This window comes from Marinomonas sp., assembly GCF_039940335.1.
GTDB lineage: Bacteria > Pseudomonadota > Gammaproteobacteria > Pseudomonadales > Marinomonadaceae > Marinomonas.
The window spans coordinates 1-230686 of sequence record NZ_JBDVGW010000010.1 but is presented as its reverse complement, the minus strand read 5'-3'; the positions used below and the strand labels follow the sequence as shown (position 1 = coordinate 230686).

221 protein-coding genes, 7 tRNA genes, 1 other RNA gene and 1 riboswitch (1 of these 230 cut by a window edge) are annotated in these 230686 nt (G+C 44.0%); of the genes, 145 read left to right on the top strand and 84 right to left on the bottom strand.

The annotated features are described in order from the left end of the window. Nucleotides 1-2329, top strand: partial view of an ATP-binding protein gene (locus tag ABJF92_RS07235; RefSeq protein WP_446815132.1) — the 3' portion only. 776 nt of this gene lie to the left of the window's left edge; the window shows 2329 of its 3105 coding nt (coding positions 777-3105); its start codon lies beyond the left edge, outside the window; its stop codon occupies nucleotides 2327-2329. 51 nt (nucleotides 2330-2380) lie between these two features. Here ABJF92_RS07235 and ABJF92_RS07230 read toward each other — a convergent pair whose 3' ends face one another. The 8 genes from ABJF92_RS07230 to ABJF92_RS07195 all read right to left on the bottom strand — a co-directional run bounded on the left by ABJF92_RS07230 (nucleotide 2381) and on the right by ABJF92_RS07195 (nucleotide 9934). Beyond that, nucleotides 2381-2551, bottom strand: coding sequence for a hypothetical protein (locus ABJF92_RS07230; RefSeq protein WP_446815131.1), 171 nt, complete (start codon nucleotides 2549-2551; stop codon nucleotides 2381-2383). Nucleotides 2552-2565: 14 nt separating this feature from the next. Further along, on the bottom strand, nucleotides 2566-3504 hold the full coding sequence (locus ABJF92_RS07225; RefSeq protein ID WP_446815130.1) for a class I SAM-dependent methyltransferase: 939 nt from the start codon (nucleotides 3502-3504) through the stop codon (nucleotides 2566-2568). 90 nt (nucleotides 3505-3594) lie between these two features. Beyond that, nucleotides 3595-3966: a DUF2750 domain-containing protein gene (locus tag ABJF92_RS07220; RefSeq protein WP_446815129.1), complete on the bottom strand. Its 372-nt coding sequence runs from the start codon at nucleotides 3964-3966 to the stop codon at nucleotides 3595-3597. A gap of 101 nt (nucleotides 3967-4067) precedes the next feature. Beyond that, nucleotides 4068-5084: an adenosine deaminase gene (locus ABJF92_RS07215; protein ID WP_446815128.1), complete on the bottom strand. Its 1017-nt coding sequence runs from the start codon at nucleotides 5082-5084 to the stop codon at nucleotides 4068-4070. A 155-nt stretch (nucleotides 5085-5239) separates the two neighbouring features. Next, nucleotides 5240-6307, bottom strand: a complete 1068-nt coding sequence (locus ABJF92_RS07210; RefSeq protein ID WP_446815127.1) for a BMP family ABC transporter substrate-binding protein — start codon at nucleotides 6305-6307, stop codon at nucleotides 5240-5242. Between the two features lie 67 nt (nucleotides 6308-6374). Then, nucleotides 6375-7307, bottom strand: coding sequence for an ABC transporter permease (locus ABJF92_RS07205; protein ID WP_445976903.1), 933 nt, complete (start codon nucleotides 7305-7307; stop codon nucleotides 6375-6377). Between the two features lie 9 nt (nucleotides 7308-7316). After that, the gene (locus ABJF92_RS07200) at nucleotides 7317-8384 is read right to left on the bottom strand and encodes an ABC transporter permease (RefSeq protein WP_446815126.1); all 1068 of its coding nucleotides are present in this window, start codon (nucleotides 8382-8384) and stop codon (nucleotides 7317-7319) included. Continuing rightward, nucleotides 8381-9934, bottom strand: a complete 1554-nt coding sequence (locus ABJF92_RS07195) for an ABC transporter ATP-binding protein (RefSeq protein WP_446815125.1) — start codon at nucleotides 9932-9934, stop codon at nucleotides 8381-8383. The genes ABJF92_RS07200 and ABJF92_RS07195 overlap by 4 nt, the downstream gene beginning before the upstream one ends. A gap of 790 nt (nucleotides 9935-10724) precedes the next feature. On the opposite strand from ABJF92_RS07195, the gene ABJF92_RS07190 reads away from it, so the two are divergent. Both ABJF92_RS07190 and rlmM read left to right on the top strand, forming a co-directional pair. Continuing rightward, the gene (locus ABJF92_RS07190) at nucleotides 10725-11396 is read left to right on the top strand and encodes a pseudouridine synthase (RefSeq protein ID WP_446815124.1); all 672 of its coding nucleotides are present in this window, start codon (nucleotides 10725-10727) and stop codon (nucleotides 11394-11396) included. Nucleotides 11397-11439: 43 nt separating this feature from the next. Beyond that, nucleotides 11440-12492, top strand: coding sequence for a 23S rRNA (cytidine(2498)-2'-O)-methyltransferase RlmM (gene rlmM / locus ABJF92_RS07185; protein ID WP_446815123.1), 1053 nt, complete (start codon nucleotides 11440-11442; stop codon nucleotides 12490-12492). 58 nt (nucleotides 12493-12550) lie between these two features. On the opposite strand, the gene ABJF92_RS07180 is transcribed toward rlmM, so the two are convergent. Together ABJF92_RS07180 and ABJF92_RS07175 are read right to left on the bottom strand one after the other, a co-directional pair. Next, a complete protein-coding gene (locus ABJF92_RS07180; RefSeq protein ID WP_446815122.1) occupies nucleotides 12551-14218 on the bottom strand; it encodes a L,D-transpeptidase family protein in 1668 nt (555 codons plus the stop codon). Further along, on the bottom strand, nucleotides 14205-14498 hold the full coding sequence (locus tag ABJF92_RS07175) for a YkgJ family cysteine cluster protein (RefSeq protein ID WP_446815121.1): 294 nt from the start codon (nucleotides 14496-14498) through the stop codon (nucleotides 14205-14207). The genes ABJF92_RS07180 and ABJF92_RS07175 overlap by 14 nt, the downstream gene beginning before the upstream one ends. Before the next feature lie 188 nt (nucleotides 14499-14686). Here ABJF92_RS07175 and ABJF92_RS07170 point away from each other — a divergent pair, with 188 nt between their 5' ends. After that, a complete protein-coding gene (locus tag ABJF92_RS07170; RefSeq protein WP_446815120.1) occupies nucleotides 14687-15922 on the top strand; it encodes a GGDEF domain-containing response regulator in 1236 nt (411 codons plus the stop codon). A 58-nt stretch (nucleotides 15923-15980) separates the two neighbouring features. Here the strand turns inward: ABJF92_RS07170 and gatB are convergent, their stop codons facing one another. From gatB to gatC, 3 genes are read right to left on the bottom strand one after another with little or no spacing between them, the layout of a single operon-like run. Then, entirely contained in the window at nucleotides 15981-17426 is a 1446-nt protein-coding gene (gene gatB / locus ABJF92_RS07165; RefSeq protein WP_446815119.1) for an Asp-tRNA(Asn)/Glu-tRNA(Gln) amidotransferase subunit GatB, read from the bottom strand. A 2-nt stretch (nucleotides 17427-17428) separates the two neighbouring features. After that, complete coding sequence (gene gatA / locus ABJF92_RS07160; protein ID WP_446815118.1) at nucleotides 17429-18889, bottom strand: Asp-tRNA(Asn)/Glu-tRNA(Gln) amidotransferase subunit GatA; 1461 nt, start codon at nucleotides 18887-18889, stop codon at nucleotides 17429-17431. Nucleotides 18890-18901: 12 nt separating this feature from the next. Beyond that, entirely contained in the window at nucleotides 18902-19189 is a 288-nt protein-coding gene (gatC, locus tag ABJF92_RS07155) for an Asp-tRNA(Asn)/Glu-tRNA(Gln) amidotransferase subunit GatC (protein ID WP_446815117.1), read from the bottom strand. A gap of 235 nt (nucleotides 19190-19424) precedes the next feature. On the opposite strand from gatC, the gene ABJF92_RS07150 reads away from it, so the two are divergent. The 7 genes from ABJF92_RS07150 to ABJF92_RS07120 all read left to right on the top strand — a co-directional run bounded on the left by ABJF92_RS07150 (nucleotide 19425) and on the right by ABJF92_RS07120 (nucleotide 28515). Then, nucleotides 19425-20468 carry a rod shape-determining protein gene (locus ABJF92_RS07150; protein ID WP_445976913.1) on the top strand — a complete coding sequence of 348 codons (1044 nt, stop codon included), beginning with the start codon at nucleotides 19425-19427 and terminating at the stop codon, nucleotides 20466-20468. A 67-nt stretch (nucleotides 20469-20535) separates the two neighbouring features. Continuing rightward, the gene (gene mreC / locus ABJF92_RS07145; RefSeq protein ID WP_446815116.1) at nucleotides 20536-21318 is read left to right on the top strand and encodes a rod shape-determining protein MreC; all 783 of its coding nucleotides are present in this window, start codon (nucleotides 20536-20538) and stop codon (nucleotides 21316-21318) included. Then, nucleotides 21318-21791: a rod shape-determining protein MreD gene (mreD, locus tag ABJF92_RS07140; protein ID WP_445976915.1), complete on the top strand. Its 474-nt coding sequence runs from the start codon at nucleotides 21318-21320 to the stop codon at nucleotides 21789-21791. Before mreC ends, mreD begins: the two co-directional genes overlap by 1 nt. 8 nt (nucleotides 21792-21799) lie before the next feature. Beyond that, complete coding sequence (locus ABJF92_RS07135) at nucleotides 21800-22408, top strand: Maf family protein (RefSeq protein ID WP_446815115.1); 609 nt, start codon at nucleotides 21800-21802, stop codon at nucleotides 22406-22408. Further along, complete coding sequence (gene rng, locus ABJF92_RS07130; RefSeq protein WP_446815114.1) at nucleotides 22401-23855, top strand: ribonuclease G; 1455 nt, start codon at nucleotides 22401-22403, stop codon at nucleotides 23853-23855. Before ABJF92_RS07135 ends, rng begins: the two co-directional genes overlap by 8 nt. A gap of 17 nt (nucleotides 23856-23872) precedes the next feature. Further along, nucleotides 23873-27685 (top strand): YhdP family protein, encoded by a 3813-nt coding sequence (locus ABJF92_RS07125; protein WP_446815113.1) that lies wholly within the window; start codon nucleotides 23873-23875, stop codon nucleotides 27683-27685. Next, complete coding sequence (locus ABJF92_RS07120; RefSeq protein WP_446815112.1) at nucleotides 27685-28515, top strand: carbon-nitrogen hydrolase family protein; 831 nt, start codon at nucleotides 27685-27687, stop codon at nucleotides 28513-28515. The genes ABJF92_RS07125 and ABJF92_RS07120 overlap by 1 nt, the downstream gene beginning before the upstream one ends. A 52-nt stretch (nucleotides 28516-28567) precedes the next feature. Here ABJF92_RS07120 and yjgA read toward each other — a convergent pair whose 3' ends face one another. The 9 genes from yjgA to ABJF92_RS07075 form a co-directional block, all read right to left on the bottom strand. After that, complete coding sequence (gene yjgA, locus ABJF92_RS07115; protein ID WP_446815111.1) at nucleotides 28568-29107, bottom strand: ribosome biogenesis factor YjgA; 540 nt, start codon at nucleotides 29105-29107, stop codon at nucleotides 28568-28570. 6 nt (nucleotides 29108-29113) lie between these two features. Continuing rightward, nucleotides 29114-30466 (bottom strand): magnesium transporter, encoded by a 1353-nt coding sequence (gene mgtE / locus ABJF92_RS07110; RefSeq protein ID WP_446815110.1) that lies wholly within the window; start codon nucleotides 30464-30466, stop codon nucleotides 29114-29116. A 4-nt stretch (nucleotides 30467-30470) separates the two neighbouring features. Beyond that, nucleotides 30471-30740, bottom strand: coding sequence for an HPr family phosphocarrier protein (locus ABJF92_RS07105; protein WP_446815109.1), 270 nt, complete (start codon nucleotides 30738-30740; stop codon nucleotides 30471-30473). 9 nt (nucleotides 30741-30749) lie between these two features. Further along, nucleotides 30750-31199, bottom strand: a complete 450-nt coding sequence (locus ABJF92_RS07100) for a PTS sugar transporter subunit IIA (protein ID WP_446815108.1) — start codon at nucleotides 31197-31199, stop codon at nucleotides 30750-30752. 19 nt (nucleotides 31200-31218) lie between these two features. Beyond that, the gene (locus ABJF92_RS07095) at nucleotides 31219-32703 is read right to left on the bottom strand and encodes an RNA polymerase factor sigma-54 (protein ID WP_446815107.1); all 1485 of its coding nucleotides are present in this window, start codon (nucleotides 32701-32703) and stop codon (nucleotides 31219-31221) included. Nucleotides 32704-32779: 76 nt separating this feature from the next. Continuing rightward, on the bottom strand, nucleotides 32780-33505 hold the full coding sequence (gene lptB / locus ABJF92_RS07090; protein ID WP_446815106.1) for an LPS export ABC transporter ATP-binding protein: 726 nt from the start codon (nucleotides 33503-33505) through the stop codon (nucleotides 32780-32782). Continuing rightward, nucleotides 33506-34009, bottom strand: a complete 504-nt coding sequence (gene lptA / locus ABJF92_RS07085) for a lipopolysaccharide transport periplasmic protein LptA (RefSeq protein WP_446815105.1) — start codon at nucleotides 34007-34009, stop codon at nucleotides 33506-33508. It lies immediately after the preceding gene. Continuing rightward, entirely contained in the window at nucleotides 33987-34478 is a 492-nt protein-coding gene (gene lptC / locus ABJF92_RS07080; RefSeq protein WP_446815104.1) for an LPS export ABC transporter periplasmic protein LptC, read from the bottom strand. Before lptC ends, lptA begins: the two co-directional genes overlap by 23 nt. Nucleotides 34479-34574: 96 nt before the next feature. Beyond that, nucleotides 34575-35531: a calcium/sodium antiporter gene (locus ABJF92_RS07075; RefSeq protein WP_446815103.1), complete on the bottom strand. Its 957-nt coding sequence runs from the start codon at nucleotides 35529-35531 to the stop codon at nucleotides 34575-34577. A 173-nt stretch (nucleotides 35532-35704) separates the two neighbouring features. On the opposite strand from ABJF92_RS07075, the gene ABJF92_RS07070 reads away from it, so the two are divergent. From ABJF92_RS07070 to ABJF92_RS07030, 9 genes are all read left to right on the top strand, one after another. Further along, nucleotides 35705-36508, top strand: coding sequence for an ABC transporter ATP-binding protein (locus ABJF92_RS07070; RefSeq protein WP_446815102.1), 804 nt, complete (start codon nucleotides 35705-35707; stop codon nucleotides 36506-36508). Then, the gene (gene mlaE, locus ABJF92_RS07065; protein ID WP_446815101.1) at nucleotides 36505-37287 is read left to right on the top strand and encodes a lipid asymmetry maintenance ABC transporter permease subunit MlaE; all 783 of its coding nucleotides are present in this window, start codon (nucleotides 36505-36507) and stop codon (nucleotides 37285-37287) included. Before ABJF92_RS07070 ends, mlaE begins: the two co-directional genes overlap by 4 nt. Before the next feature lies 1 nt (nucleotide 37288). Further along, on the top strand, nucleotides 37289-37753 hold the full coding sequence (gene mlaD / locus ABJF92_RS07060; RefSeq protein ID WP_446815100.1) for an outer membrane lipid asymmetry maintenance protein MlaD: 465 nt from the start codon (nucleotides 37289-37291) through the stop codon (nucleotides 37751-37753). 3 nt (nucleotides 37754-37756) lie between these two features. Continuing rightward, nucleotides 37757-38368: an MlaC/ttg2D family ABC transporter substrate-binding protein gene (locus ABJF92_RS07055; protein WP_446815099.1), complete on the top strand. Its 612-nt coding sequence runs from the start codon at nucleotides 37757-37759 to the stop codon at nucleotides 38366-38368. A 213-nt stretch (nucleotides 38369-38581) separates the two neighbouring features. Further along, entirely contained in the window at nucleotides 38582-38818 is a 237-nt protein-coding gene (locus ABJF92_RS07050; protein ID WP_446815098.1) for a BolA family protein, read from the top strand. Between the two features lie 25 nt (nucleotides 38819-38843). After that, nucleotides 38844-40106 carry a UDP-N-acetylglucosamine 1-carboxyvinyltransferase gene (gene murA, locus ABJF92_RS07045; protein ID WP_446815097.1) on the top strand — a complete coding sequence of 421 codons (1263 nt, stop codon included), beginning with the start codon at nucleotides 38844-38846 and terminating at the stop codon, nucleotides 40104-40106. Continuing rightward, entirely contained in the window at nucleotides 40107-40751 is a 645-nt protein-coding gene (hisG, locus tag ABJF92_RS07040; protein WP_446815096.1) for an ATP phosphoribosyltransferase, read from the top strand. Further along, nucleotides 40752-42077, top strand: a complete 1326-nt coding sequence (hisD, locus tag ABJF92_RS07035) for a histidinol dehydrogenase (RefSeq protein ID WP_446815095.1) — start codon at nucleotides 40752-40754, stop codon at nucleotides 42075-42077. It begins immediately after the preceding gene. Further along, complete coding sequence (locus ABJF92_RS07030) at nucleotides 42064-42609, top strand: SRPBCC family protein (RefSeq protein ID WP_446815094.1); 546 nt, start codon at nucleotides 42064-42066, stop codon at nucleotides 42607-42609. Before hisD ends, ABJF92_RS07030 begins: the two co-directional genes overlap by 14 nt. Nucleotides 42610-42611: 2 nt before the next feature. Here the strand turns inward: ABJF92_RS07030 and ABJF92_RS07025 are convergent, their stop codons facing one another. Beyond that, nucleotides 42612-43667 carry a S1C family serine protease gene (locus ABJF92_RS07025; RefSeq protein ID WP_446815093.1) on the bottom strand — a complete coding sequence of 352 codons (1056 nt, stop codon included), beginning with the start codon at nucleotides 43665-43667 and terminating at the stop codon, nucleotides 42612-42614. An 11-nt stretch (nucleotides 43668-43678) separates the two neighbouring features. Between ABJF92_RS07025 and ABJF92_RS07020 the strand changes: the two genes are divergently transcribed. Further along, nucleotides 43679-44440 (top strand): Nif3-like dinuclear metal center hexameric protein, encoded by a 762-nt coding sequence (locus ABJF92_RS07020; RefSeq protein WP_446815092.1) that lies wholly within the window; start codon nucleotides 43679-43681, stop codon nucleotides 44438-44440. 53 nt (nucleotides 44441-44493) lie between these two features. Here ABJF92_RS07020 and ABJF92_RS07015 read toward each other — a convergent pair whose 3' ends face one another. Continuing rightward, on the bottom strand, nucleotides 44494-44952 hold the full coding sequence (locus ABJF92_RS07015; RefSeq protein ID WP_446815091.1) for a ZapG family protein: 459 nt from the start codon (nucleotides 44950-44952) through the stop codon (nucleotides 44494-44496). A 128-nt stretch (nucleotides 44953-45080) separates the two neighbouring features. Between ABJF92_RS07015 and zapE the strand changes: the two genes are divergently transcribed. The 5 genes from zapE (at nucleotide 45081) to ABJF92_RS06990 (ending at nucleotide 48584) form a co-directional block, all read left to right on the top strand. Continuing rightward, nucleotides 45081-46181, top strand: a complete 1101-nt coding sequence (gene zapE, locus ABJF92_RS07010; protein ID WP_446815090.1) for a cell division protein ZapE — start codon at nucleotides 45081-45083, stop codon at nucleotides 46179-46181. A gap of 151 nt (nucleotides 46182-46332) precedes the next feature. Then, on the top strand, nucleotides 46333-46761 hold the full coding sequence (gene rplM / locus ABJF92_RS07005; protein WP_445976942.1) for a 50S ribosomal protein L13: 429 nt from the start codon (nucleotides 46333-46335) through the stop codon (nucleotides 46759-46761). Nucleotides 46762-46775: 14 nt separating this feature from the next. Further along, nucleotides 46776-47168 (top strand): 30S ribosomal protein S9, encoded by a 393-nt coding sequence (rpsI, locus tag ABJF92_RS07000; protein ID WP_036159384.1) that lies wholly within the window; start codon nucleotides 46776-46778, stop codon nucleotides 47166-47168. A gap of 323 nt (nucleotides 47169-47491) precedes the next feature. Continuing rightward, nucleotides 47492-48124 carry a glutathione S-transferase N-terminal domain-containing protein gene (locus tag ABJF92_RS06995; protein WP_445976943.1) on the top strand — a complete coding sequence of 211 codons (633 nt, stop codon included), beginning with the start codon at nucleotides 47492-47494 and terminating at the stop codon, nucleotides 48122-48124. A 79-nt stretch (nucleotides 48125-48203) separates the two neighbouring features. Continuing rightward, the gene (locus ABJF92_RS06990) at nucleotides 48204-48584 is read left to right on the top strand and encodes a ClpXP protease specificity-enhancing factor (RefSeq protein ID WP_446815089.1); all 381 of its coding nucleotides are present in this window, start codon (nucleotides 48204-48206) and stop codon (nucleotides 48582-48584) included. Between the two features lie 57 nt (nucleotides 48585-48641). On the opposite strand, the gene ABJF92_RS06985 is transcribed toward ABJF92_RS06990, so the two are convergent. Genes ABJF92_RS06985 through ABJF92_RS06975 form a run of 3 tightly spaced genes read right to left on the bottom strand, consistent with a single transcriptional unit; the run spans nucleotide 48642 to nucleotide 51371 of the window. Further along, nucleotides 48642-49235 (bottom strand): SIS domain-containing protein, encoded by a 594-nt coding sequence (locus ABJF92_RS06985; RefSeq protein ID WP_445976945.1) that lies wholly within the window; start codon nucleotides 49233-49235, stop codon nucleotides 48642-48644. 5 nt (nucleotides 49236-49240) lie between these two features. Then, nucleotides 49241-49633 carry a YraN family protein gene (locus tag ABJF92_RS06980; RefSeq protein ID WP_446815088.1) on the bottom strand — a complete coding sequence of 131 codons (393 nt, stop codon included), beginning with the start codon at nucleotides 49631-49633 and terminating at the stop codon, nucleotides 49241-49243. Further along, nucleotides 49575-51371, bottom strand: coding sequence for a penicillin-binding protein activator (locus ABJF92_RS06975; protein WP_446815087.1), 1797 nt, complete (start codon nucleotides 51369-51371; stop codon nucleotides 49575-49577). The genes ABJF92_RS06980 and ABJF92_RS06975 overlap by 59 nt, the downstream gene beginning before the upstream one ends. A 103-nt stretch (nucleotides 51372-51474) precedes the next feature. On the opposite strand from ABJF92_RS06975, the gene rsmI reads away from it, so the two are divergent. The 6 genes from rsmI to thiH all read left to right on the top strand — a co-directional run bounded on the left by rsmI (nucleotide 51475) and on the right by thiH (nucleotide 57474). Beyond that, nucleotides 51475-52335 carry a 16S rRNA (cytidine(1402)-2'-O)-methyltransferase gene (gene rsmI, locus ABJF92_RS06970; RefSeq protein WP_446815086.1) on the top strand — a complete coding sequence of 287 codons (861 nt, stop codon included), beginning with the start codon at nucleotides 51475-51477 and terminating at the stop codon, nucleotides 52333-52335. A gap of 63 nt (nucleotides 52336-52398) precedes the next feature. After that, nucleotides 52399-52504: riboswitch (TPP riboswitch) on the top strand. A 175-nt stretch (nucleotides 52505-52679) separates the two neighbouring features. Further along, nucleotides 52680-54647, top strand: a complete 1968-nt coding sequence (gene thiC / locus ABJF92_RS06965) for a phosphomethylpyrimidine synthase ThiC (RefSeq protein ID WP_446815085.1) — start codon at nucleotides 52680-52682, stop codon at nucleotides 54645-54647. Next, complete coding sequence (thiE, locus tag ABJF92_RS06960; protein WP_446815084.1) at nucleotides 54640-55326, top strand: thiamine phosphate synthase; 687 nt, start codon at nucleotides 54640-54642, stop codon at nucleotides 55324-55326. The genes thiC and thiE overlap by 8 nt, the downstream gene beginning before the upstream one ends. Beyond that, the gene (gene thiS / locus ABJF92_RS06955; protein WP_446815083.1) at nucleotides 55311-55520 is read left to right on the top strand and encodes a sulfur carrier protein ThiS; all 210 of its coding nucleotides are present in this window, start codon (nucleotides 55311-55313) and stop codon (nucleotides 55518-55520) included. Before thiE ends, thiS begins: the two co-directional genes overlap by 16 nt. Before the next feature lie 2 nt (nucleotides 55521-55522). Next, on the top strand, nucleotides 55523-56299 hold the full coding sequence (locus ABJF92_RS06950) for a thiazole synthase (RefSeq protein WP_446815082.1): 777 nt from the start codon (nucleotides 55523-55525) through the stop codon (nucleotides 56297-56299). Further along, entirely contained in the window at nucleotides 56296-57474 is a 1179-nt protein-coding gene (gene thiH / locus ABJF92_RS06945; protein ID WP_446815081.1) for a 2-iminoacetate synthase ThiH, read from the top strand. The genes ABJF92_RS06950 and thiH overlap by 4 nt, the downstream gene beginning before the upstream one ends. A gap of 268 nt (nucleotides 57475-57742) precedes the next feature. On the opposite strand, the gene ABJF92_RS06940 is transcribed toward thiH, so the two are convergent. Next, nucleotides 57743-58156 carry a hypothetical protein gene (locus tag ABJF92_RS06940; protein WP_446815080.1) on the bottom strand — a complete coding sequence of 138 codons (414 nt, stop codon included), beginning with the start codon at nucleotides 58154-58156 and terminating at the stop codon, nucleotides 57743-57745. Nucleotides 58157-58453: 297 nt separating this feature from the next. Next, the gene (gene gloA, locus ABJF92_RS06935) at nucleotides 58454-58981 is read right to left on the bottom strand and encodes a lactoylglutathione lyase (protein WP_446815079.1); all 528 of its coding nucleotides are present in this window, start codon (nucleotides 58979-58981) and stop codon (nucleotides 58454-58456) included. 113 nt (nucleotides 58982-59094) lie between these two features. On the opposite strand from gloA, the gene ABJF92_RS06930 reads away from it, so the two are divergent. After that, entirely contained in the window at nucleotides 59095-59595 is a 501-nt protein-coding gene (locus tag ABJF92_RS06930) for an OsmC family protein (protein WP_446815078.1), read from the top strand. Then, nucleotides 59582-59830 (top strand): DUF2164 domain-containing protein, encoded by a 249-nt coding sequence (locus ABJF92_RS06925; protein WP_445976956.1) that lies wholly within the window; start codon nucleotides 59582-59584, stop codon nucleotides 59828-59830. The genes ABJF92_RS06930 and ABJF92_RS06925 overlap by 14 nt, the downstream gene beginning before the upstream one ends. Before the next feature lie 50 nt (nucleotides 59831-59880). Here ABJF92_RS06925 and aroA read toward each other — a convergent pair whose 3' ends face one another. Further along, the gene (gene aroA, locus ABJF92_RS06920) at nucleotides 59881-61158 is read right to left on the bottom strand and encodes a 3-phosphoshikimate 1-carboxyvinyltransferase (protein ID WP_446815077.1); all 1278 of its coding nucleotides are present in this window, start codon (nucleotides 61156-61158) and stop codon (nucleotides 59881-59883) included. A gap of 309 nt (nucleotides 61159-61467) precedes the next feature. On the opposite strand from aroA, the gene ABJF92_RS06915 reads away from it, so the two are divergent. Further along, nucleotides 61468-63360, top strand: coding sequence for a TonB-dependent receptor plug domain-containing protein (locus ABJF92_RS06915; RefSeq protein WP_446815076.1), 1893 nt, complete (start codon nucleotides 61468-61470; stop codon nucleotides 63358-63360). A gap of 21 nt (nucleotides 63361-63381) precedes the next feature. Continuing rightward, nucleotides 63382-64458, top strand: a complete 1077-nt coding sequence (locus ABJF92_RS06910) for a hemin-degrading factor (RefSeq protein WP_446815075.1) — start codon at nucleotides 63382-63384, stop codon at nucleotides 64456-64458. Between the two features lie 92 nt (nucleotides 64459-64550). Here the strand turns inward: ABJF92_RS06910 and ABJF92_RS06905 are convergent, their stop codons facing one another. From ABJF92_RS06905 to ABJF92_RS06895, 3 genes are read right to left on the bottom strand one after another with little or no spacing between them, the layout of a single operon-like run. Beyond that, complete coding sequence (locus ABJF92_RS06905) at nucleotides 64551-65345, bottom strand: heme ABC transporter ATP-binding protein (protein WP_446815074.1); 795 nt, start codon at nucleotides 65343-65345, stop codon at nucleotides 64551-64553. Nucleotides 65346-65362: 17 nt separating this feature from the next. Then, nucleotides 65363-66424 carry a FecCD family ABC transporter permease gene (locus ABJF92_RS06900; RefSeq protein ID WP_446815073.1) on the bottom strand — a complete coding sequence of 354 codons (1062 nt, stop codon included), beginning with the start codon at nucleotides 66422-66424 and terminating at the stop codon, nucleotides 65363-65365. After that, nucleotides 66424-67338, bottom strand: coding sequence for a heme/hemin ABC transporter substrate-binding protein (locus ABJF92_RS06895; RefSeq protein WP_446815072.1), 915 nt, complete (start codon nucleotides 67336-67338; stop codon nucleotides 66424-66426). The genes ABJF92_RS06900 and ABJF92_RS06895 overlap by 1 nt, the downstream gene beginning before the upstream one ends. A gap of 215 nt (nucleotides 67339-67553) precedes the next feature. Between ABJF92_RS06895 and ABJF92_RS06890 the strand changes: the two genes are divergently transcribed. The 4 genes from ABJF92_RS06890 (at nucleotide 67554) to ABJF92_RS06875 (ending at nucleotide 72651) form a co-directional block, all read left to right on the top strand. Continuing rightward, the gene (locus tag ABJF92_RS06890) at nucleotides 67554-68456 is read left to right on the top strand and encodes an aldo/keto reductase (protein ID WP_446815071.1); all 903 of its coding nucleotides are present in this window, start codon (nucleotides 67554-67556) and stop codon (nucleotides 68454-68456) included. Nucleotides 68457-68625: 169 nt separating this feature from the next. Then, nucleotides 68626-69141, top strand: coding sequence for a molybdopterin-dependent oxidoreductase (locus ABJF92_RS06885; RefSeq protein WP_446815070.1), 516 nt, complete (start codon nucleotides 68626-68628; stop codon nucleotides 69139-69141). Nucleotides 69142-69148: 7 nt separating this feature from the next. Continuing rightward, complete coding sequence (locus ABJF92_RS06880; RefSeq protein ID WP_446815069.1) at nucleotides 69149-71557, top strand: ATP-binding protein; 2409 nt, start codon at nucleotides 69149-69151, stop codon at nucleotides 71555-71557. Between the two features lie 2 nt (nucleotides 71558-71559). After that, nucleotides 71560-72651 carry an HD domain-containing phosphohydrolase gene (locus ABJF92_RS06875; protein ID WP_446815068.1) on the top strand — a complete coding sequence of 364 codons (1092 nt, stop codon included), beginning with the start codon at nucleotides 71560-71562 and terminating at the stop codon, nucleotides 72649-72651. 26 nt (nucleotides 72652-72677) lie between these two features. Here ABJF92_RS06875 and ABJF92_RS06870 read toward each other — a convergent pair whose 3' ends face one another. Continuing rightward, a complete protein-coding gene (locus ABJF92_RS06870; RefSeq protein ID WP_446815067.1) occupies nucleotides 72678-73181 on the bottom strand; it encodes a YchJ family protein in 504 nt (167 codons plus the stop codon). Nucleotides 73182-73260: 79 nt separating this feature from the next. Here ABJF92_RS06870 and sbcB point away from each other — a divergent pair, with 79 nt between their 5' ends. From sbcB to pyrC, 4 genes are all read left to right on the top strand, one after another. Then, nucleotides 73261-74712, top strand: a complete 1452-nt coding sequence (gene sbcB, locus ABJF92_RS06865; RefSeq protein ID WP_446815066.1) for an exodeoxyribonuclease I — start codon at nucleotides 73261-73263, stop codon at nucleotides 74710-74712. 9 nt (nucleotides 74713-74721) lie between these two features. Next, nucleotides 74722-75759 (top strand): AI-2E family transporter, encoded by a 1038-nt coding sequence (locus tag ABJF92_RS06860; protein WP_446815065.1) that lies wholly within the window; start codon nucleotides 74722-74724, stop codon nucleotides 75757-75759. 187 nt (nucleotides 75760-75946) lie between these two features. Further along, nucleotides 75947-77809, top strand: a complete 1863-nt coding sequence (locus ABJF92_RS06855; protein ID WP_446815064.1) for a DEAD/DEAH box helicase — start codon at nucleotides 75947-75949, stop codon at nucleotides 77807-77809. A 99-nt stretch (nucleotides 77810-77908) separates the two neighbouring features. Beyond that, on the top strand, nucleotides 77909-78943 hold the full coding sequence (pyrC, locus tag ABJF92_RS06850) for a dihydroorotase (RefSeq protein WP_446815063.1): 1035 nt from the start codon (nucleotides 77909-77911) through the stop codon (nucleotides 78941-78943). 154 nt (nucleotides 78944-79097) lie between these two features. Here the strand turns inward: pyrC and ABJF92_RS06845 are convergent. Further along, nucleotides 79098-79182, bottom strand: a tRNA-Leu gene (locus tag ABJF92_RS06845). A 181-nt stretch (nucleotides 79183-79363) separates the two neighbouring features. Between ABJF92_RS06845 and ABJF92_RS06840 the strand changes: the two genes are divergently transcribed. From ABJF92_RS06840 to ABJF92_RS06820, 5 genes are all read left to right on the top strand, one after another. Next, on the top strand, nucleotides 79364-80095 hold the full coding sequence (locus tag ABJF92_RS06840) for a DUF599 domain-containing protein (RefSeq protein ID WP_446815062.1): 732 nt from the start codon (nucleotides 79364-79366) through the stop codon (nucleotides 80093-80095). Further along, nucleotides 80085-80795, top strand: coding sequence for an O-methyltransferase (locus ABJF92_RS06835; RefSeq protein WP_446815061.1), 711 nt, complete (start codon nucleotides 80085-80087; stop codon nucleotides 80793-80795). Before ABJF92_RS06840 ends, ABJF92_RS06835 begins: the two co-directional genes overlap by 11 nt. A gap of 147 nt (nucleotides 80796-80942) precedes the next feature. Beyond that, nucleotides 80943-82871, top strand: a complete 1929-nt coding sequence (gene htpG / locus ABJF92_RS06830) for a molecular chaperone HtpG (RefSeq protein WP_446815060.1) — start codon at nucleotides 80943-80945, stop codon at nucleotides 82869-82871. A gap of 605 nt (nucleotides 82872-83476) precedes the next feature. Continuing rightward, nucleotides 83477-83686 carry a hypothetical protein gene (locus tag ABJF92_RS06825; protein WP_446815059.1) on the top strand — a complete coding sequence of 70 codons (210 nt, stop codon included), beginning with the start codon at nucleotides 83477-83479 and terminating at the stop codon, nucleotides 83684-83686. Between the two features lie 333 nt (nucleotides 83687-84019). Next, the gene (locus ABJF92_RS06820; protein WP_446815058.1) at nucleotides 84020-85336 is read left to right on the top strand and encodes a hypothetical protein; all 1317 of its coding nucleotides are present in this window, start codon (nucleotides 84020-84022) and stop codon (nucleotides 85334-85336) included. Nucleotides 85337-85559: 223 nt separating this feature from the next. Here the strand turns inward: ABJF92_RS06820 and ABJF92_RS06815 are convergent, their stop codons facing one another. Genes ABJF92_RS06815 through ABJF92_RS06805 form a run of 3 tightly spaced genes read right to left on the bottom strand, consistent with a single transcriptional unit; the run spans nucleotide 85560 to nucleotide 87658 of the window. Further along, entirely contained in the window at nucleotides 85560-85763 is a 204-nt protein-coding gene (locus ABJF92_RS06815; protein ID WP_446815057.1) for a DUF1289 domain-containing protein, read from the bottom strand. Continuing rightward, nucleotides 85757-86272: a hypothetical protein gene (locus tag ABJF92_RS06810; protein ID WP_446815056.1), complete on the bottom strand. Its 516-nt coding sequence runs from the start codon at nucleotides 86270-86272 to the stop codon at nucleotides 85757-85759. The genes ABJF92_RS06815 and ABJF92_RS06810 overlap by 7 nt, the downstream gene beginning before the upstream one ends. Nucleotides 86273-86308: 36 nt before the next feature. Further along, entirely contained in the window at nucleotides 86309-87658 is a 1350-nt protein-coding gene (locus tag ABJF92_RS06805; RefSeq protein ID WP_446815055.1) for a CobW family GTP-binding protein, read from the bottom strand. Between the two features lie 167 nt (nucleotides 87659-87825). On the opposite strand from ABJF92_RS06805, the gene ABJF92_RS06800 reads away from it, so the two are divergent. Then, on the top strand, nucleotides 87826-88101 hold the full coding sequence (locus tag ABJF92_RS06800; protein ID WP_446815054.1) for a hypothetical protein: 276 nt from the start codon (nucleotides 87826-87828) through the stop codon (nucleotides 88099-88101). A gap of 137 nt (nucleotides 88102-88238) precedes the next feature. Further along, nucleotides 88239-89069, top strand: a complete 831-nt coding sequence (locus tag ABJF92_RS06795; protein WP_446815053.1) for a DNA ligase — start codon at nucleotides 88239-88241, stop codon at nucleotides 89067-89069. Between the two features lie 6 nt (nucleotides 89070-89075). On the opposite strand, the gene ABJF92_RS06790 is transcribed toward ABJF92_RS06795, so the two are convergent. Together ABJF92_RS06790 and xthA are read right to left on the bottom strand one after the other, a co-directional pair. Beyond that, nucleotides 89076-89951, bottom strand: a complete 876-nt coding sequence (locus ABJF92_RS06790) for a TraB/GumN family protein (RefSeq protein WP_446815052.1) — start codon at nucleotides 89949-89951, stop codon at nucleotides 89076-89078. 221 nt (nucleotides 89952-90172) lie between these two features. Further along, on the bottom strand, nucleotides 90173-90985 hold the full coding sequence (gene xthA, locus ABJF92_RS06785) for an exodeoxyribonuclease III (RefSeq protein WP_446815051.1): 813 nt from the start codon (nucleotides 90983-90985) through the stop codon (nucleotides 90173-90175). A gap of 273 nt (nucleotides 90986-91258) precedes the next feature. On the opposite strand from xthA, the gene gorA reads away from it, so the two are divergent. Further along, nucleotides 91259-92632: a glutathione-disulfide reductase gene (gorA, locus tag ABJF92_RS06780; protein ID WP_446815050.1), complete on the top strand. Its 1374-nt coding sequence runs from the start codon at nucleotides 91259-91261 to the stop codon at nucleotides 92630-92632. Nucleotides 92633-92802: 170 nt separating this feature from the next. Further along, entirely contained in the window at nucleotides 92803-93855 is a 1053-nt protein-coding gene (locus ABJF92_RS06775) for a GGDEF domain-containing protein (RefSeq protein ID WP_446815049.1), read from the top strand. Between the two features lie 3 nt (nucleotides 93856-93858). On the opposite strand, the gene ABJF92_RS06770 is transcribed toward ABJF92_RS06775, so the two are convergent. Next, nucleotides 93859-95628: a DEAD/DEAH box helicase gene (locus tag ABJF92_RS06770; protein ID WP_446815048.1), complete on the bottom strand. Its 1770-nt coding sequence runs from the start codon at nucleotides 95626-95628 to the stop codon at nucleotides 93859-93861. Between the two features lie 86 nt (nucleotides 95629-95714). On the opposite strand from ABJF92_RS06770, the gene ABJF92_RS06765 reads away from it, so the two are divergent. The 10 genes from ABJF92_RS06765 (at nucleotide 95715) to ABJF92_RS06720 (ending at nucleotide 105580) form a co-directional block, all read left to right on the top strand. Next, complete coding sequence (locus ABJF92_RS06765; RefSeq protein WP_446815047.1) at nucleotides 95715-96410, top strand: 2OG-Fe(II) oxygenase; 696 nt, start codon at nucleotides 95715-95717, stop codon at nucleotides 96408-96410. 114 nt (nucleotides 96411-96524) lie between these two features. Further along, nucleotides 96525-97520: an oxygen-dependent tRNA uridine(34) hydroxylase TrhO gene (trhO, locus tag ABJF92_RS06760; RefSeq protein ID WP_446815046.1), complete on the top strand. Its 996-nt coding sequence runs from the start codon at nucleotides 96525-96527 to the stop codon at nucleotides 97518-97520. 171 nt (nucleotides 97521-97691) lie between these two features. Beyond that, nucleotides 97692-99983 (top strand): DNA polymerase III subunit gamma/tau, encoded by a 2292-nt coding sequence (dnaX, locus tag ABJF92_RS06755; RefSeq protein WP_446815045.1) that lies wholly within the window; start codon nucleotides 97692-97694, stop codon nucleotides 99981-99983. Nucleotides 99984-99997: 14 nt separating this feature from the next. Beyond that, nucleotides 99998-100324: a YbaB/EbfC family nucleoid-associated protein gene (locus ABJF92_RS06750; RefSeq protein WP_446815044.1), complete on the top strand. Its 327-nt coding sequence runs from the start codon at nucleotides 99998-100000 to the stop codon at nucleotides 100322-100324. 9 nt (nucleotides 100325-100333) lie between these two features. Continuing rightward, nucleotides 100334-100927 (top strand): recombination mediator RecR, encoded by a 594-nt coding sequence (gene recR / locus ABJF92_RS06745; protein WP_446815043.1) that lies wholly within the window; start codon nucleotides 100334-100336, stop codon nucleotides 100925-100927. A gap of 1 nt (nucleotide 100928) precedes the next feature. Beyond that, complete coding sequence (gene rnd, locus ABJF92_RS06740) at nucleotides 100929-102074, top strand: ribonuclease D (protein WP_446815042.1); 1146 nt, start codon at nucleotides 100929-100931, stop codon at nucleotides 102072-102074. Nucleotides 102075-102125: 51 nt separating this feature from the next. Continuing rightward, nucleotides 102126-102419 carry a YcgL domain-containing protein gene (locus ABJF92_RS06735; protein WP_446815041.1) on the top strand — a complete coding sequence of 98 codons (294 nt, stop codon included), beginning with the start codon at nucleotides 102126-102128 and terminating at the stop codon, nucleotides 102417-102419. A gap of 2 nt (nucleotides 102420-102421) precedes the next feature. Next, a complete protein-coding gene (locus tag ABJF92_RS06730; RefSeq protein ID WP_446815040.1) occupies nucleotides 102422-102901 on the top strand; it encodes a YcgN family cysteine cluster protein in 480 nt (159 codons plus the stop codon). A gap of 45 nt (nucleotides 102902-102946) precedes the next feature. Next, nucleotides 102947-104785, top strand: a complete 1839-nt coding sequence (locus ABJF92_RS06725) for a VWA domain-containing protein (protein ID WP_446815039.1) — start codon at nucleotides 102947-102949, stop codon at nucleotides 104783-104785. Nucleotides 104786-104800: 15 nt separating this feature from the next. After that, nucleotides 104801-105580, top strand: coding sequence for a class II glutamine amidotransferase (locus tag ABJF92_RS06720; protein ID WP_446815038.1), 780 nt, complete (start codon nucleotides 104801-104803; stop codon nucleotides 105578-105580). Nucleotides 105581-105660: 80 nt separating this feature from the next. On the opposite strand, the gene cysK is transcribed toward ABJF92_RS06720, so the two are convergent. Further along, complete coding sequence (cysK, locus tag ABJF92_RS06715) at nucleotides 105661-106626, bottom strand: cysteine synthase A (protein ID WP_446815037.1); 966 nt, start codon at nucleotides 106624-106626, stop codon at nucleotides 105661-105663. A gap of 192 nt (nucleotides 106627-106818) precedes the next feature. Here cysK and hrpA point away from each other — a divergent pair, with 192 nt between their 5' ends. Both hrpA and ABJF92_RS06705 read left to right on the top strand, forming a co-directional pair. Further along, nucleotides 106819-110694 (top strand): ATP-dependent RNA helicase HrpA, encoded by a 3876-nt coding sequence (hrpA, locus tag ABJF92_RS06710; protein ID WP_446815140.1) that lies wholly within the window; start codon nucleotides 106819-106821, stop codon nucleotides 110692-110694. A gap of 48 nt (nucleotides 110695-110742) precedes the next feature. Beyond that, nucleotides 110743-111501 (top strand): MlaA family lipoprotein, encoded by a 759-nt coding sequence (locus ABJF92_RS06705; RefSeq protein WP_446815036.1) that lies wholly within the window; start codon nucleotides 110743-110745, stop codon nucleotides 111499-111501. Between the two features lie 2 nt (nucleotides 111502-111503). On the opposite strand, the gene ABJF92_RS06700 is transcribed toward ABJF92_RS06705, so the two are convergent. The 3 genes from ABJF92_RS06700 to dusA form a co-directional block, all read right to left on the bottom strand. After that, entirely contained in the window at nucleotides 111504-112019 is a 516-nt protein-coding gene (locus ABJF92_RS06700) for a sugar O-acetyltransferase (RefSeq protein ID WP_446815035.1), read from the bottom strand. A gap of 82 nt (nucleotides 112020-112101) precedes the next feature. Beyond that, on the bottom strand, nucleotides 112102-113052 hold the full coding sequence (gene tal / locus ABJF92_RS06695) for a transaldolase (RefSeq protein WP_446815034.1): 951 nt from the start codon (nucleotides 113050-113052) through the stop codon (nucleotides 112102-112104). 4 nt (nucleotides 113053-113056) lie between these two features. After that, nucleotides 113057-114082 carry a tRNA dihydrouridine(20/20a) synthase DusA gene (gene dusA, locus ABJF92_RS06690; protein WP_446815033.1) on the bottom strand — a complete coding sequence of 342 codons (1026 nt, stop codon included), beginning with the start codon at nucleotides 114080-114082 and terminating at the stop codon, nucleotides 113057-113059. A 1166-nt stretch (nucleotides 114083-115248) separates the two neighbouring features. Here dusA and ABJF92_RS06685 point away from each other — a divergent pair. Beyond that, on the top strand, nucleotides 115249-115929 hold the full coding sequence (locus ABJF92_RS06685; RefSeq protein ID WP_446815032.1) for a hypothetical protein: 681 nt from the start codon (nucleotides 115249-115251) through the stop codon (nucleotides 115927-115929). A 351-nt stretch (nucleotides 115930-116280) separates the two neighbouring features. On the opposite strand, the gene ABJF92_RS06680 is transcribed toward ABJF92_RS06685, so the two are convergent. After that, nucleotides 116281-116751 (bottom strand): hypothetical protein, encoded by a 471-nt coding sequence (locus ABJF92_RS06680; protein WP_446815031.1) that lies wholly within the window; start codon nucleotides 116749-116751, stop codon nucleotides 116281-116283. A 260-nt stretch (nucleotides 116752-117011) separates the two neighbouring features. Here ABJF92_RS06680 and ABJF92_RS06675 point away from each other — a divergent pair, with 260 nt between their 5' ends. Then, nucleotides 117012-117473: a GFA family protein gene (locus tag ABJF92_RS06675; RefSeq protein ID WP_446815030.1), complete on the top strand. Its 462-nt coding sequence runs from the start codon at nucleotides 117012-117014 to the stop codon at nucleotides 117471-117473. A 44-nt stretch (nucleotides 117474-117517) separates the two neighbouring features. Here the strand turns inward: ABJF92_RS06675 and ABJF92_RS06670 are convergent, their stop codons facing one another. Beyond that, the gene (locus tag ABJF92_RS06670) at nucleotides 117518-118282 is read right to left on the bottom strand and encodes an SDR family NAD(P)-dependent oxidoreductase (protein ID WP_446815029.1); all 765 of its coding nucleotides are present in this window, start codon (nucleotides 118280-118282) and stop codon (nucleotides 117518-117520) included. A gap of 973 nt (nucleotides 118283-119255) precedes the next feature. Between ABJF92_RS06670 and ABJF92_RS06665 the strand changes: the two genes are divergently transcribed. Continuing rightward, nucleotides 119256-119810, top strand: coding sequence for a YaeQ family protein (locus ABJF92_RS06665; protein WP_446815028.1), 555 nt, complete (start codon nucleotides 119256-119258; stop codon nucleotides 119808-119810). A 21-nt stretch (nucleotides 119811-119831) separates the two neighbouring features. Here the strand turns inward: ABJF92_RS06665 and ABJF92_RS06660 are convergent, their stop codons facing one another. Further along, entirely contained in the window at nucleotides 119832-120575 is a 744-nt protein-coding gene (locus ABJF92_RS06660; protein ID WP_446815027.1) for a dienelactone hydrolase family protein, read from the bottom strand. 77 nt (nucleotides 120576-120652) lie between these two features. Here ABJF92_RS06660 and ABJF92_RS06655 point away from each other — a divergent pair, with 77 nt between their 5' ends. Further along, nucleotides 120653-121753, top strand: coding sequence for a tRNA-queuosine alpha-mannosyltransferase domain-containing protein (locus ABJF92_RS06655; protein WP_446815026.1), 1101 nt, complete (start codon nucleotides 120653-120655; stop codon nucleotides 121751-121753). Here ABJF92_RS06655 and ABJF92_RS06650 read toward each other — a convergent pair. From ABJF92_RS06650 to ABJF92_RS06640, 3 genes are read right to left on the bottom strand one after another with little or no spacing between them, the layout of a single operon-like run. Then, complete coding sequence (locus tag ABJF92_RS06650) at nucleotides 121750-122400, bottom strand: ATP-binding cassette domain-containing protein (RefSeq protein ID WP_446815025.1); 651 nt, start codon at nucleotides 122398-122400, stop codon at nucleotides 121750-121752. The genes ABJF92_RS06655 and ABJF92_RS06650 overlap by 4 nt on opposite strands. Then, the gene (locus ABJF92_RS06645; protein ID WP_446815024.1) at nucleotides 122394-124142 is read right to left on the bottom strand and encodes an ABC transporter permease; all 1749 of its coding nucleotides are present in this window, start codon (nucleotides 124140-124142) and stop codon (nucleotides 122394-122396) included. The genes ABJF92_RS06650 and ABJF92_RS06645 overlap by 7 nt, the downstream gene beginning before the upstream one ends. A gap of 30 nt (nucleotides 124143-124172) precedes the next feature. Beyond that, nucleotides 124173-125372 carry an ABC transporter substrate-binding protein gene (locus tag ABJF92_RS06640; RefSeq protein WP_446815023.1) on the bottom strand — a complete coding sequence of 400 codons (1200 nt, stop codon included), beginning with the start codon at nucleotides 125370-125372 and terminating at the stop codon, nucleotides 124173-124175. A 164-nt stretch (nucleotides 125373-125536) separates the two neighbouring features. On the opposite strand from ABJF92_RS06640, the gene ABJF92_RS06635 reads away from it, so the two are divergent. Genes ABJF92_RS06635 through ABJF92_RS06625 form a run of 3 tightly spaced genes read left to right on the top strand, consistent with a single transcriptional unit; the run spans nucleotide 125537 to nucleotide 129975 of the window. Next, nucleotides 125537-126679 (top strand): succinylglutamate desuccinylase/aspartoacylase family protein, encoded by a 1143-nt coding sequence (locus ABJF92_RS06635; RefSeq protein WP_446815022.1) that lies wholly within the window; start codon nucleotides 125537-125539, stop codon nucleotides 126677-126679. 11 nt (nucleotides 126680-126690) lie between these two features. Then, entirely contained in the window at nucleotides 126691-129000 is a 2310-nt protein-coding gene (locus ABJF92_RS06630) for an ATP-dependent helicase (RefSeq protein ID WP_446815021.1), read from the top strand. Between the two features lie 24 nt (nucleotides 129001-129024). After that, a complete protein-coding gene (locus tag ABJF92_RS06625) occupies nucleotides 129025-129975 on the top strand; it encodes an isopenicillin N synthase family dioxygenase (protein WP_446815020.1) in 951 nt (316 codons plus the stop codon). Between the two features lie 30 nt (nucleotides 129976-130005). Here ABJF92_RS06625 and ABJF92_RS06620 read toward each other — a convergent pair whose 3' ends face one another. From ABJF92_RS06620 to hisI, 3 genes are all read right to left on the bottom strand, one after another. Next, complete coding sequence (locus ABJF92_RS06620) at nucleotides 130006-130779, bottom strand: class II glutamine amidotransferase (RefSeq protein ID WP_446815019.1); 774 nt, start codon at nucleotides 130777-130779, stop codon at nucleotides 130006-130008. 39 nt (nucleotides 130780-130818) lie between these two features. Continuing rightward, nucleotides 130819-132486 (bottom strand): methyl-accepting chemotaxis protein, encoded by a 1668-nt coding sequence (locus ABJF92_RS06615; protein ID WP_446815018.1) that lies wholly within the window; start codon nucleotides 132484-132486, stop codon nucleotides 130819-130821. 221 nt (nucleotides 132487-132707) lie between these two features. Continuing rightward, complete coding sequence (gene hisI / locus ABJF92_RS06610) at nucleotides 132708-133121, bottom strand: phosphoribosyl-AMP cyclohydrolase (protein ID WP_446815017.1); 414 nt, start codon at nucleotides 133119-133121, stop codon at nucleotides 132708-132710. A 215-nt stretch (nucleotides 133122-133336) separates the two neighbouring features. Between hisI and ABJF92_RS06605 the strand changes: the two genes are divergently transcribed. Further along, nucleotides 133337-133843: a hypothetical protein gene (locus tag ABJF92_RS06605; RefSeq protein WP_446815016.1), complete on the top strand. Its 507-nt coding sequence runs from the start codon at nucleotides 133337-133339 to the stop codon at nucleotides 133841-133843. 67 nt (nucleotides 133844-133910) lie between these two features. Here ABJF92_RS06605 and ffs read toward each other — a convergent pair. After that, an RNA gene (gene ffs / locus ABJF92_RS06600) (signal recognition particle sRNA small type) lies at nucleotides 133911-134007 on the bottom strand. Nucleotides 134008-134186: 179 nt separating this feature from the next. On the opposite strand from ffs, the gene ABJF92_RS06595 reads away from it, so the two are divergent. Further along, nucleotides 134187-134912 (top strand): SDR family oxidoreductase, encoded by a 726-nt coding sequence (locus ABJF92_RS06595; protein ID WP_446815015.1) that lies wholly within the window; start codon nucleotides 134187-134189, stop codon nucleotides 134910-134912. A gap of 18 nt (nucleotides 134913-134930) precedes the next feature. Here the strand turns inward: ABJF92_RS06595 and trmJ are convergent, their stop codons facing one another. From trmJ to ABJF92_RS06580, 3 genes are all read right to left on the bottom strand, one after another. Then, nucleotides 134931-135701, bottom strand: coding sequence for a tRNA (cytosine(32)/uridine(32)-2'-O)-methyltransferase TrmJ (trmJ, locus tag ABJF92_RS06590; RefSeq protein WP_446815014.1), 771 nt, complete (start codon nucleotides 135699-135701; stop codon nucleotides 134931-134933). A gap of 33 nt (nucleotides 135702-135734) precedes the next feature. After that, the gene (locus ABJF92_RS06585; protein ID WP_446815013.1) at nucleotides 135735-137027 is read right to left on the bottom strand and encodes a J domain-containing protein; all 1293 of its coding nucleotides are present in this window, start codon (nucleotides 137025-137027) and stop codon (nucleotides 135735-135737) included. 71 nt (nucleotides 137028-137098) lie between these two features. Then, nucleotides 137099-139543 carry an EAL domain-containing protein gene (locus tag ABJF92_RS06580; protein ID WP_446815012.1) on the bottom strand — a complete coding sequence of 815 codons (2445 nt, stop codon included), beginning with the start codon at nucleotides 139541-139543 and terminating at the stop codon, nucleotides 137099-137101. Between the two features lie 174 nt (nucleotides 139544-139717). Between ABJF92_RS06580 and moaC the strand changes: the two genes are divergently transcribed. The 3 genes from moaC to ABJF92_RS06565 are packed head-to-tail and all read left to right on the top strand — an operon-like array spanning nucleotide 139718 to nucleotide 140894. Next, nucleotides 139718-140209, top strand: coding sequence for a cyclic pyranopterin monophosphate synthase MoaC (gene moaC, locus ABJF92_RS06575; RefSeq protein WP_446815011.1), 492 nt, complete (start codon nucleotides 139718-139720; stop codon nucleotides 140207-140209). Beyond that, nucleotides 140196-140450, top strand: a complete 255-nt coding sequence (locus ABJF92_RS06570; protein ID WP_446815010.1) for a MoaD/ThiS family protein — start codon at nucleotides 140196-140198, stop codon at nucleotides 140448-140450. The genes moaC and ABJF92_RS06570 overlap by 14 nt, the downstream gene beginning before the upstream one ends. Continuing rightward, nucleotides 140451-140894, top strand: coding sequence for a molybdenum cofactor biosynthesis protein MoaE (locus tag ABJF92_RS06565; protein ID WP_446815009.1), 444 nt, complete (start codon nucleotides 140451-140453; stop codon nucleotides 140892-140894). 13 nt (nucleotides 140895-140907) lie between these two features. Here the strand turns inward: ABJF92_RS06565 and ABJF92_RS06560 are convergent, their stop codons facing one another. Continuing rightward, nucleotides 140908-142155 carry a tyrosine-type recombinase/integrase gene (locus ABJF92_RS06560; RefSeq protein ID WP_446815008.1) on the bottom strand — a complete coding sequence of 416 codons (1248 nt, stop codon included), beginning with the start codon at nucleotides 142153-142155 and terminating at the stop codon, nucleotides 140908-140910. Between the two features lie 493 nt (nucleotides 142156-142648). Here ABJF92_RS06560 and ABJF92_RS06555 point away from each other — a divergent pair, with 493 nt between their 5' ends. Next, complete coding sequence (locus ABJF92_RS06555; RefSeq protein ID WP_446815007.1) at nucleotides 142649-142927, top strand: hypothetical protein; 279 nt, start codon at nucleotides 142649-142651, stop codon at nucleotides 142925-142927. Nucleotides 142928-142990: 63 nt separating this feature from the next. Here ABJF92_RS06555 and ABJF92_RS06550 read toward each other — a convergent pair whose 3' ends face one another. Beyond that, complete coding sequence (locus tag ABJF92_RS06550) at nucleotides 142991-144403, bottom strand: M48 family metalloprotease (protein ID WP_446815006.1); 1413 nt, start codon at nucleotides 144401-144403, stop codon at nucleotides 142991-142993. A gap of 32 nt (nucleotides 144404-144435) precedes the next feature. Between ABJF92_RS06550 and ABJF92_RS06545 the strand changes: the two genes are divergently transcribed. Beyond that, nucleotides 144436-144681, top strand: a complete 246-nt coding sequence (locus ABJF92_RS06545) for a sulfurtransferase TusA family protein (protein WP_446815005.1) — start codon at nucleotides 144436-144438, stop codon at nucleotides 144679-144681. 12 nt (nucleotides 144682-144693) lie between these two features. Continuing rightward, nucleotides 144694-145755, top strand: coding sequence for an AI-2E family transporter (locus tag ABJF92_RS06540; protein ID WP_446815004.1), 1062 nt, complete (start codon nucleotides 144694-144696; stop codon nucleotides 145753-145755). 68 nt (nucleotides 145756-145823) lie between these two features. On the opposite strand, the gene ABJF92_RS06535 is transcribed toward ABJF92_RS06540, so the two are convergent. Further along, nucleotides 145824-147449 carry an alpha-glucosidase gene (locus ABJF92_RS06535; RefSeq protein ID WP_446815003.1) on the bottom strand — a complete coding sequence of 542 codons (1626 nt, stop codon included), beginning with the start codon at nucleotides 147447-147449 and terminating at the stop codon, nucleotides 145824-145826. A gap of 230 nt (nucleotides 147450-147679) precedes the next feature. Between ABJF92_RS06535 and ABJF92_RS06530 the strand changes: the two genes are divergently transcribed. Then, nucleotides 147680-148831 (top strand): MFS transporter, encoded by a 1152-nt coding sequence (locus ABJF92_RS06530; RefSeq protein WP_446815002.1) that lies wholly within the window; start codon nucleotides 147680-147682, stop codon nucleotides 148829-148831. A gap of 24 nt (nucleotides 148832-148855) precedes the next feature. On the opposite strand, the gene ABJF92_RS06525 is transcribed toward ABJF92_RS06530, so the two are convergent. Next, entirely contained in the window at nucleotides 148856-149737 is an 882-nt protein-coding gene (locus tag ABJF92_RS06525) for a LysR family transcriptional regulator (RefSeq protein ID WP_446815001.1), read from the bottom strand. Nucleotides 149738-149830: 93 nt separating this feature from the next. On the opposite strand from ABJF92_RS06525, the gene leuC reads away from it, so the two are divergent. From leuC to hpf, 5 genes are all read left to right on the top strand, one after another. After that, on the top strand, nucleotides 149831-151258 hold the full coding sequence (gene leuC / locus ABJF92_RS06520) for a 3-isopropylmalate dehydratase large subunit (protein ID WP_446815000.1): 1428 nt from the start codon (nucleotides 149831-149833) through the stop codon (nucleotides 151256-151258). Nucleotides 151259-151277: 19 nt separating this feature from the next. Continuing rightward, on the top strand, nucleotides 151278-151928 hold the full coding sequence (gene leuD, locus ABJF92_RS06515) for a 3-isopropylmalate dehydratase small subunit (RefSeq protein ID WP_445977037.1): 651 nt from the start codon (nucleotides 151278-151280) through the stop codon (nucleotides 151926-151928). A 35-nt stretch (nucleotides 151929-151963) separates the two neighbouring features. Then, nucleotides 151964-153043, top strand: a complete 1080-nt coding sequence (gene leuB, locus ABJF92_RS06510; protein ID WP_446814999.1) for a 3-isopropylmalate dehydrogenase — start codon at nucleotides 151964-151966, stop codon at nucleotides 153041-153043. Between the two features lie 79 nt (nucleotides 153044-153122). Beyond that, on the top strand, nucleotides 153123-154241 hold the full coding sequence (gene asd / locus ABJF92_RS06505) for an aspartate-semialdehyde dehydrogenase (RefSeq protein ID WP_446814998.1): 1119 nt from the start codon (nucleotides 153123-153125) through the stop codon (nucleotides 154239-154241). Nucleotides 154242-154533: 292 nt separating this feature from the next. Next, a complete protein-coding gene (gene hpf / locus ABJF92_RS06500; protein WP_446814997.1) occupies nucleotides 154534-154926 on the top strand; it encodes a ribosome hibernation-promoting factor, HPF/YfiA family in 393 nt (130 codons plus the stop codon). Nucleotides 154927-155081: 155 nt separating this feature from the next. Here hpf and ABJF92_RS06495 read toward each other — a convergent pair whose 3' ends face one another. After that, a complete protein-coding gene (locus ABJF92_RS06495; RefSeq protein ID WP_446814996.1) occupies nucleotides 155082-157883 on the bottom strand; it encodes a bifunctional aconitate hydratase 2/2-methylisocitrate dehydratase in 2802 nt (933 codons plus the stop codon). A gap of 181 nt (nucleotides 157884-158064) precedes the next feature. Further along, complete coding sequence (locus ABJF92_RS06490) at nucleotides 158065-159825, bottom strand: SUMF1/EgtB/PvdO family nonheme iron enzyme (protein ID WP_446814995.1); 1761 nt, start codon at nucleotides 159823-159825, stop codon at nucleotides 158065-158067. 89 nt (nucleotides 159826-159914) lie between these two features. Between ABJF92_RS06490 and miaE the strand changes: the two genes are divergently transcribed. Together miaE and ABJF92_RS06480 are read left to right on the top strand one after the other, a co-directional pair. Next, nucleotides 159915-160535 carry a tRNA isopentenyl-2-thiomethyl-A-37 hydroxylase MiaE gene (miaE, locus tag ABJF92_RS06485; RefSeq protein WP_446814994.1) on the top strand — a complete coding sequence of 207 codons (621 nt, stop codon included), beginning with the start codon at nucleotides 159915-159917 and terminating at the stop codon, nucleotides 160533-160535. Between the two features lie 83 nt (nucleotides 160536-160618). After that, a complete protein-coding gene (locus tag ABJF92_RS06480) occupies nucleotides 160619-160933 on the top strand; it encodes a hypothetical protein (RefSeq protein WP_446814993.1) in 315 nt (104 codons plus the stop codon). Between the two features lie 38 nt (nucleotides 160934-160971). On the opposite strand, the gene ABJF92_RS06475 is transcribed toward ABJF92_RS06480, so the two are convergent. The 3 genes from ABJF92_RS06475 to queC all read right to left on the bottom strand — a co-directional run bounded on the left by ABJF92_RS06475 (nucleotide 160972) and on the right by queC (nucleotide 163043). Continuing rightward, on the bottom strand, nucleotides 160972-161745 hold the full coding sequence (locus tag ABJF92_RS06475; protein WP_446814992.1) for a UDP-2,3-diacylglucosamine diphosphatase: 774 nt from the start codon (nucleotides 161743-161745) through the stop codon (nucleotides 160972-160974). Beyond that, the gene (locus ABJF92_RS06470; RefSeq protein WP_446814991.1) at nucleotides 161742-162248 is read right to left on the bottom strand and encodes a peptidylprolyl isomerase; all 507 of its coding nucleotides are present in this window, start codon (nucleotides 162246-162248) and stop codon (nucleotides 161742-161744) included. The genes ABJF92_RS06475 and ABJF92_RS06470 overlap by 4 nt, the downstream gene beginning before the upstream one ends. Nucleotides 162249-162380: 132 nt before the next feature. Next, nucleotides 162381-163043 (bottom strand): 7-cyano-7-deazaguanine synthase QueC, encoded by a 663-nt coding sequence (gene queC / locus ABJF92_RS06465; protein ID WP_446814990.1) that lies wholly within the window; start codon nucleotides 163041-163043, stop codon nucleotides 162381-162383. A 129-nt stretch (nucleotides 163044-163172) separates the two neighbouring features. Here queC and ABJF92_RS06460 point away from each other — a divergent pair, with 129 nt between their 5' ends. From ABJF92_RS06460 to cysS, 5 genes are all read left to right on the top strand, one after another. Then, nucleotides 163173-164102: a bifunctional helix-turn-helix transcriptional regulator/GNAT family N-acetyltransferase gene (locus ABJF92_RS06460; protein WP_446814989.1), complete on the top strand. Its 930-nt coding sequence runs from the start codon at nucleotides 163173-163175 to the stop codon at nucleotides 164100-164102. 7 nt (nucleotides 164103-164109) lie between these two features. Continuing rightward, nucleotides 164110-164835: an AzlC family ABC transporter permease gene (locus ABJF92_RS06455; RefSeq protein ID WP_446814988.1), complete on the top strand. Its 726-nt coding sequence runs from the start codon at nucleotides 164110-164112 to the stop codon at nucleotides 164833-164835. Further along, nucleotides 164835-165161 (top strand): AzlD domain-containing protein, encoded by a 327-nt coding sequence (locus tag ABJF92_RS06450; protein ID WP_446814987.1) that lies wholly within the window; start codon nucleotides 164835-164837, stop codon nucleotides 165159-165161. The genes ABJF92_RS06455 and ABJF92_RS06450 overlap by 1 nt, the downstream gene beginning before the upstream one ends. A 117-nt stretch (nucleotides 165162-165278) precedes the next feature. Then, on the top strand, nucleotides 165279-166952 hold the full coding sequence (locus ABJF92_RS06445; protein WP_446814986.1) for a glutamine--tRNA ligase/YqeY domain fusion protein: 1674 nt from the start codon (nucleotides 165279-165281) through the stop codon (nucleotides 166950-166952). 2 nt (nucleotides 166953-166954) lie between these two features. Beyond that, nucleotides 166955-168337 (top strand): cysteine--tRNA ligase, encoded by a 1383-nt coding sequence (gene cysS, locus ABJF92_RS06440; RefSeq protein WP_446814985.1) that lies wholly within the window; start codon nucleotides 166955-166957, stop codon nucleotides 168335-168337. A gap of 41 nt (nucleotides 168338-168378) precedes the next feature. Here the strand turns inward: cysS and ABJF92_RS06435 are convergent, their stop codons facing one another. Then, nucleotides 168379-168813, bottom strand: a complete 435-nt coding sequence (locus tag ABJF92_RS06435; protein WP_446814984.1) for a universal stress protein — start codon at nucleotides 168811-168813, stop codon at nucleotides 168379-168381. Between the two features lie 68 nt (nucleotides 168814-168881). On the opposite strand from ABJF92_RS06435, the gene ABJF92_RS06430 reads away from it, so the two are divergent. Next, nucleotides 168882-169370, top strand: coding sequence for a hypothetical protein (locus ABJF92_RS06430; protein WP_446814983.1), 489 nt, complete (start codon nucleotides 168882-168884; stop codon nucleotides 169368-169370). On the opposite strand, the gene ABJF92_RS06425 is transcribed toward ABJF92_RS06430, so the two are convergent. Continuing rightward, nucleotides 169371-170129 (bottom strand): DNA topoisomerase I, encoded by a 759-nt coding sequence (locus ABJF92_RS06425; protein WP_446814982.1) that lies wholly within the window; start codon nucleotides 170127-170129, stop codon nucleotides 169371-169373. It lies immediately after the preceding gene. A gap of 188 nt (nucleotides 170130-170317) precedes the next feature. Between ABJF92_RS06425 and topA the strand changes: the two genes are divergently transcribed. Genes topA through ABJF92_RS06410 form a run of 3 tightly spaced genes read left to right on the top strand, consistent with a single transcriptional unit; the run spans nucleotide 170318 to nucleotide 173677 of the window. Beyond that, nucleotides 170318-172948, top strand: a complete 2631-nt coding sequence (topA, locus tag ABJF92_RS06420) for a type I DNA topoisomerase (RefSeq protein ID WP_446814981.1) — start codon at nucleotides 170318-170320, stop codon at nucleotides 172946-172948. After that, nucleotides 172945-173412, top strand: a complete 468-nt coding sequence (locus ABJF92_RS06415) for a DUF6586 family protein (protein ID WP_446814980.1) — start codon at nucleotides 172945-172947, stop codon at nucleotides 173410-173412. The genes topA and ABJF92_RS06415 overlap by 4 nt, the downstream gene beginning before the upstream one ends. Nucleotide 173413: 1 nt before the next feature. Then, on the top strand, nucleotides 173414-173677 hold the full coding sequence (locus tag ABJF92_RS06410) for a hypothetical protein (protein WP_446814979.1): 264 nt from the start codon (nucleotides 173414-173416) through the stop codon (nucleotides 173675-173677). A gap of 70 nt (nucleotides 173678-173747) precedes the next feature. Here the strand turns inward: ABJF92_RS06410 and lexA are convergent, their stop codons facing one another. Next, nucleotides 173748-174368, bottom strand: a complete 621-nt coding sequence (gene lexA / locus ABJF92_RS06405) for a transcriptional repressor LexA (RefSeq protein WP_446814978.1) — start codon at nucleotides 174366-174368, stop codon at nucleotides 173748-173750. A gap of 69 nt (nucleotides 174369-174437) precedes the next feature. On the opposite strand from lexA, the gene dinG reads away from it, so the two are divergent. The 8 genes from dinG (at nucleotide 174438) to ABJF92_RS06365 (ending at nucleotide 182978) form a co-directional block, all read left to right on the top strand. Further along, a complete protein-coding gene (dinG, locus tag ABJF92_RS06400) occupies nucleotides 174438-176561 on the top strand; it encodes an ATP-dependent DNA helicase DinG (RefSeq protein WP_446814977.1) in 2124 nt (707 codons plus the stop codon). A gap of 104 nt (nucleotides 176562-176665) precedes the next feature. Continuing rightward, nucleotides 176666-178015 (top strand): DEAD/DEAH box helicase, encoded by a 1350-nt coding sequence (locus tag ABJF92_RS06395; RefSeq protein WP_446814976.1) that lies wholly within the window; start codon nucleotides 176666-176668, stop codon nucleotides 178013-178015. 27 nt (nucleotides 178016-178042) lie between these two features. Continuing rightward, complete coding sequence (locus ABJF92_RS06390) at nucleotides 178043-179464, top strand: protein adenylyltransferase SelO (RefSeq protein WP_446814975.1); 1422 nt, start codon at nucleotides 178043-178045, stop codon at nucleotides 179462-179464. Nucleotides 179465-179491: 27 nt separating this feature from the next. Continuing rightward, nucleotides 179492-180520, top strand: a complete 1029-nt coding sequence (locus ABJF92_RS06385; protein ID WP_446814974.1) for an NAD(P)H-dependent glycerol-3-phosphate dehydrogenase — start codon at nucleotides 179492-179494, stop codon at nucleotides 180518-180520. After that, nucleotides 180513-180797, top strand: coding sequence for a DUF4389 domain-containing protein (locus ABJF92_RS06380; RefSeq protein ID WP_446814973.1), 285 nt, complete (start codon nucleotides 180513-180515; stop codon nucleotides 180795-180797). Before ABJF92_RS06385 ends, ABJF92_RS06380 begins: the two co-directional genes overlap by 8 nt. After that, the gene (sixA, locus tag ABJF92_RS06375) at nucleotides 180784-181269 is read left to right on the top strand and encodes a phosphohistidine phosphatase SixA (protein ID WP_446814972.1); all 486 of its coding nucleotides are present in this window, start codon (nucleotides 180784-180786) and stop codon (nucleotides 181267-181269) included. Before ABJF92_RS06380 ends, sixA begins: the two co-directional genes overlap by 14 nt. Nucleotides 181270-181282: 13 nt before the next feature. Next, complete coding sequence (locus ABJF92_RS06370) at nucleotides 181283-182158, top strand: alpha/beta fold hydrolase (protein ID WP_446814971.1); 876 nt, start codon at nucleotides 181283-181285, stop codon at nucleotides 182156-182158. Then, nucleotides 182151-182978, top strand: a complete 828-nt coding sequence (locus tag ABJF92_RS06365; protein ID WP_446814970.1) for a DUF4892 domain-containing protein — start codon at nucleotides 182151-182153, stop codon at nucleotides 182976-182978. The genes ABJF92_RS06370 and ABJF92_RS06365 overlap by 8 nt, the downstream gene beginning before the upstream one ends. 4 nt (nucleotides 182979-182982) lie before the next feature. Here the strand turns inward: ABJF92_RS06365 and ABJF92_RS06360 are convergent, their stop codons facing one another. Next, nucleotides 182983-183576 (bottom strand): Maf family protein, encoded by a 594-nt coding sequence (locus tag ABJF92_RS06360; protein ID WP_446814969.1) that lies wholly within the window; start codon nucleotides 183574-183576, stop codon nucleotides 182983-182985. Between the two features lie 115 nt (nucleotides 183577-183691). Between ABJF92_RS06360 and ABJF92_RS06355 the strand changes: the two genes are divergently transcribed. From ABJF92_RS06355 to fabF, 7 genes are all read left to right on the top strand, one after another. Beyond that, entirely contained in the window at nucleotides 183692-184234 is a 543-nt protein-coding gene (locus ABJF92_RS06355) for a YceD family protein (RefSeq protein ID WP_446814968.1), read from the top strand. Between the two features lie 18 nt (nucleotides 184235-184252). Beyond that, the gene (rpmF, locus tag ABJF92_RS06350) at nucleotides 184253-184432 is read left to right on the top strand and encodes a 50S ribosomal protein L32 (protein ID WP_347984321.1); all 180 of its coding nucleotides are present in this window, start codon (nucleotides 184253-184255) and stop codon (nucleotides 184430-184432) included. Nucleotides 184433-184443: 11 nt separating this feature from the next. Further along, nucleotides 184444-185391, top strand: coding sequence for a fatty acid synthesis protein (locus ABJF92_RS06345; protein ID WP_446814967.1), 948 nt, complete (start codon nucleotides 184444-184446; stop codon nucleotides 185389-185391). Then, nucleotides 185391-186314, top strand: coding sequence for an ACP S-malonyltransferase (gene fabD / locus ABJF92_RS06340; protein WP_446814966.1), 924 nt, complete (start codon nucleotides 185391-185393; stop codon nucleotides 186312-186314). The genes ABJF92_RS06345 and fabD overlap by 1 nt, the downstream gene beginning before the upstream one ends. A 36-nt stretch (nucleotides 186315-186350) precedes the next feature. Continuing rightward, nucleotides 186351-187085: a 3-oxoacyl-ACP reductase FabG gene (gene fabG, locus ABJF92_RS06335; RefSeq protein ID WP_446814965.1), complete on the top strand. Its 735-nt coding sequence runs from the start codon at nucleotides 186351-186353 to the stop codon at nucleotides 187083-187085. 130 nt (nucleotides 187086-187215) lie between these two features. Continuing rightward, a complete protein-coding gene (gene acpP / locus ABJF92_RS06330) occupies nucleotides 187216-187449 on the top strand; it encodes an acyl carrier protein (protein ID WP_115896560.1) in 234 nt (77 codons plus the stop codon). A gap of 105 nt (nucleotides 187450-187554) precedes the next feature. Beyond that, nucleotides 187555-188796 (top strand): beta-ketoacyl-ACP synthase II, encoded by a 1242-nt coding sequence (gene fabF / locus ABJF92_RS06325; protein WP_446814964.1) that lies wholly within the window; start codon nucleotides 187555-187557, stop codon nucleotides 188794-188796. A gap of 34 nt (nucleotides 188797-188830) precedes the next feature. Here the strand turns inward: fabF and ABJF92_RS06320 are convergent, their stop codons facing one another. Then, nucleotides 188831-189238 carry a PA2817 family protein gene (locus ABJF92_RS06320; protein ID WP_446814963.1) on the bottom strand — a complete coding sequence of 136 codons (408 nt, stop codon included), beginning with the start codon at nucleotides 189236-189238 and terminating at the stop codon, nucleotides 188831-188833. Nucleotides 189239-189298: 60 nt separating this feature from the next. Between ABJF92_RS06320 and ABJF92_RS06315 the strand changes: the two genes are divergently transcribed. From ABJF92_RS06315 to queF, 3 genes are read left to right on the top strand one after another with little or no spacing between them, the layout of a single operon-like run. Beyond that, on the top strand, nucleotides 189299-190213 hold the full coding sequence (locus tag ABJF92_RS06315) for an ABC transporter ATP-binding protein (RefSeq protein WP_446814962.1): 915 nt from the start codon (nucleotides 189299-189301) through the stop codon (nucleotides 190211-190213). A gap of 4 nt (nucleotides 190214-190217) precedes the next feature. Further along, nucleotides 190218-190991: an ABC transporter permease gene (locus tag ABJF92_RS06310; RefSeq protein ID WP_446814961.1), complete on the top strand. Its 774-nt coding sequence runs from the start codon at nucleotides 190218-190220 to the stop codon at nucleotides 190989-190991. Between the two features lie 10 nt (nucleotides 190992-191001). After that, nucleotides 191002-191817, top strand: coding sequence for an NADPH-dependent 7-cyano-7-deazaguanine reductase QueF (gene queF, locus ABJF92_RS06305; RefSeq protein WP_446814960.1), 816 nt, complete (start codon nucleotides 191002-191004; stop codon nucleotides 191815-191817). An 82-nt stretch (nucleotides 191818-191899) separates the two neighbouring features. On the opposite strand, the gene bcp is transcribed toward queF, so the two are convergent. Then, complete coding sequence (gene bcp, locus ABJF92_RS06300) at nucleotides 191900-192349, bottom strand: thioredoxin-dependent thiol peroxidase (RefSeq protein ID WP_446814959.1); 450 nt, start codon at nucleotides 192347-192349, stop codon at nucleotides 191900-191902. Nucleotides 192350-192531: 182 nt separating this feature from the next. On the opposite strand from bcp, the gene dapA reads away from it, so the two are divergent. From dapA to ABJF92_RS06275, 5 genes are all read left to right on the top strand, one after another. Beyond that, nucleotides 192532-193413 carry a 4-hydroxy-tetrahydrodipicolinate synthase gene (gene dapA / locus ABJF92_RS06295; RefSeq protein WP_446814958.1) on the top strand — a complete coding sequence of 294 codons (882 nt, stop codon included), beginning with the start codon at nucleotides 192532-192534 and terminating at the stop codon, nucleotides 193411-193413. Continuing rightward, on the top strand, nucleotides 193410-194486 hold the full coding sequence (locus ABJF92_RS06290; RefSeq protein WP_446814957.1) for a hypothetical protein: 1077 nt from the start codon (nucleotides 193410-193412) through the stop codon (nucleotides 194484-194486). The genes dapA and ABJF92_RS06290 overlap by 4 nt, the downstream gene beginning before the upstream one ends. Before the next feature lie 36 nt (nucleotides 194487-194522). Beyond that, nucleotides 194523-195239 carry a phosphoribosylaminoimidazolesuccinocarboxamide synthase gene (gene purC / locus ABJF92_RS06285; protein ID WP_446814956.1) on the top strand — a complete coding sequence of 239 codons (717 nt, stop codon included), beginning with the start codon at nucleotides 194523-194525 and terminating at the stop codon, nucleotides 195237-195239. Between the two features lie 66 nt (nucleotides 195240-195305). Then, complete coding sequence (locus ABJF92_RS06280) at nucleotides 195306-196550, top strand: lipoprotein-releasing ABC transporter permease subunit (RefSeq protein WP_446814955.1); 1245 nt, start codon at nucleotides 195306-195308, stop codon at nucleotides 196548-196550. Next, entirely contained in the window at nucleotides 196543-197229 is a 687-nt protein-coding gene (locus ABJF92_RS06275; RefSeq protein WP_446814954.1) for an ABC transporter ATP-binding protein, read from the top strand. Before ABJF92_RS06280 ends, ABJF92_RS06275 begins: the two co-directional genes overlap by 8 nt. Nucleotides 197230-197276: 47 nt before the next feature. Here the strand turns inward: ABJF92_RS06275 and ABJF92_RS06270 are convergent, their stop codons facing one another. Continuing rightward, complete coding sequence (locus tag ABJF92_RS06270) at nucleotides 197277-197735, bottom strand: DUF2062 domain-containing protein (protein WP_446814953.1); 459 nt, start codon at nucleotides 197733-197735, stop codon at nucleotides 197277-197279. 103 nt (nucleotides 197736-197838) lie between these two features. Here ABJF92_RS06270 and ABJF92_RS06265 point away from each other — a divergent pair, with 103 nt between their 5' ends. The 8 genes from ABJF92_RS06265 to murI are packed head-to-tail and all read left to right on the top strand — an operon-like array spanning nucleotide 197839 to nucleotide 204357. After that, complete coding sequence (locus ABJF92_RS06265) at nucleotides 197839-199728, top strand: ComEC/Rec2 family competence protein (protein ID WP_446814952.1); 1890 nt, start codon at nucleotides 197839-197841, stop codon at nucleotides 199726-199728. 25 nt (nucleotides 199729-199753) lie between these two features. Then, complete coding sequence (locus ABJF92_RS06260) at nucleotides 199754-200383, top strand: MotA/TolQ/ExbB proton channel family protein (RefSeq protein ID WP_446814951.1); 630 nt, start codon at nucleotides 199754-199756, stop codon at nucleotides 200381-200383. Continuing rightward, nucleotides 200380-200799, top strand: a complete 420-nt coding sequence (locus ABJF92_RS06255) for an ExbD/TolR family protein (RefSeq protein WP_446814950.1) — start codon at nucleotides 200380-200382, stop codon at nucleotides 200797-200799. Before ABJF92_RS06260 ends, ABJF92_RS06255 begins: the two co-directional genes overlap by 4 nt. Continuing rightward, on the top strand, nucleotides 200796-201833 hold the full coding sequence (lpxK, locus tag ABJF92_RS06250; protein WP_446814949.1) for a tetraacyldisaccharide 4'-kinase: 1038 nt from the start codon (nucleotides 200796-200798) through the stop codon (nucleotides 201831-201833). The genes ABJF92_RS06255 and lpxK overlap by 4 nt, the downstream gene beginning before the upstream one ends. Continuing rightward, nucleotides 201826-202017, top strand: coding sequence for a Trm112 family protein (locus ABJF92_RS06245; protein WP_446814948.1), 192 nt, complete (start codon nucleotides 201826-201828; stop codon nucleotides 202015-202017). Before lpxK ends, ABJF92_RS06245 begins: the two co-directional genes overlap by 8 nt. Continuing rightward, nucleotides 202014-202484 (top strand): low molecular weight protein-tyrosine-phosphatase, encoded by a 471-nt coding sequence (locus ABJF92_RS06240; RefSeq protein ID WP_446814947.1) that lies wholly within the window; start codon nucleotides 202014-202016, stop codon nucleotides 202482-202484. Before ABJF92_RS06245 ends, ABJF92_RS06240 begins: the two co-directional genes overlap by 4 nt. Nucleotides 202485-202490: 6 nt before the next feature. Continuing rightward, entirely contained in the window at nucleotides 202491-203549 is a 1059-nt protein-coding gene (gene murB, locus ABJF92_RS06235; RefSeq protein ID WP_446814946.1) for a UDP-N-acetylmuramate dehydrogenase, read from the top strand. A 1-nt stretch (nucleotide 203550) separates the two neighbouring features. Further along, nucleotides 203551-204357, top strand: coding sequence for a glutamate racemase (murI, locus tag ABJF92_RS06230; protein WP_446814945.1), 807 nt, complete (start codon nucleotides 203551-203553; stop codon nucleotides 204355-204357). Between the two features lie 8 nt (nucleotides 204358-204365). On the opposite strand, the gene ABJF92_RS06225 is transcribed toward murI, so the two are convergent. The 3 genes from ABJF92_RS06225 to rne all read right to left on the bottom strand — a co-directional run bounded on the left by ABJF92_RS06225 (nucleotide 204366) and on the right by rne (nucleotide 210555). Next, entirely contained in the window at nucleotides 204366-205643 is a 1278-nt protein-coding gene (locus ABJF92_RS06225) for a response regulator (RefSeq protein ID WP_446814944.1), read from the bottom strand. Between the two features lie 174 nt (nucleotides 205644-205817). Then, entirely contained in the window at nucleotides 205818-207464 is a 1647-nt protein-coding gene (locus ABJF92_RS06220) for a SulP family inorganic anion transporter (RefSeq protein ID WP_446814943.1), read from the bottom strand. Nucleotides 207465-207606: 142 nt separating this feature from the next. Beyond that, entirely contained in the window at nucleotides 207607-210555 is a 2949-nt protein-coding gene (gene rne / locus ABJF92_RS06215) for a ribonuclease E (protein ID WP_446814942.1), read from the bottom strand. 465 nt (nucleotides 210556-211020) lie between these two features. Between rne and ABJF92_RS06210 the strand changes: the two genes are divergently transcribed. Next, entirely contained in the window at nucleotides 211021-211992 is a 972-nt protein-coding gene (locus ABJF92_RS06210; protein ID WP_446814941.1) for an RluA family pseudouridine synthase, read from the top strand. 39 nt (nucleotides 211993-212031) lie between these two features. Here ABJF92_RS06210 and ABJF92_RS06205 read toward each other — a convergent pair whose 3' ends face one another. The 4 genes from ABJF92_RS06205 to glyA form a co-directional block, all read right to left on the bottom strand. Beyond that, entirely contained in the window at nucleotides 212032-213123 is a 1092-nt protein-coding gene (locus tag ABJF92_RS06205) for a GGDEF domain-containing protein (RefSeq protein WP_446814940.1), read from the bottom strand. Between the two features lie 256 nt (nucleotides 213124-213379). Continuing rightward, a complete protein-coding gene (gcvP, locus tag ABJF92_RS06200) occupies nucleotides 213380-216244 on the bottom strand; it encodes an aminomethyl-transferring glycine dehydrogenase (RefSeq protein ID WP_446814939.1) in 2865 nt (954 codons plus the stop codon). Nucleotides 216245-216316: 72 nt separating this feature from the next. Beyond that, nucleotides 216317-216700, bottom strand: a complete 384-nt coding sequence (gene gcvH, locus ABJF92_RS06195; RefSeq protein WP_446814938.1) for a glycine cleavage system protein GcvH — start codon at nucleotides 216698-216700, stop codon at nucleotides 216317-216319. A 51-nt stretch (nucleotides 216701-216751) separates the two neighbouring features. Beyond that, nucleotides 216752-218029: a serine hydroxymethyltransferase gene (glyA, locus tag ABJF92_RS06190; RefSeq protein WP_446814937.1), complete on the bottom strand. Its 1278-nt coding sequence runs from the start codon at nucleotides 218027-218029 to the stop codon at nucleotides 216752-216754. Nucleotides 218030-218384: 355 nt separating this feature from the next. On the opposite strand from glyA, the gene gcvT reads away from it, so the two are divergent. The 4 genes from gcvT (at nucleotide 218385) to ABJF92_RS06170 (ending at nucleotide 222001) form a co-directional block, all read left to right on the top strand. Continuing rightward, on the top strand, nucleotides 218385-219485 hold the full coding sequence (gene gcvT, locus ABJF92_RS06185) for a glycine cleavage system aminomethyltransferase GcvT (protein ID WP_446814936.1): 1101 nt from the start codon (nucleotides 218385-218387) through the stop codon (nucleotides 219483-219485). Between the two features lie 105 nt (nucleotides 219486-219590). Continuing rightward, nucleotides 219591-220127, top strand: coding sequence for an elongation factor P hydroxylase (locus ABJF92_RS06180; protein ID WP_446814935.1), 537 nt, complete (start codon nucleotides 219591-219593; stop codon nucleotides 220125-220127). Then, nucleotides 220108-221268 carry a 4-phosphoerythronate dehydrogenase gene (locus ABJF92_RS06175; protein WP_446814934.1) on the top strand — a complete coding sequence of 387 codons (1161 nt, stop codon included), beginning with the start codon at nucleotides 220108-220110 and terminating at the stop codon, nucleotides 221266-221268. Before ABJF92_RS06180 ends, ABJF92_RS06175 begins: the two co-directional genes overlap by 20 nt. Nucleotides 221269-221278: 10 nt before the next feature. Continuing rightward, the gene (locus ABJF92_RS06170) at nucleotides 221279-222001 is read left to right on the top strand and encodes a flagellar brake domain-containing protein (protein WP_446814933.1); all 723 of its coding nucleotides are present in this window, start codon (nucleotides 221279-221281) and stop codon (nucleotides 221999-222001) included. 52 nt (nucleotides 222002-222053) lie between these two features. Here the strand turns inward: ABJF92_RS06170 and htpX are convergent, their stop codons facing one another. From htpX to ABJF92_RS06155, 3 genes are all read right to left on the bottom strand, one after another. Beyond that, nucleotides 222054-222932 carry a protease HtpX gene (gene htpX / locus ABJF92_RS06165; RefSeq protein ID WP_446814932.1) on the bottom strand — a complete coding sequence of 293 codons (879 nt, stop codon included), beginning with the start codon at nucleotides 222930-222932 and terminating at the stop codon, nucleotides 222054-222056. Nucleotides 222933-223009: 77 nt separating this feature from the next. Then, nucleotides 223010-224227 (bottom strand): pyridoxal phosphate-dependent aminotransferase, encoded by a 1218-nt coding sequence (locus ABJF92_RS06160; protein WP_446814931.1) that lies wholly within the window; start codon nucleotides 224225-224227, stop codon nucleotides 223010-223012. 164 nt (nucleotides 224228-224391) lie between these two features. Then, complete coding sequence (locus tag ABJF92_RS06155; RefSeq protein ID WP_446814930.1) at nucleotides 224392-224964, bottom strand: YajG family lipoprotein; 573 nt, start codon at nucleotides 224962-224964, stop codon at nucleotides 224392-224394. A gap of 130 nt (nucleotides 224965-225094) precedes the next feature. Here ABJF92_RS06155 and ABJF92_RS06150 point away from each other — a divergent pair. The 12 genes from ABJF92_RS06150 to ABJF92_RS06095 form a co-directional block, all read left to right on the top strand. Then, a tRNA-Glu gene (locus ABJF92_RS06150) sits at nucleotides 225095-225170 on the top strand. A gap of 58 nt (nucleotides 225171-225228) precedes the next feature. After that, nucleotides 225229-225303, top strand: a tRNA-Gly gene (locus tag ABJF92_RS06145). A gap of 46 nt (nucleotides 225304-225349) precedes the next feature. Continuing rightward, nucleotides 225350-225425, top strand: a tRNA-Glu gene (locus ABJF92_RS06140). 87 nt (nucleotides 225426-225512) lie between these two features. Further along, nucleotides 225513-225587 (top strand) — tRNA-Gly (locus ABJF92_RS06135). A 46-nt stretch (nucleotides 225588-225633) separates the two neighbouring features. Next, nucleotides 225634-225709 (top strand) — tRNA-Glu (locus tag ABJF92_RS06130). A 48-nt stretch (nucleotides 225710-225757) separates the two neighbouring features. Beyond that, a tRNA-Glu gene (locus ABJF92_RS06125) sits at nucleotides 225758-225833 on the top strand. A 227-nt stretch (nucleotides 225834-226060) separates the two neighbouring features. Then, nucleotides 226061-226873, top strand: a complete 813-nt coding sequence (gene pabC / locus ABJF92_RS06120) for an aminodeoxychorismate lyase (protein ID WP_446814929.1) — start codon at nucleotides 226061-226063, stop codon at nucleotides 226871-226873. 1 nt (nucleotide 226874) lies between these two features. Beyond that, nucleotides 226875-227903 carry an endolytic transglycosylase MltG gene (gene mltG, locus ABJF92_RS06115; RefSeq protein WP_446814928.1) on the top strand — a complete coding sequence of 343 codons (1029 nt, stop codon included), beginning with the start codon at nucleotides 226875-226877 and terminating at the stop codon, nucleotides 227901-227903. Nucleotides 227904-227913: 10 nt separating this feature from the next. Further along, a complete protein-coding gene (tmk, locus tag ABJF92_RS06110; protein WP_446814927.1) occupies nucleotides 227914-228555 on the top strand; it encodes a dTMP kinase in 642 nt (213 codons plus the stop codon). Next, nucleotides 228556-229494: a DNA polymerase III subunit delta' gene (holB, locus tag ABJF92_RS06105; RefSeq protein WP_446814926.1), complete on the top strand. Its 939-nt coding sequence runs from the start codon at nucleotides 228556-228558 to the stop codon at nucleotides 229492-229494. It begins immediately after the preceding gene. A 7-nt stretch (nucleotides 229495-229501) separates the two neighbouring features. Further along, entirely contained in the window at nucleotides 229502-230302 is an 801-nt protein-coding gene (locus ABJF92_RS06100) for a TatD family hydrolase (RefSeq protein WP_446814925.1), read from the top strand. 176 nt (nucleotides 230303-230478) lie between these two features. Beyond that, on the top strand, nucleotides 230479-230686 hold a 208-nt coding region (locus ABJF92_RS06095; protein WP_446814924.1), incomplete at its 3' end, for a hypothetical protein.

The following is a 230686-nucleotide window of genomic DNA, read 5'->3' as shown; positions in this document are numbered from 1 at the left end:
TGATCTTGATAAAAAAGATGCAAAATGGACCACTTTAACAAACACTCAAACATTACCGATATCAAATAAAATCATACAGACGAATTTTATTGATCGTACTGATTATTATCTATATGGCAGCAAATTAATGCTGTCAACCAGAGAAGGGCGATCTATTTATTTGGTTACAGGCATATCAGAAGATAATATTTCAGCGTTGCTAAATCAACGTAAGCAATCAATTTTATATTTAATGATGGGGGTATTTGTACTTGTCATCATCTTTATTTATATTTATCAACGCCAAATTAACCGGCGTTTATCCCTGTACGATGATCAATCTCGCTATGAAGCTATTGTTACGGGGTCCTCTGATGCCATTATAAGTACCGATAAATTTGGTAAAATCCTGAGCTGGAATGAGTCAGCTTCTTATCTTTTTGGATTGAATGAGAACCAAGCAAAGCAAAGTAAGATATTTGATTACCTTAAATCGGAAGCTAATGAGCAGCCCATATCTGAGGGGTTATTAACGGATATTATTTCAGCGAAGCGCTCTGTTACCTTAGAAGTACAAGTCGCGGCCAGTTCTAACACAGTTCAGATACTCAGTATTAATTTATCGCCTGTCGTACCAAGTAATACAGCTATTGCACCTACGGTTGCTGCGCTCATTCGTGACATTACCGAGTCTAGAAAAAACGAGCAGCAAATTGCTGCTATTAATGATTCTCTTGAAAAGCAGGTTGAAGAAAGAACTCGGCAACTAGAATTGGCAACTAATGAGGCTATGAAGGCGAATGAAACAAAGAGTGCTTTTGTTGCCAATATTAGTCATGAAATCCGAACGCCGCTGAATGGCATTGGTGGAATGCTGGAACTTCTTAGCCGTGAACAGTTATCTCAAAAGCAATTAGGCTACTTGAATATGGCCAAAGGCAGTGTTTCCACACTGACCGTGTTAATTAACGATTTATTGGATCTGACTAAAATGGAATCCGGTAAACTGGACATTGCTATTGAGCCCATGAATATTATTGAAACCGTAAGTGATGTGGTTTCTAGTATGTCTATGAAAGCTCAGGAGAAAGGCCTAGCCTTATATTTAGATTGTACCAAAGCACAATGTGAGCATTTAGTTTCAGACGGGTATCGCATTAAGCAAATCTTGATAAATATGATAGGGAATGCTTTTAAATTCACTGAAAGTGGTAGCGTGACAGTTAAAATAAATAGCTATCGTAATCGACTGAATGATAACCGTGTCGTTGTAGATATCTTAGTGATTGATACTGGTATCGGTATTTCATTGGATCAACAACAAAAACTCTTTAAGCCTTTTACTCAGGCAAATAACTCTATCGCTAAGACGTTTGGTGGTACAGGATTAGGCTTGTCTATATGCAAACAACTAGCCCTGTTACTAGACGGTGACATACAAGTAAATAGTGTGGTTAACCAAGGCAGTACATTTTCTTTATCATTGCAGGCGGATTTAGATAAGCAGGCAGAGCCAAAAGCGGTAGGCCCTTTACTGCTAGGAGTTAAGTGTCACATATTACTAGAAGATAAAAATGAAAATGCTATTTTAGTTAGCCAATTTAAAGCTTGGAAGGCGGAAGTAACGACAGGCTCTCGGTTGCAAGAGCTATATGGTCTACAAGAGCAAGCTTTGCCTCAGATGTTAGTGCTGGAAACAAGCATGGTCGATAAACCATTTATAGATTGGTTTTCCAATTCAGTCGAACATCATAAATGTAAGTTGCTATTGGTAAACTCTGAAAATCAAGACGCATTTTGTTCATTATCTGAATTGACTAATGTTTGCTATTTAGATCACCCTGTATTGCCAATAGAGCTATTATCTTCTTATAGTCAAATGCTGAAAATAGAAGAGGTTCCTGGTTGGGTAGCGGTAGAGAGTCATGTCGAGCAAAAAGTCATTGATAAGCAGAAGTCCTATCAGGTTCTTGTCGTGGACGATAACGAGATTAACCGATTTGTTGCCCAGGGGCTGTTAGAAAAATACCCTATACAGGTCCACAATGCGAAAAATGGTGCGGATGCCATTAGCTTAATTCAGTCGTTACCTGATGATGAAGAGATCGACCTTATCTTGATGGATTGCCAAATGCCGGTAATGAATGGTTTTGAAACCACAGAGCTTATTCGTCAAGGGGCTATTGGAGATAAGCTCAAACATGTGCCCATTGTAGCAATGACTGCAGGGGCTATGTCGGGAGATAGAGACTCGTGTCTAGAGTCCGGCATGGATGATTTTATCGCCAAACCTTTAGAGCCTGCTTCGTTTGAAAAGAAAGTGATGCAATGGTTAGAACAAAATGCATAAAGGAAGCGTGATAGATACTTTTGCAAGGAGCTATCACGCGAGACCGCTCAGCTAATCTTTTTTCTCTATGGTAATTTCAAGGTTTTTGCTGTTACCCGCATACCATTTTTGGACGTATAAGCTGCCGACGATGGGAGCTTTGCCATCTTCGGGCACTTCTTTGTAGCGTACGCTGTTCTTGGTCTCTTTCTCGTATTCAAATTGAATGCTTGTCTTGGACATGCTTTGCTCCGTAATCATTGTTTTTGAAAAATTAAAGCTTTAAGAGCTTGTTCACTGTCAATATCAGTGAAGACTTCAGGATTGGCTAATCGCTCTTGGAAACTTAGCTCTGGTGCTGCCGTGGCCATTTCATCGATCAAAAATTGGCTACTCAGGCTTGGGTCGTTAACACAGGCTAATACTTGTCCTGTTTTACTCAGTAGATCGGGTAGTCGACGAAGGATTTTTTGATAGTCTTTGGTGACGGCAAAGCTGCCCTTTTGAAAGCTCGGTGGATCAATAATAATCAAATCATAGGGGCCATATTTGCGTATTTTTCCCCAAGATTTGAGTATGTCATGGGCAAAAAATTTGACCTTATCAAGAGGCAAACCATTTAACTGATGATTTTCACGGCCTCGATTTAACACTGACTTGGCCATGTCAAAATTAATCACACAGTCTGCACTGCCATCCAAAGCCGCTACGGAAAACCCGCAGGTGTAGGAAAACAAGTTTAATACTCGTTTATCTTTGCTGTGTTCTCTGACCCACTGACGACCATTAAGCATGTCTAGAAAGAGACCGCAGTTTTGATTTTTCATCAAGTCGAGCTTAAACTTCAAGCCTTTTTCTTCTGCTATACAGGGTTCTCTGTATTCACCCCATAGGCATTCCGTTGGGCTTTTATCCCGACTACGATGCTGTAACAAGATGGCTTGGATCGGATGTTGCCCCCAAATGTTTTCATCAACCCAGCGCTTAACGGCTTCTAGCAAGGCATGTAAAAAATCGTCGCTAGGTTCTTTAAACAAAGAGATCAATAGGTTATCAGCTAGGTGGTCAACAGTGATTTGCTCGAGTCCAACAACACATTTTCCCCGGCCATGAAATAGCCTTTGAATGCCATCCATTGGTTGAGAAAAGGCTGTAGTAAGCGTGTCAGTCAGAGTGGGAAGTGTGCTTGAATCCATGATCGGCCATCGTATGAGAATTGATGGCCGTATTCTACTGGCATCTGACAAAGAGGCCAATGAAATTAGCAAAGCTCATGGTGAGCTGGACTATTTAGTTGAGATATCCAGTGCATGTTCTTGCGCTGAAGAGACAATACATTCACCGGCAAGGTTAGGGGCTGCGCCTACCATAAAGCCATCATTACTCATTCCGCTCAACCATTTTTCTTGCCAGTTTTCGGCGGTGATTTCTAAACCACTAAACCCTTCATACTCGCTTTTGCCCCAGCTCTCAGCGTGTTGTTGGCTTGGCCAAATCGGTAAAACCTTATCCTGACCAAGAGCAATGATTAAACAGCCTTCTGAGTCCGCTAAAGTCCATAGAGACAGCCCTTGGCGAATAGTTTTGACCAGTTTGTCATAACGGTCAGCACTGTTAAGCAGAAAAAAAGTATCGTCAGAAGAAAAAGGAGTGGTCATTGAAATATCCGTCAACATAAAAAAAGAGAGTTTATCACAGAGGGGGATGGATAAGGCATCAAGAAAAATAACGAATTTGATTTTCCTTGATGCCTTAGGAGTTAGCTGAATAGAGACTTAAGCGTGTCCAAATGTTGGTACTTAAGTTCTTGGTCCATCCAACTGCCGGTAATGCCATTTATTGCGAGTTGATAGAGTTCGGCTTTGTTGATGTCTGAATCGTTAATCAGGGCATTGTAGTTCGCTTGCATATAGCCACCAAAATACGCAGGGTCATCCGAATTGACGGTTGCTTTTAAGCCTAGGGCCAACATGTCCTTAATGGGATGGTCAGTCATATCATTTACAACGCACAGCTTTAAATTGGAAAGCGGGCAGACCGTCAGCGTTAGTTCCTGCTCTTTAATCACCGCCACTAATTTTTCGTCTTCTAAAGCACGGTTACCATGGTCGATACGGTCCACTTTAATTTGATCAATGGCTTGCCATACATAGGCTGGCGGTCCTTCTTCACCCGCATGGGCAGTGACTTTTAAGCCTAATTCTTGGCAGGCTGCGAATACCCTTAGAAATTTTTCTGGAGGATGACCAAGCTCCGAGCTGTCTAACCCAACACCATCAATCCAGTTTAAAAATGGTTTGGCAAGTTTGAGGGTTTCGAAAGCGCTTTCCTCGCTAAGGTGGCGTAGGAAAGACATAATGAGTTTAAAACTCATACCCCATTGTTGCTGAGCGTCTTGTAAGGCGCGATATATCCCTGTAATTTGTGTTTCGAAAGCCACGCCACGGGATAAGTGACCTTGAGGGTCAAAAAAGATTTCAACATGCACAACATTTTCTTCATGCACCTTGGTTAAGTAAGCCATGGTTAAATCATAGAAGTCGACTTCATGAAGCAGCACGGACATGCCTTGGTAATAAAGGTCTAGGAAATCCTGTAAATTGGTAAACTGGTAAGCAGCTTTTAAAGTTTCAACACTTTGATACTTAAGTGGAACCTGATTACGCTGGGCAATGGCAAACATTTGTTCTGCTTCAAATGTGCCTTCAATATGTAGATGCAACTCCGTTTTTGGCATTGTTTTGGATAAATGCAAAAGGGTGTCTTTAGAATCCATGGGCTGACCTCAAAAAATGGATATGGTTTGTCATGCCGCGTTTAGTATGCAGATAAGGACAAAGTGTTAATAGGTTTGTATTCGTAGAAGTAAAAATAGACCCCCAAAGGCTGGGGGTCTATTCAAGGTAGAGAATTAACGCGTATCAGGTGAAATTAACGAGGTACTTCGTCAGTAATGCCTTCAACATACCAGTTAACTTGTGCTAACTCTTGATCATTCAAAGAATAACCATCAGCGACCACTAGGTTGCCTTTATTGTCTGTGATAGGGCCTGTGAAAGGTTTGAATTCACCAGATTTAATAGCCGCGAATGTCGCATCAATTTTACTACGAACATCTGCTGGAAGATTGTCATTGATAGAAGCAAGGGTTAGCATTTCTTCGTCAAAACCACCCCAGAAATCCGCTGGTTTCCATGTACCATCCATAACCGCTTGAGCCGTTTTGATGTAGTACGGAGCCCAATCATCACGAACTGAAAAGATGTGTGCGTTAGGGGCAAATTGGCTTTGGTCAGACGCTTGACCAATACCACGGATACCGCGTTTTTCTGCCGCAATAAGTGGTGCTGGGCTATCAGTATGCTGCATCAGAACATCTACGCCTTGGTCAATCAGTGCGTTTGCCGCATCCGTTTCTTTACCTGGATCGTACCAAGAGTTAACCCATACAATTTTCATTTTCACGTTAGGGTTAACGCTTTTCGCACCCATGTAAGTCGCATTGATATCACGAATTACTTCAGGGATCGGGAAAGAGCCGATGTAACCGATCGTGTCAGACTTTGTCATCATGCCGGCTGTTACACCTGATACATAACGACCTTCGTAAGTACGTAGTACATAAGTACCTAAGTTTTTAGAGCGTTTGTAGCCTGTTGCATGTTCAAACGTTACTTTAGGAAACTGCTTCGCTACTTTTACAGTAGGGTTCATGAAACCAAAAGAAGTTGTGAAAATCAGATCATTGCCTGCTTTTGCCAATTGAGTGATAACGCGTTGAGCATCGGCACCTTCAGGCACGTTTTCAACAAACGTCGTTTCTACTTTATCACCAAAATATTCTTCAAGTTCTTGGCGACCACGGTCATGCTCGTAGCTCCAGCCTAGATCGCCAACCGGGCCAACATAGACAAAACCAATTTTAAATGGATCAGCTGCTTGAGCCGCACCCACTCCCACTAGTAGACCAATACCAAGCAATAAACTTTTCAATTTCATATTTCGCTCCTTTGGTGCCCGAAGGCGATGATTTTCTCATGAATGAGAAAGGTTAGTTATAATACGATTAAGCCATTTGTCTAGGGTCAAAAGGTTTGCCTAAAGATCTTGGGGCTAATAGTTTTTCTTTAAATTGATCCGCGCTGATGATCACCATCACCACTACCGTAGCCACATAAGGCAGCATCGCGAGCAAGTTTGGAGAGATCGACCAACCAATACCTTGTAATACCAGATGCATAATGCTGGCAAAACCAAATAGGTAAGCCCCTAGCATAATGTTACCAATTCGCCAGGAAGCAAATACAACCAGTGCTAGGGCAATCCAGCCGCGTCCTGCGGTCATATTTTCCACCCACATTGGTGTGTACACCAAAGACATATAAGCGCCCGCTAAGCCCGCCATGCCGCCACCAAACATGATGGCAAGATAACGCACTCTTAACACCTTAATGCCTATAGCGTTGGCCGCATGAGGGTTTTCACCCACGGCTTTTAAAACCAAGCCAATGCGTGTTTTGTTTGCCACATATGCAATAACGCCCGTTAATACGAAAGACAGGTAAACAATAATATCGTGGTTAAACAGAATACGACCAAGATAAGGAATGTCCGATAGGTAAGGAATGGCGATAGGTTGGAAACCTTGAATGGTTTGGCCAACGACACCCGAACCAATGAAAGCACTTAAACCGGTACCAAAAATAGTAAGGGCTAAGCCGGTAGCGACTTGGTTGGCACCCAATTGTAGTACTAACACAGCAAAAATGAGGCTCATAACACTGCCCATGGCGATAGCACCCAGTACACCAAAGCCAGCGTTGCCGGTGGAGTAGGCTGCAAGGAAGCCCACAACTGCGCCCATCAGCATCATGCCTTCTTGACCTAGGTTTAAAATGCCCGACTTTTCACAAATCACTTCCCCTAAGGCGATAAACAACAATGGGGTGCCAGTTTTAATGGCGGCGAACAATATTTGAACAATTAAATCAGCGTCCACAACAAGCTCCTAGGCAGCATTCTGATGAGTAAAAGTTAAGCGGTTGCGGATGAAAAAATCACAAGCCAACAGGAAAAATAGCAACACACCTTGGAACATGCCAATCACGGCAATCGGTATGCCCATTTCAATTTGGGCCAAGTCGCCACCCATATAAAGCACCGCAAGGAAAACCGCCGCGACAATGGCCCCTAATGGGTGTAATCGAGCCAAATACGCCACAATGATGGCCGAGTAGCCATAACCAGGGGAAACGTTTGGAACTAACTGGCCAATAGGGCCTGTCACTTCACCAACTCCTGCAAGGCCAGCTAGTGCGCCGGCAAACAACATCACAAACCAACTGATGTTTTTGCCTTTAAAGCCTGCATAGCGAGCGGCGGGCTCATCTGCGCCAAACACGCGGATCTGGAAGCCTAGATGGGTTTTACTCAAAATAAACCAAGCAATCAATGCACAGATAATGGCGAATAGAACCCCTAAGTGAATACGTCCACTATCGAGCAAAGTTGGTAGCAAGGTATTGTCGGAGAAAATAGCCGATTCAGGAAAACCAAAGCCATCGGGATCTCTTAGTGGTCCATTTACTGCCCAAATAAGCAGGTAGAGGGCGATGTAATTGAACATGATGGTGGTCAGAATCAGGTTCGAGTTAAAGCGTAATTTCAAGAAGGTCGGAAGTGCGGCCCATGCCATGCCAGAAATAATACCGGCGAGCAAGGTTAGAGGTAGAGCAATAAAGGAGTCCGAATCAATGAAATAAAGCGCCACCGCGGAGCCACCTAAGGCGCCAGCCAGAAGCTGGCCCTCAGCCCCAATATTCCACATATTCGCCCGGTAACACAAAGACAAGCCAACCGCACAAAGTAGCAAGGGGCCCATTTTGACGAACATTTCACCAATGTTATAGCTGTCAGAAAGAGGGGCAATGAGTAATAAATGCATCGCTTGAAGTGGGTCTTTACCGAGGGTGGTAAAAAGCACAAAGCCAAATATTAAGGTAAAAGTAATGGCCAGCAAAGGTGAGGCAAAAGACATGAAGGTGCTCGGTTCTGTACGAGCTTGGATACGGATCATGCAACAGTCTCCGTGGTTGAATTAATAAAAGTACCGGCCATCCATTGTCCTATTTGATCAATACTAGTTTGCTCGGTTTGTACCAAGGGCGATAAATAACCATCACACACCGCGGCCATGCGATCTGCCAACAGAAAAAGCTCATCAATGTCTTCTGATACCAACAAGATCGCGGCGCCTTGGTCTCTTAACTCTAATAATGCCTGATGTATGGTGAGGGCGGCCCCCACATCTACTCCCCAAGTTGGGTGAGCACAAATCAGTACTTTAGGGTTTTGGCCGATCTCACGCCCCATAATGAATTTCTGAAGGTTGCCGCCACTTAAGCTCTTGGCTTCGGAAAACTCACCATGACACTTAACCTTGTATTGATCAATTAAGCGGTTGGCGTAGTCTTTTAAAGATTGCCATTGCACGAGTCCATTCTTCACAAAGCCCTTGCTATGGGTGAGCAATGTGTTTTCTGTCAAGCTCATATCGGGAACCGCACCACGACCTAAACGTTCTTCGGGAACATACGCGATTCCCAATTGACGGCGGTCTCCGGCACTCAAATGACCAATGGACAGTGTTTCAAGGGTGAGGGAGTCTTTGACGTTGCGAGAGTCTTCACCGCTGATAATTGCCATTAATTCATCTTGACCATTGCCCGCGACACCTGCGATGCCCAAAATCTCACCCGCTTTAAGGTCTAGGCAAATGTCTTTAAGCGCGGTACCAAAGGGTTGTTTGGCAGCAAGGGATAGCTTATTAATCGCAAAAGCTGTTTTCGTTCCTTGCTTTTTAGAGTAGCCGGCTTCTTGCTCGGCTAAGTCGCCAACCATCATTTTGGCGATTGACGCTGGTGTTTCTTCAGATGGGGCACAGGTGTCTACCACTTTGCCGCCACGCAAAATGGTGGCTTGATCACAAATCTCAGTAACTTCATGAAGTTTGTGACTGATAAATAGAATGCTGCAACCTTCTTTTGCGAGAGTGCGTAATACGCCAAACAGGCCACTGACTTCTTGAGGTGTTAATACAGAAGTCGGCTCATCTAAAATAAGAAGTTTGACCGATTGGACCAAACATCGCATTATCTCGACTCGCTGTCTTTCTCCGATAGATAATGAGTGTACATACCGGTCAGGGTCTACATCTAGACCATATTCTTTTGAAAGTTCGGTGATTTTATTGCCAAGGTGGCCAATTTGAGAAAGTTGTTTTTTACTCAAACATAATTCGATGTTTTGGCAGACGGTCAAGGTTTCAAATAATGAGAAATGTTGAAAAACCATGCCGATGCCAAGGTCTCTTGCTGTGGAAGGCGATTTAATTTCCACCTGCTTACCATTCCAAAGAATGTCACCAGTATCTGGCGAGACCACGCCATAAATAGATTTTACAAGGGTGCTTTTTCCAGCACCGTTTTCACCTAGTAAGGCATGAATTTCACCAGGCTTAAGGGACAGGCTAATGCGGTCATTAGCAAGACAGCCAGGATATTGTTTCGTCAACTCGACTAATTCAAGTCTGGCTGTAAGGTTATGCTGTTCTAACGTCTGCGACACTGTGTTATCTCTACAGTTAAGGCTTTAGATGAAAATAGGGAATAATCTATTTTTATCGAGTTAAATCACCAGTTCAAAACGGAATGGTGGGCTATATCTAAATAAACCAACTCAAGCACTATTATAGTGCAAACTGGTTGTTTTATTATTGACCATGCAAGAAAATGATCCATTCGGTCAGAAAATTAATCCCTTTATTTAAAGTATTTTAGAATTATCTGGTATCTATCAATATCTATGCCAATACTTCTATTTGTGCACTTATTGGGTGCGAAGGATACGTAAATTTCGCTTAGTTGTCTGCCTCTAAACACTCATCTTCTTACAAGTTGCTATTTAAATTTCTCATTTTGATGTCTTTTAATCTTGTTTACCTCTTAATGATTGTCTTGATTTAGTTTGAGAGGGAAAAGGCTAAATATGATGATCCCATCTATGTCATTCATTATTGGGTGATGCATCAGTGCAACGAGCAGTAGAAAAAGTCCAAAGTAGGTTAAACTGAGCCAATTCCTAGGAAAGGTAAAAGGTTTTCTGTAGAATCCGCGAAAACATTTGTATAGGCCTTGTTTTGCTTTTCAAGTGATAGCACGGCGTGATGAGAGCTGAGAGAAAGTACTAGGCTCATAAGCCTACTGTTTTAGAGAGCTAAAGAGTGTTTTGCACAGGCTAAAAAACACAAAAGAGAGTTTTTTTTATTTTCCTGGTTGACATATGAGTTGTCCACTAAGTCTGTGGATAAACTTGTTGGCTACCGGCTTTTTCCCTTATTTTGCGTTGTGAGGCTCATTTGATTTCAGTTGTTTATCGTAGTGATGATTATTGGGTGATTACGAAACCTGCTGGAATGAGTTTTCACAGTGAATCGACTGACGCTGGAGTTATGAGAAGCTTGGCGGGCCAATACCCCGAACAGACTTTTTATCCTGTCCATCGATTGGATAAAATGACGTCAGGTTTATTGATCGTGGCTTGTCATAGTAAAGCAGCCGCCACCTTTGGGGCGATGTTTGAGGCACATAGTATAGAAAAGCGTTATGTTGCGCTTTCTAAACGTAAGCCAAAGAAAAAGCAGGGCTCTGTCATTGGTGGTATGGAACCGAGTCGAAGAGGCCAGTGGCGGTTGACAAAGGGTGTCGAAAATCTAGCTAGGACACAGTTTTTTTCTAAGCATTTTCAAGATGTTAGAGTATTCTTCTTGCGTCCATTGACGGGTAAGACACACCAGTTAAGAGTCGCATTAAAAAGCTTAAGCGCCCCTATACATGGCGATGAACGTTATGCAGGTGATCCTGCAGATCGAGGTTATCTACACGCTTATCGCTTAAGTTTTGAATGGCAAGGCGAGCGTAAGCAGTATGTGAGTGCGCCTTTTGGCGGAGAGCTCTTTAGTCAAGAATTATCAAGTTTTATTGATGATCATTTTAAAGAGGCTAATTTAAGTTGGCCTCAACACAAGTAATAACACTGGCTCGGCTTTTGTCTAAAGCTGAGAAGGAAATTTAATGAAAAATATTTTGGTTTATTGCCGTCAAGGTTTCGAGAAAGACTGTGCGGCTGAACTTGCAGATGTATCTAGTGCGAAAGGCTTTTATGGTTACGCTAGCGTGATCCAGGATGCTGGATATGTTGTGTACAACTTTGCTGAGCCAGATGCTGGAGAGCGCTTAATAGCGCAGCTAGACTTTAATAAGCTTATTTTCGCACGCCAAATTATAGCGGTTAATGATGTGATTGAGTTAGCGGCTGGGGCACGGGTTGAGTCGCTTCTTGAAGCGGCAAGAGAATTGCCCTTAGCTCAAGATGTGATGATTGATACCGCCGATACTAATGACGCCAAATCTCTCTCTGGTTTGATCAAAAAATTAGATAAGCCTTTAAAGCAAGGGTGGAAAAAATCTGGAGTGATGCGCAATAAAGCGGTCGGTGTTCATCATCATGTATTTTTATTGAGTGGTGAGGAAGCCTACTTGGGAGTCTCCTACGACCGCTGTCGTAGTGAATTTCCTATGGGGATTCGTCGCCTTCGCTTCCCAGCAGCAGGTCCTAGTCGCTCAACGCTTAAGCTGGAAGAAGCTTTTTTGCAGTTTGTTCCTGAGCGCATGCGTGAAGCTAACCTGATTGAAGGAATGACGGCAGTTGATTTAGGTGCAGCTCCAGGTGGTTGGACTTATCAATTCGTGAAAAAAGGCATTCATGTAATTGCCATTGATAATGGTCCCATGCAGAAAGAGCTCATGAGCACAGGGCTAGTTGAACACGAAAAAGCGGATGGTTTTAAGTATGAGCCACCCTATACGGTGGATTGGCTAGTTTGTGACATGGTGGAAAGGCCGATAAAAGTGGCAGAATTGATGGCTCATTGGCTGGCAAGTGGTTGGACTCGTCGTGCCATTTTTAACCTGAAGTTACCAATGAAGAAGCGATACCAAGAAGTTATGCTTTGTCTAGAGAAGATTGAAACGCTTTTGACGCAAGCGGGTGTCGGTTATCAATATCAAATCAAGCACCTTTACCATGACAGGGAAGAGATTACTGTCTGCATTATCGTTCATTAAATTTTGAGTGTTATGACAACCCTGAGCCTACTAGGTTTAGGGTTGTCATTATTTATCACTAGATAGATTCTGTCGTTTTAAACGCGTGGTAACCCATTGCTTCCTCCATGAGCTCATCGCGCTCATAAATGTCTTCTCTGAATTCCGGCATGCCATTGGCGTTCGGAACCACAGTTAAATATACCAAGTACACTGGCAAATAGGTTGGTAGAGAAATTACCGTGGTGGTTTGGCTGCTAAGAGTAGCTGCCAGAGACTTACCCTGTTTGCTGCCTTTTAAGAGCGCTTGGGCAAATTCATCTGGCTTTTCTAAACGAATACAGCCGGAACTAAAGGCACGAGAGCTTTCTCTGAATAGGTGTTTGGCTGGGGAATCGTGAAGGTAGATTTCATTTTTGTTTGGGAACATGAATTTATATTGGCCGAGGGCATTGCTTTCATCAGCCTCTTGTTCGAAGCGATAAGACAGTTTTTCTGGCCGCATAGCTTGCCAATTAATGGTAGCTGGGTCTATGACCTTCGCCCCTATGCTCCAGCTTGAATACACCTTATAGCCGTAACGAGTAAGATATTCAGGGTCTTTTTGAATCTTAGGTAATAAATTCTCCCGGGCGATACGCTGTGGAACTCGCCAAGTTGGATTGGTAACCATATAAGTCATTAAACCTTTAAATACAGGGGTCTTACGTTCGGCTTTACCAATAACTACTTTCATGGTGGTGCGTTCACCATTGAAGAAAAGGTCGACACTGTAGTTGGTGAGGTCAACCCAAGCACGGTTGGCTTCTAATTCACTTGGAAGCCAGCGCCATCTTTCCAAATTATAGGAAATTTGATTGGCACGTTTGCTTAATGGCACGTTTAGCATTTGAATAGTTTTTGAACCTGCTGCGCCGTCAGCGACAAGGCGATGTCGTTGCTGGAAGTTCATTAACGCATGTTGTAGTCGCTTATCAAATGCTTCTTCATCGACTTTTCGCGTTGAGAAACGAATGTCTCCAAGTTGCACAAGTCTTGCTCTTAATTGAGCAACTCTCGGGCCCTCATCGCCAATGGACAGTGGTACGCCAGGGCTGACTAGTATGTCATTTTCTTTCTTTGCTAGGTCTTGATAATAGACTAGCCATTTTTGTAATACTTGGTATTGAGGGCTTCTAGGCGCTAATAAAGGTAGGGTGTTTACCATGTCTGTGGCAGATTCTAGAAATAATAGATCCTTCCAATGGTCGCTTGGTGCATCGAGTTGCCAGTTGCTATCAATTAATTGCGGTTCGTAGCGTCCATTACTAAGGTCGTGTGCGTAGCTTGCTAGAGCAATGGTGCTGATAACATCCATTTCTGCCAGTTGTTGTTGGTTGGGCTGATTGATGGCCAGATATTCTTTGATGATATTTGTGTGGTAATGGACTGGATTTAAGCCATGGCTTGAAGAGCTTTCCAAAATATCAACCAGCTTATAAATAGACATGTTGATGGCATTGTTTTCAATCCAAATAGGGTTGTGATCACGTGCTTTATAGGCTTCTAGCACGGTATTGTTTGGAAGAGCTTGCCCTGCTACAGGGGTAAAGGAATTCAGCATTAAAGCCACTTGTTGGTTAACGCTGCTCTCAATTTGAGACTCGCTAGGAGGTACAATCTGACTGGTTTTTGGGTTGGGTGAGGAGCAGGCACTTAAAAAAGCTGCAGCAGCTATAGCGGCAAGTAAGCGTTTATTCTGTCTCATTCATACTTCCTTTTGATAAAAGAGAGGGGGAGTGGGTTGCAACTTCTAAAAAACTAATGGTATCAATTGCTTGTTGTTTTGTATTGCCGCAAATATCAATGTCGGGCATAAAATCCCGGCACACATCAGGCCGTTCAGTAGAGCCAAAAATAGCGCAACGAGCATCGTCCAATAATTGAACGCAGCGTTCACCTGCAGGTTTACCGTGTGGCATGCCTGGAATTGCAGAGCTAATGGATGGGGCAATGCAACAGGCGCCGCACTTGGATCTGCATTCCATTTCAAAAAATCCTTTGGTTTTTAGTGTGAGTTAAAGAGGCTATTAAAAACAAGCAGTTAAATTTGTAGTATTTTTACATTTTCATTACTCTAATGAAAATTTTAGAGTATCGCATTCTCTTGGGATAGGGGATAATTAGAGACAATACGATACAAATATTTACATATCAAGGTTGTGGCGGTCAGCATATGGAACACAAAATTCTCGTTGTGGAAGACAGTCCTGTTGTTTTAAAGGTACTAAAGCATTTGCTTAGTCAGAAACCAGGTTTTTTGCCAGTTTTGTGCTCTTGCTACAAAGAGGCTGAAGGGCAGCTTGCAGCGCACGACGATTTTTATGCGGCCATTGTCGATCTGAACCTACCGGATGCCGAAAACGGCGAAATAGTAGACCTAGTGCTCGACAAAAAATTACCTTGTGTCGTACTGACTGGCAACTTTGATGATAAGTTGCGATTAAGTCTGCTGAATAAGGGGGTGCTAGATTACATCACTAAGGACAGTCGCTACTCTTTTAATCACGTTATTAAAGTCATTGAACGCTTAAAAAAGAATAAAGACATAAAAGTTCTTGTAGCAGAAGACTCCATCACCAGTCGTCATTTTATTAAGCATTTGCTTGAACAATATCGCTTTCAGGTGATCGAGGCGGAAAACGGACAAGAAGCCTTGGCTCAATTAGAAGCAGATGACGAAATTCGTATGCTGATCACTGACTTTAATATGCCATTGGTGAATGGGTATGAGTTGGTGCGCATGCTCAGATACAACTCTCGATTCCAGGACTTGGTGATTATCGGGCTTTCTGCAGAAGGTGATAGTTCACTGTCGGCGAAATTTATTAAAAGCGGCGCCAATGACTTTTTGAAAAAGCCTTTTTACCATGAAGAGTTTCATTGTCGTGTGGTTCACAACTTAGAGGCTCAAGAGATGCTTGAGACCATTCGTGATCTTGCCAATCTTGATGCGCTTACCAAGCTGTATAATCGCCGTTATTTGTTTGAAGAAGGTGAAAAGTTCTATCGGAAATCGGCTAATGCAGAAGCTGGCGCCTCTGTTGTTATGCTAGATATTGATCACTTTAAGTCAAAGAACGATGCGTATGGTCATGTGGTGGGAGACGTGCTTATTGAGTCTATTGCGCAAGTAATTAAAGCCGCTTTCCCTGATTATCTAGTAAGTCGTTTTGGTGGTGAAGAGTTTTGCGTCATAGCAAATCGCTCTGGAGACGAGCTAATAAAAGAATTGAACGTTTTTTTGCAGTCTTTAAGAGAGTTAGAGCTTACGGAAGCAAAAATTACGCTGACTTGCAGTGTTGGTGTTTGTGGTTTGGAGGGCAAGACCTTCGAGGAAGCTATTCGTATTGCGGATGACCATTTATATGAAGCTAAGCGTCTAGGGCGTGATCAAGTGGTTGGTATTTAGCCGAAAAATGTATAAAAAAAGCACTGCCTAGGCAGTGCTTTTTTGTGCGACTAGAAAATTAACCTTTTAGCATTTTCGCTAGAATAGGATTCACTATGGCCGGGTTGGCTTTGCCCTGAGAGGCTTTCATGACTTGCCCAACAAAGAAGCCAATCATTTTCTTCTGTTTATCCGCTTCGGCGCTACGATACTGTTCAACCTGAGCGGTATTGGCGTCCAGAATGGCTTGAATCATTTCTTCGATCGCGCCCGTGTCTGTTACCTGCTTTAAGCCTTTGGCTTCAATGATGTCATCAGCTGAACCTTCACCGTCCCACATTGCTTGCAACACATCTTTGGCTGTTTTGCCGTTAATGGTGTTGTCTTTAATACGTTGTAGTAACGTGCCAAAGGCGTCCGCAGAAACCGGTGATTCATTGATGTCAAGCTGAGCTTGGTTCAATAATTTGCTCAGTTCACCCATTACCCAGTTGGCCGTTAATTTCGCATCTTTAGTAATGCTATTCGCTTGCTCAAAGTAATCGGCTAAAGGGCGAGAAGATGACAGCACGCTGGCATCATATTCGCTTAGGTTAAGTTCATTTTGAAAACGAGTGGCTTTTTGGTTTGGTAACTCAGGTAGTGTGCTCTTAATTTGGTCCACATACTCTTGAGTTAACACGATAGGGAGTAAGTCTGGGCATGGAAAGTAGCGGTAATCGTTCGCGTCTTCTTTCGAACGCATGCTGCGAGTTTCGTTAAGCTCAGGATCGTACAGACGGGTTTCTTGAATAATGCGCCCACCGTCTTCTAGGATGTCGGCCTGGCGTTCAATTTCAGTGTAAATGGCTTTCTCAATGAAGCGGAAAGAGTTGACGTTTTTGATCTCGGTGCGAGTGCCATACTCTTTTTGTCCTTTTGGACGCAAAGATAAGTTAATGTCGCAACGCATGGAGCCTTCTGCCATGTTGCCATCACAGATTCCCAAATAAGTCACAATAGAGTGAATCATTTTGACATAAGCTACCGCTTCTTTTGCTGAGCGAATGTCGGGCTCAGAGACGATTTCCAGCAGCGGTGTGCTTGAGCGATTCAGGTCTATACCTGTCATGCCTTGGAAGTCTTCATGCAAGGATTTGCCTGCATCTTCTTCTAGGTGAGCGCGAGTGATACCCACTCGGGTTGTTGTGCCATCTTCTAAGGTAACATCCAGATGGCCAATACCAACGATAGGGTGGTCCATTTGGCTGGTTTGGTAGCCTTTTGGCAAATCTGGGTAGAAATAGTTTTTGCGTGCAAAAACGGAGGTCATACCAATTTCAGCATTAATCGCATGACCAAACATAACGGCCATGCGTAGCGCTTCTTTGTTGAAAACGGGCAATGCGCCAGGCATGCCAAGATCGACAAGAGTGGTCTGCGTGTTTGGCTCAGCACCAAAACCAACGGCTGCGCCAGAAAATAACTTTGATTTAGTGGCCAGTTGAGCGTGAATCTCAAGGCCTATAACGACTTCCCAATTCATTGTTATGCTCCTTTCGCCATGTTAGGTGTTTGTGTGTGCCAGTCAGTAACTTGCTGGTACTGATGAGCAATATTTAGCAGTTTCGCTTCGCTAAAGTAGTTGCCCATAATCTGTAAGCCAACAGGCATTTTTTCGGAGAAACCAGCGGGTACAGACATGGCAGGAATACCGGCGAGATTGACGGATAGGGTGTAAATATCCTCAAGGTACATGGCAACAGGATCACTGGTTTTGCTGCCTAATTCAAAGGCAGTGGTGGGTGCAACAGGTCCCATGATGACATCGACTTCTTCCAATGCGCTCACAAAATCTTGCTTGATTAAGCGGCGAATACGTTGCGCTTTCAAGTAGTAGGCATCGTAGTAACCTTCCGACAAAGCGTAAGTGCCCACCATGATGCGCTTTTGCACCTCAGTTCCAAAACCTTCAGCACGGCTACGAGTGTACATGTCCATTAAGTCTTTAGGGTTTTCACAGCGATGACCAAAGCGTACACCATCAAAGCGAGAGAGGTTGGAAGATGCTTCAGAGGGTGCAATGACGTAATAGGCTGGAATGCTCAACTGTAAGTTTGGTAGGGAGATCTCTTTCACGGTAGCCCCAAGTTTTTCAAACTCTTTTACGGCATCCATGATGATTTTTGCAACGTTCGAATCAAGGCCATCACCAAAATACTCTTTTGGTAAGCCGATCTTCAGACCGCTTAAAGGTGAGTTTAAGTTGCTGATATAGTCGTCGGTAGCGGTTTCGGAACAGGTTGAATCATTTTGATCGAAGCCTGCCATGGCTTGTAGCATGTGGGCGCAATCTTCCGCACTTTTGGCCATTGGGCCGGCTTGGTCAAGGCTTGAAGCGTACGCGATCATACCAAAACGAGATACTCGGCCATAAGTTGGTTTTAGACCTGTGATGCCGCAAAAAGAAGCGGGCTGGCGTATAGAGCCGCCTGTGTCCGTGCCTGTCGCTGCTATGGCTAAACCTGCGGCTACCGCTGCAGCGGACCCGCCTGATGAACCACCTGGAACGGTATCAAGGTTCCATGGGTTTTTTACGGCACCATAAAAACTGTTCTCGTTGGAAGAACCCATGGCAAATTCATCCATATTGGTTTTGCCTAACGTGACCGTGCCCGCTTGTGCTAAACGCTGGGTTACGGTGGACTCATAAGGGGGGATGAAGTTGTTCAGCATTTTTGAGCCGCAAGTAGTCAAAGTGCCTTGGGTACAAAATAGATCTTTGTGGGCAATGGGGATGCCCGTTAAATTATTCCCTTTGCCTTGGCTCAAAATGGCGTCGGCGGCTTTGGCTTGCTCTAGGGCTTGAGACTCACTGACCGTGATGAAGCTGTTTAAATTTTCGTCAAATTGGCTAATGCGTTGTAAAAAGTGTTGGGTTAGCTCAACACTGGAAATCTCTTTGTTACGCAGTTGCTGCGCTAAGGTCGCGATGTTTTGTTGAAACATAATAAGCTCTTCTTAATCGATGACTTTAGGTACTAAAAATAGGCCGGCTTCGCTTAGCGGAGCATTAGCAAGAAAATCATCACGTCTATTTTCTTCGGTGACCACGTCGTCACGTAATCTTTGGGTGCTTTCAAGAGGGTTAGACAGAGGCTCAACCCCATCTGTGTCGACTGATTGCATCTGTTCAACCAGCGACAGTACGCTAGAAAGTGACTGTTGGTATTGTTCGGCATCATCTTCGCTCAATGCGAGGCGGGCGAGATGAGCAATTTTTTGCACGTCTTGTTTGTCTATGGACATGTTTCACCTGATTTTGGATGGTCGTAAATGCCGACTATTGTAACGTTTAGTTGATTGCCGAGAAAGATAACTGCTCGAAAAACTCTTAAGGATGGCAATAAATTAAAAAAATACGCAGAAACAATAAAATAGAGCAAGTGTTTTCACATATTTACAGTATTCGGCTTGCCCAATGAGCGCGCGATTGTTACATTTTCAAGCTGTTCGTTTCGTATTTATCAGGGTGAAAGAATTCATGTTTAAGAAAATCAGGGGAATGTTTTCAAGCGATTTGTCAATCGATTTAGGGACAGCCAATACCCTTATTTATGTCCGTGACCGTGGCATTGTGCTTGATGAGCCTTCTGTGGTGGCAATTCGTCATAATGGCAACCAAAAAACGGTGGCGTCAGTCGGTACTGATGCGAAACGTATGTTAGGTAGAACGCCTGGAAATATTACGGCCATTCGCCCAATGAAAGATGGTGTTATTGCCGACTTTCACGTTACTGAAAAAATGCTGCAATACTTCATTTCTCGTGTTCATGAGAACAGCATGTTAAAGCCAAGTCCACGTGTTCTAGTGTGTGTCCCTTGTAAATCTACCCAAGTTGAACGTCGTGCGATCAAAGAGTCGGCATTAGGCGCAGGCGCTCGTGAAGTTTATATTATTGAAGAGCCAATGGCGGCAGCGATTGGCGCCGGTTTACCGGTTGCTGAAGCATCCGGTTCTATGGTGATCGATATTGGTGGTGGTACTACAGAAATTGCCATCATCTCTCTGAATGGTATTGTGACATCCGAATCCATCCGAGTGGGTGGTGACCGCTTTGATGAAGCGATTACGACTTACGTGCGTCGTCAATATGGTAGCTTAATCGGTGATGCGACAGCAGAGCGCATTAAAACTGAAATTGGTATGGCCTACAAAACTGGCGAAGAGTTACAAATTGATGTGCGTGGCCGTAACTTAGCTGAAGGCATTCCTCGTTCTTTCACTTTGCACAGCACCGAAATCTTGGAGGCTTTGCAAGAGCCATTGGCACAAATCGTTCAAGCGGTCAAAGGTGTGCTAGAGCAATCTCCACCAGAGTTGGCGGCCGATATCGGTGAAACAGGCCTAGTTCTTACCGGTGGTGGTGCATTGTTGCGCGAGATTGACCGTCTGATCAGTGAAGAAACTGGCTTACCTGTGATTGTTGCGGATGACCCTCTTACTTGTGTGGCTCGTGGTGGCGGTATGGCGCTAGAAATGATGGACAAACATGCCTCAGAATTGTTTACGGCTGATAACGAGTAAGGCTGAGGAGTAGGTCATTAAAAACTCGCTTTACTTTAAAGGCAAAATCTCCAGCACGAGGACCTTCGTGCTGGTGGTCTTGTCGATTTTTATGATTTTTGCAGACATTCGTTATTCTGCTTTTTCCGCGATTAGACCCTATCTCACGTTAATCGTGACGCCTATTCAAGTTGTCGTAAATACCCCGCAAAAAATCTTTTATTGGTCTAGTGAGCACTTAGCCAGTCGTGAAGGTTTGGTTAACGATAACAACAAGCTAAACGCTGAAGTGCTTATGCTACGCAGTCAATTGCAAAAGCTTAATGCTTTACGAGCCGAAAACGTACGCCTTCGCGAGTTACTGGATGCCTCCCAGCGAGTAGATGAAAAAATTGTGATGGCTGAGGTAATTGGCTTTGACCAAAATGCTTACAGTCATAAAATTCTCATTGATAAGGGTTTTTCTTCCGGGGCTTATGTTGGCCAAGCTGTTTTGGATGCTACCGGTGTGCTAGGGCAAGTGGTTGAAACGGCCGCTTACAGTAGTCGAGTGTTGCTCATCGCCGATGCAAGCCATTTTGTACCAGTACAACTGTCTCGCACAGGCTTTCGAAGCATCTTATCGGGCACAGGTGATTTAAAGAAAATGACCTTATTAAGCGTGCCTCATTCAGTGGATATTAAGAAAGGCGATATCTTAACCACATCGGGTTTGGATGAACGTTTTCCAAGTGGATACCCTGTAGGTGTCGTGCGCAGTGTGGCCCATGTGCCGGGTAAAGCGTATGCCGATATTGATGTGGTGCCCTTGGCACAATTAGGGCGCAGCCGACATGTCATGTTAATTGACCCTCCTCAGGTAGAACGTTAATGAAGCCTATTCTAGTTTTTTCAATTACCTTGCTTATTGCTTTAATGCTGGAGGCAATGACTTTTCCTGAGCAGTTAATCTGGTACCGTCCAGAGTGGGCCTTGCTGGTTATCCTGTATTGGGTAATTGCTCTGCCATTCCGTTTTGGTGCTGGCCTTGCTTGGTTTCTTGGTTTGATGGTTGATTTACTTCAAGGTGGAATTATAGGGCAGCACTCTTTGACTTATGTGGTCATCGCTTATGCCTGCGCATTGTTTTATAAACGCTTGCGCATGTATCACCGTTGGCAACAAGGTGTATTTGTAGCGGCGCTTGTAAGTATGAACCAGTTGGTGGACTTTTGGATTGACCACTATTTAGGCCATGCAGAACCCACACTGATGATCTTTATGCCAGCCATCATAACCGGTTTACTTTGGCCTTGGTCATTTGTTGTTTTGCGTAGTGTGCGACGTATTTACGCCATTCGTTAGGATTAAACATGATTGTGTTAGCTTCGGCGTCACCTAGAAGAAAAGAACTGCTCTCTCTGATCGTACCATCCTTTGATGTTTTGCCAGCAGATATTGATGAAACCCCGTTGAAAGATGAAACCGCAGAAACTTATGTAATACGTATGGCTAAAGAAAAAGCTAAGGCTTCATTGGGGCGTTACAAGCAAGCCCGCCCATCTATTCAAAAAACAGTGTTTATTGCCTCAGACACTTCTGTTGTCATTGATGGTGAGATTTTAGGTAAGCCTCAAGATATAGCTGAAGCAAAGGTCATGTTGCGTAAGTTATCTGGTCGCTCTCATCAAGTGATGACCTCCATTTGTCTTTGTGATCAAAATCTTGATCAGTTAGTCGCTGAAAATATCGTTACCCAAGTGTCTTTTCGCTCAATATCTGATGTGGAGATTGAGCAATATTGGCGTACGGGTGAACCTGTTGATAAAGCAGGCTCTTACGCCATCCAAGGTTTAGGGTCGTTGTTTGTGACCCACATGTCCGGATCCTATTCCGCCGTGGTTGGCCTGCCTTTGTATGAAACATCACAATTATTAACCCAATTTGGAATTCAATCTCTAGAGGAAATGTGCCGTGAGTGAAGATGTATTAATTAATGTCACCCCCATGGAAATACGCGTTGCCCTTGTAGAAAATGGGGTTTTGCAAGAAGTTTACATTGAGCGTTCTAGCCGCAAGGGCATTGTCGGTAATATCTATCAAGGTAAGGTTGTTAGAGTCTTGCCGGGTATGCAGGCGGCTTTCGTGGACATCGGTTTGGAAAGAGCTGCTTTTATACATGTCTCAGAAGTCGTCGATCGAGACGCGGTGAACCCAAGTGAGCAAATAGGTGACTACCTTAGAGAAGGGCAATCGTTGGTCGTGCAAGTCACCAAAGACCCTATTAGTAGTAAAGGGGCTCGTTTAACAACACATCTTTCGATACCTTCGCGTTATCTTGTTTATATGCCAGATCAAGCCCATGTGGGGGTGAGTCAACGTATAGAAGATGAAGCGGAAAGAGAGCGTTTGAAATCTCTGGTATCTAGCGCTTTGACGGAAGCAGATGAAAATAATGGTTATATCTTACGTACTGCGGCAGAACGTGCTGGTGAAGAAGAGATATTGGCCGACATTAAGTTTTTAACGCGTCTATGGCAATCGGTTAAAAAGCGTATTAAAACGGCTAAAGCACCTTCTGTGATTTATGAAGATTTGCCACTACACCTACGTACCATGCGAGACTTGGTCAGTTTAACCACCGAAAAAATACGCATCGATTCTAAAGAAAACTACACTAAATTGCGTACTTTTGCGGAAGACTTCATTCCAGAGTTAACCAATAGCATCGAATATTACCCAGGCGAGCGTCCAATTTTTGACTTATATAGCGTTGAGGATGAAATCCACAAAGCTTTGGATCGTAAAGTGCAGCTAAAGTCAGGCGGTTATCTATTGGTTGAACAAACGGAATCTATGACCACAATTGATGTCAATACTGGGGCTTTTGTTGGCAGTCGTAACTTAGAAGAAACCATTTACAAGACGAATTTAGAGGCGGCAACGGCCATTGGTCGACAACTGAGATTGCGAAATCTTGGTGGAATCATCATCATTGACTTTATCGATATGGAAGATGAAGAGCATAAGCGTCAGGTACTGCGGATGCTTGAAAAGATTCTTGACCAAGATCACGCGAAAACCAAGATTACTGGCGTTTCTGAGCTAGGCTTAGTGGAAATGACTCGTAAGCGAACCCGTGAGAGTTTAGGGCAAACCCTATGTGAGCCTTGTCGATCTTGTCGTGGTAGTGGTTTGGTTAAAACCCCTGAAACAGTGTGTTATGAAGTATTTCGAGAAATTTTGCGTGCCGATAGGGCTTACGACTCACAAACTTATACTGTGCTGGCTTCGGTTGCTGTGGTAGAACGGTTTTTAGATGAAGAAAGTGTGGCCGTAGCAGAGTTGGAGGCCTTTATAGGTAAGACGATTCGTTTCCAAGTGGATTCAGTTTATACACAAGATCAATATGATGTTGTCTTAAGATAGTAGGAGAGCTTAGCTAGATGGTGTTGCTATTACGCAAATCGATCATCGTAATTTTTTGGGTGGCTGTCGTATTTACGGCCACTTTAGCTATGCTCACATACGGTATTAAATATGCTTTACCTTATTTAGATTATTACCGTCCTCAGATAGAAAACAATCTTTCGCAAATTACCGGTTATCCGGTAACACTGAAACGTATTGATGGACAGCTCGAAGGCCTTGATCCTACTGTTTCAGTTGAAGGATTGCGTGTCGAAAGTGATGAGCAAGTCATCGTATCGATTGATGAGCTTAGGGTGAGGCTAGACAGCGTTAAATCCCTTCTTACCCTAACGCCGCAATTTACCTATGTACGATTTGTCAAACCAGCGGTTGCTCTGCAGGAGAGACAAGGGCTGTGGCAGCTTAAAGGTGCTTTGAGTAAAACAGACAGTAATGCTGGTGTAGGTGTGGAGCGGGTCTTGGACTACCTTGCCACTCAAAAATACTTGTCAATTCTTAATGCTAGCATTTCAGTTGATAGTGATGAATTTGGACCGCATCGCATAAGTATTCCTTCCGCAAATGTATTTCAACAACAGAGCCAATCCTCGCTGAGCGCTGAAATGTACCTTGATAATAATCCTGAGGCATTCACGTTAAACGCTCGACTCTCTAATTCTTTAAGTTTGTTTGATGACTATCGCATGCAGATGGTATTACATCTCCCTAAAACTCCGTTGCCTTCTAGTCTTTCATTGTTTGAGAAAATTCCTACGCTGACTGAGGTGCAATTAGGAGGGGATTTGTGGTTGGATTTCTTAGTCGGTAAAGATGTCTCCATTCAATTGGCGTCCTCCGAGCTTGAGTTGGCGTTCAAAAATGGTGATGAATATAGTCTTTCTCCCGCAATAAAAGCGAAATATAGCGCGAAAAATCCTCATATTAAGCTAGATGTTAATAATCTTAGAGTAACGGATGAGCCGACTAATTTATCTTTTGATTGGTTCTCTACTTCTGGGCGCAGTACACTCAGATTCGACCAGATTGACTTAGCAGCGGCCAATAATCTTGGTCGTCAGTTTTTACGTCCAGAATGGACTGCTGCAAAAATTCTGGAAGGGTTGGCCCCAAGAGGTACGGCTAAAAATGCTAGTTTAATTCTTTGGCAAGAAGATGAAAAATGGGTGTTTCAGTATTTAAGTAACCTATTGGGTGGCTCTGTTGATGGTTATTCGGGTATCCCCAAAGCAGATAACATCGATGCTATTTTTAGTTTGTCTGATAGGGATGGCTACATAGATTTACAGGGTAATGACAGTCAGATTTTCTTTGATACACTTTATGAAGAGGCGTGGCAAACAGAAAGGCTTGAAGGTCATGTTGCCTGGCAACAGCAGGCAGAGCGTTTTATTGTTAAAGGCTCCGAGCTTGTTGTTAAGCGAAATAATGCTGAGGTAAAGGGTGGCTTTCGATTAGAGATCAAGCCAGACGAAAGTGATTGGCTGGCTCTTGACCTGAATGCAAAGAACCTAGATTTAAACGATCGACTCACTTATTTGCCGAAAGGGGCTTTAGATGATGACATTGTTCAGTGGATAGACAGTGCTTTCAAAGCCCCAGGCACAGTGCCAAATGTAGATTTGATGTTGCACAGTGAGCTAGTTGAAGGTAGTACCCCTCATGTCCGATTACAAATTGATGTGGAAGATACGCAAATAGCATTTGACCCTAATTGGCCTGAGGCCGAACAGGTGACAGGAAAGTTTGACCTAGACCAGCAAGGTATCCACATTAATGTTTCATCAGCTAAGATGCGTGACCTCAAAGTGCATAATATCGCTCTTAATGTCCCTTTTGTGAAAGACGGTGTTACTTGGCTGAATGTTAAAGGGCAGGTAGAAGATCAAGCGCCAGTTATCTTGGATTACTTGCAGCATACACCTCTTGCTGATGATATTTTATCTCCTTTTGAAGAATGGCAGATACAGGGGGGAATCGCGGGTGACCTAGATATCTCAGTGCCATTTAGTGAGGAAATACCCCCTAAGGTTAAGTTGGCCTTAGAGTTTGCAGAGAATGAGGTATATCTGGGGGAAATTGATCTAGCAACCAAAGTACAAAGTGGTCGATTTAATTACAGTTCAGGTCAGGGGATTTATGGCACTCAGTTCGATGTCTCTGCCCTTGGTGGTATGTCTCAACTTGTTTTAAGTTCCAATAGTAGTGATGACGAAGTGCTCGTTATCGAAGGGGAATTATCTGGCAGTGTTGATGTGAGCTCTGTGGCAAACTGGTCAATTACTCCTTTTCCAGAACTTATCGCCCAAAAATTGACAGGCAAAGTGTCCTACCAAGGGCAGTTGGCGATAAATAAATCCCAGCAGGATCAATTTGATATGTCTATCGCTAGTGATCTAGTTGGTGCGCACATAGATTTTCCAATGCCTATCGGTAAGTCGGCGGATCAGCCTGTAAATTATCACTTTAAGTTAATGCAACATAATGACGACATGGTCATTGATGATGATTTTGGTGGCTTGGTTCGAAGTCGTCTCTTGCTACGTGATAGCGAGCTTCTTGGTGGTGAGGTGTTGTTAAATAAGGATCAACCTTTTAGCTCAAATATTCCCAATGGTTTAAACGTGGTTGGGCAAATCAAGCATCTAGATATTGCCGATTGGCAAGAAATTGTTGATGCCTTTATGACTTATCATGAAGAGGGAGAGGTTGTGACGGACCAAGAGACTTCTATGCTAGATATTCCTGAATGGCTTTCTCAGATGGATATTATTATTGATTCTCTGGTGATCAACAAAGACAACACCCTCCATAACGCCAAGCTTGGTTATCCCGTAAATAAACGTTTACGTTTCAGTTCAGATGAAATGAACTTTGAGCTTATGCAAAAAGACTATGGTCCAGATTTGCATTTTGACTTCCTCAGCTGGAATTTATCCGAAGACGATTTAGAAGTGACTGATAACGAGCCCTTTGTGCGTTCAGATCAAATTCCGAATATGACATTGTCTATTGATCAACTCTATATTGATAATAGCCCTTATGGTGACTGGAGTACTAAGATCCAAAGAGAGGGGAATAGGGTGAGGCTAGCCTCGATTACCTCCGAACTTAAAACCGGTGAGTTTGCTGGCAGTCTATTTTGGCAAGATCAAGAGGAGCGTTCCAACGTTGAGCTTACGCTTGGTGTTAAAGGAAAAGATTTGGCTGAGTTGACACAAAAGTTTTCGGATAAGCCTTTTATCACCTCAAAAAATTATGAGATAAATGTCGTGCTTAGCTGGCAGGGCCACCCTTTTCATTTTGATCGGCCCTCTCTCTCTGGGCGAATTGTATTTATCGCCGATAATGGGAGTTTTACCCAGGTTGAAGAATTACCTGCATTCTTAAAGGTTTTGGGGATTTTTAATGTCGGTGCTTTGAGTCGTCGTCTGTCTCTCGATTTTACTGATGTTTATGAGCCAGGGCTAAGCTACGATAGTTTCACCGGTGATATGGTAATTGATAAAGGCTTGTTAACGACCACTAAGCCAATCGCTATTATTTCGCCTACCGCAGAACTGTTCGTTGAGGGCAGTGCCAATATTGTTGATGAAACTCTGAATGAGCGCATGGTGGCCAGCTTTCCTATCTCTGGCACCTTACCATTAGCTGGTTTGCTGTGGGGGACACCACAAATTGCAGGCTTATTGTTTATTACTGATAGGCTGTTTGGTAGCCAAATTTCTAAAGTGACCAGTGTACGTTATGACGTAACTGGAACGTTTGATGAGCCTGTCATGACGCAAGTAAAATACCAGCCGAGCCAAGCAACTAAAAGGAATGACTGATGAGTAGTTTGGTGGTGGCCGCGATCCAATTAACCAGTATGGCCGATTGGCGTGAAAACCTTGATAAAGTGACTAGCCTGCTACTTGCAGCAGTGAAAGATGGCGCTAGACTTATTGTGTTACCTGAGAATGTATTCTTATTTAATGGTAAGCGTATGCGTGAAATGGCGGCGTCTCAGGAGCAAACTCTGCTGTTGGAGGCCGTTGCAGAATTAGCAAAAAAACATTCTGTCTATATTGTGATTGGTTCTCACCCTAGTCTCAAAAGGCCAACTGAAGAGTTGGTTGACATGGGTCGTGTGCGTCAACGGTGCTGGCTGTTAGGTCCAGATGGTGAGCTTATAACCAGTTATGATAAGATCCATCTATTTGATGTTCAGGTTGATGACAAAGCCGCTTCCTACCGTGAATCCAACTTCATTGAGCCTGGGGAAATACAGTTACAAGTGGTTGAGATTGATGGTTTTAAACTGGGTCTTAGCATTTGTTATGATTTGCGTTTTCCTGAGCTTTATCGAAGCCTCGCAAAGCTAGGGGCAGAGTTAGTGGTGGTACCTGCTGCCTTCACCTATGTGACAGGTAAGGCTCATTGGAATACCTTACTGGCGGCACGAGCGATCGAAAATCAATGCTACGTGTTAGGGGTTAACCAATGCGGTTGGCATAATGCGTTACGTCAGACTTATGGTCACAGCAGCTTATACTCTCCAAATGGTGAGTGTTTGGCCATGTTGGAGGAAAAGCCCGGCTACTTTGTTTATCGTATTGAGCGTCAAGCGTTAACTGAGGTACGGGCGAAAATGCCTTGTTTGACTCACCGAAGAATGTAACAAAAATGCCCTAAAGAAATCTTTAGGGCATTTTTGTTAGGGGGGGGGCTATTTAGCTGCGCAGGCCTAATTTGGTTTCTTCGATTTCTCGTATCAGTTTAAAAAGCTTTTTACGATTAGTGTTGCTCTTGTTGCCATTTTCGACTTCTTTTTGAGATTGGCGGATCAACTGACGGAGCAGTTGAATTTCTTCCAAGTTTGGATGTTCATCCAGATACTTTGACAGTTCTTCTTTGGAGTTCTCACCAATCAGCGCATCACGTTTGCGTTCAAGTTGATGGAATAGCTTATTGTAAGCAGCAGACGTAGTATCAAATAAGGCCACTTGCTGAGCAATGCTTTCATGGTCTTCGGTGCGCATGACTTTACCGATATATTGCAAGTGACGTCTCATAGCTTCACGCTGTTTGATGCGGTCGGCTTCAGCAAAGGCTTCACGCAATGTATCAGACATAGTTACTTTTTTAAGTTGGTTTTTGCTCAACCCAAGTAAGGTTTTGCCTAAATCTTGTAGCGCTTCCACTTCTCGCTTGATCTGGGTTTTGCTCTTAGGGATATCTTCTTCATTTTCAAATTGATCAAAGTCAGTCATGGGAACCTATATTAAAAAAATGGTGGCGAGACCGAGGAAAGATAAAAATCCCACCACATCAGTCACTGTCGTCAAAATAACGCTGCCTGCTAAGGCTGGGTCGATGCCCATTTTCTTAAGTAAAATGGGCAAAAGGGTGCCTGTTGTTGCAGCAAACAAGAGATTTATAATAATTGCGCCCGCAATGATATAGGCAATTTTGAGGTTGTCAAACCATAAGGCGGTCAGGGCGGCAATAACCGTTGCCCAAAGCAAGCCATTGATCAATCCAACAATGAGCTCGCGGTTGAGTAACCAACGGGTATTGGTCGAGCCAATTTGGTTGAGGGCGATACCGCGTATTACCAAGGTTAGTACTTGGGAGCCTGCAATGCCGCCCATACTGGCAACTATCGGCATCAAAATCGCTAGTGCGACAACTTGATCGAGGGTGTTCTGAAATAAGCCAATAACATAGGAGGCGGTGAATGCTGTAATCAGGTTGATACCTAACCACACAGCACGGCGCTTTGTGGTTTTAAGGATAGGCGAGAAGGTATCTTCGTCATCATCAAGACCCGCCATACTCAACATGGAGTGTTCTGCTTCGTCACGAATAACGTCAACTACGTCATCGATAGTGATACGACCTAATAACTTATGGGTGTCTTTATCGACAACCGGAGCAGAAACCAAGTCCATTTTTTCAAACAGTTGCGCAACCTCGCTGACAGGGGTGTCGGCGTAAATTACCTCATCTTCCGTTTCCATCACATCCCGTACCGTTAAATCCGTGTCGGCCACCAGTAGCTTGGTGATAGGAAGTGACCCAAGTAAGCGATCTGAGCGGCTAACGACTAAAAGACTGTCTGTCATGTCAGGTAGCACTTCGTGGCGTCGTAAATAGCGGAAAACAATATCCAGTGTGATATTCGGACGAATCGTGATGGTGTCCGTGTTCATCAGACCGCCCGCTGAATCTTCAGCGTAGCTTAATAGTGTTTCGACTCGGGTTCGGTCTTGGGCCGTCATAGAGGCCAAAACTTCTTTTACAACAGTCTCTGGTAGATGCTGTAGTAAATCGGCGAGGTCATCACTTTCAAAGTGTTCAGAAACGGCAACTAGGCGTTCTGTATCCATCTCTTTTAAGAATTGGACGCCTATGTCTTCGCTTAGGTATTGAAGAACTTCACCTTCATTTTCAGAATCTATAAGCTCCCATAGAAGTTTACGTTCTTTTGGTGGGGAGGACTCTAAAAGGCGAGCAACATCCTGTGCGGGGAGGGCCCCGTTAAGGAGATAACGTATTTGCATGGTCGCACCGGACTCAAGAGAGTCCGAAACCGTTTGCAGATGAGTTAACATAGATTGCTCAGACATGAGTCTACTCGTCTTCGTCAAAACGATTATTAATTAATTCAATCACGCTTTTTAAGGCTTGTGCTTCGTCTTCACCGTTGGTTTTAATGTTAATCTGTGTGCCTTTGCTGGCCGCTAGCATCATCATTGCCATAATGCTTTTACCGTCTACATTTCGACCGTCTTTTTCAATAGTGATGTCGCATGAAAACCTAGACGTTGTTTCAATAAGCTTACCAGCAGCGCGGGCATGTAAGCCTAATTTATTTATAATGGTCACTGACTCTTCAAGCATGGCTGTTCCTTATAATAAAGAGTGGAACGTGTTGAGTAATTCTTCGTTACTTTTCGCTGCCCTAAGTTTATCCAGAGTTTCTGAAGACTGTGCCATTTCGGCAATCTTGGCGAGCGTTGATAAATGTTGTTCGCACTCATGTGGGGGGACGATTAGAGCAAAGATCAAGTCCACAGGCTTCCTATCTATGGAGTCAAAATCGATTGCTTCCTTGAGGGATAAAACGACGACAGCGGTATGATTGGCTGATTCAAGGCGACAATGAGGAATGGCGATACCGTTACCAACGCCTGTACTGCCTAGTTTTTCACGACCTAAAAGGGCGTCATACACAGCGCTGTCCTCACAGTGTAAACGGTCTGAAACTATGCTGGCTAGGTTCTCTAAAACTCTTTTTTTGCTCACTATGTCTTGCTTTGCAAAACACAATTCAGCTTTTAATAGTGATTTCAATGGCATGGTAAGGGTCACATCCGTCTTAAATCAGTCGTTTTCGTTCATTGGAAGGAGGGATGTTCATCGCCTCTCGGTATTTGGCGACAGTCCTTCGCGCTACTTGAATGCCTTGATCTGCTAGTGTTGTGGCCAGCTTATTGTCACTCAGTGGTTTCTTAGGTGGTTCTTCCGCCACCAGTTTTTTGATCATAGCTCGGATGGCGGTTGATGAGCATTCACCACCTGAGGCTGTATTTACGTGACTAGAGAAAAAGTACTTAAGCTCAAAAATACCTTTAGGAGTGTGCATATATTTCTGTGTTGTCACACGAGAAATGGTTGATTCATGCATGCCGACTTCTTCGGCAACATCATGCAACACCATAGGTTTCATGGCTTCTTCACCCAACTCAAAAAAGTCAATTTGACGATTTACAATGCAGCTAGCTACTTTTAGCAATGTTTCATTACGGCTTTGTAAACTTTTAATGAACCATTTTGCTTCTTGTAAAGATGTCTTGATGTAGGTGGCGTCTTCCGTCTTAACGGCAGTACTTGCCATGGCTGAATAAGTTTCATTAATTTTAACAGGCGGCAAGGCGTCGTTATTAAGCTCAACTTGCCAGACATCATTGATCTTTTTGACAGACACATCAGGAATAACGTAATCCGTATCGCCATGATCAATGACAGAACCTGGTCTTGGGTTCAATTGCTGAATTAAATCAATAACTTCTTTTAATGCGGTTTCTTTGAGTTTGGTTTTACGGATCAATTGCGTAAAATCACGGTTGCCTAATAAAGGTAGGTAGTTATCAATTAGGTTATGGGTATTTTTATAAAGAGGGTGGTTTTGGAATGCTTCTAGTTGGACCAAAAGACAGTCTCTCAAATCAATAGAGCACACACCAACAGGATCAAAGCGTTGCAATCGGTGTTGCACAGCAATGACTTCATCGAACTCTAGGTCTTCAAGTTCTTGGCTTAGAGATTGCCAAATATCATCTGGTGTTATGCTCAAATAGCCATCAGATTTTACACATTCAATTATGGCGTAAGCAATCTCAATGTCTCGGTCAGACATATGTGTTAAATTCAGCTGCCAAATAAGATGATCTTGAATGCTTTCATCAGGGGCGTTACGGCTTTCGAAATCTGAGTCACCACCTTCGTAGCCACTCTGTTCACCTATCGACGCTGAGTTTTGATAAGTATCATCCCAATTACTATCAATAGACAGTTCTTCTGGAATGCTATCCGTCCATTCTGATTCAATGCGAGCCTCTTCTGCCTCGCTTGCAGAATTGTCTGAATCGGTTTTTTTATCCGCTTTTTCTTCGCCGCTAGCAGTTGTTTGGACGATAGGGTTTTCATCATCGTCAATTTCAAGCAAAGGGTTGGATTCAAGAAACTCATGGATTTCTTGCTTTAAATCTAAAGTAGATAGTTGCAGCAAGCGAATGGCTTGTTGTAACTGTGGTGTCATGGTCAGTTGTTGACCGATTTTAAGCTGTAAAGACTGCTTCATAAAGCAACTCTTTCTAAATAGATGAATTGGAACGAGTTATGCATACTACTCTCTTTGAACAACAATGATAAGGGGGTTATAGGCGGAAATCGTCACCTAAATATACCTTTTTCACCTGTTCATTATTGATAACGGTTTCCGCGTCGCCAGAAGCAATGATATGACCATTACCGACGATGTAGGCTTTATCACAGATGTCTAGGGTTTCTCTTACGTTGTGGTCGGTGATTAAAACACCTATGCCACTTTCTTGCAGATGTTTGATGATGAGCTTGATGTCGCCTACCGAAATAGGGTCTACACCCGCGAAGGGTTCATCTAATAGAATGAATTTAGGGTTCATTGCCAGAGCGCGTGCAATTTCTACGCGGCGTCTTTCACCACCAGATAGAGCCATACCAAGGTTTTTACGAATGTGAGTGACATGAAACTCTTCCAGTAAACTTTCAAGTTTCTCCGCTTGCTGAGCTTTATTTAGCTCTTTACGGGTTTCCAGAATGGCTGAAATGTTGTCTTCCACAGACATTTTACGAAAGATAGACGCTTCTTGGGGTAAGTAGCCAATGCCTTTTTGTGCTCTGGTATGCATGGCATTACTAGTGATGTCTTGGCCATCGATAAAAATACCGCCCGCATCATTGCTCACCATGCCAACAATCATGTAAAAGCAAGTGGTTTTACCTGCGCCGTTAGGGCCTAACAAACCCACTGCTTGGCCGGATTCTACCGATAAAGACACATCTTTCACGACTTGGCGTTTCTTATAGCTCTTGGCCAGATGCTTTGCTTCTAGAAGTGCCATTTAATTCTCTTCTGTTTGAGGTTGCAGAGTCATAGACACGCGGCCGGTATCTTTTTTGCTGGCTTCAAACGCGCCAGTGTTCACCATATAAAGGATATAGTCGGCCGATACTTTGTTGTCCGTTTGGTTTAAATAACCATCTCCTGTTATCTCAAGCTTGCCTGAGGTTGTAGAGTAGTTAATTTGATTGCCTTGACTGATTACCATGTTGCCGTCTAAGTCGACTTGCTGGCTGAATTTGGCAGGCTTGCCCTTGGCTTCAAGTTTATTAAATTGCTGTGTTTGTACATCAGTGGTGATTTTTAAATACTCAGCTTCAATTTGAATAGTCCCTTGGGTAATGTAAACATTTCCCTTATAGATGGCTTCTCCTGTTTGTTGGTCAAAAGAGGCTTCATCCGCCTGAATGTCTAAAGGTTGGCGTGTATCATCAGGAAGAGCAAGGACTTGTTGGCTGATTGCTATCGCCATAGTAAGAAAGCTAATTTTTCGGAGTAGGTTCATAGTGTCCTCTTACGGAACGAGTCATAACAACTTTTTCCGAATTGATATAGGCAATAATGGTTTCGGCTGTAGTCGTGCCTTGTGTGGAATACAATTTCGCATGACCGTAGCTGGTTAGTGATTCATCTTCATCTAAATAATGTATCGTATCCGATGACAAAGTGATGTCGGCTGAATTTATATGCTTTTTGGTGGCGTTAGCATTTTCGGTTAATAATATATCGCGACTGCCATCTTCAATAGAGCCCTTCTTGGCTTTAGCGTGCCAAGAGCCAAGTTCTGCTTGTCGTTCAATAAAAGGCTGTTCAAGCAGGGTTTTTTTGTCTTTGAGATAATGCAGGGTTTGTTCTGCGTTCAATGTTTCAATCAATTGTCCTGCGCGATTAAATTCTTTGATTCTTACTTTAGTTATAAAGTAGTCAGGGGAGGTTTTTAAAGAGTCGCTGGCGACAAGGTTACCTTGACTCACCGAGTTTGCTTTCCAGAAAAAACCACCCACTACAACCGCAGTGATGATTATAAGTAGATACTTGAAAGTGCTCCGCTCCATGATTGTCATGATGGCTTAGCTGCCGTTCATCATCAATAGCAAATAAACGACATAGGAGCCAATAAGAGGGACACCTAACCAGCGAGGGATACTCTTATTTTTGCTGCGATTAAATACAAATACGGCCACAGCTAATACAAGCGTTAAGATCAGTACCCATAAATAATCACGGCTCATGATATTGTCATCGATGATGCCTGGTGCAATAAGTGCGGGCAGAGGTAAAACAGTCGCCAAATTGAATATGTTGGAACCAAGGATGTTGCCAATAGCAATATCATGATGGCCTTTCTTAACACTACTAATCGATGCGGCTAATTCGGGCAGGCTGGTGCCAATGGCAACGATTGTCAAGCCAATCACAAGTTCACTAATACCTAGTGCGGTTGCAATGCCTATGGCGCCCCAAACTAATAATTTTGAGCTACCGATCAAGACTGCAAGGCCAATGAATGCAATGATGAGAGATTTCATTACCGGACTACCGTCATCCTCAGGAAGTTCACTGGCGAGTTCTTCCTCAAGGTCCTTACTGCCTTTAAGAAGAATGGTCAGAATAACAATGAAAGACACCACCAGAATGATGCCGTCCATAAGGCTTAGTACACCGTCGTAAAGTAAGCCTCCAGTTAGTAATGTAATGGCAAGCACCAGAGGTACTTCTTTGGTGGAAAGGCCTTTAGCAATCGGGATTGCTGAAAGCAGCAAGGTTGTACCAAAAACCAAAGCAATATTGGCGATGTTTGAGCCTAAAACGTTGCCGATAGCGATCTCTGGGGCGTTGTCTAAAGCGGCAATGGCGGAAACCACCATTTCTGGGGCAGAAGTCCCTAATGCAACAAGAGTGATGCCTATTATCATTGGGCTTACATTGAGCTTTTCTGCTACCAGTGCAGAATGTTCGATAAATTTGTCTGAGCTTAAAACTAGTAAAATTAAGCCGGCAATTAGAGCAGCGGAAAACAGCAGCATGGTGTTGAATTAACTCGTGAATAAACGGAAGTTACATTTAATGTGGTTTGGCGTGTAAATTCAAGACTTGATCTTTGCAAGAAATTGGGTTCTTGCTTGGTTTTATAGGATTTATGATAGGGCAGTGATAATATCTCCGACACTAATAGTCATGGATCTAGGGTGTGTCTAAAATGGATGCGTATATAGAAGTGCAAGGGTTGCAGTTTTCTCGTGCCGATAGAATTATCTACGATGATGTAAGTTTGCAAATCCCGCGGGGTAAAATTACGGCCGTAATGGGGCCGAGTGGGACGGGGAAAACCACATTGTTACGCCTAATCGCGGCGCAGTTGGCGCCAGATAAAGGGTGCATTAGGGTGGATGGTAAAGAGGTGCATACCTTATCTCGATTCAACTTATATGAGCTTAGAAAAAAAATGGGCATGTTATTTCAAAGTGGCGCTCTGTTTAGTGACATGTCTGTATTTGAAAACGTTGCTTTTCCTTTAGAGGAGCACACGAAACTCAGCGTCGATGAAATCCAGGTGCGAGTATTGGAAAAATTACACAGCGTCGGTTTAAAAGGGGCCGCAGCTTTAATGCCAGCTGAACTTTCTGGTGGGATGGCGCGTCGTGTGGCATTGGCTCGTGCTATCGCTCTGGATCCTGCCTTAGTAATGTACGATGAGCCATTTACTGGTCAAGACCCTATCTCTAAAGGGGTGTTGGTAGAACTAATAAGACAATTAAATGAGCAGGGGGATATTACCTCGGTCTTGGTGTCTCATGATGTGGCAGAGTCACTATCGATTGCTGATCATGTTTGTATCCTTGCCGGTGGGCGCGTTGTCGCCGAAGGCAGCCCTGCTCAGATTTTGGATTCGGACGACCCAAGGGTTCAGCAGTTCCTAAAAGGGGAGCCGGATGGCCCAGTGCCTTTTCATTATCCAGAGGTAAGTGCCGATGACACTAAGTCATTAGGAGGTGCTCAATGAACAAGGTGATCGGGCTTGGTGCTAGTGCGTTAAATTGGCTGGAAGCAGTTGGTAAGGCCGGTATCTTTATTTTTCAAAGCGTCTTTCGTTTGCCAGTGAGGTTGCCTGAAGCCATTAATCTATTAATTAAGCAACTCTATTCTGTCGGTGTGTTGTCTCTCGTAATTGTGGTCGTGTCGGGGGCTTTTATTGGCATGGTGTTGTCGCTACAGGGCTATAGCATATTGGCCAAATTCGGCTCCGAAGATGCGGTGGGTCAGCTGTTAGCTTTGTCATTGTTGCGAGAACTTGGGCCTGTGGTAACGGCGTTGCTGTTTGCTGGGCGGGCAGGTTCGTCTTTAACCGCTGAAATTGGCTTGATGAAAGCAACAGAGCAATTGTCTAGCTATGAAATGATGGGGGTGGATCCTCTTCGACGAGTCATCGCGCCGCGTTTTATTGCTGGTGTGATTTGTATGCCAATTTTAAGTTTGATTTTTTCTGCAGTGGGTATCATCGGTGGGTTGATGGTGTCTGTGGCTTGGTTGGGTGTCCATGATGGGGCTTTTTGGTCCTTGATGCAGCAGTCTGTGTATTTTGATACAGATATTGTTAACGGCCTAATTAAAGCGGTTTGTTTCGCTATTGCGGTCACTTGGATCGCCGTTTATCAAGGGTATGAATGCGTACCCACATCGGAAGGGATTGGCAAGGCAACCACGCGCACTGTGGTGCTAGGGTCATTGGCTATTTTGGCGTTGGATTTTGTCTTGACGGCGGCTATGTTTGGAGATTTTTAAAATGAGAAGTAAACACACTGAATTGTTGGTAGGAAGTTTTATTGTATTGGGTTTGGCTGCTTTTGTTTATTTGGCGGTACAGGTCAGTGGTTTGGGTTTTTCAAATAACAAGGACACCTATCAAGTCGTGGCGCGGTTTGATGATATTGCAGGACTTTCTAATCGCGCAAAGGTGAGTATTGCTGGGGTTACTGTGGGGGATGTGGAATCCATTACTTTTGATAAAGAACTCTATATGGCACTGGTAACTATGAATATTCGTTCTGATGTGGACAATATTCCGACGGATAGTTCTGTGGCTATCTTAACCAGTGGTTTATTAGGGGAAAAATACCTTGGTATCACCATTGGGGCGGATGAAGACGTACTAACAGGCGGCGGGGAGATTTATGATACTCAGTCTGCTTTAGTATTAGAAACCCTAATTAGCCAGTTTTTGTTCAATTCTGGCGATTCGGAGGAATAGGTTATGTTTAAAGTGCTGGGTAAATTGCTTTTGTCTTTTTCGCTTATCATGAGTGCCGCAGCTTGGGCAGAAGCGGAGGCAGCCAGAGAAAAAGTAATTCAAGTGGTCGATGCGTTTCGCACTGACATTGTTGCGGATCGAGATGTTTTGGCCAAAGACCCAGAGTTGTTGTACGCAAGGGTTGAAAAGATATTGGTGCATGCGGTCGACTTTAATCGTTTTTCTCGTAAAGTAATGGGCAAATATTATCGTCGTGCCACACCTGCACAGCTGGAGCGCTTTTCACAAGAAACCAAAGCGACACTGTTAAAAACATACGGCTCATCTTTGTTGGATTTAGACCCAGATAAAATTAATGTGCTGCCGTTAGGGCCTCAGAGAGAAGGGCAACCAGTAAAGGTTGATGTGACCTTTCAGCTAGAATCTGCAGGCTTGCTGAATATTTCTTTCTTTATGGATGAAAATAAAGCGGGAGATTGGTTACTTGATAATATTGTGATTAACAATATTAACTTCGGACTAACGTTTCGCAAGCAGTTTGCGGTTATGATGCAGCAAAACAGAAACAATATTGATGCAGCTATTGATGCTTGGCGAGATTCCTTGTCAAAATAATCTGGTGTTATTTATCCAAATCTTCAACGAAAAATCCGAATCCCAGCAACGGGGCTCGGATTTTTTATTATTAGGGGAGAAAACGTTCAACAATCCTTCAAATTTATGTAAAACAAAGCTTTTTTATGCCCAGTTTTTCGATCAGGTGTTAAGTAGTTGCGCCGACTGAGGTAGAATAATAGTAATTAAGAAAAAATTTATGTTGGAGCGACTGTGAACGCAAACGAAGTAAAGCAGCTATTGGAAACGGCCCTTAAGGATTGTCAAGTTATTGCAGAAGGCGAAGGTTGTAATTTCCAAGTAGTCGTAGTGTCTAGAGAGTTTGAAGGGCTAATGACTGTGAAGAGACAACAGCTTGTTTATGCTCATCTACAAGAGGCGATCGCCAGTGGCGCCATTCATGCCGTAACCATGAAAACTTATACACCATCCCAATACAGCCAGCTATAAAAAGCAATTATAAGAGAACAATATTATGGATAAGCTCCTTATCACCGGTGGTGTCAAACTTAATGGCGTGGTGCGTGCGTCTGGCGCTAAAAATGCTGCCTTACCAATACTTGCAGCGACCTTGTTAACGAAAGATTTAATTACTATCCAAAACCTACCTCATTTGCACGACATTACCACCATGTTGGAGCTGCTTGGCTCAATGGGATGTGGTGTTGTGGTTGACGAAAAAATGAGCGTTCAACTGGACGTGTCAACTTTGAATAATAGCGAAGCGCCTTATGAGTTGGTGAAAACCATGCGTGCTTCTATTTTGGTACTTGGCCCATTGGTTAGCCATTTTGGTAAAGCCATTGTATCTCTTCCTGGTGGCTGCGCAATCGGTAGTCGACCGGTGGATCTGCATTTGCGTGGTCTTGAAGCTATGGGTGCAAATATCGTAGTAGAAGGTGGTGACATTATCGCCAGCGTAGATGGTCGTCTAAAAGGCGCGCGCATCTTCTTCGATAAAGTGACCGTAACCGGCACAGAAAACTTATTAATGGCTGCAACTTTAGCGGAAGGGCAAACCGTTCTAGAAAATGCCGCCCGTGAACCTGAAGTGGTTGATCTTGCTGAATGCTTGATTGCCATGGGTGCAAAAATTACCGGCCATGGTACGGACACAATTTATATCGAAGGTGTCGAAAAACTGCATGGCGCAACTTATCCAGTAATGCCAGATCGTATCGAAACAGGTACTTTCCTAGTAGCGGCAGCCATCACTGGTGGCAAGGTAAAAGTAATCGATACAGATGTGAAATCGCTTGAAGCGGTACTGGCGAAGCTTGAAGAGGCGGGTGCCAAGGTAACTTGCGGCGAAGATTGGATCGAAGTGGATATGGAAGGTCGTCGACCTCAGGCGGTCAACATCAGTACCGCACCGTATCCAGCCTTCCCAACCGACATGCAGGCTCAGTTTGTGGCTTTGAATGCTGTCGCGACGGGTGTGGGTCGAGTCATTGAAAATATTTTTGAAAACCGTTTTATGCATGTGAATGAAATGTTGCGCATGGGCGCTGACATCGAGGTGGCGGGTAATACGGCCATTGTTCGAGGTTGCGATGCTCTAAAAGGGGCCCCTGTAATGGCAACAGATTTACGTGCTTCTGCAAGTTTGGTGCTTTCTGCCTTGGTGGCAGAGGGTGATACCAAGATTGACAGGATTTATCATATTGACCGTGGTTACGAATGTATTGAAGAGAAGTTCGGATCATTAGGGGCTAAAATTTCACGGGTGTTAAATTAAATGAGTAATACATTAACGATTGCCCTATCAAAAGGGCGTATTTTGGGCGAAACATTGCCCTTGTTAGAAAAAGCCAATATTGTTCCAGCGGAAGACATTCATAAAAGCCGCAAGCTGATTTTTGATACCAATCATGAACATATTAAGCTGGTTATTTTGCGCGCCACAGATGTGCCTACTTATGTTGAGCATGGTATTGCTGACTTTGGTGTGTCTGGTAAAGACGTATTAATGGAAGCCAACACGAAAAACCTGTATGAATTGTTGGATTTGAAAATATCCAAATGTCGTTTAATGACGGCAGGGGTCGTGGGGCAAGCACTGCCAAATCGTCGTTTGAAAGTGGCTTCTAAATTCTCTAAAACCGCAAAAGCGTATTTTGCTGAGCAAGGCATTCAAGCAGATGTGATCAAGTTGTATGGCGCGATGGAATTAGCGCCTATCATGGGATTGGCTGATTTGATAGTAGACATCGTTGATACAGGTAACACTCTTAAAGCCAATGGCCTTGAAGCCCGTGAGTTAATTGCACCAATCAGTACCCGTTTGGTGGTTAACAAAGCGGCTTATAAAACCAAGTATGCTCAGATAGAACCTATTATCGAAATGTTACGTACTGCTGTAGATAATAATGAGGAGGCTTAATTGAAACTTAATATTCGTGAGTTTTCCTCTACTCAAGCAGGTTTTCGTGAAGAATTAGAAGCATTGCTGGCTTGGGACTCTGTATCCGATGCAGGCGTTCAAGAAGCGGTTTTTAATATCGTAAATCAGGTGCGTAAAGAAGGCGATAAAGCCGTTATTGAATTTACTAACCGCTTTGATCGTCGTCAGATTGCTGATGCCAGCGAACTTGAAATTTCCCGTGACGAGATGTCGCAAGCTAAACAACGTATTAGCGCAGAGTTGGTGGCCAGTTTAGAGGCAGCCGCTGCGCGCGTTCATGATTACCATGAGCGTCAAAAACAACCCTCTTGGCAGTATCAAGAAGACAGTGGCACAGTGCTTGGTCAAAAAGTAACACCGCTAGATCGTGTTGGTGTTTATGTGCCGGGCGGAAAAGCAGCTTATCCCTCATCAGTATTGATGAACGTGATGCCTGCTAAAGTAGCGGGTGTCGGCGAGATTATCATGGTTGTACCCACCCCAGATGGATTTGTGAATGACATCGTTCTAGCTGCAGCGCATATTGCGGGTGTGGATCGTGTTTTTACTATTGGTGGTGCTCAAGCAGTTGCGGCATTGGCTTATGGTACTGAAACAGTTCCTAAGGTCGACAAGATTGTTGGCCCAGGCAATATCTATGTGGCGACCGCGAAGCGTCAGGTTTTCGGTGCGGTTGGTATTGATATGATAGCTGGGCCATCCGAAATCCTTGTGGTATGTGATGGCAAAACAAATCCAGATTGGATTGCCATGGATCTGTTCTCTCAAGCAGAGCATGATGAAGACGCACAATCTATCTTGATCTCACCAGATGCGGATTATATCCAGCAGGTTAAGGCTTCAATGGAGCGTTTGATCGAAGCGCAAAGCCGACAGCAGATCATCAAGGTGTCTTTGGAGGGGCGTGGTGCCTTTATTCATGTGAAAGACATGGATGAAGCGATAGAGATTGCTAACTTGGTAGCGGCGGAGCACCTTGAGTTGTCTATTGATGAGCCTGAAAAATGGGTGGAGAAAATTCGCCACGCGGGTGCCATCTTTATGGGAAGACATACGCCAGAAGCGCTAGGGGATTACTGTGCTGGTCCTAACCACGTGTTACCGACGTCTGGTACAGCACGCTTTTCCTCTCCATTGGGTGTGTATGATTTTCAAAAGCGTAGCTCACTGATCAACTGCTCCCCTCAGGGTGCCAGTGATTTAGCCAAAATTGCTTCACCTTTAGCGCGTGGAGAGTCTTTAGAGGCTCACGCTATGTCAGCGGAATACCGTATTTTAGACAGCAAGGTTAATGGGGGTGAGTAAGTCGCACCCTCAAGCCTTATACCAGCTTAGGAAAGTCACGCGATTTTTAGCGGTGGCAATTCTATTGCTGGTAGCGGTCGGTTTTTTTCTGCCTTCTCAATACCGAGTCGAAAGAAGTATTGAAATTTCTGCTCCAGCGGAGGCTGTGCTTGAGGTTATGCTGCAAGGTCAACAGCTTTCAAATTGGATGTATATTGAGAATGGGCAGATAGAACCACAAAATGGCACGTTGGCAACACAACAAAGTGCGGTTATTTCCTATCTAAATACCGCTGAGCAAGGTCAACTGACTTTGCTTGAGGTGGCTCCAGAGCTAGTTACCTTCGAAGTCTTGCCAAAGCCTGGAGTGGCTCTCGTAGAAAATCAGCTTTATTTGCAACAAAGCGGTGGTGTCACGGCATTGCGTTGGGTCATCGAAGGTGAATTAAATGCTGGTCTGCTGGGGCCATATATTGCTTTATTGGCAAACAATATTGCGGGCAAGAACTTTGAAACCAGTCTTGTTCGCCTTAAGCAATTGGTGGAAAACTAGCCCTAATACTGGGCTAGGTGTTTGATCATAGGTTGTTTCTCTAGCGTAATATCCGCCTTGTAAGATTGGTTGCCCCTTGTGCCTAGCACCGAGATGGTCGTGCCGGGCTTGTACGAGGCAATTAAATTTTTCACCTTGTGTGGATCACTGCTTTCCATATCATTTATCTTCATAATAATATCTCCAACCTCAATACCGGCTTTTTCTGCTGGGCTGTTCGCACTTACTTTGCTGACCAGTAACCCGTGTTGAGTCATAGAGATCAGGCTTTCAGAAAGTTGTGTAGTGATCTTTTGGGCGTCCATACCAAGGTACCCTCGTACCACTTGTCCCGTTTCCACAATCTCTTTCATTACCGCCATGGCATCGTCTATCGGCGTAGCAAAGCCAATGCCTTGTGAGCCGTTAGTGCTCGAGTAGATGGCTGAGCTAATACCAATAAGTTGGCCTTTTAGATTGACTAAGGCGCCTCCTGAATTGCCCGGGTTGATGGCAGCATCTGTTTGTAAGAAATTCTCGTAGGTGTTGAGACCAATACTATTTCTTCCTTTTGCGCTAATAATACCGGCGGTCACTGTTTGGCCGATATCAAAAGGGTTGCCTATGGCAAGAATGCGATCTCCTACATTAACTTGTTGGCTGCTGCCGATTTGAATATGAGGCAAATTTTCAGTGGGGATTTTTAATATTGCTAGGTCGGTGAACGGGTCAGAGCCTATGATGTTGGCACTAAATCTTCGGCCGTCATTAAGTCTTACTATGATGCTTTTAGCATTTTGCACCACATGGTGATTGGTGAGGATAAAGCCCTGTTTGGTTATAATAACGCCCGAACCAAGGTTAAGGTTATGAGTGGTATTACTACTTTTACTAAAGTCATTGCGCTCAAGAATTCGAGTGTAAATGCTAACAACAGCCGGAGCTGCTTTTTTCACAGACAGAGCATAGTTGTCCACTCTTGAAGATTGTAGGGTTTGAATTAGGAGAATAGCTAGGCCTATACAAGCGCCGCAAAGAATAGCGATAATAAGCGTTAGCCAGTGTGTTTTTTGAGTCATAAGGGGTATTTGTGTTACGTAGTGAATTTGAAAAAATACTTAATCAAACGTTAAGTCCTAGCCTATTTAAAGATTATGCGCCCAATGGTTTGCAGGTGGAAGGAAAAAACGAAATTAAGCGTGTTGTTACAGGTGTTACGGCTTGCCAGGCACTTATTGATGCCGCTATTGAGTATCAAGCAGACGCCATTTTTGTTCACCATGGTTATTTTTGGAAGGGCGAGGCACCGCAGATAATCGGCATGAAATACCGTCGCGTCTCAGCGCTTATCAAAAATGACATTAATTTATATGGTTACCATCTGCCATTAGATGCGCACCCAATGTTGGGGAACAATGCAGGGTTAGCGAATGCTTTAGGGGTTTATGAGTGCCAGCCACTTCAATCAAACTTACCTATTGAGCAGTCAATCGGAATAGTCGGGGAGTTGGCCTCGGCGTTATCAATGGATGATTTTCGAGCTTTAGTTGAGCAGGCAGTCTCACGCAATGTCTTGTTTGAGCGAGCGGGACCAAAGATGATTAAGCGCGTTGCTCTCTGTACGGGCGGGGCTCAGGGGTATATTGACCAAGCTATCGCGGCAGATGCAGATGTTTTTATCACCGGTGAGGTGTCGGAGCAGACCATACATTTAGCAAGAGAGATGGGGATTCATTTTATTGCGGCAGGTCATCATGCGACGGAGCGTTTTGGGGCTCAATCGATAGCTAAATTTTTGCGTGATGAGTATGCATTAGACGCAGCGTTTATCGATATTGATAGCCCTGCCTGATAGGCAATAAAAAAGGGAGCTAAGGCTCCCTTTTTTATGAAGATCTCGTTAGGTTAAACAGCGCGTTTTGGTTCAAACTCTTTATCCGAGTTGCCATCTAAACCGAATTTTTCACTCAGCATGCCTTCGTCACTGTCACTCTTTAAGGCATAGTCTCGTGGTGGTGCAGTATCTGTTATGACTTCGGACTCAGGGCTAGGCGCTTGTGTTGCGGTTTCTGCAATGCTTACGTTGCTCACTTGGCTGGCACCACTTGCTAGCGCCTTGCGTAAAGCTTGTAAGTGCTTTTCAGTGGCTTGCAATTGCTTGCTGCTGTCCGCTATGAAATCGTCAATGATAACTTGTTTCTTATCAAGGTCTTGTTGCAGGGATTGAATAGTTGCGGCAGAGCTGCTGGAGGCGCTGAGTTTGTTGGCGTTTTTTGATGTGGCACTTTTTATCGCCAAAGTTGCAATGCAGCCTAGTATTGCGCCGGTAACAAAAATAATGATGTTAAATTCTTCCAAGTTCATAATTTACTCCCAAAAACGATAGGCCATTATAGCCGATTTATTATCTTGGATCATAGCGTGGTGGGTGTTGTTTAAGTAGCAATTTGTTAGAATGTTCCCAATTCATTTTATTATCTTAAAGAGTAATGATGACACCAATTAGCCGTTATAAACAAGACTTAGAAAGAGATGACTTCAATTACGATCCGGCACAAGAAGAAGCAGTACAAGCTTTGCAGGATTTGTTCGATCGATTGGTCACCAATCAGCAAGAGGCGCCATCAACAGGGCTTTTTTCCCGATTTCGTAAAAAGAAGCAACCTAGTGTTGAGATTGGCTTGTATTTCTGGGGCGGTGTGGGTCGTGGTAAAACCTATCTCATGGATACTTTTTTTGACTGCTTACCGACAGAGAAAAAATTACGATTACACTTTCACCGCTTCATGCAGATGGTGCACCAAGAGTTACGTAAACTAAATGATGTAAAAAATCCTCTGGAAATTGTCGGCAAGCAAATTTCAGACAAGGCTCAAGTGTTATGTTTTGATGAGTTTTTTGTCACCGATATTACAGATGCGATGATCTTGGCGGGTCTGCTTGAAGAATTGTTTAAAAACGGCACGACTCTGGTGGCAACATCGAACATTGAGCCTGATGGTTTGTATAAAAATGGTTTGCAGCGAGCGCGCTTTTTGCCAGCTATCGACTTGGTGAACAAATATACCAAGGTCATGAATGTGGATGGTGGTGTGGATTATCGTTTGCGTACTCTTAAACAAGCCAAGCTTTACCATTACCCATTAAATGAAGACGCCGATAAAGCCCTTAACGAACGCTTTATGAGTCTTATTTCGGATGCCTCTCATGTAGTAGAAGGTGGTGCAGTTGAGATTGAAGGTCGCAAAATCCCTTTGCTACGCAGTTGTGAGAGTTTGGCTTGGTTTGATATTCAAGCTTTATGTGATGGCCCAAGAAGTCAGGTGGATTATATTGAAATAGCGCGTTTATACACGACGGTGATTATCTCCAATCTACCGCAAATGGATGCGCCAAGAGATGACTTGGCAAGGCGTTTCATTAACTTGGTGGACGAATTTTATGACCGCCATGTGAAGGTGATTTTTTCAGCAGAAGTCGCCATTCCAGATATCTATACAGGCACACGTTTGGCCTTTGAATACGACCGAACAGTGAGTCGTTTGTTGGAAATGCAATCCGAAGAATATTTGTCTTTAGAACATCGACCATAAATCTGGCTAGGGCTTTATTTTATTGCTGTTGTGCAGTATAATTCGCTCGCCTTTTTGAAGGTAAGTGCACGTTATTAATGTCTTATGCATTAATAACCAATAATAATAGGTATGGCATGTTGAATTACATGCGTATTGATAGGGTTTTTTGATGAAAACTTTTACAGCAAAACCTGCTGAAGTACGCCGCGACTGGTTCGTGGTTGATGCTGAAGGCAAAACTTTAGGTCGTTTGGCTACCGAAATTGCACGCCGTCTACGCGGTAAGCATAAAGCTGAATACACTCCACACGTTGACACTGGTGATTACATCGTTGTTGTTAACGCTGAGAAAATTCACGTTTCTGGTAACAAAGCAGCCGCAAAACAATACTACCGCCACACTGGTTACCCAGGCGGCTTGCGTTCTATGAATTTCGAGAAGCTGATTGATCACGCTCCTGAGCGTGTTCTTGAACTTGCCGTTAAAGGTATGTTGCCAAAAGGTCCTTTGGGCCGTGCAATGCACAAGAAAATGAAAGTGTACGCTGGAACTGAGCATCCACATGCTGCTCAACAGCCACAAGAACTTAACATTTAATACGGAAGAACATTATGTCAGCTACTCAATACTACGGTACAGGTCGTCGTAAAACGTCTACCGCTCGTGTTTTCCTTAAAGCCGGTTCTGGTAACCTAGTTATCAATAACCGTACACTTTCTCAGTACTTCGGTCGTGAAACGGCTCAAATGGTTGTTCGTCAGCCTCTTGAACTTGTTGACGCTACTGAAAAATTTGACGTTTACATCACTGTTAAAGGTGGTGGTATCTCTGGTCAAGCTGGTGCGATCCGTCACGGTATCACACGCGCATTGATGCAATACGATGAGACTCTACGTCGTACTCTACGTTCTGCAGGTTTCGTTACTCGTGACTCGCGTGAAGTTGAACGTAAGAAAGTTGGTCTACGCAAAGCACGTCGTCGTCCTCAGTTCTCAAAACGTTAATATTCGTTTTTGGGTTACTATTAAAACGCTTGGTGTGTTTCACCAGGCGTTTTTTTTGTTGTTAACAGCATAGGCTCAATGAGCTGCTTTTAAGCATGTAATCAAGCCGATAATTAACGCGAAAATATGTTAGAATGACGTCAAATTTGTTCCAGCGTGATGGTTGCGCCTAAAACCATGATTTGGTGATGCTGTAGGATGCAGCAGTAACCGTATAGATTTTGGTGTAAAGTCTTAAAAGTGGTGATGGCCATTGCTATGGCGTCATTTTATAGTTTGCCTCATTTATGAGGTATTAGATGTTTTTAAAATAGGGGTTAGACATGGGTGTTATTGCAAAGCGCTCCTCAATGACTTTTTTCTCAGACGGGGAAGATCACTACAGCCACAGAGTTCGTATAGTTTTGGCTGAAAAAGCAGTGACCGTTGATATCATTGATGTGGATCCGTTTAATAAGCCAGCGGAATTGGCTGATGTTAATCCGTACAACGAGTTGCCAGCATTGGTTGACCGCGATTTGGTACTTTACGAGCCAAACGTAATGATGGAATACCTTGATGAGCGTTTCCCTCATCCACCATTGCTTCCTGTTTACCCTGTAGCGCGTGCTGAAAGCCGTCTTTACATGTACCGTATTCAGCGTGATTGGGCTGACCTAGTCGACCTAATCTTGAGCAGCAAAGACAAAGAAGCGGTTGCTCAAGCTCAGAAAGAATTACGTGAAAGCCTAATCAATGTTTCACCGATTTTTGAAGAAAAGCCTTACTTCATGAGCGATGAGTTCACAATCGTTGACTGTTGCCTTGCGCCAATCTTATGGCGCCTGCCTGTTCTAGGTGTGGATATCCCTAAAGAACAAGCTGCTTCGCTATACAAATACATGGATCTTGTATTTGCTCGTGAGTCTTTCCAGGAAAGTCTTTCTGAAGCAGAAGAAGAAATGCGCTTAGATTAATATCATTGATACCTTGTTAAAGGTGTGTAAAAGGAGCCTTGGCTCCTTTTTTTGCTATAAGAGAAGGTGAGTTATTCATATGCTAGCCAAAAGATCCTATTTATTAAGCGCTGCCTATTCATGGGTGTCGGACAATGACATGACACCATATTTGTTAGTGGATGCAACACACGAACAGGCGGTGTTGCCCATGGAGTTTGTTAAGGATGGACAAATTGTATTGAACGTTAGTATGTCGGCGGTTCGACATCTGATTATGGATAAAGAGGCGGTGTCTTTTGAGGCGCGTTTTGGTGGTAAGCCTATGCAGGTTTATGTGCCTATTGCTGCTGCACTCGCTTTGTATGCTAAAGAAAATGGTGATGGGTTTGTTTTCCCAGAAGAAGAGTTTGAGCCAACACCTGAGCCAGTGGATCCACAACCCCCTAAGAAAGGCTTCACCCTAAAAGTTGTAAAGTAGTGGTGGTTTCAGCTTGAGAAATGATGATTCAAAAAAGGCCCTCTAGAGGGCCTTTTTTTAGTCTTCGTAACCGAATAATTGACGCTCTAATAAATCGACTAGGGTGTGTATCACCGTTAACTGACATTCATGTACACGTGCTGTGCCCAGCAGATTGATCTTGATCTCTGTATCGTCTCGAGACGTAAGCGAGGAAACATTTTTGGCTTCTGGGCTTGTCAGTGCCACGATGCTCATTTTACGCTCGTGAGCAGCTTGTATTGCCTGAATAATCGGTGAGGTGTTGCCTCGGTTAGCGATAACAAATAACACATCACCCGCATTACCTATGGCGGTTATCTGCTTGGAGAACACGTCATGATAGCTGTCATTATGGCCGATAGAGAGTAGTGCTGCGCCATCGCCATTTAGATTGATAGCAGGCAAGCCGGGACGCTCGCGGTCTAATCTATCCAACATCAAAGTGCTAAAGTATTGGGACAGGTGTGAGCCAGTACTATTACCGATACAAACCACCTTGCCACCGCCAGCAATGCTGGTGAAGATGACTCTAGCAGCGTGCTCAATATAGGGAGGAAGACTTTCTAAAGCTTGTTGTTGGGCTTCAAAACTGTGGGCGAACTGAGTATATATTGCTTCTTGAAAATCCATAATGGTTAAAGTACTGCTTTTAGCCAGGTTAAATGTTGTCGGTCAATTTTATGATCAAATAATACCGCATCAAAGCGGCAGGGGTTAGCTAACTTGTTGTTTTTTTGCAGCCAAAAGGTGGCGCTTTTGGTGATTTTAGCCAATTTATTAGCGTTTAAGCTTTCTGCGGCACTGCCATGAGCCATTTTGGTACGATAGCGCACTTCCACAAATACATAAGTTTGATGATCCAGAAAAATAAGATCTATCTCGCCCAGCTTGCAAAAGAAATTGTTTTCAACAAACGTCAGCCCTTGTTCCGTTAAATATTGTTGTGCAAATTGCTCCGCTTTTTCGCCATTATTCTTGGCTTGTTTGCGCTTGCTCGTACTGGGGAAAATATTCGTAATCTTGCACATTTACCAAACGTCCTTTTCGGTAAGTCATGATTTCTGGGCGCTTATGGAAAATACCCATATCGTCCATACTAATGATGCCAGTATTGGCTGACATCTTGGTATTTGCCAGTTGAGTAAACAAAGAATAGCGATTAGCTAATAAAAAAGCGTCCGCGCCTAGAGCTTGTAAGCGGCGTAAAATGTTTGAGCCCGGGTGATTTGGCAAGTTAGATGTCTGCCCCGACTTAGTGGTTAGAGCGGGTATTTCGGTAAATAAAATACGTTCGATATCACTGGTGTTGTCGGACGCGGCAGGAGGATTGTTGTTTAAGCTATTGGTAGACAACATAGGAATCGCATCAGCGAAGTAGAAGTCGACCAAGGGGCGGATTTGCTTCGCATCACTAAGCTTGCCCACATAGAAAATATAGTCCAGATCTTTGCGTGAGCGAGTGGTGGTTTCTACCTGTTCTCCCGTCCAGCGTTCAATGAGCTGCTTTCTTTGGTAACTTTCATCCACCAATAGTAGCTTCTGTACAGCTTTTTGACGCTCTTTCGATGTGCTGCCATAACTTTGATTTGACAGCAGTGTTAAGTGTTCTTTTTCAGCTGCTTGAGCAAATTCGTCCGCTTGCTTTAATGCCCAAGTATCTTGGGTGCTTAAAATCGCTGCGTTCTCTGCCCCTTGCTGCTTAGCAAAGACCATCAATTGCTTAATGTCGTCTTCTGAACTTAAAGAGAAATGAAACAGATTTTGGTTTTTCTGATTAATGTCTAGTTGGTTAAGGGCTATGACAGGGTAGCGTAAATCTACATAACTCAATCTTGCTACATGATTTTTTTGTAAAGGACCAATGATTACATCTGGTGTGAAGGTATAGGCTTGTTCTAGGGCCTCTTCGATATTTTCATAAGCATTGGTGTTAACGATAAAGACTTCTGGGCGTTGATCTTGCTTATGATAGAAAGCAGAGAAGAAGCCATCACTGATGGCTTTAGAGGCTTGTTTTAGTGGGCCGGTCGTGGGCAGCAATAAGACAATTTTTTTAGGCTCTAGCTCATTCATGGAAGCTAGAACTTGAAAGTCTTGGGGCGGTGTAAGCGCTGCTGGATGTTCGGGGTTTTGCTCCGCCCACTCTTGGTAGGCTGCTACCTGCTGATCTAGAGTTAAATTGGTATTGCGTAAGATACTACTAACGTTCAACCACTCGTCAAGCTCAAAATTTTGTCGAGCATAAAGCTGCTCCACTTCATTTTCCGTTAAGTTTTGAATGGCCAGCCATAATTGCTGTTGATTGTAATCGCCTTGATCTAAAGGCAAGTGGCGGCTTAATGCCATGCGTATATCAATCACATCCATCCAGTTCTCAAAATGCTCAAGCACCGTGGCGATGGTTTCTTGTAATTGGTTGTGCTTATCCGGATGGCTAACTTCTGGTAGTTGTTCAGCTTGGGTGATAAAGCTAAAACTGAGCGCTTTGTCGTCAAGTTTAGCTGCACTTAGAGCGGCTAATAAATTTGCGTCAAACTCTAGGTTGGATTGGGTTTTAAGTGGGCCGTTTTCAAGTAAAGCCAAGGCTTGTTGATAATTACCATTGTGATACGCCACCTGAGCTGATTGGAAGGCTTCGCTAATGGCTGGCGGTGTTTTGCTTGCCGCATTAGGGTGGTAAATACTTTCAAGTTGGGTCGCTGTTTGTTGTACCTGTGTGGTTTGGATAGAAGTAACTTGACTGCTGGGAGTCGTATTTAAATTCACAGATCCGCATGCACTTAGCAGAAAAGTACATAAGGTTAATGGTATGATGCGCGGCGTAAAGATGATCATAATCGACAAATACTAAAAGAGATAAAGAGGCAATATGTTAGCACATAGTTCAGATGATGTGAGAGGCACCTTATACATAGTTGCAACCCCTATAGGAAATCTTGACGACTTCAGTAAACGTGCTGAGCAGACCTTACGCGACGTAGACTATATTGGTGCCGAGGATACACGTCACAGCCGTCGCTTGCTTAACCACTTCGCCATCGATGCCAAACTATTTTCGCTTCATGATCATAATGAAAAAGACAAAGCAGAATACGTGGCCAGCTTATTAATGGATGGCAAAAACGTCGCCTTAGTATCCGATGCCGGCACGCCGCTGATTTCTGATCCTGGTTATCATTTGGTGGCACATTTACGAGCTCAAGGCTTAACCGTCACACCAGTGCCGGGTGCTTGTGCGCTAGTGGCCGCTTTGTGTGCCTCTGGCCTACCGACCGACCAATTCTTTTTCGCAGGCTTTGTGCCAGCAAAATCGAAAGCACGTTGTGATCTCTATGAGTCATGGAAGAGCCAAGCGGGCACCGTGGTTTTTTATGAGTCTACCCATAGGATTTATGACTCAATCGCCGATGTCACCAAGGTCTATGGAGATACCGCGAGATTGGTATTGGCCCGAGAAGTAACCAAAACTTTCGAGACTTTTTTGTCGGGTACGGCAGAGGAAATCTTGGCAAAATTTGATGCGGATGCAAATCAGCTAAAAGGTGAGTTTGTGGTAATGCTGAGTTATGTCCCAGAAGCAGATGACGAATCTGAGCGAGAGGCGAAGCGTGTTTTATCGATTTTGCTCGAGGATTTACCTGTTAAACAAGCGGCGGCGATGGCGGCTAAGCTTACGGGTGAAAAGAAAAATCATCTCTATAAACTAGCCTTGGCTATGCAAGACGCTTAACTTGATTTTATCGCATTTCGGCAAGTAGGGAGTTTACATCCGTTTTTTAGTGAGTATACTCAGGGCAACTTGTCGGAGTGCCATTTGGCTGAGATCGTACAATTAAGTACGGGATCCGCAGAACCTGATCGGGCTTATCCCCCGCGTAGGAAACAAGAAAGCGTTACTTTTCTTATCTGCATCGAATGAGCTACTGCACAGTATGATGCTGATTCTATGCGCTACCTCTCTGAAATCACCCATACTTTGCGTTGCTCATGTTTTGAAGCATTAGCACAGTATTGTGTTTAATTCTTTAAACAGCACCTCAGACAAGCAATTCTCCATTTTTAAGGGAAATGCTAATGTCGAACATTACAGAAATAAAAAAACCGAACAAATTAAGCCGTGAAGCCTCACGCTTACAAGCTAAAGCCGTCATTGAATCCCTACAGGGTTCACCTTTTCCTGCTTCAGAACGTATTTATATTGAAGGCTCAGACCAATCGATTCGCGTGCCCATGCGTAAAATCAATGTTACTGATACCCCAGTTGGTACGGATCCTAATAAACTAACGTTCGAACCCAATGAAGCCATCTATGTTTACGATTGTTCTGGCCCATATGCGGATCCAGAAGAACACATTGATGTCTACAAAGGCTTGAGTCCTATGCGACAAAGTTGGATAGAAAAGCGCAAGGATACCCAAGTATTGCCACAAGTCTCATCCGAGTTTGCTAAGTCTCGTTTAGATGATCCTGAATTAGAGGCGTTACGTTTTAAGCAGAACACCGCTATACGTAAAGCCTCTGCTGGGAAATGTGTTACCCAAATGCATTATGCGCGACAGGGTGTTATTACCCCCGAAATGGAATACATCGCTATTCGTGAAAACCAAAACATTGATGCCATTAACAGTGAATTACTGCTAAAGCAGCATCCCGGTCAGAGTTTTGGTGCTAATTTGCAACAGCGTATAACGCCAGAATTCGTCCGCGACGAGGTTGCTCGTGGCCGCGCCATCATTCCAAACAATATTAATCACCCAGAATCTGAACCCATGATCATTGGCCGTAATTTCTTGGTAAAAGTAAATGCCAACATAGGTAACTCAGCGGTCACTTCTTCCATAGAAGAAGAGGTAGAAAAACTGGTGTGGTCGACCCGTTGGGGTGCTGATACCGTGATGGATTTATCGACAGGGAAAAACATACATGAAACTCGCGAGTGGATATTACGCAATTCTCCCGTCCCCATTGGTACTGTGCCAATTTATCAGGCATTGGAGAAAGTCGACGGGATGGCAGAAGATCTAAACTGGGAAGTTTTTCGCGACACCTTGATTGAGCAAGCAGAGCAAGGCGTGGATTACTTCACTATTCATGCTGGGGTGTTACTGCGCTTTGTGCCGATGACGGCCAAAAGGCTCACGGGCATTGTTTCTCGTGGTGGCTCTATCATGGCCAAATGGTGCTTGGCACATCATCAAGAGAGTTTTTTGTATGTGCGTTTCCGTGAAATCTGTGAGATTTGTGCCCAATATGACGTGGCGTTATCCCTTGGTGATGGCCTGCGCCCAGGCTCTATCATGGACGCTAACGATGAAGCGCAAATGTCGGAGTTACGCACACTAGGAGAATTAACAAAAGTGGCGTGGGAATACGATGTACAGGTGATGATTGAAGGTCCTGGGCATGTACCTATGCAGTTAATTGAAGAGAATATGCATCAGCAATTAGAGCATTGCCACGAAGCGCCTTTTTATACGTTAGGGCCGCTTACGCAAGACATTGCCCCAGGTTATGACCACATTACTTCTGGTATAGGGGCGGCGCAGATAGGCTGGTATGGCTGTGCCATGCTGTGCTATGTCACGCCCAAAGAACACTTGGGGTTGCCGAATAAAGAAGACGTTAAGCAAGGGATAATTACCTATAAGATTGCTGCCCACGCCGCGGACTTGGCAAAAGGCCACCCAGGTGCCCAAGTGCGCGATAACGCCTTATCTAAAGCGCGTTTTGAGTTCCGCTGGGAAGACCAATTCAACTTATCTTTAGACCCTCATACCGCCCGAGCTTACCATGATGAAACCTTGCCGCAGGCCTCAGGCAAAGTGGCGCACTTTTGCTCCATGTGTGGCCCTAAATTCTGTTCCATGAAAATCACCCAAGAAGTGCGTGACTATGCCAAAGGTTTGGAAGTGGAAGAGCAAGCACTAGAATTGAAAACGCTTAGTGAGGCAGAGCAAGGCATGCAGGATATGTCGCAGCAGTTTCGACAACTGGGCAGTGAAGTCTATTTAACACAGGCTGGAGTGACGCAAGATGAGTAATCAATCGCCAGCTCATAAGGTGTCTATGGGCTTTGCGCCCATGGACATACAGAAAATGGGCTTGTATCCCGTAGTAGATACGGTCGAGTGGCTTGAAAGGGTACTAAAGCAAGGGGTGAAACTGACGCAATTACGCATCAAGGACCCCGACCCTTTGCAGCTTAAGGCACAAATTTCTCAAGCAATTGCGTTAGGTAAACAGTACCAAGCCCAAGTCTTTATTAATGATTTTTGGCAGTATGCGATCGAACTCGGAGCCTATGGTGTTCATCTGGGTCAAGAAGACTTGTACGATGCGGATCTTGAGGGTATTCGCCAAGCAGGATTGCGTCTAGGCATCAGTACCCATGATGAGCACGAAATGCAAAGAGCCTTGGCGATTCAGCCTAGCTACATAGCCCTTGGGCATATTTTTCCCACCCAAACCAAAATGATGCCATCGAAACCTCAGGGTTTAGATAAGCTCAAAAATCAGGTGTTAAAGCTGGCAGGCAAAGTACCAACCGTTGCCATTGGTGGAATCAGTCAACAACGTTTTGCAGAAGTTGTAGAAACGGGTGTTGACAGCGTGGCCGTAGTGACCGCTATAACTCTGGCTGACGACCCAGATCAGACCATCTTAGATTTACAAGCCAGCTTTGCCGCTAACACAAGGAAGCAAGCATGTCAGAGAGGTTAACGATTCACTTAAATGATCAAGAGCATCAGTTTGTCGGTCGCACTTTGCAGAATCTCTTAGATGATTTAGGGCGAGAACAACAGGGCATTGCTATTGCAGTAGATCAACAAGTCGTGCCGAAAAGTCGCTGGGTACACACCGAATTGACCAGTGGCAGCCAAGTTTATATTTTTGAATCCATAGCAGGAGGCTAACCATGAGTAATGTAGTCATTGCCGATCACGAATTTGGTTCACGCTTGTTCACTGGTACGGGAAAATACGCCAGTGCTGAGACCATGATAGCGTCGCTGGTGGCCAGTGAAAGTGAGCTGGTGACCTTATCCCTGCGACGTATGGATCTACAAAATAATAGCGACAATATCTTGCAGCCTTTGCAACGCCAAGGGATGAAGTTATTACCTAATACTTCTGGGGCGCGAACTGCAAAGGAAGCTATCTTCGCGGCACAGTTGGCTCGGGAAGCTTTACAGACCAATTGGGTGAAATTAGAGATTCACCCAGATCCTAGGTATTTAATGCCAGATGGCATGGAAACGTTATTGGCTGCTGAGGAGTTGGTGAAGCAAGGCTTTGTGGTCATGCCTTATGTGCATGCCGACCCCGTTTTGTGTAAGCGCTTAGAAGAAGTGGGTTGCCAGTGTGTGATGCCGCTGGGCTCACCGATTGGCTCCAACATGGGTTTAGCAAGTCGACCTTTTTTAGAAATTATCATTGAGCAAAGTAATGTTCCTGTCATTGTCGATGCGGGTATTGGCGCCCCTTCCGATGCGGCTTTGGCATTAGAGATCGGAGCGGATGCAGTGTTAGTGAATACTGCCATGGCGGTGGCGCAAGACCCTCAAGCCATGGCTCAGGCATTTCGTATGGCGGTAATTGCGGGGCGTATGGCCTATGAAGCGGGGTTAGGGGAAAAACAGGTAAAAGCTCAAGCTTCTAGTCCGCTAACAGAGTTTTTGGGAGCGCTATCGTGACAGGACAGCTCATTGGCAGTGATCGTAAAGATAAGTTTGCACCGGTACAAAGCCCTGCTGTGCTGGGGCAGTTTAGTGCTTGGTTAGAGAATGTCGACTGGTCGCAAATTGTCGAGCAACAATCTCAAATTACTGAGCAGGATGTATTAAAAGCGTTAGCTAAGCCAAAACGCAATGTGGCGGATTTTGCCGCGCTTATTTCTCCTGCTGCGGAACCCTTTTTGTTGCAAATGGTACAAAAGAGCGAACAGCTTACCAAGCAAAGGTTTGGAAACACCATGAGTTTGTTTGCGCCTTTGTACTTGTCGAATACCTGTGCCAATGAGTGTACTTATTGTGGCTTTTCCATGAGCAATGCCATTAAGCGTTTAACCTTGAATGAAGGGCAAATAGCAGCGGAAATCGAGGCCATTAAAGGCAAGGGGTTTGATCATATCCTTTTAGTCACTGGCGAGACAAAACGTGTCTCTATGCCATACTTTGAAAAAATGTTGCCCCACATCAAACCGCACTTCAGTCAGCTTTCAATGGAAGTACAGCCGTTGGAAACAGACGAGTACGCCAGATTACAAAGCTTGGGCTTGGATGCTGTGCTGGTGTATCAAGAGACTTACTCAAAAAAGACCTATTTAGCGCACCACTTACGGGGTAATAAAGGGAACTTTAATTACCGACTGGATGCTCCGGATCGTTTAGGAAAAGCGGGCATTCATAAGATAGGGCTAGGCGTTTTGTTAGGCTTAGATGATTGGCGCATAGACTCCGTAATGATGGCCCATCATCTAAGGCATCTTCAAAAAAATTATTGGCGCAGTCGCTATAGTGTGGCCTTTCCGCGTATTCGTCCTTGTGAAGGTGGAATTACGCCAAAAACGGTGATTTCTGATCGACAATTAGTGCAGTTGATCGCCGCTTGGCGTTTGTTTGATGCGGATGTGGAGATGAGCTTGTCCACACGTGAGTCAGCAGCGTTTCGTAACCATGCGGTGAATATGGGCTTTACCACCATGAGTGCAGAATCTAAAACGCAACCGGGTGGTTATGCTGAGGATGCACAGCAAGCTCTTGAGCAGTTTGAAATAAGCGATGAACGAAGTGTTCAAGAGATTGCCGCCATGATACGAGCGCAAGGAAAAGAAGTGGTTTGGAAAGATTGGGACCCAGCACTGTGTTGAGTGTATTAGTCTGATAGTTGGATTTGCTTTGCATTGACTTGCGCCTGTCTCGCTCCTCGACGCGTCAGTGTAAATGCCCAAACAACAATCAAATTATCTTGAGAGGGTTACACGGAACCTCTGCTCGCTCGCTTAGGCTGTGCTTTACATTTACTTGCGCCTGTTTCGTACCTCAACGCGTCAGCGTAAATGCAAAACAACAACCTATTTAACTCGTCCTTTCGTATAACACTGAAATGCTTCCGCATAAAACAAGGTGGCTTGTTGGTTAATGGCTCACAACGGTAAATACCATGCTGCGATCAATGAAGCCAAAACGAAAGCTGTTGACTTGAGCTTGCTCAATCGTTATCTGGCTTTCAACGGCATTTGCTGCACAGTTTGTGTTCGGTAAGGCGCCTATTAGATGTGGCCCTGCAGTGACATGAAGCTCAAGTCTCTCACCTATATTGAGCGGCGCAATCTGAGTTCTATCGACGACAATCATTGGGATACAAGACGATCCTCGCAATCCAGAGTCTCGGGTAATAACAAGCAAGCCGGTATTTTCACCTGCTAGTCTAAAGTCACCTGTTCGCCATTTGCTTAATGGAACAAGTGATGACGCAGTGGACAAAGGTGTTGTATTGCCAACACACGCAGCTAATAAAATAGCGAAAGGTAAGAGGATGATCAGTTTCATAGTGAGTGCTCCTTGGTTGATTGAAACTTACTTATCGTTGCCTCATATTTCTGCCGCGGTAGGGGCAAGTAAAGAAAGCTCAGGTGATTAGTTTCTGTTTAAATTTTAAACACTCTTTGCACTTTATACTAAATGCGCTAAACAAACACGGTTTCTTTATTAGCCATACTGGCTCTCTATTTAGTCTTTAAGGGTAATGAACTAAACGAAAATCTAATGTGTAATAGAGTCTAAAGCTGTTGAGATAGGGAAAGTAAGCGCGCATTGAAGGCTGCGCGCTAAAATTGTCGGTACGAGCTATTGCGAGTGGATGATTTCTGTAATGCCTTGAGCAGAAAAAATTTCAATCCAATAACCGTCTGGGTCTTGTATGAAAGCCAAACCTTTCATGGATCCGTCGTCGGGCTTTTTAACAAAATTCACTTCATACTTTTCAAAACGTTCGCAAGCTTCATAGACATTTGGGACGCTGATGCCGATATGCCCAAAGCCTTTCGGCGCGTCGTTGCCATTATGGTAGCCAGTAAAACTATCGTCGAGTTCACTTCCCCAGTTATGGGTAAGCTCTACTAAGGCTGGGCGTTTAAACACCCACTCGGTTTTTTCTGGGCCATCTTCTTCGGGGACGTTTTCTTCATACCCCAAAAAATACAGGGTGAATTTCATGGTAGGGAAGTCGTATTTGCCCAGTAGTGTCATTCCCAAGACATTTTGATAAAACGCTAAAGAGGGTTTTGGGTCTTTAATGCGAAGCATGGTTTGCTGCATCACATATCCTTTGGTTGCTAGGGATATTGCTTCGGGTGACTCGTTAAATGATGACATAAAGAAAGCCTTTTCTGTAATGAGTTAGCGTATTTTATGGGGTAGCATGGGCAGGGTACAACAAAGAATTTCGCAATCAATAAGGTCATTGTAGTTAGAAAATAGAGGAAACTATGTCTGAGTATTATGCAAAAGTGATTTGGCAACGTGGAAGCAACGAAGCGTATACTGATAATAAATACAGCCGTGCTCATCAATGGTCATTTGATGGTGGTTTGAATGTACCAGCATCTTCTTCACCTCATGTGGTGCCATTGCCATACTCTAATGAGGATAATCTAGACCCCGAAGAGGCGTTTGTGGCGTCTTTGTCGAGTTGTCATATGCTGTTTTTCTTATCCATTGCCGCTCAAAAAGGCTTTGTAGTGGATCATTACCTAGATAATGCAATTGGCATTATGGCTAAAAATAACCTAAGAAAAATGGCGATGACAGAAGTGCGTTTGCGTCCACAAGTGAACTTCTCCAGTGGTCGGCAACCCTCATTACAAGAATTGGAAGAAATGCATGAGTTGGCTCATGACAAATGTTTTATCGCCAATTCTGTGACCACTAAGGTGGTAACGGAAATCTTACTTGCTGACGAGGAAGCTAACGAATATGGCCAAAATTGAACTGGAGCCTAGGGTAAAAGCCAAAATGATCGAGCAGCTAAAGGAATACCTCGATCAAGAATTGAATACTCAGATCGGCACATTCGAAGGCGAGTTTTTCCTAGACTTTATTAGCGAAAATTTTTCTGCCGCTTTTTATAATCAAGGACTTGCTGATGCTCAGCAAGTGATGATGCAGAAGATAGATACTATTAATGAGGATATATACGGCTTGGAAAAGCTGGATAACAGTTAATAGCGAGGAACGAAAAAGGCGCCCTATAAAATAGAGCCCCTTTTTGAGGTTTACTGACTTACAGAGCGGAATAACTCAAAGTAAGTCGGGAAGGTTTTGGAAGTACAACCCGGATCGTTAATGGTTACAGGTGTATCCGAGAAAGCTACCAGTGAAAAGCACATGGCAATACGGTGATCATTATAAGTATCGATCGCGGCATGCTGTAGGGTTTTAACCGGGGTGACACTGATGTAGTCTTCACCTTCTATCACTTCAGCGCCTAGTTTCTTCAACTCAGTGGCCATTGCATATAAACGATCCGTTTCTTTTACACGCCAGTTGTAAATATTACGAATCGTTGTAGGACCATCGGCGAATAAGGCTGTCGTAGCAATGGTCATGGCGGCATCAGGAATGTGATTCATATCTAAATCTACACCCTTTAGCTCGTTGCGCTCAGCTTCTACCCAAGTTGGGCCATAAGTGATTTTGGCCCCCATTTTTTCCAGTACTTCCGCGAATTTTACATCGCCTTGCACGCTGTCTGTGCCAATACCATGAACCTTGATTTTACCACCAGCAATGGCCGCCGCCGCTAGGAAATAAGACGCTGAGGAGGCATCACCTTCCACCATGATTTCGCCCGGACTTTGGTAAGTCTGTCCGCCTTTGACAACAAAGGCTTGGTAATTTTGGTTTTCAACGTCCACACCAAACTGTTTCATCGCATGCAATGTAATGTCGATGTATGGCTTAGAAACCAACTCACCTTCAACTTTAATGGTCAAGTCACCTTGGGCTAACGGCGCACTCATTAGAATAGCCGTTAAAAATTGGCTGGAAATATTGCCTTTAATGGAGACTTCACCACCTTTTAAACCATTAGCATGAATGCGTAGCGGCGGGTAGCCAGTTTCACCTTCATAACGAACATCAACACCTAGGTGTTGTAGGGCATCGACTAGGTCTCCAATTGGGCGTTCGTGCATTCGTGGTTCACCGTGTAGGTGGAATTCACCTTGGCCTAAACATAATGCTGCGGTTAATGGGCGCATGGCGGTCCCAGCGTTGCCCAAAAACAAATCGCCTTTGTTAGCTTGGATTGGGCCTGCTAAGCCATCTAGGTAACAAGTTGTCCCTTCATCTTCAAGACGGTAGTTCACACCTAGTTGCTTCAAGCTGTCTAACATATGACGAATATCGTCACTGTCGAGCAAGTTGGTAATTTTTGTGGTGCCTTTTGCCAAGGTGGCTAAAAGTAAAATGCGGTTCGAAAGGCTTTTTGAACCAGGAATTTGGATTTCACCATTGGCGCTGCTTAGGGGGCCAAGTGTTATTAAATTCATGTGTTTGTCCATCACTAAGAAGTTGTTTTTTATATGCTTTTAAAGTTTTTTAGAGAAAGTTAAGTGGCTTTTTATTAGGTGTAGAAGTATTCCGTGTAGTGGTGGTCGCTTCGCTCTTAATGAAGAGGTCTGTCTCGAATACGGATTAGTATACCTAGGAAGAAGTGGGATGTCATTTTCAAAAAAATTACGACAAAAACAAATCTATATAAAGATGTTGTTGATAATGGTTATGATAATCATTATTATTTGCAAATAGATTACATGGACGCATCGAACTTTTCATCCCAACTAACTTAGGTTTTAGATATGCAGTTTAAGAAAAAAGAATTGGTTGTCCTTATTTGCTCTTGTTTAGGTGCGAGTAGTGCCGTATTTGCGGCAGAGAATACGCCTTTAGAGCTAGACTCCATTATTGTTTCCGCTAAGGCGCCTGTAGATGAGAGCAGCTATTCGGGCTCGGTAAGTGTGATAATGTCGGAAGATATTCAAGCCAGTGGGGCGAGTGACATCACCGATATCATCAATATGTCCCCAAGTGTACAGTTAGTGAAAACGGGTAATAACCCAGCCTTGGCGCCACAAGTTCGAGGTTTCAGCTCTGAACAAGTATTGATATTGGTAAATGGTAAACGTATTCCGAATACGGATCGCAGTGTTCCCTCTGAGCCTGCCTATCGCTACGGGTTAGTGCCTGTCGCGAATATTGAACGTGTCGAAATCATCCGTGGCCCAGCCTCTAGTTTATACGGTGCAGATGCCCTAGCGGGTGTGATTAATATCATTACCAAGAAAGCGACAGCGCAATGGACCGGTTCGGTTTCCCTTTACAGTGAGGTAATGGACGATGCAAATGGCGGTGATGGCCAAGGCTTAAGTCTTTCTGCCTCGGGTGCGGTGACCGACAATATTGACCTATTGATTTCTGGTGAGGCCACTTCAACGGATGAAATTCTTGATGAAGATAATTTGGCTAGCCTGCAGTCTTCCAAAGATGTTGATAATTACCAAGTTGAACTAGGTGTTGATCTAGACAATGGCGATCGTTTTGAACTGGGCGCCATTTCGTCTGACGAGCGTTCAAAAGAATTTAGGAGTACTGGTGAAGAAGGCGATACCACGGATATTGAGAATAAGATATTTACAGCAGAATATTTCACAAACATAAAGGGCTTTGATACGTCTGCCTCGTTAACAACAGGTGAAGCGGATGTGATTGAAGGCACGAAAGTGTGGACGGTTAATGAAGATGATTTAGCGCTAGATACGCAAGGTTATCTAAATGATAAAAACTACTTGAGCTTAGGGATCAATTACCGTGAAGAGGAGGCCGTGCGTGATGACACAACCACCTTCCAAGATAAAGTAGATGCCACAACATTAACCGCTCAGGATGTTTTCCAAGTTTCAGAAGATACCAGCTTAACCTTTGGTGTTGCTTATGACTCTCATAGTAAATATGGCAACGAAACCAGCCCTAAGATCAGTGTCTTGACTAAACTGACCCCAAGCATTGGCTTTAAAGCTGGTTATGGTAAAAGTTACCTAGCCCCTTCTATCAGTCAAGGGTCTTCCAGTTATGTGGTCAGTGCAGGGCCAACTCGTCAATACCAGGGTAATGATGACCTAAAACCAGAAACTGCGAAAACGGCTGAGGTTGGTTTAACTTTGCAACAAACTAATTCAGCGGGTGCTATTACCCTGTTTCGTTCTGACGTAGAGGATTTGATCTCAACGACGTCGACTACGACATCAGGCTTTACTTCTGTTCAGTACAATAATGTCGACTCCGCTATTTTGCAGGGATTAGAAGTGAATTGGTCGGTATACAGTAATGATGAGACCCGTAAATTAACCCTAAGTTATACCTACCTAGAGACTGAAGATAAATCGACAGGTAAAGAACTGACGGATCGAGCTGATCACCTGGCTAAGCTAAATTACCAACACAAAGGCGCCTTTGCTGGCTTTGATCTAGATGCCGCCGCTCGTTATGTTGGTGATCAGTTTACCGATGACGATAATACTGAGGTCATTGATGCGTATTTCGTTGCCGACCTTGGTGTCAGCAAGCAAGTATTTGACAATACTCGCGTACGTTTTGGTATCAATAACTTGACCAACAAAGTTGTGCTTAATGACTCGGATCAATATCTAGAAAGCGGTCGTTCTTACAAATTGTCTCTGACATCAACGTTCTAATTAACACCAAGTGGAGTAACCATGTCGTTAGACGCATTATTTGATAGACCAAGTGTGAAGTCTTCTCTAGTAGAAGACTATATAGACTTTAAAAAAGAGCATCCAAAAACTCGGCAACGTGATGTCGCTCAGGGGCTTTCTGTTCCTGAGGCAAAGTTGATCAGTAACCAACTGGGTGCGCAGAGCTTGTATTTAAACGGGGACTTTTCGTCCCTGCTTAAAGACCTACCAAGCCTAGGTTATGTAATGATCCTCATGCGCAATGATTATGCTGTGCATGAGCGTAAAGGGGTTTATGAAAACGTAAAAGTTGGTGGCCCCATGGGAATGGGCTTAATTATTTCCTCAGACAACCGTATTGATTTACGGTTGTTTTTAAGGCGCTGGAAACATGGCTTTGCTGTGCGCGAACGTTTGCAAACAGGTGAGCGTTTGAGCTTGCAGTTCTTTGATGAGTTTGGTGTTGCGATCCAAAAGCTTTACCTTCAAGACAACAGTAATTTTGAGGCCTATGAGCAATTATTAAGTCGCTATCGAAATACAGATCAATCAACGGCGATCGATTTTGTTCAAGCTGCTGAGGCGGCGCCTTTGGCGGATATTAGCGACATTGATCAACAAGCGCTGCGAGAGGATTGGTCGAACATGACAGATGTGCATCAGTTTGTAGGGCTGCTGAAAAAATACGCAGTGACTCGGGAGCAGGCATTTGACATTGTGGGTGAAAAGTATGCCCAACCCTTTGACGTGAGTAAATTGAAAGCTGTCCTTAACACGTTAGCGGAAGATCAAGTGCCAATAATGTGCTTTGTGGGCAACAATGGAGGGATTCAAATTCACTCAGGGGAAATTCACTCTGTAGTAGAAATGGGGGAGTGGTTAAATATCTTAGATCCAGAGTTTAATTTGCACCTATTGATGAGCGGTGTAAAGAAAGGCTGGTTGGTAAGAAAGCCAACCTCTGATGGCATTATTACGTCACTGGAACTATATGATGAAGAAAGCCGTCAAGTGGCTCAGTTCTTTGGTAAGCGGATTGAGAAGAGCCCAGAAAATTTAGCTTGGCGTCATGTTGCAGAAGCGGCATTGGTTGCCTAACTTAGTGATTGCCTAGTTAAAATGATAAATTCAGCGTCATAAAAAGGAGTGCCTCGGCACTCCTTTTTTGTTCATGGAAAGTTTGATGAAAATTACTGCTGAGTATCCAACACAATGGTTGGTTTTGTTTGAGCCGAGAACTGATGGTAGTCTGCCTTCACTCCATACACTTGATTTAAATAATCCCGTTGCAGAACAGTTTTGGCTTCACCTTGCACAACAACTTCCCCCTGACTAAGCAGAATTAATTGATCCGCAAAGCTTGCAGCCAGAGATAGGTCGTGGACCACAGCTAGTACGCCAATATTGCGTTTGGTGAGTTCTTTCGCCAAAGTAAGCACATGGTATTGATGGAAAATATCTAGGCTTGAGGTAGGTTCGTCCAATAATAGGAAGCGTGCTTCTTCTTGCTCATAAGGAAACCATAGTTGCACCAGCACTCTAGCAAGCTGAGTGCGCTGCTTTTCTCCTCCAGAAAGGGTCATAAAGTTGTTCTCACTTAAATGTGAGATGCCTAAATATCCCATTGCTTCGTGAACAATTTGCCTTTTTTCTTGTTTGGATATTTGCCCTTCGTAGGCATAGCAGCCCATAGCCACAATTTCGTGAACGGAAAAACTAAAGCCCATTTCATAAGACTGAGTCATCACAGCACGGGTTTTGGACAGTTCCATCGCGGAATATTCCCCAATGCCCTTATCATTAATGGTTACCTGACCCTGTGAACTGACAATGTCGCCGCTGCAGGCTTTTAATAGGGTCGATTTCCCCGCGCCATTAGGGCCAATTAAGATGGTTAGCTCGTTTGCGGCACTGGATAGATTAATCTTCTTAAGGCATGGCTTGCCATTAAACATAATAGAAAGATCGTGTGTTTTTATAGACATAATAATTACCTAATGGACTAGTGGCTCAAGCGACTCGTCTGCTTATAAAGTACATAAAGGAAAAAAGGTCCGCCCAGTGCGCTGGTCACCAAGCCTATGGGTAACTCGGCTGGGCTAATGGCCACACGAGCTATGATGTCAGTGAGGGTTAGGAAACTGGCACCGAGCAACATACTAGTGGGGAACAGATACTTGTGGTCTGGCCCAATAAGGATACGAACCAAGTGGGGGATCACAAAACCGACAAAACCTATCATGCCACTGATAGAAACCGCAGCGCCTATGGCAATGGCAGTAAATAAAAAAACTTGTTTTTTGAGCTTGGCAACGGGGACGCCTAGGTGTTGGGCTTGAGCTTCTCCAAGCAAGTAAAGGTTAAGTGGCTTAGCAAGTCTATTGAGCCCAACCAAACTGATGAGGATCAAGGCAAACACCGGAAGACTTAACGACCAACTATTGCCGCCAAGGCTGCCCATGGTCCAGAAAGTAAGTTCCCTTAACTCTGCATCGGTACTGATTAAGGTCAGGATACCGATTAATGAGCCGACAATGGCATTCACCGCTATCCCCGCCAGTAATAGGGTAATAATAGTGAACTGGCCTTGGCGGTTGCTAAGTTTGTAGATAATCCCACATACCCCAAGGCAGCCAAGCATAGCGCCTATCGGTAGGGCGTAGGAGCCAAAATAGACCATAAAATTCGGCGCAATTGCATTGCCTAGTACTATGATCACCACGGCTCCAAACGCCCCCCCACCAGCAACTCCAATTAGGCCTGGGTCCGCTAAGGGATTACGGAATAGCGCCTGCATGGCAGCACCGCATATACCTAAAGCCGCGCCAACTGCCATGGCAAGAAGAGTGCGTGGCAATCGAATTTCCAATAAAACATTAGTGCCTAATGCATAGTTAGCATGGGATGTGAAGCTCAGTAAGTCGTCTGCAATTTGTCCAAATGACAAAGGCATAGCGCCAATAGTGATTGACAAGACAAAGCCAACCACTAACAAACTAATAGAAATAGGGTGGGCGAGATTTTGCCTTAAGCTACGCTCCGTACTAAGGGTAAGAGTATCCATTACGAACCATGCCCACTGCTATTTTTTGTGTTGTTGTCATAGCGGAATTGATACCCGTTCGGTAATGGGTAATCAGAGTAAATCATGGTGCCAAGTTCAATAATGGCTTGTGGTGTTCTAGGGCCAAAGCCCAAAAGGTAGCCGCCATCAATACTGTAAACAGCCTTATTTTTCACGGCGCTTGTGTATTTGAAATGCGCCAATTTTTTGATGGCATCATAGGGGGCGTCATGATGATTCATAACAACGATCACATCGGGATTAAAGGCTAATGCGGCTTCAGGGGAAAGCTTTATCCAGCCTTTTTCGGTTGCTAGGGCATTTTTACCGCCCGCTTCTAATATGGTCGTGTTAGCGGAGGTTTGGCTGCCCGCGGCAATAGGAGTGCCATTTTTTAGAGTTAATAAAAACAGCACGTTAGGCTTTTCAATAGAAGATTTTTTAAGTTTCGCGCTGGCAAAAGAAAGGGCGTCTATGTCCACCTGAATTTCATTGACTAAGGCTTCACCTTTGTCTTGGACCTTTAACAGCTTGGCAACGTGACGGATTTTCTCTGGAATAGAGGCAAGGGTACCGTCCTCTTCAATGATGGCTGTTTTTAAACCAACGGCAGCAACTTGCTCCAACGCTTTACTTGGGCCTGTATCGTTTTCACCAATCAGTAAATCAGGGCTGAGAGACAACACACCCTCAACTGAAATACTCCTTACATAACCTAGTAATGGGTGCATTTTGTCTGCATTTTTGTAGGTGCTGGTGGAATCGACCCCAACAATTCGTTGCTCTTCGCCTAGTCGATAGATAATCTCGGTAATCGATCCTCCCGCAACAGCAATGCGGTCTGCCGCGTGAAGAGGCATTTGAAGAATTGCCAAGAAAAGAGAACACGCGGTGATTTGACGTAGAAGGGTCATATTAGAAGCCTAGTTATATAGAGTTTACAGAATGATAATCATTATCAAATGAAAGTCAATTCTATATTGCCTATGGGGGCTTGTTTTACAGCTTTGGTGTTAAACATTAAGGAAATATTCGAGGCAGGTGGGTTAAGACGCTTAATCTAAGTTAAGGTCGTTTCCGTTTGTGCTTTTGTTGATTAAAATGGCGGTAAATAAATAAAAGGATAGTTATGATGAGACACCAATATCACCCATTAGGCTTTGAAGGTTCCCGTATCGCTCAAGGTTTTTGGCGAGCCAATGAATGGCAGATGTCATCTGCTCAATTGCTCAGCTTCGTGGAGTCATGCATTGAGTTAGGTGTGACGACTATGGATCATGCGGATATCTATGGTGACTATCAGTGCGAAGCACTTTTTGGGCAGGCGCTGGCGTTGAAGCCTTCTCTACGTGAAAAAATAGAAATTGTAACCAAATGTGGCATTCTATTACCCAGTTCCCACAAGCCCGATGTCAAGGTACACCGCTATGATTATCGCGCTGAGCATATTATCGCCAGTGTCGATCAATCGCTTACCAACTTAAAATGCGAATACATTGATACCTTGTTGATGCACCGTCCAAGCCCATTAATGGATGCCGATGAAGTGGCTCAGGCGTTCGATTTGCTGTTTACCCTAGGCAAGGTTAAGCATTTTGGGGTGTCTAATTATTCCCCCGCACAATTCGACCTGCTGCAATCTCGTGTCGAAGCGCCTTTGGTAGTGAACCAAGTAGAGTTATCTGCTTTACAGCTAAAACACTTCAATGATGGCTCTCTGGACCATATGCAACAGCATGCAGTGACGCCTATGGCTTGGTCACCATTAGGTGGTGGGCGCTTATTTTCATCTAACGATGAGTCCTCCGTGAGAGTACGCACTGTGCTAACAGAACTTGCAGATAAGTATGAAGCGGGCATTGATCAGTTAGCGTTAGCCTGGTTATTACGCCACCCTGCCGGTATTTGCCCGGTGGTAGGTTCTGGTAACCTTGAACGTTTAAAAGCTGCCGCAGGTAGTCTTTCAGTCACATTGAGTGATGATGACTGGTTCAAAGTTTGGGTTGCCTCACAAGGTCATCCTGTCGCTTAAATTAATCTTTAAAATTTAGCAGGATGTTAATGAAGCTTAAGTCATAACTTAGCTTCATTCTTAATTGTAAAACTTGGTTTGAAAAACGTAGCGTTTCGTAAGTGAATAAAGGAATCTAGTGGGTAATTACATATACTCCCGAAAAATAACAAAAAAATTGGAGTGAAATATGAAAAATATATTTTCAATAAAAGTATTCGCTATTTTTATTATAGTAGGGCTCAGTTGCACTCATACCTTCGCATCGCCTTTATCAAAACCAACGGGTAAAGTAATTCTTACTGTTTCTGGGCAAATCAGCCACACCAACGTTGGGGATACTGTACAGTTTGATCGAGCAATGTTGCTAGCACTTGGTATGAGTGATTTACAAACAGAGACGCCATGGTCAGAGGGCAGTGATTTATACCAAGGTCCCATGCTTTCAGCTCTGTTGGAAACAGTTGGTGCTCAAGGAAACGCCTTAAAGGTTACAGCATTAAATGATTATAGTGCTGTTGTACCATCTGAAGACGCCAGCAAATACAACGTTTTATTAGCTATGGATATCAATGGAAAACCAATGTCTGTTCGTGACAAGGGGCCTTTATTTTTCCTCTATCCGTTTAGCGATAACCCTGAATTGAATAATGAAGTGATACATAACCGGTCTGTTTGGCAGATTAAATCTATAGTTGTTCAATAATCACTTTATGAGGTGGTTTCTCTCAGGCAATCTAATTAGCCGTTCAGTTTTTAAACGCTCACCTATTCCTATTATGGTGAGCGCAGCCGTTATATTTATGGCGGCTGCTGTCGGGACTTTTTATGAGCTAGTAGAAAAGCAGAAAGTCATTATGTCGGCAGTCGAGGAAGATGCTCTTTGGGCATCCTACCAATTGGATAGGGAGGCATTAAAGCTACGTAATGCTTTAAAACTCCTAGAAGATCAGCCCGATGACATCCGTTTAGAAGAAGCTCGTAATAGGTTCGATATTCTCTATAGTCGCTTAAACGTCATTAAAAATGGTCAGCTTCGTCAAGTATTTTTGCGGCTGCCTAATTCTCAAAAACTAACTTCTAACATCACAGAAAAGCTCAACAGTATGGATACTTTGCTTTTTAATGATGCTGCAATGGTTAACGTAATGCTTATTCTCAATGGGAGTAATCAGGTTCTACAGATTACAGAGGATATTGTTCTAAGTTCTCTTGCAATGCGTTCAGTTGAAAAGGTCGATCGTAGAGAAAGTTCGTATGACTTATTTATTACGCTTGCCAGTCTTATTGCCTTACTCACTGTCACAGTAATGTTTATTATTTACATGCTATTTAAGCAGTTGCGCTTGAGGACTAAGTCATACCACAAGTCACTTGAGCTTACTCACAAGTTAGAAACTGCGGTTGAAGAGGCTCAAGTTGCGGTTAAGGTTAAGTCTGAATTTATGGCAACAATGAGTCATGAAATTCGAACACCGATGAACGCTATTATCGGCTTTGGTTATTTATTAATGGAAGAGGACCTTGCTCCTAAGATTCGTGACAGAGTTAAAAAAATTCAGACTTCTGCAGACAGTTTATTGCACATCATTAATGGTATTTTAGAGTTTTCTAAACTTGAATCTGATGCTGTTGAGCTGGAAGAATCAGAATTTAGTTTAGATCAGGTTCTGGATTATGTTTTTCAAGTCAATGCCGAGATGGCAGCCAGCAAGAAACTTCACTTCAGTGTGTCGCGAGACTTTGAAATAAACGACTTACTAATAGGTGATCATAATCGGCTACAGCAAATACTGATAAACCTGCTGGGTAATGCGATTAAGTTTACTCCTACAGGTCGAGTCGATTTACGAATAACTAAGCAAAACAATCAGCAGCTAATTTATGAAATAGCAGATACTGGAGTAGGTATTGCCAAGGGGGTCGATGTATTTGAAGCGTTTAAACAAGCGGACAGTAGCACTACTCGTTTGTACGGTGGGACTGGGCTGGGTTTAAGCATTACTCGTCAACTCGTTATATTGCTAGGGGGAGAGCTAAACTATGAAAGTATGGAAGGAAAAGGAACCGTCTTTAGAGTTAGCTTGCCTTATCTTCCAGTCAGTAATGAAAGTACATTGTATCAATCTGTCAGTTACTTGAATGATGATACCGACCTTATTTTATTTCTGGAGGATGCTGGATTTAATCAAGGGCAAAGGTTACTGGAGCAAGATCTAGTCACGACAATTCCTAGTAACAGTATTAATACTCGAACTCCTCTCATAATGAGCGATAAACGCTTTATCGAACTGTCTGAAACCTACCCAACCAAGATGTCTCAATTGGTTAAGATTTGCGCTGTCTATTGTAAGGATAAAAGGGCAGAACTTTCTGAAGCTTGTTCAATGTTGATCACGCCAAGTGAAGTCAAGATGCTTATCGAAGAAAGCGTTAAGCACTCATCTACTGATGAAGATGAGCAGGTAGGCTTTATCCCAAGTTATGTGATGAACAACGATTTTTTTATAAGTAACAAAAGAGTTTTACTGGCCGAAGATAATACTGCTAACGCCAATATAGTCTGTGATTTATATCGTAAAATAGGTGTTGATATTGACTGGGTGGAAAATGGCCAGCTAGCCCTCGAGAAAGCAATAACAAAAAAATATGATCTAATTCTCATGGATATTCGTATGCCTGAGATGGACGGTTTTGAAACGGCTGAACGCATTAGGGAAAAGCTACTAGACAGCACCCCTCCTATTATCTGCTTGACGGCTGATGTAGTGAATATAGATTCGGGTGAACACTTAGAAAAATGCTTTGATGATGTGATGTACAAACCTTTAGATAACAAGGTTTTAATCGAGAAGTCGATTGGATTTTTGAAAGGTGATGAGGTAGAGCAAGTCGATCAATGTGACGACGAAAAGAGTCGTAAAATGTTAGATGAAATTGACTATATAGAGTCTTTACTTATCTCTGGTGATATTCAAGCTGAAGAGAGAATAAAGGCGTTATCGCTCAGGATAACAAACAAAAAACAAGAAGAAATTCTGAAACATGTTTTGGCTTATATTGCAGACTATGACTTTTTAGATGCTATTGAGTCTCTGCATGATTTAAAGAAGGTGGTTTAGTGATGAGTTTAAATAGTTATGATTCGGTTAACAATACCATGCAGGGTTCAAGTTATTCATCTAATAAGAAGAAAGTACTGATAGTAGATGATGTGCCTAAAAATATTGATTTATTGAAAGATATTTTAGCCGAGCACTATCATGTACAGGTGGCAAAAAATGGTTTGTCCGCATTAAAAATTGTCTCTTTAAGTGCACCAGATATTATTCTTCTCGATATTATGATGCCTGGAATGAGTGGTTTTGAAGTGTGTGAACATTTAAAAAGTGATGCGTCGACTAAAGATATTCCAGTAATATTTTTAACGGCCGCAACTGACATGGAGCATGAAATTAAAGGCTTCGATGTCGGTGCAGTCGATTTTATTACGAAGCCTATTTCACCGATGACAACGTTATCTCGTGTAGCGACCCATCTTCAGTTGGCTGAGAATGACAAAAATAATAAGAAGATAATAAAGAAGCGAACCAAACAACTTGATCAAGCGCTAGAGTCTGCAGTTTATATGTTGGGTGATATAGGCCACTTCAATGATACGGATACCGGTGTTCATATGTGGCGAATGGCTGATTATAGTGCCGCTCTTGCTAAAGCCCTAGGGTGGGATGAAGAGGAGGTTGAATTATTGCGATTAGCTGCCCCTATGCATGACACTGGGAAGGTTGCCATTCCACACTCAATTCTTAAATCTCCTAACAAATTAAGCGAAGAAGAATGGGAGGTAATGAGAACCCATACAGTAACTGGCCACCACATTCTTTGTAAAAGTTCCTCCCCTTTGTTTAAGTTGGCAGCAGAGGTAGCACTCGGTCATCATGAAAAATGGGATGGTACGGGCTACCCTCATGGTCTGAAAGGCGATCAAAACCCTTTGTCTGCTCGTATCGTTGGTATGGCAGATGTCTATGATGCGTTAACGATGGAACGTTGTTACAAGCGAAGCTGGAGTGTCGAAGAGGCATTAAACTATATAGAGGAAGTGTCTGGAAGTCACTTTGACCCCGCTTTAGTTAAAGTGTTTTTCTCTATCCAAGAAGAACTTAAAGAAATACAAGAAAAGTGGCGCCTAAAAGAAAGTGAATCTGGGGAATAGATCAACAGTCCCCAGCTCAACTTAGCCTATCCGCAGCACTTCTTGTATTTTTTGCCAGAGCCACATAAACATGGATCGTTTCGGCCTATCGTCATGGCAGCATTTTTAACAAGAGGTGTGTTTTTATGTACTTCGTGTTCACCAGAAATGTAAAGCCATTGACCTTTAACTTTTTTGAACAATGAGCGCTCACTTAAGCGACCAATGTGCTTGCCTTCCTTGAAGTGGGCTGAAAAGGAAACCATGCCGGTTTTGTCTTTTTCTAAACCATTTTCTGTGGTGTTTATTTCAAGTTTAATCCATTGAGTACTTTGGTTACTGTCCTTAACGTCGTCGCCCGTTTGGCCCGGTTCATCTTCAAGCTTTTGCGTGGCGGCAATGTAATCAAAATTCCCGAGCGCAAACGCGGAGTAACGAGAGCGCATTAGGGCTTCCGCCGTAGGGGCTGTGCCAGGGTTGTTGTGATACATGCCACAGCAAATTTCATATGGGCTGCCGTTACCGCATAGACAGTTCTCAGGGGTTGGCATAGAAAGACTCCTTACATCGCCAAATAGTCGCCAAGATGCGTATAATACCTTTTTCTTTAACGGCTAACAGGACTTATTTGTGACCTCAGTGGCTCCAACATCATTTTTTTGGTTTGATTTTGAAACAACCGGGGTAGACCCAGCCCGTGATCGCCCCATGCAATTTGCCGGTATTCGCACAGATTTGGACTTTAACCCGATCGGCGAGCCTATTATGTTTTACTGCCGTCTCGCCGAAGATGTCTTGCCGCAACCTCAGGCTTGTTTGTTAACCGGAATTGCGCCACAAGATGCAAACCGTGAAGGTCTATGTGAAGCTGAATTTATGCAAGCCATAGAGGCGGAATTATCACAGCCAGGTACCTGTGCGCTTGGTTACAACACCATTCGCTTTGATGATGAAGTTGTCAGATATGGCTTTTACCGAAATTTTATCGACCCTTATGCCAGAGAGTGGCAAAACAACTGCTCTCGATGGGACATTATCGATCTCGTTCGCATGACCTATGCCATTCGTCCAGAAGGCATCGTTTGGCCGAAAAATGAAGATGGGCAAGTGTCTATGAAGCTTGAGGCATTAACGCAAGCCAATGATATCGCTCATGAACAAGCCCACGATGCCTTGTCGGATGTGTACGGCACCATTGAAATAGCCAAACTCATAAAAGCCAAGCAACCAAAATTGTTTGCTTACTATGTGAAAATGCGCCAAAAGCATGAACTTCAGCAGTTTATTGATGTGGCTAGAATGAAACCTTTTTTACACATCAGTGGCATGTTCGGTCAAACAAAGAAATATGCAGGCTTTGTCGTACCTATTGCCCCACACCCAACCAACAAGAACGGGGTAATTGTTTATGATCTCATGGCGGATGCTCAGCCCTTGGTTGATTTAACTGCTGAAGAAATTCGTCAGCGAGTATTTGCGAGCCGTGACAGCCTTGGTGATACGGCGCGCTTGCCTTTAAAAGTCATTCACTATAATAAGTGTCCTGCGGTTGCTCCATCGACTTTTTTAAAGGATGAAGAGGTCGTAAAACGCTTAGAGCTTGATGGTGATGTGTGTCGTCAAAATTTAAGCATCATCAAAAAGCATTCAGGGCTTGCCGCTAAAATTAGTGATGTCTATGTCCAAGAAGAACGCCCAATTTTAAAAGACCCAGATCTGATGCTTTATGCAGGCGGCTTCTTTAGTCGTGAAGACAAAGCGCGTATGGAAACAATTCGCACCACCCCTGCAAACTTGCTGGGTGAATTGGAAATGTCATTTGATGATCGTCGTTTACCTGAAATGTTAATGCGCTATATTGCTAGAAACTACCCAGAACATTTAAACGAAAGCCAGCGGGAAGAGTGGGAAGAGTACCGACAGCTAAGATTGCTTGAAAAAGATGGTGGCGGCTCCATTCATATGGATGCCTACTTTGCCGAGCTTAATGCGATAGCACAAACACCGGACTTGCCGCAAAGTAAGCAAATTATGTTACAAGATTTGGCCGATTACGCCCAAAGCATTTACCCGATAGGATAAGGTGTCAACATGAGTGAGCAGCATAAAGGAACCCACTGGTTAGTTGGGGTAGCCGCATTTGTAATTATTATTGCCGGTTTGAAAGCCGCGTCGCAAATTGTTGTGCCACTCATGTTATCGATCTTTATTGCCATTGTGTGTGCGCCTGTCATGGCCAGTTTGCGTCGTCGACATGTGCCCACTTGGTTGTCTATCTTGCTGGTGGTGCTTTTCATTATGGTTGGCATTGGATCATTGGGCGTATTGGTGGGAGCTTCTTTAGACAGTTTTTCCAGCCAGATCCCAACTTATCGAGCTCGCTTAGCCACTGAAATGTCTAATGCGATTGCCATGCTTAACCAGCTCGGTTTGCAAATCTCCTATGATCAGGTGAAAAGCTATGTAGACCCTTCAGTATTAATGCAGATGGTCGCCAATGCTCTGCGAGGCTTAGGCAGTGCCCTGACCAATATGATATTGGTGGTGATGATCGTCGTGTTTATTTTGTTTGAGGCAGTAGAGTTGCCCAAAAAACTGTCTTTGGCCCTCAATGATGCATCCCAATCTTTGCAAGGTTTTCAATCTTTTATCCAATCCGTGAATCGCTACCTTGTCATCAAAACCTCGGTCAGCGCTTTAACCGGTGTATGTATTACCATTTGGTTGTGGCTGCTGGGAGTGGATTTCCCCGTGCTATGGGGTGTGTGTGCCTTCTTATTAAACTTTGTGCCGAACATTGGTTCTATCATTGCGGCCGTGCCAGCCATCATGTTGGCCTTTGTTCAGTTAGGTGCTTTGTCTGCCGGCTTAACAGGAATAGGTTTTTTCGCGGTCAATTTGATTGTTGGTAATGTCATCGAGCCTCGTTATATGGGGAGGGGACTAGGGCTGTCTACTCTGGTGGTGTTCTTATCTTTGATTTTATGGGGCTGGGTGTTTGGTCCGGTAGGTATGCTACTTTCTATTCCCTTGACCATCATAGTAAAAATCGCTCTCGAGGCGAACCCTAGAACGCAATGGTTGGCGATAATGATCGATTCCCACCCTGAAGCCGAAGCGAAAAAATGATCAAGGGGCCGTATGGTTCGGTGTAATTTACCTCTGGTTATAAAATAAACAGTTTTACCTGTATTCTCGGTAGCTTATTTTTGAGGCTTGTTATATACTTCGCCTCCAGGTTTTATCCTCGGTATTTCTTGTAAGGTACATCAATGGTGATGCGCCTTATCCATCCCATTAAAAGGTACACATTTACATGTCAGACGCTGATATTCAGCCTACATTCGATTCGTTGGGCTTAATTGCCCCTGTTCTTAAAGCTGTTTCCGACCTAGGTTACGAACAGCCTTCAGCTATCCAAGCGCAAAGTATTCCACATTTATTAGAAGGTCACGATCTTCTGGGGCAAGCGCAAACGGGTACTGGTAAAACGGCGGCGTTCGCGCTTCCGCTATTGTCTCGTCTAGATGCAACAGATAGAACAACCCAACTTCTTGTTTTGGCGCCAACTCGTGAACTTGCTATTCAGGTTTCTGAAGCATTTCAAAGTTATGCTCGTAACATTCCAGATTTCCACGTTCTGCCAATTTATGGTGGTATGTCTTATGACACCCAATTGCGCCAATTGCGCCGCGGTGTTCAAGTTGTTGTGGGTACGCCTGGTCGTGTTATGGACCACATTCGTCGTAAGACCCTAAAACTAGATGGCCTTAAAGCTCTGGTTCTTGATGAAGCAGACGAAATGCTGCGCATGGGCTTCATTGATGACGTTGAATGGATTCTTGAGCATACTCCTGCTGAGCGTCAAATCGCTTTGTTCTCAGCAACTATGCCATCCATTATTCGCCAAGTGGCTAACCGTCACCTGAATAACCCGAAAGAAGTTAAAATCGTTACGAAAACTTCTACGGCAACCACTATTTCTCAAAAATACTGGCAAGTAAGCGGTCTGCATAAGCTAGACGCACTAACTCGTATTCTTGAGATGAGCGAACACGATGGCATGATCATCTTTGTTCGTACTAAAGCGGCAACGGTTGAATTGGCTGAGAAGCTAACGGCCCGTGGTCATGCTTGTGAAGCCCTAAATGGCGACATTAGCCAAAACTTACGTGAGCGTACGGTTGATCGCATCAAGAAAGGTCAAATTGACATCTTGGTGGCAACTGATGTTGTGGCGCGTGGTTTGGACGTTGAGCGTGTAAGTCACGTTGTAAACTACGACATTCCTTATGACACAGAGTCTTACGTTCACCGTATCGGTCGTACTGGTCGTGCTGGTCGTTCTGGTACTGCAATCTTGTTTGTTGCACACCGTGAGCGTCGCATGTTGCAAGCGATTGAGCGTGCTACACGTCAGCCGATTGAGCGCATGGAGCTACCAACTGCTTCAGACATCAATGAGCAACGTGTCTCTCGTTTCAAGCAACGCATTACTGATACTCTTGATAACGAAAACTTGGATTTCTTCCTTGAATTGGCACAAAGCTACCACAAAGACAACGATGTTGATCCTTTGAAAATGGCCGCAGCGCTAGCGCACATGGCTCAGGGCAAAAACCCATTGCTATTGTCTGAAATGGAAGTTCGTCAAGAACGTCGCGAGCGACGTGACCGTGATGATCGTCCTGCTCGTGGTGACCGTCCTGATCGTGGTGAACGCCAGCAGCGTAAACAACGTCCTGTGACAGCTGATGCCATGCCGTTAAAAGATGACCCTAACATGAGCATGACGCGTTATGTTGTGCAAGTGGGTTACAGCAACGGTGTTAAACCTGGCAACATCGTAGGTGCGATTGCCAATGAAGCGGACATCGAAAGCCGTTACATTGGTCACATCGAAATCTATGAAGATTTCGCTACGGTAGATTTGCCTTCAAATCTAACCGCTGATGCGATTGGCAAGTTGGGCAAAACGCGTATTTGTGGTCAACGTTCTGAAATCGCTGTGTTGGAAAATGCAGACGAAATGAACAAACGTGCTGCTGCGCCTTCCCGTAAGCGTCCTTCTGGTGATCGTCGTCCTGGTGGACGTGACCGCCGCCCGTCTAATGGTGGACGCGATCGTGATCGTGACAGCCGTGAGCGTCGCCCAAGAGCGCCGCGTAAAGACAGCTAATTGTTCGTTTATAAAAAAACCGCTTTATTGCGGTTTTTTTTGATTTAAAATTTATTCTGAATTTTGTAGTGACTTTTTATAGTGAAAGGTGGGGCAGTAATGAATGAAATAACAATCACTAAGCCGGATGACTGGCATTTACATTTTCGTGATCAAGACATGTTGCTAGAGACGGTGCCTGCTACTGCGCGCTGCTTTGGTCGTGCTGTTGTGATGCCAAATTTGGTGCCACCTGTTACCACAGCTGATCTGGCCTTGGAATATAAAGCACGTATTCTTGCGGCACGCCCTGAAGGCAGTGATTTTGAACCGGTAATGACCATCTACTTAACCGACAAAACCAGTGTGGAAGATATCAAAGCGGCTAAGCAGGCCGGTGTGTTAGCTGCCAAAATGTATCCTGCTGGGGCGACCACAAACTCTGACTCGGGTGTCAGCTCATTAGAGACACTTTACCCTGTATTTGAAGCGCTAGCTGATCATGGCATGTTGTTGCTGATTCACGGTGAAGTAACGCAAAAGCATGTGGATATTTTTGATCGTGAAAAAGAGTTTATCGATCAGCACATGGTCAACATCGTTAATAAAGTGCCGCACTTAAAAGTCGTATTTGAGCACATTACCACCAAAGATGCCGCCGACTTTGTGCTAGGGGCGCGTGAAGGGGTGGCGGCGACCATTACGCCTCAACATCTAATGCTGAACCGTAACGATATGTTGGACGGTGGTATGCGCCCACACAACTATTGTTTGCCTGTGCTAAAACGTAGCATCCACCAAGAGGCGTTGCGCGCTGTGGTGAAATCTGGCTCGCCAAGATTCTTCTTGGGAACAGATTCTGCGCCGCACACGAAAGACCGTAAGGAATCTGATTGTGGTTGTGCGGGTTGTTACAGTGCTTGGTCCGCATTAGAGCTTTATACGCAAGTATTTGATGAGCTGGATGCGCTGGACAAACTAGAAGGCTTTGCGAGTCATTATGGCGCAGACTTCTATGGCTTGCCGCGTAATACTGAAAAGGTCACCCTAGAGCGCAAAGAATGGGTAGTGCCAAGCAATATTACATTAAAAGACGGTCATAATATTGTGCCTTTCTACGCAGGCAAAACCGTATCCTGGGCACTTAAAAAGTAATTTTTTAACCTGCTAGACAGAAACCGAATTCAGCAATGGGTTCGGTTTTTTTATGCCAAAAAAACAGCAAGAGCGTTAGAGTAAAATATAGGAGCTATTGAATTTTTGGAGGGTAATACAGGATGTAGAACAGAAATAGTACAAGAGATTTAAGTGGTGCGGATGGAGAGACTCGAACTCTCACGCCGTGAAGCACTGGAACCTAAATCCAGCGTGTCTACCAATTCCACCACATCCGCATGTCGTGTTGACGGCGAGTGATATTACGGATTTATTGCGCTGATGCAAGCTTTTATTTTAAAAAAGCCTGCTTATTTTTAAGGATGACGTAGTGATTTTTTAGCCGTAAAGCAAGGACAAAAAACCAGAAAAATGCTCTAATTAGGTTTCCTTAATGATCGCTTAAAAATTGAGTAAATCATGGCTAATCACTCGTTCTTTTTGTTAATAAACCCCGTGGATTTGGCAACCCTGTTTGTCTTTTTTGCTTGTTGGTGGGGCTATGCCATATACGCCCAATATAATGCAAAAAGAAAATCCTGCTTGGTGAGCGTATTGCACCAATTTCGTTTGGCTTGGATGTCTCGTTTATTAAGACGCGACAACCGAATCGCCGATGCGTCGGTGATGGCAAACTTAGAGCGTAGTAGCCTGTTCTTCGCCTCCAGTAGCTTGTTGATTATTGCGGGTTTGTTTACCGCGTTTAACTATTCCGAGAAAGCGCTCGGCATTATTTCAGATTTTTATTTGATGGCTCCGATTAGCCCCCAAGAGTGGGAGCTTAAAATCATCGTGTTAGTGGTGATCTTCTCGTATGCGTTTTTTACTTTCACTTGGTCGGTCAGGCAGTACAATTTCTGTTCGGTGTTGGTAGGCAGTGCACCCTTGGCCACCGAGCGTGGTGTGGAAGAGAGTGAGCGAGAGCTTTATGCCAATCACATGGCGCAGATTTGTAGCCTAGCAGCGAATCAGTTTAACTATGGTTTGCGAGCCTATTATTTTGCCATGGCCTTTTGTGGTTGGTTCCTAGGGCCATATTTTTTCATGGCGGCCAGTGTAACTGTTGTCGCAGTGCTTTATCGCCGTGAATTTAGATCAAAAACCTTTAAAACCCTTAGCCGAGGTCTGGTTATAAAATCTCATGCTTCCTAATTTTCCCAAAGCTGTTTGTGATGAAAACAAACCGGTCAATCGCACCATTAAAGTCGATGACCGCATGTATGATTACCTGATTAATAACTCGGTACGTGAGGCGGACATTTTAACGGCATTGCGCCGTGAGACCGCTCAATACCACATGGCTAGAATGCAGCTATCGCCAGAAGTGGGACAGTTGTTGGCCTTCCTTATACAACTTCAAGGGGCTAAAAAGTTGCTTGAGGTGGGTGTTTTTACCGGCTACAGCACCTTGTCTATGGCGTTGGCCATGCCCAAAGATGCCAAGCTGGTGGCCATAGAGAAAAAGCAAATGTGGCTCGATATCGCCAAGCGCTATCTGCAAGAAGCTGGGGTTGCGGATCAGGTAGAAACTCATTGCGATAAGGCTTTGCCTGTTTTAGAAGCGATGCTTGATACTGATTCGAATAGTTTTGATTTTATTTTCATTGATGCGGATAAACAAAACCTACTGGCCTACTATCAGCTGGGTAAGCAATTGCTGCGAGAGGGTGGCTGTATGGTCATCGACAACACTTTATGGTGGGGGAATGTGGCGGATGAGTCGTTCGATGATAAAGATACTCGCATTGTTCGTGAACTCAATGAAATGATTCACCAAGACCAAGAGGTGACGCTTTCTTTAATTCCTATTGGTGATGGCCTGACCCTAGTACGCAAATCTCACTCTTCTTAAGCTATCTTCTCCCTCATTTTAAATAACCCTAAATTTATTAGGTATTAGCCTCTTGAAATTACAACAAGAGGCTTTATCTATGTTGCATGTGTTTAGTACCCCTTTGTTTTAGGCAAAGGTTCATTCAAATTAGGAGAAAGCAAAAACATGGCAACTGATACTCAAAAAGAAACGTTAGGGTTTCAAACGGAAGTAAAACAACTGCTTCATTTGATGATCCATTCTTTGTATTCCAACAAAGAAATCTTTCTAAGAGAGCTTATCTCTAATGCCTCCGATGCAGTAGACAAGCTTCGCTTTGAGTCCGTCGCTAACTCTGATTTGTTGTCTGATGACCCGAATCTACGAGTGCGTGTTGAATTTGATAAAGAGGCCAACACCGTCATCATCGATGATAATGGTATTGGTATGAGCCGTGAAGAGGCCATTACTAACCTTGGTACCATTGCTAAGTCTGGTACTTCTGCCTTCCTTGAGCAGCTAAGTGGCGATCAGAAAAAAGACAGTCAGCTAATCGGTCAATTTGGTGTTGGTTTTTACTCAGCTTTTATCGTCGCGGATACCGTTTCTGTGGAAACGCGTCGTGCTGGCGCTGCAACGGACGAAGCGGTTCGTTGGGTATCTGACGGTTCTGGCGAATTTACCATCGAGACGATTGAAAAAGCCACTCGCGGTACTCGTATTACCTTGCACTTGAAGTCTGATGAAGCCGACTTTGCAGACAATTACCGTCTACGCTCTTTGGTTACTAAATACTCAGATCACCTTTCCATTCCGGTTGAAATGGAAAAGGTTGTTTACCCTGAGATGGATGAAGAGGGTAACCCTAAGCCAGTTGAAGAGAACTTAGTACCAGAATTCGAAGCGGTTAACTCTGCAAAAGCGTTATGGACGCGTCCACGTAACGAAGTAACAGACGAAGAATACCAAGAATTTTACAAGCACGTTTCTCACGACTACCAAGCGCCATTAAAATGGTCTCATAACAAGGTAGAAGGCAAGCTTGAGTACACTAGTTTGTTGTACATTCCTTCTAAAGCGCCACATGATTTGTGGAACCGTGAGATGCAACGTGGCCTTAAGCTTTACGTACAACGTGTATTCATCATGGATGAAGCGGAAGCTTTCTTGCCTCCGTACATGCGTTTCGTGAAAGGTGTAGTGGATTCTAATGATCTGTCTTTGAACGTCTCTCGTGAGATTCTACAGAACGACAGTGCTGTGGATTCAATGCGCGCTGCTTTGACGAAACGTGTATTGGACATGTTGTCTAAAATGGCGAAAAACGATGCTGAAGCTTACCAGTCTTTCTGGGATGAATTCGGTAGCGTTCTAAAAGAAGGCCCAGCCGATGACATGGGTAACAAAGATAAGATCTCTGCTTTGTTACGCTTTAGTACTACGCATACAGATAAAGTTGAGCAAACGGTTTCTTTAGCAGACTACGTGTCTCGTATGGCTGAAGGTCAGGATAAGATCTACTACATCTACGCTGAAAACCACAACACGGCGAAAAACAGCCCGCATCTAGAAATCTTGCGTAAGAAAGGTTTCGAAGTCTTGTTGCTAAGTGATCGTATCGACGAGTGGATGATGTCTTCTCTACAAGAGTTTGATGGTAAGTCTTTCCAAGACGTGACCAAAGGCAAACTGGACCTTGCAGAAGAAGAAAACGAAGAAGCGAAGAAAGAGAAAGAAGAAAAAGCTGAACAGCTTAAGCCTCTATTAGACCGCATGAAAACCGTGTTGGAAGAGAAGGTGGCGGGTGTTAACACCACAGACCGTCTAACCAATTCTCCTGCTTGCCTAGTGGTCGGTGAGTACGACATGGGTCTGCAAATGCGTCGTTTGCTAGAGCAGGCTGGACAAAGCTTGCCTGAGTCTAAGCCAACATTGGAAGTAAACCCTGATCACCCAATCGTAGCGAAAATGGATGCGGAAGCAGACGAAGAGCGTTTCTCTGATATGGCATGGTTGTTGTTCGAACAAGCTACCTTGTCTGAAGGTGGACAGCTTGAAGACCCAGCGACCTTCGTAAGCCGCATGAACAAACTTATCGTGCAACTTAGCAAATAACGCAAGCGTTACGCGCTAGCGAGCAATCACCGAAAGCCCATACTCACATGAGTATGGGCTTTCCTGCTTAACAAGACACCACTAAAGCTTTAAAAATGCCTGTTCTACCAAATTCTGCCACCATTTGAAAATGGCATTCCTCCTCGAAACTATCGCCTACCTCGTTGGGATGCCATCTTTCAAATACCCTAACATGCGTGTCTTCTTTTCTCTGAACCTTTAAAAATGCCTGTCCTACCCAATTCTGCCACCATTTGAAAATGGCATTCCTCCTCGAAACTATCGCCTACCTCGTTGGGATGCCATCTTTCAAATACCTAACATGCGTGTCTTCTTTTCTCTGAATCCTTAAAAATGCCTGTCCTATCAAATTCTGCCGCCATTTGAAAATGGCATTCCTCCTCGTAACTATCGCCTAGCTCGTTGAAATGCCATCTTTCAAATACCTAACATGCGTGTCTTCTTTTCTGGTTAGAGTTAAATTACGCCCCTTGCCGAGCACACCTTCGTGCCCCTTTTGCGTAGCGGTATGGTAATGGTTTCTCAAGACTCTTTACTATGTATAATAATGGTTCTTATTAATTGTGTTGTTTGTTGGAGGGTACATGGAGCTTAATGTTTACATAATTTGCGGGCGTGGTGAAAAGGGTGACAAATTTCAGCTTGGTCAAGTGTTTAATGAAGCCGGTCACTACTTTCAAGGTGAGTACGACCCAACAACCCAGTACAGCAATATGGACGAATTGCAGGAAGTGTTAGCCAACATGGTAAAGGTAGAGAAAGAAGCGCTAAAGATTAACAGGATTAACCTTTAGTTGGTTTGGAAAAGTGAAAGGGCGATGTAAGTATGCCTGCGCCAGTATTACTGCATCTTTGTTTTCGACTAGCCTGAAAAATAGTCGCGATTGTGTGTGCTTTAGTTGGTCGTTACACAAAAAGTTTTTTAGTATCAATCAATCAGATTTTCCAGTGTCGAAATATTTCGTTGCAGGTAAAAGGAATTATGAGTGTGCTCGTTTTGCCAGTTTTTGATTTTTGAATGGCTTTGAAAATGCTGAAAACTCGGCTGCCAATTAAAATATTCAAATGGTTTTAAACATGTATGCACGCTATTAAATTATTAACTGTCATTTATAGTAAAGGTGTGCATGAAAGAATTTGAATTGGAATCATTGGCTGAAAGAATTCACTTTGGAAAAACTAAGAGTTATTTCTCTGAAGTCATAAGTTCATATCAAAACAAATGTTACCGATCTTCAGTTGTGATGCTATGGTCGGTGTCGATTTGCGATCTGGTTTATAAACTTCAAGTTTTAGTAGACCAATATGACGATAAAGTGGCAAAAAGCATTTTAGACAATATAAAAAGCTCCCAACAAGCAGATCCGAAGTCTGCTAGTTGGGAGCTTCAAATATTGGATGATGTTCTCAATAAAACTAATCTGATTGATAGTTCTGAATATGAGAACTTGCGCTATTTACAAAAGCAACGCCACTTATCTGCACACCCTGTATTGAAAGAAAATCTCGAACTCTATACTCCAAATAAAGAGACTGTAAGGTCTTTAATTAGAAATACTTTGGAAGGGGTTTTGATAAAGCCACCTTTCTACACACAAAAAGTGACTCAAGAGTTTCTAGAAGACTTAGATGAAGCAAAAGACGCATTAAATTCTTTTAAAAAGTTAAAGAAGTATATTGAAAGCCGTTATTTGGAAAGACTTTCACCAGATTTAGAAATGGCACTTTTTAAGACACTTTGGAAGTTAACTTTTAAAGTCGATGATGAAAAATGTGCTGAGAACAGGTTTGTTAACTTAAAAGCCATGCGTGTAATCGCCGACAGAAATAAAGGGTTACTTACAACCACAGTAGCTAGTGAACCTGATTACTTCAATAATATATCTCCAAGTGGAACACCAATTGAAGCGTTAACTTTCTTTTTATCTCTGTACCCTGAAGTTTATCTAGTCCTAGCCGAAGATTCTAAATTGAAAATTCAACATGGGGTTGAAACTACAGATGTTGGTAAAACCTGTGGTTGGTTCATAAATGGCGATCTTGAAAATCATTTTGAAAACATAGTTAAGTGGATTGAGGGTGATGAACACCCTAAATTTGCTGACAATCAATGGGAATATCTTTTAGACCTATCAGATTCTGATGAGTGGGAGCAATGCTATTGTAAAATGGTTGCTTCTTATTATTGTGCTAGCAGGAGCTTTGACACTGCAGACTTAAGGTTCTCGCAAGTGATTTTACCTAATTTGAAGCTCTTCAATGTTGCTAGTGCGATTTATCTACTTGAAAAGATAGAACCAAATAACCAAGTTTGGGCGCGGGGTAGAGCATACAGAGATCACCCTAAGGTACGTAGCCATTTTGATAAGGTGCTAGGGGTTGATTTTGACTACAGCCCTTACCGGAGATTTGACGAGTCTTCAAAAGAAGAAGCCGATGAATAGTTAGTTGTTAAAAAGTTACTCAAAAGGACGCAAAATGCTTGGCTTGTGTTTCTTCGAGATAATAGGGGAGAAGCATAAGGATAATTGAGGTCAGAATAAAATTAGCCCCCTTCCTATTAATCCTTCTGGGTGCGATAACATTATTTGTCGAAAGCTATATTGATAGGGCAGGGACAAGCTCAAATGAAACGAGGAAGAAAAAGCGAGATACTGAGTTTTAATTTTACTCAGACCCTAAAATGCTCTGCTGTTTTTTTATTTGGTTCATGCGTTTTTGCAGCTCCTTTTCTATTTTGTTTTTGTCATAAGGCTTCATTTTTTGCCATTGGTTGCACTCTAGGCGAGTACGAGCGCAACCCAAGCACCAGCCTTTCGGCCCAGAGAAATCACAAAGGTCGATGCAGGGACTTTTCTGGCGCTTTACCATTCTGGCTCAACCTTCACTTCGTCAAGTGTTTGCTCAATACTGTCTGCCAGTTGGCGCAGTCGATTCAGTTCTTCAAAGATACGTTGTTCTAGGTTTTTGAAGTTAAGCGGCATGATGCGTTCGCAGATGTGATAACCCTTACCGATGGTTTGGTAGCCTTTCCAGCTTTTTATGCGACCGCTTTCTAATTCAAGAAATTTTTCAATAAACTCTGGTTGTGAAGGGCAGTCTTCTTCGGCGTGCATGCAGATAGGAAACGACTTTTGTTTGATTTGTGGTGCTTCAATGAAGGTTTCGAAATGAACGCCGCCTTGGTTGTGGTTGTGCCAGTTTGTTTTGTAGAGTTGCAGGTAAGGGCCACGGTTGTATATTTCCCAATCGTCGTCAAACCAGCTGGCGTTTCTTAATAGTTTTTCGAGATTACGGAAAATATTTTTTATATCTTTCATAGAATTAAAGTCGTATTGGTCATTTGAGGTGGAGAGAGCATTGAGTGGTTTTACGTTCACCCAATGCTCTATTTTATATTACTAAGGGCGGAAATGTTATTTATACAAACATCTTTCCAATGAGCCGCGTATGTAGTCTTCATCAAGGTTTTTGCCAATAAAGATCATGCGGTTGGTGGGTGTTTCATCTCCCCAAGGTTTTCCAAGTTGTCCACCAAATAGCATGTGAACGCCTTGGTACACAATTCGATGCTCTTCGTCATGAATAGCAAGTACGCCTTTCATACGATACACATCGACGCCTTTTTCTTGTAGAAACATTCCCATCCAAGCATTGAGGATGTCACCGTCAAATCTGCCTGCTAACTCGATAGAAATCGAGGAAACCGCATCGTTATGTTCATGTTCGGCATTAAAATAGTGATCTACCACAGGGAAGTACTCAGCGTTGTCTTTGTCTAAAAGCGCTAACTCAAACTCTTCTGGCGTGTGTTGAGAGAATACGGCAATCTCTTGATCCGAGGCCAGTTCTAATTGAAATTCATAGTAATCTTGGCCTTCAAGTTGTAGACGGTAGCAGTGATTCCTTACGCTTAGTGTTTGCCCATGCGAAATAGGCTCGCCAGATTCGGAGAATGCCACAAAGATAGTTTCTGCCAAATCTAATACAGTCGTTTCCGCTGTATGTTTAACGTCTGAGATCAGAAATGCCATGTCTGGATCTGGGCCGTTGGCCATCTTAAAGCGGTATTTACCAGCAGGCAGTTGCCATATTCCACCCCATTCAAATGGGTATTCTGGCTCTAAGAAGTTGGGTTTCATGTCCATGGCGCGCTGAATGTTGAATCCACCAATGTCCAGTAATTCGGCAATCGGTGCATCAGCCATGGTTGCAGAATAGAACCCCGCCATTTGGTTCATGCCTTTTAGGCGATTTTTCAGGCTGAGCATGTCATCTTCTGCGACTAAGTCGGCTTTGTTTAATATGATGTGATCAGCGAAGGCCACTTGGGCCATGACTTCATCTGTACTTTCGTCTAGGTGAGTGCTGACGTGCTTGGCGTCTACTAGAGTGATGATGCCATCTAGTTCATATTGTTCGCTGATCGAAGGATCTACAAAAAAAGTTTGTGCCACAGGGCCAGGATCTGCCATGCCAGTAGTTTCTAGAATGACGCGATCGAATTTGTCTTTGCGTTCTGCTAATTCATTTAAAATACGAATGAGGTCGCCGCGTACCGTGCAACAAATGCAGCCGTTATTCATCTCGAATATTTCTTCGTCAGCATTGATGACCAGATCTTGATCTATGCCGATTTCACCAAACTCATTTTCAATGACCGCAATGCGCAGGCCGTGATCTTCAGACAGTATGCGGTTCAGCAAAGTGGTCTTGCCACTACCAAGAAAACCAGTGAGTACGGTAACGGGGGTGGGGTTAGACATATTGCTCTCCGAAGGTATAAAAACAAAAGTAATGTTATATCATAACGTATTTTATGTGGAGATAAATGGTGTAAATTGGGAGTAGAGTAAAATTAGCCCCTTTTCTAGCAATCCTTCATAGCAGTGCTAATCTTTTCTTGTGGAAATGTATGACATAAGGAGCCTCTATGCCACGTCGTCCAAGACTATCTATTCCCGGTTATGCTGAGCATTTAATTCAAAGAGGTCATAACCGCCAACCTATTTTTGCCTGTAATGAAGATATAAAGGCTTATGCTCATTGGCTTAGAGAATACGCAGGTATGGACTTCCCAGACTTTACTTGTCATTGGGCAGAACAAAAGAATAGCTGTGCAGTATTTATCGAGCATGGTTTCAGTATAAAATGGGTAATCAGCTATTCGAAAATATTCGTTTCAGTGCAAATAAAGGCTTGGCGTTAGGAAATGACAAGTTTAAAGCGCAAGTAGAGGCATTGACAGAGCAGAGACAAGCGCACATGGAGCGAGGAAGGAAGAAAAGGAGAGAGTGAGTTTTAATTTTACTCTGACCCCAATTAAAACATTCAAAGGAGTGAATGATGATGTTACGCATGTGTGCCTGTATTTTAACTATGGCTTTCTCGGCTGTGTTGTATGGTCAATACCCGGTTGCGTTAGCAAAGGTGTACGATGACAAGGTGGTCGTTAGCGATTATCTTGTCAGTGAAAAGTACGATGGTATTCGAGCAATATGGACAGGTTCGGAGCTACTGACAAGAACGGGTAAAACCATCCATGCGCCAGCTTGGTTTACCAAAGGGTTACCCAATCTCTGGTTAGACGGTGAGTTATGGTCAAAACGCCAAGACTTTGCTTTTATTCAATCCACCGTATCTAAACAAACACCCGTTGATCAAGAATGGCGAAAGCTTCACTACATGGTGTTTGATGCGCCAGACAAGAATCGAACTTTTACGTTTGAACAAAGAGTCAGTCGTTATACCCGTATCCTCCAGCAAGCTAATCTTTCTCATGTGATTCCGGTAGAGCAATTTACTGTCACAGACAAAGCCACGTTATTTAAATTGCTTGATGAATACGTTGCAAAGGGTGCGGAAGGCTTAATGCTGCATTTAAAAACCGCGCAATTCAGTCAGGGACGTAGTGATCATCTGCTTAAATTAAAGCCCTATATGGATGCGGAAGCGATTGTCCTTGATGTGTTGCCAGGCAAAGGCAAGTACGAAGGGCAAATGGGGTCTTTATTGGTGGAGTTGCCTTCCGGCATTAGGTTCAAAATTGGCACAGGCTTTAGTGATAAAGAGCGTTTGTCCCCACCATCCATTGGGAGCAGGGTAACTTTTCGTTATCACGGTTTTACCAATAATGGGGTCCCAAGGTTCGCTAGCTTTTTGCGAGTTCGACCCTAGCGACCATTATTGGGCTGTCAGTTCACTTAATTGTTCTATCTGATAGCCCTGCTGTGCTAGTTGTTTTAGTAAACCGTCTTCACCCGCCATATGGGAAACACCCACTAAGATAAATTCCGTTTTGTCATCTTTTAGCATTTTCAGGATTTGGGGTAGCCAATTCTGGTTTCGAGTGACATATAAGCCTTGATGAATTTGCCGAAAATCTTTCTTTAGGTCAACGAGTGTGTAATCGGCGAGACGTTCCATATTTCCCTCACGCCAAGCACTATGAACGGCCCCCAAACTTTCTGGCATAGCTTCGATATCAAATAAGGTGTAAAGAATCAATTTGTCCGGATCTTCATCTCCTAAGCTGGCCAATGTCTCTAATTGAGATTGAGGGGACTCTAACCATTGAACTTTTTTATTATCCAGCATGGCTTGTTGATGGTAGTAATTATCCACGCCTGTGGTGTTAAAGCCCATGGATTCCAGTTCAAACATACTGATGGAAACACTGACTAAGGCGGCCTTATAGTACTGGAATGTCATGGGGTTAATGTTTTTCTGGGTAAAATATTCAAGTAGCTTTTGATACGTACCTGGACTTAACTGTTGCGATAACGGAATGTCAGATCTAAAAATTTGGCCGATTTTTTGCTGAAATTGAGCGCTATTAAGTACGCTCATATCTGTTTCAAAAAAAATGGTATCGGCGGCTTGGTAAGCCTGTTCATATTCACTCGGTAGTGGGTAGTCCTCTTGAGCCAGTAAGTGAAGTGTGCCCCCCAAATACAAAGTATGTTCCCCAGATGAAACTTTCCATACCGAAGCGCTGTTGGCTAATGCGGTGAAACTGGCCAAGCATGTGATAATCATCAGCAGGGAAAGTTTGTTCATTTTAGGTGCTCTAATAGAGTAATAAGGTGCGAAATATTGTTGGTATTTCCAAAAGGCTTGTCAGTATGTTTTAGGATGACATTAATGGAAATGGAAGTCATCCACATAGTCTGTGGATAAATCTGGGGGTATGCGTAAATAATAGTGGTTCACATCAGTAACAGCGGCCTTTGTAAAAATAGTGCAAAAATTGATCAAAAAAGGCCGCTACTAAATAGTGCTTAATCGAGTTTGAAACTTGTCCAAATTGGCGCGTGATCAGATGGCTTTTCTAAGCCTCTAAGTTCGTAGTCCACGTCACTATCTTCCAAGTATGGCGTTAAGCCATTTGAAGACATAATGACGTCGATGCGTAGCCCGCGTTTAGGGGTATCATCAAAACCTTTGGAGCGGTAATCAAACCAGCTAAAACGGTCATTTTTCTCTGGTTTTAATTGACGGTAGGTATCTGTAAGTCCCCAGTCGCATAAGATTTTGAACCATTCGCGCTCTTCTGGTAGGAAACTACACTTGCCTGTTTTCAACCAGCGCTTAGCGTTTTGCGGGCCAATGCCAATGTCTAAATCTGTGGGAGAGATATTAATGTCTCCCATCACTATGATTTTTTCATCGGCGGTATGATTCGTCAGATATTCCATAAGATCTGCGTAAAACTTTCGTTTCGCTGGAAACTTAGTTTCGTGGTCACGGCTTTCTCCTTGTGGGAAGTAGCCATTCAATACTTTTACTGGTCCTTGTGGGGTATCAAAGGTGGCAATGATCATTCGACGTTGGGCGTCTTCTTCATCTCCCGGGAACCCATACTCAACACTAGTCGCTTCTTGTTTACTAAAAATGGCTACTCCGTAGTGAGATTTCTGGCCGTAATAGTAGGCGTGGTAACCCACTGACTCAGGGATTTCATGGGGGAAGGCATCATCGTGCACTTTAATTTCTTGTAGGCCAATGACGTCTGGAGAGTGCTTTTCAACCAATGCTTCTATCTGGTGAGGGCGAGCGCGTAAGCCATTGATATTGAATGAGACAAATTTCATAGTAAGAATTCCTAAAGTGTTTCTGTAATCATACCTTGGTGTTATAAGGGCATAAAGTTTTTGCCAAAAAAGTCCGTGATGGTTTGCCATAGAGCCATTATTTTAAAGGCTAATGCCTCGGCGGAGGTTTAGCTTTATGGTTAAAATGCGGATTTTCATGGTTTTTCAGCATTTCAGGGCAGAATAGTCACGGCTTCTTTTTAACTTATAGGTGCGGTACTGCTACACTTGGCGAATCGAATTTAATAACACTGACGTAGGAAGGGGCTGTAAATGGCTTATCAGTATGATCTTTTTGTAATTGGTGCCGGTTCTGGCGGTGTTCGCGCAAGCCGTGTGGCGGCATCTAAAGGTTATAAAGTTGCTGTCGCTGAAGGCAGTGCTTTGGGTGGCACTTGTGTCAACATAGGTTGTGTACCGAAAAAGCTATTTGTCTATGGCTCTGAATACGGTCATGGTTTTTCAGAAGCCGCTGGTTTTGGTTGGAAGCACGAAGGGGTTAGCTTTGACTGGTCTGTTTTGCGTGACAACAAAACCAAAGAGATTGAACGTCTAAACGGCATTTACGGCAACATGCTGGGGAATGCGGGAGTAGAAGTTATCTCCGGTTACGCAAAATTTGTCGATGCTCATACGGTTGAAGTGGCGGGGCAGACCTACACAGCGGAAAGAATTTTGATCGCTGTTGGCGCTAAGCCATTTATTCCTGAGTTTACCGGTTCCGATCTGGTGGTTAGCTCTAATGAGATGTTCTATTTAGATTCACTACCAGAAAAAGCACTTGTTGTTGGTGGTGGTTATATTGCTGTTGAGTTTGCTGGTATTCTGGCAGGCCTAGGGGTGGATACTTCACTAGCGTACCGTGGTGACCAGTTACTGCGTGGCTTTGATGAAGATGTACGTGCTTTCGCCAGCGAAGAATATGTGAAATCTGGAATTGATGTGCGTTTAAATACCGACGTAGCATCGATCGAATTGGCAGATAAAGCTGACCCTGCTGGTAAGCGTATTGTGCATTTCAAAGATGGTCGTTCTGAAGAGTTTGGGCTGATCTTATATGCCACAGGTCGTGTGCCAAATGTTGCTTCTTTGGCGCTTGATAAAGCAGGCGTTGAAACGGGCAAAAACGGTGCGGTCATCGTTGATAGTAACTTTGTCAGCAGTGCGCCAAGTGTGTTTGCGTTGGGTGATGTGACCGATCGTATTCAGCTAACCCCAGTGGCAATTAAAGAGGCCATGGCATTAATTGATTTTTGGTTCGAAGGCAAAGCGGTCGATTTTGACTACGACAATATTCCGACTGCCGTGTTTAGCCAGCCGTCCATTGGTACCGTGGGCTTATCGGAACAAGAAGCCGAGGCTCGTGGTTTAGATTTCCGTGTTTATCAAACGGATTTCCGTGCGATGAAGCATACTTTGTCTGGCGCGCAAACTCGCTCTCTAATGAAACTTTTGGTCAATAACGCCGACGATAAAGTGATAGGCGCTCACATGGTGGGTGACTATGCGGGAGAAATTATCCAAGGTTTAGGCATTGCCATTAAAGCGGGTGCAACGAAAGCAGACTTCGATGCTACCGTTGGCGTTCACCCAACCAGTGCCGAAGAGTTTGTAACCTTCTCGGCAGGGGCTCTTAAGAAACGCTAAGCGTTTTACAAGTCAGCAAGTTAAACGAAGGCGCCTAGTGCGCCTTTGTTTTTATGGGAGCAGGGTGTTATAACTATGTTTGAGTGTTTAACGCACTTTCTAATTCCAGTTGTTAACTGAATTAAGCAGGTTGCTTTATTCAGATTAATTACGAATAGAGGTACATAATAATGATTTCCCCCTCTAGTAGTGAACAAGTTATTCGCAAGCTTTATCAAATTACCAATAACCACCACTTAGGTTTTGAAGAACAGATCAGGCAATTACTTCGAATGGGCTTAGAACGATTCGATTTAGACATTGCCATTCTTTCCAAAATAGATGGAGAGGATTACGTTATTCAATATTGTGTGACGCCTGTCGAGATCCCTTTGCAATCCGGGGACAAATTCAATTTTGATGCCACTTACTGCTCCATTACCTGTGCCGCAAACCAAGCTGTTGCAATTGAGCATGTTGGTCAAGATGATAGGTTAGCTGTGCATCCGGCTTATCAAGCTTTCGGTTTAGAAGCTTATATCGGTATTCCTATCTATGTTCAGGGTGAGTTATACGGGACATTGAACTTTTCTAGCCCTTTGCCTTTTCCACGTAAATTTCATGACTTCGATCTAGACGCTTTGCAGCTAATGGCCTCTTGGATAGAGGTGGAGTTGGTAAGAAGAAGCCAAGAGAAGCAGTTAAGTGAGCTTAATAAAGAATTGCAATATATGGCGGACCACGACAGTTTAACCAATGTGCTTAACCGACGAGGGATTTATAGCGCTCTAACTCGGTCCATGAACAAGTTGTGTCAGAAGGCGGATAAGGGCTTATTGGCCATCGTCGACATTGATAATTTCAAAGAGTTGAACGATACCTATGGTCATAAAAATGGCGATGAAGTATTGGTTTCTCTGGTTAATGTGCTTGATGGCTCGATTGGGCGACATGATGTTTTAGGGCGATTGGGTGGAGATGAGTTTTTAATCTTTTTGCCCGGTAAAGGTCTGCAAGAAGGTACCGAAGTCTTCAAGTCCATGCAGGAGAAGGTTAGTAATCTTAGTAAGAATGATATATATCTTACTCTTTCGATTGGCTTTTGTAGCATTGATTTTGTCACCTCAAATGGCGAAGTGTCTAACACACAAATTGAGGGCTACATTAGCCTAGCTGATAAGGCGTTATATATCGCTAAATCCCAAGGCGGTAACCGCTTGATAAGCCTTATGGCCGAAGGCTAAGATTTATAATTGATTGGCTTTCCGATAAGGGCCTTGGTAATCGAAGAGGCGTTCTGTTACTTGCCAATACTGTTTCTTCTTCTTAGCGATCACAAAGTCAGGAGAAGGTAAGTAAGGCAAAAAAGGCAGCAGCTCCTCAACGCTCTCAAAGCGGATGTTTTGTGTCGCCGCCGCTAAACGTTTTGCAAATATGTCATTAAAGGATTGCCGAGACTTGTTTTGTTTAAAACGGAAGGTCTCGGTCAGGGTAATGCCTTCTTCATCGTGGTAAATAATTTTCAGCGTGTCTCCACTAATGGAGTGCTCGGTTGTGAACCCAGAGCAACGTAATACCTTACTATCCTTAAGGTTGAGCGCATTGCGCAATTGGTCGTCTGCATCGAGCAACTTTTCGAAACACTGGTGGCATTGTCGGGCGGCGATATCATTCTCACTGTCACAATAGGGGCAGCGCTTAAATTTAAAGCGGTACTGACATTGCTCCTCGCTATCCCCTGTCTCTACTAGCCCATGACAACGGCGTCCAAAGTGTTCAAGAATGTTTCCTTCTGTGTCTACTCGTCCCCAAAAAGTGTTGGCGAAATCGCATTCAGGGCAGTGAATCTGTACTGCCACTGAATCGCTGGTAGGCTTTTTTTCGCCAATTTCAGGTTGGAAAATGTTATAGCCATTGTTGGTGTAATCCAAAATTAAGCAGTCTTGCTTACCTTCACTGAGTCGTAAGCCACGGCCCACAATTTGTTGGAATAAGCTAATGGATTGAGTAGGGCGTAAAATGGCAATAACATCCACATGAGGCGCATCAAACCCCGTAGTCAGTACCGAGACATTCACGAGATATTTAAGCTGCTTTTGTTTGAAGGCTTGAATGAGTTGGTCTCGCTCACGAATAGGTGTTTTGCCGGTAATAATGGCGGTTTTATCATTGGGTAAATAGCTGCCAATTTCATAAGCATGGTCTATGGTTGCGGCAAAGATCATCACCCCTTGGCGGTATTCACTCAGTTGTAAAATTTGCTCGGTGACCGCTTGAGTCACCCGAGGGTACTTATGAATGAGTTCATTTAGGGCAATATCATTTGGGTCTTGTTCGCCGTCTAGGCTCTCTGTGAGTAAGCTAAAGTCATAATGAGCGATGGCGGCATCGTAATGTATTGGTGGCGTCAAATAGCCCTGTTTGACCATGTGTTGTAACGGGAGCTCAAAAATGCATTTTTTAAAGAAGGCAGCTTGCTTGGCGTCCTCCGTTTGACCACGACAATAGCCATGGTAGTGCTGCTGATAAATCCAGCCACTGGTTAAGCGATAGGGGGTAGCGGTTAATCCCAGTATCTTGAGCTTAGGGTTGAGCTTCCTAAAATGCTCAATAGTCTGTTGATATTGGCTACTGTCCTGCATGCTAATGCGATGACATTCATCAATGACTAATAAACTCACCGGCTCTTGAAAGTCAAACAGATTGGCAGAAATAGACTGTACACTGGCAAAGGTGGTCTTGTGATGGCTGGCTTTTTCATTTAGTCCAGCTGAAAAAATACCTGCCGTATTGCCTGTGGCTTCAAACTTTGCGTGATTTTGTTCGACCAGCTCTTTGACGTGGGCTAGGCAAACAACTCGACCATTTGCTAGCCGACTAAGCTCTGCGATCACTAGGCTTTTTCCAGCACCAGTTGGTAAGACGATCACAGCAGGGTCCAGATGTCGACGAAAATGCTGAATGACCGATTCCACCGCTTGTTGCTGGTAATCACGTAATTTGAAAGTTTGTTCCATAGTGAGCGAATCTTGGTGTGTTGAGGCAAAGGCTACAGTATGATGGCAGCGCCATCCATTTTGCCTTTTTATAAGTGATTAATCTATTGACGATTCCCGAAAAGTTAATTCTCGGTTCTTTGTATTTTGGAGAGCCACTTACTCTCGTTGAACGAGAGGAGCCGTTTTATAGCTTGTTGCATGACCTACAAACAAAAGGGTGGAGTGTTCAAGATGACTTTTTTTCAACTCGCTTCACACAAGTCTTGCGTGATGAAGCCCATGGTTTATCTGTAGATGAAATGCAAAGAGCAGGTGTGGGGCGCCAGCAAGATCATCAGGTACTGTTAAAGGCTAGGCGAGATTATATCCGCTGGATCGATCCTGAGTCGGCCATACGCCATGACTTTTTGAATGCCATGGAGTTATTGCGAGTGGCGTTAAATCGTCATTTGTTCATTGGGCTGTTTGATTATGAAGCGCATTTTGCTCGCTACCAGGAAGGTGCCTTTTATGAAAAACACATTGATGCTTTCAAGGGGGAAAGTAATCGCATTCTTTCTACTGTTTTGTATCTGAACGATGATTGGCAAGAAGGCGATGGCGGGGAGTTAGTCATTTATGATGAACATGACCCAGAAATCGAGCTAGGACGATTTTTTCCTAAAAATGGTCGTATGGCGTTTTTTTTGAGTGAATGCTTTTATCACGAAGTGAAAGTGGCTAAGCGAACGCGCCACAGTATTGCGGGCTGGTTTCGGGTTAATAACACTACTGGACAAAAGCTTGATCCGGATCAATAAAACTAATGCCCTAAAATAGGGGGTAGAGTCTCGAAACACAGGCAAAAAATCTCTATAATGCGCGGCTTGTTTAATTGCTCTGGTTTTACGTTCCAGATCGCAGAGGAGAAAGAAATGTCGAACGTTGTCGTGTGTGCCCTGTATAAATTCGTTGAGCTGAATAACTACGTAGAGTTGCGAGAGCCTCTACAAACGGTTCTAGAGGAAAATGCTATTCGTGGTACTTTATTGTTAGCCAGCGAAGGTATTAACGGTACAGTGGCTGGTAGCCGTGAAGGTATAAACACCATGTTGGCATGGCTAGATGCACAGTCAGGGCTAGACAATATTGTTTACAAAGAATCTTTCGACGAAAACATGCCTTTCTACCGCACCAAGGTGAAACTGAAAAAAGAAATCGTCACCATGGGCGTTGAGGGCATTGACCCGAAACGTGTGGTGGGTACTTATGTTAAACCACAAGATTGGAATGATCTGATCTCTGACCCAGACGTGGTGTTGGTGGATACTCGTAACGATTATGAAGTGCAAATCGGTACCTTCAAAAATGCCGTTAACCCAAAAACGGATACCTTCCGTGAATTCCCATCCTATGTAAAAGACAATATGGATCCGGCGAAACACAAGAAAGTTGCCATGTTCTGTACAGGTGGCATTCGCTGTGAAAAATCCACGGCCTACATGCTTGAGCAAGGCTTTGAAGAGGTGTATCACCTAGAGGGCGGCATCTTAAAATACCTTGAAGAAGTGCCAAAAGAAGAGACACTTTGGGAAGGGGACTGCTTCGTGTTTGATAACCGTGTTTCGGTTAATCACGATCTAGAAAAAGGCGATTACGACCAGTGCCACGCTTGTCGTATGCCGATCACTGAAGAAGAAAAGCAGCTTGAATCTTATGTTCAAGGTGTGAGCTGTGTACACTGTATTGATAAATATTCCCCAGAACAACGTCAGCGTTTTATAGAGCGTGAACGTCAAGTTCAGTTAGCGAAAGCCCGTGGTGAAGAACACATTGGCGCAGAAGTAACAGAAGCGGTTGCAAAACACCGTAGTGAAAAAGAAGCTGAAAAAGAGCGTCAGCGTAAAATTCGTCAAGCGGCCTCTAAATAACTTGTTCAAAAAACACTCGGACTGAGTCCGAGTGTTTTTAAACCTTTGATCTTTCGCTCAAATTCTCCAGAATTCTGTTAAAATCCCTCCCCAATGTCGTTTAACAATGGTTTCGAAATTGCTTCGACTACCGTACAATAAAAAATCGCTTTTCATTAGCCAGTATCTATCATGAGTTATCAAGTTTTAGCGCGCAAATGGCGCCCCCAGACATTTCTTGAAATGGCTGGACAAGACCATGTTTTACAAGCCCTTGTTAACGCTTTGCGCCAACAACGTTTGCATCATGCTTATCTTTTTACCGGTACACGAGGGGTCGGTAAAACCACCATTGCGCGAATTTTTGCTAAATGCTTAAACTGTGAAACCAATGGTATCTCACCAGAGCCCTGTGGCACTTGTGATAGTTGTCGTGAAATTGCCGAAGGTCGCTTTGTTGACCTTATCGAAGTGGATGCGGCATCACGAACCAAGGTGGAAGATACTCGCGAATTATTAGAAAATGTCCAATATGCACCAACCCGTGGTCGCTTCAAAGTCTATCTAATAGATGAAGTACACATGCTGTCGACACATTCTTTTAACGCCTTGTTAAAAACCTTAGAAGAGCCGCCAGCCCATGTTAAGTTCCTATTAGCAACCACCGATCCACAGAAATTACCCGTGACGATCTTGTCTCGCTGTTTGCAATTCAACCTTAAAAATATGACCCCGCAACGGGTGGTGGATTATCTGCAAACCGTGCTACAAAGCGAAACCATAGAATACGACCAGCCTGCCTTGTGGCAAATCGGCCAAGCCGCTAATGGTAGTATGCGTGATGCGCTGAGTTTGACAGATCAAGCCATTGCTTTTGGCAATGGCCATATTTCTGAATCTGGTGTGACGGCCATGCTTGGGCTTGTTAACCAGTCGCAAGTGCTGGATTTACTTGAAACGGTTGTCGCTAAGCAAGCCGCACAAGTAATGCACAAAATTGAATTGCTCGCGGATTACCAGCCTGACTTTAGTGCCATTTGTGGCAGCCTGATGGACTGTCTGCATCGCGTCGCCATCGAGCAACAGGTGCCCGGTGCTTTACAGGATCAATTAGGGGATTTATCGCGTATACAAGCGATGGCGAGCCAAGTCGCTGCAGAAGAAATTCAGCTAATGTACCAAAGTTTATTGGTCGGCAAGCGTGATCTACATCTGGCTCATTCGGTACGCGCAGGCTTTGAAATGCTAATGCTGCGCCTTATTGCTTTTCGTCCCGCACCGCCGATGACAGTGAGCTACGAAGCACCTCCAGTAACATCAGCTTCGGCTTCCCATGAGGCTCCTGTAGTCGCTGCACCAACACACACAAGTGCTGAGCCTGTTGTGGCTGAAACGCCCGTATCTCATGAAGCGTCATCAGTACCTGCGGAAAAGTCACTAGAGACGCCAATAGATGACAGCATGCCATCTGAAAGTTCCGAGACTTTAATGCCTCAGGCGACCAATGAGTCACTAAGCCCAGCAGAAGCGCCAGCTGAACCTGCAACTCAAGCATCATCACTGCCACAAGATCAACGACCCCCTTGGGAAGAAAGTGGTGTTGAGGAAGAACATGATGCTCAACCTGCAATGCCAGAAAGCCCAGTAGAAGACACTCCAGAAGCACCTGTTGCTGAGGATTCTATCGGCGAGTCGCCTATTGAGCAGGTTTCTAGCGATCAAGGGCCGTCATCCGCTGATCCTGCTGAATCTATGGATGAACCAGACGAAAATTCAGCTGCCGATTCTGCTCTTAAAGCAAAAAAAGAGGTAGATCCATTCGCGCCAGCCGATGAAATAAAGCCAATCGCCCCCATAGAAGATGAGGACGAGGAAGATGAAGAAGAAGCCGAAGAGCGGGCGATCAGTGATGTTTTAGACCCGTATAACTCATCGGCCGCCTTGGTTGAGGCATTAAACAGCGATGTGGAAGAAGACACTGCAGAGGAAGAACCTCAAGCTGAGGCGTCTGCGGATAATCGATTGGCTAAAATCCCCGATCGAATTGCCCAGCCAGCTCTGGGTATTCCAGTGCCAGAAATGTCCCACTATAACCAGTTGACCATGAAAATTTGGTGGCTGGTGGCGCCAAGGTTAGCGTTATCGGGTTTGGTTCATAACATTTTAATGAACTCAAGCTTGATAGAGTCCACGGACCAGGGGGTACGTCTGCAAGTGCCGTTGGAATATGGACACATGCTCAATCAAACACGCTATGAGCAAATACAAAATGCCCTAAGCGACTTTTTTGGTATTGCTGTTCCGCTCATCATTGATACGGTAGAAGATGTGAGCGGGGTTACCGCAGAAGAGTTTGCCGCCAGTAAGCGTGCAGAAGCCTTACAGGTGGCCATAGATCATTTAAATGCACACCCAGTTGTGCAAGCCCTTTCAACTACGATGGGCGCACAATTGATATACGATACAGTCAAAGTTAAAGCGTAAATTGGAGAAAAGATATGTTTAAAGGTGGAATGGGTAACATGATGCGCCAAGCGCAGAAAATGCAGGAAAACGTGCAGAAAGCCCAAGATGAAGTCGCCAATATGGAAGTTGAAGGTCAAGCGGGAGCGGGCCTTGTTAAAATTACTATGACAGGCCGTCACGATGTTAAGCGTGTGTCAATCGACGATTCTTTATTTGAAGATGATAAAGAAATGTTGGAAGACTTGATTGCTGCAGCGGTCAATGATGCGGTTCGCAACATTGAATCTAGCCAAAAGGAAAAGATGGACGCCGCGACTGCAGGCATGTCTTTACCACCTGGCTTCAAGATGCCTTTCTAGGAGGCCGACTTGTTTAGTCCTCTGATCAAAGAGCTGATTGAGTCTTTGCGCTGTTTACCCGGTGTCGGGCCAAAATCTGCGCAAAAAATGGCTTTGTACCTGCTTGAAAGAGAGCATCAAGGGGCCGATCGCTTAGCGAATTCATTGCGTGAAGCTCTTGATAAAGTTGGGCGCTGTTCTAGTTGTCGAACACTCACGGAAGAGACTGAGTGCAGTCTTTGTCAATCATCCGATAGAGACCCGAAAAAACTTTGTATCGTTGAAACTCCTGCCGATGTCATCGCTATTGAATCTGCAGGAACCTTTGACGGCCGTTACTTTGTATTACTTGGGCACCTGTCTCCCATTGATGGCATAGGTCCGGAAGAATTGGGCTTAGACAGACTCGAACAGCTGGTGCTGCATAACTCGGTAGAAGAGGCGATTATAGCGACAAACTCCACCATTGAAGGTGAAGCAACCTGTCACTATATTGCGGAACTGTTAAAAAAACTGAACATCAATGTGAGTCGAATTGCTCATGGGGTTCCCATGGGTGGCGAGCTTGAATACGTTGATGGTAACACTCTGGCACTTGCGCTAGAGGGACGGAAGACACTCTAGTATGAATGATCAAGAGCAAGCGTTGAATATCATTTGGGTTGCTGACAATGCCTCATTAAGAAGTTGGTGTGAGTATTGGGTGGAATTACCTGTGATTGCGGTGGATACGGAATTTATTCGCCGTAGCACCTATTACCCAATCACCGGTTTAATCCAGATCAGTGAAGGGGAGAAGGCCGTATTAATCGACCCTCTTAGCATTGATGATTGGGGACCGTTACGCGACCTAATGATCGATCCCAATGTGATGAAAGTATTTCACGCTTGTTCGGAAGACTTGGATGTTTTCGATCGTTTGCTAGGCGTACTGCCGACACCTTTTTATGACACACAAATCGGTGAAGCCTACGCCAATGCCCAATGGTCTTTGAGTTATGTGAAGCTGATTCATGCGTATTTAAACATCGAAGTGGCGAAAGATGAGACCCGCTCCGACTGGCTACAGCGTCCTTTAACGGATGCTCAAAAGCGTTATGCTGCTCTAGACGTGGTGTATTTGGCGCAGGTTTACCCTCAGCAAATTGAAAAGCTGAAAACCAAAAATATGCTGGATTGGGTGTTAGAAGACTGTGAGTCTCTTAAGTGGCAATATCAGCAAAATTCTGACCCTGAGCAAAATTGGGCCAATATTAAAACCGCTTGGCGTTTATCGCCAGAAGGCTTAACGCTACTGCGTTTGTTATTTATTTGGCGGGATGAACAGGCTCGAAAAGAAGATGTGCCGAAAGGCCAAATTCTGAAAGATCGAACGTTGTGGGCGTTGGCGAAAGATCTACCGAGCCACCATAGAGCGATTTCCACCACGGAAGAATTAACCGGTCGTCAGCACCGCTTATATGGCGATGTGATACTAGAAAAAGTCCATTGGGTGAAAGGCTTATCCCCTGATGAATATCAGTTCGCGTTAGAAATTCCTCTGCCTTCCAAGGCAGGAGAGTTAACCAAGGCCATCAAGGCTTTTGTACGCGAACAAGCACAATCATTAGAAATTGCCCCTGAAGCCATGATGAAGCGCAAATTACTGGACCCTTTGGTTCGTCATTTGTTCGATGGCTCGGAGATGGATTGGCAAAATCCTGCTTTGCTGGGGTGGCGCCGAGAGGCAATTGTTAACCCTGTATTAGAGAAATTCAAGTCAAACCCTTAGTTGTTAACGTTACTTAGCGCGTGACTGTAAAACGACAAAATTGAGAAAACTATGAAACAGCATTTAATTGTAGAAGTCTTTCGCTCTTCCAAACACGACGAAATGTACTTGTATGTGGAAAAAAGCACAGGTCTTAAAAAAGTGCCAGAAGAGTTGATGGTGCGTTTTGGTAAAGGCATCAGCGCTATGACCATGCTGCTAACGAAAGAGAGTAAATTAGCACGCTCTAAGCCTGAAAATGTCATTAACGATATTCGGGAAAAAGGCTTTTATTTGCAGCTTCCTCCAGCAAAAGATGACTATTTGTTGGATCTGTATAAAACGCCAACTCAGGCTGCTTACTGATTATGATTGCGAAGCGTTATGAGCCGTTTTGGAAGACCACTTCTTTAGAAAAGATGTCGCCTTCAGAGTGGGAGTCTATCTGCGATGGTTGTGGCAAGTGTTGTTTACAAAAACTACAAGATGACGAAAGCGAAGAGGTGTTTTACACCACTTTGGCGTGTCATCAGCTTGATATCAATGCTTGCCAATGTAAGGTGTATGAAACACGCCAGAAAAAAGTGGCCAGCTGTATTACGCTTACGCTAGATCAGCTAGAAGAATTTCATTGGTTGCCAGACACTTGTGGTTATCGTGTGCTTCATGAAACAGGGGATTTGCCAGAGTGGCACCCTCTGAAAATCGGTAGCCAGAAAGAAATGAAGCGTCAGGGTTTAACCGTTGAGCATTATGCTGTCAATGAGAACAGTGTAGAGGAAGATGATTGGGAAACCCATATTATCAAATGGGTGCATGGCATGCCTGAACCGTATTCAATAGATTGACGTATTAGTTTAGCCGTCAATCGCCTGTATTAGGAGTTCGTTAACGTGAAGTGGTTTAAACAAAATCTTATTGTAGTGTTAATGAGCGTGCTGATTTTCGGCGCAGCCAGCAGTCGTGCGGACACCCAGTTTCGCATTATTGTGGACGCTTCTGGCAGTATGTTAATGAGTGATCCAGACAAGCTGACCTCCGAAGCGCTCCGCCTTATTTCTAATCTCGCCCCAGAAGAGCATGCCACGTTAGGCATTTGGTTATTTGGTGAAACCCCTCGGGTGTTGTTACCTGAAGCTCGCATCAATAAGGCAACCAAAGCCAAATTAAGCCAGTACGTTGACAGCTACGCCACGGAAGACCTTAAAACCGATTTAGAAGCCATTATTGCCTTACTGCTTAACACGCCAGACCAAGGTGAATTAGCACCAGGCTTCGATCGTCACTGGATCTTAGTGACCGATGGCATGGTGGATATTAGCCTTAATGAAGAGGTCAACAAAGCCTCCAGAGAGCGCATTCTCTATGAACTGACAGCGCGTTTAGAAGAGCAGGGAATTCATCTACACACCATTTCAATGACAGGCTACACAGATAAAGCGTTGTTAAAAAACTTATCTTTGAAAACCAATGCCAGTCATGTGGAAGTGGCAGCGCCAGAAGATTTACTCGATACCTTTGAGCGCATTTTTACACAGGCGTCTCCTAGTGAAGAATTGCCTTTTGATGGCAATCGTTTCTCCGTAGACGATGCTATTGAGGAGCTTACCCTAGTGGTCTTCCATCGCGTAGGGGAACAACCAGAGATCATTACCCCTAACGGCCGTGTATTGCCTTTAAATAATGCTCAAGGGGTACGTATCGCAGCCTCTTCTCATTACACCTTAGTCACCATTACCAAGCCTCAAGTGGGGGATTGGCAAGTTAATAATGTTGACCTTGAGCGCAGTAGTATTCGAATTATCACCGACCTTAATGCTCAAGTGACGAAGATCTCCCCAGTATTGTTTATTAACGAACCGATTTTCTCGACGTTAGGCTTGTTTGAGAATGATCAACAAATTCAAGATGACAGTGTGCTGGGGTTATTAAAGGTCGAGCAAAGCTTGTTTAAAATTAATGGTGAAAGTCGAAATCTTGTTTCCCAGCACGATATGATTCCATCAGGCTTCAGCTTTAAATCCAAACTAGGTGATTCACTGACTCCAGGTAACTATGAGTTACTAAGTTACGTAGACGGCCAAAGTTTCTCCCGTCAAATGAGTCAGGTGTTTACCGTTCATCCAGCCATTGATTTTAGCGCTGAAAAAGTTGGTCCAGAACTCATGGCCTTTTCGGCTAAGCCTGTGAATCTAAAGCTGCACTTATTGCGCTCAAGTGTGCGTATTGAATACGTTTACCAAGATGGCACTAAGCGTATTGAAGATATGCCCTTGATAGGTCAAGGTTATTGGCAACAAGTTGTCCCACTAGAGGCGGATCAAAATCTAAGAGTGCGAGTGTACTTGCAAGGGGTGACGCAGAACGGCGTAAACTTTGAATATTGGTCTCAACCTTGGCAGCAAGGTCAAGACATTATCGCTGAACCCATTACTGCGACTGCTGAAAGTAGCGAAACGGGTGTCGTTATTGCCGCGCCTAAAGTTGATGTGATGCCGATTTATGTGCCTTCTAGTGTCGTCGAAGTGGCTGACCCGAATGCCCCCGTGCAAAATGAAGGCGCAGACTTGTCGCCAGAACCTGCTCAAATAGATATGACCATTGAAGGTGATCAGCAAGATATCTTCTCTGTTAAAGAGTGGATGCTCTATGGGGCGTTAAATCTCGCTGGGCTGATCGTTTTAGTCGGTGGTGTAATTTTGTACCGCCGAGCCAAGAAAAAATCTGTATAGAGTGAATGTATAAGCATGTGTGAGTTATTGGGCATGAGTGCCAATGTGCCAACGGATATTTGTTTTAGTTTTGCCGGCTTGCGCGCGCGAGGTGGTCGTACAGGCCCCCATAAAGATGGTTGGGGTATGGCTATGTATCGGGACAAGGATGTGTGGGCAATTCACGACCCAAGACCCAGTGCTGACTCAGACATGGCGGAGGTTATGAGCAACACCTCTTTGAAATGTGACATAGTGATTAGCCATATTCGTCAAGCCAATGTGGGGGCGGTTTCATTACTCAATACCCATCCTTTTAGTCGGATGCTGTGGGAAGAAACTTGGACATACGCCCATAACGGTCAACTTGAGGATTCATCTGCTTTGCCGGTTGATGACTATGCACCGCTTGGAAATACGGATTCTGAACGTGCTTTTTGCTGGATTCTATCCCAGTTAAAACAGCGTTTCGCTGATCAGAAGCCAGATTTAGATTTGCTTGCAGCAACCTTTTTTGAGCTTGCTACCCAGCTTAAAGAGCGTGGCGTCTTTAATATGATGTTATCCGATGGTCAGAGACTGTATTGTTTCTGTACCACCAAACTGCATTGGATTACTCGCCGAGCGCCTTTTAGAAAAGCCAGCTTGTCTGATGAGGATGTCACCATAGATTTTAAAGAAGTGACCACAGATAAAGACGTAGTAACGGTAATCGTCACCCAGCCTTTAACGGCGGATGAAGTGTGGCAGCAAATGCAGGAAGGGGAGCTTTGTGTATTTGAAGGGGGTGAAGTGGTGGCCCAAATAAAACCCTAGTCTATTCATCGGCAACCATAGTGAAGTAATCCCGCTTAGGTAACCCTACCTAAGCGGGATTTTTCGATCAAAGTGTGCGATTACTGCACAAGCTCGTTGTCGGTGAATTCGCCTTCAAACAAAGCGGTAGATAAGTAACGCTCGCCAGAGTCTGGTAAAACCACGACAATTTTCTTGCCTTCAAACTCTGCTTCTTGGCTTAGGCGTTCTGCCGCCACAACGGCTGCGCCACATGAGATACCACACAGGATGCCTTCTTCGCGCATCAAGCGCTTGGCCATAGCAATGGCATCTTCATTAGAGACTTGTTCTACGCGGTCAACGATTGATAGGTCTAGGTTTTTAGGCACAAAACCTGCGCCAATACCTTGGATTTTGTGTGGCGCTGGGGTTGGCGTTTCACCATTCATTGTTTGGGTGATAACAGGCGAACTGGTCGGCTCAACGGCCACACTGGTAATAGCTTTGCCTTGGGTGTTTTTAATGTAACGGCTCACGCCCGTGATCGTACCACCTGTACCGACACCGGCGACAAACACATCAATTTCACCCGCTGTGTCTTCCCAAATTTCTGGGCCAGTGGTTTTTTCATGGATTTCAGGGTTGGCTGGGTTTTCAAATTGCTGCAGCAAGACAACGTTTTCGTCTTGAGCGATCTCTTGGGCTTTCTCTATGGCACCTTTCATGCCTTTAGCCGGCTCAGTCAATACGATGTTGGCGCCGAGAGCTTTCATTACCTGACGGCGTTCCACACTCATGCTTGATGGCATGGTGATGGTAATAGGGTAGCCACGAGACGCCGCGACAAAACACAAGGCAATGCCTGTGTTGCCGCTGGAAGGCTCAACAATAGACTTACCTTCGCTCAGAATGCCTTTTTTCTCAGCGTCCCACACCATGTTAGCGCCGATACGACATTTCACGGAAAAAGCAGGATTACGGGCTTCGATTTTCACCCAGATATTACCATTACCAATGCGGTTAAGGCGTACCAGTGGCGTGTCGCCAATGGATAAAGAATTATCTTCGAAAATTTGCTGAGACATACGATTTCCTTATTATTGAGATGTTTTATAAGACGTCGAAGGTTTAGTAATCGAACCCGTAAACAGACAACACTATAACCCCTTCATAGGGATTAATGTTAGAATTTACAACCATATAGATAGAAACGATGCGCTCGGCTTACAACATCAAGCGACTTCGCATCAACTAAATAGGATAACCTTTTGGATACCATGGATCATCATGTCTTAATGACGCGCGATCGTCATCTTATTGCCCAAAAAACGGCGCAATTGGCAAAACGTAAAAAAGACGGCTTACCCCATGACCGTATGGCGAACGAATTGCAGCAAATGATTGATAGATCAGCGGCTTTGTTTCAATCTCGTCAAGTATGCATGCCCACCATCAAGTACGATGAAAGCCTACCTGTCGCAGCTCGCGCCGAAGAAATAATAGGCGCTATAGAAAATAACCAAGTGGTTATCATTGCCGGTGAAACGGGCTCTGGTAAAACTACCCAGCTCCCCAAAATGTGTTTGCAGGCGGGGCGTGGTATTGCAGGGTTAATTGGTCATACTCAACCTCGTCGAATTGCAGCGCGAAGTGTAGCGGAACGTATCAGCGATGAAATGCAGGTCAACTTAGGAGAACAAGTGGGCTTTCAGGTGCGATTCAGCGATGAAAGCAATGAGCAAACCCTCGTTAAGTTAATGACAGACGGTATTTTGTTGGCTGAAATCCAACAAGATAAACTGCTGTATAAATACGATACCATCATCATAGATGAAGCCCACGAGCGTAGCTTAAACATCGACTTTTTGTTGGGCTACCTTAAGCGTGTGTTAGAAAAACGTCCTGATCTTAAAGTCATCGTCACCTCTGCGACCATAGATGTGGAACGCTTTTCTCAACATTTCAGTGATGCGCCTATCATTGAGGTGTCCGGTCGAACCTACCCTGTGGAAGTACGCTACCAGCCATTATTGAGCAAATCTGACTCGGAAGCGTTAGATGAAGATCAAAGCATGGAGCAAGGGGTGTTGGATGCCGTTGAACTACTGATTGCTGAAGAGCGTAAAACGGGCTATCGGGGAGCAGGTGATATTCTGGTGTTTTTGCCAGGTGAACGTGAGATTCGTGAAACGGCTGAGATTCTGCGTCGAGCCGAATTACGCAGTACCGAAGTGTTACCTCTATATGCTCGCCTAAGTGCCAGTGAGCAAAAGCGAATTTTCAAAGCCCATTCCGGTCGTCGTATTGTATTGTCTACCAATGTAGCTGAAACCTCATTAACCGTACCCGGTATTCGGTATGTGATTGACCCAGGTCTTGCCCGTATTAGTCGCTACAGTGTACGTTCTAAGGTTCAGCAATTACCGATCGAGAAGATCAGCCAAGCCAGTGCGAACCAGAGGGCTGGGCGCTGTGGACGAGTGGCCGATGGTATTTGTATTCGTTTATACGATGAAGCCGATTTCCAAGCGCGCGCCGAATTTACCGACCCAGAGATATTTCGAACCAACTTGGCATCTGTAATTTTGCAAATGGCAAACTTGCGCTTAGGTGCGGTCGAGAAATTCCCGTTCGTTGAAATGCCAGAAAAACGCATGATTAACGATGGTTATCGAGCGTTAACTGAGCTTGGCGCGCTACAAGGAGAGCGACTTACACCAATAGGTCGCCAATTAGCAAAACTGCCAATTGACCCGAAACTTGGGCGCATTCTGATTGCTGCCCAGCAGCATAACGTACTGAAAGATGTGGCGGTGATCGTCAGTGCCTTGTCTATTCCGGATCCGCGTGAGCGCCCACAGGATAAAAAAACTCAGTCAGACCAAGCGCATGCTCAAGACAAAGATGAAGACTCGGATTTTGCGGTATTGCTAAACCTTTGGGAGCGCTTTGAAGGCCAGCGTCAGGCGTTGTCACAAAATCAGCTTCGTCAATATTGTCGTAAACAGTTTCTAAACTTCATGCGTATGCGTGAATGGCGTGATATACACAGACAAATCTTAATCGCCTGTAAACAGCTTGGTTTTAAAGAAGTGGCGAGTGATGAGCATAACTATGAAGCCATACATCGTGCTTTGTTAGCGGGTTTGTTTACCCAAGTGGCTAACAAGATGGACGACAGCAAGGAAATGCTGGGCTGTCGCTCACGCAAGTTATCTGTGTTCCCCGGTTCTATGTTGTTCAAAAAGCCACCTCAATGGATTATGGCGGCGGAACTCATGGAAACCAGTAAATTGTACGCTAGGGTAGTGGCTAAAATTGATCCAAGTTGGATTGAAGAATACGCAGCCCCCTTTGTGAAACGTCAGTATTTCGATCCGCATTTTGAGCGTAAGCAAGGTCGTGTGATGGCCAATGAGCAAGTCTCACTATACGGTTTGGTTTTGGTGGCAAAACGTCGCATTGATTACGGTCATGTGAACCCAGAAGAGGCTCGTGAGATCTTTATTCGAACGGGTTTGGTGGAAGGCGAATTGCGCACCAAGCAGAAATTCTTTTTACGTAACAAAACTTTAGTTGAGCAGTTAGAAACTCAAGAAGCAAAACTGCGCACCCGTGACATCTTGGTAGACGATGAAAGCCTGTTTAACTTTTATGATCAACGTTTGCCAGACAATGTTCGTAACGCGAAGAGTCTAGATTATTTTGTTAAAACTTCCCCAGACGCCTTATTCATGACTCGGGAAGATCTGGTGAACCAGCAGGTAGAGGTGGACGATTTTGCCTTTCCGGATACCTTTGGTCTGCATGGGGTTGCCTTACCGATTGATTATCAGTTTGATCCTGGTAAAGCTAAGGATGGTGCCACGTTGAAAGTCCCTGTGGGCTTGTTGCGCCAACTGAGTTTGGATGATCTTGGATGGGCGGTACCTGGCTTTATCAAAGAGCGATGCGAAGCTTTGTTACGCGCCTTACCGAAAGCTTTGCGCCGTAGATTCGTGCCTATTCCACAATTTGTTGATCGTGTTTATCCAAATTTATCTAAGGATAAAGGCGAGTTGCTGGCGCAATTGAGTCTACAAATTAAGCGTGAAACCTTGATTGATATTCCACTAAATGAATGGAATGCCGAAAAACTGGATTCTCACTTAACCTTGAATCTAGAAGTGGTAGATGAGCGCGGTAAGGTACTGGGTGTCGGTAAAGATTTAGCCAAATTGCAGAGTCAATTTAGTGAACTGGTCGAGGAGAGCTTTGCCAAGTTCGGCACCAAACAACACGAACAAGACAACTTAAGCGAATGGCCTGATCAAGACATTCCTGAGCGCCAAGAAATTACCCAAGCTGGCATTAAAGTAACAGCGTTTCCTGCCTTGGTGCCACAAGGTGAGAGTGTGTCATTGAAAATGTTTGATGACCAATCTACCGCTGAAGAGAATCATCGCCAAGGGGTGATTACCTTGCTTAAACTGACCTTGCAAAAAGACATGCGGTATTTGCAGAAAAACTTGCCTCACTTGCGTGAATCTTTATTGATATTTGCTCCCTTAGGTAAGAAAGAAATGTTATTGGAAGACTTACTTAATGCTATCTTGGATAAAGTGTTTTTAGATGGCCGACCTTTGCCGCGTCGCCGAAGTGAGTTTGAGCAATGTATCAGTGATCATAAGGGTCAATTGGTTACTGTAGCCAATGAGATGGCAACCCAACTGTACCGTGTGTTGTCGTCCTACCAAGGGGTAGCGAAAAAGATGAAAGGCCAAATTCCTTTGCCTTGGACGCGCGTTTACGGAGACATTAAAGTGCAATTGGGGAATTTAATTTACCCGGGCTTTATCGGTAAAACGCCACTTTTTTGGCTAGGGCAGTTGCCACGCTATTTCAAAGGCATAGAGGTGCGTCTTGAGCGTTTTCAAAATCATTTGAACAAAGAAAACGCTTTTGTGTCTGAGTTAGAGTCTTTGTGGCAAACTTATCAAAGACAACAAACGGCACATAATGAAAAATCCTTGTACGATCCGGAGTTGGTGAAATATCGCTGGATGTTGGAGGAATATAGAATTTCATTGTTTGCTCAATCTGTTGGCACATTAGAGCCCATTTCAGATAAGCGCTTATCAAAGCAATGGCAGCTGGTGAAAAAGCTTGTGTAAGGTTTACATGAATCACATTACCCATGGTGTAAGAAAGGAAGTTAACTCATGAAAAGTCTAGTGGCTGCTTTTAGCCTAAGTTTTGTAATGCTTTGCGCTCAACCGGCTATTTCCGCCACGGAAGAAGACCCTTGGGAAGGTTTCAATCGAGCTATGTTTAGCTTTAATGACGGCTTAGATTCGGTGTTTTTAAAGCCCGTTGCAGAAGGTTATAAAGCGATTACGCCGACTCCGGTACAAAAGGGTGTCAGTAATGTTTTTTCAAATCTTGGGGAGATTGGGAATTTTTCCAATAATTTGTTGCAAGGTAAGTGGGACGCGACTGCGTCATCGTTTTTTCGCTTTGTGATCAATAGTACGGCTGGCTGGTTTGGTATTTTTGATGTGGCCAGTGAGTTGGGCTTAAAGCGTTATGAAGAAGACTTTGGTCAAACATTAGGTTATTGGGGTGTTGGTTCTGGCCCGTATTTAGTCTTGCCCTTCCTAGGACCTTCCACCGTTCGTGATACAGGGGGGTTAGCAGTAGACTACTCTAACTATGATGTCACTGATGATGTGGGCTTAAACCACGATGAGCGTTGGGCTATGCGTGGCCTTGATGTGGTGGAGACTCGAGCGCGTCTATTGGCTGTTGAAGGCTTAGTGTTTGGTGATCGCTACTCTTTTGTTCGTGATGTGTATCTACAAACTCGTATTAACGACGTATACGATGGGCAGCCGCCTCAATCTGCAAACGATACAGGCGCTGGCGACAGTTGGGGAGATGACAGCTGGGGCGACGATGACTGGGATGATGAAGAGTTTTAAACTCAGCCGAAATAACGCTCGTCCGCGGCCACATCACGGCTAACAACAGCATTGGCGGCTATTATAGCTCGGTCGCCAATGGTAATTCCGGGTAAGACTTTCGCGCCACCGCCTATCCATACCTGATGACCAATGTGAATTTCCTTGGCGTAGCAAATGCCTTCTGCACGTTGCTGTGCATCCCTTGGGTGATCGACCGTATAAAGGTGTACATCTGGGCCTAATAGAACATTATCTCCGATATAAATGGCGGCACTGTCCAGCAGCACACATGCAAAATTCATGTAGACATTCTTGCCGCAATGGATTTGACTGCCATAGTCACACTGAAAGCCCGGCTCTATTTGTAAATGCTCAAAACTTCCTAAGAGGCGAGTAATGTGGCGCAGGTTGCCCTTACTTGGATGAGCGTTGTATTTGCCACAGGCAAGACGTGCCGCCTCTCGGCGTAAGCGTAGGTCTAGGTCTAATGGGTTGAAGACTTCACCAGCGAGCATTTTCTCGAATTCTGAACGCATAATTACCCTAATTTTAAAGATAAAAAACGCGACATAAGGTCGCGTTTTTATTGAGCTATTTTTGCCAGTTAAGGCTAAGCCATTACAGCATAGAAGCTAACGTTTCTTCTAGTTTGCGTTGGTCTACTGCAAAGTTACGGATACCTTCAGAAAGCTTCTCTGTGGCCATGGCATCTTCGTTCATTGCCCAGCGGAAATCAGATTCTGTGATGGCAGCAGGGGCTGTCTTCACCTCTGTCGTTGGGATAAGTTTTCGTTCTAGAGTGCCTTCGTCTTTCTTCAGCTCTTCTAATAGAGAAGGGCTGATCGTCAAACGGTCACAACCTGCTAGCTGCTCAATTTCGCCAATGTTACGGAAGCTTGCGCCCATAACAACCGTGTTGTAACCGTGCTCTTTGTAGTAGTTGTAGATTTCAGTAACGGATACTACACCTGGATCTGTTTCTGCTGTGTAAGTTTCGCCAGTAGATTTTTTGTACCAGTCAAGAATACGACCTACGAAAGGAGAGATCAGGTAAACGCCAGCTTCAGCACATGCTTGAGCTTGAGCAAAAGAGAACAGCAACGTTAGGTTACAGTTGATGCCTTCTTTTTCTAGCTCTTCTGCGGCTTTAATGCCTTCCCAAGTTGAAGCGGCTTTGATCAGTACACGGTCACGAGAAACACCTGCTTCTTCGTACAAGGCGATCAATTTGCGTGCTTTAGCAAGGGTCGCGTCTTTGTCGAAAGACAAACGTGCGTCGACTTCTGTAGAAATACGGCCTGGTACGTATTTTAGGATCTCAGTACCGACGATAACGGCTAGCTTGTCACCCGCATCTAGAATTTGCTGGGCTTTGTCATCGCTTTGGGTTTTCGCCCAAGCAACGGCTTGCTCAAGGAAAGGAGCATACTCTGGAATTTGCGCGGCTTTTAGCATCAAAGATGGGTTAGTGGTTGCATCTTCTGGTAAAAAATCTTTGATAGCTGTGATATCACCTGTGTCGGCTACAATGGTCGTGAACTCTTTTAGTTGAGATAACTTGTTGCTCATTGCTCTATCCTTTGTGTTGATGATGTTTGACCAAATCAATGGCCTCTAATAATACATTAACTTTTGCGTCGGCTTTATGACCATTTTCAGAAAGGTAGCGACGGAACTGTTTGCCGCCTGCTTGACCTTGGAAAATACCTAAAATGTGTCGTGTAAGGTGCAATAGTCGTTCACCTTCTGCGAGTTTCTGTTCCACATAAGGAACAAAAGCTTCCAGCGCTTGGTAGCGATCACTCACACAAGGTTGACCATGGTAAATTTCTTGGTCAACTTGACTGAGTAACCAAGGGTTATGATAAGCCTCGCGGCCTAGCATCACCCCGTCTAATTGGGTTAAATGATTTTTGCATTCTGCTATGGTTTTAATGCCACCATTAAGAATGATTTCAAGGTCTGGGAAATCTTTCTTTAGCTGATAAACATAATCGTATTTGAGCGGCGGCACTTCGCGATTCTCTTTTGGGCTTAAACCCTGCAAAATCGCATTTCGGGCATGCACAATAAAAGTGCTCACTCCTGTGCTGGCGATATCGCCAACAAAATCTCTAACTACACTGTAATCTTCTTGGTCGTCTAGACCTATACGGTGTTTGATCGTGACGGGTAGGCTAGTAGCATCTTGCATGGCCCGCATGGCATCTTTCACCTTGTCTGGGTGAGCCATTAAACAGGCACCAATTAGGCTGTTCTGCACTCTATCGCTTGGGCAGCCTGCATTGAGATTTACCTCATCAAACCCTGCACGCTCTGCCATCTTGGCGCACTCGGCTAATGCTTTGGCATCCGCGCCCCCTAATTGCAGCGCAATAGGGTGTTCACATTCATCGTACTTTAAAAAACGCTCAGGATGATTGCCTTGTAACAAAGCGCCCGTGGTGACCATTTCAGTGTAAAGCAGTGTTTGTTTAGTGAGAGTACGGGCAAACACTCTATAGTCACTGGTGGTCCAATCCATCATGGGTGCGACAGAAAAGCGTCTATCCAGCTTATCCTCTGTGTTTACAGGGCTTACGCCTAATTCTTGTGGCATTTTATAAAATCAACAATCTTGTAAGTGGTTCGCTTTACACCAACATCGTGCTGCGAATGATTACTGATATTATGTCATAAAATTACAGGATTTCTAAGCGCATTGGCTTATGGTTTTTCACATAAATTAAATACTTGGTTAAGAATTTTCTAAAAGCGCAGGCGGTATTGCGACATGCGGAATTGTTGGGTGCTGGTAAGATATATTGTAGGTCCCCCTTTAGGGGGAAGTAGAAATGATGTGGCCCATGAAATGTTCATTTGCCCTTCAGAGAAAGCTGTACATAGAAAAGATTAACAGATGTGAATTTAGTAGATAACTTATGTATGTGGCTTTAATGCTTTACTAGTTGTCTTCTTACCAGTTTAGTATGCAAATCGTCGTAAGGTTGGGTCTGTTGTGTCCAGCTACACAGATTTGGAAACAGGGCAACCAACGTCGCTGCAACTTGGTTATGGCGATCCTGTTTTTAACATCGTCTATCCATTTAACAGGGTTTGGTCTGATACGGATTCGGTTCAGCTTACTTTGTCGGCTACATCTGAGAAGTCCAAACCAAAAAACAGGGCGGTGATCGAAGATCAATGAGTTACTTCATTACCCTAGACATGGTAAAAGAACAGATCATGGCCGAGCGCAACGAAAGGGCAAACTAGCCCGCCGCTAATTCATTGACTGCGAAATACAACTCAATGAGCAAAAACAACTCCCCACCACCACGCCCAACACCGCACTCCTCGAAACCGACAAATACCAACTGCTAAATAACATAGTAAAAGCCATGAAACTCAGTAGCGATCCAGCCTTTGTTCCATCAAAAGAACTCGTCGACCTAATCCAAGTTACCTGCATGTGCCAACAGCAAATAGCACAACAGTAAACACCAGGCTCGGTAAACGACAACATCAGCTAAATGGCTGGCCTTTCCAATCAGCAAAAGCAAAGCCCACTGAAGTGGGCTTTTTTTGTGTCTGTTGACCTAGTTTGGGTAATAGGTTAAGTTCGCATATAGGCTTTTTGGATGCCTGCCCGCCCCAATGTGGCAAATTCTTTCGAGAACCAATTGAAACAGTGCTTTTCACATTATTGATCTTATTATAACCACCTTTGAATAAGTGGAGATTAGGGGCGAATTGACACGTATTCTCGCTTGGAGAAATAAGACAATGTCAGAAATTACCATCACAGCTACCTTTCTTTCTAATATTAAAAAAGAAGCAAAAAAACTCAAGAAAGAGTTACATATTCTTCACACAGACGCTCTTGAGCGTGTTGCAAGAAAATATGACTTTACTTCATATCATGCGCTACAAAGACGTTATGAATATGTGAAAACTCAAGGTAACAGAGGGAAGCAGCTGAACCCAAACCAAAAAAGCTCCTTGTTAATTGCGATCCTAGAAAACACAACTTTTCGAATAGATAATAGTAAGCCTTGGGGGGATTTTCAGTCAGAATTTGTTGAAAAAGGGTTTATGAAGCAGATCGGTGCTAGGCAATTAGGAAGAAAAGAAGTAGATGATAAGGGGCTTGTTGATGCCTATGGCATCGAACCGCTTGATGTTGGTAGTGATAAATACATGTTCTTTGAATTTACGAAAAATGATTCAAGTGAGTGGTCTTATCAAGAGGCTTGCGATCATCTTAAATCTAAAATCGATAAGAAAGCGGGTAACGTTTATGATGGGCATTTCTGGATTGATGACAAGGCATTTTTTAGCCACCACTACAGTGATGACGATGAAAACCTAAAATGTTTTATTAGGCGTAAACCTGACTTTGACGAAGATCCTTATGACCCACCATCATATTGTCCTGCTATAGATGGGTATCATGATGTGTATTAGTTGTTCAATCTGAGTTCAAAAACTTAAAGAGCCTGCTAAGAAATTAGTGGGTTCTTTTTTTATTTAACACTCAGTTGCCAATATCGCATCAACAAATTCAGGATGATCAATAAACGAATTTTTTTGCCACTGTACCTCTTCTTCGAGACCGTTATTGTGTCATTATATTGGTGCTTCGAAATAGGGCTTGTCTCTTTAGTACCCTCTCCTGTTTCAGAGGGAAGTGGAAATAATGTGACTCATGTAATGGTCATGCTCCTACTATATATAGGGGTGTACTTAGTTAGTTAAAATCGAAAAGGGATTAGGCTCCTTAAATTGAATGATTAGGAAGTAGGCTTCAATATGAAATTATTGATTTCTCGTCATAATTTTTTCAAGACTATATTTTGCGGCATTACGTTTATTTATGCCAAAGCCAATGTCACGGTTATCTTTGTCTGTTATGACAACTAAGTCGGAGTTGGGAAGGTATTTACGAACTACTGTGTGATCAGAGATTTTAGTTATTTCGTTTGCTTGTATTTTGTATGTAATGCTGTATTGAAAGGTTTGAGTGTTCCAGTAGGCAAGGTAAGCTCCATTCTCGGTAATGAAAAATGTTCCACCAAGAAGGCTTTCACGAGTGTCGTTTTCATACATTGTTACGTATTGTTCTTTAAAGAGGATTTTATGAGATTCATCCTTTACTAGATCTAATGCAATAGGTTCGAAGGCTGGTGTGTTTATCGGGCCTGGCTGCATTTGCATTGGCCCTGGTGATGAACAGGCGGCTAAAAGAAAGAAGATGGGGGCTACAAAAAAAGCTTTATGAAACATCATATAAAATCCTTTATGTTACATTCCAACAGTTGAAATGGAATAAACGTACAATCCAAGTTGTTGATGTTACAGTAATTTAAAGTTTCCTGGAACTGTAAGAATAGAATGTATTCGGATAATATCTTATTGTTTTACTAACAACATATGCTGTGTGTATAAGCAGGGATAGTTTGGTATTAGTGTCTTTATCAGATTTTTTTAGATTGAGTTGTTAATGTTTATTTTACTTATTCATCTAAAACTAAAGTTAGGGCGGTAGCATGACAACCATTAAAAAACCTGAAATATGCACTTGCTACCTCTCAGAGATAGAGCGTTTGCCTTTCCCTAGGTTTCGGATGATTTGCCATTGCCAAACCTGTCAGGATTTTTTGAAGTCAGGCTTTAATGATGAATGCGTGTATCTTCTAAAAGACTGTGATGAGCTGGATTTAACCAATGTGGCGTTCAAAAGTTATCAGGCTGGATTTTCGCCCGTAAAGCGGGGCACATGCAAGCGTTGTCATAAGCCTAGCTTTTGTCGTATTAAGGTTGGTTTTTTACCGGAGTTTCTAACGGTGCCTTCAGCTTTGGTGTCGATCCATAAGCTTCCTGATGCGTCAGCTCATGTCTACTATCATGGGCGTGTTACTGATGCTAAGGACGAGTGCAAGAAGGTGAGTGGGCATTATTTAAGTCAGCTATTTATAGCTTATTCAGGCATAAAGGCTTTGCTAAAATAAAAAATGGCCCATGTGGAGTGAGGGCCATTTTTTATGGGGTAGGTTTACATGTTGTAAACGCCGCCATTGATGTCCAGAGTGGCTCCTGTGATGAAACCATCGTATTCCGAGGCTAGGTAAGTCACAGCGCGGGCTACGTCGTCGGCGTTACCCGCACGTTTTATTGGAATGCCAGCGGTTGTTTCATCTGCAGATTCTTTGCTGGTATGAGTGTTGTGGAAGGATGTACCTAGGATTAAGCCAGGAGCCACCGCGTTAACACGAACACCTTGCGGGCCAAGTTCTGCAGAAAGGGCGCGAGTGAAGGTTAGAATTGCACCTTTGCTGGTCGAATAAACCAAAGAGCCTGGGTGGCCACCCTTACGGCCAGCAAGAGAAGCTAGGTTTACTATGCTGCTGTTTTCGTTCTTGGTTAAGTAAGGTGTTGCGGCGCGAGTTACAAACATCATGGAGGTTAGGTTGATGTCCATTACCTTGTGCCAGAAATCGGTTTCCATTTCGTTAAGTAATTTACGCGCGACTAAAGAGCCTGCGTTGTTGATTAAGATGTCTAAGCTGCCAAGTTCGCTAACGGTTTTTTCAACCAGTGCGTTAGCTTGTGTTTCATCTGTAAGGTCGCCACTAATGGCGATTGCTTTTTGACCTTTGCTTGCAGCGTATTCGATAAGTTTGTTAGCCGTGCCGGCACTAGAAAAGTAATGAATGGCAAGGTTTGCGCCACTATCAATTAGGTGCTTAGTGATGGCTTCGCCAATACCTTGAGCGCCAGCGGTGATAAGAATGTTCTTTCCTGTCAATTTATTATTCATGTTATTCCTATATTAAATACAGTAGACAATGTAAAGAAGGCTTTTTGCCTCGTTCATTTCAGGGAAAGTTATCAAGGGGTGTGACCACATCCTTGGCCTGAAATTGTCATACAATAATATACGAAAATTCACTATGGCGTGTAGTCAAAAGGGAAATTTTCTCATTGCTCATTGCCAGCAAAATTCAACCCAAAAGATAAATAAAATATATAATTTATTTTATTGTTCTTTTGTGAAGAGTATGGTGGGTCTTCCACAGAAAGAGAGTAAAGAATCTTAGGGCGTAAAAATCAGTGATTAGGTCGGGTTGGTTTGTGGGCCAACCCGACCTAATACTCACCTTGGGTTTATGGGGTCTATCGGTGGGCTTTGATTAAGTTCACACCCTAGTTTTGTATTTCTTGGGCTGAGTGGGCGAATTTTTCCATGGTCACGATAAAACCCCAAATCATTTAGGTAATGATCGTTTAGGTGGTTCAAGCTTCTTTGAGTGCGTGCTTGATGAAAGTAGTTTTTTGCGTAGTTGAGTAGGGCGATTAAGCTCATAAATTTTCTCCAATAAAAGGCGAAATTTACGAGGTTTTGAAAGGGAATTCGAAGCAAGACCGCGTAAATTTCGCGGTCAATGTAGTGGTTTTACCTAGCCATTGAGCGCGTGACAAAACGAATGGTATTTCGTTTTGAGCAGACGGATCGAGAGATGGTGGCGTAGGTCACAGCGTTAGTAATCATGCGTATCTCCTTCAAATAAACTCAATGGAATTAACTTATTTCTAAAGTGAATAAGTATCTATATTCAGCCTGATAAGCGCTTTTATGTCAACCAATTGTGGTGAAAAAATAGAAAGGTATTTTTTCACGAAAAGTGACGGTTGAGTTTAGCCTTGTTAACCACTCCTGTCGGCGTTTTTGCTGTACAATACACGCGCCCAATATTGGGCTTTCATCCTTTTTAGAGTAGTGATTCACCAGCATGGCCATTAAAGCAACTGTCTACAAAGCATCCGTACAAGTTTCCGATATGGATCGTCATCATTATCAGGGTTACGACCTAACATTAGCGCTACATCCATCTGAAACTCAGGAACGAATGATGGTACGTTTGGCGGCATTTGCATTGTTGGCCGATGAAAAAGAAGGTGAGGAACAGCTCGCTTTTACAAAAGGAATTAGTACAGAGGATGAGCCGGATCTCTGGCAAAAAAATTATTCCGATGAAGTGTTGATGTGGGTAGAGTTAGGGCAACCGGATGAGAAGCGCCTTCGTAAAGCCTGTGGTCGTGCTCAACAAGTCATTGTTGTAAATTATAACGACAAATCCGATATCTGGTGGCAGCAAAATCAAGGTAAAAATAGCCGCTTTGATAACCTACGTGTATTGCAGTTTGTTGAGTCACAAGTGGTGCAGTTGGCAGAGCTTTGTGCTCGATCAATGCAGTTGAATGTCACCATTCAAGACGGTGAAATGTGGATCTCAAGTGAGCGTGGTGAATGTTTGATGACGCCAATATGGCGAGGCGAATCCTAGTCCACCTCGCGATAGGTCGCTTTAGCTTTTATGCAGGGTGTTTTTAAACAAAGCGACGGCTTTTGCGTAAAACTCTAAGGCTAATGCGGGATCGTAACGGTCCCCTTCGTCACGCATAAAAGCGTGCTGGCCATTTACTTCATACCAAGTGAAATTGCGCTCGGTATCCATCAATTGCTGATAAACCTTTTGACGGCCAGTAGATGGTACGTGAGGGTCTTGTTTGCCCCATACCATGACCAATTCGCCTTGAATTTCCTCAGTGCGAGTGAAAGAGTCGTTGCCTTCTTCGCATGGCAGCGTATTGGAGTGGATGTCTGTTGCATAAAGACAAAATGCTGCTTGTATGCAAGGGTTTAATGCTGCTCGATAAGCTAAGTGCCCACCAAGACAAACGCCCATTGCGCCAAATTGGCCACTGCAATAATCTTCTTGCTCGAAATAACTGATCATCGCCACAGTGTCGCTGTCATGGGCTTCTAAAGGCTTGGTGAATTTATCGTTATTGCCCTTGTCCTTCCCTTCATCGTCATAGCCCAATACTGTACCAATAGGGTTAAGTTCGTGATGAACTTCCGGCACTAATACGACAAATCCGTGACCTGCCATAATGGCCGCTGAACGCGCGATAGGGGCAGTTTGCTGGAAGATTTCAGAGTAAAAAATAATGCATGGGTAGCGACCCTCTGCTTGGGGGCGATAGATGGTGCAACGCATTAAGCCTGTAGGGGTGGTAATGTCTTGATCGTGTTGTTGGATGATCATGGTGTTCCTTAAATTGTGTTACTTTCCTACATGATATGCGACCTAGCTTGGAAAACGAAGAATAGAGAAGGAAAATCGTGAGAATATTATTGATCAGTGCCTATGAGGCAAGCAGTCATAAAGCTTGGGCGCACACATTAATGTCGGGATTGAGCGAGCATCAATGGCAATACCTGGCGTTACCTGCAAGGCACTTTGCTTGGCGTATTCGAGGCAATGCATTAAGTTTCGCCATGGATGCTAATTACAGGTCGTTGTTAGATGCCCAATACGATCTTGTGGTAGCGACCTCTATGACAGACTGCGCAGGTCTTAAGGCGCTGTGTCCGAACTTACAAACGATTCCTTGGTTGCTGTATTTTCACGAGAATCAATTTGCCTATCCTGCTAATGACAAGCAGCAAGGTTTGGTGGAAATGCAGATGGTCACTTTGTACAGTGCCATGGCGGCTGATATATGTGTGTTTAACAGTCGCTTTAACCAGCAAAGTTTTTTCGATGGCGCCAGAGCGTTACTCAAAAAGCTACCAGATTACTCATCCCCTAACTGGTTGCAGGCTGTTGAGGCGCGCTCTTGTGTATTGCCTGTCCCCATTGAAGTCGCTGCGGATTTAGACAAACCTGTTAAGCATGACTCTTCTGGGTCTATCAAACTGGTTTGGAATGCCCGCTGGGAATTTGATAAAGGCCCAGATAGGCTGCTGGCTATATTGCAAGAGCTGGAGACACGGCGTTTAGATTTTAAAATTGCCGTCTTAGGTGAGCAATTTCGTGAAGTGCCAAAAGCGTTTGATGAAATAAAGCAGCGGTATTCCCATCGTATTGAGCACTTTGGTTATGTACCAAGGCGTAAGCAATACCTGAATTACCTTGCTAAGGCAGATGTGGTGCTCTCAACCGCCTTGCATGAGTTTTTAGGGTTGGCGGTGTTGGAGGCTGTGAGTCTAGGTTGCATTCCTTTGCTGCCTAATCGTCAGGTGTATCCAGAGCTGTTTGCAAAAGACTATTTGTACGACAGCATAATAGAGGATGTGGAGCAAGAAGCCGTGAATGCGGTCGATACGCTTCTAGCTCTGTTGGAAAACCCCCAGCCCTTGCCTAGTTGTCAAAGTTTTAGTCGTAAAGAGCTCTTGCCGAGTTATCAGGCATTATTCGAGCAGTTATCAAAGTCTAATTAAGCCTTGTTGGCCGGATGGAAGGGCTTTAAATCCAAGCAATTGCCCTGCATGGCGCTGGCATCCTCTGTATCGTGAGTGACCAGTAGGGCTGGAATGTTGGCGTCGCGAATTTCTGCTAAGACAAACGCCCGCACATCTCTTCTTAAGGCTGGATCTAGTTTACTGAAGGGTTCGTCCAATAACAGAAAGTCTGGCTGGGCGAGCAAGGTTCTAAGTAAGGCAACGCGGGCTTGTTGGCCGCCTGATAGCTGGTCCGCCATGGCGCAAGCTTTATCGGCTAACCCAAGCTTAAGTAAGGCTTGGTGAGCCTGTTCTGCTCGCTGTTGCTTTGGCATTTGTTCTGGAATGGCAAATAGCAAATTTTCCAAAATGCTCATGTGCGGAAATAGCAAAGGGGACTGCTGTAATAAGCCGACTTTACGACTTTGGATAGACTTTGCGTGAATCGGCTGTTGGTTGAGTAGTATTTCGCCTTGGGCGCTGAGCTGAGGCGCCAAGGTGCCACTAAGATAACTCAATAAGCTGGATTTACCGATTCCACTTGGCCCCATTATAGAAAGCACTTGGCCGTTTTCTATGTCGAAGCTTAAATTGTCAATGAGTTTTTTGCTGCCATTATGTAGGGTGAAGTTTTTTAGACTTAGCACTGGCGATCCTTTTGTGTTTGAGAAGTGGTTGGGCTGAGTCTTAAAAATAGGCTCTTGCAGGCCAATCGCCACTTTGTCCAACGAGGTGGTAAGCTTTGGGCGAGCCAAAATACCAAAATTGGGAAGAGGGCTTGAAGCAGGGCCATGGCACCCACTTGTTTTCTATCGCCTGATGCCGCTTGGGCGACAGCCTCGGTAGTCAGTGTGCTGTAGCGGCCTTCGCCCGCAATCAAAGTAGGTAAGTATTGAGCAATGCTGACCGAAAAGCCGATCGCAAAAGCGGTAAACAAAGGTGGTTTGAGCATAGCCAATTTGATTTTGAAATAGTTACGCAATGGTTGATGATTTAAGCGATTAGCTTGTTGTAAATAGCTTTGGTTAAATGCCAAGTAGGGGCCTTGCAGTGTTAAATACACATATGGCAATACATACATGAGATGTAGGGCAATAATGGCGCAGAGATCACCGTTTAAATCTAAATAAATTAACAATACATGCAGGCCAAACAAGAAACCTATTTGAGGCAATAAAATCGGCACATAAATGAGCCAATCAAATATGTGTCGAGTATGGCGTGTGCCAGCACTTTGGCGCTTGCTTTCCAGCATTAGTAGGCTAAGACCACAAGCTAATAGCGTCGTAATGGTGGCAATGGTCAGGGTATTGGTAGAAAGCTCCATCAGTAATGGATAAGCCCGAGAAAGGTTGTCCAAGGTCCATTGGGATGGCAGCGCATCAGGAAAGCGCCAGCGTTTGGCAAATGACCAAATTGGCAATAACAGCAAAGCCACAACACTCAGTAGTAGGGTGAACTGCCCTAAGAAAGCACCAAATCGAAGTAGATAGTCGGAAGGGCCACAACGTCGGCCATTGCTCCGTTCCGCTCGGGTTAACAGGCTTAGTAATTTATGGCTCATTTCCCAACCCGCTAGGGTGAAGACGATAACCAGCATTAAAATGACGGCGCCTGCACTGGCCACAAAGCGCATGGCAAGGTCTGGGTCATTAAACCAGCGTAATAAGGTGACCGCCAAAGTGGAGGGGGTGTTAGGCCCAATAACTAGGGCTAAGTCCACGACGGTTAGGCTAAAGGCGATAACAATGAATAAGGGTAAGCGAATGATAGGGTAAAGCTGGGGGATTAATACCTTGCGCCAAAGGGTTAAGCGACCATAACCAAGGGCTTGTCCCACTTCTAGGCTTTGTCTGGCTTTAATGCTCTTCATCGAGGACAGCATGACAAACAGCAGGTAAGGCATTTCTTTTACGATTAAAGCGAAGATTAGCGATAAGCCATAAGGGTCTTGCACACTGATCCAATTAGGGGGGCGTTGAAAGTCCGTTAGCCATGGGCTGAAAATCCGTACCAACCAACCCGATGGGCTTAGTAAAAAGAGTAATCCAATGGCGATGGCGGCATGGGGAATGGCTAAAATAGGCGCTAACAAGCTCTCTAATTTTGCAAAAATTGGCTTTTGATAGCCCCAAGCTAACAAGGATAAAGCTAACCATAATGACAGTATCGGGGCACCAATACCTGTTATTAGCGTGAGTTTTAAACTGCTATGAAATTCACCCTGAGAAAATAGCTTAGTCCATGATGTCAATGAGAACTGATATTCCCCGAGCGGTGGAAAATAATGGAAAGCAGGTAATATAGTGCCCACTAATCCTATGACAATAGGAAAAGCGAGCAATAGGCCAATGAGTGATGCTAGCCAACGAGAATGAGATAATGACATCTATTTTTTTACTTCACCAAGTAAGATAATTTATTGGGCATAACGTGTACGCCATTCGTTTTCTAGGGCGGTGCTCCAGCTGCTGTGAGGCTCCGGTAAAGTATTGCCTAACTCTTCAATGGTCAGTGTGGCAATACCACGAGGTAAATTATCAAATTGGCGTTGCGCTTTTTCGCTTAACTTATTATAAGCTAAAACACTCAAATCTCCCCAAACGGTTGGCGTTTGCTTATAGATTTGTGCTTCAAGAGAAAGTAGGAAGTTAGCAACCACTTGAGCGCCTGCTTTGGCGCCACTGTTGTAAGGAATGGCAACAAAATGTGTGTTACCGATAGTGCCTTGATCAAACACGTAGGAACGAACGGAGTCAGCTAGATTACCTTGATCGATCTGCACAGACGCTGCGGATATATCAAAACTCAAGGCGATATCAATTTCTTGATCGTCCAGTAGGCGCATCATTTCTTCAGAACTCGATGGGAATGTTTGGCCATTGCGCCAAGCCACCTGATGAAGTTCATCCAAGTAGTGCCAAAGCGGCGCGGTGACATTGGCAAAGTCTACCGAGTCAACAGGCTTGAGAAGAACAGATGAGTCTAGAGTTGTCTCATGTAGGATTTGTTTTAAGAAGGCTGTACCAACAAATTGTGGTGGTTCTGGGTAAGTAACGCGGCCTGGGTTTTGCTTGGCATAAGCCAGTAGCTCTAGGCTAGATTTTGGTGGAGTGGCCAATGTTTGGCTGTCGTGCATGAAAATGACTTGTGCCATCCCCCAAGGAGACTCCATGCCTTCTACTGGCGTACCAAAGTCTTGAGTCAGGCTTTGTCTTGCATTTTCATCAATATAGGCCTGGTAGTTGGGTAGGTTTTGTGAGAAAGGTCCAAACAGAAGTTGGTTGTCTTTCATGGCACGAAAGTTTTCGCCATTGAGCCAAATGAGATCGGTTGAGCCTTGCTGATCTTTCCCTGCAGCTTTTTCAGCGAGTACCCTGTTAACCGCATCAGCGGTATCGGTAAGCTTTACTTGCTTTAGGTTTACATCGTAGAGATCTTCAATTCTGTCTGCTGCCCATTGGATATAGCCATTTATATTATCGGCTCCCCCCCAAGCGTTAAAATACACAGTTTGCCCTTTGGCTTCATCTAAGGTGTCTTGCCAAGCGCTGTATGCAGGCAAGCTGCTAAAAAGTAAAGAAACACCTAAGGAAGCGGCTGCAAACGATAATTTCATCAATCTCTCCGAATTAAACTTATTTTATGAGTCTTAGACGTAAGGTAAGTTCAATTTATTACAGTAGTTTTTTAAAGGAATAGGTTTTTATTAACAAATTGATTTAGCGTAACATGTTGCAGGCTCAAATGGACTGAGTGTTTTCCAATTTAATTCGAGGTGTTATGGCTTATCAAACTTATTCACATACGCTACCTAGTGCGACACCGGGCACACAGCGGGTTTTAAAAGCCCATCATTTTGGTGAGGCGGGCGCCCGACCTAAAGTCTATTTACAAGCGGGCTTGCATGCGGATGAATGGCCAGGCTTCCTCGTGCTCAACCGCCTGCTGAAGCGTTTAAAAACTGCAGAAGAGGCAGGCTTGATTCAAGGTGAAATCATCATAGTGCCGGTGGCTAATCCTATTGGTTTGGCGCAAAACTTTCACGGTTATATACCAGGTCGCTTCGCTTTTTCTGATGGGGGTGGGAACTTTAACCGCAATTGGCCGCAACTTGGCACGAAAGTCGAAAAACGAATTCAAGGGGAAATAACAGGTCATGAAGATCAAGACTTAACCCTAATCCGGCAAGCCATTAACGATGAGTTGGCCTTGCTTCCTGAAGCAACGGAGCTGCAAGGCATGAAGAAAACCTTGCTGGCCTTGTCTATGGATGCAGATGAAGTTATTGATCTTCACTGTTCGGGGGAGGCTTCTATGCATGCTTATGTAGCGCAAGAATTTGAAAGTCATTTTGCTCCCTTGCTGGCGTTATTAGGCGCAAAAGTTGGTTTGTCGGAACTGGACACTGGCGCATCGTCTTTTGATGAAACCAATGTCAGTGTGTGGCGTCATTTAAAATCCCATTATGCGCATTTAATACCTTGGGGCGCACGTTCACTAACCCTTGAGCTTCGTGGTGAAAATGATATTTCTGATGAGTTTGCCGAGCAAGATGCCAAAGCCTTGTATGACTATTTCATACTGCGTGGCGTCGTAGCGGGTGAGCCTCCTGTGGTGGATGTGAGCGCAGTAGAGTATTACCCATTAGACGCTATGGATCTGGTCAAAGCGCCTTGTGCAGGTATTGTCTGCTACCACAAAGACATTGGCGAAGAAGTAGTGGTTGGTGAGGTGATCGGTGAAGTGGTTAATCTTATGGAAGACGATGTTAGTTCTTCTAGCTATCCGCTGGTGGCGCGGACCAATGGTGTGTTCTTCGCACGAGTGCAACGCAGGTTAGTCGTGTACGGAGAGTCCATTGCAAAAATAGCTGGCCGAGAGCATTTGGCTTTTCGTGAGATTGGTCACTTATTTGAAGATTAGGCAACGTTATTTTGAGTCAGATTCAAACAGAATCCGTTAAGGCGTTTCCCTTAACGTTAGAACAACAACAAGTTGTTCAGCACGATGTTACCAAGCCGGCCAAAGTGATCGCTGTGGCCGGTGCGGGTAAAACCACGACACTTATTTCTCGGATTGAGTACTTATTAGCTCAGGGGGTTGCCGCTCGGAGCATCGGCGTTTTTATGTTTAATAAAAGTGCTCAAGAAGAGTTTACCCAGCGACTCACCCTCCATCTTCGCAAAGCGGGTTACAGTGCTGTGCCAAGTGTGATGACGTTTCACGCTTTTGGTATGAAGCTGTGCCGCCGCTTGGAGCAACAGTCTTGGTTGCCAAGTGCAAAATTAATCACTGATGACTTCAGCTTGGTTAAACGTATTCGTGAAGCTCAGCAAAGATTGTTTCGTCAAGGAGTGAAAATCACCCTTCAAGATGAGAAAGACTGGCTAGAAGATGTTTTGTTGTTTATTGATCAAGTAAAGGCCTCGGGTTTACCTGCAGCAAAGGTTTTCAGCGAGATGTCTTGGTCAAAAGAACGAGATTTCTTTGTTCCGCTGTATGAACAACTCGAACACATACGTAAGCGGGATAACATCCGCTTTTTCTCTGACCTACTTAGTGACCCTCATGCTCTGTTATCCGAGCTTGACGAAAGTGAGTGTCACCGAGTGCGAGGGCAGGTGCCGGCCTTTAGCCATCTATTAATCGACGAGTTTCAAGACATCAATCCTTGTCAGTATGAATTGCTAAAGCAGCTTTATGGGCAGTCTTGCCAGTGGATGATAGTCGGTGACGTGCAGCAGTGTATCTATGAATGGCGTGGTGCGAGCCCCAGTATCATGGCACAACAGTTTGACGAAGAATTTCCCTCGGCGATCACCTACCCATTAAGTCAAAGTTTTCGATTCGGCCACGGTGTAGGTTTAATGGCCTCCAGTGTTATTAGCGAAAATGATAAACAATCGTTGGTGCTTGGTGTTGGGGATCAAACTCGTGTGTCTTTTGCTCGGGCGCCCAAAGTAGGTAAAGCCTTACTGGGGGAATTAAAAGCTTGGCTCGAAGAAGGGCAAAGCTTGAACGACTGTGCGGTTTTGGTTCGCCTGTACAGTGACATGGTGCCAATTCAGCTGGCGTTAATGCATAAAAAATTACCCTATCAGCTACACGGCGACTCACCCTTATTGGATAATCGTCAGATCCGCATGTTAATGGCTTACATGGCAGTTATGGCGGGCGGATTAGAAGATCCAAATGTGTTTTTTAATCCAGATGATGTGGAATACTTGCTAACCGTTCCTAGTTTAGGCTTGGCGGCTGCGCAGCGTAATTTATTGGTTCAGCAAGCTAAGCAGTCTGTTCACTTATTGCCACAAATGATTGAGTCTTTGGCAGACAGTACCGAGGGTTGGCGAGCGAAGAAGCTTTATGAGCGGGCCGATTGGTTACGAAGTTTAAGTATTTATAAGAATGATCCAGCCCAAGGTTTGCAACATACCATAGAAAAACTAGGCATTTATCGTTACTTTGAAAGTACCAGTAATAAAGACATTCAAACCCAAGAGAAAATCGCCACCTGTGACGCCTTTATGGCCTATGTCAAAGGGGTTGGCAGTGATGCCCAAGCAACCCTGCTAGAGCTGGCAAACTTGAATGCAGGGCTTAGCAATAGTGACCATGGTATTCACTTAATGACGATACATAAGTCGAAAGGACTTGAGTTTAATTTGGTGTTGGTATCAGGTTTGCAAGAAGGGCGTTTTCCCTATTATGAGGAAGATTTAAGTGCCATTGATAAGCAGGCTGCCCTAGAGCTTGCCTCAGAGCGGCGTCTATTTTACGTGGCGATCACCCGTGCTAAGCAAAAGCTGGTGATCTTAGAAGCTCCAAGCACCCAAGAGCATAAATGCTTAAAGCTTGGGGAAATCCCTAGAGCAGCGTTAAAGAGTTTATCGCTATCGCGCTTTGTGTTTGAGGCGCAGCCTTATGCGGTCAGTCAAATTTGTAAGGCCTTATCGGGTGAGCTCATTAACGCGCCTATCGATACAGAGAAGGGAGGAGTGTTTCAGCGCTACTTGAATGCTCTACCAGAAGTGCCTGAGCTTACGTTTCGACAGCGCATGGGAGATTCTCAATCTTCTCTTAAAGCGGGAGACAAAGTTCGCCATGAGCAATATGGGCAAGGTGTGGTTGTGCGACAGGAGCAAAACGGTAAGCAGATGATTACCGTCGATTTTGGTGAAGTCGGGTTAAAACGCTTCAACCCTAAATATACTCAATTGATTAAGTTGTCTTCACGGACATAATTTTAAAAGCAGGAGAATCCTTAAATGTCTATTCCTCTCATTGATCTAGCGAAGTTGACCCATGCTAGTAAAGACATTCGACAAACTGAAATTAGTGCTCTAGATAAAGCCTGTCGCGAAATTGGCTTTTTTTATCTGGTCAATACAGGTATTTCTTCAGAGCTAATGACCGGGCTTATGACTCAAGCAAAGCGCTTTTTTGCCCTTCCTCAAGAAGATAAAAAAGCCATCGATATCAAAAGCTGTGTGAACCATCGCGGCTATGGCAGCATAGGGGAAGAGCAGCTGGATGAAGTGGGTCATTCCGATTGGAAAGAGACTTTCGATATGGCGTTGGACCTACCTAGCGATCATCCTTTGGCGGCGAAATACCCCACCATGTATGGTCCTAACCAGAATCCATCTGACCCGCAAACTGTTGAAGTATTGCAAGAATATTATGTGCAGGCATTCGAAGTGGCACAGAAGCTTCTTACTGCCATGGCAACGGCGTTAAAGCTAGAGGAAGATTTTTTTACTCGATGCTTCAAAGATCATGTCACCGTATTGCGTATGATTCACTATCCGCCACGCCCAAGCCAGGATCATGATAATGGTGCCGGCGCTCATACAGACTACGGTTGTGTCACCTTGCTACTGCAAGATCATATCGGTGGCTTACAAGTAAAAAATCGCAATGAAGAGTGGGTAGATGCTACGCCAATCAAAGACGCCCTAGTGGTTAATATTGGTGATCTCATGCAACGTTGGACGAATGATGAATATGTTTCGACAGCGCACCGTGTAAGAGCTTCTCAAGCGGATGTGCATCGCTACTCTTTCCCATTCTTCGTGGAGCCAGATTACGAAACCGAAGTGGCTTGTGTACCAAGTTGCATGGCTACTGACAAGCCTGCTAAGTATGAGCCTATCTTAAGCGGTGATTGGATTCAGTCTCGTTTCGATGCCACTTATGCTTACAGAGAAGGTAAATAATCTCTCCACTGTAAGTTGTGGGTTGGTTAATTAAGGGATGTTAGGCAGAGGCTCGATTGTGTAGCCTTTGTCTGAGATTCTTGCTACATGGTCTGCCGGCACGAGCTCCCACCCCTTATTTGATAGGTCGAGAGGTTCAGAGCCGATCACAGTATGTTGCTCGTAAGCCTTACAATACAGGCTTGGGGCTTTGTCATCACTAGAGTAACGAACCGCAATAATCTCTTCACCGTTTGACAACACCGCGGTAAAACGCAAGGGCTCAGAGATATTCTTTGCCGCCATGACTTCTAAAATCTGTGCAAGAGTCGTAGTAATGGCCTTGATCGGGTCGCTTTCTAAGCCATTGGATATCATCAACAGAAATATCACTTCCGAATCCGTTGCGCCTTGCTTTTCATTGTACAGGTGTTCTGGAATCATGCGGTCCAATTGCCAGCGAATGGATTCATATTCGCCAACTTGCCCATTGTGCATAAACAACCAGTTCTTATAGCTAAAAGGGTGACAATTGGCTCGGCTGGTGGCGGTGCCAGTGGACGCTCGGACATGAGCAAAGAACAGAGGGCTCTTTATATGCTTAGCAAGACTTTTTAAATTACAGTCACTCCAAGCAGGTAAGATCTCGTGATAAAGGCCAGGCTCTTCTCTTTCATCATACCAGCCTAGGCCAAAGCCATCGGCATTGACCGTTACGGTAGATTTTCTTGCACTGATGCTTTGATGTACCAATGAATGTTCTTGTTCAAACAATAAGGACTCAAGGTAAACCGGGGCACCTTTATAAGCCATCCAACGACACATCTTTGCTCCTAATAATGAGGCTGAGCCTCGTTTGCTTTATTACACTTTAAAATAGCTGATCTTGCGAGATAACTGAGTCGCCAAGTGGGCGAGTTTTTCGGAAGACTCGCTGATGGCATAAATCGATTCAGTGGTTTTTACCGCAATGTCAGAGATATTGCTGACGTTCTTGCTCACATCCGCTGTCACTATGGCTTGCTGTTCTGCAGTGGCGGATATTCTGTCATTCATGTCACGAATCTTGGTCACACTTAAGTTAATATTTTGTAACGAGGCTTCTTCATGTTTAACCTGTGATACCGCATTTTCTGAGCGTTGTTGGCTGCTGGACATGGCGGTAACCGCGCTGGTGGCGCCCGTTTGCAATACCGTAATCATTTTCTCAATTTGTTGAGTGGCATTTTGGGTGTTTTGAGCAAGATGGCGAACCTCATCGGCAACCACTGCAAAACCACGGCCTTGCTCGCCCGCTCGGGCCGCCTCAATGGCAGCGTTCAAGGCGAGTAGGTTGGTTTGTTCCGCTATACCCAAGATGACATTGAGAATGTTGCTAATCTCGTTTGTATTACTTTGCAAGTCGTTAATAGTTGAGGCGGAACCGGAAATTTCAGACGTGAGTTCTTCAATACTGGAGATGGTGCTAACGACAATTTCCATACCAGCATTGGCCGCGCTTTCTGCATCGTGGGCGGCTTGGCTGGCTTCTGCGGTGGACTCAGAAACATGTTGGGCCGTCGCTTGAATTTCATCGACAGCTTGGGAAATACGGCTGGTTTCCTGTTGTTGCTGATCAACCATTTTAGATGATTGATCCGTAATGATATTAAGATGCTGAGCCGATTCACTTAACGAGCGGCTAGATTCTGCTACGTCGTACAAAATACTGCTGAGTTGGGTGACGAGTTTATCCATCGCCACTTCGAGTAAGCCAATTTCATCTTTACGCTTACTGGTGCCAAGGCTTTCTTTAAGTTCTCCTGAAGCAATTTCTTCCGCGCGTTTTACTGCTTGGCGTAATGGACCACAAATGCCATTGACAATCACTAGACTGATAATGATGCCAGCCACTATGAGCACACCTGCAAGTACGCTGCTGGTGAGCAGCGCTTGGTCTAATTTAGTATTCTGCTGGGAGGCTACCTCGTTAGTGTATTGATCAATATGGGTAATGATGCTTTCCATTTGCACTTGTACATTGGCTAAGCTGGCATCGGCAATTCGACGAGCTTTGTTCGCTTGCAGGGTCTTTAACTTAATCCACCATTCATAAGTCGTGTTGCTTGCCTCCAAGAAAGAAGCTTGCTCAAGCTCTAGCGTTTCAATTTCTTGGTAAAGAACGTCTTTGAATTCGTTGTCAGGCATTTGTGCTAATACAGCTTTTACATTAGTTATGCTGTCGATCATCTCTGACGTAAACGCTTTAAACTTTTCCGCAGACTCTGCGACTTGTTCGATGCCGTAGCCGCCCATAGATTTGGCAATGGAGACTTGGAAAAAGCCTCGTTCGAATTCAACGGACTGTTGCAACAGTAATTGACGGCTTTTTTCTAAATCCGTAGTAAGTTGTAAACTTTGTGATGATAGTTGTTGCAGCTGATTCGAAACGGACTTACTGGTGAAAGTAGAACTGATGCTGACACCAATGATGACACATGAAAATAGCGCAATTAGAGCGAGAATTTTTGTACGAACTGAAAAGTTGATCATATTCATTACCTTTCGGGTAGATTAATCATGCTTAGCAACAACTGTGCCTTATCAGATATTTAGAGGCAAACCAAATGTATATCGTTAATACAAGCAGGCACTAAAACTTCAAAGTATAACTTTACTGACAAGTGATCTTTTGAATCACTAGTAGGCATTTGTTGGCGATTTAAAAAGGATGTTAGGAGATCCGTCCGTAATCATCCCCTAACCAAGCTAATTTAATTGCACTGTTCAGGTGCGGAATCAATGACAATTTCATCATTGTCTACAGTAAAGAAGAAACAGTTTCGTCTATTAGTGTGACAGGCAGCACCTTTCTGCTCTACTTTTAATAAGATGCAGTCTCCATCACAGTCAAAAGACATAGACACCAATGTCTGACGGTGGCCAGAACTTTCCCCTTTGCGCCAGTAGGTTTGTCTTGAACGAGACCAATAACACACTTGGCCTGTTTCGAGTGTTTCTCGAATGGATTTTTCATTCATATACGCCAGCATTAATACCTCTCCAGTATCGTGCTGTTGAGCAATGGCAGCTATTAAACCTTGATCATCCGTTTTAAGGTTAGTGAGAATGGTGTCGAGGGGAAGTCTTTCTCCTTTTGGGAGATCTTCAAAGGCTTTCAAGCTCATAGAGGATAAGGTGTCCTGTAAATGTAATAGAATGTAAACACTATCTTACCGTATTATTTCGATACCTTGCTAATCTAAAATGCTAATAATTGATCCAATTTCGGCATTTTCATCTGCTATTTCATGTTTAGTCTAGACTAAAGACTCTCCAGGTTGTTAATTACCTACATAATAAATTGTACCTATATTTGTATCGGTAAAAGAGAGGTTAGGTTATGCATCAGAGTGAATTAGAAAAAATCGCCTTGGAGCATGAGGCCGCTAAACTTTTTATGCGCTACTACGAACGAAATACGGGTAAAGCCATTCGCCATATTTGGCACAATGACCCAGTGCGTCCAGATGTATCCTGTATGTTTGAAGGAGAGCGCTTAGATATTGAAATCGCCCATCTATATGGCTCCGAAGAGGAGGCGATGGAAATTTTAGGTCGTGACCTCACTGATAAAACCCGACAGGTATTGTACAAACTAAAGTGTGAGCCTGCGGACGATAGATTATTATCTTCGTTAAATCGTATTCTGGAAAATAAAGCCACTAAAACATATCAAACAAAACGCGTCTGGTTAGTGATCCGTAATGCTCATCCAGCTTGGCAACAAGAAGACATTAAAGCTTTGGAAGATAAAATACTGATGCCTACAGAACATGTTTTTGAAAAAGTTTGGATACTTGCCGATATGGAAGGAAAAACGGGTATTGTACGAATTTATCCAGCTTAAATAAGCATATTAAGATAAAAGTTGTGGTTTAGATAAGTGATGGAGCATTTCTAAAATAAGGTGGCATCTCTACCAGCCACACCTCGGCACACGAGTCGATCGTTGTGGCTGCTTCCTTCCGGACCTGACCAGATTCACGATTTATCGTTGCGAGGGGACCAGCAGAGACACCATAGAGGAGGCCTGTGACCTTGGGGCGAGATTATACGCATGCCATTCTAAATATCAACCTGCTTTGTTCTATTTTTCAATGGATTAGCTAAAAAGCTAAGTTATTATTTTGTTTGCCTAAATGTTAAAGTGCGAACCTAGTTTCGCAGGCTAAAAATAATAGGAGAAGGAAATGGGTAAATTAACGAATAAGGTCGCGGTTGTGACAGGAGCGGCCTCAGGTATTGGTTTAGCCAGTACAAAAGCCATGTTGGCAGAAGGCGCTAAGGTCGTTTGTGTGGATCGCGATGAAGCCACTTTGTTTGATCTTAAGCAGCAGCTGGGAGATGGCTTTATACCTTTTGTGGCGGATTTGTTGGACCCTGTAGCCTGTAAACAGTTAATTCCTAAGATTTTAGAGCAAGTGAACACAATCGATATTTTTCATGCTAATGCAGGTTTGTATGTGGGTGGGGATCTGGTGGACGCGGATGTGGATGACATAGACCGAATGCTAAATCTAAATATCAATGTTGTGATGAAAAATGTGCGACAAGTCATTCCCCATATGGCGGCAAGAAAGACAGGTGACATTATAGTGACCAGCTCATTGGCAGCCCATTACCCAACCCCATGGGAGCCTGTATACGCATCTTCTAAATGGGCGATTGATTGCTTTGTTCAAACTACTCGTCGGCAAGTCTTTAAAGATGGACTACGTGTTGGCTCGGTATCTCCAGGGCCTGTGGTGACATCTCTTTTGGCGGACTGGCCGGCGGAAAAATTAGCGCAGGCGCAAGCCGAAGGGAGCTTAATCGATAGTCAAGAAATTGCCGAGATCATTATTTTTATGCTGACAAGGCCGCGAGGTGTGACGATTCGTGATGTGGTGGTATTGCCTACTAACTTTGATTTGTAAGTAGGCAATATTGACCAATTAAGACTCTTTTCGAGGTGGGTTCTTGTCGGTGTTGCCATGATTATTGGCATCGGTAAGACCCGCCTCTCTTTGCACCGCTGCTAACACACCACGTAAAATGCCCAATTCTTGTTTCTCGGGTCTGGAGCGATTAAAAAACCTTTGCAGCTTGTCTAAAACCTTGCCTGGGTGATTCCGCACGATAAAGTTAATACCGTACAGCGTTTCCTCTAAATGCTGGTGGAATAAATCCATGTCTTTTTTGTGGGGGTATTCAGGGGTGGTTTGTTCGGTGATTTTGGTATTTTGGTTAGCCATCCAAATTTCATAAGCCACAATTTGAACCGCTTGGGAAATGTTCAATACAGGGTACTCTTGGTTAGCATCGATATAGACCTGGCGATGGCATTGAGCAATTTCTTCGTTTAAAAGTCCGGTAGTTTCGCGGCCAAAAACAATTGCCACATTGTGCTCTTTCGCTTCTGGAATAACGCTTTCGGCACATTCTCTTGCATTCATAATGGGTAACTGGAAAGTACGGTGACGAGCACTGGTACCGATGACTAGGCTACAGTCGGCAATAGCGTCGTTCAGGGTGTCGACTATGGTGGCATTTTCAAGCAGATCCACAGCCCCCGCAGCACGGCTGGTAGCTTCTTCTGATGGATAGTCATTCGGGTCTACCAAATAGAGGTTAGATAAGCCCATATTTTTCATGGCACGGGCAATCGCGCCAACGTTTCCAGGGTGAAAAGTGTTGATCAATACAATGCGGATATTACTTAACATTTGGTCTGAGTACTCATTATGTTGAGAAAGGATTTATTGAGCTTGCAAGGTTAAAGATTGTTCTGTGCTGGCAAAATCAACGTTATTTAAGATGACACGGATTTTATCATCAAAAAGGAATTTATTGCAGGCATGATGATAAAGTGACCCTGTCTCGAGTGATAATCGATATTGCCCTCTAGGAATAAAGTTTGCTGCATAGGCTTGTTTGGCATAGAGGTAAATCGAGAAGGGTGGGCGACCATCAAAAGACTCGAAGGTTAATAATGAGGCCGTGGGTAATTGATTGAGTATTCGTAAGCGGCTGTTGCCATTAGCATCGCCGATTAAAGCGCCATGTTTGGGGGCGGCTCCGGGTTGTCCTAAGCATTGAGATTGTAACGCCTGCTGCGCCCCACCAAAGCCTATGTTACGGGCATCTACCCAACCATTAGTTTGCTGGTATCGCACGGTTAGCCAATCCCCTTGGGCTTTGATGCTTTGGATGTCTTGTAGTGCTGGTATTTGGGCAATGTTAGGGGCATGCCCATGGGGCTCTGCTTTCAAGGACGTAGGCTTTATGGTGTGGTTCAGACCGGTACGATATTGCGGATACAAGCCTGTCTGGTATCGATTTTCAGGAGGGGCTTCAGCGGGCGTATTGTTGGATTGCCAATATAGCGAGGCATAAATGCCAGCGGCAAAGCACACGATATACGTCACAACACGAAACGCGGCTTTAGCGGCATAGAGTCGAATAGGGGCGACTTGAGGCTTTAATGGTGTGTCATAAGTGCTGGTCATCTGCTCATGAAATGAGGGTTGTTCTGTCTGGAAGGCATCATCAGAACGCAATGATTCCTCAGACATGCTTTCATTATCTGTATGGGCATAATTAAACGCGTTATTATTTTTAAAGGCTTCTTCATAAAGGGCTTTGACGCGCTTTTCATTTAAAGCATTTCTGGCCGCTTGAATCGCATCGTTTCGAGCTTTGTCTTGATGGGCATTGTTGCGCCGCATTTCTTCGTAGAGGCGTTGCTGCTCTTTTATATAGGCTCTTTGTTCTGCGTCCGTCGTTTGAGTCGAGTGTGACGGCTCTGTGTAGCTTGGGTTTTCAGCACTAAACTGGAAAGGTTGCCAATGATTCACTTGCTCACCGCGTTTTATGGCGGCCAATATGTTTTGGTAGGCCAGTTGTAGTTTTTGAAAGTGAGCCGTTGTGTCTTGTGTGGGATTTTTATCTGGATGATAAAGTCTTGCTAAGCGCCTAAAGGCGGCTTTAGCCTCTTGCTCAGTTGCATGGGTAGGGATTTCTAGGAGTCGATAATCGTCTAATAGGCTCATGCAATACCAAGTTTTTACGGTCTAAACGGAAGGTTGGTTATTATGCATGAATTGCTCTTAGGGTTAAATCCTCATTGGAATTTTGTTATCTCATCAAGATAAGCTTGCGTAGACATAGGGCGATAGAAATAATATCCCTGAGCCGCTTGGCAATTCCAGCTTCTAAGCAAATCTGCAATCTCTTTCGTTTCTATGCCCTCGGCAACACTGATGATACCCAGCTCTCGGCTAAGATTAATCATACTTTGACAAAGTGTTGCGCTTTGGGGGTCATCCATAATTTTATCAATGAAAAACTTATCAATTTTTAGCTCGCTGGCATTAAGGGTAACCAGATTCTGCATGGAACTATAGCCCACCCCAAAGTCATCTATAGCAAGTTTGAACCCTACATCGCGCAAACGTTTAACATTTTCCACCACCACATGGCTTTTTTGGAAGATACTGGTTTCGGTCACTTCAATAAAAAATTGCTTGGCTAAAATGTTGTATTTTCTTTGTTGCTCAATAACTCTTTTGGCAAAGTCGGGCTGCAATAAGTCTTGAGCAGATATGTTGATAGACAAGGTATGGCCAATTAATTTGCTTTCATGTTCTGATGCCCACTTGAAAGCATTGCCAATGATGAAATTTGTGAGCTTGTGAATCAGTCCAGATTTCTCCGCAAGCGGGATAAATTCTCCTGGAGAAATAATACCCAGATCGTCATTTTTCCAGCGTAGTAATATTTCTCCCCCAATAATTTCTCCATGAGAGAAGTTCACTTGTGGTTGAACTTCAAAATATAGTTTGTGTTGTTCAATGTCTTGAGTAAGCCGCGTGATTAAACGTAATTGATGGGCTTGATTACTTTCAAGGCTTATATCATAGGCAACCCAATTGGTGGGCAATTGAGCAGAATTACAGGCAACCAAGGTGTTTTGGTATAGCTTATCTATCGTTTTACCATGAATGGGATAGATGGTACTGCCAATTTTATATTGATGAATGAATGGCACTTTATCAATAGAGATGGGAGCGTTGAGAGTATCTTGGACCTTAGTGATTTGAGCCTCTAAGTCGTTAACAGACAGGCTAACAAAAGCGACTCTGTTAGAGGTTACTCTAATTAAATGTTTGATTTGATGATCTGGCATTTCCAGTTCTAAGATCGCATTCATTTCACCAAGGGTGTCATTTAGCTTGTTAACCAGTTTTGAGAAAGTAGCGTCCCCACGGGCTGGTCCGAATGCTTGGCTTAATTGAGCATGGCTGGATACTTCAATCATAACAAAGACAGCGCTAGGCTGATCTTTTAATAAGCTTGTTAATGTTTCTAGGCAAAAAGAGCGGTTTGGCAGGCCAGTGAGAGAGTCTGTAATATTGTTGAGTTGTCGGTTCTTTTCAATGATTTTCGCTTTGTCGGCAAAGGCAAAAGAAAAGCCTAGTAGCTGCAGTACACAGGAAATTGGTAGGATCATTTCTGTAAGCATGTTTACAGGCAGTATACGCCAATAAATCAATGTGCTGAGCATACTGCCGATCATTAATACTAACCACGAAAAAAGATAAAAGCGGGCAGCGACGAAACCGTTTTTATAGGCTTTAATTCCCCAATAGTTACAGCATATAAACAGCACTAGCTCAAGGGTGAGCATTATGGCTGCTATAATTGGTGCGGGTAAAAAGAAGGAGCTAACTAGGTAGTTGATAAATAGCCAATCGCCATACTTGCGAACGATAGAGTCTTTACCGAGAACACTTAAATCTTGAAAAAATAAAATACTAAATCGGAAAAGCATCCAAGCGCAAACACCAAATAGTGTAAAGACCTGATGGGCAAGCCATTGGTTGAGAGCTTGGCCAAATAGCCACTGATTAAAGCCAAGCAACACAGAAAGAGAGATCAAAAGAGCGGCGTTTAGGGCTAAGTAGTAGAAAAAACCAGAATAGCGCAACAGGAAGAAGACAAATAAGTTATGAGTCAATAGCGCTAATAAGCTGCTGAACACGATTGCCCAAAAAATTATTTTGATACTTTTTTCGTTAGCGGCTTTTTCGACAGAGAAAAGAGTGATCGGAGTAATAAGAGGGTGAGAGCCTTGTTTTCGAATGAGTAGGGTGGTTGAACGCTCTTTTGAAAGCTCAATGGGAACCCAAATACCGTCGCTGAGTTTATCCGAAGCTGGTGGATTCTGAGCGTACCCATAAGCCCAATGTTGTCGTAAATTGCTACCATCAAATAGATAAAAATCCAGTTTTTCTGTTAGGTAGTAGTTAAAATTGAGCTGTATTTTATCGGCATTAGAAGATGAGGCAAAAGTTAATTTGTGCCAAAAAGCCTTATCTGAGAAGCTTTGAGAGAGTGAATACAGTGAGGTGCTATAGTTTGCTCCAAAGGCTTGCTCAGGCGTGAGAGGGCTATCTTCTTGGTGAGTAGGTATGTCATCAAGCAATTCTCCTAGTGGTATAGTCACATGGCCAGCCCAACTCAGGTTTGCTATTAAAAATGAAATGAATAATACGATGAGTTTCATTTAAAGCCATCCTAGCTTAGTAACATGTATAGATAAGTTGATTAATCATACAAATATATGTGCGCCTATTCTACATGGTACAAGCCTAATTAATATAAAATAGAAAATATATCACTACTAATGTAACTCGTTGTTATCATGGTAAGTATATTAACTCAAGATAAGAGCTTATTTATGACAAATGAATCACTAACCCATCTAGATGAGCAGGGTCATGCTCATATGGTAGATGTGTCCGATAAAGCACGAACTAAGCGCGTTGCGATTGCTCAGGCGCAATTATCAATGAAAAGCGAGACTCTTAAGTTAATTCTTGAGGGCGGTTTACCAAAGGGCGATGTGTTGGCAACAGCCCGTATTGCGGGTATTCAAGCGGCCAAAAAAACCTCCGACCTAATCCCACTTTGCCACCCTTTAATGCTCTCTAAAGTTAGTATAGACATAAATTTACTTTCTGATACAAAATTAGAAGTTTTATGTGAATGTACGTTAACAGGTAAAACTGGCGTGGAGATGGAGGCACTAACTGGGGCCAGTGTTGCAGCTCTCACTCTGTATGATATGTGCAAGGCTGTCGATAAAGGTATAGTGATCCAAAATGTTGCTTTGGTTGAAAAAAAAGGTGGCAAAAGTGGTGATTGGAGCATGTTAAATGAACAAGTTTAAAGTTGTTTTCTTTGCCTCGTTACGCGAAAGTCTGGGTATCGCTGAAACTGAATTAGAAATGCTTCAAGACATGACGGTGGCGAAATTAAAGTCACATTTGGCGCAAAAGCTGCCAAATGGCGAGCTTTTATTGCAGTCCGGTATTCAAGCCTCTATTGATTTTGAATTTGCTCGAGAAACTGATGTCGTGACAGTACAGACAACAGAAGTGGCTTTTTTCCCGCCCGTAACAGGAGGATAAATGATTCAAGTTCAGCAAGATGATTTTGATGTGGCGGCATTATACAGAGACCTTCTAGTAAAGAATAAAACCGGTGCTGTGGCGATGTTCGTGGGGTTGGTTCGCGAGTTTGCCCCAGACGGTGGCGATAAAGGCTCTTTTGAACTTGAGCATTACCCTGGCATGACAGAGAAAAATTTGGCGTCCATTGTTGATGAAGCAAAACAGCGTTGGCCATTATTAGCCACTCATGTGGTGCACCGCGTAGGTCAGCTGTCTGTGAATGATCAAATTGTTTTTGTCGGGGTCAGTGCTGGGCATCGAAGTGAAGCTTTGCAGGCCTGTGATTTTATTATGGATTATCTGAAAAGTCGTGCGGCTTTTTGGAAGAAAGAAACTCAGGGTAATCAAAGTAAATGGGTCGAGGCTAAGCAAGAGGATTTACAAAGCCTCGAAAGGTGGTGAGTTGCTGAGATTATTAATGGGGGCGGATGAGCTTTTTTCGTCCGCTGGCGTGTCTTTCTCTGTACTCAGTATCAATGTATTTATCGGTCGTGGCCATACTAGCATGGCCAGCGTCTTCACGAACATGCTCTTTTGGTCGGGTCTTTACATCTTCAGAAATGCCTGTGTGTCTTAACCAGTGAACGGTTGCAACTCGCAAGTCGTCTGCATCCGTCGCTAACCCTTCAGAACACATTTTTTCATAGCTTTTATCGAAACAAAATTGCACGATATTGCGTACCTGTCTGGAGCTGGTCATTGCACCTTGCCCTCTATTTTTAGGGATGAGAGGGGTGCTTTCTGCAACGGTTGGTAAGGCAGGCAGGTTACGAAATTTACGGTAGCGAATTAGTGCGGACAGCATATCATCTGAAACGGCGACTAATCTTTCTTTATTACCTTTGGATAAAACTTTAAACCACCAATGTCCATCGGCATCCTTGATAAAGTCGCCCATGACGGGAGCAGACCTTTCATCAGCCACCAATTCGGATATCCGCAGATACATTCCTAGCAATGCGTTCATGATGAACAGGGTTCGTTCGTGAGTTGCGGGGTCTTCCTGAGCTAACTCTTCTGCGGTATCAATCACATAATCCCATTGTAGGTTCGAAATACGCCGAACCTGCTTTCTTGTAACTTCCTTTTTGACGAATTTACTCTTTTGGCGGATCAGTGCAACAGGGTTTTGTTGTACGGCATCTTCTTGCATTAGAAACCCATAATAAGAAGACAAGATCGAAAACGTTGCGCGAATGGCGGCTTGAGATAAAGTGTGATGCTTGGCTAAAGGTGTTTCCCCTTCTTTAAAATCGAGCTTGCTAACATGAGCCACAAAAGGTCGCCATGTTGGGTTCTGTATGCGTCCTCCCATATGGTTTTTAAAGCGAGAAACGTTTTTGGTACCGATCCATTCTTGTGGTGGCGACATACAAAAGTGAATGAACTCTTCTATTTGCTCTCTTCTAAGGTCAGTAGTTGGGCATGTTTGGGTCTGCCAAGACCACAGGATTAGGCGCTCAACTTCACGGCGATATGAATTAAAGGTAGCGACCGAACCGTTGTAGCTGTAAATGAAGCAGAGAGCTAGCTGAAGGTCTCTTCGGTAATCCGTTTGGTCAAGTTTGTTTTCATAAGCGGATAGTTGATTGGTTACCTGATCAAACTGGGTGAATGGATTGGGTAAATGCTCTAAGTTGTCTATTAGGGCTAAAGGCGTCATAGGGAAGAAATCCGAACAATACAAAAATATGCTTTATGTTAGCGCTAAGAGAGGGAAAACCCTAGCACAAAGCCGTCAATTGACGAGATGACTACTCCTAGGCAAGTAGCGAGTGAGTTTTTATTTCCTTTTCGGTAGTGAAATTTTGAATAGGTTAGGCTTGCTATTCGATGGAATGTGCAAATGTCGTGCTCATTCTTTGCGATAATCTTGACTATACATGGATGTTGAAAGTTTTTCTGGCTTTTCCTTTGCAATATTCTTTCTTATTCCGCGCTCTGGTGAGTATTTTTTTGACACTTTATTTTATTGTGCACCGATTACTATATATGGTGGCATTTTTGCCCTATTTCAGGTGTATACGAAAAAAAAATGGAAGCAGGTGTTCAGGTCTTTTTATTTTAATTTTAAAGATTACTATACCCACATCCCAAGCAAACATAGCTTTGCTGAGAAAAATTAATTTTTAAAATATTATATTAAAGGTATCAAAATGAACTCTTTTACTAAATCTGCACTATCTGTTTTCGCTGCTGTTACTATTTCTGCTTCCGCTTTTGCAAGCAATGATGATAACACGATCGAGCGTATGTACACTGCGAAAGCTGGCGTTCAAGCGCTAGCAAAAACGTTAGAGAATCTAGGTGAAACTGTTAACACACACGTTGATTTAACAGATGCTAGAACCTTCACACAAAAAGAAGCAGTTTACTTAGCTAAACACAAAGAGCTTCAAGCACAATTTGATGAAATTAAATCTGAAAGATCTTAATTCAATGTGAAATTTAAAAGCCAGCTAAATTAAGCTGGCTTTTTTGTTTTTAGAATTATGATATTAATCGTCTTTTAAATCTTGATGAGTTTCAGCTTCTTTAATAAGTTTAAAACGCTCAGAGGATTTTATAATGACTTCTTTATCATTATTGAAAGCTTCATTCTTCGCACGCCGTATCAAAAATTGAGCCTCTTTTGTTTTGCCTTGGCTGAAATCAAGCAGAGAGCGATAATAGAGGGCCATGGGAATATTGTTGCTGTGTTGATAAAACTGAATGTTGGCGCGCCATATAAGACGTTTTTCGTATAGATACTCTGTGCCAAAATCGAGAGCTTTGGTATGTGACATTTGTGCTTTCAAGGTGGCAAAGAGCAAGTTTTTTGGCGCCAAATCTAGCTGATACTGAATGACTTTAATCGCTTGGTCACTCTCACCTGTTTTTATTAAACTCAAGGCTTTTAGGTACTCTGTATAAAGGTTGCTATCTGTAATTTCTGATAACAAGGTTAAAGACCTTTCCGGCTGATTGATTAAATATGAAAATAGCGCTTTAGCAAAGTTACTGGCATTTATATCGGTGATTTGTTGGCCTAGGTAGTCATAAGGTTGATCATTAAGGCCTGCTCGATAGGCAAGTACACTGGCTCTAAAATAATTAAACTCAGGGTTGGTCGCGGTACTAAAAATATCGTTTGATTTCTCGAAAGTTAATGAGTCTGCCAGACGATTATTAGGGGAAGGGTGAGTGGATAAAAACTCAAGGGTTGGTCTGCCTAAGGCTTTTTTGAAAAAAGCTTGGAAAAGCTGAGTCATACCTTCTTCTGGAAGTCCTGCCGCCGTTAAATACTCTCGTCCACGTCGATCTGCTTCTTGTTCTTGCTCGCGACTGTATTTAAGGGTGTTTTCAGCTTGATTGGCGATTCCCCCTAACCATAGCGCGGTCGTGGCATCGCCACCAGCCCCAGATAAAGCGGCTGCAATACCGGCTCCTAGCAGTACTAAGGCTTTGCTCAATTCTTCGGAGGATTGTTGTTTCTGTCTTTCGTAATGTTTTAGCTCTAAATGGGCAAGCTCGTGGGAAAGTAGCCCATAGAACATATTTTCATTATTGATCATCTCCAATATATCGGAGTAAATAAACATATGGTTGCCGGGGATGACAAAGGCATTACTTTGTGTGCTATTTAACAGCGTCATTTCGACGGTTTTGTTGTACAGTCGAGTTTGAGGTGTGAGCCTGGCGATAGCGTCTCTAAAGTATTCATATGCGGGTGGAAAGTCGATAAGGGCACGGCTGCCATTTAATTTACGAAACCAATATTGGCCTAATATGTAAGATGGGTTAGACAAGCTGCGCTCGTCTTTTATCGCGGCGATATCAGGTGTTTCTGCCAAAGATGTGTTTGTAAAACTTCCTGTAAAAACAAATACTAAGATGGTTAAGCGGCTGGTAACATGTTGAAATAGTCTCATAATAACGGGAATGATCTCAGCAAGGTAAAACGATGAATGATAGTGACTCTCAACAGTATGACGTAATCTTAGAGGCAAGAGAAGATCGTTGTCCAATGCCCTTGCTTAAAACCAAACTGGCATTAAGTAAAATGTCTTCTGGTGAGCTCTTGCGTGTTGAAGCCTGTGATGCAGGTTCATTGAAGGATATCCCTCAATATGTCGCGATGAGTAATTTAACGTTAGTTTCACAAACTGAAGATAATAATGTGTATATTTTTTCCATTCTTAAAAACTAAAACGGACCTTGTATGTTCAAAATTGTAGATTCTCTCATAAAACGCTACTTCTCTCATGAGGAGGTAGTGGTTTTTATTCTATTACTGATTTCTACCTTGTTTGTATTGGCTTTTTGGGGTGGCGTGCTAGCACCGGTATTGATCGCAGTAGTATTGGCTTTCCTACTACAAGGGGTGGTCGAAAAATTACGCCGTATTGGGGTTAATCATACGGCTTCAGTTTTTATCGTTTTTTTGAGTTTTATGGCCAGCTGTGGGCTGTTTATTGGTGTGATGGTGCCGATTATTTGGCGACAAGCAGTGCGTCTGGTAAATGATGCGCCGCGTATGTTTACGGTGATCCGTGACACAGTTCAAAGTTTTGCCGAAGGTAATAGTGAAATCGTTAGTCAAAAAGCTATCGATGAAGTGATTAATTCTATCGCCACAGAGTCTGCCAATCTTGGTCAATGGTTGGTGTCTTTTTCTATATCTAGCATTCCATCATTATTTTCATTGATGATTTATCTAGTGCTCGTGCCCTTAGTTATGTTCTTTTTGCTCAAAGATCAGGCGAAAATTCTTGCGTACTTAACCTCTTGGCTACCAAAAGAACGCCGTATGATGCGCAATATTGCCTCAGAAATGAATCAGCAAATCGCTAACTATATTCGTGGCAAGTTTATTGAAATGTTGGCCGTAGGGGTTGTTACCTATATCACCTTTTTAGTCCTAGGTTTACGTTATGCTGAGCTCTTGGCGCTATTGGTGGGGTTGTCCGTGTTAATTCCATTTATTGGCGCCGCGGCGGTTACGATACCGGTGGTTCTGGTGGCCTTTTATCAATACGGCACTCAGAATGAATTCTTTTATGTGGTTGGTGCTTATCTTGTGGTGCAAGCGCTAGACGGCAATGTGTTAGTACCCTTGTTGTTCTCGGAAGCGGTCAACCTTCATCCTGTCGCGATCATCATTGCGGTATTATTTTTTGGCGGTGTCTGGGGGTTCTGGGGGATTTTCTTTGCGATTCCATTGGCAACCCTAGTAAAAGCCATCATTAATGCTTGGCCAAACCAAGCATTATTAGAACCTTAGAATTTGTTTTTATGCTTTTGAATAAACAAGCTCAAAAGTTATTGAGCCTGTTTCGTTCTAGCGTGTCATTACGAATGGACAATGGCAAAGAGGGCAGAGCAGGGCAATAACACCATGGAGCTCTCCTCCAGATAGCCAGACTGTATCGCTTCTGGCATAACTTGTAGGGTTAGTTTCAACTCAGTTGGCAAAATTTTGTTTTGTTCTGCACAGTTTAAGGCGATTAACAGTTTCCTGCCTTCAAATTGACGGGTGAACACCAGAGTGGTTTCGTCATCATAGAGGAACTCAATATCTCCATAAATCAGCTCGGGATGCTGCTTGCGAAAATGCATGAAGTCCCGGTAAGCGTGTAACACAGAATGCCTATTGTCTTCTTGAACGCTCACCGCTAATGGGCGTTGGCTGTCTGCAATTGGCAGCCAGGGTTGATCAGAGTGAGTGAAGCCTGCCATTTGCTCTTCATTCCAAGGAATGGGCGTACGACAACCATCACGCCCTTTAAATTCAGGCCAAAAATTGATCCCAAAAGGATCTACCAACTGCTCCAAAGTGAGTTCTGCTTCAGGTAACCCCAGTTCCTCTCCTTGATACAAACTAATACTGCCTCGTAAAGAAAGTAGCATCAGCATATGGATTTTACTGCGAGCACTGTTGTAGCCATCGGTGTTCCAACGTGTCGCCACTCGTACCACATCATGGTTACTCATAGACCAGCAAGGCCAACCGTCACCCAAACCCTCTTCAATCGTTTGTATAGTTTGGCGGATGTGACTCATAGAGGCATCGTGAGTAAGTAAATCAAATGAGTAGCACATGTGCAGTTTATCTTTGCCTTGGGTGTACTCAGACATGGTTTTAAGGGAAAAATCGCAGCCTACTTCGCCGACAGTTGTGGTATTGGGGTATTTATCTAGGAGTGATCTGAGTCGTTGCAAAAAGGCAATGTTTTCTGGACGCGATTTATCGTAAAGGTGCAATTGGTATGCATAAGGGTTGTCTAAACGTACCCCGATACTTCCTTCTACTATCTCTTCTTTGGGTGGGTTATTACGAAGCTCTAGGTCGTGGAAATAGTAATTTGCAGTGTCTAATCTAAAACCATCAACCCCACGTTTTAGCCAAAACTCGACGGTTTCAAGTACCGCATCAACAACATCTGGATTGTGAAAGTTTAAATCCGGCTGACTGTCTAAAAAATTATGTAGATAGTATTGTCTTCTGCGACTATCCCAATGCCAAGCTGGCCCACCAAAAACAGATAACCAGTTATTCGGTACTGTGCCGTCAGGGTTGGCATCCACCCATACATACCAATCGGACTTGTCGTTATCTAGGCTGCTTCGAGATTCCTTAAACCAAGGGTGTTGATCTGAAGTATGGTTGAGAACTTGATCTATGATGATTTTAATATTGTGCTGGTGAGCCACTTCGATAAGCTTGTCAAAATCCTCTAGTGTGCCGAAAATTGGGTCAACATCGCAGTAATCGGAGACATCATAGCCAAAGTCCTTCATGGGAGATGTAAAGAAGGGCGATAACCAAATAGCATCGACTCCTAGTGACGCTATGTAAGGGATTTTTTCCGTGACACCAGTTAGATCACCAATGCCATCGTTGTTCGCATCGTAAAAACTGCGTGGGTAAACTTGATAAATAATACAGCCGCGCCACCATTCCTGTTCAGTGCTCATGGTTATTCTCCTATGAGGTTATGATGCGTTAAGGTTAAGAGTATTAGCCTTTGGGTAAAGGTCACTATTTAAGTGATACGTTGGTTATATCATAAGACAAAAATTATGCGCAGTTGAATGATTGCGTGATGCTTTTTGTCTATATTTCTAGCATACTTCCAATACAGCATACGCTTAACTGAAATTGTCTGCCGCTCGGTCGATGATAATTGATTTTTCTTGGATACATCATGTTTTCTAAAACTGCTCGCCCGGTAGCTTGGCCGCTCTTTATTTACTACTTTTTCTTTTGTGCGCTCATCGGCGTGATGATGCCCTATATCTCCGTTTACTATAAAAGCATAGGTTTGAGCGCTTCTGAAATCGGCTGGTTGATGTCCACATTTACCTTATCAGGTATCTTGATTCCATATTTCTGGGGCTGGCTTACTACGAAAATAGGTTTGCCCAAACGTGTCTTGCAGTTGGCGACCATCGGTTGCTTCGTCGCTCTTGTGCCATTCAATTGGAACAAAGACTTCCAAACTTTATTCATTCTCACCCTTGGCATGGCATTATTTTATTCTGCAATGTTACCAATGACAGATGCCTTGGCTGTACGCAGTATTCGTACCTTAGATGTTCCGTACACACGGATACGAGTTGGTGGGTCAATGGGGTATGTCTTTGCTGTCGCCATTGCCGGTTTTTTAATTGGACAGTTTGGCGCCGCGGTTGTGATTCCAGCCATGTGTACGTGCTTGCTACTGGCCGTTATTACGACATTCTTTGTTCATGAACAGGCTTATGAAAAAACCACAGCCAAAGAAAATGTGTCATTTTTTAGTGTGCTACTCACCCCTGAATCGTTGCTCTTCTTTGGCTTGGCATTTTTAGCCTTTATGTCTCATGCCCCTTTTAATGTATTTTTCGCTGTTCACCTTGAAAATCATGGCTACTCTGGGTCAAACATTGGTTTGATTATGGCCTTAGGGGTGATCATCGAAATCTTCCTGTTCATGTTTTTCGGTAACATGATATATCGCTTTCATATTTTCCATTTAGTGTCCCTGAGTTTCCTATGTGGGATTTTACGTTGGGCATTAGTGGGCTGGTTTGCTGATGTACTGTGGATTTTACTCTTTACTCAACTATTGCACTGCATCACGTTTGCATTGTTCCATATGGTGTCCATAGAGCAGATACGTCGACTGTTCCCAGAACGCATTGCTGGTCAAGGTCAGGCCATGTACAGCGCTTTTGCCATTGGCCTGGGTGGTGGACTTGGTATGGTTATTACTGGCTATATATGGGAATGGTTAGGGGGCTCTTGGGCGTTCACCGCCGCATCACTCGTCAGTGCGAGTGCGCTGTTAGTACTTTTCCTGAGTCAGCGTCGATAGACTTAAAGGCAGTGAAGAGCGAATTCAAGGTTGAATGATCTCGCTCTTCAACAATTCCATGAAGGCAATAGCGGCTCGGCTAAGAGTGCGTTGTTTGTGGTGAATAATCCCTAACTTTCTTTCTACGTTAACGTCTGGAATGTTTAATACCACCAGTTTATCGTCCACTAGGGTTGAGGGTAGCAATGACCAGCCCCAGCCTATGCTGACTAGCATGGCTAAAGTTTCCAAATTATTCGTATTCATTCTTACTTGGGGTTTTAAGCCGTGCTTGCCTAATGCTTGTTCGGCAATTTGTCGAGTAAAGGTATTTTTGTTTGGCAAGACACAAGCATAGTCAGCAAGATCTGTAAGACTCAAATTTGCTTGGTTTGCCAAGGGGTGATCTGCGCTCACCACGCAAGTCAGCGGGTCTGACCAAATAGCGGTAGATTCCAGCATTGGATGCTCTGCATGAGAAAGGGTAATTATCGCAAGCTCGGCTTGGCCTTTAAGGATTTGCTGGTAAGCATCTTCAGATTGAGTAAATTCAATTTCCAGCTGGGCATTTGGAAAGTCCTGTTGGAAGCGCTTTAAGGATTTTGGAAGTCTTCTTAAGCCCACATGGTGGCTGGTCGAAATACGTAACTCGCCACTTACGCCTTCCATTTGTAGGGTCATGCTACGTTTGATGTCTTGTAAATCCACGGCAATTTTTTTTGCCTTAGGCAGCAAGCGCAACCCCGCCTCGGTAAGTTGAACCTGTCGACCAATACGATCAAAAAGCTTAACTCCCAAAGCGCTTTCCAGCGCCGCAATACGTTTACTGGCGGCGGGTTGAGTAATAAACAACTGATTCGCAGCATCTGAAAATGAAGCGGATTCGGCCACTTTAATAAAGGTCAGGAGTTCAGTGATGTCCATCATTCCAAGAAATTATCCAAAACATGAAAAATATGAATTTGAGTTATTTAATACAAAGTTTTAGGATAGCGCAACAGGATATTTAGGAGAGAATTTATGTCAGCAAGAACCCTTTATGACAAGTTGTGGGACAGTCACCTAGTCCAGCAACGAGACGATGGTAGTGCCTTGATTTATATTGATTTACAGCTACTTCACGAGGTGACTTCACCACAAGCGTTTGAAGGGCTAAGAATAGCTGGGCGCAAGCCTTGGCGAGTTTCTTCTAGCTTGGCGACTCCAGACCATAACGTCCCCACTACTAAAAATGAGCGGGCTCACGGTGTAGATGGTATTGAAGATCCCGTTTCTAAAATACAAGTTACCACTTTAGATGATAACTGTAATGAGTTCGGCATTACCGAATTCAACATGAAAGATATACGTCAGGGGATTGTGCACGTTGTTGGGCCAGAGCAAGGTGCCACACTTCCAGGAATGACGGTAGTTTGTGGTGACTCCCATACCTCGACTCACGGTGCATTTGGTGCGCTTGCCCACGGTATCGGTACCTCTGAAGTTGAGCACGTCCTAGCAACTCAGTGTTTGGTTCAAAAGAAAAACCGTAACATGTTGGTTCGAGTAGACGGCGAATTGTCTCCGTGGGTGTCAGCAAAAGACGTTGTGTTGGCGATTATCGGTGCGATCGGTACAGCGGGTGGTACAGGTTACGCTATTGAATTTGGTGGTACGGGTATCCAATCTTTGTCTATGGAAGGTCGTATGACGGTCTGTAACATGGCCATTGAAGCAGGCGCTCGTGTAGGCTTGATCGCGGTTGATGATACGACACTAGAGTACGTAAAAGGTCGCCCTTATGCACCAAAAGGTGAGCAGTGGGATATGGCGGTGGCCGCATGGAAAGATTTAGTGTCTGATACTGATGCCAAGTTTGATGAAGTGGTGGTGATCAAAGCTGAAGATATTAAGCCTCAGGTGACTTGGGGAACATCTCCAGAAATGGTTATCGCCATTGATCAACCTATTCCTAAAGCAGAAGACCAAACAGATCCCGTTAAAAAAGAAGGTTATGCTCGAGCTTGGAAATACATGGGGCTTGAAGGCAAAACCAGCTTAGCTGATGTCACCCTTGATCGTGTTTTCATCGGTTCTTGTACCAACTCACGTATTGAAGATCTTCGTATTGCGGCTGAAGTCGTAAAAGGCCGTAAAGTTGCAACGACATTGAAACAAGCGATTGTCGTTCCAGGCTCTGGCTTGGTGAAGGCGCAAGCCGAAAAAGAAGGTTTGGATAAAGTTTTCGAAGAAGCGGGTCTTGAATGGCGCGAACCTGGTTGTTCAATGTGTTTGGCGATGAATGCGGACAAATTAGGTAGCGGTGAGCACTGTGCTTCGACTTCAAACCGTAACTTTGAAGGTCGACAGGGCTTTGGCGGTCGTACTCACTTGGTGAGTCCTGCTATGGCGGCGGCTGCCGCAATTGCCGGTCACTTTGTTGATGTAAACGAGTTGGTTAAACACTAGACCTTAATTAGGAGAAACTATGCGTCCTTTTACGAAACATACAGGGTTAGCCGCACCTCTTGATTTGGCTAATGTTGATACAGACATGATTATCCCTAAGCAGTTCTTGAAGTCCATCAAGCGCACTGGGTTTGGCAAAAACTTGTTTGACGAGTTGCGCTATGAAGATGAAGGCCAGCCTGACCAAGAATGTACGGGCCGCCCTTTACGTGAAGATTTTGTACTGAACCAAGAGCGTTACGCTGGTGCGAGTGTGTTGTTAGCTCGTCAAAATTTTGGTTGTGGTTCAAGTCGTGAGCATGCGCCGTGGGCCTTAGATGACTACGGTTTTCGCTCAATTATTGCGCCAAGCTTTGCCGACATTTTTTACAATAACTGTTTTAAAAATGGTTTATTGCCGATTGTTCTACAAGCAGAAGAAGTGGATCAACTGTTTGCAGAAGTAACAGCCAGCGCCGGTGCTAACATTGTGGTTGATCTTGAAGAGCAAACGGTTACGTCACCTTCTGGCGCTAAGTTTGAATTTAGCGTTGATAGTTTCCGTAAACATTGCCTATTGAACGGTCTAGACGATATTGGCTTAACCTTACAGCAAGAAGCACATATTCGCCGCTACGAAGAGAAGCGCATGAATGAAGCGCCATGGTTGTTTTTATCCCGTGGTGAGTAATCAGACAATTATTATTTAAGGATTTAGGTAGCAAGATGACACAGAACGTATTGATATTACCAGGTGATGGTATTGGTCCAGAAATCGTAGAGCAAGCTGTACGTGTTTTAGATGCAGTGACTGAGCAGTTCTCATTGGACATTAAGCATGAGTCAGCGCTAGTTGGTGGCTCTGCCTATGATGAAACCGGCTCTCCATTACCAGAGGTTACCCTTGATAAGGCCAAAAACGCTGATGCTATTTTGCTAGGTGCAGTGGGTGGCCCTAAATGGGATGGTCTAGACATGGCCGTACGTCCAGAAAAAGGCTTGTTAGGCTTACGCTCTAATCTTGAACTTTTCTCTAATCTGCGCCCAGCTATCTTGTACCCTCAGCTTGCTGAAGCTTCTAGCCTAAAGCCTGAAATCGTTGCTGGTTTAGATATTTTGATTGTTCGTGAGTTAACCGGAGGTATTTACTTTGGACAACCTCGAGGTATTCGTACTCTAGATAACGGTGAGCGCCAAGGCTACAACACTTATGTTTACAGCGAGTCTGAGATTCGTCGCATTGGCCGTTCTGCTTTCGAAGCGGCTCGTCAGCGTGGCAAACGAGTATGCTCTATCGATAAATCCAACGTACTTGAAGTGACTGTACTTTGGAAAGAAGTCATGGAAGAAGTGGCGAAAGAGTATCCTGATGTCGAATTAACCCACATGCTAGTGGATAATGCTGCTATGCAGCTTGTTAGAGCGCCAAAACAGTTCGATGTAATGGTTACTGGCAATATGTTTGGTGATATTCTATCTGACGCTGCTGCCATGCTGACAGGCTCTATCGGCATGTTGCCGTCTGCGTCCTTGAATGCACAAGGCCGTGGTATGTATGAGCCATGTCATGGTTCTGCGCCAGATATTGCAGGGCAGGGCATTGCCAACCCATTGGCAACAATTTTATCTGTTGCTATGATGTTACGCTATTCTCTAAATGCCAAGCAAGCGGCTGATGCTATTGAAGTTGCCGTGAGCAAAGTTCTAGATCAAGGTCTAAGAACAGCGGATATCGCATCAAATGGTTGTAACACAGTTAGTACTCAAGCCATGGGCGATGCGGTACTAGCAGCACTAAAAGCTTAATAGCAAACGGTTATTGAGTGTTTTCATTCGGGATAATGCTCTTGGTATGAGCGACCCCACAAAAAAAGGTAGTAAAACCATGTCAAAACAAACTGTAGGTTTAGTCGGTTGGCGCGGAATGGTCGGTTCTGTGCTAATGCAACGTATGCGAGAAGAAAAAGACTTTGATCATATTGAGCCAGTCTTCTTCACCACCTCGCAAGCAGGTCAAAAAGGCCCTGAAATTGGTCAAGACATTCCACTTTTACAAGACGCAATGGACATTGAGTCTCTACAAAAAATGGACATTATTATCACCTGTCAGGGTGGTGATTACACCAAGGCTATTTATCCTCAGTTACGTAAGGCTGGTTGGAAAGGTTACTGGATTGATGCCGCATCTTCTTTGCGTATGGAAAAAGATGCCATCATTGTATTGGATCCAGTTAACCAAAACGTTATCAAGCAAGGTTTGCAAGATGGCGTGAAAACCTTTGTAGGTGGTAACTGTACCGTTAGCTTGATGTTGTTAGCATTGGGTGGTTTGTTTGAAAAAGGTCACATCGAATGGATGACATCCATGACCTATCAAGCAGCTTCTGGTGGCGGTGCTCGTCATATGCGTGAACTGATTAACCAAATGGGGATGCTACAGTCTTCTGTTGCAACTGAGTTAGCAGACCCTGCCAGTGCCATTCTAGAGATCGACCGTAAAGTTGCTCAGCAAATGCGCTCAAATAGCATGCCTGTTGATCAGTTTGGCGTACCGTTAGCGGGTAGCCTGATCCCTTACATCGATTCACAGCTGGAAAATGGCCAGAGCCGTGAAGAGTGGAAGGCTCAAGCGGAAACTAACAAAATTCTGGGCAACACAGGTTCTATCATTCCTGTTGATGGTTTGTGTGTACGTATTGGTGCGATGCGTTGCCATAGCCAAGCCTTCACTATTAAGCTAAACAAAGATATCCCTGTGGCGGATATCGAAGGTATGCTAGCTGAGCACAACCAATGGGTTGATGTGGTGCCGAATGATAAGCAAGCGACTATGGAGCGTTTAACGCCAACGGTAGCGACCGGTACATTAGGCATTCCAGTTGGTCGTATTCGTAAGTTAAATATGGGGCCTGAGTACATTAGTGCTTTCTCAGTAGGTGACCAGCTATTGTGGGGTGCTGCAGAACCTCTACGTCGCATGTTGCGAATCTTATTGGCTGACTAATCGCCAGAATTCGTTTACGCGATACAGAAGGTGCTGACGTGATTGTCAGCACCTTTTTTTATGGCGTTGAAAAATCATTGCTCGTGACATGAAGCTGTGCTATTGATAAGTCATGGAGTGGTTATTAAGTGGTTGAAGTTTGGTATTAATATTTAATCCATTATTCATCACAAGTATTTACATTCTAGACGTTGAAATTTACCCGCATCATCCTTAGATTATAAGTATGAGCATAACAAAGGAGAGCAAAAACTTAGCAAAAACAAACTTTTAACACAGAAGGATAATTTCTATGTATACATTGAATATTAGTGGTCACCACGTTCAATCAGGTGAAGAAGTTCAAGAATTGGTTAAAGAAAAAATGGATCATTTGGCGCGTATCAATAACCAAATTACCAGCATCAAAGTGATTCTTAATACCGAAAAACATGAAATTCATGAACTAATAGTAGAAGCCAGTGTGCACATTCCTGGTCATGACCTTTTTGCCACCGTTAAAACGGATAAACAACTTAAGCCTGCCCTAGACCTCTTGGTAGGAAAACTCGAAAAACAGTTAATTAAATATAAAGCTAAGCATACAGGACGCCAACATCATATTAATGCTCACGATGTAGAAAGTGCGGATGAGCGACAGCAGCAAGCCGAATTTAACGCCTTGGTTGAGCGTGAAGTGATTTAACGGTTTAAAACATTAACTGATAAAGCCTCGTTTAGCGGGGCTTTTTTGTGTCTGTTTGAATGTCAAAATTTGGGCAATAAAAAACCGCTGATCCAAAATGCTTAGCATTTTTTCACAGCGGTTTTGTCATTCGTTAGTGTTGTTTAATTTTTGACTTAAACGTTGCTAACAGGAATGAATTCAACGGGTGCTGTTGTCATTTCTTCCGCTGGTGGCGCGAAATCAGTCAGGTTGATACCTGCTACAGAAGCCTTGTACTCTTCTAAAGTAGGGAAGCGGCCTAGAACAGAAGAAAGTACAACAAGAGGTGTTGAGCCTAGTAGAGACTCACCTTTCTTCTCTGTCGTATCGGCAACAACGCGGCCTTGGAATAAGCGTGTAGAGGTTGCAATAACGGTGTCACCAGGTTCTGCTTTCTCTTGGTTACCCATACATAGGTTACAGCCAGGGCGTTCTAGGTATAGGATGTTTTCGTATTTAGTACGAGCTTCGCCTTTTGGTTTAGCATCATCAAATTCGAAACCAGCGTATTTCTTAAGGATTTCCCAATCGCCTTCAGCTTTCAACTCATCAACGATGTTGTAAGTTGGTGGCGCAACAACAAGAGGGGCTTTAAAGCTAACTTCGCCATTCTGAGCTTCAAGGTTGCGAAGCATAGAAGCGATAATTTGCATGTCACCTTTGTGAACCATACAAGAACCAACGAAACCAAGATCAACAGGTTTGTTCTCATAGAAAGAAACCTGACGGATAACATCGTGGGTGTAACGCTTAGAAACGTCGTCGTTGTTAACATCTGGATCGGCAATCATTGGTTCAACGATTTCGTCAAGGTCAACCACAACTTCTGCGTAGTATTTGGCATTGTTGTCTGGTGCAAGCGCTGGTTGCTCACCAGATTGGATGCCAGCAATACGCTTATCAGCAAGCTTGATTAGGCCGTGAAGTGTTTGTGCTTCGTTTTCCATGCCTTTATCAATCATGATTTGAATGCGTTTTTTCGCAAGTTCAAGGGATTGAACTAGGGTGTCGTCCTGAGAAATACAGATAGAAGCTTTCGCTTTCATTTCTGCAGTCCAGTCAGTGAACGTGAAGGCTTGGTCAGCAAGCAAAGTACCAATGTGTACTTCGATTACGCGGCCTTGGAAAACGTTCTCGCCACCGAATTTCTTGAGCATCTGAGCTTGAGTTGCGTGTACCACATCACGGAAGTCCATGTGGCTCTGCATTTCACCTTTAAAGGTTACTTTTACAGACTCAGGGATAGGCATAGTTGCTTCACCTGTTGCCAGTGCCAAGGCTACAGTACCGGAGTCAGCACCGAATGCGACACCTTTAGACATACGAGTGTGAGAGTCACCACCAATGATGATAGCGGTATCGTCAACCGTGATGTCGTTCAATACTTTATGGATTACGTCTGTCATTGGCGGGTAAACGCCTTTTGGATCACGAGCAGTAATCAAACCAAACTTGTTCATGAAAGACATAAGTTTTGGAATGTTAGCTTGTGCTTTTGAGTCCCATACAGAAGCTGTGTGACAGCCTGATTGGTAAGCACCGTCAACACTTGGGGAAATCACAGTGGCTGCCATAGACTCAAGTTCTTGAGAGGTCATCAAGCCTGTTGTATCTTGTGAGCCAACAATGTTTACCTTAACGCGAACGTCGGAGCCTGAGTGTAGAGCTTTCTTAGAGGTAACGCCTACAGCATTTTTGTTGAAGATTTTTTCAACAGCCGTTAGGCCTTGGTCATCGTTAGAGATCTCTTTCGCTGGCGCGAATACCGCAGGCATTTCAGTGCCAAGTGTTTCGGCAGCAAAAGTTTGTAGTTTCTTACCGAATACCACGGCGTAAGAACCACCCGCTTTCATGAACTCTACTTGTTGTGGTGTGAAGGCAGAAGATATATCTACTAGTGCTTCGCTACCTTTATAAAGCTTTTTCTCTTTAGTGTTGATGGTAAGTACTGTACCTGTTTCAACAGAGTAAGCTTGTTCTAGGATAGTATCGCCATTCGCATCAACCATTGGTTTGCCAGCTGAGTCTAATTTTTTCACCCAGTTTTTAAGGTCAAGACCAATACCACCTGTTACACCTACTGTTGTTAAGAAGATAGGTGAGATGCCGTTAGTACCCGCAACAATCGGTGCAAAGTTAACAAATGGAATGTAAGGACTAGCTTGTTTGCCTGCCCAAAGTGCTACGTTGTTCACACCAGACATACGAGAAGAACCCACGCCCATTGTGCCTTTTTCGGCAATCAACATAACTTTAGCGTTAGGGTGTTTAGCTTGTAGCGCTTTAATTTCGTCCTGAGCTTCAGGAGAAATCATGCACTTACCATGTAGTTCACGGTCAGAACGAGAGTGAGCTTGGTTACCTGGAGACAGTAAGTCTGTAGAAATATCACCTTCGGCAGCGATGTAGGTAACAACTTCAATTTCTTCTTCAATATCAGGAAGCTTGGTGAAAAATTCAGCTTTTGCGTAGCTTTCTAAGATATCTGTTGCAATAGCGCTACCGGCTTTATAAGCAGCTTCTAAGCGCTCCATGTCGGCTTCGTACAAGAACACCTGAGTTTTAAGAACTTCTGCAGCGGCTGCAGCAATTTGTGCGTCATCAGATAAAGCAAGGTCTAGCAATACTTTAACAGAAGGGCCACCTTTCATGTGTGAAAGAAGCTCTAGGGCGAACGTTGGTGTAATTTCAGCAACCACTTCATCGCCTTGGGCAATTTCTTTTAGAAATTGTGCTTTGGCATCAGCGGCGCTGGTAGTACCAGGTAAAGTGTTGTAAATGAAAAAGTTCAAAGACGCTTCGCGGTGTTCATTTTGAGTGTCTTTAATTTGAGCAATGATTTCAGCTAGTAGGTCGCTGCTGTCGATCGGCTTAGGATGTAATCCTTCTAATTTTCGATCTTCTATTTCTTGTAGGTATGCAGTATACAGGCTCATTTTCACCTCTGAATATTGGTTGCTATATCAGTAAAAATTACTGATAAGTTAATGCAGTAGGCGGATTTTAAGGTCCGTCTAATCGAGAATCATTCATTTAGTTAGTGCTATTTTATAGAAAAATAGCACTAAAAGCTTATGGTGCATCATAACAATTTCGAATAGGTGACATTTAGTGGAATTATTCCGTTTTAGGGTTTTCCACATTTTCGTGAATAATACGAACCACACGGAAGCCCCAATTACTGGCTCTTAATTCGGGGTTGGCTCTGTATCGTGTTGAGCTACGACCGACTCTGGGAATATCAAACCATGACCCACCGCGGATAACACGACTGTCACATTGGTCTGAAAGCCACACCTGATTATCAGTGGGGGCGCCATCATAAGAATTGTGGTAGCAATCCTCTATCCATTCGGCCACATTACCATGCATGTCATATAAGCCAAGAGGGTTGCTTGCTTGGCTACCCACAGGAGCACTTGAAAGTCCGTCCCACTGGCTTCCACAGCTGTCACAGACGCTATAACCAGGCTTAACATTTTCCCCATACCAGTAAGAGGTATCGGAGTCCGCTCGAGCGGAGTATTCCCATTCAACTTCGGTTGGCAGGCGGTATTCTTGCCCAGTTTGCTCAGAAATCCATAAGGCATAAGCTTTCGCATCGTGCCAATTAACATTCACGACAGGGCGTTTTCCGCGACCCCAGCCGTTATCTGGGGGTAACGTTCTACCAGTGGCCTTAGCGAATTGATCATACTGATCAAAGGTGACTTCATATTTACCAAAGTAAAACCCTTTCGGAATGTCAACAGTATGAACGGGGCGCTCGTTGTCGTCACCAATCCTTTGCTGATCTCCCATTTGAAATACAGTCGGGGCGATTTTCTCAACCTTAGGGGCTTTGCCGCCCACTTTCAGTGGCTCTTCTAAGGTTTGGGGTAAGGCTTCGAAAATCTCTTCTGCCGTTTTTTCTTCAGGTTTTGGTTCAATCACTAAAGGAGTCGTCGGAGCTGGGTTTTCATCCTCTGGCCAAAAACTGGCGGCCACGACGGTTAATGTCACTAATATACCTGCTGGTATAAGTATTTTAGGCGTTAAGCGACGGGATATCTGTCTGGTGATTGGTCGCTTGCGGGGTGTATTGGTTGGGGCTGGTTTGAAAAGGTTGGCCCGGAGCATCTGCATAACTTCTGTCAGAGATTTAGGCCTATGTCTTTCTTGTGGGCGACTCCACTTAATTAGTTTGCTCCATGTTTGATCACTTAAAGTTGGGTGATTGTCTTGTAAGGCGGCAGGGAGCTCTTTATCAAGAATGGATTCACCACATAAAGCTGCGATCAATAAGCGCATAAAAGTGTATCGGTCAGCGGCTGGTCCGCGTTTTTGGTCTTTCTTTTTGAACTCGGGTGGAAATAGCCTAGGATCCATTTCATCTTTAGAAATGCGATCCATCCAATGATGGGCGCCAAAGCCAGTCATAACCCCTGTGCCATTAACAACGTGAATGGCGTTTAAATCCAAATGTCCATGGGATAAGTTTTTCTCGTGAACTTTATCTAACGCCTTGGCAATATTGTCAAATAGACTGATGACGACATTGAGCGGGGCGCCATCTGGGTATTTGCCAAGAAAGCTATTGAGATTCTCACCACCACACACAGCAGCACAAGAAAATACCCATAAATTTGAATAGAAAGGTGGGTAGCTTGGGGTAATGGCAGGGTGTTTGATGCCTGCATACTTTCTGGCATTTTGGAGGAAATCTTCTACTTTGCCCTTATTGGTTTGAAAGAAACGCAACACAAAAGGCCGCCCGCCTTGGTCTGCTACCCAGGTAGTTTTACTGTCATTTGCTGGGTAGTTGAGTACATAGGGGTCCAGCTCAACACCGACATGCTGACTGATTTTTAGCTTTTGTGGATCGTAGTATTCATTCATCAGAAATTTGATATCCAAAACAAGACGTTGGTGCCTAAAAGGTATAATAACGAGTATAATCAGCTTTTTTTAGAATAAAAGGTAGAATAATGTTATCTGCGTATCCTGAGCTCGTTAATTTCTTGCCATGCGAGTCCCCGAAAGCTTGGCTTAATTGGGCCCTTGAAAATCAATCATTGCTACTTAATGATCACGCGCATTGTGAGAAAAAGGCCGCAAGCACAGCGATGAGTCTCATGTACCGATATGTTGATAGAGATAATTTGCTGCATAAGATGTCTCGTTTGGCACGTGAAGAGCTATTGCACTTTGAACAAGTGCATAAACTTATGCGTAAGCGTGGCGTGGCATACGAGCATTTAACTGCATCACGTTATGCAGATGGCCTACGCAAGCATATTCGTACTCATGAGCCTGCACGTTTAGTAGACACCTTGATCATTGGCGCCTTTGTCGAGGCACGTTCATGTGAACGGTTTGCGGTTTTAGCACCTCATTTGGATGAAGAACTTTCAAAATTCTACCTTTCTCTGCTGAAATCCGAAGCACGTCACTTTGAAGATTACTTAGCGTTGGCAGAAGAATACGCCGGTGAGCCAATTGATGAACGCGTAGCTTTCTTTAGGGAGTTAGAAGGGAAGTTAATTACCGAGCCTGATGTGGAATTTCGTGTACACAGTGGGCCACCAGCTGAAGTTAGTTTGAGTTAGTGTTTTTTACCAGTGTATTTAGGTGTGTATCTCTAAAAGCCTGCTAGACTCATATTATCTACTCTTAAGTTGGAGGTGGTGATATGGGTATAGTAAACGGAGATAAGTTGTCTGATGTTACCTATTGGATGGCATTGGAAATTTCGAAAAGCCAATATGTGGTTGATTTGGATAGTATATATCGTGGATCACTGGAGCTGGATTATCTTTATCAATTATTAACCACCAAGGCGACCCTTTATTGGCGACAAAAACATGCGATCGAGCTGACCCCCGTTATGGTTAACAATGCTTTTTTTCGGGCGATTGGTATATTGCAGGAAAGACAGACGGAGTACGAACGTTCCCGCAATAAAAAAGAAACCAACTGGGTTAAAGCCTTATTACATTTAGATTGAGTAATGTGGCGGAGTGTGAGCAGAGCTTGTTCTCTGCATTACAGACGCAGTCTTTGTCTGTGTTGTTCAACCAACGCGTTCAATTGAGACGTTATAAACGATTCAACATCACACTTGCTTTGAATGAATTCATTTTCTTCTATACGCGCTAACCAAACACATTTATCCCAATCCCCTAAAACGCAGCGTATATGACTCGTTTCATTGTGGATTTCAGGGCGGTGGGTATGGCCATGTATCATGTTGTGGCATTGATGTTGGTGTAGAGACGCTTCCACAGCACTTTTTGTCACGTCCATTATTTCCATGTTTTTTTCGGCTGAATTGGTTTTGCTGTCATTGCGTAATTTAGCGGCAAGAGCCAGTCTTTGTTCAATGGGGAGGGAGAGGATCTGTTGTTGCCAAGCAGAAGAGCGCACCATGGATCGGAATGTTTGGTACTCTTTGTCATCAGTGCAATACTCATCCCCGTGAGCGAGTAGCAAGTTTAACTCAGAAATGGGGCTTTGTTCGCTGAGAGGTGAGGTACCCGTGCGATGGAACCATTCTTTACCGATTAAGAAATCTCGGTTGCCATGTAGAAAAAATACTTGCCAATTGGCCTGCTGTAATTTTTTGATGGCTTGCTCAATAGTGTCGTTCCATTCAGATTGAAAATCATCGCCGATCCAAGCGTCGTAAAAATCACCCAAGATATAGAGTTGTGCCGGTGGCTTGGTGTCTTTTAGTGACTGTGTCAGCAGAACAAATGCCCGGATAAGATCCGGGCGTTTGTCACTTAAATGCAAGTCGGATATGAAGTAACGAATCATTCCGCTTCGTTTTCGACCAATTCAGCACTTTCAATAATAACATCTTCAGCAGGCACATCTTGGTGGCCGCTTTTAACGGTTGTTTTCACTTCTTTGATTTTGTTTACTACGTCCATGCCCGCAGTCACTTTACCGAATACAGCATAGCCCCAGCCGTCAGTGGTTTTGCTGCGGTGGTTCAAAAAGCTGTTATCCGCTACGTTAATGAAAAACTGTGCTGACGCAGAATGAGGGTCCATGGTGCGAGCCATCGCTAATGTGCCCACTTCGTTTTTTAGGCCATTGTCTGCTTCGTTTTCTATAGCGGTTAGGGTTTCTTTTTGCTTCATGCCAGCTTCAAAGCCGCCGCCTTGAACCATAAAGCCATTAATCACACGGTGGAAAATAACACCGTCGTAAAAGCCAGATGTAACGTACTCTTCGAAGTTTTTCGCAGATTTAGGGGCTTTTTCGTAATCCAATTCAACGTGGATATCGCCGTGGTTTGTATGCAAAATGATCATTTTAAATTCCTGTATTTATTAAAAATAAACAATAAAGCCGTAAGCTTTTGGGCTGGCTACGCTGTTGTCGGGCATTTTATGTGTTTGTGCCTAATGATGCCAGCGTGATGGCAAAATTTCGTGCTGTTACTTTTATTGGGTTTCATAACGTAAAGGGTCTGTCGCACCTTGCTTGGCGAAGGCTTCAAGGCGTTCGTGGCAAGCACCACATTTACCACAGGCTCGCTCACGGCCGTTATAACAGGTCCAAGTGTGATTATAGTCAAGCTTCATTGCTATCCCTGCGGCTAATATTTCCCCTTTAGAGGAATGTAGGAAAGGGGTGACTATTTCTACAGATTGGTAATTGGCAATCTTCGATACAGCATTCATCGCATTGACAAATTCAGGTCGGCAATCTGGGTAAATATGATGATCACCTGCGTGGGCACCATAATAGACTTCACCCGCCTCTAGAGAAACGGCATAAGCGATCGCCATAGAAAGTAGTACCATGTTGCGATTGGGTACGACCGTAGACTTCATATTATCACTTTCATAGTGACCTTCAGGAATAGCTTCATCTCCAGTTAAAGATGAGCCTGCCATCAAGCTGTTAATACTAGTGATATCGACTACCTTGTGAGGGATGTTTAAGCTTTGGCAAACTTCGGCAGCGACAATCAATTCTTTGCTGTGCTTCTGCCCATAGTTAAAGGAAATGGCGAATACCTGTCGGTTTTGTTTCAGGGCGTGGTGTAAAACGGTGTAAGAGTCCATTCCGCCAGAATAGACAACAACAGCTTTGGGGTTCATGACAAGGGGTCCTACTGTGTAGCAAAAGCGCCATTGTAGCAGAATTAACGCCATTACAGTCTTGCTAAAAGGGGGGGGCTTGGTTAATATTCCAATATATGTAACTGGTTACCTATATTGAAGGGTTAAATGGAAGAATTTGGAGTTTTGTCCCTAGGGAGTCGCTTAAAACGTTTAAGTGACTATCTATTTCAAGAGGTGCAGGTCATTTACCATGATCAGCATGTGCCTGTGTCTTCGACGTATTTCCCAATTTTAAGGAGCTTGCAAAGCTCAGGGGCCATGTCTGTCATGGAGCTTGCTCATAGTTTGCAGTTGAGCCATCCGGCGATCAGCAAACAAACCAGTAAAATGCTTAAGGAGGGCTTGTTACTTAAAGACATGGATAAACAAGACCAGCGTCGTTTTGTGTTGAAATTGTCACCAAAAGCTGTGAAGACCATGGCGCAGCTTGAACCCATTTTGCAAGAAATGCAGTGGTTGTTGGAACAAACTTGCCAGCAACGTAGTGAACATTTTATGCAGGCGATCGAACATTTAGAACGTCAGGTTCATTGTGGTAGTTTTGCCACCAAGGTGCTGGAGCGTTTGGAGGGTTATCAGCTTGTACCCTATGATGGCGCTTACCAAGATGCCTTCTATCAGCTCAATATGGATTGGTTGCAGCGTTATTTTAGTGGGCAAATCGAAGAAGCCGATCATCAGCTACTTACTCGCCCTGAGCAAATGATATCTGCTGGTGGGGAAATATGGTTGGCCGTTAGTGAGCGGGGCAATTTGCTGGGGAGTTTGGTGTTAGGGCCGCCAGTAAACAAAATGATTAAATTGTCTAAGCTGGCGGTAGCGGCCCATTATCAGAAAAAGGGTTTGGGTCAGGCTTTTATTGATCTTAGTCAGCAGCGTGCCATTGGGCTTGGTGCCAAGAAACTTTGTTTGGAAACGGCTAGCTGCTTGCAGGCGGCGCGTCAGCTTTATGAGAAAAATGGCTTTGTGTTGATGCCAAAGACTTTACCGAGCGAGTATCGACGAGCAGATATGTATATGGAGAAACAGTGGTGATATCAATATGAAAGGTTTTACACAAATGCGCCTTGGTGCGATGACCTCAATCCCTATGTTGGTAGGGGGATTACCCTTTGGTATCTTGTTTGGATCGTTAGCTTCCGCTAACGATTTGAACGTTTGGTTTGCTGTTGCCATGTCGTCCATTGTTTTTGCAGGCTCTGCTCAGTTTGTCGCCATCGGTTTGATTTCCATTGGGGCGCCAATTTGGGTGATAGTTTCTACTACTTTTATTGTCAACCTCCGCCACCTTCTATATGCCGCTGATCTAGTGAAGTTTGTGAAGCATTTACCCTTTGGTTTAAGACTTTTTATGGGTTTTGGGTTAATTGATGAGACCTACGCTGCGGTGCGTCCTTTGTATCAATCAGGCCAAATTAATGAGCAAACTGGGCATTTTGCTTACATAGGCTCTTTTGTCTCATTTTACCTAATGTGGAATGGGGCCACCTTACTTGGTTTCATGAGTGGTGAATTGATTCCTGGTATGAGTGAGTGGGGGTTGGAATTTGCTATGGTGGCGACCTTCATCGGCATTATTACACCTCATTTGAAAAGGCGTCCCTTTGTTTTGGCTATGGTTGCCTCTGCTATGGCTTCCCTGGTTTTAAATGGGTTACCAAATAATCTTGGGCTTTTGTTATCCGCTTTGATTGGTGTGCTGGTTGGTTTTGTCGCTGACACACTTGTTGCGAAAACGCTGAATGTAAGTAAAAAGGGAGAGGCCTAATGTCAGTGTTGGATAGCGTATTTATAATTTTTGGGATGTTTATTGTCACTTTCGGTGTTCGCTTCGTTTTGTTTGCCAGAGCTCATAAAGTCGTAATGCCGGACTGGCTGGAGCGAGCGCTAAAGTTTGTACCAGTAGCCGTGCTAACGGCCATCATTACGCCAATGATCTTTGTTCTTAATGGACAGTTAACCTTGAGCTTAGCCAACCCTTGGCTATGGGGTGCTAGTGCGGCGTTTGCTATTGGGATTTGGCGGCAACAACAGTTGCTAACCATCTCTGTAGGGGTGTTGGTGTTTTTTCTTGGCAAATATCTTTTGCTTTAGAGGAAAGTTAGTGGAAAAAAGTGTCTGTCATTGTCCCTATGAAAGGGAAATCAGATATACTTGCTGGCTAAAGTAACAATACGGTTAGTCGAAAATTTATCAGGACTCACATCTATCATGTCAGAAACGTCAAAACCCGGTAACTTTATTACCCAAATTATTGATAAAGATAACGAATCAGGAAAGTACGACGGAGTTGTAATGACCCGTTTCCCACCTGAGCCAAATGGCTATTTACATATCGGCCATGCTAAATCTATCTGTTTGAACTTTGGTTTGGCGCAACGTTTTAATGGTCAATGTAACCTACGTTTTGACGACACTAATCCAGAAAAAGAAAGTGTTGAATACATCGAATCCATCAAACGTGACGTGGAATGGTTAGGTTTTGAGTGGAAAGATGAGCCTAAGTTTGCTTCAGACTATTTCGATCAATTATTTGATTTTGCGGTACAGCTTATCCAAGCAGGTAAAGCTTATGTTTGTGAATTAAACGCTGAACAAATGCGTGAGTATCGCGGCACATTAAAAGAGCCAGGCAAAAATAGCCCGTACCGTGATCGCAGTCCAGAAGAAAACCTTGCCATCTTCATGGATATGAAAGCGGGTAAGTATTCGGACGGTCAAGTGGTTCTTCGCGCTAAAATCGACATGGCAAGTCCTAACATTAACTTGCGTGATCCAATCATTTACCGCGTACGTCATGTGCATCATCATCAGACAGGGGATAAATGGTGTGTTTATCCTATGTATGACTTTACTCATTGTTTATCTGATGCCTTAGAGAACATTACTCACTCTGTCTGTACGCTTGAGTTTCAAGACCACCGTCCACTTTATGATTGGGTGCTTGAAACCTTGCAGACGGCACACCCTAAGCAGATTGAATTTGCTCGTTTGAACTTGAATTACACAGTGACCAGTAAACGTAAGCTGAAGCAGTTGGTTGACGAAAAACACGTAATTGGTTGGGATGATCCACGAATGCCAACCATTTCTGGCCTTCGACGCCGTGGTTACACTCCTACCTCTATTCGCAACTTCTGTGAGCGTATTGGTGTGACAAAATCCGACAGTGTGGTGGATATGGGTATGCTGGAGCATGCTATTCGAGAAGATTTAGATGCTAATGCTAATCGAGCTATGGCTGTTTTAAATCCTATTAAAGTGGTTTTGACCAATTATCCAGAAGACAAAGAAGAAATTTTCACTGTTAATAATCATCCTAAAAATGAAGATGCAGGCACTCGTGAAGTGCCATTTAGCAAAACTTTATATATAGATGAGGCAGATTTTGCCGAAGTGCCACCTCGTAAGTGGAAGCGTTTAACACTTGAGGGTGCAGTACGTTTACGTGGCGGCTATGTGATCATTTGTGATGAAGCCATCAAGGATGACGCCGGTAAAGTGGTTGAGTTGCGTTGTCGTTATGATGAAAACACCTTGGGAGTAAACCCTGAAGGCTACAAACCAAAAGGTGTTATTCATTGGGTTAGTGCTAAGCATGCCGTTGACGCGACTGTGAACCTTTATGATCGCTTATTTAATGAAGAAGCACCGGACGCTAACCATGAAGGTAAATCTTTCTTAGACTTCATTAACGCAGAGTCTTGGACTCAGATCACCAATGCCAAATTAGAGCCTTCTTTGTTGACTTCAGAGAATGGTCAAGGCTTCCAGTTTGAGCGTGAAGGCTACTTTTGTCGTGACCTAGAAGAGCAGGGTATGGTGTTTAATCGTACCGTTACACTACGTGATTCATGGGCAAAAATTGAGGCAAAAGGTAAGTAGGCATGTTGAAAGTTTATAATACGCTATCGGGTAAAAAAGAAGACTTTAAACCCATTGTTGAAGGCAAGGTCAGCATGTATGTGTGTGGTAACACAGTGTACGACTTTTGTCATATTGGTCATGCGCGCGCCATGATCTCCTTTGATATTATTTCGCGTTTTATTCGACACCTGGGTTATGACCTTAATTATGTGCGCAATATCACAGATGTTGACGATAAAATCATCAAGCGTGCCCAAGAAAATAACGAGAGTACTCAATCTTTAACTGAGCGAATGATTGCTGCCCAACGCGAAGATGAGCTTAAGTTGGGTAATAAAATGCCTGATCGAGAGCCTAAAGCCACGGAGTTCATGCAAGAAATTATCGACATGGTGCAAATCTTGATTGATAAAGGGTTTGCCTATCAAGGAACATCTGGTGATGTGTACTATCGTGCCAACAAATTCAAAGAATATGGAAAGCTAAATAACCGTAAACTTGATGAAATGCTGGCAGGCGCTCGTATTGATGTGGAGAGTGCGAAAGAACATCCAGCGGATTTTGTGCTGTGGAAACAAGCTAAACGGGACGAAGTGTCTTGGGCTTCTCCATGGGGGCAGGGGCGTCCGGGCTGGCATATTGAATGTTCCGCTATGTCGACCAGTTGCCTAGGCAGTCATTTTGATATTCACGGTGGTGGGCCGGATCTTAAATTCCCGCACCATGAAAATGAAATCGCTCAGTCTGAAGCGGCGACAGGAAAACAGTATGTAAATTACTGGATGCACTGTGGCGCGGTTCGGGTCAATAACGAAAAGATGTCTAAATCTTTAGGTAACTTCTTTACGGTACGTGATGTGCTAGAAAAGTTTAACCCTGAAGTGATTCGCTATTTAATGGTATCCAGCCAGTACCGTAGTGCTATTGATTACTCAGACCAAAGTTTACATGAAGCTAAAGTGGCTCTAGAACGTTTGTATACTGCTTTACGCAACCAGGTTGTGGCGGAGCGATATGAGGCGACTGATTACACTGAACGCTTTGAAACCGCCATGAAGGATGACTTTAATACTCCTGTGGCTGTCTCTGTTTTGTTTGAGTTGGTTCGAGAGCTGAATAAAGCAAAAACCGAGGATGCAGGTCTAGCTGAGAAATTAGCGGCAGAGCTCTTATCTCTGTCATCTTTACTCGGCTTGTTGTATCAAGATCCAGAGTATTTTTTGCAGAACTCTGTCATCAATGACGGTTTGGATGAAGTGGCAATACAGGCTTTAATCGATGAAAGAACTCAGGCCCGTAAAGATAAAAACTTTGCCCGCAGTGATGAGATACGTGATGAGTTGGCCGCTCAAGGTATAGAGCTGTTAGATAGTCGAGAGGGGACGAGTTGGACTCGTAACTGATAAAAAAGGCGATGTGTAAACATCGCCTTTTTTGATCGGCTTTAGTCTTTTTTAACGCGTACGGCTAATACATCACAAGGCGCGTCATGCAAAACGCCGCTTGCTGTGGAGCCCAGTAGTAAGGCTAGTCCATGCTTACAGTGGCTACCGACAACAATTAGGTCTGCTTGCTTTTCCTTGGCGATTCGATGGATTTCGCTTTCAATGCCACCTTGAGTAATGCAGGTATCTTGGTTAGGTAGGTCAAGCTGGGCAGCAAGAATAGCCATACGTTCGCTTGCCGTTTCTTTTAGTTGCTGTTGAATGTCTGTCACATCTATGGGCACATCTCCGCCATAGGCATAGTTAAGAGACTCGATGACGTGAATGATGGTGAGGTCTGCACCGGTAGATTGGCAGAGGGATAGGGCTTTGTTTGCGACTAAAATACTTTCATCGGTAAGATCAACTGCGAGTACTATTCGTTTATACATCATGGATTACCTCCAACTAAAAAAATGGCTCTACTGGTTAGTATAGTCTCAAACCTTAAGAGATTTATAAAATGACTGCTTTAATTATAATCTTTATTTCACTCTCTTTAATGGGGTCTGCACTATGGGTTTTGCCACCCAAAAAGGAGCGACTAAAAATGGCGCTCAGAATGAAGGCGCGTCAATTAGGTCTTACTGTTCAGCTTACCTCAATAGATCTTCCTGACAAGTGGGATAAAACAACAAGCGCGCAAAATGTTTGTGCTTACCGCTTATATCGAGCCAAAGCAGTGGACAGTTTACCAGCCAATACTTGGTTGTTGCCTTATGATGTCTGGAAATATGTAGAAATTTGTGAAGGCTGGTGGTGCAGTAATGCCATGTCAGTCCCTCAGGCTGTTACCGACATCTTAATGGAATATGAAAAGTATTTAAGAGGGGTGGAAATTACGCCCGAAGGGGTTAGTTTTTATTGGCATGAGCGAGGTGATGAGGCAATGTTGGAAACTTTGAGTGAATTGCTCTATAAACTAGAAAAAATACACTCAATAGCTGGTTAACTACGGACTTGGTGGTGTCGGTTGGTCAAGGTTTTGGATTAATTGCGTCAGCGCTTCTTCCGGGTCTTCTGCGTTTTGAGCCGCTTCGATGCTTGGGGAGAGCATTTTTTTCATACGCTCTTTTACAAAGTCTTCCAATATTTTCTTCTCTGGTCTTTCAATGCTGTCTGACTTGATGTGAGACAAAATGACACCATAGAGGGTTTGGGCAACTCGAGCATCACCGTTAAGAAAATTAGTGTTTGCTTGTACCAGTTGGCGATTAAGTTGAATCCATAGGTTCAGCCAACGTAAATAGTCATAACAAGCTTGGTAGTGGTTGTTGCTGATACGGCCTTTGCGGCGTAAAAACAATAGCATTTTAGCGACTTTGGTAAGACGTTCTTTGTAATTTGTTTTCGCTTGGAAGGATAATGCTTCGGCCTCGGGGTTGAATATCACAGATCCACTGTCTCTTGCTTCTTCGGCTTTCGCGATCATGACTTCGACTCGCTCTGGGTCATCGGCGTGTTGCAGAAGTTCGCGAAGTGTGTCTAGATAGAAATCATAAAGGACATCGGTGGCAATGGTATCTGTGTTGATATCTACTAGGCCTTTAATGTGTTGTTCTACTCGTTCAGCCCGATTAGCCAATTGCATTTGCTTAAAGCGCCTTGCAGTGGCTTCTTTCTCTTTTTGATGGGCGCGAGTGCCAACAATAACGGACAGCACAACGATGATCATGAGAAAGATTATGGTTAGAATTTGAAGGGTGGCCATGATTGTCCTTAAGCAATGAATTCAGTATGGTAAATAAGAAATGCTGACTTCGGCAAGATTTAATGTGCGAAACATTACAGGGATTGCTTGTTATATAAAAGGTGTTTGCTTAATATCAGCGCCCAAAGACGTAAACTACGTGCAAGCAGGGTTTGCAAACGTACTTAATAAAAGGCTTACATAGTTCAATGGGAAAATCACTGGTTATCGTGGAATCGCCCGCTAAGGCGAAAACCATCAATAAATACCTTGGTAATGACTTTGTTGTGAAGTCGAGTGTAGGACACATTCGAGATTTACCATCTGGTGCGACGGCGACATCGACGCCACAAGAGCGAGCAAAGCAAGCGGCATTGACGCGAAAAATGAGCCCAGAAGACAAAGTAGAGTACAAGCGTAAAAAAGCACGCTCTCAGTTGATTAATCGCATGGGGGTTGATCCAGAAAATGACTGGGCCGCTCACTATGAAGTGTTACCCGGCAAAGAAAAAGTGGTTGATGAGCTTAAACGCTTGGCAAAAAATGCTGATACCATCTATCTCGCGACCGATTTGGATAGAGAGGGTGAGGCCATTGCGTGGCACTTAAGAGAAGCCATAGGTGGTGATGATAGCCGCTACAAGCGTGTTGTCTTTAACGAGATCACTAAAAAAGCGATTAAATCGGCTTTTGAGACGCCATCTGAGCTTGATATGAACCGTGTTAATGCTCAACAGGCTCGACGATTCCTAGATCGCGTGGTTGGCTTCATGGTATCGCCTTTGCTTTGGGCGAAAGTTGCCCGTGGTTTATCGGCAGGTCGCGTACAATCAGTGGCCGTAAGGTTAATCGTTGAGCGCGAAAAAGAGATTCGAGCATTCGTTCCTGAAGAATTTTGGGAGTTAGATGCTTTGCTGGCAACACCGGCAAAAGAAGTGATCAAGTTTGAGGCGGTAAAATACCAAGGGAAGGAGTATCGACCGGCTACCAGTGAGCAGTCTGCTAAACATGTAGCGCGCCTAGAAAAAGCTAATTTTGTTGTTAGCAGTCGTGAAGATAAACCGACAAAAAGTAAGCCTTCAGCCCCTTTTATAACTTCTACCTTGCAGCAAGCGGCCAGTACACGTTTAGGTTTTGGCGTTAAGAAAACCATGATGTTAGCTCAAAGGCTATATGAGGCGGGTTACATTACCTACATGCGTACCGACTCTACTAATTTGAGTGCAGAGGCGGTTGAATCATTAAGAGAATACATTGGTACTAATTTTGGCGACGCTTACTTGCCTGCTGAGCCTATTCGTTATAGCAGTAAAGAGGGGGCTCAAGAGGCACACGAGGCGATTCGTCCATCTGATATTAATGTACGTGTTGATGATTTGTTGGGGATGGAGAAAGACTCACACCGCCTATACGACCTGATTCGCAGCCAATTTATGGCGTGTCAAATGACACCAGCTGAATATACCTCTACAACCATTACTGTTAGCAGTGATGAATACGAGTTTAAAGCCAAAGGCCGTATTCTACGTTTTGATGGTTATACCCGTGCCATGCAAACGGTTGTGAAAAAAGGTGAAGACAATATCTTACCAGATGTAGCGAAAGGTGAATCGTTAAGTCTTAACCAGCTATTACCTGAGCAGCACTTTACTAAGCCAATTGCCCGCTTTAGCGAGGCTAGTTTGGTAAAAGAGCTTGAGAAGCGTGGTATTGGCAGACCATCAACTTATGCATCAATCATTTCAACCATCCAAGATCGTGGTTATGTGCGTGTTGAAAACCGTCGTTTCTATGCGGAGAAAATGGGAGACATAGTTACTGAACGCTTGGTGGATAGTTTTCATTCGCTAATGAACTTTAGCTTTACTGCGCAGATGGAAGAGCAGTTGGATGAAATAGCTGAAGGTCGCGAGAATTGGATTAAAGCGCTAAATGCTTTCTACCATGACTTTAGTGGTGTTTTAGCGAAAGCTGAAGATCCTGAGCAGGGCATGATGCTCAATGAGCCGACACCGACTGATGTGGCTTGTCCGACTTGTTCTCGCCCAATGCAGATTCGTACAGCGAGTACGGGTGTGTTCATGTCTTGTTCTGGTTATGCTTTGCCACCGAAAGAGCGTTGTAAAGCCACTATCAACTTGGTTCGTGGCGACGAAGCAGTTGCCGTGGATGATGAAGAAGGCGAGTCTAAAGCCCTTATCAATAAGCGCCGCTGCAGTATTTGTAGTTCTGCCATGGACAGCTACTTGATGGATGAGAACCGCAAGCTCCATGTTTGTGGTAATAACCCATCGTGTTCTGGCTATGAAGTCGAGACTGGTACTTTCAAAATAAAAGGCTATGACGGTCCTTTATTGGAATGTGATAAATGTGGCTCCGACATGCAGTTAAAAACAGGCCGTTTTGGGAAGTATTTTGGCTGTACCAACGAAACCTGTAAGAACACTCGTAAGCTACTTCGTAATGGCGAAGCTGCGCCACCAAAAATGGACCCTGTACCCATGCCGGATCTGGCCTGCCTTAAGGTCGAAGATCATTATGTATTGCGCGATGGGGCCACCGGTTTATTCTTGGCGGCCAGTCAATTCCCTCGTAAGCGTGAAACACGTGCGCCGCTAGTGAGTGAGTTGTTGCCTTATATGGAGCAGATTGATCCTAAGTATCATTTCTTCCGTACCGCACCTGTTGCTGACTCTGAAGGTCGACCAACGGTTATTCGTTACAGCCGTAAAACGAAAGAGCAGTATGTAATGACAGAAGAAGAAGGTAAGCCGACTGGCTGGAAGGCTTTCTATGTTGGTAGTAAATGGGTCATCGAAGAGGGTAAGAAAAAGAAATGACAGGGGCGAGTATCGCAAGCGCGACCAACCAAAAATTAGACGCAGCCCGTCGGTTGATACAGCAAAGTCAAGCCTGTAATGAGCATTGGTTATGTGCAGGACTTGAAAGTTCTGCCATTTTTCAATTGCGCAGCGCGTTGAATGGTTTGTTACAAGAGGTTCGTACGGCTTATGGCTTGTCATTTTCTTGGGATGTGTCAAATCTATTGGAACAGGCCGTACAAAAGGGCTTGGTGATTCCAGTATTATCCGAGCTGGGGGATTTACTTGCTCAACCGCAGTCTTGGTGCTCGCAACTAGAACAAGCTTATTTAGTTGAGTTCGAATGCAGAACCTCTACCGTGGCGGTAGTTGGTGAGGATTTAATTGGTAAAGGTGGTGATGAAGGTGCGTCTGTTGGCTTCTATTTATCAAAACTGGTTGAATTAGTGTTACGTTTTAGAGAAGAGTCATCAGAGTATTAAAATGAAAGAGTCCTATTTAGAAATTGTAGAGTTAGATAATGGTGACATTGTGTTGCGTCCTGCCAGTGAAGATGGTGAAGAAACTGAACCATTAGCGACCTTGCAAATCTCTGACGATACTAAATCTTACCTGAAAGAACGTTATTTTGAGTTGGCAAAGTGTATGTTTCATGCGGGTATCGATTTTGTGTATTCAGATGAGCAAACTTTTGGTGAAGAGACCGAGTCTTTAGAAGGGGATATGCGCCCGAAAATTCTCCACTAGAGGCGATATTACAAATAAAAAAGGTGAAGCCTTCGCTTCACCTTTTTTATTGGCGAGTACTTTAAGGTCGTTATAAGCCTTGACGAATGACACCGACGGAAAGGCCTTCAATGGCAAATTCTTCGCTTTCAAGGTCGACTATGATGTCATTGAATTCTTCATTTTCAGGGATTAGTCTTACTTTACTGCCCTTTTGCTCAAAGCGTTTTACAGTAACTTCATCACCAATTCGAGCAACAACAATTTGGCCATTACGCACGGTAGTGGTTTTATGGACAGCTAGTAGGTCGCCTTCCATAATGCCAATATTTTTCATGCTGGTACCGGTGACAGATAAAAAGTAATCTGCTTTTGGGGAAAACATCGCAGCAGGGATGCTTACATGTGAATCAATGTTCTCCTGGGCTAAAACAGGGTAGCCAGCAGCGACTTTGCCGATAACGGGTAAGCCGAGCTCGTCGCTTGCTTCGTTGGCGGCTTGTTCGACTAAACGAATCCCGCGGGAAGCACCAGATAGCATTTCGATCGCGCCTTTTTTCGCCAAGGCTTTAAGGTGTTCCTCGGCGGCATTAGGGGATTTAAAGCCCAATCGCCTCGCGATCTCTGCTCGTGTTGGCGGGAAACCTGTTTCATTAATAAATTCGCGAATGGTTTCTAGTACGTCAGATTGTCTTTTGGTTAATTTAATCATAGGTCATCTGGTTGTTTATACAGTAACTGTTATTATATACAGCATTATCCACGATACTCAATAAATTAAATGCTTTCAGACGAACTTAAAAAACAAATCCAACAAGCTTACCGTGACTCCCTTGACGCTAAGTCCCATAAACCAAGAGTAGGTCAGCGCCAAATGATCGGTGCTATCGCTCGTACGTTGGGGAATATTCGCCAAGACAGCGAGGGCAACCGCTTAGAAGAAAAGCATGTGGCTGTGATTGAGGCGGGAACGGGTACAGGTAAAACCTTATCCTACTGTCTGGCGGCGATTCCGATTGCTAAGGCTAAGGGATTGAAGTTGGTGATATCGACTGCCACGGTCGCCTTGCAAGAGCAGATACTTCATAAAGAGCTACCAAATTTATTGGAGCATACGGATTTTGCCTTTAAATATACCTTGGCGAAAGGTCGGGGGCGCTATCTTTGTTTAAATAATCTAGAAGGTTATTTGAGTACCGAAGAGCAAGCCATAGATGATATGTTTGCAGGTTTGTTTGAGCAGCATTTACAGTCTGACGATGTGAATACTGTGCTCTATCAAGAAATGGATACTGCCATATCTGAAGGGGAATGGGATGGCGACAAAGATAATTGGTCTGGGATTATACGTGAACAAGATTGGCGCCGCTTAACGACGGATCATCAGCAGTGTACGAACCGAAATTGTGCTAATTACTCAGCTTGTCCGTTTTTTAAGGCTAGGGCCGAAATTGAAGTAGCAGATGTGATTGTTGCTAACCATGATTTGGTGTTAGCGGATCTATCTTTGGGGGGCGGTGCTATTTTGAGTGCCCCGAAAGAAACCATCTATGTATTCGATGAGGGCCACCATTTGCCCGATAAAGCCATCGGTCATTTTCGTCATGAAGTGCGTTTACAGCAGAGTATTTCTTGGTTGCGTCAGCTGGAAAAAAACCTTGTCAATCTTAAGCAAGAGTTAACGGATGATGTGAGTTTAACCGGGCAGCTCTTGTTGAAAATCCCGCAACAGATTCAATCCATTACCAACTTTATTCAATACGCGCAACAAGGCCTAGCCCCATATATTCAAGGCTTAGGGCTAGATCAAGATAATAACCAACATAGATTTGAATTTGGCGTGGTGCCAGATGAATTGCGTCAGCTGGCTTACAGTTTGCAAACCTCTTACCAGAAGTTATTCAATAATATTGAAAGCATTCAGGACGAGTGTAAAAAAACCAAACAAAATGAAGGTATGGGAGTTACCCCAGAAACGGCTGAAACATGGCAACCGATTCTGGGGGTGATCTTAGGACGTCTTGAGCAGTGTGTTGAGCTGTGGCGCCTGTATTCAAGTTTAGATGATCTAAATTATCCGCCTAATGCCCGATGGTTGTTACTGACGGGGCAGGGCATGGAGCAAGATATTGAGTTGGGCGGTTCACCCATATTGGCGGCTAATACCTTAAGGCAGCAGTTATGGGACAAATGTTTTGGGGCTGTGGTGACATCGGCCACCTTAACCGCCCTCAATCAATTTCATCGTTTTAATATGCGCTCTGGTGTACCCAAAGATAGTGAATACCTACGGGTGATCAGTCCCTTTGATTTCAATGGTAAAGGTAAGTTAGTCGTGCCTGATATGGTTAACGAGCCTAATCGGGCAGACCTTCATACTAGTGAAATTATTGAGTATTTGAACGACAAAGTGGAAACCCAAAAAGCCAGCTTGGTATTATTCTCGTCCCGTAAACAGATGGAAGAAGTGGCGCAATCTGTCAGCGCTGGCTTACAGGAAATACTGCTGATTCAGGGAGAGCAGTCTAAGCGCGTTATTTTGGACTCTCATAAAGCTAAAATAGATGAAGGTAAAGGAAGTCTCTTATTTGGCTTGGCAAGCTTTGCTGAAGGGGTCGATCTTCCTGGTGATTATCTAACCTGTGTTTACATAGCGAAGATACCTTTTGCTGTGCCGGATGATCCAGTTGAAGCCACTTTGGCAGAATGGATACAGAAACGCGGTGGCAATCCATTTATGGAAATCACTATTCCTGATGCTTCGTTGCGGCTGGTACAGGCTACTGGACGTTTATTAAGGAGTGAAACAGACAGTGGTGAAATACACATATTAGATAAACGTTTAAAAACCAAGCGATATGGCTCCCAGTTAATCAACAGTCTGCCCCCGTATCGTTATCAATAGAAGACTAAGTAAGCAGAAGAAAGGGTGATAAACGCCACTCAATTAGGTACACTTCACTCAAAGAAACATTAATTTCACTCGATTAAAGAAGCAAAGATTCCAATATGGAAAACCAAACTCAAGACGCATCACCTGCAAGCACTACAAAACCAAAACGTACCCGTCGCCAAAACAAGCGTCCTCGTAATCACGAGGCTACAGAGTCTTCTCAAGTTGCGGCCCCTGCAGCAAATAATCAACAAGATTCTGGCAAGCAAGGCTTGTGGTCTATCGATGACTTCGTGGTAGAAAGTGTCGAAGGCAAAATGCGATTTCACGATCTTAATCTACCCGATCGAGTATTGAAATCCATTGCGGAAATGGGCTTTGAGCATTGCAGTGAGATTCAAGCTGAAACGCTGCCTATGACACTATTGGGTTATGACATTATTGGTCAGGCGCAAACGGGTACGGGGAAAACTGCAGCCTTCCTGATTGCTATGATCAGTGATTTCTTAGACTACCCTCTAGAAGAAGCGCGCCCTAATAATCTGGCTCGCGGTCTGATCATCGCGCCAACTCGCGAGTTGGCTCTGCAGATCGCCGATGAAGCAGAAAAATTAACCGCCAACTGTCATTTGAATGTGGTTTCGTTAGTAGGCGGTTTAAGTTATGAAAAGCAAAAAATCGCGCTGCAAACCGAACAAGTTGATATATTGGTGGCCACACCGGGTCGTTTGTTAGACTTTGCTCGCAGCAAGAAAGTGTTGCTGAATAAGGTGGAATGTTTAGTACTGGATGAAGCCGACCGTATGTTGTCTATGGGCTTTATTCCAGATGTTAAGAGCATTATTCGTATGACGCCACATAAAGAAAAGCGTCAAACCATGTTGTTTAGTGCGACCTTCCCGAAGGATGTGCAAGCCTTAGCCCGCCAGTGGACATACTTCCCGAAAGAAGTGTCTGTGGTACCAAAAGAGGCCACTAACCAAAATATAGAGCAGGTGATTTACACCGTTGAGGCAGAGCAGAAGTGGCCTGTGCTTAAGCAGTTAATAGAAGAGAACGGTGGTCAGCGTACTATCATCTTTGCCAACCGTCGAGATGAAACCCGTGACTTGTATGAGCGCTTGCATAAAGCCAACATCAATTGCGCGATTTTATCCGGTGAAGTTGCCCAAGACAAACGAGTAAAAACCCTCAAGGGTTTTAAAGACGGTCGCATTCAAGTGCTTGTAGCAACGGACGTGGCTGGACGTGGTATCCATGTAGATAACGTTGAGTTGGTAGTGAATTACGCGCTTCCAGAAGACCCTGAAGATTATGTACACCGTATTGGCCGTACAGGCCGTGGTGGTGAAACCGGTAAGTCTGTGAGCTTTGCCAGTGAAGATGATGCTTTTATGATCCCTGAGATCGAAAAGGTCGTTGGTGAATCGATCCGCTGTGAATATATGGTAAATACGTCTTCATAATTGCACTTTATTGATAAGTGAGTTGAGATGCGTTTAAAGCACAACTTTTCTACTCTGGGTGAGTCTTTCTATTCGAAAGCACTTATCCAGCCTCTCTTAGAGCAGCGTTTGGTTGAATGCAACCAAACGCTCGCTGACAACCTTGCCATCGACCTTAAAGACAGTGAAACACTTGCCCAACTAAGTGGTGAGCAATCTATAGCCGCTAGCCTTAGTATGGTCTATGCGGGCCATCAATTTGGCGGCTATTCCCCTCAGCTTGGTGATGGTCGCGGGGTACTGTTAGGGGAGGTTGTTGATCAACAAGGTAAGCTGATTGATCTACACATGAAGGGGGCAGGGCCTACCCCTTATTCTCGTCGTGGTGATGGTCGGGCAGTATTGCGCTCATGTATGCGTGAATATCTGGCTTCTGAGGCCATGTTTGCCTTGGGTGTTTCTACCTCAAGGGCATTGGCATTATTCGATAGTCGAGAAGCTGTTTATCGTGAAACCCCAGAAATGGGGGCTATGTTATTGCGCACAGCCAATGGTCATATCCGCTTTGGTCACTTTGAGTACTTCTTTTCTCGAGGCATGGCGGATGAGTTGGATGCGCTTATTCAATATTGTTTGAGCCATTATTACCCTGAATGCTTAGAGACGTCATCTCCCCTCGAAAATATGTTGCTGTCAGTGGTCGAGCGAACCGCTCACATGATTGCAAAGTGGCAGTCCTTTGGCTTTCAGCACGGTGTTATGAATACGGATAACTTCTCTTTTACCGGTGAAACCATAGATTACGGCCCTTTTGGCTTTATGGAAGACTATGAGGAAAGTTGGGTTTGTAATCATTCTGACTATGAAGGTCGATACGCTTTTAACCGACAACCGGGTGTAGGCTTGTGGAATCTCAATTGTTTAATGCGTTGTTTCTCGAATCATTTAACGCGAGACCAGCTGGTCGCTATTTTGCAAACCTATGAAACCGCTTTGCAAAGCCACTATGATAGCCTGATGCTACAAAAGTTAGGGTTAAGTGACGTGGCGGATCTTCATAAATTATGGCCATCTCTTGTCACTATATTGAGTCAGGAAAAGCTGGATTATAGTTTATTCTTACGCAGTTTAAGTCTGCTTAGTGCAGACGATTACAGCTTGCTGCTTGATGAGGTGATCGACAGAGAACGCCTTCGTACATGGTTGGATGAATATATGTCTATTCGTTCGTTACAAGGTAAAGATTGGCAGCAAGTACAGCAGGGGATGTTAGCGGTAAACCCCAAGTATGTATTGCGGAATTATTTAGCGCACGAAGCGATTCAGGCCGCTGAGGCGGGGGATTACCTACCGTTCCGGCGTTTGTTAAACCTTATTACACATCCCTTCGATGAGCATCCGGCTTGCGAAGCATTGGCTCGCAGGGCTCCGGGTTGGGCGAAATCACTAGAAGTAAGTTGCTCTTCTTAGTGAATAGATTGGTAAAGGACGTATGAAATGAAACATTCTGTTTGTGTATTGGGTGGCGGTAGTTTTGGTACTGTGTTGGCCAATATTATGGCTAAAAATGGTCACCAAGTTAGCCAATGGATGCGCAATGAACAGCAAGTGGAAGAAATCAATTTAACAGGTTTAAATAGCCGCTATTTGCCGGACTCGCCTTTGCATCGAGAGTTGTTGGCTACTAGTAACCTTGAACAGGCTATTCGCGAAAGCGATACGGTTTTTGTGTCGATTCCTTCCAAATCCTTTGAGCAAGTGGTGCAGAATATTGAGCCCTTGCTGACGGCGGATAAAATTCTGATCAGCACCACTAAGGGGTTTAACCCTCAGCACTTTGAATTGATGAGTGACATACTTAAGCGTAATTCCGTGACGCAAAAAATTGGCGTGCTCAGTGGTCCTAATTTAGCCAAGGAGATTGCCGCCGGCCACATGACTGGCAGTGTGGTGGCTAGTCATGACGAAGCGGTACGTAAGTATGCGATCGAGTTGTTAAAATCGCCGACTTTTCGAGTTTATGAGAGCGCGGACACCAAGGGGGTTGAGCTGGCTGGTGCGCTAAAAAATATTTACGCCATTGTGTGTGGTTTAGCAAAAGCCTTAAACGTTGGTGAAAATACCATGTCGATGATTATGACGCGTAGTTTGGCGGAAATGAGCCGTTTTGCGGTGCACTTTGGTGCTAACCCTATGACCTTCTTAGGTTTGGCAGGTATGGGTGACTTAATAGCTACCTGTACTTCGCCATTGAGCCGAAACTACCGAGTTGGCTACGGCATTGGTTCTGGTAAAAGCTTAGAAGAGATTATTGATAGTATCGGTGAGGTGGCTGAAGGGGTAAATACCTTGCGCATGGTGGTGGCTGAAGCAAATAATCATCAGCTTTATATGCCCCTCGCAGATGGCTTATCAAAATTATTATTTGAAGGTGCTAAACTGGAGTCATTGATTGGCTCTATGATGACTGGCGAGCAAAAATGGGATGTCGAATTTGCGACAAATGATGAGGTGAAAAATGTCTAAATCAGGTTATGCAGAACAAGGGTTTTGGTTCAGGTTGATTTTTATGTTGGTGTATTGGGCACTGCTTAATGTGGCCATCACTGTGTTTGGAATCTTATTGATTATTGTCAGTATTATTAAATTTGGCTCACGCCACCACCCAGAAACCTTAGCGTCATGGTTGCGTAGTGTGGCTCTGTTTATTCAGCAGACTTTTGAATTCCTGTCTTACAAGTCTGAAGATAAGCCTTTTCCATTTCAATCCTGGCCCCAGGTAGATACGGATGAAGAAGCTTAAACGTCTGTATGTCTTACGCCATGGGGAGGCCGAACCCTATGGTTATGATGTGGCTGATGAGCAGCGTCAGTTAACAGAATTTGGTCGCCAAGAAGTCAGTGCTACGGCTAAAGACTTTTCAGCTAAGGGCTTAGTGTTAGATGCGGTGATGGTGAGTCCTTATCTTCGTGCTCAACAAACCGCTGACATATTTTGTGATCAGCTCGGTAATGTACCACCTCGTGATACTAATGCTTTGATTACGCCCTATGGCAAAGCTATGCAAATTGCGGATTGGTTGGTTGATCAGCCTTTCGAATCTATCTTGCTTGTTACTCACCAGCCTTTTGCTTATGAACTTGTGGCATATTTAGCGGATGCGCCTTTGCCGAGAGATTTTGGTATGACGACTGCGACATTGGTTTGCTTGGAGTCTGACGATTGGTATATGGCATGTGCGCAATATCAATGGTTTATCTCGCCTTCATCTTAATGAGGGATTCTTGATGGAAGCTCAGCAGCTTGTATTTTCTTTGCCTCATACTCAACTGCGAGGCCAAAGTTGGTCGAATGATGAGAGTGATGCACCGGTATTGATTGCATTGCATGGATGGCTGGACAATGGTGCGAGCTTTCTGCAGTGCTTGCCTTACATTGGTGGCTATCGTTGTCTGGCAATTGATTTGGCGGGACACGGGCTTTCGGATCATAGGGGAAATGGTAGCTTTTATCATTTATGGGACTATGTTCAGGATGTGGTTTATCTCATTCGTCAGCAACAGGGGCCAGTGGTATTGTTAGGTCATAGTTTAGGCGGTGCTGTGGCGATTTTGGTGGCCGCCATCCTGCCTGAAAGTATCTCGAAACTTATCGTTTTGGATTCAGTAGGCCCCCTTGTTGAGAAAGCCACAGAAAGAGTTACTTCCTTAGTAAAAGCCATTAAGTCGATGCATGTTAATGCTGGCCGCAGCGTTAAGGGCTACGACTCTATGGACGCTATGATAATGGCTCGTAGTCAAGGTTTTACCTCCCTATCAATGGAGGCAGCGGAACATCTGGTTGTCCGAGGAAGCTATCAAGGCAGCGACGGCAAATGGTTCTGGCGCCATGATAGTGCTTTAAAATTTCCTTCTCCTTATAAAATGGACGAAGAAAGCGTGCGGGAATTCATGGCGAAGATTACTTGCCCTACGCTTATGCTGTTTGCAGAGCAGGGGTTGTTTTCATCCGACGATGTAAGGTTGCAAGAAAGAGTGGAACAAATACCTGTCGTGGTGACTAAGTGGTTACCGGGGAATCATCACTTTCATTTGGAACCCATAACGGCACCTGCTGTCAGGGCGGAAATCCAACGATTTATTAGGCAGAATAATTATGAATAAAACACCACAGGCCTTAGTTAAAAAAAGTTTAAAAATAACCTTTGTTGCAGCCTTGCTACTATCCTTACCAAAGCTTCATGCGGGAGTGGCAGACATTGCGCCTTATCAAGATGCTCAACTTATTAAAAGCTCAACAAAAGAAGATGTTTCTGTTGAAATTCCTCTTGGTGCAATAAAGCGTGCTGGGCGCGGCTGGGAGCCAGAAGAGGTGTTGCGAGTCAAGGCGGAAGCGTATCAGTCGCTCTATAAAATTCATCGTAATGCCGTGTTAGCGGATGTAGAGCGCTATTATCGAGACGCTATTGCAACTACTAATAACGCTGTGGTTTTTGAATGTCATAGTCGTGACTGTGGTAGCAGTAATGCTTGGGCGAATGACTTCTTTAAAGAATATTTGTTGTATGGTGGAGATCAAAACCAAACTTTGCTGGTAGTGCAAGAGGCTAGTGTTTATCAACTAATGTACCTAAACCGTCGAGGTACAGGGGACATTATGGTGCGTCTTGATGAAATCAAGATGGCGGCACCACAGGGTCTAGGTTTTGATCTGGTTGCTCAGATGGACGCCCAAGATGTGCCTCGCATTAGACGATTCTTGAATGATTTATCTGCTGGTGAAACGGTTGTAGCTTATGTTTCAGCCAAACAAGAAGGTGGATTGTCGGCGATCGCAAGAGCTGATCAATATATTTCAGACATATCCTTGGCACTGGGGCCAAGGCTAAGTGATAAGGTGCGCTTTTTGAATGTGGCTAATGTTGCTCGCGAGGAACTATCTGAAGGGCGTATCTCCTTTGTTTACGAGGACTTAAAAAATTAAGCTATTAGCTTAATGGGTTGATGCTGTTCTCTCTTAGTAGAGCGCAAAGGTCGATTAAGGGTAATCCAATCAAGCTGTTGGGATCATCTCCTGCCATTTTATCAAATAAAGTCACTCCCAGACCTTCACATTTAAAACTGCCAGCACAATCGAAAGGTTGCTCTAGTTGTACGTAGCGCTCGATTTCACTTAGCGTTAGTGCTCTAAAGTACACCTTGTAAACATTTAAGCGGTAGCTTTGCTGCTCTGTTTGGGTGTTATAAACGCCGAGCCCAGTTAAAAAGGACACCGCCTGACCACTAAAGCTTTGCAGTTGTTTAACGGCGGTTTGATGGTTCTTAGGTTTGCCAAGTATTTTGTTGTTGATCAAGGCAACTTGGTCTGAAGTGATAACGCAGTGAGCGTGCTCACTATTAAGTTGTTGACAAACACTTTGAGCTTTTTCTAAGGTTAAGCGCTGTACCAATTGTTCAGCAGATTCCTCTGCTTTAGGGGTTTCGTCTATGTCTGGATTCACGCAATCAAAGGGGATTCTGAGTCTTTCTAGGAGTGCTTTACGGTAGCTTGATGAAGAGCCTAAAACTAATTTTGGGGTCATAAAAATGCATCGTGATCTAAGAATGTTTGAAGATTTTACTCTTTTTCTGAATATATGCACAAAAACAGCGAAATAAATGGCTTTCAAGGCACTTAGACTTTGACAATAGGGCGGCTTGGCAATATTATTTGCCGCCATGTTGAATGACACATTACCTAAATATTTTGACCCTCGTAAATACGCTAACCATGAGTCAGCGATTGATGGGAATATACCCCTTAACCAGTTTAAGGAGCTATGTGCTCTCTTGGCGTCGGATGAGGGTGATGCTTTTATTCATCTAGACTTTAGAGTTGATGAGGATAGGCGCTACATTGCCACAGGTACATTAACAGCAAAGGTACAAATTGTGTGCCAGCGTTGTATGGGGCCTGTAGCACATGATCTGACGTTAGATTTATCCTTGGCATTCGTTTATGACGAAGACCATGCGAAAAATATACCGGCTGATTACGACCCTGTTGTCATGACCGATGGTGACGTAATCTTGGCAGATATGGTGGAACAAGAAATTATACTTGCTTTGCCTATTGTCGCTTATCACGAAGAAAGTGGTTGCAACCCAACAGCTGTAAAGTATGCCTCGTCTACCGATGACGCACCGGATGACGAAAAACCGAATCCATTTAGTATATTGGCTAAATTGAAAGCCAAGTAAAAGTTAGGAGCTCCAAAAATGGCAGTACAAAAAAGTAAAGTGACTCGTTCACGCCGCGGCCAACGCCGTTCACATGACGCTTTGACAGGCGCAACGCTCTCTGTAGAACAGACTACTGGTGAATTACACCGTCGTCATCACGTTTCTGCTGATGGTTTTTACCGTGGCCGTCAAGTTATCACTCCTAAAGGTGAGTAACTAAGATACCCATGATCAGGGTAGCTTTAGACGCTATGGGCGGGGACTTAGGTCCCCGCATTGCTTTTGAAGGCGCGCTCGAAGTGCTGTCTCAATACCCAGATATAGCGATCGATATATTTTATGCTCCAGATGTTCATCTTGAGCTTCCTGCGCCTCACGCGCGACTGTCCCTAATACCTTGCCATGATACAATTGCCGTTGATGAAGAGGTGACTCGCGGGCTATTTCGTCGTTGCGATAGTACCCTTTTTCAAGCGTTGACAAGTCTTAAGGAACAGCGCAGTAGTGTAGTGGTAACTATGGGAAATACTGGTGCTATGGTAGCCTTGGCTCGCCATGTACTGGGTTTGTTGCGACCTAAGCTTTACCCTGCGTTAATACGTGAATTGCATTCCAGGCCGCTGCGTTGTTTGGTGGATCTTGGTGCTAATGTCCATTGTCCCGCGACTATGTTGCAAGGTTTTGCGCAATTAGGGGCAGCTTATGTAGAAGCCTTGAGTGACGTACCGCCGCGCATTGGTTTGCTTAATGTCGGCGTCGAAAACTCAAAGGGTAGCTCTGTTATTAAAGAAGCGGACCGTCTTCTATCGGCAAAAAGCTGGCCAGTGTATTTAGGTTATGCCGAAGGTAGTGAGCTTTTTCATGGTGAAAAAAATGTCATTGTGTGTGATGGCATGGTTGGTAACGCAGTCTTAAAGGCCTCAGAAGGTTTACTTAAGTTCTTGCTAGGTCAGATTCAGTCTCTTGGTTCTAATACGCCTGGTTTTTTTGAGAGTTTTTACCAAACTGAACGCCGACATGGTGCCTGCTTAGTGGGTGTTGGTGGCAATTTGGTAAAAGGTCATGGTAGTTCTGATCGTGCGGCTATTGTCGGCGCGATTGAATATGGAATTGATATAGCGCGTGCGGATCTTTGTTCTGCAATTGATGCGCGCCTTTGTAATGAGGAAATGTAATGAATACTGAATTAGCGTTTGTTTTTCCGGGTCAAGGTTCTCAGCAGTTGGGAATGTTGGCGGATTTGGCTGAAAAACACGATGCAATAGGTCAAACCTTCGCTGAGGCATCTGAAGTGTTGGGTTATGATCTGTGGGATCTTGTGCAAAATGACGCTGAAAAGCTAAGTCAAACAGATAAAACTCAACCCGCTTTGCTAACGGCGAGTGTTGCTATTTGGCGTTTGTGGCAACAACTTGGTGGCGAGCAGCCTGCTTATGTTGCCGGTCACAGCCTAGGTGAGTATTCGGCGCTGGTGTGTGCAGGCGTGATCAAATTTACCGATGCTGTTGAATTGGTGAAGTTGCGTGGTGAGTTTATGCAAGCGGCAGTTCCTGCTGGTACTGGTGCTATGGCGGCTATTATCGGTTTGGCTGATGATCAGGTTGTCGCGGCTTGTAAGAGCGCTAACGGTATAGTTAGTGCGGTGAATTTTAATTCTCCGGGACAAGTGGTTATTGCTGGTCATGTCGCTGCCGTTGAAGAGGCTATGGCAAATGCTAAAGAGGCAGGCGCTAAACGTGCTCTGCCATTGCCAGTAAGTGTGCCTTCTCACTGTGAGCTGATGATCCCTGCTGGTAAAAAACTGGCTGAAAAACTAGAGTCTATTGAATTCAGCGCGCCGACTTGTACTTTGGTGCAAAATGTTACGGCTAAGGCTGTATCAGATGCAGCTATCATTAAGGCAAACCTAGTGTCTCAGCTGAGCGAGCCTGTATTATGGACGCAATCTGTAGAGTTGCTATCGGGTCTGGGTGTAACGTCTACCCTAGAGTGTGGCCCGGGTAAGGTCTTGAGTGGCTTGAATAAGCGCATCGTTAAAGGTTTGGGTGCCGCTTCGCTTGGCGATCTTGCGGGTCTTGAAGCGGCACTATCTGCTTAATCTAAGTGTTTAAAATTATTATATGGAGACAGTGATATGAGTCTTGAAGGAAAGATTGCGCTTGTAACAGGGGCAACTCGTGGTATTGGTAAAGCCATTGCAACCTTGCTGGCAGAGCAGGGAGCGACCGTAATCGGTACAGCGACCAGCGAAACTGGTGCTCAGAGTATCAGTGAGTACTTGGGTGGCAAGGGTAAAGGTTGGGTGCTCGATGTATCTTCTTCCGAATCTGTTGACGCTGTGATCAAAGAGATTAATGCGGCTTATGGTGCACCAACGATTTTGGTGAACAATGCGGGCATTACTCGTGATAACTTAATGATGCGAATGAAGGAAGATGAATGGGAGCAAGTGGTAAACACTAACCTGACATCTGTTTTCCGTGTTACCAAGGCTTGTTTGCGTGGCATGACTAAAGCGAAATTTGGTCGTGTAATCAGCATTAGTTCTGTTGTTGGTTCTATGGGCAACGGTGGGCAAACTAACTACTCAGCTGCAAAAGCTGGTTTGGAAGGTTTTAGTCGTTCATTGGCGGCAGAAATCGCTTCACGTGGCATCACTATTAACTGTGTTGCTCCAGGCTTCATTGAAACTGATATGACTAAGGTGTTGCCAGAAGAGCATAAGGCTAAATTAGTCGAAAAAGTTCCTTCTGCACGTCTTGGTCAACCCGAAGAAATTGCGGCGGCTGTCGCATTTTTAGCGTCTTCTGGCGCTGCATATATCACTGGTGAAACGTTGCATGTCAACGGCGGTATGTATATGTCGTAATTTGTGTTGAATTTTTGATTCAATTCAACGAAAATACAGGTCTGGTTCTTGTTGTGAATCACACCGTATAGGTAAGAATATTATAATATGCTCACAATGAGCTGTTAACCGAGTAGAGTAGGAACTTCTAATGAGTAGCATTGAAGAACGCGTTAAAAAAATCGTTTGCGAACAACTAGGTGTTAAAGAGGAAGAGGTTGTTAGTTCAGCATCTTTCGTTGATGACTTGGGTGCCGATTCCCTAGACACAGTTGAGCTAGTTATGGCTCTTGAAGAGGAATTCGATACTGAAATTCCTGATGAAGAAGCAGAAAAAATCACCACTGTACAAGCAGCGAACGACTACATCAACGCTAACTTGTAATATCTTGGTGAACTGAGTTTCCCGAAAAGCCGCTTGTATTCCGTACAGCGGCTTTTCTTATTGATAGCCCTTTAAGTTTTTTGGGCATTTTACTGGAGGAGTTCTATGTCTCGTCGTCGGGTTGTGGTCACAGGTTTGGGTATGGTGACGCCCCTTGGCAACAATGTGAAGGATACGTGGGATAATGTATTAGAAGGCAAAAGTGGCGTTTCTGACATTACATCTTTTGATACCAGCTTATTTTCCACGCGCTTTGCAGCACAAGTAAGCGATTTTGATGCCACTCAATATATGAGTGTGAAAGAAGCTCGTAAAATGGATCTATTCATTCAATACGGTATTGCCGCTACAGTGCAAGCCCTTGAAGATTCAGGCATCAATGAAGACAGCACGAATTTATCTCGAGTAGGATGCGCGATAGGTTCTGGCATTGGTGGTCTACCAATGATCGAAAAGAACCTTGAATTATTAAATGAATCTGGCCCAAAGCGTATTTCGCCTTTCTTTGTACCAGGTGCCATTATAAATATGATTTCAGGTCATGTAGCCATTCGTTTTGGCTTCAAAGGACCGAATATTTCTATTGTGACGGCTTGTACGACAGGTACTCATAATATCGGTATAGCCGGCAGAATGATTGCCTATGGTGATGCCGATGTGATGATTGCCGGTGGTGCAGAAATGGCCATCACTCCGTTGGGGATTGGTGGTTTCGGAGCGGCAAGAGCGCTTTCCACTCGAAATGACGACCCTAAAACAGCGAGTCGTCCCTGGGATAAAAACCGTGAAGGTTTTGTTATGGGGGATGGTGCAGGTATCTTGGTACTAGAAGAGTATGAGCATGCTGTTGCTCGTGGCGCGACGATTTATGCTGAACTAGCAGGTTTTGGTATGAGTGACGATGCTCACCATATGACCGCGCCGCCAGTGAGTGGTGAAGGAGCTGCCTCAGCTATGCGGGCAGCCTTAATCGATGCTGATATTCCTGCCCACAAAGTAGATTATATTAATGCCCACGGCACGTCGACGCCGGCAGGGGATTTGGCGGAAACCCAGGCCGTCAAGTCTGTGTTGGGTGAAGATGCTTCTGATGTTGCTATCAGCTCAACCAAGTCAATGATAGGGCACTTGCTAGGGGCTTCTGGTGCAGTGGAGTCAATCTTTTCTATCTTGGCCATTCGTGACCAAGTCGCGCCTCCGACCATTAACTTGGAAGAACCCGGTGAAGGCTGCGATCTGAATTATGTTCCTTTTACCCCGCAAAAGCGCAAAATAGAGGTGGTATTAAACAACTCATTTGGCTTTGGTGGCACGAACGGAACCTTGGTGTTCAAGAAAGTTTCTTGAAGCCGGTAAGGGTGAGAGCTTCTCGCCCTTTATCTTAATGCACTGGTAAGGAGTCACCCCTTAAGGTGGCAATTTCTTTAGCAATATCGTATGGGGTATTTTGTGCCTCTAGTGCATAAAGTTGGTCTTCTAACTGTTGGTAAAGTGCCATTTCTTCATCACCTAAAAAGTGTAAGCATTCGCCACCGACAAACCAAAGTAACTCGCGCTTAATGAGTGGCACTAGGTTCGCATAACAGCGGATAAAACGAGACAATAAATCTTGCGCTTCAAAGGTGTAATCAGGGCTGCTGGACTCGATCGACGTCATTAATACATCCCATTTTTCCAGAAAATCTTCTTCCTCTGGGCTAAGGTCTGTTTGATCGAATGGGGAGTGTTCAGAAATACGCTGGCGTAAGTCTGCAAAGGCATCATAGATATATTGTGTACGAGATTCCACGTAAAACCCTATTTAATAAATAACTGCTAAATCGGCAAGTGCCGTATGAGAGCTGTAATTATGACATATGCAATTGAAATAAGTGACCTAAAAAAACGTTATGAAGGGGGCTTTGAGGCATTAAAAGGTATCAACTTACAGGTAGAAAAGGGCGACTTTTTTGCTTTGCTTGGCCCTAATGGTGCGGGTAAGTCCACCACTATAGGTATTTTATGTTCTTTGGTGAATAAAACTTCAGGCAAGGTGTCCATCTTTGGGGCGGATATTGATAAAGATTTTGCGCTGGCTAAAAAACATCTTGGTGTGGTGCCGCAAGAATTTAACTTTAATGTTTTTGAAACAGTTTTCAATGTGGTGGTTACCCAGGCTGGTTTTTATGGCATTAGCCAAGAAGTGGCTAAAGTTCGTGCTGAAAAATACCTTAAGCAGCTAGATTTATGGGATAAGCGTAACGAGCAATCCCGCACCCTTTCTGGTGGTATGAAACGACGCTTGATGATTGCTAGGGCTTTAATTCATGAGCCGCAAGTCTTGATATTGGATGAACCAACTGCTGGGGTGGATATTGAGTTGCGCCGTTCTATGTGGGCGTTTATTAAGAAGCTAAATGAACAAGGCGTAACCATTATACTTACTACCCACTACCTCGAAGAAGCCGAGCAATTGTGCCGCAATATTGCCATCATTAATGCGGGTGAGATTGTTGAAAATACCAGTGTTAAAGCCTTATTAAAAACCTTGAGTTGTGAAACTTTTATTTTAGACCTAGATGCCCCATTGCCGTCTGGATTTGAAGTTCCCAACTTCACCTTAAGCGCCAATGAAGCTGCGCAAAATGTTGAGATTGAAGTCATCAAAGGGCAGTCCATTAATGATATTTTTCGTGCCTTGGATGCCGTGTCCATCAAGGTCTTGAGTATGCGAAATAAGTCGAATCGACTAGAAGAATTGTTCGTCAAACTAATTAAGGGTTAACTACATGAAAAACTCTGAGATCTGGATTGCCTTCTATACCATCTTGGTTAGAGAAATACGCAGGTTTACTCGTATTTGGCCGCAAACCTTACTACCACCCGCCATTACTATGTCGTTATATTTCGCTATTTTCGGCAACTTCATTGGTGATCGTATTGGCCTGATGGACGGCTTCAGCTATATGCAATACATAGTGCCGGGATTGATTATGATGTCGGTTATTACCAACTCCTATTCCAATGTTTCTTCGTCTTTTTTTTCCGCGAAGTTTCAGCACAGTATCCAAGAACTGTTGGTCTCACCGACGCCTAACTGGGTTATTTTGATGGGCTATGTGTTGGGTGGTGTGGCCCGTGGTTTATGTGTCGGCTTTATCGTTACCTTGCTTTCTTTGTTCTTCACTCAACTGTCCATTGAAAACCTTTTTATTACCGTGTTGGTGATCTTCTTGACCGCTGTAATGTTTTCTTTAGGTGGCTTCGTGAATGGTATTTATGCCAAAAGCTTTGACGATGTTTCCATCGTACCGACATTTATCCTCACCCCATTAACCTATTTGGGTGGGGTGTTTTATTCGATTAGTTTACTACCTGACTTTTGGCAGGGCTTTTCTTTGTTAAACCCTGTCTTGTATATGGTGAATGCTTTCCGTTATGGCATTCTGGGTGTGTCTGACATTAATGTTTATTGGGCCTTAATCATGGTCTTGGTGTTTATTGTAGTGTTTTTTTGGTATGGCCTTTACCTGTTAAATCGTGGGCAAGGCATTAGAAGTTAAGGAAGTATGTATGGGCTTTTTACCCTTAGGTCAGCAAACGGAGTATGTTGCTGAGTATGATGCAGGGTTGCTTTATCCCATTGCGCGAGTCGATAAATGGTCAGAAATGGGGATTTCATCTGAAGGCTTGCCTTTTTATGGTGAAGATATTTGGAATGCTTATGAACTATCTTGGCTTAATAGCAAAGGTAAGCCGATTGTTGCGCTAGCAGAGTTCCGTATTCCCCACGACTCACCTAATATTATAGAGTCCAAATCCTTCAAACTGTACTTAAACTCATTAAACCAAATGCGTTATGAGGATCAATATGCAGTGCAGGCTTTGCTAGAAAGAGATTTGTCAAAGGTGGCGGGTGCGCAAGTTAGCGTAAAAATACGCGATGTAAATGCCCTAGAAACCTTGGTTATTCTCACGCCCGACTATTGTATCGATGATTTGGATATCGAAGTCAATGATTATCACCCTAGTGCGGATTTATTAACGAATGATACTCATGGACAGATGGTTGAGGAACGCTTAGTCAGTCACTTACTTAAATCTAATTGCCCTGTGACCAATCAGCCAGATTGGGGGTCTGTGTTTATCGAGTATTCTGGCCGCAAAATTGATCATGAAAATTTATTGAAATACATCGTGTCTTTTCGTGAACATACGGATTTTCATGAGCAATGTGTCGAGCGTATTTTTATCGACATCATGCGTCAATGTCAGCCAGAAAGTTTATTGGTTTATGCGCGATATGTGCGCCGAGGTGGTCTGGATATTAATCCGTATCGTTCAACCACAGATCAGCGAATGGGCAATGATCGACTAACTAGGCAGTAGTTCAGATGAGAATTGACTAGAGAAATGAAATTGTTTGGGGCAAGGTGAGATAATCATCTTGCCCCAAACTTTATTGCTAGCGTTAGTTTAAGATTTGAGCGGTATGTTCTTTGGTTTTTACCTTGCTAATAATGTCGCTGATTACGCCGTTTTCATCGATGATGAATGTAGTTCGAACGGTGCCCATGAACTCTTTGCCCATGAACTTTTTAAGCTGCCAAGTATCATATAGCTCGTGAACTTCGCGCTCAGTGTCGGCAATCAATGGGAAGGGAAGTTCATGTTTAGCGATAAAGTTCTGGTGACGCTTCTCAGTATCGGTGCTCACCCCAAGTACGACATAACCTTGGTCAAATAGCGCTTGATAGTTATCACGCAAGTTACAAGCTTGGGCAGTACAACCTGGCGTTGAATCTTTTGGGTAAAAATATAAAACGACTTTTTTGCCTTTAAACTGACTTAAAGTGATGTCTTTACCATGTTCATCTTTTGCAGTGAAATCTGGTGCTATTTGGCCAATTTCTAGGGTCATTAGGTTACTCTCCGTTCGGATAAAATCTTTTCAATATTATTAGCTTAACAATTCCAACCGAAAAAATCCCGCAGATCCAATTTTCTTGTGGTTTTACTCCCGCTTTACCCTTCTCATTATTGTGTAAGGAGAAGCCGAACGGTAATATAGGCGCGCTTATTATTTTTTATTGGAGACTTGAAATGATCACAGGTAGTTTAGTCGCTCTCATCACCCCAATGCTGTCGAGTGGAGCGGTAGATACTAAAAAATTAGATGATCTGATTGAGTTCCATATTCACTCTGGCACCCACGGCATTGTAGCAGTGGGTACCACTGGTGAATCTTCCACCCTTACGACTAAAGAACACGCTGATGTGATTCGACAAGTTGTGCGTACTGTAAATGGTCGCATCCCCGTCATCGCAGGCACCGGTGCGAACGCGACCCACGAAGCGATTGATTTGACTCTTGCTGCGAAGGAAGCCGGTGCTGATGCTTGTTTACTGGTCACGCCTTATTACAACAAGCCAACACAAGAAGGTTTGTTCCAGCATTTCAAAACCATTGCTGAAGCTGTGGATATACCTCAAATTTTATACAATGTTCCAGGACGTACCGCTTGTGATATGAGCAATGAAACCGTTGTTCGGTTATCGAAAATTTCTAATATTGTTGGCGTGAAAGATGCCACAGGGGACCTAGCCCGCGGCAAAGCGCTAATTGCGGCTGTGGAAGATGACTTTGCGGTATATTCTGGTGATGACCCAACTGCGGTTGATCTTATGTTGCTAGGCGGTAAAGGGAATATTTCTGTGACGGCAAACGTTGCTCCAACCAGTGTTTCTAAAGCTGCCGAGCTGGCGATTGCTGGTGATAAAGCGTCCGCTTATGCGGCAGATGATCTCATCAAACCTTTGCATGAAAAATTATTCGTTGAGTCTAACCCCATCCCTGTTAAATGGGCATGTAGTCAGTTAGATCTCTGCGAAGAGGCGATACGCTTGCCTTTGACTGTGCTTTCAGATGACAAAAAAGCGACTGTTAAGCAGGCAATGATTGATGCTGGAGCTCTTGTGCTATGAAGAAATTGACTTCGACTATGGTTACCCTTGCAAGTACTGGTTTATTGCTAACAGGTTGTAGCAGCTTCCTAACAGACCATGCAGATGATTACCAAGATGGTATTGATCAAAATACTGCGTTGATCGTTCCAGAAGGTTCCGCTTCTCTCGAAGATAGTTTGGTCATCCCAAACGAGGGAGCCGTAGCAGACTTGCAACAAAAGACAGAATTTGTGGCGCCAAGAGCCCCTTTCTTGTATCAGTCCATGGCCAAAGTTGTCATGACAGAAAAACAGGATGCGGTTGAGTATGTTTTTCCTGCCGATGTTAGACAAAGTAAAAAAATTATTGAAGATTTCATGTCTAGCTTTGACGTGTCAGAAGCTCCTCTAGCAACTGATACTGACTCCAGGATTGTAACAACACCGATTCCATTGGTAGAGCAAGGCCGTTGGCGTTCCTTATGGAGTAAAATAACCCGAGTTTACCCGAGTAAAACTGCTTTTTCTTTTGTCTTGCTTCCTCAAGAAAATGCTTCCACTTTAGTTAAGATGCAGATGCGTGAAGTATCAGAAGAGGGTCAGGTTGGTGAGTGGGTAAGTCCAGCTATCGATTTGAATACTTATGGTATGGCGATCAAATTATGGGGAACCATTGGGCGCAAGCTTGATCAAAACTCAGCGTATTTGTCCGAAAGTAACAAGCAAGTTGACCCATCACCAATCTGGATTAATGGATCTGGCATGTTTGCCGCTTATCTAGGAAAAAAAGCGACTGCTAAGCAGGCCCAACAAGAAATTCTTGATGCCGGGTTATATTTAATAGGCGAAGGAAACCAATTGGCTGTTGTTCCTGAGGATGAAATCGCCAAAGTCGGTGATGTAGTCGCTTTAGAAGTGCCTGTTGGTAAAGGTAAAACGCAAAAACTTTTTAATGTATATCGCCGAAACTTAGATGATGTTAATTGGGAAGAGCGAATCTATCCCTACAAAATAGAGCGTCAAGCGGCGGGTGACTTTTTGGTGATCGATGTTTCTGTTGCAAAAAATCAGCAGTTAACATCCTATTTCTTCGCTAAAAAATTTTTAAAATAACGAACAATTTAACACAAGCAAACCGGAGACCTTCTAATGGAAAAGCGACAAGAGCTGTATGCAGGAAAAGCCAAATCTGTTTTTCGTACAGATGACCCTGATAAAATGGTTCTAGTATTTCGTGATGATACCTCTGCATTTGATGGCAAAAAAGTAGAGCAACTAGATCGTAAAGGCATGGTGAATAATAAGTTCAATGCGTTCATTATGTCCAAATTGCAAGCAGCAGGAATTCCAACGCATTTCGAAAAGCTCCTTTCAGATACCGAATGTCTTGTTAAGTGCTTAGACATGATGCCGGTTGAATGTGTTGTACGAAATGTCGCTGCTGGTAGCTTGTGTCGTCGATTAGGTGTGGAAGAAGGTCAAACTTTGACACCACCAACCTTTGAGCTGTTTTTAAAGGATGACGCTTTAGGTGACCCTATGATCAACGAATCCCATGTTGAATCTTTTGGATGGGCGAAAGCTGAACATTTACAGAAAGCGAAGGAGTTGACGTATAAAGTAAATGACGTATTGAAGCAGTTGTTTGCAGAGGGTGGCATGATTCTGGTTGACTACAAGCTGGAATTTGGTGTGTTTAAAGGTGAAGTGGTATTGGGTGACGAGTTCTCGCCAGATGGCTGTCGCTTGTGGGATGCGGACACGAAAGAGAAGTTAGATAAAGACCGCTTCCGTCAAGGTCTAGGTGGTGTTATTGAAGCCTATGAAGATGTCGGTCGTAGAATAGGCATTGATTTCGACGCCTAATATTTTAATGATCTTGTTAAAAATGAAGGAGCTTTTGCTCCTTCACTTGCCTTAAAGGATCTATTCTTGATTAATTTTCTCCCTGTGGCCATTGGCTTACGCTACGCCCGTGCTAAGCGCTCAAATCATTTTATTTCATTCATCAGTTTTTCTTCAATCGCAGGCCTAGCATTAGGTGTTGCCGTGCTCATTACGGTGCTTTCGGTCATGAATGGTTTTGATAGAGAGTTACGTCAACGCATTTTAGGTATGGTCCCTCACGCTACCTTATGGGGAACACCGACACTTGAAAATTGGCGTGAGACGGCTGAGCAAGTTTCACAGTTGCCTGGTGTTATTGGTGTCGCCCCACACACCCAAGCTCAAGTTATGTTTCAATCTGGCTCTAGTGTTCATGGCGCCTTATTAAATGGTATTGATCCGAGGATGGAGAAAAAAGTCTCTATTATAGGTGATAATATGAAGTCTGGCTCACTCGAAGCGCTAAATGATGGTCGCTTTGGTATTGTTTTGGGTGCTCAATTAGCCAAAACTCTTAGGGTTGGTTTGGGCGACAAAGTAACCGCTATTCTGCCTCAAGCAAATGTGTCGATCGCTGGCATAGCGCCTGTGCTTAAGCGATTTACATTAGTCGGCACCTTTGAGGTAGGGGCAGAGTTGGATAGCAGTTTGGCTTATATCAATTATCAAGATGCCGCCAAACTTAAACGCTACCAAAAAGATCAGGTGGAAGCGTTGCGCATTTCTTTTGATGACTTGTTTGTGGCCCCCAGCAAAATCTGGGAGATCGCCCGTGCAGTTCCCGGTCAAAATAGAGTGAGCGACTGGACTCGTACTCATGGCAACTTATTCCAAGCCATTAAAATGGAAAAGACCATGATAGGCTTGTTGTTGCTGCTTATCGTTGCCGTAGCCGCATTTAATATCGTCTCAACCTTGGTGATGGTCGTTACGGATAAGCGTAATGATATTGCCATTTTGAGAACCATGGGCCTAACCTCGGGGCAGGTGATGTGGGTCTTTATTGTTCAAGGTGTGTTTATCGGTATGTTAGGTACCCTCATTGGCGTTTTGCTTGGGGTAACTCTTGCTTTAAATGTCAGCGATATTATTGCTGGCATTCAGAGCTTACTGGACGTCCAGTTCCTAAATGCTGATGTGTATTTCATTAATTATTTGCCCTCTGAGTTAGTTTGGTCTGATGTGCGTTTTATTGTGATCTGTGCTTTTGTGATGACCGTCGCTGCTACTATTTATCCAGCTTGGCGCGCTTCGAAAGTGGAACCTGCGGAGGCTCTAAGATATGAATGATACAGTCGTAATTGAGTGCCAAGGGCTTTCTAAGCAATACCAAGATGGAAAGCGAACGGTTGAGGTTTTTAAATCCATTGAGCTTTCGGTACGTCGTGGTGAAGCTTGCGCCATTGTGGGAGCTTCTGGCTCAGGCAAAACGACTTTGCTTAACTTATTAGCGGGCTTGGATTTGGCGAGCGGTGGAGATGTAAAGCTAGCGGGTCAGTCTTGGTCCTCAATGGGGGATGCTAAGCGCTCTAAGATGCGTAATAAGCAAATGGGTTTTGTCTATCAATTTCATCATCTATTGCCAGAATTCAGTGCTCTAGAAAATGTCATGATGCCTATGTGGATTGCTTCTAGTAATAAGCAGCAGGCCAAGAAAGATGCTGAAAAGCTTATGGAACAAGTTGGCTTAGCTGAGCGCTTACATCATAAGCCTTCACAGTTATCTGGCGGTGAACGCCAGCGTGTGGCCATTGCCAGAGCATTAGCAAATACGCCTGCCTGTGTGTTGATGGATGAGCCAACAGGTAACTTAGATGAGTCCACATCATTGGAAATTCAAAAGCTTATCACTGAGCTAAAAGAGCGTCACAATATGGCTTTCTTGGTGGTAACCCATGATGAAAAAATGTTGGACTGGATGGACAGTGCTTACAGGCTTTCTAAGGGTGATCTAGAGCAGCTAAAGTAAGGTTAAGTGAATTTAAAAAAGCCACTTCAAAATTGAAGTGGCTTTTTTTATTTTTTGCAACGACGGATTTTTCTTTCTTTCCAGCGTTTTAAAACATGCAAACGCCAAATTACCATGATGATCAAGTAAGAAAGTGCGCCCGCGATTATGGCATTGACAAATGAGCCGACGTAAAGAGGAAGCCAAATATGCTCAATTTTGTGCCAAATCCATTCTACAGAAAGCTTAAAATGCTCTTTTTCTCGCGAACCTAAAATTAACGTGCCAATCTTATAGTTAAAATAAAACACAAAAGGCATGGTTAGGGGGTTTGTTAGCCATACAAGCGCAACAGATAGCGGTATGTTAGCTCTTAATGGAATGGCTAACACCGCCGCCGAAAGCATTTGAAGAGGCATGGGAATGAAAGCCCAGAAGACGCCATTAAGAAAAGCTAAAGCAACCGATTTTCGGTTTAAGTGCCATAAATCTGCGGCATAAACTTTATCGCCTAGCAATTTCAACATCTTATTTTGTCGAAGTGTCTCTGGGTTCGGAGTCAGTCTTTTAAAATAACGTTTTGGCATAGGCAAATAAAAATCAGTTTAGCGACAAAGACAGGGAGGTCTTATGTTACTAAGTGGGTTGTTTACTTTAGTCGGCGCGATCATTCTGCCTGCTAAATTAGAGTTGCTGTATTCTACGCACATCATTGTTACCTGTCTCTATCTAATCTACACAAAGCGATTAATTGCATTATGTTTGTTATTTATGTCGATTTTTTCTGTCGCTATTCTTGAGTGGCAGGAAACTCCTGTTTATGAATTCTCGCCAAATCAAGTTGTCTATGTGGATTTTTCTTCAGCAAGTATCGCCATAGATGACTCTGGACACTCTTTACCTCTAACGGCTTATGGTCGCTATGGCATTCGCTGGCAAAATGGTGAAGGTCGCTTTCATCAAATACAGCCTTTAAAGCTGACTCGTTACAACGAAAAAAGTTCCGCCTATAAAGGTGTGATAAAGAAGGTGACTGTCTCTACAAAGGGGGAGAGTTGGATACAAAACTGGCTCTACAGTAAACGCCTCCAAGCTCAACTTGAAATAAATTTCGCTAGCACTCAGGTGGTAACAGAGGTTAATCAAGGTTTTAAGTTGGATCGTTGGGTATTAAACACATTAAATGAAGGGCTGGGGGGCTTTCAATCCTGGCGGCTGACTCAGGCATTAATACTGGGGCGTGATCAACTCTGGTCTGCTAAGGATACATGGTTGGTTCGAAGTTTAGGTCTGTCTCATCTATTTGTTGTATCAGGCTTACACGCGGGCTTCATGTATCTGTTGGGTGTAATGCTAGCGAGATGTATTTGGTGGTGTCTACCCGCTAAATGGTTGCTTATGGGTCTTAATACCGCCTCTCTAAATTTTTTAGTGATTACACCCATGTTGTTGCTTTATGCCTACTTAACGCAATGGGGAGAGCCAATTCTCAGGGCCAGTTTAATGCTTGGGGCGGTTTTGTTCTCTAATATGTTTGCGGTGAGGCTACCTGCCTATCATCTTGTAGGCTTTGCTTTGTGGCTTATTCTCTTATTCGAGCCTAGAAGCATACTACAGCCTAGCTTGTGGCTCTCTTTTAGTATGGTAAGTTTATTGATTGTGTATTGTCAGCCTAAACCACATCGGCTGCGACTGGTTAGTCTACAAATTATGTTAAGTCTGGCGTCCATGGTGCTGGTTTTGGGCTGGCAAACTGAAGTCTCCATTATAACTATTCTGGCAAATTTGCTTATGGTTCCTCTGGTGGCTTTTTTCTGGTTTCCTGTCGGTGCTTTATCTGCTATCGAATGGTTAATCCTTAAGTCGACTTATGTTTACCAGTTGTTAGATTTCCTAATCGACTATGTTCTACAATTTCTAGAATGGTCGGCTTTTCATCTACCGATGTTAGGGCTCTGGATATCGGCGTCCCAGTGGGCCCGGGGCTTATTGATTGTGCTCATCCTATATTGGGTTTATCACGCCCCCTTAAAAAGGAGTTTTCTTGCTGCAGGGTTAATCTTATTTATGCTGATTCAACCCTTTGTTTTTGTTGCTCAAGAGGGAAAATATAGGATAAGTCATAAACACAACGAACTGATTGTGACGCGCGGCAATGAATGGTTGTTTTCGGACGCATGGCATCATGATGATCAGCTTATTGAGCTAAAACTCATTATGCCCGAAGTTAAAGAAAATGTGGCGTTAGCGACTTCATCAAAGATTTCTTTAGTAAGAGATGCTCTAATCAACAAGAAGGTAGAGTGGCTACTAATTAAAAAGCCTATAGAAGAAGATGATAAAGTCTTGCTAAAAGCACTGAGGGTTAATTGGTTACAAATACGTCAGGGTCAATACTTGGATTTTGATATGTCTGAGAGGCATATTCGACTGCATTTTTCTCCTTGTCATTTTACATTTTTTACCTTTAAATCTGACACTTGCAAGCGTATTGAAATACTTGAGAATATGTTAAATTAAGGTCAAATTTTATTGGGAGAGTTTAGTGTTAGCTTTTATTCAGTCGGGTGGTGTTTTCATGTGGCCCTTATTGGCCTGTTCGATTCTCACATTAGCTATCATTCTTGAAAGGTTCTGGACCTTACGTAAATCCCGAGTTGCGCCAGCCGGCTTGTTATCGGATGTCATGACCCGTCTTCGTGATGACAGAATGTCATTGGAATTCATACGAGGTATGCAGGCAAATGCGGGATTAGCCTCAGTATTTGCAGCGGGGCTTTTGAATACGAAACATGGTCGCAGCGCTATGAAAGAAAGCATTCAGGAAGCAGCTAGTCACGTCATACATGAACTAGAACGTTTTATGAGTGCTCTGGGCACCATTGCTGCAATCGCTCCCTTGTTGGGCCTGTTAGGTACTGTGGTCGGTATGATTAAAGTTTTTGCTGTGCTCATGGAAAATGGTGCGGGCAATACCGCGCTATTGGCAGGTGGTATATCTGAAGCATTACTCACTACTGCCGCAGGGCTTGGTGTGGCTATCCCAGCACTGATCTTTCACCGTTACTTTATTCGTCGTATTGATGAACTCGTGGTGAGCATGGAGCAGCAATCTACCAAACTGGTCGATGCATTACATGGAGAAAGAAACAATCATTCAGGAGGCTCTCAGTGAAATTTAAACGTCAAAAAATGGATGACGTGCAAATTAACTTGACGCCTTTGATTGATGTGGTTTTTTTGTTGCTAATCTTTTTTATGGTGAGTACCACTTTCAATCAAAGTACTGAACTAACCATTGATTTACCTACTGCAACAACGGATGCTCCTAAAACCCAAGTGACTCGTGTTGAAATGGTAATTACTGCCGATGGCCAGTACGTTATTAATGGCCAGACGCTAATCAACGAAAAAGTGTCCACCTTGGTTCAGGGTTTAAAAGAAGTGTTTGAAGGGGATTATCAGCGTCCTTTAATCATTACCGCAGACGCAAAGTCCTCCTACGACATGGTGTTGAAAGTCTATGATGCAGCCGCTCAAATAGGGATTACCAAGCTTGCCCATACCGCAAAAAGAGATGTATCTCCGTGAGTCTAGAAAAAACCTTTAATCGCTCTTGGTATCAAGAGAAAGGTTGGACTCAGCTGTTTAAACCTTTACTGCCATTCGTGAATAGAGTGGTAGCGAAGAAACGTAATAACTTCCTACTCAATAAAACCGAATCCTACCGTGCTCCTGTTCCTATCATCGTGGTGGGTAATATTAGTGTGGGGGGGACTGGTAAGTCGCCTATGGTGGTCGCACTCTGCGAACTATTAAAAGCCCAAGGCTATAAACCAGGGATCGTTTCCAGAGGTCATGGGGCTAAAGTTTCTACTCCTATGAAGGTAACAATAGACAGTTTACCCGCCCAAGTAGGTGATGAGCCGGTGATGTTAGCCAGGCGAACTCAATGCCCACTTGTGGTTTTCCCTAAACGAGATGAAGCCGTAAAGCATTTGTTGGTCAATGCCGAGGTGGATGTCGTCATCAGTGATGATGGTATGCAGCATTATGCTTTGCAGCGGGATATTGAAATTGCCATGTTGGATAATCAAAGAGGGCTTGGTAATGGCTATCTTTTGCCTGTGGGTCCTTTAAGGGAGCCAGCAAGTCGATTATTAGAAGTCGACTTTGTGGTGACCATAGGCGAGCAAGTATCGGCTGATTTAGGCAAGTTATCGCTCCCCATTCATGCCATGCCACTACAGACAGATTATCTTTATAAGCTTCAAGCGAGTGAGCGCCTGCCCGCTAAACAGCTGCTGGCTGATCATACTCGATGGCATTTAATGGCAGGCATTGGTAATCCATTACGTTTTCAGTACAGTTTGCAAGCATTAGGCCTGCCTGCTGGCTTCACCCATCAATGGTTTGCGGATCATCATGCATTTGTCGAACAGGACATTCCGACAAATTTACCGGTTATCATGACGGAAAAAGATGCAGTAAAATGTCGGTATCTTAAAACGTCTAACCCAAATATTTGGTATTTACCCATATCCCTTCAATTGACGGCAGAATTCTCCACTGTCTTGTTGGATAAATTAAACAGAATCAATTTGGAATTAAAAAATAATGAATAAAGCTTTGTTAGATATCTTGGTGTGTCCCGTGACTAAAACACCCTTAACCCTAAGTGATGATGGTACAGAGTTAATTAGCCGTGTCAGTGGCATGGCTTATCCTGTGCGCGATGGCATTCCAGTATTGTTGGAAACAGAAGCGAGAACCTTAACGGCAGAAGAGCGAATAGACGGCGCGAAATGAGGCATTATAAGATTCTTACCGTTTGCTTGGGGAATATCTGTCGTTCGCCTGCGGCTCAAGGTTTATTAGAGCGTTCTGGGCAAGATCAAAAACTTGACTTGCAGGTGGATTCCGCGGGTACCGCAGCTTACCATATAGGTAAGCAACCGGATCAACGCTCTATTAAAACGCTCGCAGGACATGGTATCGATATTCGAGGTCAAGCTGCCCGTCAAGTTAGAGTCGAAGATTTTGACTACTATGACTGGATTCTAGCCATGGATAAATCCAATTTGAAGGATTTAAAAGCCATTCAACCTAAAGGCAGTAAGGCTAAACTGGTTTTATTTGGCCAGTTTGACCCTTCCGTAAATTGGGGTGAAATTGCCGACCCATATTATGGCGAAGAGGAAGGATTTGAGCACATGTACAATCACCTTAAGCAGATTTCAGGTGCTTTCATACAACATTTGATGCATACAGATTAAGACCTTATGTTTAATCAATCAGAAATAAATCAAAGCTTAGCCAATGGCGTTATTGAAAATGCATCAATGAAAGCCTACAACACCTTTCGTTTTGATTATATTGCCCAATACCTTGTTGAGGCCCACAGTGCAGAGCACCTTCGCGAGTTGGTCAATTGGGCAAAGGACCATCGTCTTGAAATCACCTTAATTGGTGGGGGCAGCAACTTGCTCATTGCTGCCGATATTGGCGGTTTGGTTATCATTAATAGGATCAAAGGTATTGAGTCCACACCTGAAAAAGATCGAGTAGTACTCAGGGTAGGAGCGGGGGAGAATTGGCACGATTTAGTCACCTTCACCGTTGAAAATGATTGGTACGGAATCGAAAACCTTGCGCTTATACCGGGCACGGCAGGTGCCGCCCCCGTCCAAAATATTGGAGCTTACGGTGTAGAAGTCAAAGATTGCTTAACCCAAGTTAAGGTGCTCGATTTAGCAACAAGCGAGATTAAATGGCTGAAGGCAGAAGAATGTGGTTTTGGCTACCGTGAAAGTCATTTCAAGGGGCAATGGAAAGGCCGTTACTGCATCCTATCCATCGAATTGGCCTTATCTCTCCAAGAGAAATACACATTAGAGTATGGTGGGTTGAATGAGCGATTGAAGGATAACCTTTCCATTCAAACGCTTTATAGAGCAATTTGTCAGATACGCAGTGAAAAATTGCCTAACCCAGCGAAACTGGCTAATGCAGGTAGTTTTTTTAAGAACCCTATAATTGAACTTGAGCATGCCCAACTACTAAAAGAAAAATTCCCTAATATGGTGATGTTCTCAGCAGGTAAAAAAGTCAAGCTAGCGGCGGGTTGGCTTATTGATCAAGCGGGTTGGAAAGGTCATAAATTTAAGGGAGTTGGTGTGTATGACAAACAAGCCCTTGTGATGGTGAATTACGAGGAACAAACCGCCAATGCTCTGCTTGATCTAGAAGGGCAAATTAAGCTTTCTGTATTTGAAAAATTTTCGGTTAAGCTTGAGCGCGAGCCGGTTATATTGCCTCATTCTCGTGTGGGAGGAGTTTAGCATGAAGGTTGGTGTGATGGATTCAGGTGTGGGTGGTATCACTATTTTAAATGCTATTCAGCATCAACTGCCATTTCTTGAGCTACATTATCTCGCCGATGATGTATTTGCTCCCTATGGCGAGAAAGACCAAGCCTCTTTACAAGAGCGACTTCTAAAAATTGGCAGATACTTCGAGATGTTGGGTGTCTCTGCCATTGTCGTTGCGTGCAATACTGCTACGGTTGCAGGTATAGAGACCCTAAGACAGCACACAAGTTTGCCAGTGATAGGTGTAGAGCCTGCTGTGAAACCAGCTTGTCGTATAAGTAAGAGGCGAGAAGTGGCTGTGTTAGCGACACCCTTTACCGCTAAAAGCGAACGATTGAACAATCTAATTGATCTGTGGAAATTAGACAGTCATGTAACCATTTATTCTAGTGTGTCGCTGGCTTTTGATATCGATTTATGGCCAGATTCCAAGGCTAAAATTCAGCATACGGTCGCGCAATTATGTGCTGAAATGAAGCGGCAGAAGGTGGATACTTTAGTGTTGGCTTGTACACACTATCCTTTAGTGATGAATTTCTTCAAAGCTGAGATGGAGGAAGGATGTGAGATTGTTGAGCCTAGCCAAGGTGTCGTTGCGCAACTCTTAAGACGCTTAACTGAGACTTACCCTCTGGGTATTGATGAGTCTAAAGTTGAAAGCTCAGTATCACATATCTATTTATACAGCACACAGAGTGAGCAGAGCACAGAACGCTTTCTGCATTGGCTCAGTCAGCCTGATTCTGTTGTTAATAAACAATATGTACTTATTACCTAGATTGCGTTTTACAGTGTCATGATGACTAAGCCTAATTTACGTTTAAGGTTTAGTTCTTGCAGGTGGTTGAGTGGCGCGGCTTCTTGGCTGCGAATTAAAATGTCCCATTCTCGCCAAACTCTGATGGCATCTTCTAATTGCTCAATTATTAAATACCTTTGTAACTCAGCTCGGTAGGAGTTTGATAGCGCAACCGGATTGTCCTGGGCGATGACTCTTAGTCGAAATAATGAGCGCCGAAACTTCTCAGTGAGTTCACTATCATCGGGTCTTTGCTCTATAAGTTTCGTTAGTACTCTTAAATGAACATAATAACGTTCAAAGTTCTCTTTCTCTGTTTCTCGTACGTAGCGAATCACTCGTGAGTAAGTCACTTCTGCCGTTTCCCAATCATTCAGCTTAAGACTTAACTTGCCCAATCTGATGTTTCTCTCTAATGATCTTGATGAAATAGCTAGTACATCAACTAAGGCTTTTTGAGCTAAGGTGAGCTCTTCACTGGCTTCGTAAGCTGTAGCTAGGTGGTCGTACGCAGACAAAAAATGTTTGTTTAATGAAAGTGTTTGCTTGAAGTGTTCTATGGCTAAGGCATGGGATTCAAGCTTTAGATCGCATAAGGCTAAATGGAAAAAAGCCCATGCATAATTGGGTTTGTCTTGAGTAATACTGAAATAATGCTCTCGTGCTTGTTTGAAGAGACCACGTTTTGTTAGTGATTCTCCAATAGCTTTTAAGCATAAACTGAGGTATTGAGGGAAGTCTAGCATGACTTTTTTAGATAAAGACTCCATCAACTCATAGTCTTTATCTGCGCGAGCTTTATCAATGTGAGAGAAATTAAATTTTTGTTCGATAACGCGTTCAATTCGTCGCTGGAAAGCATTAGGCAGAAATGGCTTGACTAGATAACCGTCAGGCTCGTATTCCATGACGCCCACAACATTTTCATAGCTGGTATCGGCCGTGACCATGATAAAGCTGCAAATGTGGCTTGTTGTGTAAAAGCGGCGAGCGTATTCAAGAACATGCTGGCCATTAAAATCTTCACCGAGATTGTAATCGCAGAGAATTAGATCATATTGAGTGTTGCGAATACTTTCAAAAGCGCGTTTGGCCGTTGGGATGGTATCAATAAATCCATAGCCTAAATTGACCATAAGTGACTTAAGTAATATCCGCATGTCGGATAGGTCATCAATAATCAGTACTTTTTGTTCAGTGAGCTCACTATGGAAAAATTGACTTTTATCGCTACTGGAAAACTCTGCTGCTAATACATCGGTCATAATCAACTCATTTGTTATCTTGCAAATTCACCTTTCTGGATCATTGAAGTGACTGAAAGATTTATAATGCAATAAAAAAGTCTAGCTGAATAGGGGGGTGACGGTTTTGGTTAATTATAACGACTCGCTGAGGTAGGCTAACGATTAAGCTAGGTTAATCGTTAGCCTTTAGTATTAAGAAAGGTTGTTAACCGCGTGCTCTAGAGCGGATTTTCGCGAATCACAAAAAGCATTGTGGGGTAAGCGTTGCATGACGCCAAGCTTTTCTAAACGTTCTGTGGTTTGGCCGTTCGGGCTAAAGATATAGACGTCACATCCAGCTTCAATAGCATCTTTGATGGCGTTTTCCAGTGCTAAACTAACGGTTAAGTCCATCATAGGCACAGCACTTAGATCCAATACAACTGCTTTATATTGATGAATGCGATTGTGGTGTTTTGCGATGGCTTTACTTACGCCAAATATCATAGGGCCGGAAAGATAAAATACGAGAACGCGTCCTTCTGCTTGATCAAGCAACTCTCTTTCGTCTTCGGTAAGAGGAACGTCATCGTCTGCATCGCTAATGGCTTTAACATTACCTGATTGTAAGCGGCTGAGTTTTTCAATGGTAATGATGTTGGCAATGAATACACCAATACCCACGGCAACCATAAGGTCAACAAAGACAGTGAGTGCCATGACGCCATACATGATAATAGTCGGCATTAAAGCGACTTTATGGGCTCGCTTTAAGAAACTCCAATCAAGAATGTTAATCCCTACATAGAGAGCAATACCGGCTAACACCGCCATCGGAATAGGACTGGTAAGCTGGGAGGCTCCCAACACCACCAATAGCAAGATAAAAGCACGCACTATGCCGGCAATTGGGGATTTGGCGCCCGACTGAATGTTAACAACCGTACCCATGGTAGCGCCAGCACCTGGTAAGCCGCCTAATAGACCGGAGAACAAATTGGCGACACCTTGACCGACAAGTTCACGGTTTGAGTCGTGCTCTTTTCGAGTCAAGCTATCGGCAATCACTGCCGTTAGTAAGGTGTCGATGCAACCTAAAGTGCCTAAGACAAGGGCGTCAATGACCATCTCCATCATGACTTCAGAGCCAAAGTGTGGCCATTGAATGGCAGGTAAACCCGATGGAATTTCACCAATTCTGCGAACACCTGTATCACTGAAAAGTAACATTGAAATCAAAGTGACGACAACCAAGGCCACGAGTTGAGGGGGCACTAGGCGGCGCCACTTTTTAGGTAAATAAAACAAAACCCCTAGCGTTAGAGCGCCCAAAAATAGCTCGGAAAACTTGAGTTCAAGAATTAGATTAGGTAACGCAGTGATTGTACCCATTACACCGCCAGCGGGTGAAGGGTGGCCAAGGAAGGGGGCTAATTGCAAAATTATTAGTATGACACCTATGCCTGACATGAAGCCTGAAATAACGCTATAGGGCATAAGAGTGATGTATTTCCCAAGCTTCAAGTAGCCTAAGGTTATTTGGAAGAGTCCGGCCATCATCACGACAGTGAAAGCCATGGCCACACCACCTTCCGGGTAGCTCGCTAGCATGCTGGTTAAAACGGCGGTCATGATAACCGTCATGGGTCCCGTCGGTTCAGAAATTAACGAAGTCGAGCCGCCAAATAAGGCCGCAAATAAGCCGACTAATATGGCTCCCCATAAACCGGCTTCTGCCCCAGCGCCGGACGCAACCCCAAAGGCGAGAGCAAGTGGTAAAGAGACGATAGCAGTGGTTACCCCACCGAAAAGGTCGCCCACTAGAGACCAATCTTTAAAGCGAGAAAAATCAATTATCATTAGTTTGTGTGCCCATTCATCTAATGTTAGTTGTGTTAAATATCTTAGTATGAAAATACTATTTGGCAGATTAACATTTAAAAAGCCTAAGTTACAAAAGAGCCCGCATAAAGCGGGCTCTTTGCGTAACTTTAAAGCAAAACTACTCTTGTTCAGCTGCTTCTTGTGAAGTGCTGTCAGTGGTAGTGCGTTCTAGTCTAGGGTCGTTTTTAACGCGTCCTGTAGAGCGACGTCTTTGGCCGGCTGCATTACGTTTCTCTTCCTGTTCCTTACGGATTTGTTCTTGCTGGGCAAGAATGGCCTCTGGAAGTTCAACAGGAGGTTGAATCGTGCTGTTATCAGCTTTCACTGTTGGCTTGCCGCGACCACGCCTAGGTGAACGAGCCGGACGAGCAGGCTTGGTTTCAGTTGCTGCAGGTGTCTCTTCAACTGCCGGAGCTTCTACCGCTACAGGCGTTTCTTCAACTACTGGAGCTTCTATCGCTACAGGCGTTTCTTCAACTATTGGAGCTTCTTCAACTGCCGGAGCTTCTATCGCTACAGGCGTTTCTTCAACTACTGGAGCTTCTTCAACTGCCGGAGCTTCTACCGCTACATGCGTTTCTTCAACTACTGGAGCTTCTACCGCTACAGGTGCTTCTTCAACTACAGGTGCTTCTTCAACTACAGGTGTTTCTTCAACTGCCGGAGCTTCTGCCGCTACAGGTGTTTCTTCAACTGCTGCAGTCGTTTCAGCTACTGGGGTGGCTTCCTCTTTATGATTAGCAACTTCTACCACAGGTGCTGCTTTGGCATCATTGTTGTCTGTCGTTTCGTTACTTTCAGTTAGCGTTTGTTGAGTGTTATCCTCTTTCTGAGGGCGGCGAGAACGACGCGAGCGACGTGAGCGACGTTCACGAGGTGCATCAGCGTTATCATCTTTTTGCGCGGCTTCATTAATCTGAGCAGCTTCTAAAGCATTCGCTTCTTCTTGCTCTTTTAATTTTCCTGCTTCAAGAGCTTCATCTTTTAGCTTGCCGTTACGACGACGATTTTCATTGCGGTCACGTTTTCTTTCCTTTACTTCAGGTACTTGTTTTGCTTTAGGCTGACGAGAAGGTTTTACTGCCGCTTCTTGCTTTTCAGCGCGAGGTTCTTGGCTATCCGACTTGTTATTGCGGTTACGACGGTTACCTTTTGTTCCAGCTTCCGCTTCTTCTCGACGTGATTGACGAGTAGAGCGTTGGTTTTCATTCGAATTATCACGATCAGCGTTCTGATGTTTGGCACTGCGCTTGTTACGATTCGGACGATTACTAGACTTCGCTTTTGGCTTGTCGTTGGTGGTCGTTTTTCTGTTATGTTGTGATGTGTTTTTCTCTTTGGACGCCTTTTCGCTAGCACTTGGGGCATCACCAAATAGCGCTGTAAATAGACGGCTTAACAAGCTTGGCTTATTTACTTTTGCTTTAGGTGCAGGCGTTACCGGCGCTTTATGTTCAGGTGCTGGTGCGTTCGGTGCAATACTAGTGACAGCGGCTTGAGGGCGCACATCTTCGTTAACCTGACGTGGTTCATAAGGTGGCTGCTCTGGTGTTTCTACAAGCGTGTAGCTGTTTTCGTTTTGCGTCACAACACTGCTGTCATCGCGAATACGCTCAACCTCAAAATGCGGTGTTTCCATATGAGGGTTTGGCACAAGAATGATATGAACACTGTTGCGCTTTTCGATCTTGGCGATGTTGGTACGTTTTTCGTTTAGCAAGAAAGTTGCAACAGATACAGGCAACACCGCTCTGATTTGAGCAGTACGTTCTTTAGAACATTCTTCTTCTATAAGGCGAAGCACAGATAAAGCAAGAGACTCAACGTCACGGATAAAACCTTGACCATTACAACGTGGACACACAATGCCACTGGTTTCCCCTAGTGAAGGGCGCAAGCGTTGACGGGACATCTCAAGCAAACCGAAGCGAGAAATACGGCCCAGTTGTACACGGGCGCGATCTGCCTCAAGGGCATTTTTCATGCGATTTTCGACTTCTTTCTGGTTACGTACCGGCGTCATATCGATAAAGTCGATAACCACCAAGCCGCCAATGTCACGCAGACGTAACTGGCGAGCAATCTCGTCTGCTGCTTCTAAGTTAGTTTGTAGAGCGGTTTCTTCAATGTCACCGCCCTTTGTTGCTCTAGCGGAGTTGATATCGATGGACACTAACGCTTCGGTTGGGTCGATAACGATTGAACCACCAGAAGGTAGTCTAACTTCGCGTTGGAAAGCGGTTTCTATTTGTGTCTCGATCTGGAAACGGTTGAACAATGGCGTGGAGTCTGTGTACATTTTAATACGAGATTTGAAATGCGGCATCACCTGCATAACAAAGTTAATCGCATCTTGGTAAGCACTTTTTTCATCGATCAGCACTTCGCCAATGTCTTCACGTAAGTAGTCGCGAATCGCACGAATAACGATGTTACTTTCTTGATATATCAAGAATGGTGCTGGTTTTTCAGAGGCTGCTTTAGTAATAGATGACCATAGTGTATCTAGGTAGTCCAAATCCCACTGTAGCTCCTCAGTCGAGCGACCAACGCCAGCAGTACGAACAATTAAGCCACCATTTTCAGGTGTTTTAAGGCCAGACATAGCCTCTTTAAGTTGTGATCTATCATCTCCATCAATACGACGAGAAATACCACCCGCTCTAGGATTGTTTGGCATTAGCACTAAGTAACGCCCAGCCAAGCTAACAAATGTTGTTAGGGCAGCGCCCTTGTTGCCTCGCTCTTCTTTATCTACTTGAACAATTACTTCTTGACCTTCGCTAAGAACATCTTTGATGTTGATGCGGCCTTCGTGATTGGATTTTTTAGAAAAGTAGGTTTTGGAAATTTCTTTAAGAGGGAGGAAGCCGTGACGTTCAGCACCAAAATCGACAAATGCCGCTTCAAGACTGGGTTCAATGCGAGTAATTCGGCCTTTATAAATATTCGACTTTTTTTGCTCTCGTGAACCAGATTCGATATCAAGATCATACAAACGCTGTCCATCAACTAGGGCAACGCGCAACTCTTCTTGTTGAGTTGCATTTATTAGCATTCTAATCATTTTATTTGTGAACTCTGTTAGCTGAGTCGAACAGATTCCATTCAAAGGAAGGTAAGTCGTACTAAACGTGCAGACTTAGGTCGAGAATTTCTTATTGGTATTGTTCAGGCGAGTGGAGTACGCGATACGTTCATTGTTATTAAACGCTTGATGCGGTCGCTGCCGTAATAAGTTCCAAATACTGTCTTAACCTATCTCTTTTTTCTTTAATAGAGAAATGCTTATGCAATGCCCTGTAAGTAACGAGAATACTTTCCACTGAAGCGGATTTGTCCGAATCATGCGGTTTATTATTTAAGATTGACTGTTACAGAGGTAAGATAGGAGGGTGAAGTGTCGCTTCACCGTTTCATTCATTTCTTGCATCATATCTTCGAGGTGTTTTGTTGCCTCTTACCCTTTGCGAATGTGAATATAACAGTAAAAACTAAGTGCTTCAATTATAAAGGAAAGCAATCTTTGGTTATGTCGGAATTAGAGCAAAATAACAGCCCTCGTCCAGCTGTTAGATACGTCACCATAGACGAAAATAATATTGATCAGAGAATCGATAACTTCTTGGTTACCTTTCTTAAAGGCGTGCCTAAAGGAAAAATCTATAATTTACTTCGTAAAGGTGAAATTCGCGTCAATAAAAAGCGCACTAAACCAGACTATCGCTTACAAATGGGTGATATTGTTCGAATTGCGCCAATTGTCATTGCGCCAGAAGCGGATAAGCCCAGCCTGCCTGAACGTTTAAAAGCAGAAATTGAATCTCGCATTGTGTATGAAGATAAGGGTCTTATCGTTGTCGATAAGCCGTCAGGTATTGCTGTACATGGCGGTAGTGGTTTGAGTTTTGGTTTGATTGAGATAATTCGCCAAATACGACCGCAAGAAAAATTTGTTGAGCTTGCTCATCGACTTGATCGAGATACATCAGGACTCATCATGATCGCCAAAAAACGTGCCGTTCTAAAAGAGCTTCACACTGCGCTCAGAGAAAAAACAGGGTTACAGAAAACTTATCTTGCTTTGGTATACGGCCACTGGCCAAAACGCAAAGTACAGGTTAATGCCCCATTATTAAAAAACGAACTGAAATCTGGTGAACGTGTGGTGAAAGTACATCATGATGGTAAAGAAAGTTTAACGCGTTTTAAATTGGTGCGTCAGTTTGAAGATTACAGTTTAGTAGAGTGTGAGCCTGTTACCGGTCGTACTCACCAAATCAGGGTGCATGCTTTGCATGCGGGCTATCCGATAGTGGGGGATGAAAAATATGCCAGTGCAGAGCAATTAAAGCTTACCAAAGAGTTAGGCTTTAAAAGACTTTGTTTGCATGCGACTCGTCTAGATATGGCGTTACAAGGAGAGCGCCTTTTGTTAGAAGCGCCGATTGAAAAGTCTTGGCAACAATTGATGAGCAATGTGTTGGTGGCTAAGTTTTCTTAACGTATAAAAGTAGAATGTGGTAGCGTCCAGCCGCCACATCTATGAACATTCATAATCCATAGCTATTCTATCTCGGCCACTGTTCTTGGCTTCATAGAGCAAGGTGTCTGCTTTTTTTAAACTTTCAATCTGGTTATCCAGTGTGTTGACCTCAATAAGGCCAGCACTAAAGGTAATGGTGCCATGCTCAAAACTTGTGTTGCGTAATTTGTCTGCTAATACGTTTAAGTTGGTAAAAGCTTCCATTTTACTGATCGGCATAAGTAAAACAAACTCTTCGCCACCCAACCTTACTGCGAGTCCATTTGAGTTTACGGCACTTTCTTGTAAAAGTTCTGCTAATTTTCGAAGTACATGGTCCCCATAGGCATGACCATAATTATCGTTTACTTGCTTGAACCAATCTAAATCAATGATGGCTAAACACAGCTGATCTGTATTGTTCTGCCACGCACTGTATTCTCTTTCTAAGATGTGTCGGTTAGATAGCCCAGTTAAAGAGTCTTGTTCAGACAATAAGCGTAATCGGACGGATAAGGCTTCCACCTTCTGTTGTTCGAGCCGAAAGTGCATAGTGTTGGCAGAGATAAGCAATAGCATGACAAGACTCACCAAAAAAAATGACACGATCAAGTCGATCTGCTGAGTTTCTAAGTTAGGATAGTTGAAAATCCAATCTGGGTTTTGTCTCTCAATAATCATTAGTGGTAATGGAATCAAGATACAAAGCCCTTGGGCTATTTTCTGGTAAATGCCAAACTGTCTAAAGTTTGCCGTTATATAAATTAGAGCCGCTAAACCTAGTAAATAAGTTGGTCCACAGGATCCGGCATTAAAAAACCAATTTACCGGCACGCTTAATATTGGCATCAGCATCATAAACACAATTGCCATGGTGTCGAACTGGTTGTGAAACCTTGAGCGAAACCATATCCAAGCTAAAAAAAGCCCTAAAGCCAACTGAAAATACACATTTCCTATATCTGAAGCGTGGTAAAAATAATTGAACCAAGAGGAAAAGAGGTAGCCACCGCTGCAAGTGATGAGTGCTGCATGGTGGGTATATTGAGTCGGGGAGTTTTGATCCCCAAGTAGTTTGCGAAGGATGTTTTTAATTTTAATATCTAACACCGATAAAATCCTAAGTCTGGCTTACGGGCATCATTTGGCCTCAGACTTTATAAAAATGAATTCTACCACTCGGTTAGGAATATCTATTTTGAAGTTTGTAATTTAGTGTGATTGTGGATTACAAGACTAAAACAAATTTTATATTGACGCTTGCGAGTCGGTTTTTTGGTCAATATGTACGCTGTGATTTTTTAGGCAAAAAAAAGCGAGTAACTTTTATCCTGCTGGAAATGAGTTACTCGCTTGTTAAGACTAGTTAGTCTTCATAACTGTCAATCGGTGGGCATTCACAAAACAAGTTACGATCTCCGTAAACATTGTCTATGCGTCCAACAGGAGGCCAGTATTTTCGCGCTTTAATCCAAGCTAGTGGGTAAGCCGCTTCTTTACGGGTGTAGGCGTGTGCCCATTCGATCCCTAGCAAGCTGTCAGCGGTATGAGGGGCATTTACAAGAGGGTTGTCCTCTAAAGGCCAGTCGCCTGATTGCACTTTAGCAATCTCTTGGCGAATTTGAATCATGGCATCACAAAAGCGATCCAGTTCTTCAAGGTTTTCGGATTCGGTTGGCTCTATCATAAGCGTGCCCGCAACAGGGAAAGACATCGTTGGCGCATGGAAACCAAAATCCATTAAACGCTTGGCAATGTCTTCTTCACTAATGCCTGACTCAGCTTTCAACGGACGAATATCGATTATGCATTCATGGGCGACAGTATTGTTTTTGCCGGTGTAAAGCACAGGGTAATGGCCGCTCAAACGCTTAGCTACGTAGTTGGCATTTAGGATGGCGTTGTAAGTCGCATCACGTAAGCCAATGTCGCCCATCATCTTAATGTACATCCAAGTGATGACTAATATGCTGGCACTGCCATAGGGTGCTGCGGAGACGGCACCATGTTGCTCTGCCATACCCAGTACCGGTGTCACTGCGTGACCTGGTAAGAAAGGCGCCAAATGGGATTTAACACCGATAGGTCCCATGCCTGGGCCACCACCACCGTGGGGAATACAGAAGGTTTTGTGCAGGTTTAAGTGGGAGACATCACCACCAAAGCTGCCTGGAGGTGCCACACCAACCAGTGCATTTAAGTTAGCGCCATCGATGTATACCTGGCCGCCAAACTTGTGAACAATGTCACAGACTTCTCGAATGTGTTCTTCAAATACACCGTGAGTAGAAGGGTAGGTGGCCATAATGCAGCTCAGTTGATCTGCATGTTTTTCAGCTTTGGCGGCAAGGTCAACAAGATCGATATTGCCGTCTTCATCGCATTTAACAATGACCACTTTCATGCCAGCTAATGCTGCTGAAGCTGGGTTAGTACCATGGGCAGAGCTTGGGATTAGGCAGATGTTACGACCGTCGTCACCGCGAGATTTGTGGTATTTATCGATAGCGATAAGCCCCGCGTATTCCCCTTGAGCGCCAGAGTTAGGTTGCAAAGAAACTGTGTCATAGCCAGTTGCTTTGGCGAGCATGTCGATTAGCTCGTTAAGCAAAGTGTGGTAACCAGATACTTGGTAGTCTGGTGCAAATGGATGGATACGTCCAAACTCAGCCCAAGTCACCGGAATCATTTCCGATGCGGCGTTAAGTTTCATCGTACAGGACCCCAAAGGAATCATACTTTGGTTTAGGGCGATGTCTTTAACCTCTAACTGATGCATATAGCGCATCAATTCAGTTTCGCTATGATGACTGTTGAATACAGGGTGAGACAGAATGCTATCTTGACGTAATAGGCTGTCATCGAAGCCTTGTGCTGAAGCCGCTTCAGCAATCTCAGAAGTGTCTAGTTTGAAACCAAAACATTCGGCTAGATCACTAAGGTCTTCCATAGTGATGGTTTCATTAAAGCTTAAGGACAGTTGAGCATCGCTAACCTTGTAAAAGTTCATTAGCTTGTTTTGACCTGCGGCAATGATGTCATCAGTGGCGGCGTTGGTGTCAATAACAAGGGTGTCGAAGTAGTGATCGTTACAAGTGAAGCTGTTTGCTTTTAATGCCGTAGCGAAGCAATGGGTTAAAGCCGCTACACGCTTAGCAATTTTCTTAAGGCCTTGAGGGCCGTGATAAACGGCATAAAAACCAGCCATCATTGCCAGTAATGCTTGAGCGGTACAGATGTTTGATGTGGCTTTTTCGCGGCGAATGTGCTGCTCGCGAGTCTGCATGGCCATACGCAGTGCAGGTTTGCCATGGCTGTCTTTTGAAACACCAATGACTCGGCCTGGCATAGAACGCTTATAGGCATCTTTGGTTGCTAGGAATGCAGCGTGAGGGCCACCGAACCCCATTGGCACGCCAAAGCGTTGAGCGCTACCGAAAACAATATCTGCACCCATTTCACCAGGAGATTTGATCAACACGAGTGCCAATAGGTCAACCGCTGTACTCACCAAAGCGCCTTGCTCATGAGCCTCGGCAATAAAGTCAGTAAGGTCTGTCACTGTGCCGTCGATACCTGGGTATTGAACAATGGCACCAAATACATCATGTTGTGAAAAATTGGCAATATCATCAACGACGACTTCAATGTTAAGCAGTTCCGCGCGGGTTTTTACCACGTCAATGGTTTGTGGTAGGCAGTGGTTGGCTACAAACAAAGTATCGCTTTTCTTGCGGTTGGAACGCTTCATCAGTGTCATGGCTTCCGCTGCTGCGGTCGCTTCATCAAGCAAAGAGGCGTTAGAAATTTCCATGCCAGTAAGGTCGATAACGACTTGCTGGAAGTTTAGCAGTGCTTCTAGACGACCTTGAGAAATCTCTGGTTGGTAAGGTGTGTAGGCCGTGTACCAGCCTGGGTTTTCTAATAGGTTGCGTAGAATAGGGGAAGGCACATGCGTGTCGTGGTAGCCCATACCAATAAAAGAGCGAGCGACTTTGTTGTGTTTCGCAATGGCTTGCAATTGAACAAGTGCTTCATTTTCGCTGATGGGTTGAGAGCTTAATTCTAGATTGGCTTGGCGAATTGCTTGTGGAACAGTTTTCTCAATTAATGAAGCTAAGGAGTCCGTGCCTATACTGGCCAGCATTTTAGCCTGTTCATTGGCGTCTGGCCCAATGTGACGTGAAATGAATTCATCACTATTTAACAAATCGCGGATACACGAAGTCATGGCGTTCTACCTATTAGAAATTATCGGGAGATATTGGCGTCTTGCAATGAGCGCAAAACGCCAGTTTAGAGCTTACTCAATTGAGGCTGAATAGCCTTCGGCATCAAGTAATTTATCGAGTTCGGAGCTGTCGCTTAATTTGATTTTAGCAATCCAGGCGCCTTCGAAAGGTTCTTCGTTGATCAGTTCAGGAGCATCTTCTAGCGCTTCGTTTACGGCAACTACTTCACCGGAAATAGGTGCGTAGATATCGGAGGCGGCCTTAACAGATTCAACGAGAGAAAACTGTTCTGCAGCAGAGGTTTCAAGGCCGATTTCAGGTAGCTCGACATAAACGACATCGCCCAATAGATCTTGAGCGTGGTCTGTAATGCCAACGGTAACAGTGCCGTCGCCATTATCTAAAACCCACTCATGAGACTCTGCATACTTTAAATTTGCTGGGATGTTACTCATTAGTATGATCCTTCTGTTTAAAAGCCCGAGATAAATCTCGGGCATGAGGTATTAACGATAAAGTGGGAAGCGTTTGCAAAGCTCATTAACTTGGTTCAGTACGCGAGCTTCAACTTCAGGGTTACCCTCTGGACTTTCAACCAAACCATCCAATACATCACTGATTAGGTGACCCACTAAACGGAACTCTTCTTCACCGAAACCGCGAGACGTTGCAGCAGGCGTACCAATACGGATGCCAGAAGTGATCATTGGCTTTTCTGTGTCAAACGGAATGCCGTTTTTATTACAAGTGATGCCAGCACGTTCAAGGGCTTTATCAGCAACATTGCCTTTCAAGCCTTTTGGACGAAGGTCAACCAACATTAGGTGGTTGTCTGTGCCGCCGGTTACAACGTCACAACCGCGTTCTATCATAACTTCAGCCAGTACTTTGGCATTGGCAACAACTTGATTAATGTAAGTTGTGAATTCAGGTTTAAGCGCTTCACCAAAGGCAACGGCTTTACCTGCGATCACGTGCATCAAAGGACCACCTTGGTAGCCTGGGAATACAGCAGAGTTTATTTTCTTACCTAGATCAAGGTCGTTAGTAAGGATCATACCACCACGAGGGCCACGCAATGTTTTGTGAGTCGTTGTGGTTACAATGTGAGCATGCGGAAGTGGAGAGGGGTGAGCACCTGTTGCAACAAGACCCGCAATGTGAGCCATATCAACAAACAAGTAAGCGCCAACCTTATCGGCAATTTCACGGAAGCGTTTGAAATCGATAACGCGTGGGATAGCTGAGCCACCCGCAATGATCATTTTTGGTTTGCATTCTAAAGCTTGAGCTTCGATCGCATCGTAATCGATCAATAATGTGTCAGGGTTAACTTGATATTGAACCGCATTAAACCATTTGCCAGATTGGGCTGGTGGCGCACCGTGAGTCAAGTGACCACCGGCGTCCAAAGACATGCCGAGAATGGTATCACCTGGTTGTAACAGTGCTAGCATTACTGCGCCGTTTGCCTGAGCGCCTGAGTGAGGCTGTACATTGGCAAATTCACAGTTAAAGAGTTTTTTAGCACGATCAATGGCCAATTGTTCAGTTTGGTCAACGGCTTCACAACCACCGTAGTAACGACGGTTAGGGTAGCCTTCTGCATATTTGTTTGTTAGAACTGAGCCTTGAGCTTCTAAAACCGCTTTAGAGGTAATGTTTTCTGATGCGATTAGTTCGATACCAACTTCTTGACGCTCTTGTTCTTCAACAATAGTGGCAAATAGTTCAGGATCACGCTCAACCAGAGTTTGGCTGAAAAAGGCTTCGGTGTTGGCCATGGAATAATTCCTCTTGAATAAACATGGATGTCTAATAGGACAATGAGTCATGCGTATAATAACACTTAGAGCACCTAATAAAATGAAAAAAGATCAATTTAATAGGTCCTAAAATCATTGTGCACCTGCTAACTTTTGATAATCATAGCCAAAAAGTTTCCAATTGGAAACACGAAAGCGAAAAACTTTTAAAACTTTCCTAATTTAATTTGACCAAGTGTTTAATAAAATAAATAGGGCGTTATATCTGCTAGGAAAGCAAATTATTTAGGCCTGTTACTTGTCAATGCTAGGTGGTTTTCGCTACTCTGTTTCTTATTGGAAACAAGAAAGACAATTTGCTTGAGGTGAAAACATGAAACGTACAGCTTTTTATGAGCAACATATTGCGGCAAATGCACGAATGGTTGAATTTGCTGCTTATGAAATGCCAGTTCAATATCCCCTTGGTGTTAAGAAAGAGCATCTATGGGTGCGTGAGCAAGTTGGTCTGTTTGACGTCTCTCATATGGGACAAGTCATTATTAAGGGGGCGACCGTTAAAAACGCCTTAGAAACCATTTTGCCTGTCGATGTACAAGGCTTGGCGCTCAATACCCAGCGCTATGGACTCTTTACCACAGCAGAAGGCGGTATTAGTGATGATTTGATGTTTGCCAACTGGGGTGATGATATCTTCATGGTGGTGAATGCTGCTTGTAAGGAGCAGGACATTGCTTATATGCAAGCAAACTTGACGGATTGTGAGGTTATTCCTGTTGAGGATAGAGCCCTGCTAGCCATTCAAGGACCTAAGGCGCGTGAAGTGTTTGCCCGTTTGATTCCTGAAGTGGCATCAATGACCTTTATGCAAAGCCTTAAGTTCACATGGCAAGATGTTGAACTGTGGGTAAGTTGTTCAGGTTACACAGGGGAAGATGGTTATGAAGTTTCTGTTCCTAATAACATGGCGCAAGCCTTTGCTGAGCAATTACTGGCATATGAAGAAGTTGAGTGGATTGGTTTGGGTGCCCGTGACTCGTTGCGTCTAGAGGCTGGCCTTTGCTTGTATGGTCATGACATAGATTTAACCACTAGCCCAGTTGAGGCGTCATTAAATTGGGCGATTCAGAAAGTTCGCCGATTAGATGGTGAGCGTGCAGGAGGCTTCCCGGGCGCAGAAAAAATTCTTGCGCAATTTGGTGAGCCCACTAGCAAAAAGCGCGTTGGTTTCTTAGTTGATGGCAAGGCGCCTGTGCGTGAAGGGGTAGAGATCTTCAATGAACAGGGCGATTGCAAAGGGAAAGTGACCAGTGGTGGTTTCTCACCAAGCTTATCTCAGCCAATTGTTATGGCCTATGTTGATAGTCAATCTTTGACATCTGAAGAGCCTTTGTTCGCTCAGGTTCGTGGTAAGAGTATTCCGTTAACTAAGGCTGCTATGCCATTTGTACCGGCGAGATACTTTAGAGGCTAATTTTAAAAAGTCAAACCCATTACAAGTGCGCCATGACGGAGTCTCTGTCATGGCGCACTTTTGTTTGATGTGGCATAATGCGTTTCTTTTTTTGAGTGATTGTCGATGCACTGTGAACAGCTGATAGCCGCATTTGACGACTGTTTTCTTGAGACTTTTAATACTCGATTAGTTGGTGGGGCCGAAGAGCCTCTATACCTACCTAGTACAAAAACCTTACCTGCACGTGTTTTTTTTCGCTCTGATTATGTGTCCAGTGCTCTGCATGAAATTAGTCATTGGTGCATTGCCGGCGCAAAGAGGCGTGACCAAGAGGATTATGGTTATTGGTATGAAACTGATACGAGAGATGAAGCGAGTCAATTAGAATTTGAGAAGGTAGAGGTTAAGCCTCAGGCGTTGGAGTGTATTCTGCACTGGAGTTTAGGGCTTAATTTCCGAGTAAGCGTAGATAACTTGGCGTTAGTGGATCACGATGATCGCCATTTTGCGTTAGCCGTTAATCAGCAAATAGCAGATTACCTTGAATCTGGTTTGCCGCCTCGAGGCGAAATTTTTGCCAAATATTTATTGGCTTTGCGCTCTGTAGAGCTGAATTTTCACGATTTTATTAAGCAGCAGTATGAAAATAATTGCAGATGAAAACATGCCAAATGCCAAGGCTTTGTTTTCGCATCTAGGGGATGTTTGTTTAGTTGACGGTCGTCAACTCACAAAAGACCAGTTACAAGACGCCGAAGTGCTTTTAGTGCGATCGGTTACTAAAGTAACGCCCGTACTACTGGAAGGCACCCAAATCAAGTTTGTGGGCAGCGCCACTATTGGTGTAGATCACATCGATCAAACGTATTTGCAACAACAGGGCATTCAATTTGCTAGTGCTCCTGGGTGTAATGCTGAAGCAGTAGCAGATTATGTTTTCAGCGCCTTGAGTTCTTTGTATTTTACTAAATCACTGAACTGGTGCTCAAAGCGCATCGGTATTATTGGTTTTGGTAATGTAGGTCAAATTGTTTGTCAGCGCTTTGTTTCTTTAGGCTTAGACGTAGTTGTGCACGACCCTTTCAAAGCTAACCAAACAATACAGGGCGTTAATTTCGTGGGTCTTGAAGAAGTAATGCAGTCGGATATTCTTTGTCTTCATGCGCCTTTAACAACAGGCTCAGATTTTCCTACCAAAGGAATGATTGATGCGCCTTTATTGGCTCAGTTACCCGAGAATGCCACCATTATATCTGCGGGAAGAGGTGGCATCATTGATGAGGCGGCTTTAATACAAGCTTTTCATGCTCGTGGTGGTGCATTCAATCTGGTGTTAGATGTGTGGAGCAATGAGCCGGAAATTAACAGGGAATTGTTTGCTCTGGTGGATATCGCGACTCCTCATATTGCAGGGTATAGCAAACAAGGGCGGGAAAAGGGTACTTGGATGGTCTTTCAGGCCTTGTGTGAGTTTTTAAGGGTATCTGTTCCTAGTGGATTAGCTGAGACCGCGATTAGTGCTGGTTGGGTTCAATCTATAAATATATTTAATCTTGGTGATAAAGAAGAAATGATTGCTAGGGCAATTCATGGTATTTATAACCTAGCTCGTGATGATGCCGCAATGCGTTATCAATATAGAATGCAAAAGCACCCTAGAGTGTTTGATTGGCTAAGAAAGAATTACACAGAGCGTGATGAGTTAAATTCTTGTTATGTGTCTATGGATAAGGCTGAAGAAGGAAATATCCTTAAATCAGTTGGCTTTTCAGTCGATATGACAGCAAATAATAGTAAATAAAAGGAAACTCATGGCTGGCGTAAAGCAAGTAGATCTTGGTGATTTAGACGTACCAATGGGCACAGCAGTACAGTTAGAATTTATCTCTCCTCCAGGCCGTCATATGGTGAAGGTGTTGGGTGGAATACCAGGTTCTTCTTTGATCTTGTCTTGCCCTCGAGTAAAGGGCAAAAACATTTTGGTTCGTGAGAGCCAATTGGTGAATGTGCGTTTAATGCTGGCGACTCAAGTGTGTGCTTTTTCCAGTAAAGTAGCGAAAAGCTACTTGGAGCCAGCCGCTCATTTACATATCGCTTACCCCGAATATGTGGAGACCTCAACAGTTCGTCAAACAGTTCGCGTGGAAACTTACTTGGTGGCTAACCTAGAGCCGACAAACCTAGAGGGCTCTATTGATGCCTCTGCCATTGGTATTGTGGTTGATCTAAGTATGGGGGGCGCACGCTTAATCGCTAAAGAAGATTTTGGTGTGGTTGGCCAAAAAATGGACATTGCTTTTAATTTACGAATTGGTGATTTCAATCATGTTGTAAAAGCGAATTGTGAGATTAAGTCGCAAAACATCGAAATGTTAGAGGACTTGCAGGCCTCGCTGGTGGAAAATGAATTTTTAACCAGAATGGGGGCAGACTTCTTTTATGTGTATGGGGTTAGCTTCCTTGATATCGGCAAGGAGTTGGTTATTCCTCTAACAGCGTATATTCTGGAAACACAGAAGAACAAAATTAAATAGCGATAAAGAAATGTAATAACGGCCGCTTAAAGCGGCCGTTTTTTTAGCCCGATTAAAGGGCTTGAAGTGCTCGAATACGGTCTTCAATCGGTGGGTGGCTTGAGAATAGCTCCCCAAAGGTTGGTGTTTTACCACGACGAATACCGAAAGCTAGCATGGAGTCTGGCATGCGGCTTTCTTCATGTTCTTGTTGTAAGCGTGCCAGTGCCGCAATCATCGCACCTTTGCCTGCTAGCTTGGCGCCAGCTTCGTCCGCTTTAAACTCACGCACTCGCGAGAACCACATGACAATAATAGAGGCAAGGACACCGAATAGGATCTCAAACACGAAGGTGGCGATGTAATAACCAAAACCGACTGAGCCTTCGTCATCATTGCGGCGTAAAAGCTGATCAACCGCGTAGGCGGCGATTCTCGCAAAAAACATCACAAAGGTATTCACCACCCCCTGAATCAAGGTTAGGGTGATCATGTCGCCATTAGCAACGTGACCAATTTCATGGCCAAGTACCGCTTTAATTTCGTCGGGTGAAAAGCGATCTAACATGCCGCTTGAAACAGCGACTAACGCGGCGTTTTTATTCCAGCCTGTAGCAAACGCATTGGCTTCATGGGATGGGAAGATCGCCACTTCGGGCATATCAATGCCAGCTTTGTCTGCAAGCTCTTTAACGGTATCTAACAGCCAAACTTCTTTGTGATTGCGAGGCTGTTCGATCACTACCGCACCAGAACCTCGTTTTGCCATAAATTTTGACATGAACAAAGAAATGAAGCTGCCGGTAAAACCAAACACACCACAGAAAATTAGCAATGAGGTGAAATCCAGTCCATTGCTAGACATATAGCCATTAACGCCAAGTAGGCTCAACACAATCCCTGCAACAACCATTACCGCAAGGTTTGTGAGGATAAAAAGCAAGATGCGCATAGTTTATGCTCCTAAAAATGATAGATAGAAGCATAGTAGGGCTTAGTGGGGGGAATTCAAGTGATTTTCAAGCGAAATTAACGTTTCCTTAATCGTCCCAAAAATGCATCAAATCTCTCCATGGCGGGGGCTAGCTCTTCAATGTGTGGTAGGAACACAAAGCGCACATGGTCAGGGGTTGGCCAGTTAAAGCCGGTGCCTTGTACGATCAGTACCTTTTCTTCTTGCAAGAAGCGTAGAACTAAATCCATGTCATGTTGGATTTTATAAATGGCAGGGTCCAGTCTTGGAAAAAGGTACAATGCTCCTTGAGGTTTATGACAATGAACGCCAGGAATGGCATCAAGTGCCTGCCATGCTACTTCACGCTGCTCATACAAACGTCCACCGGGTGCTGTGAGGTCGTAGATGGTTTGATAGCCGCCCAATGCCGTTTGTACGGCGTGTTGGGCTGGTACGTTTGCACATAAGCGCATGGAACTCAGAATATCGACACCATCTATATAATCGCCAATATGACTTTTATCGCCGGTTGCTATCATCCAGCCAGAACGAAAACCTGCAGTACGGTAAACTTTAGATAAGCCGCCAAAGGTAAAGCAAGGTACGCGGTCTTCGGTTAAGGTGGCCGTAGGGATGTGCTGCGCTTCGTCATACAGAATTTGATCGTAGATTTCATCTGAGAAAATCACTAGATTGTGCTCTTCAGCAATTTTCACAATGTCTTCAAGCACGGATTTTTCGTACACGGCGCCAGTTGGGTTATTAGGATTGATAATAACGATGGCTTTTGTCTTGTTGGAAATCTTAGCGCGAATGTCTTGTATGTCCGGTTGCCAGCCTGAACCTTCATCGCATAGGTAATGACGTACATACCCACCAGATAGGGTGGCTGCAGCTGTCCATAATGGATAGTCGGGTGCTGGGATCAATATTTCGTCACCGTCATTGAGTAGTGCTTGCATGGCCATGACGATTAGTTCACTAACGCCATTGCCCATCCAAACATGATTGACGTTTGCTGACTTAAGTCCCATGGCTTGGTACTTCTGCATCACTGCTTTGCGGGCAGCAAATAAGCCTTTGGATTCGCAGTAGCCTTGTGCCGTTGGTAAATTACGTATCACATCAACCAGTATTTCATCTGGGGCCTTAAAGCCGAATGGCGCTGGGTTACCAATATTGAGCTTTAAAACGCGTTGGCCTTCTTCTTCCATGCGCATAGCTTCTTTTAACACTGGTCCACGGATTTCATAACAGATATTGGCTAATTTATTAGACTTGCGAATTTCCACACCGATTCCTTCTGCATAATGTGCTGTAGTGGATTGATCTTACACTGAATAGGCTTTGGGGCAAACGTCTTAGTCATAAAGGGGGGCGAGATGAAAAAAGGCCATGGCCACACGGTAAATGCTGGCTATGACCCTTAATATGAGGTGGGGCAGTAAGCTATTAGCTAGTCTTTAAGGAGAATGATGACGTTGCTGTCATTTAGCAGTCGGGTAACCGTTTGGCTGGCTAGGTCAGTCATGTCTTCTTCGACGGTTTCTCTAAATGGCATGGTGCCGTACTCTTTGATTTTTTGAGACCCATAATTAGCTTTATAGATTTGGCCCTTGGCAGTTGTGGTAACTTTCAGTTCAAAGTCAAGTGTTGCAACAGTCTTTAGGGTTTCTACCTTAGTGGTATAGCTCATCTTTGAGATTTCGATGGCTATGGTGCTGGCTGGTAATAATCCTTGCTCTGGTGTAAAGCCTAAGGCTTTTATGCCTTCTAGCACGCTTTCTTTAACGCTTTCTTTGATGTCGTTGGCAATTAAGATGTCAGCATGCTCCTTAATGCCAGTGTCGATTGCACCAACAGTTTTGGATAGTTTCGTTGTTGTTAGAACTTCAATGACTTTGTTATTTGTATAGGTATTGGTTTTTATATCTGCTTTAGGTGAAATATCAATGTAATGCGTGGTTGAGCAACCAGCTAATAGGGCGGCAGAAAGAGTAAAAGTTAAAAGCGCAGGCTTGAATTGCATAAATGCTCCGATTCTATTGATTTTAAAAGTAACTTTTCGATTCGTTTAGACAAAATATTAAAAAAACTGTTGATTTTCAGATTAGTAACAGTAATATACGCACCCGCTCACACAGCAAGTCTGTAACGTTGTCCCATTCGTCTAGAGGCCTAGGACACCGCCCTTTCACGGCGGTAACAGGGGTTCGAACCCCCTATGGGACGCCATCTTTTCATAGAGATGGTATGTCGTCTAGTACAATTTGCTTTGTTGGTTTTAGTTTTTGCGGGAATAGCTCAGTGGTAGAGCACAACCTTGCCAAGGTTGGGGTCGCGAGTTCGAGCCTCGTTTCCCGCTCCATCTTCACTTAGGTGAAGAGTTTAAGTCTTCAGTAATGAAGCTATGTGTCCCATTCGTCTAGAGGCCTAGGACACCGCCCTTTCACGGCGGTAACAGGGGTTCGAACCCCCTATGGGACGCCACTTTATAGTTAGGCTATAAAGTAGAGAATTTGATTCGCAAGAATCGATATAACGACTGATTCTAGCGATAGGGTAGTGGTTAGCAATGCGGGAATAGCTCAGTGGTAGAGCACAACCTTGCCAAGGTTGGGGTCGCGAGTTCGAGCCTCGTTTCCCGCTCCATCTTCACTTAGGTGAAGAATTTAAGTCTTCAGTAATGAAGCTATGTGTCCCATTCGTCTAGAGGCCTAGGACACCGCCCTTTCACGGCGGTAACAGGGGTTCGAACCCCCTATGGGACGCCATCACTTTATTGTGATGCTTGTGTGAAGAAAGTATTTTAGTTTATTTGTGTCCCATTCGTCTAGAGGCCTAGGACACCGCCCTTTCACGGCGGTAACAGGGGTTCGAACCCCCTATGGGACGCCACTCATCTTTTGTGATTACATAATATTTAATAGCTTAAAGCCGAACTCCTTGTTCGGCTTTTTTGTGCCTGCTAAAAAATCAATGACCTTTAGTCTGGTTGAATACTTTGGTGAGTGCGCTCATTGAGAGGTTGCTTGGGTTTTACTGCTCAGTGGATGTGATGAGTCTATGGGATGAGGCTTGTTTTTACGTTATCATAATGACCCCATTATTTGAGTTGTTTCCTTATGACTTGGTTCGTCAATTATCAGATATCATCGACATTGCCTGTGACGGATCGAGGCCTTGCTTACGGTGATGGTGTGTTTGAAACCATTCATGCTTATGATGGTAAGCTTCAATCGCTCGATACCCATTTAACCCGTTTACACCGCGGTCTAAAGCGTTTAGCTATGCCTCTAAATCAACTTCAGTCCGATAACTTGTTTCGTTTTCTTGATGAGAGTATTACGCAACACTTACCGACAGAGTGCGTCGTTAAGGTGATCGTAACGCGAGGTGAAGGTGGTCGGGGTTATATGGCTCCAGATAATGTGCACCATAACATTATGATAGGTATCCTTCCGGCACCTAACTATCAACAACAGCAAATCGATGGTGTGAAATTGGACCTTTCTCCAGTGCAGGTTAATTCAAATCCTTTACTGGCGGGTATTAAGCACCTTAATCGCCTAGAAAATGTTATTGCTAAACAACATCTATCTAATGATGCTTTTGAAGCGCTCATGCTCGATGTACAGGGTAATATTATTGAGTGCATTCAAAGTAATATCTTTTGGTTTAAAAACGGTCAACTTTGCACACCTCAGCTTAACCAAGCGGGGGTATGTGGCACGTATCGACAAAAAGTCATTGAGCAGCAAACTCGATATCCACTTCTTATAGCCAAATTTTCATTAGCGGATATTCAACAGGCGGACGAAATATTTATTACCAATAGTTTGATGGGTATTGTGCCTGTGACCATATTTGGTGATCGTCACTTTGCAATCGGTCAACGAACACGAACATTGCAATCACTTATGCAGTTTAAGGATTAAAATGACATTACTTAAATGGTGCCTAAGGGCCATTTTATTATGCGCCACCCTAGCTGCCATCGGCAGTGCTTGGCTTTATAACCAAATAACATCACCACTGCCCATTTCAGAGCAACAGACCTTTGAAGTAAAAGCAGGTGACACTTCCTTTCAACTGGCCAATAGTCTGTATCAGCAAGGTTTAATAGATACACCTTGGTTGCTTAGAGTCGCTGCTAAGCTTCAACCTGAGTGGGTTCCAAAAGTCGGCAAGTATGCCTTGCAGCACCCTATGAACCTGCTTGATGTCATGGCGCTGCTGGACTCTGGCAAAGCTATCTTCCATTCAGTTACCTTGTTGGAAGGGCATACTACGAAAGAGTTTATCAAAGCACTGGCGGCGACGGGTAAGATTGAAATGACTCTAGAGGGCTTATCGAATGCAGAAATAGCTGAACAGCTGGCTTTGTCTGCCAAACATGCCGAAGGTATGTTTTTTGCCAATACTTATCGTTATCACGAAGGGGATACCGATGTTCAAATCCTAACCCGTGCTAACAAGTTATTAGAGAAACACCTAGAAGATAACTGGCAGAATAAAGCCAAAGGTTTGCCTTATAAATCGGCTTATGAAGCCCTGATAATGGCCTCCATAGTGGAAAAAGAAACGGCAGCCCCTGATGAACGACCATTAATCTCTCGAGTCTTTATTAGTCGCTTAGAAAAAAACATGCGCCTGCAAACAGACCCAACGGTTATTTATGGTCTAGGAGATAGCTTTAATGGCAATTTAACCCGTAAAAGTTTGCGGGATACATCCCCTTATAATACTTACCGTCACTTCGGCTTACCTCCCACGCCGATTGCCAATGTCGGTAAAGAAGCCATTGAGGCGGCGTTACATCCAGGTGTCACCAAAGCCTTATATTTCGTTGCCAAAGGTGATGGTACTCATGCTTTCTCAAACAGTTTAAAAGAGCACAATGCAGCCGTGAAAGCTTATCAGTTTAAACGTCGCACTGACTATCGCTCAACACCAAAAGCCGAGTAGGGATCCGTTGATGAACAAAGGTAAATTTATATCTCTTGAAGGTGGTGAGGGTAGCGGTAAATCGTCTGCTATTGCTTGTATTGAACGTTGGTTACAAGAGCAGGGTATTGCTTACCTGATGACACGTGAACCTGGCGGTACACCTCTAGCAGAAGAAATTCGTAATCTTGTGCTAAAACCAAGAGAGGAGACGGTCAGCGATATGGCCGAGCTCTTGATGATGTATGCGGCGAGAGCGCAGCATCTTAACGAAAAAATCCTCCCGGCTCTGCAGCAAGGTCTATGGGTGATCAGTGATCGTTTTATTGATTCATCCTATGTGTATCAAGGTATCGCCCGTGGTGGCCAGATGAGTACTCTAGATCAACTTACCCAATGGGTGGTAGGTGACCATCAACCTGACTCAACCTTATTATTGGATGTCAGTGTTGAAGTGGGAATGCAGCGTGTGGGACTAAGGCAAGAGACAGATAGATTGGATCAAGAGTCTATGGGGTTCCATGAGAAGGTTAGGCAGGGCTTTTTAGATCGGGCAAAGGCTGAACCAGAACGGATTAAAGTCATTAATGCCGAACTTGCTATGGGGCAGGTGCATGAACAAATAGTTGAGCAGCTTTACCAACTAAACCAAGCTTGGGTTCAAGGGGACTAAATGCAAGATATCGCCAGCTGGCTGTTGCCGCCTCTTGAAAGAGTGCAGACGTTAAAGCAATCTAATGGCTTGTCTCATGCTTTGCTTATCAGTGGTGCGCAAGGGGTCGGGCAAGAAGTATTGGCCGAGCAAATAGTCAAAAGCTTAATGTGTGAAAGCCAAGAATTGGCCCCTTGCAATCGATGCCATTCTTGTCAGTTGATGCAGGCTGAAACCCATCCGGATTACCGTATTTTAGATGGTGAAGGTGGCGCAATTAAAATTGATCAAATCCGTAACCTAGTCAGCAAAATTAGTCAGAAGCCTCAAGTTGGGGAAAATAAAGTAGTGCTGATACGTCATGCTCAGGCCATGAACATAAATGCCGCCAATGCTGTGCTAAAAGCTTTGGAAGAGCCGGCTGAGCGAACCTATTTTGTATTGACGAGTTCTCAGTCTACGAGTCTTCTACCCACTATCCGTAGTCGATGCTTACTACTTAACGTGCCAACGCCAAGCAATGAAATGGTCGCCAACTGGCTCAACCAACAAGAGCAGGGAGAAGCACTAAAAGCCTTATTCTGGTTAACAACACAGCCGTATCGTCTTTTGGCTTTGAGGGATGATGGTAAATTAGACTTCTATGCAGAATTGCCTCAAAAGCTTTGCCAGTTTTTGCAATCGACAATGAGTGTTGAGCAAATTCTTAAAGGATTAGATAACACTAATATTGGCCATTACTGTGATGCTTTAGCAGCGATACTTCACCAGTGCATTTGCCATTCAACAGGGGCAGAGCTTAGCCCGTCTCTTAATCAGGTCTATGAGATTCTAATGAATCGATGTGGTATCCGTAAAATAATGCAACGTTATCAAGCTCTGCAAAATTTGAAGCAAGACCTTCAAAAAACCAATTTGAACCCCATTATGCAATTAACCTTAGAATTGAATCAGTGGTAACCCTTATATGTTAATCGATACCCATTGCCATCTGGATAAACTGGATTTATCCCCTTATGACAATAATCTACACGGTGCATTAGATGCCGCTTACCATCAGGGCGTTAGACAATTACTATCCATTGCTGTCAATCTTGAAGACATGCCTAAGCTACAAGCATTTACAGAGCGTGAAGGGGTTTATGCAAGCTGTGGGGTGCACCCTTTGCACACCGAAGGATTGTTATCGGATGGGGCTGCGTTAAAGCAATTTGCTCAAAATGAAAAAATTATTGCTATTGGAGAAACCGGTTTAGATTATTTCTATGAAACCAACGAAGGGGTTCAGGCCGCGCAACGTGAAAGTTTTAAGCAGCACTTGATTGCAGCAGGGCAGCTAGATTTACCTGTTATTGTGCATACTCGAAATGCTCAGCAAGACACCATGGACCTTATCAGGCAATATGGTAATAAAGACTCTGCAGGGGTTTTGCATTGCTTTACGGAAGATTATGAAATGGCTAAAGCCGCACTCGACCAAAACTACTTGATCTCGATTTCTGGAATCGTGACCTTTCGAACGGCTGAAGATCTAAAAGAAACGGTGAGAAAACTCCCTTTATCTTCGTTGTTAGTTGAAACTGATGCGCCGTATCTTGCTCCTGTACCATTTCGTGGCAAGAAGAATGAACCGAAATATGTGAAAGAAGTGGCTCAATACGTTGCAGATCTTAAAGGTATTCGTTACGAGGCCTTAGTTGAGGCCAGTGCAGAAAATTTCCATCGAGTATTCAAAAGGGCGCAGGCAGATTACCAGCTATCGGTGTGACGGCTATTTTTCGTTCGACAGATTGTTGTCATCTGCATGACGCTTTTTTTGTAGGCGCACAGAGATTATCAATGTTAATCTGATTGCATATACAAGATAAAACAAAAACGAAAGAGGGGCTTCTTCTTTCCCAAACCCGCTACAAAGGGTTTGTTTTGACATAAGGAATATCATTAATGACCAGTATGGTTAAAGCGCTTCCAGCTGAAAATCTTGCCGCCAAAGTTCCAGCGGACCACCTACCTTTTGACACCCTTAACGACATTACATCTCTCAGCGGTATTTTAGGACAAGAACGTGCGGTAGAAGCCATTCAGTTTGGTGTGGCTATGCAGCGACCTGGCTACAATATTTTTGCCATGGGCGATTCAGGGACCGGCCGCT

Coding starts and splice junctions, on each gene's coding strand:
- ABJF92_RS07230 (WP_446815131.1), bottom strand. CDS start 2,551: ATGTCCAAGACAAGCATTCAATTTGAATACGAGAAAGAGACCAAGAAC.
- ABJF92_RS07225 (WP_446815130.1), bottom strand. CDS start 3,504: ATGGATTCAAGCACACTTCCCACTCTGACTGACACGCTTACTACAGCC.
- ABJF92_RS07220 (WP_446815129.1), bottom strand. CDS start 3,966: ATGACCACTCCTTTTTCTTCTGACGATACTTTTTTTCTGCTTAACAGT.
- ABJF92_RS07215 (WP_446815128.1), bottom strand. CDS start 5,084: ATGGATTCTAAAGACACCCTTTTGCATTTATCCAAAACAATGCCAAAA.
- ABJF92_RS07210 (WP_446815127.1), bottom strand. CDS start 6,307: ATGAAATTGAAAAGTTTATTGCTTGGTATTGGTCTACTAGTGGGAGTG.
- ABJF92_RS07200 (WP_446815126.1), bottom strand. CDS start 8,384: ATGATCCGTATCCAAGCTCGTACAGAACCGAGCACCTTCATGTCTTTT.
- rlmM (WP_446815123.1), top strand. CDS start 11,440: ATGAAAAATATTTTGGTTTATTGCCGTCAAGGTTTCGAGAAAGACTGT.
- ABJF92_RS07180 (WP_446815122.1), bottom strand. CDS start 14,218: ATGAGACAGAATAAACGCTTACTTGCCGCTATAGCTGCTGCAGCTTTT.
- ABJF92_RS07175 (WP_446815121.1), bottom strand. CDS start 14,498: ATGGAATGCAGATCCAAGTGCGGCGCCTGTTGCATTGCCCCATCCATT.
- ABJF92_RS07170 (WP_446815120.1), top strand. CDS start 14,687: ATGGAACACAAAATTCTCGTTGTGGAAGACAGTCCTGTTGTTTTAAAG.
- gatB (WP_446815119.1), bottom strand. CDS start 17,426: ATGAATTGGGAAGTCGTTATAGGCCTTGAGATTCACGCTCAACTGGCC.
- gatA (WP_446815118.1), bottom strand. CDS start 18,889: ATGTTTCAACAAAACATCGCGACCTTAGCGCAGCAACTGCGTAACAAA.
- gatC (WP_446815117.1), bottom strand. CDS start 19,189: ATGTCCATAGACAAACAAGACGTGCAAAAAATTGCTCATCTCGCCCGC.
- ABJF92_RS07150 (WP_445976913.1), top strand. CDS start 19,425: ATGTTTAAGAAAATCAGGGGAATGTTTTCAAGCGATTTGTCAATCGAT.
- mreD (WP_445976915.1), top strand. CDS start 21,318: ATGAAGCCTATTCTAGTTTTTTCAATTACCTTGCTTATTGCTTTAATG.
- ABJF92_RS07135 (WP_446815115.1), top strand. CDS start 21,800: ATGATTGTGTTAGCTTCGGCGTCACCTAGAAGAAAAGAACTGCTCTCT.
- ABJF92_RS07125 (WP_446815113.1), top strand. CDS start 23,873: ATGGTGTTGCTATTACGCAAATCGATCATCGTAATTTTTTGGGTGGCT.
- ABJF92_RS07120 (WP_446815112.1), top strand. CDS start 27,685: ATGAGTAGTTTGGTGGTGGCCGCGATCCAATTAACCAGTATGGCCGAT.
- yjgA (WP_446815111.1), bottom strand. CDS start 29,107: ATGACTGACTTTGATCAATTTGAAAATGAAGAAGATATCCCTAAGAGC.
- mgtE (WP_446815110.1), bottom strand. CDS start 30,466: ATGTCTGAGCAATCTATGTTAACTCATCTGCAAACGGTTTCGGACTCT.
- ABJF92_RS07105 (WP_446815109.1), bottom strand. CDS start 30,740: ATGCTTGAAGAGTCAGTGACCATTATAAATAAATTAGGCTTACATGCC.
- ABJF92_RS07100 (WP_446815108.1), bottom strand. CDS start 31,199: ATGCCATTGAAATCACTATTAAAAGCTGAATTGTGTTTTGCAAAGCAA.
- ABJF92_RS07095 (WP_446815107.1), bottom strand. CDS start 32,703: ATGAAGCAGTCTTTACAGCTTAAAATCGGTCAACAACTGACCATGACA.
- lptB (WP_446815106.1), bottom strand. CDS start 33,505: ATGGCACTTCTAGAAGCAAAGCATCTGGCCAAGAGCTATAAGAAACGC.
- lptA (WP_446815105.1), bottom strand. CDS start 34,009: ATGAACCTACTCCGAAAAATTAGCTTTCTTACTATGGCGATAGCAATC.
- ABJF92_RS07075 (WP_446815103.1), bottom strand. CDS start 35,531: ATGCTGCTGTTTTCCGCTGCTCTAATTGCCGGCTTAATTTTACTAGTT.
- ABJF92_RS07070 (WP_446815102.1), top strand. CDS start 35,705: ATGGATGCGTATATAGAAGTGCAAGGGTTGCAGTTTTCTCGTGCCGAT.
- mlaE (WP_446815101.1), top strand. CDS start 36,505: ATGAACAAGGTGATCGGGCTTGGTGCTAGTGCGTTAAATTGGCTGGAA.
- mlaD (WP_446815100.1), top strand. CDS start 37,289: ATGAGAAGTAAACACACTGAATTGTTGGTAGGAAGTTTTATTGTATTG.
- ABJF92_RS07055 (WP_446815099.1), top strand. CDS start 37,757: ATGTTTAAAGTGCTGGGTAAATTGCTTTTGTCTTTTTCGCTTATCATG.
- murA (WP_446815097.1), top strand. CDS start 38,844: ATGGATAAGCTCCTTATCACCGGTGGTGTCAAACTTAATGGCGTGGTG.
- hisG (WP_446815096.1), top strand. CDS start 40,107: ATGAGTAATACATTAACGATTGCCCTATCAAAAGGGCGTATTTTGGGC.
- ABJF92_RS07030 (WP_446815094.1), top strand. CDS start 42,064: ATGGGGGTGAGTAAGTCGCACCCTCAAGCCTTATACCAGCTTAGGAAA.
- ABJF92_RS07025 (WP_446815093.1), bottom strand. CDS start 43,667: ATGACTCAAAAAACACACTGGCTAACGCTTATTATCGCTATTCTTTGC.
- ABJF92_RS07015 (WP_446815091.1), bottom strand. CDS start 44,952: ATGAACTTGGAAGAATTTAACATCATTATTTTTGTTACCGGCGCAATA.
- zapE (WP_446815090.1), top strand. CDS start 45,081: ATGACACCAATTAGCCGTTATAAACAAGACTTAGAAAGAGATGACTTC.
- rplM (WP_445976942.1), top strand. CDS start 46,333: ATGAAAACTTTTACAGCAAAACCTGCTGAAGTACGCCGCGACTGGTTC.
- rpsI (WP_036159384.1), top strand. CDS start 46,776: ATGTCAGCTACTCAATACTACGGTACAGGTCGTCGTAAAACGTCTACC.
- ABJF92_RS06995 (WP_445976943.1), top strand. CDS start 47,492: ATGGGTGTTATTGCAAAGCGCTCCTCAATGACTTTTTTCTCAGACGGG.
- ABJF92_RS06990 (WP_446815089.1), top strand. CDS start 48,204: ATGCTAGCCAAAAGATCCTATTTATTAAGCGCTGCCTATTCATGGGTG.
- ABJF92_RS06985 (WP_445976945.1), bottom strand. CDS start 49,235: ATGGATTTTCAAGAAGCAATATATACTCAGTTCGCCCACAGTTTTGAA.
- ABJF92_RS06980 (WP_446815088.1), bottom strand. CDS start 49,633: ATGTGCAAGATTACGAATATTTTCCCCAGTACGAGCAAGCGCAAACAA.
- rsmI (WP_446815086.1), top strand. CDS start 51,475: ATGTTAGCACATAGTTCAGATGATGTGAGAGGCACCTTATACATAGTT.
- thiC (WP_446815085.1), top strand. CDS start 52,680: ATGTCGAACATTACAGAAATAAAAAAACCGAACAAATTAAGCCGTGAA.
- thiE (WP_446815084.1), top strand. CDS start 54,640: ATGAGTAATCAATCGCCAGCTCATAAGGTGTCTATGGGCTTTGCGCCC.
- thiS (WP_446815083.1), top strand. CDS start 55,311: ATGTCAGAGAGGTTAACGATTCACTTAAATGATCAAGAGCATCAGTTT.
- ABJF92_RS06950 (WP_446815082.1), top strand. CDS start 55,523: ATGAGTAATGTAGTCATTGCCGATCACGAATTTGGTTCACGCTTGTTC.
- ABJF92_RS06940 (WP_446815080.1), bottom strand. CDS start 58,156: ATGAAACTGATCATCCTCTTACCTTTCGCTATTTTATTAGCTGCGTGT.
- gloA (WP_446815079.1), bottom strand. CDS start 58,981: ATGTCATCATTTAACGAGTCACCCGAAGCAATATCCCTAGCAACCAAA.
- ABJF92_RS06930 (WP_446815078.1), top strand. CDS start 59,095: ATGTCTGAGTATTATGCAAAAGTGATTTGGCAACGTGGAAGCAACGAA.
- ABJF92_RS06925 (WP_445976956.1), top strand. CDS start 59,582: ATGGCCAAAATTGAACTGGAGCCTAGGGTAAAAGCCAAAATGATCGAG.
- aroA (WP_446815077.1), bottom strand. CDS start 61,158: ATGAATTTAATAACACTTGGCCCCCTAAGCAGCGCCAATGGTGAAATC.
- ABJF92_RS06915 (WP_446815076.1), top strand. CDS start 61,468: ATGCAGTTTAAGAAAAAAGAATTGGTTGTCCTTATTTGCTCTTGTTTA.
- ABJF92_RS06910 (WP_446815075.1), top strand. CDS start 63,382: ATGTCGTTAGACGCATTATTTGATAGACCAAGTGTGAAGTCTTCTCTA.
- ABJF92_RS06905 (WP_446815074.1), bottom strand. CDS start 65,345: ATGTCTATAAAAACACACGATCTTTCTATTATGTTTAATGGCAAGCCA.
- ABJF92_RS06900 (WP_446815073.1), bottom strand. CDS start 66,424: ATGGATACTCTTACCCTTAGTACGGAGCGTAGCTTAAGGCAAAATCTC.
- ABJF92_RS06895 (WP_446815072.1), bottom strand. CDS start 67,338: ATGACCCTTCTACGTCAAATCACCGCGTGTTCTCTTTTCTTGGCAATT.
- ABJF92_RS06890 (WP_446815071.1), top strand. CDS start 67,554: ATGATGAGACACCAATATCACCCATTAGGCTTTGAAGGTTCCCGTATC.
- ABJF92_RS06885 (WP_446815070.1), top strand. CDS start 68,626: ATGAAAAATATATTTTCAATAAAAGTATTCGCTATTTTTATTATAGTA.
- ABJF92_RS06880 (WP_446815069.1), top strand. CDS start 69,149: ATGAGGTGGTTTCTCTCAGGCAATCTAATTAGCCGTTCAGTTTTTAAA.
- ABJF92_RS06875 (WP_446815068.1), top strand. CDS start 71,560: ATGAGTTTAAATAGTTATGATTCGGTTAACAATACCATGCAGGGTTCA.
- ABJF92_RS06870 (WP_446815067.1), bottom strand. CDS start 73,181: ATGCCAACCCCTGAGAACTGTCTATGCGGTAACGGCAGCCCATATGAA.
- ABJF92_RS06860 (WP_446815065.1), top strand. CDS start 74,722: ATGAGTGAGCAGCATAAAGGAACCCACTGGTTAGTTGGGGTAGCCGCA.
- ABJF92_RS06855 (WP_446815064.1), top strand. CDS start 75,947: ATGTCAGACGCTGATATTCAGCCTACATTCGATTCGTTGGGCTTAATT.
- pyrC (WP_446815063.1), top strand. CDS start 77,909: ATGAATGAAATAACAATCACTAAGCCGGATGACTGGCATTTACATTTT.
- ABJF92_RS06840 (WP_446815062.1), top strand. CDS start 79,364: ATGGCTAATCACTCGTTCTTTTTGTTAATAAACCCCGTGGATTTGGCA.
- ABJF92_RS06835 (WP_446815061.1), top strand. CDS start 80,085: ATGCTTCCTAATTTTCCCAAAGCTGTTTGTGATGAAAACAAACCGGTC.
- htpG (WP_446815060.1), top strand. CDS start 80,943: ATGGCAACTGATACTCAAAAAGAAACGTTAGGGTTTCAAACGGAAGTA.
- ABJF92_RS06825 (WP_446815059.1), top strand. CDS start 83,477: ATGGAGCTTAATGTTTACATAATTTGCGGGCGTGGTGAAAAGGGTGAC.
- ABJF92_RS06820 (WP_446815058.1), top strand. CDS start 84,020: ATGAAAGAATTTGAATTGGAATCATTGGCTGAAAGAATTCACTTTGGA.
- ABJF92_RS06815 (WP_446815057.1), bottom strand. CDS start 85,763: ATGGTAAAGCGCCAGAAAAGTCCCTGCATCGACCTTTGTGATTTCTCT.
- ABJF92_RS06805 (WP_446815055.1), bottom strand. CDS start 87,658: ATGTCTAACCCCACCCCCGTTACCGTACTCACTGGTTTTCTTGGTAGT.
- ABJF92_RS06800 (WP_446815054.1), top strand. CDS start 87,826: ATGCCACGTCGTCCAAGACTATCTATTCCCGGTTATGCTGAGCATTTA.
- ABJF92_RS06795 (WP_446815053.1), top strand. CDS start 88,239: ATGATGTTACGCATGTGTGCCTGTATTTTAACTATGGCTTTCTCGGCT.
- ABJF92_RS06790 (WP_446815052.1), bottom strand. CDS start 89,951: ATGAACAAACTTTCCCTGCTGATGATTATCACATGCTTGGCCAGTTTC.
- xthA (WP_446815051.1), bottom strand. CDS start 90,985: ATGAAATTTGTCTCATTCAATATCAATGGCTTACGCGCTCGCCCTCAC.
- gorA (WP_446815050.1), top strand. CDS start 91,259: ATGGCTTATCAGTATGATCTTTTTGTAATTGGTGCCGGTTCTGGCGGT.
- ABJF92_RS06775 (WP_446815049.1), top strand. CDS start 92,803: ATGATTTCCCCCTCTAGTAGTGAACAAGTTATTCGCAAGCTTTATCAA.
- ABJF92_RS06770 (WP_446815048.1), bottom strand. CDS start 95,628: ATGGAACAAACTTTCAAATTACGTGATTACCAGCAACAAGCGGTGGAA.
- trhO (WP_446815046.1), top strand. CDS start 96,525: ATGTCGAACGTTGTCGTGTGTGCCCTGTATAAATTCGTTGAGCTGAAT.
- dnaX (WP_446815045.1), top strand. CDS start 97,692: ATGAGTTATCAAGTTTTAGCGCGCAAATGGCGCCCCCAGACATTTCTT.
- ABJF92_RS06750 (WP_446815044.1), top strand. CDS start 99,998: ATGTTTAAAGGTGGAATGGGTAACATGATGCGCCAAGCGCAGAAAATG.
- rnd (WP_446815042.1), top strand. CDS start 100,929: ATGAATGATCAAGAGCAAGCGTTGAATATCATTTGGGTTGCTGACAAT.
- ABJF92_RS06735 (WP_446815041.1), top strand. CDS start 102,126: ATGAAACAGCATTTAATTGTAGAAGTCTTTCGCTCTTCCAAACACGAC.
- ABJF92_RS06730 (WP_446815040.1), top strand. CDS start 102,422: ATGATTGCGAAGCGTTATGAGCCGTTTTGGAAGACCACTTCTTTAGAA.
- ABJF92_RS06720 (WP_446815038.1), top strand. CDS start 104,801: ATGTGTGAGTTATTGGGCATGAGTGCCAATGTGCCAACGGATATTTGT.
- cysK (WP_446815037.1), bottom strand. CDS start 106,626: ATGTCTCAGCAAATTTTCGAAGATAATTCTTTATCCATTGGCGACACG.
- hrpA (WP_446815140.1), top strand. CDS start 106,819: ATGGATCATCATGTCTTAATGACGCGCGATCGTCATCTTATTGCCCAA.
- ABJF92_RS06705 (WP_446815036.1), top strand. CDS start 110,743: ATGAAAAGTCTAGTGGCTGCTTTTAGCCTAAGTTTTGTAATGCTTTGC.
- ABJF92_RS06700 (WP_446815035.1), bottom strand. CDS start 112,019: ATGCGTTCAGAATTCGAGAAAATGCTCGCTGGTGAAGTCTTCAACCCA.
- tal (WP_446815034.1), bottom strand. CDS start 113,052: ATGAGCAACAAGTTATCTCAACTAAAAGAGTTCACGACCATTGTAGCC.
- dusA (WP_446815033.1), bottom strand. CDS start 114,082: ATGCCACAAGAATTAGGCGTAAGCCCTGTAAACACAGAGGATAAGCTG.
- ABJF92_RS06685 (WP_446815032.1), top strand. CDS start 115,249: ATGTCAGAAATTACCATCACAGCTACCTTTCTTTCTAATATTAAAAAA.
- ABJF92_RS06680 (WP_446815031.1), bottom strand. CDS start 116,751: ATGATGTTTCATAAAGCTTTTTTTGTAGCCCCCATCTTCTTTCTTTTA.
- ABJF92_RS06675 (WP_446815030.1), top strand. CDS start 117,012: ATGACAACCATTAAAAAACCTGAAATATGCACTTGCTACCTCTCAGAG.
- ABJF92_RS06670 (WP_446815029.1), bottom strand. CDS start 118,282: ATGAATAATAAATTGACAGGAAAGAACATTCTTATCACCGCTGGCGCT.
- ABJF92_RS06665 (WP_446815028.1), top strand. CDS start 119,256: ATGGCCATTAAAGCAACTGTCTACAAAGCATCCGTACAAGTTTCCGAT.
- ABJF92_RS06660 (WP_446815027.1), bottom strand. CDS start 120,575: ATGATCATCCAACAACACGATCAAGACATTACCACCCCTACAGGCTTA.
- ABJF92_RS06645 (WP_446815024.1), bottom strand. CDS start 124,142: ATGTCATTATCTCATTCTCGTTGGCTAGCATCACTCATTGGCCTATTG.
- ABJF92_RS06640 (WP_446815023.1), bottom strand. CDS start 125,372: ATGAAATTATCGTTTGCAGCCGCTTCCTTAGGTGTTTCTTTACTTTTT.
- ABJF92_RS06635 (WP_446815022.1), top strand. CDS start 125,537: ATGGCTTATCAAACTTATTCACATACGCTACCTAGTGCGACACCGGGC.
- ABJF92_RS06625 (WP_446815020.1), top strand. CDS start 129,025: ATGTCTATTCCTCTCATTGATCTAGCGAAGTTGACCCATGCTAGTAAA.
- ABJF92_RS06620 (WP_446815019.1), bottom strand. CDS start 130,779: ATGTGTCGTTGGATGGCTTATAAAGGTGCCCCGGTTTACCTTGAGTCC.
- ABJF92_RS06615 (WP_446815018.1), bottom strand. CDS start 132,486: ATGATCAACTTTTCAGTTCGTACAAAAATTCTCGCTCTAATTGCGCTA.
- hisI (WP_446815017.1), bottom strand. CDS start 133,121: ATGAGCTTGAAAGCCTTTGAAGATCTCCCAAAAGGAGAAAGACTTCCC.
- ABJF92_RS06605 (WP_446815016.1), top strand. CDS start 133,337: ATGCATCAGAGTGAATTAGAAAAAATCGCCTTGGAGCATGAGGCCGCT.
- ABJF92_RS06595 (WP_446815015.1), top strand. CDS start 134,187: ATGGGTAAATTAACGAATAAGGTCGCGGTTGTGACAGGAGCGGCCTCA.
- trmJ (WP_446815014.1), bottom strand. CDS start 135,701: ATGTTAAGTAATATCCGCATTGTATTGATCAACACTTTTCACCCTGGA.
- ABJF92_RS06585 (WP_446815013.1), bottom strand. CDS start 137,027: ATGAGCCTATTAGACGATTATCGACTCCTAGAAATCCCTACCCATGCA.
- ABJF92_RS06580 (WP_446815012.1), bottom strand. CDS start 139,543: ATGAAACTCATCGTATTATTCATTTCATTTTTAATAGCAAACCTGAGT.
- moaC (WP_446815011.1), top strand. CDS start 139,718: ATGACAAATGAATCACTAACCCATCTAGATGAGCAGGGTCATGCTCAT.
- ABJF92_RS06570 (WP_446815010.1), top strand. CDS start 140,196: ATGAACAAGTTTAAAGTTGTTTTCTTTGCCTCGTTACGCGAAAGTCTG.
- ABJF92_RS06565 (WP_446815009.1), top strand. CDS start 140,451: ATGATTCAAGTTCAGCAAGATGATTTTGATGTGGCGGCATTATACAGA.
- ABJF92_RS06560 (WP_446815008.1), bottom strand. CDS start 142,155: ATGACGCCTTTAGCCCTAATAGACAACTTAGAGCATTTACCCAATCCA.
- ABJF92_RS06555 (WP_446815007.1), top strand. CDS start 142,649: ATGAACTCTTTTACTAAATCTGCACTATCTGTTTTCGCTGCTGTTACT.
- ABJF92_RS06550 (WP_446815006.1), bottom strand. CDS start 144,403: ATGAGACTATTTCAACATGTTACCAGCCGCTTAACCATCTTAGTATTT.
- ABJF92_RS06545 (WP_446815005.1), top strand. CDS start 144,436: ATGAATGATAGTGACTCTCAACAGTATGACGTAATCTTAGAGGCAAGA.
- ABJF92_RS06540 (WP_446815004.1), top strand. CDS start 144,694: ATGTTCAAAATTGTAGATTCTCTCATAAAACGCTACTTCTCTCATGAG.
- ABJF92_RS06535 (WP_446815003.1), bottom strand. CDS start 147,449: ATGAGCACTGAACAGGAATGGTGGCGCGGCTGTATTATTTATCAAGTT.
- ABJF92_RS06530 (WP_446815002.1), top strand. CDS start 147,680: ATGTTTTCTAAAACTGCTCGCCCGGTAGCTTGGCCGCTCTTTATTTAC.
- ABJF92_RS06525 (WP_446815001.1), bottom strand. CDS start 149,737: ATGATGGACATCACTGAACTCCTGACCTTTATTAAAGTGGCCGAATCC.
- leuC (WP_446815000.1), top strand. CDS start 149,831: ATGTCAGCAAGAACCCTTTATGACAAGTTGTGGGACAGTCACCTAGTC.
- leuD (WP_445977037.1), top strand. CDS start 151,278: ATGCGTCCTTTTACGAAACATACAGGGTTAGCCGCACCTCTTGATTTG.
- leuB (WP_446814999.1), top strand. CDS start 151,964: ATGACACAGAACGTATTGATATTACCAGGTGATGGTATTGGTCCAGAA.
- asd (WP_446814998.1), top strand. CDS start 153,123: ATGTCAAAACAAACTGTAGGTTTAGTCGGTTGGCGCGGAATGGTCGGT.
- hpf (WP_446814997.1), top strand. CDS start 154,534: ATGTATACATTGAATATTAGTGGTCACCACGTTCAATCAGGTGAAGAA.
- ABJF92_RS06495 (WP_446814996.1), bottom strand. CDS start 157,883: ATGAGCCTGTATACTGCATACCTACAAGAAATAGAAGATCGAAAATTA.
- ABJF92_RS06490 (WP_446814995.1), bottom strand. CDS start 159,825: ATGAATGAATACTACGATCCACAAAAGCTAAAAATCAGTCAGCATGTC.
- miaE (WP_446814994.1), top strand. CDS start 159,915: ATGTTATCTGCGTATCCTGAGCTCGTTAATTTCTTGCCATGCGAGTCC.
- ABJF92_RS06480 (WP_446814993.1), top strand. CDS start 160,619: ATGGGTATAGTAAACGGAGATAAGTTGTCTGATGTTACCTATTGGATG.
- ABJF92_RS06475 (WP_446814992.1), bottom strand. CDS start 161,745: ATGATTCGTTACTTCATATCCGACTTGCATTTAAGTGACAAACGCCCG.
- ABJF92_RS06470 (WP_446814991.1), bottom strand. CDS start 162,248: ATGATCATTTTGCATACAAACCACGGCGATATCCACGTTGAATTGGAT.
- queC (WP_446814990.1), bottom strand. CDS start 163,043: ATGAACCCCAAAGCTGTTGTTGTCTATTCTGGCGGAATGGACTCTTAC.
- ABJF92_RS06460 (WP_446814989.1), top strand. CDS start 163,173: ATGGAAGAATTTGGAGTTTTGTCCCTAGGGAGTCGCTTAAAACGTTTA.
- ABJF92_RS06455 (WP_446814988.1), top strand. CDS start 164,110: ATGAAAGGTTTTACACAAATGCGCCTTGGTGCGATGACCTCAATCCCT.
- ABJF92_RS06450 (WP_446814987.1), top strand. CDS start 164,835: ATGTCAGTGTTGGATAGCGTATTTATAATTTTTGGGATGTTTATTGTC.
- ABJF92_RS06445 (WP_446814986.1), top strand. CDS start 165,279: ATGTCAGAAACGTCAAAACCCGGTAACTTTATTACCCAAATTATTGAT.
- cysS (WP_446814985.1), top strand. CDS start 166,955: ATGTTGAAAGTTTATAATACGCTATCGGGTAAAAAAGAAGACTTTAAA.
- ABJF92_RS06435 (WP_446814984.1), bottom strand. CDS start 168,813: ATGATGTATAAACGAATAGTACTCGCAGTTGATCTTACCGATGAAAGT.
- ABJF92_RS06430 (WP_446814983.1), top strand. CDS start 168,882: ATGACTGCTTTAATTATAATCTTTATTTCACTCTCTTTAATGGGGTCT.
- ABJF92_RS06425 (WP_446814982.1), bottom strand. CDS start 170,129: ATGGCCACCCTTCAAATTCTAACCATAATCTTTCTCATGATCATCGTT.
- topA (WP_446814981.1), top strand. CDS start 170,318: ATGGGAAAATCACTGGTTATCGTGGAATCGCCCGCTAAGGCGAAAACC.
- ABJF92_RS06415 (WP_446814980.1), top strand. CDS start 172,945: ATGACAGGGGCGAGTATCGCAAGCGCGACCAACCAAAAATTAGACGCA.
- ABJF92_RS06410 (WP_446814979.1), top strand. CDS start 173,414: ATGAAAGAGTCCTATTTAGAAATTGTAGAGTTAGATAATGGTGACATT.
- lexA (WP_446814978.1), bottom strand. CDS start 174,368: ATGATTAAATTAACCAAAAGACAATCTGACGTACTAGAAACCATTCGC.
- dinG (WP_446814977.1), top strand. CDS start 174,438: ATGCTTTCAGACGAACTTAAAAAACAAATCCAACAAGCTTACCGTGAC.
- ABJF92_RS06395 (WP_446814976.1), top strand. CDS start 176,666: ATGGAAAACCAAACTCAAGACGCATCACCTGCAAGCACTACAAAACCA.
- ABJF92_RS06390 (WP_446814975.1), top strand. CDS start 178,043: ATGCGTTTAAAGCACAACTTTTCTACTCTGGGTGAGTCTTTCTATTCG.
- ABJF92_RS06385 (WP_446814974.1), top strand. CDS start 179,492: ATGAAACATTCTGTTTGTGTATTGGGTGGCGGTAGTTTTGGTACTGTG.
- ABJF92_RS06380 (WP_446814973.1), top strand. CDS start 180,513: ATGTCTAAATCAGGTTATGCAGAACAAGGGTTTTGGTTCAGGTTGATT.
- sixA (WP_446814972.1), top strand. CDS start 180,784: ATGAAGAAGCTTAAACGTCTGTATGTCTTACGCCATGGGGAGGCCGAA.
- ABJF92_RS06370 (WP_446814971.1), top strand. CDS start 181,283: ATGGAAGCTCAGCAGCTTGTATTTTCTTTGCCTCATACTCAACTGCGA.
- ABJF92_RS06365 (WP_446814970.1), top strand. CDS start 182,151: ATGAATAAAACACCACAGGCCTTAGTTAAAAAAAGTTTAAAAATAACC.
- ABJF92_RS06360 (WP_446814969.1), bottom strand. CDS start 183,576: ATGACCCCAAAATTAGTTTTAGGCTCTTCATCAAGCTACCGTAAAGCA.
- rpmF (WP_347984321.1), top strand. CDS start 184,253: ATGGCAGTACAAAAAAGTAAAGTGACTCGTTCACGCCGCGGCCAACGC.
- ABJF92_RS06345 (WP_446814967.1), top strand. CDS start 184,444: ATGATCAGGGTAGCTTTAGACGCTATGGGCGGGGACTTAGGTCCCCGC.
- fabD (WP_446814966.1), top strand. CDS start 185,391: ATGAATACTGAATTAGCGTTTGTTTTTCCGGGTCAAGGTTCTCAGCAG.
- fabG (WP_446814965.1), top strand. CDS start 186,351: ATGAGTCTTGAAGGAAAGATTGCGCTTGTAACAGGGGCAACTCGTGGT.
- acpP (WP_115896560.1), top strand. CDS start 187,216: ATGAGTAGCATTGAAGAACGCGTTAAAAAAATCGTTTGCGAACAACTA.
- fabF (WP_446814964.1), top strand. CDS start 187,555: ATGTCTCGTCGTCGGGTTGTGGTCACAGGTTTGGGTATGGTGACGCCC.
- ABJF92_RS06315 (WP_446814962.1), top strand. CDS start 189,299: ATGACATATGCAATTGAAATAAGTGACCTAAAAAAACGTTATGAAGGG.
- ABJF92_RS06310 (WP_446814961.1), top strand. CDS start 190,218: ATGAAAAACTCTGAGATCTGGATTGCCTTCTATACCATCTTGGTTAGA.
- queF (WP_446814960.1), top strand. CDS start 191,002: ATGGGCTTTTTACCCTTAGGTCAGCAAACGGAGTATGTTGCTGAGTAT.
- bcp (WP_446814959.1), bottom strand. CDS start 192,349: ATGACCCTAGAAATTGGCCAAATAGCACCAGATTTCACTGCAAAAGAT.
- dapA (WP_446814958.1), top strand. CDS start 192,532: ATGATCACAGGTAGTTTAGTCGCTCTCATCACCCCAATGCTGTCGAGT.
- ABJF92_RS06290 (WP_446814957.1), top strand. CDS start 193,410: ATGAAGAAATTGACTTCGACTATGGTTACCCTTGCAAGTACTGGTTTA.
- purC (WP_446814956.1), top strand. CDS start 194,523: ATGGAAAAGCGACAAGAGCTGTATGCAGGAAAAGCCAAATCTGTTTTT.
- ABJF92_RS06275 (WP_446814954.1), top strand. CDS start 196,543: ATGAATGATACAGTCGTAATTGAGTGCCAAGGGCTTTCTAAGCAATAC.
- ABJF92_RS06270 (WP_446814953.1), bottom strand. CDS start 197,735: ATGTTGAAATTGCTAGGCGATAAAGTTTATGCCGCAGATTTATGGCAC.
- ABJF92_RS06265 (WP_446814952.1), top strand. CDS start 197,839: ATGTTACTAAGTGGGTTGTTTACTTTAGTCGGCGCGATCATTCTGCCT.
- ABJF92_RS06245 (WP_446814948.1), top strand. CDS start 201,826: ATGAATAAAGCTTTGTTAGATATCTTGGTGTGTCCCGTGACTAAAACA.
- ABJF92_RS06240 (WP_446814947.1), top strand. CDS start 202,014: ATGAGGCATTATAAGATTCTTACCGTTTGCTTGGGGAATATCTGTCGT.
- murB (WP_446814946.1), top strand. CDS start 202,491: ATGTTTAATCAATCAGAAATAAATCAAAGCTTAGCCAATGGCGTTATT.
- murI (WP_446814945.1), top strand. CDS start 203,551: ATGAAGGTTGGTGTGATGGATTCAGGTGTGGGTGGTATCACTATTTTA.
- ABJF92_RS06225 (WP_446814944.1), bottom strand. CDS start 205,643: ATGACCGATGTATTAGCAGCAGAGTTTTCCAGTAGCGATAAAAGTCAA.
- ABJF92_RS06220 (WP_446814943.1), bottom strand. CDS start 207,464: ATGATAATTGATTTTTCTCGCTTTAAAGATTGGTCTCTAGTGGGCGAC.
- rne (WP_446814942.1), bottom strand. CDS start 210,555: ATGATTAGAATGCTAATAAATGCAACTCAACAAGAAGAGTTGCGCGTT.
- ABJF92_RS06210 (WP_446814941.1), top strand. CDS start 211,021: ATGTCGGAATTAGAGCAAAATAACAGCCCTCGTCCAGCTGTTAGATAC.
- gcvP (WP_446814939.1), bottom strand. CDS start 216,244: ATGACTTCGTGTATCCGCGATTTGTTAAATAGTGATGAATTCATTTCA.
- gcvH (WP_446814938.1), bottom strand. CDS start 216,700: ATGAGTAACATCCCAGCAAATTTAAAGTATGCAGAGTCTCATGAGTGG.
- glyA (WP_446814937.1), bottom strand. CDS start 218,029: ATGGCCAACACCGAAGCCTTTTTCAGCCAAACTCTGGTTGAGCGTGAT.
- gcvT (WP_446814936.1), top strand. CDS start 218,385: ATGAAACGTACAGCTTTTTATGAGCAACATATTGCGGCAAATGCACGA.
- ABJF92_RS06180 (WP_446814935.1), top strand. CDS start 219,591: ATGCACTGTGAACAGCTGATAGCCGCATTTGACGACTGTTTTCTTGAG.
- ABJF92_RS06175 (WP_446814934.1), top strand. CDS start 220,108: ATGAAAATAATTGCAGATGAAAACATGCCAAATGCCAAGGCTTTGTTT.
- ABJF92_RS06170 (WP_446814933.1), top strand. CDS start 221,279: ATGGCTGGCGTAAAGCAAGTAGATCTTGGTGATTTAGACGTACCAATG.
- htpX (WP_446814932.1), bottom strand. CDS start 222,932: ATGCGCATCTTGCTTTTTATCCTCACAAACCTTGCGGTAATGGTTGTT.
- ABJF92_RS06155 (WP_446814930.1), bottom strand. CDS start 224,964: ATGCAATTCAAGCCTGCGCTTTTAACTTTTACTCTTTCTGCCGCCCTA.
- pabC (WP_446814929.1), top strand. CDS start 226,061: ATGACTTGGTTCGTCAATTATCAGATATCATCGACATTGCCTGTGACG.
- mltG (WP_446814928.1), top strand. CDS start 226,875: ATGACATTACTTAAATGGTGCCTAAGGGCCATTTTATTATGCGCCACC.
- tmk (WP_446814927.1), top strand. CDS start 227,914: ATGAACAAAGGTAAATTTATATCTCTTGAAGGTGGTGAGGGTAGCGGT.
- holB (WP_446814926.1), top strand. CDS start 228,556: ATGCAAGATATCGCCAGCTGGCTGTTGCCGCCTCTTGAAAGAGTGCAG.
- ABJF92_RS06100 (WP_446814925.1), top strand. CDS start 229,502: ATGTTAATCGATACCCATTGCCATCTGGATAAACTGGATTTATCCCCT.